At 73.9% G+C, this 216209-nt stretch carries 179 protein-coding genes, 7 tRNA genes and 2 pseudogenes; 113 read left to right on the forward strand and 75 right to left on the reverse strand.

Annotated elements, in window-relative coordinates; translation table 11 throughout:
* Window positions 1-201 precede the first annotated feature (201 nt).
* Window positions 202-6954, forward strand: coding sequence for a polymorphic toxin-type HINT domain-containing protein (locus ACIBPB_RS25655; RefSeq protein ID WP_396842017.1), 6753 nt, complete (start codon window positions 202-204; stop codon window positions 6952-6954).
* A gap of 459 nt (window positions 6955-7413) precedes the next feature.
* On the forward strand, window positions 7414-7812 hold the full coding sequence (locus ACIBPB_RS25660; RefSeq protein ID WP_396842018.1) for a hypothetical protein: 399 nt from the start codon (window positions 7414-7416) through the stop codon (window positions 7810-7812).
* Between the two features lie 137 nt (window positions 7813-7949).
* Here the strand turns inward: ACIBPB_RS25660 and ACIBPB_RS25665 are convergent, their stop codons facing one another.
* Window positions 7950-9095, reverse strand: a complete 1146-nt coding sequence (locus ACIBPB_RS25665; protein ID WP_396842019.1) for a cellulose binding domain-containing protein — start codon at window positions 9093-9095, stop codon at window positions 7950-7952.
* Window positions 9096-9440: 345 nt separating this feature from the next.
* Between ACIBPB_RS25665 and ACIBPB_RS25670 the strand changes: the two genes are divergently transcribed.
* The 3 genes from ACIBPB_RS25670 (at window position 9441) to ctaD (ending at window position 16394) form a co-directional block, all read left to right on the forward strand.
* Window positions 9441-13154 (forward strand): LamG domain-containing protein, encoded by a 3714-nt coding sequence (locus ACIBPB_RS25670; protein ID WP_396842020.1) that lies wholly within the window; start codon window positions 9441-9443, stop codon window positions 13152-13154.
* Window positions 13155-13392: 238 nt separating this feature from the next.
* Entirely contained in the window at window positions 13393-14499 is a 1107-nt protein-coding gene (locus ACIBPB_RS25675) for an FAD-dependent monooxygenase (RefSeq protein ID WP_396842021.1), read from the forward strand.
* Between the two features lie 137 nt (window positions 14500-14636).
* Window positions 14637-16394 (forward strand): cytochrome c oxidase subunit I, encoded by a 1758-nt coding sequence (gene ctaD / locus ACIBPB_RS25680; RefSeq protein WP_396842022.1) that lies wholly within the window; start codon window positions 14637-14639, stop codon window positions 16392-16394.
* Window positions 16395-16521: 127 nt separating this feature from the next.
* Here the strand turns inward: ctaD and ACIBPB_RS25685 are convergent, their stop codons facing one another.
* From ACIBPB_RS25685 to ACIBPB_RS25705, 5 genes are all read right to left on the reverse strand, one after another.
* Complete coding sequence (locus ACIBPB_RS25685) at window positions 16522-17295, reverse strand: alpha/beta hydrolase family protein (protein WP_396842023.1); 774 nt, start codon at window positions 17293-17295, stop codon at window positions 16522-16524.
* 170 nt (window positions 17296-17465) lie between these two features.
* A complete protein-coding gene (locus ACIBPB_RS25690) occupies window positions 17466-18701 on the reverse strand; it encodes an MFS transporter (RefSeq protein ID WP_396842024.1) in 1236 nt (411 codons plus the stop codon).
* Between the two features lie 39 nt (window positions 18702-18740).
* Window positions 18741-19322: an isochorismatase family protein gene (locus ACIBPB_RS25695; protein WP_396842025.1), complete on the reverse strand. Its 582-nt coding sequence runs from the start codon at window positions 19320-19322 to the stop codon at window positions 18741-18743.
* Between the two features lie 14 nt (window positions 19323-19336).
* Window positions 19337-20623 carry a nicotinate phosphoribosyltransferase gene (locus ACIBPB_RS25700; protein ID WP_396842026.1) on the reverse strand — a complete coding sequence of 429 codons (1287 nt, stop codon included), beginning with the start codon at window positions 20621-20623 and terminating at the stop codon, window positions 19337-19339.
* Window positions 20624-20640: 17 nt separating this feature from the next.
* Window positions 20641-23310 (reverse strand): LuxR C-terminal-related transcriptional regulator, encoded by a 2670-nt coding sequence (locus tag ACIBPB_RS25705; RefSeq protein ID WP_396842027.1) that lies wholly within the window; start codon window positions 23308-23310, stop codon window positions 20641-20643.
* 201 nt (window positions 23311-23511) lie between these two features.
* On the opposite strand from ACIBPB_RS25705, the gene ACIBPB_RS25710 reads away from it, so the two are divergent.
* The 10 genes from ACIBPB_RS25710 (at window position 23512) to rdgB (ending at window position 31185) form a co-directional block, all read left to right on the forward strand.
* Window positions 23512-25086: a hypothetical protein gene (locus ACIBPB_RS25710; protein WP_396842028.1), complete on the forward strand. Its 1575-nt coding sequence runs from the start codon at window positions 23512-23514 to the stop codon at window positions 25084-25086.
* Window positions 25087-25201: 115 nt separating this feature from the next.
* Window positions 25202-25492, forward strand: coding sequence for an ATP-dependent Clp protease adapter ClpS (gene clpS, locus ACIBPB_RS25715; RefSeq protein ID WP_046569865.1), 291 nt, complete (start codon window positions 25202-25204; stop codon window positions 25490-25492).
* A gap of 61 nt (window positions 25493-25553) precedes the next feature.
* Window positions 25554-26051 (forward strand): DUF2017 domain-containing protein, encoded by a 498-nt coding sequence (locus tag ACIBPB_RS25720; RefSeq protein WP_396842169.1) that lies wholly within the window; start codon window positions 25554-25556, stop codon window positions 26049-26051.
* 56 nt (window positions 26052-26107) lie between these two features.
* Complete coding sequence (locus ACIBPB_RS25725) at window positions 26108-26596, forward strand: Mov34/MPN/PAD-1 family protein (RefSeq protein WP_396842029.1); 489 nt, start codon at window positions 26108-26110, stop codon at window positions 26594-26596.
* Between the two features lie 69 nt (window positions 26597-26665).
* Complete coding sequence (locus ACIBPB_RS25730) at window positions 26666-26998, forward strand: MoaD family protein (RefSeq protein WP_396842030.1); 333 nt, start codon at window positions 26666-26668, stop codon at window positions 26996-26998.
* Between the two features lie 10 nt (window positions 26999-27008).
* Window positions 27009-27974 (forward strand): PLP-dependent cysteine synthase family protein, encoded by a 966-nt coding sequence (locus ACIBPB_RS25735; RefSeq protein ID WP_046569874.1) that lies wholly within the window; start codon window positions 27009-27011, stop codon window positions 27972-27974.
* A 225-nt stretch (window positions 27975-28199) separates the two neighbouring features.
* On the forward strand, window positions 28200-28946 hold the full coding sequence (locus tag ACIBPB_RS25740) for an MBL fold metallo-hydrolase (protein ID WP_396842031.1): 747 nt from the start codon (window positions 28200-28202) through the stop codon (window positions 28944-28946).
* Window positions 28947-29021: 75 nt separating this feature from the next.
* Window positions 29022-29789 carry a hypothetical protein gene (locus ACIBPB_RS25745; protein ID WP_396842032.1) on the forward strand — a complete coding sequence of 256 codons (768 nt, stop codon included), beginning with the start codon at window positions 29022-29024 and terminating at the stop codon, window positions 29787-29789.
* A gap of 53 nt (window positions 29790-29842) precedes the next feature.
* Entirely contained in the window at window positions 29843-30568 is a 726-nt protein-coding gene (gene rph, locus ACIBPB_RS25750; RefSeq protein WP_357317230.1) for a ribonuclease PH, read from the forward strand.
* Window positions 30568-31185, forward strand: a complete 618-nt coding sequence (gene rdgB / locus ACIBPB_RS25755) for an RdgB/HAM1 family non-canonical purine NTP pyrophosphatase (RefSeq protein ID WP_357317233.1) — start codon at window positions 30568-30570, stop codon at window positions 31183-31185. Before rph ends, rdgB begins: the two co-directional genes overlap by 1 nt.
* Window positions 31186-31235: 50 nt before the next feature.
* Here rdgB and ACIBPB_RS25760 read toward each other — a convergent pair whose 3' ends face one another.
* The gene (locus ACIBPB_RS25760; protein WP_396842033.1) at window positions 31236-31952 is read right to left on the reverse strand and encodes an SDR family oxidoreductase; all 717 of its coding nucleotides are present in this window, start codon (window positions 31950-31952) and stop codon (window positions 31236-31238) included.
* A gap of 102 nt (window positions 31953-32054) precedes the next feature.
* On the opposite strand from ACIBPB_RS25760, the gene ACIBPB_RS25765 reads away from it, so the two are divergent.
* Window positions 32055-32891, forward strand: coding sequence for a helix-turn-helix domain-containing protein (locus ACIBPB_RS25765; RefSeq protein ID WP_396842034.1), 837 nt, complete (start codon window positions 32055-32057; stop codon window positions 32889-32891).
* Between the two features lie 38 nt (window positions 32892-32929).
* On the opposite strand, the gene ACIBPB_RS25770 is transcribed toward ACIBPB_RS25765, so the two are convergent.
* The 7 genes from ACIBPB_RS25770 to ACIBPB_RS25800 form a co-directional block, all read right to left on the reverse strand.
* Complete coding sequence (locus tag ACIBPB_RS25770; protein ID WP_396842035.1) at window positions 32930-34171, reverse strand: DUF6891 domain-containing protein; 1242 nt, start codon at window positions 34169-34171, stop codon at window positions 32930-32932.
* 40 nt (window positions 34172-34211) lie between these two features.
* The gene (gene hutH / locus ACIBPB_RS25775; RefSeq protein ID WP_396842036.1) at window positions 34212-35750 is read right to left on the reverse strand and encodes a histidine ammonia-lyase; all 1539 of its coding nucleotides are present in this window, start codon (window positions 35748-35750) and stop codon (window positions 34212-34214) included.
* The gene (hutI, locus tag ACIBPB_RS25780) at window positions 35738-36931 is read right to left on the reverse strand and encodes an imidazolonepropionase (RefSeq protein WP_396842170.1); all 1194 of its coding nucleotides are present in this window, start codon (window positions 36929-36931) and stop codon (window positions 35738-35740) included. Before hutI ends, hutH begins: the two co-directional genes overlap by 13 nt.
* A 65-nt stretch (window positions 36932-36996) precedes the next feature.
* Window positions 36997-38361 carry a formimidoylglutamate deiminase gene (locus ACIBPB_RS25785; protein WP_396842171.1) on the reverse strand — a complete coding sequence of 455 codons (1365 nt, stop codon included), beginning with the start codon at window positions 38359-38361 and terminating at the stop codon, window positions 36997-36999.
* A complete protein-coding gene (locus tag ACIBPB_RS25790; RefSeq protein WP_396842037.1) occupies window positions 38358-39557 on the reverse strand; it encodes an allantoate amidohydrolase in 1200 nt (399 codons plus the stop codon). The genes ACIBPB_RS25785 and ACIBPB_RS25790 overlap by 4 nt, the downstream gene beginning before the upstream one ends.
* 43 nt (window positions 39558-39600) lie before the next feature.
* Window positions 39601-41256: a urocanate hydratase gene (gene hutU / locus ACIBPB_RS25795; RefSeq protein ID WP_396842038.1), complete on the reverse strand. Its 1656-nt coding sequence runs from the start codon at window positions 41254-41256 to the stop codon at window positions 39601-39603.
* 12 nt (window positions 41257-41268) lie between these two features.
* Window positions 41269-42117, reverse strand: coding sequence for a MurR/RpiR family transcriptional regulator (locus ACIBPB_RS25800; RefSeq protein ID WP_396842039.1), 849 nt, complete (start codon window positions 42115-42117; stop codon window positions 41269-41271).
* Between the two features lie 222 nt (window positions 42118-42339).
* Between ACIBPB_RS25800 and ACIBPB_RS25805 the strand changes: the two genes are divergently transcribed.
* From ACIBPB_RS25805 to ACIBPB_RS25835, 7 genes are all read left to right on the forward strand, one after another.
* On the forward strand, window positions 42340-43656 hold the full coding sequence (locus ACIBPB_RS25805; protein WP_396842040.1) for a hypothetical protein: 1317 nt from the start codon (window positions 42340-42342) through the stop codon (window positions 43654-43656).
* 9 nt (window positions 43657-43665) lie between these two features.
* A complete protein-coding gene (locus tag ACIBPB_RS25810; RefSeq protein WP_396842041.1) occupies window positions 43666-44787 on the forward strand; it encodes a glycosyltransferase in 1122 nt (373 codons plus the stop codon).
* Between the two features lie 126 nt (window positions 44788-44913).
* On the forward strand, window positions 44914-46077 hold the full coding sequence (locus ACIBPB_RS25815) for a glycosyl transferase family 1 (protein WP_396842042.1): 1164 nt from the start codon (window positions 44914-44916) through the stop codon (window positions 46075-46077).
* Window positions 46074-47228 carry a glycosyltransferase gene (locus tag ACIBPB_RS25820; RefSeq protein ID WP_396842043.1) on the forward strand — a complete coding sequence of 385 codons (1155 nt, stop codon included), beginning with the start codon at window positions 46074-46076 and terminating at the stop codon, window positions 47226-47228. The genes ACIBPB_RS25815 and ACIBPB_RS25820 overlap by 4 nt, the downstream gene beginning before the upstream one ends.
* On the forward strand, window positions 47225-48313 hold the full coding sequence (locus ACIBPB_RS25825) for a glycosyltransferase (protein ID WP_396842044.1): 1089 nt from the start codon (window positions 47225-47227) through the stop codon (window positions 48311-48313). The genes ACIBPB_RS25820 and ACIBPB_RS25825 overlap by 4 nt, the downstream gene beginning before the upstream one ends.
* Window positions 48314-48326: 13 nt before the next feature.
* On the forward strand, window positions 48327-49400 hold the full coding sequence (locus tag ACIBPB_RS25830; RefSeq protein WP_396842045.1) for a glycosyltransferase family 4 protein: 1074 nt from the start codon (window positions 48327-48329) through the stop codon (window positions 49398-49400).
* Entirely contained in the window at window positions 49397-50872 is a 1476-nt protein-coding gene (locus ACIBPB_RS25835) for an oligosaccharide flippase family protein (RefSeq protein ID WP_396842046.1), read from the forward strand. The genes ACIBPB_RS25830 and ACIBPB_RS25835 overlap by 4 nt, the downstream gene beginning before the upstream one ends.
* Before the next feature lie 15 nt (window positions 50873-50887).
* Here ACIBPB_RS25835 and ACIBPB_RS25840 read toward each other — a convergent pair whose 3' ends face one another.
* A complete protein-coding gene (locus tag ACIBPB_RS25840; RefSeq protein ID WP_396842047.1) occupies window positions 50888-52699 on the reverse strand; it encodes a hypothetical protein in 1812 nt (603 codons plus the stop codon).
* Between the two features lie 321 nt (window positions 52700-53020).
* Between ACIBPB_RS25840 and ACIBPB_RS25845 the strand changes: the two genes are divergently transcribed.
* Together ACIBPB_RS25845 and ACIBPB_RS25850 are read left to right on the forward strand one after the other, a co-directional pair.
* Window positions 53021-54916: a hypothetical protein gene (locus tag ACIBPB_RS25845; RefSeq protein ID WP_396842048.1), complete on the forward strand. Its 1896-nt coding sequence runs from the start codon at window positions 53021-53023 to the stop codon at window positions 54914-54916.
* Window positions 54913-56451: a glycosyltransferase family 4 protein gene (locus tag ACIBPB_RS25850; RefSeq protein WP_396842049.1), complete on the forward strand. Its 1539-nt coding sequence runs from the start codon at window positions 54913-54915 to the stop codon at window positions 56449-56451. Before ACIBPB_RS25845 ends, ACIBPB_RS25850 begins: the two co-directional genes overlap by 4 nt.
* On the opposite strand, the gene ACIBPB_RS25855 is transcribed toward ACIBPB_RS25850, so the two are convergent.
* Together ACIBPB_RS25855 and ACIBPB_RS25860 are read right to left on the reverse strand one after the other, a co-directional pair.
* The gene (locus ACIBPB_RS25855) at window positions 56367-57914 is read right to left on the reverse strand and encodes a sugar transferase (RefSeq protein ID WP_396842050.1); all 1548 of its coding nucleotides are present in this window, start codon (window positions 57912-57914) and stop codon (window positions 56367-56369) included. The two genes, ACIBPB_RS25850 and ACIBPB_RS25855, sit on opposite strands and share 85 nt — an antisense overlap.
* Before the next feature lie 110 nt (window positions 57915-58024).
* Entirely contained in the window at window positions 58025-59092 is a 1068-nt protein-coding gene (locus ACIBPB_RS25860) for an LCP family protein (protein WP_396842051.1), read from the reverse strand.
* Window positions 59093-59218: 126 nt separating this feature from the next.
* On the opposite strand from ACIBPB_RS25860, the gene ACIBPB_RS25865 reads away from it, so the two are divergent.
* Together ACIBPB_RS25865 and ACIBPB_RS25870 are read left to right on the forward strand one after the other, a co-directional pair.
* Window positions 59219-60052, forward strand: coding sequence for a class I SAM-dependent methyltransferase (locus ACIBPB_RS25865; RefSeq protein WP_396842052.1), 834 nt, complete (start codon window positions 59219-59221; stop codon window positions 60050-60052).
* Between the two features lie 74 nt (window positions 60053-60126).
* Window positions 60127-61104: an expansin EXLX1 family cellulose-binding protein gene (locus ACIBPB_RS25870; protein ID WP_396842053.1), complete on the forward strand. Its 978-nt coding sequence runs from the start codon at window positions 60127-60129 to the stop codon at window positions 61102-61104.
* A gap of 102 nt (window positions 61105-61206) precedes the next feature.
* Here ACIBPB_RS25870 and ACIBPB_RS25875 read toward each other — a convergent pair whose 3' ends face one another.
* The 4 genes from ACIBPB_RS25875 to bcp form a co-directional block, all read right to left on the reverse strand.
* A complete protein-coding gene (locus tag ACIBPB_RS25875; protein WP_396842054.1) occupies window positions 61207-61737 on the reverse strand; it encodes a GNAT family N-acetyltransferase in 531 nt (176 codons plus the stop codon).
* An 89-nt stretch (window positions 61738-61826) separates the two neighbouring features.
* Window positions 61827-61900, reverse strand: a tRNA-Leu gene (locus tag ACIBPB_RS25880).
* Window positions 61891-62487 carry an HNH endonuclease signature motif containing protein gene (locus ACIBPB_RS25885; protein ID WP_396842055.1) on the reverse strand — a complete coding sequence of 199 codons (597 nt, stop codon included), beginning with the start codon at window positions 62485-62487 and terminating at the stop codon, window positions 61891-61893. Before ACIBPB_RS25885 ends, ACIBPB_RS25880 begins: the two co-directional genes overlap by 10 nt.
* A 31-nt stretch (window positions 62488-62518) precedes the next feature.
* A complete protein-coding gene (gene bcp, locus ACIBPB_RS25890; RefSeq protein WP_396842056.1) occupies window positions 62519-62989 on the reverse strand; it encodes a thioredoxin-dependent thiol peroxidase in 471 nt (156 codons plus the stop codon).
* 120 nt (window positions 62990-63109) lie between these two features.
* Between bcp and ACIBPB_RS25895 the strand changes: the two genes are divergently transcribed.
* The 4 genes from ACIBPB_RS25895 to ACIBPB_RS25910 are packed head-to-tail and all read left to right on the forward strand — an operon-like array spanning window position 63110 to window position 65873.
* On the forward strand, window positions 63110-63829 hold the full coding sequence (locus tag ACIBPB_RS25895) for an energy-coupling factor ABC transporter permease (protein ID WP_396842057.1): 720 nt from the start codon (window positions 63110-63112) through the stop codon (window positions 63827-63829).
* On the forward strand, window positions 63826-64317 hold the full coding sequence (locus ACIBPB_RS25900) for a PDGLE domain-containing protein (RefSeq protein ID WP_396842058.1): 492 nt from the start codon (window positions 63826-63828) through the stop codon (window positions 64315-64317). Before ACIBPB_RS25895 ends, ACIBPB_RS25900 begins: the two co-directional genes overlap by 4 nt.
* 15 nt (window positions 64318-64332) lie before the next feature.
* Window positions 64333-65103: a cobalt ECF transporter T component CbiQ gene (gene cbiQ, locus ACIBPB_RS25905; protein ID WP_396842059.1), complete on the forward strand. Its 771-nt coding sequence runs from the start codon at window positions 64333-64335 to the stop codon at window positions 65101-65103.
* Window positions 65100-65873, forward strand: a complete 774-nt coding sequence (locus ACIBPB_RS25910; RefSeq protein WP_396842060.1) for an energy-coupling factor ABC transporter ATP-binding protein — start codon at window positions 65100-65102, stop codon at window positions 65871-65873. Before cbiQ ends, ACIBPB_RS25910 begins: the two co-directional genes overlap by 4 nt.
* An 88-nt stretch (window positions 65874-65961) precedes the next feature.
* Here the strand turns inward: ACIBPB_RS25910 and ACIBPB_RS25915 are convergent, their stop codons facing one another.
* From ACIBPB_RS25915 to ACIBPB_RS25930, 4 genes are read right to left on the reverse strand one after another with little or no spacing between them, the layout of a single operon-like run.
* Window positions 65962-67062 carry a hypothetical protein gene (locus tag ACIBPB_RS25915; protein WP_396842061.1) on the reverse strand — a complete coding sequence of 367 codons (1101 nt, stop codon included), beginning with the start codon at window positions 67060-67062 and terminating at the stop codon, window positions 65962-65964.
* A complete protein-coding gene (locus ACIBPB_RS25920; protein WP_396842062.1) occupies window positions 67059-67775 on the reverse strand; it encodes a DsbA family protein in 717 nt (238 codons plus the stop codon). Before ACIBPB_RS25920 ends, ACIBPB_RS25915 begins: the two co-directional genes overlap by 4 nt.
* Window positions 67768-68292 carry a MauE/DoxX family redox-associated membrane protein gene (locus tag ACIBPB_RS25925; RefSeq protein ID WP_396842063.1) on the reverse strand — a complete coding sequence of 175 codons (525 nt, stop codon included), beginning with the start codon at window positions 68290-68292 and terminating at the stop codon, window positions 67768-67770. Before ACIBPB_RS25925 ends, ACIBPB_RS25920 begins: the two co-directional genes overlap by 8 nt.
* 32 nt (window positions 68293-68324) lie before the next feature.
* Window positions 68325-68906, reverse strand: a complete 582-nt coding sequence (locus ACIBPB_RS25930) for a sigma-70 family RNA polymerase sigma factor (protein WP_396842064.1) — start codon at window positions 68904-68906, stop codon at window positions 68325-68327.
* Between the two features lie 259 nt (window positions 68907-69165).
* Here ACIBPB_RS25930 and ACIBPB_RS25935 point away from each other — a divergent pair, with 259 nt between their 5' ends.
* From ACIBPB_RS25935 to ACIBPB_RS25945, 3 genes are all read left to right on the forward strand, one after another.
* Complete coding sequence (locus ACIBPB_RS25935) at window positions 69166-70848, forward strand: copper resistance CopC/CopD family protein (RefSeq protein WP_396842065.1); 1683 nt, start codon at window positions 69166-69168, stop codon at window positions 70846-70848.
* An 18-nt stretch (window positions 70849-70866) separates the two neighbouring features.
* Window positions 70867-71601: a YcnI family protein gene (locus ACIBPB_RS25940; RefSeq protein WP_396842066.1), complete on the forward strand. Its 735-nt coding sequence runs from the start codon at window positions 70867-70869 to the stop codon at window positions 71599-71601.
* 177 nt (window positions 71602-71778) lie between these two features.
* Window positions 71779-72699: a hypothetical protein gene (locus ACIBPB_RS25945; RefSeq protein WP_396842067.1), complete on the forward strand. Its 921-nt coding sequence runs from the start codon at window positions 71779-71781 to the stop codon at window positions 72697-72699.
* 124 nt (window positions 72700-72823) lie between these two features.
* On the opposite strand, the gene ACIBPB_RS25950 is transcribed toward ACIBPB_RS25945, so the two are convergent.
* Window positions 72824-74110, reverse strand: coding sequence for a glycosyltransferase family 87 protein (locus ACIBPB_RS25950; RefSeq protein WP_396842068.1), 1287 nt, complete (start codon window positions 74108-74110; stop codon window positions 72824-72826).
* A gap of 77 nt (window positions 74111-74187) precedes the next feature.
* Here ACIBPB_RS25950 and orn point away from each other — a divergent pair, with 77 nt between their 5' ends.
* On the forward strand, window positions 74188-74778 hold the full coding sequence (orn, locus tag ACIBPB_RS25955) for an oligoribonuclease (protein WP_357317351.1): 591 nt from the start codon (window positions 74188-74190) through the stop codon (window positions 74776-74778).
* A gap of 89 nt (window positions 74779-74867) precedes the next feature.
* A tRNA-His gene (locus ACIBPB_RS25960) sits at window positions 74868-74943 on the forward strand.
* 89 nt (window positions 74944-75032) lie between these two features.
* Here ACIBPB_RS25960 and ACIBPB_RS25965 read toward each other — a convergent pair.
* Window positions 75033-76319: an Ig-like domain-containing protein gene (locus ACIBPB_RS25965; RefSeq protein WP_396842069.1), complete on the reverse strand. Its 1287-nt coding sequence runs from the start codon at window positions 76317-76319 to the stop codon at window positions 75033-75035.
* Between the two features lie 213 nt (window positions 76320-76532).
* Complete coding sequence (locus tag ACIBPB_RS25970; protein WP_396842070.1) at window positions 76533-77792, reverse strand: Ig-like domain-containing protein; 1260 nt, start codon at window positions 77790-77792, stop codon at window positions 76533-76535.
* Window positions 77793-77969: 177 nt separating this feature from the next.
* Between ACIBPB_RS25970 and ACIBPB_RS25975 the strand changes: the two genes are divergently transcribed.
* Window positions 77970-78045: transfer RNA gene (locus ACIBPB_RS25975), tRNA-Lys, on the forward strand.
* A gap of 312 nt (window positions 78046-78357) precedes the next feature.
* Here ACIBPB_RS25975 and ACIBPB_RS25980 read toward each other — a convergent pair.
* Complete coding sequence (locus tag ACIBPB_RS25980) at window positions 78358-79386, reverse strand: hypothetical protein (protein ID WP_396842071.1); 1029 nt, start codon at window positions 79384-79386, stop codon at window positions 78358-78360.
* 411 nt (window positions 79387-79797) lie between these two features.
* Between ACIBPB_RS25980 and ACIBPB_RS25985 the strand changes: the two genes are divergently transcribed.
* The 6 genes from ACIBPB_RS25985 (at window position 79798) to ACIBPB_RS26010 (ending at window position 89898) form a co-directional block, all read left to right on the forward strand.
* Window positions 79798-80472: a hypothetical protein gene (locus ACIBPB_RS25985; protein ID WP_396842072.1), complete on the forward strand. Its 675-nt coding sequence runs from the start codon at window positions 79798-79800 to the stop codon at window positions 80470-80472.
* A gap of 19 nt (window positions 80473-80491) precedes the next feature.
* A complete protein-coding gene (locus ACIBPB_RS25990) occupies window positions 80492-81778 on the forward strand; it encodes a DUF6884 domain-containing protein (protein WP_396842073.1) in 1287 nt (428 codons plus the stop codon).
* 215 nt (window positions 81779-81993) lie between these two features.
* Window positions 81994-84690, forward strand: a complete 2697-nt coding sequence (locus tag ACIBPB_RS25995; protein WP_396842074.1) for a BNR-4 repeat-containing protein — start codon at window positions 81994-81996, stop codon at window positions 84688-84690.
* Window positions 84691-84768: 78 nt separating this feature from the next.
* A tRNA-Lys gene (locus ACIBPB_RS26000) sits at window positions 84769-84844 on the forward strand.
* A 251-nt stretch (window positions 84845-85095) separates the two neighbouring features.
* Complete coding sequence (locus tag ACIBPB_RS26005; protein WP_396842075.1) at window positions 85096-86751, forward strand: glycoside hydrolase family 44 protein; 1656 nt, start codon at window positions 85096-85098, stop codon at window positions 86749-86751.
* 69 nt (window positions 86752-86820) lie between these two features.
* The gene (locus tag ACIBPB_RS26010) at window positions 86821-89898 is read left to right on the forward strand and encodes a VWD domain-containing protein (protein ID WP_396842076.1); all 3078 of its coding nucleotides are present in this window, start codon (window positions 86821-86823) and stop codon (window positions 89896-89898) included.
* 79 nt (window positions 89899-89977) lie between these two features.
* On the opposite strand, the gene ACIBPB_RS26015 is transcribed toward ACIBPB_RS26010, so the two are convergent.
* Window positions 89978-90559: a flavoprotein gene (locus ACIBPB_RS26015; RefSeq protein WP_396842077.1), complete on the reverse strand. Its 582-nt coding sequence runs from the start codon at window positions 90557-90559 to the stop codon at window positions 89978-89980.
* A complete protein-coding gene (locus ACIBPB_RS26020; protein WP_396842078.1) occupies window positions 90556-91884 on the reverse strand; it encodes a hypothetical protein in 1329 nt (442 codons plus the stop codon). Before ACIBPB_RS26020 ends, ACIBPB_RS26015 begins: the two co-directional genes overlap by 4 nt.
* A 239-nt stretch (window positions 91885-92123) precedes the next feature.
* On the opposite strand from ACIBPB_RS26020, the gene ACIBPB_RS26025 reads away from it, so the two are divergent.
* The 5 genes from ACIBPB_RS26025 (at window position 92124) to ACIBPB_RS26045 (ending at window position 95620) form a co-directional block, all read left to right on the forward strand.
* Entirely contained in the window at window positions 92124-92474 is a 351-nt protein-coding gene (locus tag ACIBPB_RS26025) for a hypothetical protein (RefSeq protein ID WP_396842079.1), read from the forward strand.
* A gap of 129 nt (window positions 92475-92603) precedes the next feature.
* Window positions 92604-93158, forward strand: coding sequence for an RNA polymerase sigma factor (locus ACIBPB_RS26030; protein ID WP_396842080.1), 555 nt, complete (start codon window positions 92604-92606; stop codon window positions 93156-93158).
* Window positions 93158-94168, forward strand: coding sequence for a CU044_5270 family protein (locus ACIBPB_RS26035; RefSeq protein WP_396842081.1), 1011 nt, complete (start codon window positions 93158-93160; stop codon window positions 94166-94168). Before ACIBPB_RS26030 ends, ACIBPB_RS26035 begins: the two co-directional genes overlap by 1 nt.
* Before the next feature lie 167 nt (window positions 94169-94335).
* Window positions 94336-94839, forward strand: a complete 504-nt coding sequence (locus tag ACIBPB_RS26040) for a hypothetical protein (protein WP_396842082.1) — start codon at window positions 94336-94338, stop codon at window positions 94837-94839.
* A gap of 49 nt (window positions 94840-94888) precedes the next feature.
* Window positions 94889-95620 (forward strand): Clp protease N-terminal domain-containing protein, encoded by a 732-nt coding sequence (locus ACIBPB_RS26045; protein WP_396842083.1) that lies wholly within the window; start codon window positions 94889-94891, stop codon window positions 95618-95620.
* Window positions 95621-95743: 123 nt separating this feature from the next.
* On the opposite strand, the gene ACIBPB_RS26050 is transcribed toward ACIBPB_RS26045, so the two are convergent.
* From ACIBPB_RS26050 to ACIBPB_RS26065, 4 genes are all read right to left on the reverse strand, one after another.
* Complete coding sequence (locus ACIBPB_RS26050) at window positions 95744-96262, reverse strand: hypothetical protein (RefSeq protein WP_396842084.1); 519 nt, start codon at window positions 96260-96262, stop codon at window positions 95744-95746.
* A gap of 149 nt (window positions 96263-96411) precedes the next feature.
* Window positions 96412-96600 (reverse strand): DNA repair protein, encoded by a 189-nt coding sequence (locus tag ACIBPB_RS26055; RefSeq protein WP_396842085.1) that lies wholly within the window; start codon window positions 96598-96600, stop codon window positions 96412-96414.
* Window positions 96601-96664: 64 nt separating this feature from the next.
* Window positions 96665-97693, reverse strand: a complete 1029-nt coding sequence (locus tag ACIBPB_RS26060; protein WP_396842086.1) for a sensor histidine kinase — start codon at window positions 97691-97693, stop codon at window positions 96665-96667.
* On the reverse strand, window positions 97686-98381 hold the full coding sequence (locus ACIBPB_RS26065; RefSeq protein WP_396842087.1) for a response regulator transcription factor: 696 nt from the start codon (window positions 98379-98381) through the stop codon (window positions 97686-97688). The genes ACIBPB_RS26060 and ACIBPB_RS26065 overlap by 8 nt, the downstream gene beginning before the upstream one ends.
* Before the next feature lie 160 nt (window positions 98382-98541).
* On the opposite strand from ACIBPB_RS26065, the gene ACIBPB_RS26070 reads away from it, so the two are divergent.
* On the forward strand, window positions 98542-99207 hold the full coding sequence (locus ACIBPB_RS26070; protein ID WP_396842088.1) for a GNAT family N-acetyltransferase: 666 nt from the start codon (window positions 98542-98544) through the stop codon (window positions 99205-99207).
* 396 nt (window positions 99208-99603) lie between these two features.
* Entirely contained in the window at window positions 99604-99966 is a 363-nt protein-coding gene (locus ACIBPB_RS26075) for an STAS domain-containing protein (protein ID WP_357317411.1), read from the forward strand.
* Window positions 99967-99972: 6 nt separating this feature from the next.
* On the opposite strand, the gene ACIBPB_RS26080 is transcribed toward ACIBPB_RS26075, so the two are convergent.
* Both ACIBPB_RS26080 and ACIBPB_RS26085 read right to left on the reverse strand, forming a co-directional pair.
* Window positions 99973-101169: a PP2C family protein-serine/threonine phosphatase gene (locus tag ACIBPB_RS26080; protein WP_396842089.1), complete on the reverse strand. Its 1197-nt coding sequence runs from the start codon at window positions 101167-101169 to the stop codon at window positions 99973-99975.
* Window positions 101170-101197: 28 nt separating this feature from the next.
* Complete coding sequence (locus ACIBPB_RS26085; RefSeq protein ID WP_396842090.1) at window positions 101198-102649, reverse strand: glycoside hydrolase family 3 protein; 1452 nt, start codon at window positions 102647-102649, stop codon at window positions 101198-101200.
* Window positions 102650-102773: 124 nt separating this feature from the next.
* On the opposite strand from ACIBPB_RS26085, the gene ACIBPB_RS26090 reads away from it, so the two are divergent.
* Window positions 102774-103949 (forward strand): ROK family protein, encoded by a 1176-nt coding sequence (locus ACIBPB_RS26090; RefSeq protein ID WP_396842091.1) that lies wholly within the window; start codon window positions 102774-102776, stop codon window positions 103947-103949.
* Between the two features lie 107 nt (window positions 103950-104056).
* Here the strand turns inward: ACIBPB_RS26090 and ACIBPB_RS26095 are convergent, their stop codons facing one another.
* Both ACIBPB_RS26095 and ACIBPB_RS26100 read right to left on the reverse strand, forming a co-directional pair.
* A complete protein-coding gene (locus ACIBPB_RS26095; protein ID WP_396842092.1) occupies window positions 104057-105058 on the reverse strand; it encodes an ABC transporter permease subunit in 1002 nt (333 codons plus the stop codon).
* Entirely contained in the window at window positions 105055-106071 is a 1017-nt protein-coding gene (locus ACIBPB_RS26100; RefSeq protein WP_396842093.1) for an ABC transporter ATP-binding protein, read from the reverse strand. Before ACIBPB_RS26100 ends, ACIBPB_RS26095 begins: the two co-directional genes overlap by 4 nt.
* 75 nt (window positions 106072-106146) lie before the next feature.
* Here ACIBPB_RS26100 and ACIBPB_RS26105 point away from each other — a divergent pair, with 75 nt between their 5' ends.
* Both ACIBPB_RS26105 and ACIBPB_RS26110 read left to right on the forward strand, forming a co-directional pair.
* Window positions 106147-107046 carry an ABC transporter ATP-binding protein gene (locus tag ACIBPB_RS26105; RefSeq protein WP_396842172.1) on the forward strand — a complete coding sequence of 300 codons (900 nt, stop codon included), beginning with the start codon at window positions 106147-106149 and terminating at the stop codon, window positions 107044-107046.
* Between the two features lie 16 nt (window positions 107047-107062).
* Window positions 107063-107962, forward strand: coding sequence for a ribokinase (locus ACIBPB_RS26110; protein WP_396842094.1), 900 nt, complete (start codon window positions 107063-107065; stop codon window positions 107960-107962).
* Between the two features lie 46 nt (window positions 107963-108008).
* Here ACIBPB_RS26110 and ACIBPB_RS26115 read toward each other — a convergent pair whose 3' ends face one another.
* A complete protein-coding gene (locus ACIBPB_RS26115; RefSeq protein ID WP_396842095.1) occupies window positions 108009-108977 on the reverse strand; it encodes a helix-turn-helix domain-containing protein in 969 nt (322 codons plus the stop codon).
* 71 nt (window positions 108978-109048) lie between these two features.
* Here ACIBPB_RS26115 and ACIBPB_RS26120 point away from each other — a divergent pair, with 71 nt between their 5' ends.
* Window positions 109049-109501, forward strand: a complete 453-nt coding sequence (locus ACIBPB_RS26120) for a rhodanese-like domain-containing protein (RefSeq protein WP_396842096.1) — start codon at window positions 109049-109051, stop codon at window positions 109499-109501.
* Window positions 109502-109515: 14 nt separating this feature from the next.
* On the opposite strand, the gene ACIBPB_RS26125 is transcribed toward ACIBPB_RS26120, so the two are convergent.
* Both ACIBPB_RS26125 and ACIBPB_RS26130 read right to left on the reverse strand, forming a co-directional pair.
* Entirely contained in the window at window positions 109516-110301 is a 786-nt protein-coding gene (locus ACIBPB_RS26125) for a hypothetical protein (protein ID WP_396842097.1), read from the reverse strand.
* An 85-nt stretch (window positions 110302-110386) separates the two neighbouring features.
* On the reverse strand, window positions 110387-110872 hold the full coding sequence (locus ACIBPB_RS26130; RefSeq protein WP_396842098.1) for a DUF6232 family protein: 486 nt from the start codon (window positions 110870-110872) through the stop codon (window positions 110387-110389).
* A gap of 155 nt (window positions 110873-111027) precedes the next feature.
* On the opposite strand from ACIBPB_RS26130, the gene ACIBPB_RS26135 reads away from it, so the two are divergent.
* The gene (locus ACIBPB_RS26135; protein ID WP_396842099.1) at window positions 111028-111462 is read left to right on the forward strand and encodes a nuclear transport factor 2 family protein; all 435 of its coding nucleotides are present in this window, start codon (window positions 111028-111030) and stop codon (window positions 111460-111462) included.
* Here the strand turns inward: ACIBPB_RS26135 and ACIBPB_RS26140 are convergent.
* Complete coding sequence (locus ACIBPB_RS26140) at window positions 111405-111914, reverse strand: DUF6232 family protein (RefSeq protein WP_396842100.1); 510 nt, start codon at window positions 111912-111914, stop codon at window positions 111405-111407. The two genes, ACIBPB_RS26135 and ACIBPB_RS26140, sit on opposite strands and share 58 nt — an antisense overlap.
* A 140-nt stretch (window positions 111915-112054) precedes the next feature.
* Here ACIBPB_RS26140 and ACIBPB_RS26145 point away from each other — a divergent pair, with 140 nt between their 5' ends.
* From ACIBPB_RS26145 to ACIBPB_RS26160, 4 genes are all read left to right on the forward strand, one after another.
* Window positions 112055-112828 (forward strand): enoyl-CoA hydratase/isomerase family protein, encoded by a 774-nt coding sequence (locus ACIBPB_RS26145; RefSeq protein WP_396842101.1) that lies wholly within the window; start codon window positions 112055-112057, stop codon window positions 112826-112828.
* Window positions 112829-112938: 110 nt separating this feature from the next.
* Window positions 112939-114561, forward strand: a complete 1623-nt coding sequence (locus ACIBPB_RS26150; RefSeq protein WP_396842102.1) for an acetolactate synthase — start codon at window positions 112939-112941, stop codon at window positions 114559-114561.
* A gap of 154 nt (window positions 114562-114715) precedes the next feature.
* Window positions 114716-115681 (forward strand): ATP-binding cassette domain-containing protein, encoded by a 966-nt coding sequence (locus tag ACIBPB_RS26155; protein ID WP_396842103.1) that lies wholly within the window; start codon window positions 114716-114718, stop codon window positions 115679-115681.
* Window positions 115678-116490: an ABC transporter permease gene (locus tag ACIBPB_RS26160; protein ID WP_396842104.1), complete on the forward strand. Its 813-nt coding sequence runs from the start codon at window positions 115678-115680 to the stop codon at window positions 116488-116490. The genes ACIBPB_RS26155 and ACIBPB_RS26160 overlap by 4 nt, the downstream gene beginning before the upstream one ends.
* Here ACIBPB_RS26160 and ACIBPB_RS26165 read toward each other — a convergent pair.
* From ACIBPB_RS26165 to ACIBPB_RS26180, 4 genes are read right to left on the reverse strand one after another with little or no spacing between them, the layout of a single operon-like run.
* The gene (locus ACIBPB_RS26165; protein WP_396842105.1) at window positions 116474-119902 is read right to left on the reverse strand and encodes an AfsR/SARP family transcriptional regulator; all 3429 of its coding nucleotides are present in this window, start codon (window positions 119900-119902) and stop codon (window positions 116474-116476) included. The genes ACIBPB_RS26160 and ACIBPB_RS26165 overlap by 17 nt on opposite strands.
* A 38-nt stretch (window positions 119903-119940) precedes the next feature.
* Window positions 119941-120348: a PLD nuclease N-terminal domain-containing protein gene (locus tag ACIBPB_RS26170; RefSeq protein WP_396842106.1), complete on the reverse strand. Its 408-nt coding sequence runs from the start codon at window positions 120346-120348 to the stop codon at window positions 119941-119943.
* Window positions 120349-120376: 28 nt separating this feature from the next.
* Complete coding sequence (locus ACIBPB_RS26175) at window positions 120377-120676, reverse strand: DUF202 domain-containing protein (protein WP_396842107.1); 300 nt, start codon at window positions 120674-120676, stop codon at window positions 120377-120379.
* Window positions 120673-121050 (reverse strand): YidH family protein, encoded by a 378-nt coding sequence (locus ACIBPB_RS26180; RefSeq protein WP_396842108.1) that lies wholly within the window; start codon window positions 121048-121050, stop codon window positions 120673-120675. The genes ACIBPB_RS26175 and ACIBPB_RS26180 overlap by 4 nt, the downstream gene beginning before the upstream one ends.
* A gap of 50 nt (window positions 121051-121100) precedes the next feature.
* On the opposite strand from ACIBPB_RS26180, the gene ACIBPB_RS26185 reads away from it, so the two are divergent.
* The 4 genes from ACIBPB_RS26185 (at window position 121101) to ACIBPB_RS26200 (ending at window position 124446) form a co-directional block, all read left to right on the forward strand.
* Window positions 121101-121898, forward strand: coding sequence for a GNAT family N-acetyltransferase (locus ACIBPB_RS26185; protein WP_396842109.1), 798 nt, complete (start codon window positions 121101-121103; stop codon window positions 121896-121898).
* A 2-nt stretch (window positions 121899-121900) separates the two neighbouring features.
* Window positions 121901-122305, forward strand: a complete 405-nt coding sequence (locus ACIBPB_RS26190) for a hypothetical protein (protein ID WP_396842110.1) — start codon at window positions 121901-121903, stop codon at window positions 122303-122305.
* Window positions 122306-122695: 390 nt separating this feature from the next.
* Entirely contained in the window at window positions 122696-123475 is a 780-nt protein-coding gene (locus tag ACIBPB_RS26195; RefSeq protein WP_357317487.1) for an electron transfer flavoprotein subunit beta/FixA family protein, read from the forward strand.
* A gap of 11 nt (window positions 123476-123486) precedes the next feature.
* Window positions 123487-124446 (forward strand): electron transfer flavoprotein subunit alpha/FixB family protein, encoded by a 960-nt coding sequence (locus tag ACIBPB_RS26200; RefSeq protein WP_396842111.1) that lies wholly within the window; start codon window positions 123487-123489, stop codon window positions 124444-124446.
* Between the two features lie 129 nt (window positions 124447-124575).
* On the opposite strand, the gene ACIBPB_RS26205 is transcribed toward ACIBPB_RS26200, so the two are convergent.
* The gene (locus ACIBPB_RS26205; RefSeq protein ID WP_396842112.1) at window positions 124576-125340 is read right to left on the reverse strand and encodes an anti-sigma factor; all 765 of its coding nucleotides are present in this window, start codon (window positions 125338-125340) and stop codon (window positions 124576-124578) included.
* Window positions 125294-125899: an RNA polymerase sigma factor gene (locus tag ACIBPB_RS26210; protein WP_396842113.1), complete on the reverse strand. Its 606-nt coding sequence runs from the start codon at window positions 125897-125899 to the stop codon at window positions 125294-125296. Before ACIBPB_RS26210 ends, ACIBPB_RS26205 begins: the two co-directional genes overlap by 47 nt.
* A gap of 238 nt (window positions 125900-126137) precedes the next feature.
* On the opposite strand from ACIBPB_RS26210, the gene ACIBPB_RS26215 reads away from it, so the two are divergent.
* From ACIBPB_RS26215 to ACIBPB_RS26245, 7 genes are all read left to right on the forward strand, one after another.
* Window positions 126138-126968, forward strand: coding sequence for a DUF4397 domain-containing protein (locus tag ACIBPB_RS26215; protein WP_396842114.1), 831 nt, complete (start codon window positions 126138-126140; stop codon window positions 126966-126968).
* Window positions 126965-127630: a class F sortase gene (locus ACIBPB_RS26220; RefSeq protein WP_396842115.1), complete on the forward strand. Its 666-nt coding sequence runs from the start codon at window positions 126965-126967 to the stop codon at window positions 127628-127630. The genes ACIBPB_RS26215 and ACIBPB_RS26220 overlap by 4 nt, the downstream gene beginning before the upstream one ends.
* A 113-nt stretch (window positions 127631-127743) precedes the next feature.
* On the forward strand, window positions 127744-128919 hold the full coding sequence (locus tag ACIBPB_RS26225) for a cysteine desulfurase family protein (RefSeq protein ID WP_396842116.1): 1176 nt from the start codon (window positions 127744-127746) through the stop codon (window positions 128917-128919).
* Between the two features lie 37 nt (window positions 128920-128956).
* Window positions 128957-130030, forward strand: coding sequence for a tRNA 2-thiouridine(34) synthase MnmA (gene mnmA, locus ACIBPB_RS26230; RefSeq protein WP_396842117.1), 1074 nt, complete (start codon window positions 128957-128959; stop codon window positions 130028-130030).
* A 152-nt stretch (window positions 130031-130182) separates the two neighbouring features.
* Window positions 130183-131190 carry a methionine synthase gene (locus ACIBPB_RS26235; RefSeq protein ID WP_396842118.1) on the forward strand — a complete coding sequence of 336 codons (1008 nt, stop codon included), beginning with the start codon at window positions 130183-130185 and terminating at the stop codon, window positions 131188-131190.
* Between the two features lie 36 nt (window positions 131191-131226).
* Window positions 131227-131595, forward strand: a complete 369-nt coding sequence (locus ACIBPB_RS26240) for a VOC family protein (RefSeq protein ID WP_396842119.1) — start codon at window positions 131227-131229, stop codon at window positions 131593-131595.
* 64 nt (window positions 131596-131659) lie between these two features.
* Window positions 131660-132664 carry an ADP-ribosylglycohydrolase family protein gene (locus ACIBPB_RS26245; protein WP_396842120.1) on the forward strand — a complete coding sequence of 335 codons (1005 nt, stop codon included), beginning with the start codon at window positions 131660-131662 and terminating at the stop codon, window positions 132662-132664.
* Window positions 132665-132710: 46 nt separating this feature from the next.
* Here the strand turns inward: ACIBPB_RS26245 and ACIBPB_RS26250 are convergent, their stop codons facing one another.
* A complete protein-coding gene (locus ACIBPB_RS26250) occupies window positions 132711-137015 on the reverse strand; it encodes a fibronectin type III domain-containing protein (RefSeq protein ID WP_396842121.1) in 4305 nt (1434 codons plus the stop codon).
* 146 nt (window positions 137016-137161) lie between these two features.
* On the reverse strand, window positions 137162-137485 hold the full coding sequence (locus ACIBPB_RS26255) for a hypothetical protein (protein WP_396842122.1): 324 nt from the start codon (window positions 137483-137485) through the stop codon (window positions 137162-137164).
* A gap of 254 nt (window positions 137486-137739) precedes the next feature.
* Here ACIBPB_RS26255 and ligA point away from each other — a divergent pair, with 254 nt between their 5' ends.
* From ligA to ACIBPB_RS26285, 6 genes are all read left to right on the forward strand, one after another.
* On the forward strand, window positions 137740-139875 hold the full coding sequence (gene ligA, locus ACIBPB_RS26260) for an NAD-dependent DNA ligase LigA (RefSeq protein WP_396842123.1): 2136 nt from the start codon (window positions 137740-137742) through the stop codon (window positions 139873-139875).
* A gap of 163 nt (window positions 139876-140038) precedes the next feature.
* Window positions 140039-142759, forward strand: a complete 2721-nt coding sequence (locus tag ACIBPB_RS26265) for a putative bifunctional diguanylate cyclase/phosphodiesterase (protein ID WP_396842124.1) — start codon at window positions 140039-140041, stop codon at window positions 142757-142759.
* Window positions 142760-142909: 150 nt separating this feature from the next.
* Complete coding sequence (gene gatC / locus ACIBPB_RS26270) at window positions 142910-143215, forward strand: Asp-tRNA(Asn)/Glu-tRNA(Gln) amidotransferase subunit GatC (protein ID WP_046564540.1); 306 nt, start codon at window positions 142910-142912, stop codon at window positions 143213-143215.
* A complete protein-coding gene (gene gatA, locus ACIBPB_RS26275; protein WP_396842125.1) occupies window positions 143212-144687 on the forward strand; it encodes an Asp-tRNA(Asn)/Glu-tRNA(Gln) amidotransferase subunit GatA in 1476 nt (491 codons plus the stop codon). Before gatC ends, gatA begins: the two co-directional genes overlap by 4 nt.
* 13 nt (window positions 144688-144700) lie before the next feature.
* Window positions 144701-146200 (forward strand): Asp-tRNA(Asn)/Glu-tRNA(Gln) amidotransferase subunit GatB, encoded by a 1500-nt coding sequence (gene gatB, locus ACIBPB_RS26280; RefSeq protein ID WP_357317540.1) that lies wholly within the window; start codon window positions 144701-144703, stop codon window positions 146198-146200.
* Window positions 146201-146321: 121 nt separating this feature from the next.
* Window positions 146322-148679, forward strand: coding sequence for a transketolase-like TK C-terminal-containing protein (locus tag ACIBPB_RS26285; protein ID WP_396842126.1), 2358 nt, complete (start codon window positions 146322-146324; stop codon window positions 148677-148679).
* 289 nt (window positions 148680-148968) lie between these two features.
* Here the strand turns inward: ACIBPB_RS26285 and ACIBPB_RS26290 are convergent, their stop codons facing one another.
* Together ACIBPB_RS26290 and ACIBPB_RS26295 are read right to left on the reverse strand one after the other, a co-directional pair.
* On the reverse strand, window positions 148969-150597 hold the full coding sequence (locus ACIBPB_RS26290) for a metallophosphoesterase (protein ID WP_396842127.1): 1629 nt from the start codon (window positions 150595-150597) through the stop codon (window positions 148969-148971).
* Between the two features lie 122 nt (window positions 150598-150719).
* On the reverse strand, window positions 150720-151895 hold the full coding sequence (locus ACIBPB_RS26295; RefSeq protein ID WP_396842128.1) for a PQQ-dependent sugar dehydrogenase: 1176 nt from the start codon (window positions 151893-151895) through the stop codon (window positions 150720-150722).
* 151 nt (window positions 151896-152046) lie between these two features.
* On the opposite strand from ACIBPB_RS26295, the gene ACIBPB_RS26300 reads away from it, so the two are divergent.
* Complete coding sequence (locus ACIBPB_RS26300; RefSeq protein ID WP_396842129.1) at window positions 152047-152973, forward strand: 2-hydroxyacid dehydrogenase; 927 nt, start codon at window positions 152047-152049, stop codon at window positions 152971-152973.
* Between the two features lie 11 nt (window positions 152974-152984).
* Here ACIBPB_RS26300 and ACIBPB_RS26305 read toward each other — a convergent pair whose 3' ends face one another.
* Window positions 152985-153362 (reverse strand): PH domain-containing protein, encoded by a 378-nt coding sequence (locus ACIBPB_RS26305; protein WP_357317555.1) that lies wholly within the window; start codon window positions 153360-153362, stop codon window positions 152985-152987.
* Window positions 153363-153600: 238 nt separating this feature from the next.
* Between ACIBPB_RS26305 and ACIBPB_RS26310 the strand changes: the two genes are divergently transcribed.
* Complete coding sequence (locus ACIBPB_RS26310) at window positions 153601-156159, forward strand: EAL domain-containing protein (RefSeq protein ID WP_396842130.1); 2559 nt, start codon at window positions 153601-153603, stop codon at window positions 156157-156159.
* Window positions 156160-156225: 66 nt separating this feature from the next.
* On the opposite strand, the gene ACIBPB_RS26315 is transcribed toward ACIBPB_RS26310, so the two are convergent.
* The gene (locus ACIBPB_RS26315) at window positions 156226-157245 is read right to left on the reverse strand and encodes a LacI family DNA-binding transcriptional regulator (protein WP_396842131.1); all 1020 of its coding nucleotides are present in this window, start codon (window positions 157243-157245) and stop codon (window positions 156226-156228) included.
* Between the two features lie 383 nt (window positions 157246-157628).
* Here ACIBPB_RS26315 and ACIBPB_RS26320 point away from each other — a divergent pair, with 383 nt between their 5' ends.
* The 4 genes from ACIBPB_RS26320 (at window position 157629) to ACIBPB_RS26335 (ending at window position 163476) form a co-directional block, all read left to right on the forward strand.
* Window positions 157629-158912, forward strand: a complete 1284-nt coding sequence (locus tag ACIBPB_RS26320) for an ABC transporter substrate-binding protein (RefSeq protein ID WP_396842132.1) — start codon at window positions 157629-157631, stop codon at window positions 158910-158912.
* 83 nt (window positions 158913-158995) lie between these two features.
* Window positions 158996-160009, forward strand: a complete 1014-nt coding sequence (locus ACIBPB_RS26325) for a carbohydrate ABC transporter permease (protein ID WP_396842133.1) — start codon at window positions 158996-158998, stop codon at window positions 160007-160009.
* A gap of 114 nt (window positions 160010-160123) precedes the next feature.
* The gene (locus ACIBPB_RS26330) at window positions 160124-161023 is read left to right on the forward strand and encodes a carbohydrate ABC transporter permease (RefSeq protein WP_396842134.1); all 900 of its coding nucleotides are present in this window, start codon (window positions 160124-160126) and stop codon (window positions 161021-161023) included.
* A complete protein-coding gene (locus ACIBPB_RS26335; RefSeq protein WP_396842135.1) occupies window positions 161020-163476 on the forward strand; it encodes a glycosyl hydrolase 2 galactose-binding domain-containing protein in 2457 nt (818 codons plus the stop codon). The genes ACIBPB_RS26330 and ACIBPB_RS26335 overlap by 4 nt, the downstream gene beginning before the upstream one ends.
* A 167-nt stretch (window positions 163477-163643) precedes the next feature.
* On the opposite strand, the gene ACIBPB_RS26340 is transcribed toward ACIBPB_RS26335, so the two are convergent.
* On the reverse strand, window positions 163644-164243 hold the full coding sequence (locus ACIBPB_RS26340; protein WP_396842136.1) for an RloB family protein: 600 nt from the start codon (window positions 164241-164243) through the stop codon (window positions 163644-163646).
* A complete protein-coding gene (locus ACIBPB_RS26345) occupies window positions 164224-165552 on the reverse strand; it encodes an ATP/GTP-binding protein (RefSeq protein ID WP_396842137.1) in 1329 nt (442 codons plus the stop codon). The genes ACIBPB_RS26340 and ACIBPB_RS26345 overlap by 20 nt, the downstream gene beginning before the upstream one ends.
* Window positions 165553-165713: 161 nt before the next feature.
* Between ACIBPB_RS26345 and ACIBPB_RS26350 the strand changes: the two genes are divergently transcribed.
* Window positions 165714-166052, forward strand: a complete 339-nt coding sequence (locus ACIBPB_RS26350) for a metalloregulator ArsR/SmtB family transcription factor (protein ID WP_357317580.1) — start codon at window positions 165714-165716, stop codon at window positions 166050-166052.
* A 98-nt stretch (window positions 166053-166150) separates the two neighbouring features.
* Window positions 166151-167821 carry a SulP family inorganic anion transporter gene (locus tag ACIBPB_RS26355; RefSeq protein WP_396842173.1) on the forward strand — a complete coding sequence of 557 codons (1671 nt, stop codon included), beginning with the start codon at window positions 166151-166153 and terminating at the stop codon, window positions 167819-167821.
* A 94-nt stretch (window positions 167822-167915) separates the two neighbouring features.
* Here ACIBPB_RS26355 and ACIBPB_RS26360 read toward each other — a convergent pair whose 3' ends face one another.
* The 4 genes and pseudogenes from ACIBPB_RS26360 to ilvD all read right to left on the reverse strand — a co-directional run bounded on the left by ACIBPB_RS26360 (window position 167916) and on the right by ilvD (window position 171178).
* Window positions 167916-168326 (reverse strand): TetR family transcriptional regulator, encoded by a 411-nt coding sequence (locus tag ACIBPB_RS26360; protein WP_396842138.1) that lies wholly within the window; start codon window positions 168324-168326, stop codon window positions 167916-167918.
* A gap of 6 nt (window positions 168327-168332) precedes the next feature.
* Window positions 168333-168503, reverse strand: a pseudogene (locus ACIBPB_RS26365) (helix-turn-helix domain-containing protein); the annotation flags it as partial.
* Between the two features lie 21 nt (window positions 168504-168524).
* Window positions 168525-169235, reverse strand: a complete 711-nt coding sequence (locus ACIBPB_RS26370; protein ID WP_396842139.1) for a hypothetical protein — start codon at window positions 169233-169235, stop codon at window positions 168525-168527.
* A 95-nt stretch (window positions 169236-169330) separates the two neighbouring features.
* Complete coding sequence (ilvD, locus tag ACIBPB_RS26375) at window positions 169331-171178, reverse strand: dihydroxy-acid dehydratase (RefSeq protein WP_396842140.1); 1848 nt, start codon at window positions 171176-171178, stop codon at window positions 169331-169333.
* A 73-nt stretch (window positions 171179-171251) separates the two neighbouring features.
* Between ilvD and ACIBPB_RS26380 the strand changes: the two genes are divergently transcribed.
* From ACIBPB_RS26380 to serA, 5 genes are all read left to right on the forward strand, one after another.
* Window positions 171252-173732 carry a putative bifunctional diguanylate cyclase/phosphodiesterase gene (locus ACIBPB_RS26380; protein WP_396842141.1) on the forward strand — a complete coding sequence of 827 codons (2481 nt, stop codon included), beginning with the start codon at window positions 171252-171254 and terminating at the stop codon, window positions 173730-173732.
* 180 nt (window positions 173733-173912) lie between these two features.
* A complete protein-coding gene (locus tag ACIBPB_RS26385) occupies window positions 173913-175835 on the forward strand; it encodes an acetolactate synthase large subunit (protein WP_396842142.1) in 1923 nt (640 codons plus the stop codon).
* 61 nt (window positions 175836-175896) lie between these two features.
* Window positions 175897-176412, forward strand: coding sequence for an acetolactate synthase small subunit (gene ilvN / locus ACIBPB_RS26390; protein ID WP_357317608.1), 516 nt, complete (start codon window positions 175897-175899; stop codon window positions 176410-176412).
* Window positions 176413-176470: 58 nt separating this feature from the next.
* Window positions 176471-177484 carry a ketol-acid reductoisomerase gene (ilvC, locus tag ACIBPB_RS26395; protein WP_357317611.1) on the forward strand — a complete coding sequence of 338 codons (1014 nt, stop codon included), beginning with the start codon at window positions 176471-176473 and terminating at the stop codon, window positions 177482-177484.
* A gap of 632 nt (window positions 177485-178116) precedes the next feature.
* A complete protein-coding gene (gene serA / locus ACIBPB_RS26400) occupies window positions 178117-179715 on the forward strand; it encodes a phosphoglycerate dehydrogenase (protein ID WP_396842143.1) in 1599 nt (532 codons plus the stop codon).
* 93 nt (window positions 179716-179808) lie between these two features.
* On the opposite strand, the gene ACIBPB_RS26405 is transcribed toward serA, so the two are convergent.
* Together ACIBPB_RS26405 and ACIBPB_RS26410 are read right to left on the reverse strand one after the other, a co-directional pair.
* Entirely contained in the window at window positions 179809-180165 is a 357-nt protein-coding gene (locus ACIBPB_RS26405) for a hypothetical protein (RefSeq protein ID WP_357317618.1), read from the reverse strand.
* A gap of 377 nt (window positions 180166-180542) precedes the next feature.
* Window positions 180543-181415 carry an FAD:protein FMN transferase gene (locus ACIBPB_RS26410; protein WP_396842144.1) on the reverse strand — a complete coding sequence of 291 codons (873 nt, stop codon included), beginning with the start codon at window positions 181413-181415 and terminating at the stop codon, window positions 180543-180545.
* Between the two features lie 221 nt (window positions 181416-181636).
* Between ACIBPB_RS26410 and ACIBPB_RS26415 the strand changes: the two genes are divergently transcribed.
* Together ACIBPB_RS26415 and ACIBPB_RS26420 are read left to right on the forward strand one after the other, a co-directional pair.
* On the forward strand, window positions 181637-182668 hold the full coding sequence (locus ACIBPB_RS26415) for a 3-isopropylmalate dehydrogenase (RefSeq protein ID WP_357317624.1): 1032 nt from the start codon (window positions 181637-181639) through the stop codon (window positions 182666-182668).
* Window positions 182669-182869: 201 nt separating this feature from the next.
* Window positions 182870-183967 (forward strand): branched-chain amino acid aminotransferase, encoded by a 1098-nt coding sequence (locus ACIBPB_RS26420; RefSeq protein ID WP_396842145.1) that lies wholly within the window; start codon window positions 182870-182872, stop codon window positions 183965-183967.
* 49 nt (window positions 183968-184016) lie between these two features.
* Here ACIBPB_RS26420 and ACIBPB_RS26425 read toward each other — a convergent pair whose 3' ends face one another.
* The 4 genes from ACIBPB_RS26425 to ACIBPB_RS26440 form a co-directional block, all read right to left on the reverse strand.
* The gene (locus ACIBPB_RS26425) at window positions 184017-184793 is read right to left on the reverse strand and encodes a tyrosine-protein phosphatase (protein ID WP_396842174.1); all 777 of its coding nucleotides are present in this window, start codon (window positions 184791-184793) and stop codon (window positions 184017-184019) included.
* Between the two features lie 29 nt (window positions 184794-184822).
* Complete coding sequence (locus tag ACIBPB_RS26430) at window positions 184823-185281, reverse strand: PRC-barrel domain-containing protein (RefSeq protein WP_396842146.1); 459 nt, start codon at window positions 185279-185281, stop codon at window positions 184823-184825.
* A gap of 90 nt (window positions 185282-185371) precedes the next feature.
* The gene (locus ACIBPB_RS26435) at window positions 185372-185902 is read right to left on the reverse strand and encodes a carboxymuconolactone decarboxylase family protein (protein WP_357317645.1); all 531 of its coding nucleotides are present in this window, start codon (window positions 185900-185902) and stop codon (window positions 185372-185374) included.
* Window positions 185903-185904: 2 nt separating this feature from the next.
* Complete coding sequence (locus ACIBPB_RS26440; RefSeq protein ID WP_357317650.1) at window positions 185905-186465, reverse strand: peroxiredoxin; 561 nt, start codon at window positions 186463-186465, stop codon at window positions 185905-185907.
* A gap of 361 nt (window positions 186466-186826) precedes the next feature.
* Here ACIBPB_RS26440 and cimA point away from each other — a divergent pair, with 361 nt between their 5' ends.
* Entirely contained in the window at window positions 186827-188407 is a 1581-nt protein-coding gene (gene cimA / locus ACIBPB_RS26445; RefSeq protein ID WP_396842147.1) for a citramalate synthase, read from the forward strand.
* Between the two features lie 25 nt (window positions 188408-188432).
* On the opposite strand, the gene ACIBPB_RS26450 is transcribed toward cimA, so the two are convergent.
* Window positions 188433-189371: an endonuclease/exonuclease/phosphatase family protein gene (locus ACIBPB_RS26450; protein ID WP_396842175.1), complete on the reverse strand. Its 939-nt coding sequence runs from the start codon at window positions 189369-189371 to the stop codon at window positions 188433-188435.
* A 422-nt stretch (window positions 189372-189793) separates the two neighbouring features.
* Between ACIBPB_RS26450 and ACIBPB_RS26455 the strand changes: the two genes are divergently transcribed.
* The 9 genes from ACIBPB_RS26455 to ACIBPB_RS26495 all read left to right on the forward strand — a co-directional run bounded on the left by ACIBPB_RS26455 (window position 189794) and on the right by ACIBPB_RS26495 (window position 197316).
* Window positions 189794-190327, forward strand: coding sequence for a hypothetical protein (locus tag ACIBPB_RS26455; RefSeq protein ID WP_396842148.1), 534 nt, complete (start codon window positions 189794-189796; stop codon window positions 190325-190327).
* Between the two features lie 198 nt (window positions 190328-190525).
* Window positions 190526-191575, forward strand: coding sequence for an AAA family ATPase (locus tag ACIBPB_RS26460; protein ID WP_396842149.1), 1050 nt, complete (start codon window positions 190526-190528; stop codon window positions 191573-191575).
* On the forward strand, window positions 191572-192582 hold the full coding sequence (locus ACIBPB_RS26465; RefSeq protein ID WP_396842150.1) for a DUF58 domain-containing protein: 1011 nt from the start codon (window positions 191572-191574) through the stop codon (window positions 192580-192582). Before ACIBPB_RS26460 ends, ACIBPB_RS26465 begins: the two co-directional genes overlap by 4 nt.
* Complete coding sequence (locus ACIBPB_RS26470; protein WP_396842151.1) at window positions 192579-193538, forward strand: VWA domain-containing protein; 960 nt, start codon at window positions 192579-192581, stop codon at window positions 193536-193538. The genes ACIBPB_RS26465 and ACIBPB_RS26470 overlap by 4 nt, the downstream gene beginning before the upstream one ends.
* Window positions 193539-193585: 47 nt before the next feature.
* Window positions 193586-194446, forward strand: a complete 861-nt coding sequence (locus ACIBPB_RS26475; protein WP_396842152.1) for a S1C family serine protease — start codon at window positions 193586-193588, stop codon at window positions 194444-194446.
* Window positions 194447-194558: 112 nt separating this feature from the next.
* A complete protein-coding gene (locus ACIBPB_RS26480; RefSeq protein WP_396842153.1) occupies window positions 194559-194867 on the forward strand; it encodes a hypothetical protein in 309 nt (102 codons plus the stop codon).
* Window positions 194868-194877: 10 nt separating this feature from the next.
* Complete coding sequence (gene arfB, locus ACIBPB_RS26485) at window positions 194878-195303, forward strand: alternative ribosome rescue aminoacyl-tRNA hydrolase ArfB (RefSeq protein ID WP_396842154.1); 426 nt, start codon at window positions 194878-194880, stop codon at window positions 195301-195303.
* 151 nt (window positions 195304-195454) lie between these two features.
* The gene (locus ACIBPB_RS26490; RefSeq protein WP_396842155.1) at window positions 195455-196027 is read left to right on the forward strand and encodes a GNAT family N-acetyltransferase; all 573 of its coding nucleotides are present in this window, start codon (window positions 195455-195457) and stop codon (window positions 196025-196027) included.
* 110 nt (window positions 196028-196137) lie between these two features.
* On the forward strand, window positions 196138-197316 hold the full coding sequence (locus tag ACIBPB_RS26495; RefSeq protein ID WP_396842156.1) for a cellulose binding domain-containing protein: 1179 nt from the start codon (window positions 196138-196140) through the stop codon (window positions 197314-197316).
* 281 nt (window positions 197317-197597) lie between these two features.
* On the opposite strand, the gene ACIBPB_RS26500 is transcribed toward ACIBPB_RS26495, so the two are convergent.
* The gene (locus ACIBPB_RS26500) at window positions 197598-198488 is read right to left on the reverse strand and encodes a 3-methyladenine DNA glycosylase (RefSeq protein WP_396842157.1); all 891 of its coding nucleotides are present in this window, start codon (window positions 198486-198488) and stop codon (window positions 197598-197600) included.
* Window positions 198489-198522: 34 nt separating this feature from the next.
* Window positions 198523-200109, reverse strand: coding sequence for a hypothetical protein (locus tag ACIBPB_RS26505; protein WP_396842158.1), 1587 nt, complete (start codon window positions 200107-200109; stop codon window positions 198523-198525).
* Window positions 200110-200315: 206 nt separating this feature from the next.
* Here ACIBPB_RS26505 and ACIBPB_RS26510 point away from each other — a divergent pair, with 206 nt between their 5' ends.
* The 4 genes from ACIBPB_RS26510 to ACIBPB_RS26525 all read left to right on the forward strand — a co-directional run bounded on the left by ACIBPB_RS26510 (window position 200316) and on the right by ACIBPB_RS26525 (window position 201665).
* Window positions 200316-201119, forward strand: a complete 804-nt coding sequence (locus ACIBPB_RS26510; RefSeq protein ID WP_082159289.1) for a fumarylacetoacetate hydrolase family protein — start codon at window positions 200316-200318, stop codon at window positions 201117-201119.
* 106 nt (window positions 201120-201225) lie between these two features.
* Window positions 201226-201297: transfer RNA gene (locus tag ACIBPB_RS26515), tRNA-Gln, on the forward strand.
* Between the two features lie 74 nt (window positions 201298-201371).
* A tRNA-Glu gene (locus ACIBPB_RS26520) sits at window positions 201372-201444 on the forward strand.
* Window positions 201445-201592: 148 nt separating this feature from the next.
* Window positions 201593-201665 (forward strand) — tRNA-Glu (locus ACIBPB_RS26525).
* A gap of 351 nt (window positions 201666-202016) precedes the next feature.
* Here the strand turns inward: ACIBPB_RS26525 and ACIBPB_RS26530 are convergent.
* Complete coding sequence (locus ACIBPB_RS26530; RefSeq protein WP_013284529.1) at window positions 202017-202703, reverse strand: IclR family transcriptional regulator; 687 nt, start codon at window positions 202701-202703, stop codon at window positions 202017-202019.
* Window positions 202704-202752: 49 nt separating this feature from the next.
* Between ACIBPB_RS26530 and leuC the strand changes: the two genes are divergently transcribed.
* From leuC to ACIBPB_RS26550, 4 genes are all read left to right on the forward strand, one after another.
* A complete protein-coding gene (leuC, locus tag ACIBPB_RS26535) occupies window positions 202753-204195 on the forward strand; it encodes a 3-isopropylmalate dehydratase large subunit (protein ID WP_396842159.1) in 1443 nt (480 codons plus the stop codon).
* A gap of 15 nt (window positions 204196-204210) precedes the next feature.
* On the forward strand, window positions 204211-204798 hold the full coding sequence (gene leuD / locus ACIBPB_RS26540) for a 3-isopropylmalate dehydratase small subunit (RefSeq protein WP_357317731.1): 588 nt from the start codon (window positions 204211-204213) through the stop codon (window positions 204796-204798).
* A 160-nt stretch (window positions 204799-204958) separates the two neighbouring features.
* Window positions 204959-205579: an HU family DNA-binding protein gene (locus ACIBPB_RS26545; protein WP_396842160.1), complete on the forward strand. Its 621-nt coding sequence runs from the start codon at window positions 204959-204961 to the stop codon at window positions 205577-205579.
* 208 nt (window positions 205580-205787) lie between these two features.
* Window positions 205788-207842, forward strand: a complete 2055-nt coding sequence (locus ACIBPB_RS26550) for an endonuclease/exonuclease/phosphatase family protein (RefSeq protein WP_396842161.1) — start codon at window positions 205788-205790, stop codon at window positions 207840-207842.
* A 102-nt stretch (window positions 207843-207944) separates the two neighbouring features.
* Here the strand turns inward: ACIBPB_RS26550 and ACIBPB_RS26555 are convergent, their stop codons facing one another.
* From ACIBPB_RS26555 to cofC, 4 genes and pseudogenes are all read right to left on the reverse strand, one after another.
* A complete protein-coding gene (locus ACIBPB_RS26555; protein ID WP_396842162.1) occupies window positions 207945-208826 on the reverse strand; it encodes an NUDIX domain-containing protein in 882 nt (293 codons plus the stop codon).
* A gap of 39 nt (window positions 208827-208865) precedes the next feature.
* Window positions 208866-211154 carry an RNA degradosome polyphosphate kinase gene (locus tag ACIBPB_RS26560; protein WP_396842163.1) on the reverse strand — a complete coding sequence of 763 codons (2289 nt, stop codon included), beginning with the start codon at window positions 211152-211154 and terminating at the stop codon, window positions 208866-208868.
* A gap of 54 nt (window positions 211155-211208) precedes the next feature.
* Entirely contained in the window at window positions 211209-211406 is a 198-nt protein-coding gene (locus ACIBPB_RS26565; RefSeq protein ID WP_396842176.1) for a cold-shock protein, read from the reverse strand.
* 18 nt (window positions 211407-211424) lie between these two features.
* A pseudogene (gene cofC, locus ACIBPB_RS26570) lies at window positions 211425-212069 on the reverse strand (2-phospho-L-lactate guanylyltransferase); the annotation flags it as partial.
* A gap of 108 nt (window positions 212070-212177) precedes the next feature.
* On the opposite strand from cofC, the gene ACIBPB_RS26575 reads away from it, so the two are divergent.
* The 4 genes from ACIBPB_RS26575 (at window position 212178) to ACIBPB_RS26590 (ending at window position 215995) form a co-directional block, all read left to right on the forward strand.
* Complete coding sequence (locus tag ACIBPB_RS26575) at window positions 212178-212903, forward strand: lysophospholipid acyltransferase family protein (protein WP_357317753.1); 726 nt, start codon at window positions 212178-212180, stop codon at window positions 212901-212903.
* A complete protein-coding gene (locus ACIBPB_RS26580; RefSeq protein WP_396842164.1) occupies window positions 212900-213907 on the forward strand; it encodes an NAD(P)H-dependent glycerol-3-phosphate dehydrogenase in 1008 nt (335 codons plus the stop codon). Before ACIBPB_RS26575 ends, ACIBPB_RS26580 begins: the two co-directional genes overlap by 4 nt.
* A gap of 7 nt (window positions 213908-213914) precedes the next feature.
* The gene (locus ACIBPB_RS26585; RefSeq protein WP_396842165.1) at window positions 213915-215030 is read left to right on the forward strand and encodes a cystathionine gamma-lyase; all 1116 of its coding nucleotides are present in this window, start codon (window positions 213915-213917) and stop codon (window positions 215028-215030) included.
* Window positions 215031-215206: 176 nt separating this feature from the next.
* Window positions 215207-215995, forward strand: a complete 789-nt coding sequence (locus ACIBPB_RS26590) for a putative protein N(5)-glutamine methyltransferase (RefSeq protein WP_396842166.1) — start codon at window positions 215207-215209, stop codon at window positions 215993-215995.
* The last annotated feature ends 214 nt before the right edge of the window (window positions 215996-216209 follow it).

Below are 216209 nucleotides of genomic sequence, written 5' to 3' on the forward strand. Positions count from 1 at the left end.
TGCACCCCCCCACCCCCCCCCCCCCCCCCCCCCCCCCCCCCCCCCCCCCCCCCCCCCCCCCCCCCCCCCCCCCCCCCCCCCCCCGCCCCCCCCCCCCCCCCCCCCCCCCCCCCCCCCCCCCCCCCCCCCGCGGGGGGGGCGGGGGGGGGGCCCCCCCCCCCCACGGCTCTACCGCTTCCCCCGACCACCCGTGGAGGGTTGATGTTCTCCCGACAACTGGTCGCCTCCAGCGTGCTGCAGCGCCGGATAAAGCGACCCGTGTCCTGGGCGATGGCCGGCGTGATGAGCCTGACCTTCATCCAGGCCGTCGAGATGCCCGCCGCTGCCGCTCAGGGCAGCAACCGCCCCAACACCGCCGACTCCGGAAAGGTCCTGCCCAAGCGGGATCCCCTGCCCACCAAGCCGAGGAAGCCGGACGCCGCCGAGGCCGCGGCGACCACCAGGCCGGCGTCGGTCACCTGGCCGGCCGCCGGTGCGACTGAGATCGCCCTGCCGGCACCCGTCGCGGCTGACGACCGGACCGTCGGGGCCGGCGCGGCACGCACCGCCGTGGCGGGCGGGCTCACCGTCTCCGTCGCCGCGGTGTCCGCGACCGCGAACGGTACCGCCGCCACCGCGAGCGGGGTCGCCTCGGCCACGCCGCCCGGCAAGGTCCGAGTCGAGGTGCTCGACCACGGGACGGCCCAGCGCGCCAAGGTCGACGGGCCCGTCGTACGGGTGGCCCGCACGGACGGCCAGCGGGCCGCCGCCGACATCCGGCTCTCCGTCGGGTACGACGGGCTGGCCGGCGCCTTCGGCGGCGACTTCGGCAGCCGGCTCCGGCTGTCCCGGCTGCCCGAGTGCGCCCTGCGCACCCCCGAGCGCAAGGACTGTGCCGCCCAGCCGCTGCCGACGGTCAACGACGGCGAGAAGCACAACGTCTCGGCTCAGGTGACAGCGACGGCCAGCACCGGCAGCCTCTACGCGTTGACCGCCGGTGACTCGTCCTCCCAGGGCAGCTACTCGGCGACGAAGCTCGCCCCCTCCTCGCAGTGGTCAGTGGCCCCCTCCACCGGTGGCTTCTCCTGGTCGTACCCGCTGCGGACGCCCCCGGTGCCCGGTGGCGGAGGACCGGGCATCACGCTGGCCTACTCCTCGCAGTCGGTCGACGGGCGCACCTCGACCACCAATAACCAGGGCTCCTGGATCGGTGAGGGGTTCAGCTACGAGCCGGGCCACATCGAGCGCCGCTACAAGGCGTGCGCCGACGACGGCCACAACGAGGTAGCCGACCAGTGCTGGGCGTACGACAACGCCACCATCCTGCTCAACGGCAAGTCGACCGAGCTGGTCAAGACCGCGGGTGGCTGGAAGTTCGCCTCCGACGACGGCTCCAAGGTCGAGAAGCTCTCCGGAGTCACCAACGGCGACAACGACGGCGAGTACTGGCGGGTCACCACGACCGGTGGCACCGAGTACTACTTCGGCCTGAACAGGCTGCCGGGCTGGGTCTCCGGCAAGGAGGAGACGGCATCGACCTGGGTCGTCCCGGTATTCGGTGACGACGCCAACGAGCCGTGCAACAAGACGGCGTTCGCCGACTCGTACTGCAACCAGGCGTGGCGCTGGAGCCTCGACTACGTCAAGGACCGCCACGGCAATGTCACGTCCTACTTCTACGGGCGGGAGAGCAACTGGTACGCCCGCGGCAACCGCACCGATGTCAACGGGGTCGAGTACCACCGGGCGGGCTGGCTGAAGCGGATCGACTACGGCCAGAAGGACGGGCAGGTCTACACCACCAACGCGCCCGCGCGGGTGGTCTTTGACACGCTGGAGCGCTGCCTGCCCAGCGGCACGGTCGACTGCGACGAGCAGGACTTGAACACGACCACCGCTCCGTACTGGCCGGACGTCCCCTGGGACCGGAACTGCGCCAAGGACACCAAGTGCAAGGGCGACCAGATCACCCCCACCTTCTGGACCCGGAAGCGGCTGGTCGGCATCCGCACCCAGATCCGGGGCGCCACCGCCTGGACCGACGTCGACAAGTGGACGCTCGACCACCTGCTCACCGATAACGGCGACGGTAGCCGGACGCTCTGGCTCAACAAGATCACCCACACCGGCCTGGTCGGCGGTAGCGCTGCCATGCCAAGCGTGGAGTTCGCCGGCCTCCAGCTGGCCAACCGGATCGACAAGACAGAGGACTTCATCGCCCCGCTGATCCGGTTCCGCCTGGCGACGGTTTACACCGACAGCGGCGGGCAGATCGACGTCAACTACGCCAAGCCGGACTGCACGGAGAGCAGTCTCCCGACCGAGGGCAAGAGCACCCGCCGCTGCTATCCGGTCAAGTGGAACCCGCTGGGCAGCGGCAGCAAGGTGACCGACTGGTTCCACAAGTACGTGGTCAGTGCGGTGGTGGAAACCGATCGCACCGCCCGCTCGCCCGACATGGTCACCAAGTACGACTACCTCGACGGTGCAGCCTGGCGGAAGGCGAAGCCGGACGGGCTCGGTGACGGCAAGGACCTCACCTGGAGCGACTGGCGCGGCTACGGTCGGGTCCAGGTCACCAAGGGCGATGGTCAGACTCAGACGACCAAGACCGAGTACCGCTACCTGCGTGGCCTGCACGGCGACGACGACCCGGACAGCGACAGCCCTCGGTCGGTGACCGTCACGGACTCCGCCGGCGGCACCTACACCGACTACGACGAGCTCTCCGGCTTCGAGTACGAGAGCAAGACGTTCGACGGTGCCACCGAGATCAGCAAGACGATCAAGGCCCCGTGGCGGTACCGGACCGGCAGTGAGGCCCACACCTGGGGCGACAGTGAGTCGTACTTCGTAAACACCGCGAGCACCCGGAACTACACGGCACTGGCGGGCGGTGGCTGGCGGCAGACGAAGACCAGCACGAGCTTCGACACCAGCTACGGTCAGGCCTACCAGACCGAGAACGAGGGCGACGTCGACGTCGTCGGCGACGAGGCCTGCACCCGGACCACCTACGTCACCGACGTGACCACCTACGGCGACAACAAGCCGGCCTACGTCAAGGACCTGGTCTCCCAGGTCGAGTCGGTGTCGGTCAAGTGCTCCGCCACGCCGAACCGGGCCACCCAGGTCATCTCGGACGACCGCACCTACTACGACGCTCAGGTACTGGGCAAGGCGAAAGTCACCGGAAACGCCACCCGGACGGAGCGGCTGGCCAAGCACGACGGCACCACGGCGACGTACGCCCGGGTGGCGGAGGGCACCTTCGACGGCTTCGGGCGGCCGCTGACCGCGAAGGACGCGGTCGGCTCGGTCACCACCACCAGCTACGTCGATACCAACGGCCTGACCACCCAGGTCACCGAGAAGAGCCCGCTCGACTACGACACGGTCACCACTTACGCGCCGGCCTGGGGCAGCCCGGTACGGCAGGTCGACCCCAACGGAATGAAGAGCGTCCTGGAGTACGACCCGCTGGGTCGGCTGTCGAAGGTCTGGCTGCCGGACCGTACCGGCACCGCCGGGCTGACCCCGAACACCAAGTACACCTACCTGATCCGCACGGACAAGCCGGCGGCGGTAAAGACCGAGAAGCGGCAGAACGACGGCTCGTACAGCGTCGAGTACCAGCTCTACGACAGCCTGCTCCGGCCGCGGCAGGTGCAGACCGAGGGCCCGGACGGCACTCGTATGATCGTCGACACCTTCTACACCCCGACCGGTCAGGTCGAGCGGACGTACGACACGTACCAGGTGGCGGGTGCGCCGACCGACGTGATCTACCCGGCCGTGCCGGCCGACATCAACGGTCAGACCGCCTTCGTCTACGACGGTGCCGATCGGGTGAAGGCCACGATCTTCCTGGACGGCATCACCGAGAAGTGGCGGACCACCACCACCTACGGGGGCGACCGGGTGTCGGTCGACCCGCCGGACGGCGAGACGCCGCGCACCACCGTCTCCAACGCGCTCGGGCAGACCACCCAGCTGCTCCAGTACAAGGGCAACAGCCCGACCGGCGCGTATGACAAGACCGAGTACGCGTACACCCCGTCGGGTCAGCTCGCGACCGTGAAGGACTCGCTCGGCAACCAGTGGGAGAACCGGTACGACCAGCGCGGCCGCAAGACCGAGTCGATCGACCCGGACGCGGGGCACTCGTACTTCTCCTACGACGACCAGGACCGGCTGACGGTCAGCACCAACGGCGCCGGCGCGTCACTGAGCTACCGCTACGACGCGATCGGCCGCAAGACCGCCACGTACAAGGGCAAGGACCCGAACACCGGTCAGCTGCTCAGCGCGTGGCAGTACGACCTGGAAATGCTCGGCCAGCTCTCCTCCACCACCCGGTACGCCCCGGACGGCGGCGAGTACGTCACCTACTACGGTGCCTACGACGAGTTGTACCGGCCACACGAGACCTACTACCAGGTTCCGGAGCAGGCGGGCACCGAGCTCGCCGGCTTGTACAGCTTCGGCACCGAGTACAACTTCGACGGCACGGTGCAGTCGGTGGGCATGTCGGACGGCGGCGGCCTGCCGTTCGAGTCGATCGCCTACACCTACGACTCGCTCGAGCGGCTGAAAAGCACCGCCAGCGACGTGCCGTATGTCACCGACGTCTCCTACCAGGCGACCGGTGAGGTGCTCCAGTCCGAGGTGCAGCTCGGCACGAAGAAGGTCTGGTCGACGTACGAGTATGAGCGGGCGTCGAAGCGGCTGAGCCGGGTCCGGCTCGACCGGGCCGGCGCTCCGGTGATCGACATCGACGCCCGGTACCACTACGACGACGCGGGCAACGTCACCCGGATCGAGGACACCCCGACCGGTGCCCGGGACGTGCAGTGCTTCACCTACGACTACCTGCGCCGGATGGACCGGGCCTGGACGTCGGGGAGCACGGCGACCGACCCCTGCGCCGGCGGTCCCAGCGTCACGGGACTCGGCGGGGTGGCCCCGTACCACCACGCCTACACCTTCGACGCGACCGGCAACCGCAAGACCGAGACCCAGTACGCCGCGAACGGCACCTCCCTGCTCGAGCGCAGCTACGAGACCCCACTGGCCGGCCAGGCCCGGCCGCACACGGTCAACAAGCTGACCGAGAAGACCCCGTCCGGCGACCGGCTCTACACCTACGAGTACGACAACGCCGGCAACACCACCAAGCGCACGAAGGTCGGCGAGGACCAGACCCTGGTCTGGGACGCCGAGGGCAACCTCGAGTCGGTCACCGCCAACAGCAAGACGACCTCCTTCGTGTACGACGTCGACGGGTCCCGGATCCTCCGCAAGGAGCCCGGCACCACCACGCTCTACCTGCCGGGCATGGAGATCCGGCTCAACACCACCACCCACTCGACGGACGGCACCCGCTACTACCCGGTACCGGGCGGCGGCAGCATCGTCCGCAAGGTCGACGGCGTCCACTACGTCGCGCCAGATCATCACGGCACCGGCCAGGCGGTCGTCGACGAGGCGGGGGCAATCGTCAACCGGCGGACCACGCCGTACGGCGAATCGCGCGGAACCCCACCCGGACCGGGGCAGTGGCCCACCGAGAAGGGCTTCGTCAACGGCAACCAGGACAGCAGCACCGGCCTGGTGAACATCGGCGCCCGCGAGTATGACGCGGTCCTCGGCCGGTTCATCTCCATCGACCCGGTCATCGACGTCAACGACCCGCAGCAGATGCACGGGTACGCGTACGCCAACAACAACCCGATCTCGTTCTCCGACCCGGACGGCCTGCGGGCCTGCTCCGACGACGCCTGCGGTCCAGGCGCCGACTACGAGGACATGTACGGCAACTACCACGACGTGCCCGGGCACAACGACGGTTGCCACGGCTGCTCGGGCGCGTACGACCCGCACGCGCCGGCGGAGAACCACCCGCGCGTGAAGAACGGTGGTGGCCCTGACCCGGCCGCCGCTGCCGAGCGGGCCCGGCAGGAGCGCATCGCCAAGGCGAAGGCCATCCTCCTTGAGGCGGGCAAGGCGCTCGCCAAGATCGCGATGGACGAGCTGGGCATCACCGATGCGCTGAACTGCATCACCAAGGGCGACATCGGGGGCTGCGTCAACACGGCGATCACGATTGCCAGCTCCTTCGTTGGCGGCATGCTGGGCAAGCTCGCCACCAAGTACGGGGCGCCGTGGAAGTGGAAGAAGGGCTACGAGCTAGGCGTCCGGGTGAAGAACCTGCTCGGCAAACTGATCACTGGCGTGAAGGACTTCCTCAAGGCAGGAAAGAAGGCCTGTCACAGCTTTGCTCCAGGGACGGTGGTGTTGCTCTGGGACGGGTCGACGAAGCCGATCGAAGAGGTCGAACTCGGCGACAGGGTGACGGCTACGGATCCGGAAACGGGGCAGTCCGGCCCGGAGCGAGTGGTCGCCACATATACCAACCAGGACATTGCCCTGACCGACCTCGTCCTTGTCGTGGCGGGGAATCCGGAAGTGACGATCCAGACCACCCAGCACCACCCGGTCTGGAGCGAGGACCGCCAGCAGTGGGTGTACGCGACTGACCTCCGACCGGGTGAGCGGCTGCTGTCGCTGCACGGCCGACAGGTCACCGTGAAGAGCGTTGAGTCCTACGCCGGGTCCCGAGTCATGCACGACCTGACGGTGCACTCGGTGCACACTTACTACGTCGTCGTGGACGGCGCACCCGTGCTGGTGCACAACGCCGGGGGACGCCGACCCTCGGATTACGACGATTGGGACGAGGACGATCCGTACGAAGAGAAGATGGCGCGGGGCAACAACCGCGCGAGCAACAGGAAGGTAACTTACGAGATGCGAGCCGCGGGCCTGGACCCCAATGATCGTGCGGCGCGCGAGGAAGTGCACCGTGGCATTGGCGACCGAAAGCTGGACGGCAACGCCAACGTGAGTCGCGAGGAGTTGCGGGAGGCGATCATCGATGTGGGCGATGCCGCTGGAGAGGTCTGCGACACATAGTGCCTGACCCTCTTCAGCTTGCCGGCATCTTGGGCGCCCTGCACGGTGCGACTGTGCGGGGCGCCCGGGTCCGTGACAATGACAGGCTGATCTTCGAGCTGCAGTCTCCCTCGGGCGCATTGACCGTGGTTTGCGTCTTCTCCATCGCTTGGCGGGTGGAGACCGCAGAGCAGATGCTGGTCGGGGCCGACGACGACCCTGCTGAACTGCCGCGAATGGTGCATGTGCTCGAGGGGGCTACCGTCACGGACGTGTCGGTCAGTTGGCCCAGCCTCGACACGACCTTTGCCTTCGGTGATCTTCGGCTCCGCGTCTTTCCCGTCACCAGCCGCGTGGACCGTCGATGCTGGCAGCAGTGGTCGGTGCGGATGGCGGACGGGAGGGTGCTCGACGTAGGTCCCGGCCGGAGTTGGGCCTTGAGGGAGAGGAGGCCGAGGGGTGGGCCTCAGTGAGGCTGAGGTGGCCATCCTCGAAAGCGTCATGTCGCCGATCGTCGGGTCCCCGGTCGACGAAGCACGGCTGAGTGAAATCGGCGGTAGCTTGCTTGGCATTTCTGTCGGTGGGGGCCTTATCTGGCTACAAATGTGCTCCTGGCGTATCGAATCGGATTCGGATTTCCTCGCGGCCTGCGAGGACGACCGGGACCACATCCGAGCTGCGGTGCCCGTGCTCGACGGTCGGATCTTGACGTCGGTGCAGGTTTCACCCTTCTTGGATGTCACGTTCTGCTTCACCGACCTGCGGCTCGTGGTCTTCACCGCGGCCACGCTCCCTACCGATGTGGAGAGTTGGTCGGTCCAACTCCCGTCGGGGGAAGTGCTGTTCGCGCTCTCCGGCGCCCGTTGGTCGCTGCGTTGATGGCTCCAACGAGGCGGCCTCACCTGGGGCGGGCCGGTACATGAGGGACGTCGAATTCGGCACAATGACGGGCGATTGGGGAGTGGCGAAGGGGCAGGGTCCCTACGGACCCCGCCCCCGCTGTCGTACGCCGGTGATCAGGACCTGCTGCAGGTGGTCCCGTTGAGGGAGAAGCTGGTCGGCGAGGAGTACGAGCCGCTCAGCGTCCCCTGGTAGCCGAAGCTGGTGGAGGCGCCGGGCGACAGCGTGCCGTTGTAGCTGACGTTCCGGGCGGTCACCGCGGATCCGCTCTGGCTCACGGTGGCGTTCCAGGAACTGGTGATGGTCTGCCCGGAGGGCAGGTTGTAGCTGAGCGTCCAGCCGTTGATGGTGCTGCCGCCGGTGTTGGTGATCTGGACGTCGGCGGTGAAGCCGCTGTTCCAGGCGTTCGGGGTGTACTTGACCGCGCAGCCGCTGCCGCCCGACGGCGGCGGGGTGGTCGGCGGGGCGGTGGTCGGCGGCGCGGTCGTGGGCGGCGGGGTGGCGCCGGTGTTGACGGTCTGCGAGAAGGAGTTGACGGCCAGGCCCACGCCGCCCTGCCACGGCTCGAAGCCGGCCTGGATGCTGGTCAGGTACCAGTCGTTGGTGATCGCGCCCCGGTTGCGGGTGTCGGCGATGAACGCCATGGCGTCGAAGCTCAGGCTGGTGATGGGGGACGGCGCCACGTACGAGATGACGTTGTTCGAGCCGTTGCTGCCCCGCCAGACCTCCCAGGTCCGCCCGGCGATGTTGGCGTTGCCGACCACGGAGCCGATCGGCTGGATCGGGCCCTGCCGGTTGAACCAGATCATGATCTCCATCTGGTTCACCCCGTCCTTCTTGGGGCTGGGGTCGAGCCAGATGTCGTACGCGGCGTCGTAGACGGCGCCGCTGACGTAGTTGTAGCTGATGCTGCTCGGCGCGCTGCCGATGTTCTTCACCTGGGCCGGCAGGTTGGTGCCGGGCGAGCAGTTGGTGTAGTGGCAGCCGACGAAGATCGACGGGTAGGAGACCGGCGCGCCGCTGGTGTTGCCGGTCCCGTCCTGCCGGGTGATGGAGAACCCGCTCGAGGTGACGTTGATGCACTGCTGGGCGGTGGTGCCCCAGCGGTTGTTCTGCACCACGTACTTGCCGCCGATGGTGGTCGAGCCGTACTGGTCGCAGATCTGGGTGTCGGCGGAGGCGGTGCCGCCGAGGACGATGGCGACGATCGAGCTGGCGGCCAGCAGGCCGGCGGCCGCGATCGCCCTGAGTGGACGCTTCATGATGCTCCTTGGCTCGGCGCGGGGCGCCGGAAGGTGTGGTGGGGTACGTCCGGGAGCGCTCCCATGGTTCCTCAACACATTCACATGTCTGAAACCGTTGTGCAACTGCGCCGACCGAATCGCCCTGGTCTTTCCACGCTCGGTGAGCCGCCGCAGGCCGGGCGTGCGCGCCGGGGGGCGCGGTCACCGTCCGCGTCTGCGCGCCGGGAGGCGCCCTCACCCTCCGCGTCTGCGCGCCGGGGGGCGCGGTCACCCTTCGCGACTGCGCTGAACGGCCGATTGACCGCCCGTCACCGTCCACATACGGTGTCGCTGATCTTCAATGCCTGACACGGGGGAGTGCACATGGCGCAACGCTGGACCCTGCCCAAAAAGTGGAGCGGGACAGGCCGTCCCGATCCGATCCGTCACCGCCTGGCCGGACTGACCGCGGTGGCCCTGGCCGCCGCGGCCGGCGTGGTCGCCGTCACCGCCGCGACCCCGGCGCCGGCCCGCGCCGCCGCCGCACCGGCCTGCGCCGACACCAAAGCCTCCGAGCGGGACGCGGTGGCGACGGCGGCCGCGTGCGGCCGGCCCGTGGTGGTCGGCTCGTCCCGGTCGGAGTACACCCAGGTGATCGCCCAGCCGGACGGCCGGCTGCGGCTGGAGTCGGCGGTCGAGCCGCAGCGCACCCGCCGCGCCGACGGCACCTGGGCCGACGTCGACCTGTCGTTGCGGGCCGGCGCGGACGGGCTGCTGCGCCCGGTCGCCTCGGTGGCCGACGTGGCGTTCTCGGCCGGCGGGGACCGGCCGCTGATCAGCCTGACCCGGGCCGGTCGGTCGCTGACCTTCTCCTGGCCCGGGCGGCTGCCGACGCCCACGGTGTCCGGGGACTCCGCGACCTACGCCGGGGTGCTGCCGGACGTGGACCTGGTGGTACGGGCCACCCACACCGGCTTCACCCACGTGCTGGTGGTGAAGAGCCCTTCGGCGGCGGCCAACCCGGCGGTCCGCGAGATCGCGCTGAAGACCGGCGGCGACGTGACGCTGTCCCGGCACGCGGACGGCTCGCTGACCGCCGCCGCGGGCGCCACCGCCATCGCCCGGTCGCAGCCGGCGGTGATGTGGGACTCGGCGCTGCCGAAGCGTGCCGCGCCGGCCGCGCAGGAAGCCGCCCGGGCCCGCTCGGACGCGCTGACCGCGGGGGACGGCGCGCGCACCGCGGCCGTCGCCACCCGGGTCGCCAAGGGCGAGTTGCGGCTGGTGCCGGACGCCGCGCTGCTGGCGGCGGCCACCTACCCGGTCTACGTCGACCCGGCCTGGTCGGTGGCGAAGTCGCGGTGGGCCTACGCGACCAGTGACGGCTGCACCAACACCGACTACTCGGTGGCCCGGGTCGGCTACAGCCCGGACGGGCCGTGTGTCGGGTCGCGGTTCCGGTCGTACTTCGAGTTCCCCACCACCAACGGCTCGGTGTCGTTGAAGGGCAAGTACATCTACTCGGCGTACGTGCAGATGAACCTCTACCACTCCTGGTCGTGCGGGAACACCTGGGCGCACATGTACCTGGTGCCGGTGATCAACGCGACCATGAAGGCGTCCTTCTCCACGATGAAGCTGAAGTCGTGGATGGACTCCGCGGAGGGGCACGCCAACAAGGGCAGCGGTTGCTCGGACTCGCCGCAGCCCGACATGACGATGAACTTCACCGGTAGCGGGGTGAAGAGCCAGGTCCAGGCCGCCGCCACCGGCAGTTGGAGCACGCTCACCGTGGGCTTCTGCGCCTGCAACCCGGAGGGGGAGTACGAGACGGCGCAGGACCGCTGGAAGAAGTTCACCCCGAGCAAGGCGAAGCTGATCGTCGACTACGACTCCCGGCCCGGCAAGCCGACCAACTTCCAGATCGCCGGCGTGGCCTGCGCCACCTCCGGGGTGACCACCATCGGCACGCTCACCCCGACCTTCTCGGCGGTCTACCCGGACGCCGACACCACCCAGGCGCTGACCGGCACCTACGAGTGGATCGAGGTGCCGTCCGGCGGCATGGGCACGGTGACCGACACCTACCCGGCCCGCAAGCCGAAACCGGCGAACGTGTCCGCGCCGGCGAACGGCCGGGCGGTCACCGCCGCCGTCAGCCTGGTCAAGGACAAGACGTACGCGTTCCGGGTGACCGCCGTGGACCCGGCGCCCTACTCGCAGTGGAGCGGCTGGTCGGCCTGGTGCCAGTTCAAGGCGGACACCACGGTGCCTCCGGTCACGGTCACCGTGGTGACCCCGCCGGCCGGCCCGGGGCAGCCCGGCACGTTCAAGATCTCCTCGACGGCCACCGACGTGACCAGCTTCAAGTACGGCTGGACGGCGGCCACCACGAGTGTGGCGGCGACGACGGTCAACGGCGTCAAGCAGGCCACGGTGACCCTGACCGCGCCGAACTACGGCACGAACATCCTGTACGCCTCGGCGGTCGACGGCACCCTGAACGAGGGCTACGGCAGCGCGGAGTTCATCGTGGGCCGGCCCCGGCCGGCGGTGGGCCGGTGGACGCTGGAGACCTACCCCGGCCAGTCCCAGGCGGCGGCGCTGGCCGACCAGCAGTCCGGCTACGGCGACACGGACGGGACCGGTCCGCTGGTGAAGGACAGCCCGCTGACCGCCACCAACCTGACCTGGTCCAGTGACACGCACCTGATCGGTGGCTCGGTGGCCACGATGAACGGCAGCACCAGCGAGGCGCAGACCGCCATGCCGGTGGTCGACACCAGCCAGTCGTTCAGCGTCGCGGCCTGGGTCCGGCTGCCGGCGATGCCGACCTGGGACACGGTGGCGCTGGTCCAGGACGGCGCCGACGCGGCCGGCTTCCAGCTGGGCACCCGGATGGTGGACTCGGTGGCGAAGTGGTCGTTCAGCATGAAGAACAACTCGGCCCAGTCCAGCGTCACCCGGGCGGCCACGCAGACGATCGCGACCACCGAGGTCGGCAAGTGGGTGCACCTGGTCGGCGTCTACGACCGGCCGGCCGGCAAGATCCGGCTGTACGTCGACGACCAGCCGGCCATGGAGTCGGCCGGACCGAGCACGCCGTGGCAGGCCGGCGGGGTGTTCGCGGTGGGCCGTGGCTGGGTCGACGGCGCCAAGAACAAGTACTGGAAGGGTTCGATCGCCGACGTGCAGGTCTATGACCGGGTGCTGGTGGACCACGACTTCACCGGCCAGCTCAAGTCGGATCCCGAGTCGGGCGGCTTCGACGAGCCCGGGATGCTGACTCCGATCACCGTCGGCCAGTGGAGTTTCGCCCGGTCCGCCGCGTGCTACATCCAGGACCTGGCCGACACCTGCCAGGCGGCCGACCTCACCGGCTTCGACCGCTGGCTGGCGCTGCAGCGGGGCGCCGACCCGATGGCCGACGGCCTGCGGGACACCGGCCTGGCCCTGGACAACACCATCGACGGCGAGACCGGGACCAGGGAGTGGGCCCGGACGGCCTACAAGACGGGGGTGACCCCGCCGGACGCGGCGGGTCTCCAGTACACGATCTGGCAGAACACCCCGGTGCTGCGCACCGACCAGTCGTTCACCGTCTCGGCCTGGGTCAAGCTGGACCGGACCGACGTGCCGCAGCTGGTGCTGGCCCAGGAGGGCACCGTCAACAACGGCTTCTACCTCTACTACCTGCCGGACAACGGTGGCGAGTGGAAGCTGAAGATGCTCAAGGACGCCGCCACCCAGGACGGCGGCACCGGCGCCACCATCGTGGCCGCTCCGGCGCAGGACCCGGACGCGAGCTGGCACCACCTGGTCGGCGTGCTGGACGTCGGGCACCGCCAGCTCAAGCTGTACGTCGACGGCGAGATCTACCGGTCGGAGACCAGCAGCGCGACGTCCAGCATCCCGCTCAACGCCGCCTGGCAGCCGTGGCAGGCGAACGGCCCGCTCAAGGTCGGCAGCGGTCTCGGTGATGTCAACCCGCTGTTCGGCACGATCGACGAGGTCGGCACGTACCAGGGTGCGATGACCGACGCCCAGGTGCGCACGCTCTACGACACCCAGGTGGTCCGGGACCCGACGTCGGGTGCGTGATCCGTCCCGCGCCGGCGGCCACCCGGTCGCCGGCGCGGGGCAGCCTAACGGCGGGTCGGGCACTGCCCGACCCGCCGTTCGCCGCCTCCGGCCGGGGTGGGAGTTGCGCCGGGTGGGATCGGCACGGCGTACCGAGGGGCCGGCCGGCACGGCCGATGTGGGTCTACCGCGCACTGGTTGCGGGGAGTAGTGTCTTGCCTCCAACGCGTGCCGAACCCCTCCGGAGGCGTACACCACCATGGGTGGCTCCCCCCTGCGCATCCTCGTCGTCGGCGCGGGCATCGCCGGTCTCGCCGTGGCGCGGGCGCTGCGCCTGGCGGGGTTCCGACCGGACGTGACCGAGAAGCTCCCCCCGACCGAGCGCGGCGACATCGGGCTCTACCTGCCCGGCAACGCGGCCCGGGCGCTGCGCCGGCTGGACCTGGACGGCCCGGTCCGCCCCCTCGGCGAGGTCATCCACCGGCAGCGCTTCCTCGACGCGGCCGGCGTGCCGCTCTGCGAGGTCGACCTCGACGCCCTCTGGGCCGGGGTCGGGGAGTGCCGGGTGCTGCCCCGCGCCGAGCTGCACCGGGTGCTGCTCACCGGCGCCGGCGGCGCCGTCCGGCACGGCGCCGAGGTACGCAGCGTCGATCCGCTGCCCGGCGGCGTCGCCGTCGCCTTCACCGACGGCACCCGCGCCGAGTACGACCTGGTCATCGGCGCCGACGGGCCGCGCTCGGCGGTACGTACCCTGGCCGCGCTCGGCGGCCCGCCGCGCCCCGCCGGCCAGGTGGTCTACCGGGCCGTGGTCCGGGGCGGGCCCCGGGTCGCCGACTGGACCGCGCTGCTCGGCCAGCGCGCCGGCTTCCTGGTGGCACCGATCGGCGCCGGGCGGCTGCACTGCTACGCGGACGAGGCGGGCACCACGGTCCCGGCGGACCCGCTGGCCCGGCTGCGCGAGCTCTTCGGCGACTACGGCGGGCCGGTGCCCGAGGTGCTGGCCGCCCTCGACGACGTGCACGCCGAGCTCACCGAGGAGGTGGAGCTGGGGCGCTGGTTCCACGGCCGGGTGCTGCTCGTCGGTGACGCGGCCCACGCCACCGCGCCGACGCTGTCCCAGGGAGCCGCCATGGCACTCGAGGACGCGGTGGTGCTCGCCGAGTCGCTCAAGGCCGCCAGCAGCGTCGACGCCGCGCTGATCGGGTACGAGAGCCGGCGCCGGCCGCGTACCCGCTGGGTGCGGGACCGGACCCGGGACCGCAACCGGACCCGGGACGTGCCGCCGGCGCTGCGCGACCCGCTGCTGCGCGGACGCGGCGGACGGATCTTCCAGGAGCACTACCGGTTGCTGGTCGGCCCGCTCTGACGCCGCCCCGGGGCGAAAGATCGTAGCCGCCCACCCCACGCGGCGTCCCGACCTACCGGGGACTATCCTCCTTGCGGATGACGGCTGCGCAGGATGAGCGCGTGCCGAGCGGGACAACCGAGAACCGGAGGCCACTCGTGACCACCGTCGCACCCAAGCCGGTCGTGACCCGGCCCTGGCCGGTCCGCGAGCCGGTCAAGGGGTCGGCCATCGCGCGGCTGCTGCGCACCACGGACGCGAAGCAGATCGGGATCATGTACATGGTCACCGCGTTCGCGTTCTTCATGATCGGCGGCCTGATGGCCCTGATCATGCGCGCCGAGCTGGCGCGTCCGGGCCTGCAGTTCCTGTCGCCCGAGCAGTACAACCAGCTCTTCACCATGCACGGCACGATCATGCTGCTGTTCTTCGCGACGCCGATCGTGTTCGCCTTCGCGAACTACGTGGTGCCGCTGCAGATCGGCGCGCCCGACGTGTCGTTCCCCCGGCTGAACGCCTTCGCCTACTGGCTGTACCTGTTCGGCGGCACCATGGCCACCGCCGGCTTCATCGCCCCGGGCGGCGCGGCCGACTTCGGCTGGACGGCCTACACGCCGCTGAGCACCGCCGAGCACTCGCCGGGCGTCGGCGCGAACATGTGGGTGGTGGGCCTGGCCATCTCTGGTCTGGGCACCATCCTCGGCGCGGTCAACCTGATCACCACGATCCTGACCCTGCGCGCCCCCGGCATGACCATGTTCCGGATGCCGATCTTCACCTGGAACATGCTGGTCACCAGCCTGCTGGCGATCCTGGTCTTCCCGCTGCTGGCCGCCGCGCTCTTCGCGCTCGCCGCGGACCGCCTGATCGGCGCCCACGTGTACGACCCGGCCACCGGCGGGCCGATGCTGTGGCAGCACCTGTTCTGGTTCTTCGGGCACCCCGAGGTCTACATCATCGCGCTGCCGTTCTTCGGCATCATCACCGAGGTCATCCCGGTCTTCTCCCGGAAGCCGATCTTCGGCTACAAGGGTCTGGTGGCCGCGACCGTCGCCATCGCCGCCCTGTCGATGAGCGTCTGGGCGCACCACATGTTCGCCACCGGCCAGGTGCTGCTGCCCTTCTTCAGCTTCCTGAGCTACCTGATCGCGGTGCCCACGGGCATGAAGTTCTTCAACTGGATCGGCACCATGTGGAAGGGGCAGATCACCTTCGAGACGCCGATGCTCTTCGCCATCGGCTTCCTGGTGACCTTCCTCTTCGGTGGCCTGACCGGGGTGATCCTGGCCAGCCCGCCGCTCGACTTCCACATCCACGACTCGTACTTCGTGGTGGCCCACTTCCACTACGTGCTCTTCGGCACGATCGTGTTCGCCGTCTTCGCCGGCATCTACTTCTGGTTCCCGAAGATGTTCGGCCGGATGCTCGACGAGCGGCTCGGCAAGATTCACTTCTGGCTGACCATGATCGGCTTCCACACCACCTTCCTGGTGCAGCACTGGCTGGGCAACGAGGGCATGCCCCGCCGGTACGCCGACTACCTGCCCAGCGACGGCTTCACCACGCTGAACACGATCTCCACGATCGGCGCGTTCATCACCGGTATCTCGACCCTGCCGTTCATCTGGAACTGCTGGAAGTCGTACAAGACCGGGCCGGTGGTCGAGGTCGACGACCCGTGGGGTCACGGCAACTCGCTGGAGTGGGCGACCAGCTGCCCGCCCCCGCTGCGCAACTTCGACCGGATGCCGCGGATCCGCTCCGAGCGGCCGGCGTTCGACCTGAAGTTCCCCGAGCTGGCCGCCGGGCAGACCCTGGCCGGCCCGCCGGAGGGCGGCGCCAAGCCGCTGACCAGCGAGTCCGACGGTGGCGCCAGCTACCAGGAGGACACCGCCGGTAGCCTCGACCGGCGCTGACCGCTCGTCGAACGGGCCCCTTCCGCACCGTCTCCGGTGGGGAAGGGGCCCGTTCCGTGTGCGGCGGCCGGCCCGTGCCGCGCGGGGTCGGGGTTCGCCGGGCCGCGGTGCGGGTGGTCGGGGACGGCTAGGCCGTCGGGGCGTGACGGTCGAGGAACGCCTTCACCTGATCCCGGATCCCGGCCTCCCCGGTGCCCGGGTCGACCAGGAACAACCCGTGCTGATTGCTCGGGGCCAGCACCAGCTGCCGCTGGGTGGTCTTCGGCGTGGCGTTGTAGAGCTGCCGCGCCGCGTCCGGGAAGTTTGCCTCCAGCTCGCCCGCGCCGTAGAAGACCGGGACGGTGATCTTCGGGGCCGCCGTGCTGGCGTCCGCGTCACCGTAGGCGGTGGGCGGGGAGAGCGCGACGACCGCGACCGGCGCCGGGTTCAGCGTCGGGGTGGCGGCCAGCACCGAGGTGGCGCCCATCGAGCCGCCCATGAGCACCGTCCGGCTGGCGCCCTCGGCGCGCAGCGTGGCGGCCGCCGCCTGGACCTGCTCGGCCCGGGACACGCCGCTGCCCGGGGAGGAACCGGACCCGGCGAAGTCGAAGGCGAGCACCCGGTAGCCCCGGTCGGCCAGCTCCCGCCCGTAGGGCAACCACTGGCAGACGTCGCCGCCGGCCATGTGCGCGAGCACCACCCCGGTGCTGCCGGTGCCCAGGACGAGGCCGCCCAGCTCGGTGCCGAGCGGCTGACCGAACACGATCCGCCGGCCCTGCTCGGCCAGCCCGGGACAGTCGGCCCCGGTGTCGAGTCCGGCCGAGGCCGTCGGTTCCGGGGTGTCGGCGCTGCTGCTGGTGCAGGCGGCCATCGCCATCGACAGCGTGGCCACGGCAACGAGGCGTAGGGCGGCACGGTTCACGGCAACTCCTCGGACGCAGTGGTGGAAGCGCTCCCATTCTGTCGAGAAGCCGTTCGCCGGGTTGTCCCCCTTCCCGGCACCGTGTCGAAGCTGTTACGGCGACCGGCCGGACCGGCCGATCGGGCCGCCGGCCGGCGGTCAGACGCCGGCCCGCACCGGCTGGCGAGCGGTCAGACCCCGACCCGCACCGGCTCCGCGGCGGGCGGGGCGGCCGGCTCGCGGCGGTGGCCCAGCGCGACCGGCAGCACCACGAGCGCGACCAGCAGGCCGATCGCGCCGGTGACCACGAAGCCCCACATCGGCGCCGATGCGTCGATCACCGCGCCGGCCAGCGGCGCGCCCAGGGCGATGCCGACGGTGACGGCCGAGCCGTGCAGGCCCATCGCCTCACCGCGTACGGCGGCGGGGGCGAGCCGGCTCACCGCGTCGGCGGTCGAGGCGATGGTGGGCGCGCAGAGCGCGCCGGCCGGCACCAGCGCGAGGCAGAGCAGCCACCAGTGCGCCCCGCCCAGCCCGACCGGGATGGTGGCGAGGCTGAGCGCCGCCATCAGGACCAGCGGGGACGGGGAGCGGGTGAGTGCTCCGTACGCGAAGCCGCCCACCAGCGAGGCCACCGCCCAGCCGGCCAGCACCACGCCGGTCCAGCTCACCTCGCCGCCGGCCCGCAGCACCGCCACCACGGCCACGTCCGTGCCGCCGAGCACCAGCGTGGTGGCCAGGCTGACCGCGAGCACGGCGAGCAGCCGGGGGGTGACCCACTCCCGGCGGGGCACCCGGCGGTGCGGGCCGGCCGGCTCGTCGGCGCTGCGGGTGGGCGGGTCGAGCAGCCAGAAGCCGATCCCCGAGGCGACGATCCCGGCGCCCACCGCCCACATGGTGACGCGCGGCGACACGGCCGCCGCGAGGGCCACCGCCAGCGCCGGGCCGACCATGAACGACAGCTCGACCGACATCGAGTCCAGCGCGTACGCGGGGCGGCGCCGCTCGGCCGGCACCAGCGCGGCGACCGACTGGCGGACCACCGAGAAGACCGGCAGCGCGACCAGCCCGGCCACGAACGCGGCCGGCAGCAGCACCGGGTACGGCAACGTCGGCGCGGACGTCCAGAAGACGCCCTCGGCGACGGTGGTCAGCACCAGCACCGGGCGCAACCCGCGCCGGTCGACCAGCCGCCCGAGCAGCGGGGCCCCGATCGCGTTGCCGACCGTGGACGCCGCGCCGACCAGGCCGGCCGCGCCGTAGCCGCGGCCGAGGTCGAGCAGGACGTGGAAGGTGAGCGTCACCCCGGTCGCGGTGAGCGGGATGCGCGCCAGCACCGAGATCAGCAGCAGCGAGCGGAGACCGGGCAGGGCGAGTGCCTCCCGGTAAGGCTTCAGGTTCACGACGGTCCGTACCTCCCGCGACATCCTCGACGGGAGGTACGACAGCGGCAACCGATTAGCCGGTCAAGGGGTCCTGATCACAGGCTCGCCGACCATGGTGACCCCGGCGCCGTCCAGCGCCCGCAGCGCCACGTCCAGCGTCTGCGGGGCCACGGCGGCGGTCAGGTCCAGCAGGACCGTGGTGTCGAACCCCTCCCGGGCGGCGTCCAGCGCGGTGGCCCGCACGCAGTGGTCGGTGGCGATGCCCACCACGTCGACCCGGTCGACGTCGTGCCGGCGTAGCCAGTCGGCCAGGCACTCGCCGTCGGAGGCGTGCCCCTCGAAACCGGAGTACGCGGCCGCGTGCTCGCCCTTGTGGAAGATCGCCTCGACCCGGTCGGTCACCAGGTCGGGGTGGAACTCGGACCCGGCGGTGCCCACCACGCAGTGCCGCGGCCAGGACTGGACGTAGTCCGGCGGATCGCCGAAGTGCGCGCCCGGGTCGATGTGGTAGTCCTTCGTCGCCACCACGTGCTCCCACCGGCCCGGCTCGTCGGCCAGCAGCCGGGAGATGCCGGCCGCCACGCCGGCCCCGCCGGCCACGGCGAGCGAGCCGCCCTCGCAGAAGTCGTTCTGCACGTCCACGATGATCAGGGCCTTGCCCATGGAACGGTCCCTCCTCAGCTCGCGGGTACCACGGTCACCGGGACGGCGGGGTCGCCGCCGGAGAGCTTCAACCCCTCCCAGGGGATGGAGATCAGGCACTGCCGCAGGTGTTCCCGCGACTCGTCGAGGGTGGGCAGCGGCACCGGCTCGCCGTCCGCCACGAAGGAGCGCTGGAGCAGCCGGTCGTTCGGCTGCCGGTCCGGCACGCCCTGGGGCACGATGATCTCCTCGGTGGCGGTGCCGGTCGGCTTGTGCCGGCGCACGGCCACCTTGCGGCCGCCGATGGTCGCCTTGTGCTCGGAGCGCTTGACCACCGGCCGGCCGTCCACCTCGACGAGCTTGTAGACCAGGCCGGCGGTGGGCGCGCCGGAGCCGGTCACCACGGCGGTCCCGGCGCCGTACATGTCGACCGGCTCGGCGGCCAGCGAGGCGATGGCGTACTCGTCGAGGTCACCCGAGACGATGATCTTCGTCTCGGTGGCGCCGAGCGAGTCGAGCAGCTCCCGGGACTGCTGGGCGATCACCGCGAGGTCGCCGGAGTCGATCCGGACGGCCCGCAGCTCCGGCCCGGCGACCGCGATCGCGTTCCGGATGCCCTGGCTGATGTCGTACGTGTCGACCAGCAGGGTGGTGTCCTTGCCCAGGGTGGCGACCTGCGAGGCGAAGGCGGCCTGCTCGTCGTCGTGCAGCAGGGTGAACGCGTGCGCCGCGGTGCCCGCGGTGGGGATGCCGTACCGCAGGCCGGCGGCGAGGTTGGAGGTGAACCGGAAGCCGGCCAGGTACGCCGCCCGCGCCGCGGCCACCGCCGACTCCTCGTGCGCCCGGCGGGAGCCCATCTCGATCAGCGCCCGCCCCCGGGCCGCGGTCACCATCCGGGCCGCCGCCGCGGCGACCGCGCAGTCGTGGTTGAGCACCGACAGCGCCAGCGTCTCCAGCACCACGCACTCGGCGAAGCCGCCGGAGACGGTGAGGATCGGCGAACCGGGGAAGAAGAGCTCGCCCTCGGCGTACCCGTCGATGTCGCCGGTGAAGCGGTAGCCGGCCAGCCACTCGGCGGCCCGGTCGTCCACCACGCCGGTACGGCGCAGGAAGTCGATCTCCTCGGGCTGGAACCGGAAGTCGCGGATGAGCTCGATCAGCCGGCCGGTGCCGGCCACCACGCCGTAGCGGCGGCCGGCGGGCAGTCGCCGGCTGAACACCTCGAAGACGCAACGGCGGTCGGCCGTGCCGTCGCGCAGGGCGGCGCTGACCATGGTCAGCTCGTAGTGGTCGGTCAGCAGCGCGGGGCGAAGGGTGCTCACGGCCTCCAGCCTAGAGTTCAGGCCGGATCCGTGCCGTCGTGCCCCGGCATCGACCGCAACGCGGCCCGCAGTTCGGCCCGGCCGGCCACGCCGAGCTTGCTGTAGACCCGCTGGAGGTGGTTCTCCACGGTGCGGCTGGACAGGTAGAGCTGCTCGGCGATGAGCCGGCTGGTGACGCCCTCGGCGGCGAGCCGGGCGATCTCCCACTCCCGGTCGCTGAGCGTCGGGCGGAGCTGGCGCAGCGCCGGGGTGGCGAGCCGGTCGCCGCGGCGCAGCAGGGCGGCGAGGCGTTCCCGGGCCGGGCCGGTGCCGTCGCGCCCGGCGCGCTGCACGGCCAGCGCGGTGGCCTCGGCGGCGTACACCACCAGGTCCCGGGCGGCGAAATCGTCGGCGACGGCGAGCAGGTCGGTGGGGCTGGCGTCGGCGGCCGCGCGGGCGTAGCGGGCGATCAGCGGCGGCAGCATCCCGTCGACCCGCTCGGAGAGTTCCGTCAGCCGCTGCGCCACGGTACGCCGGCCGCCGTCGGTGCAGGTCGGCCCGACCGGCGCGGCGGCCTGGTCAAGGCGGACCAGGTCGAGCAGGACCAGCAGCTCGTGGCCGGCGAAGCCGTCCGCGCGGAGCCGGTCGGCCAGCGCGCAGAGGTGCTTGACGGCGGCGGGCAGGTCGTCGGCGGCCGCGTACACCGCGCCCCGGGCCTGCTCCAGCCAGGGGTAGAGCACCGCCATGCCGGGCGCGTGGGTGCGGTCCGCCTCCGCCATCGCCTCGGCGGCGTGCGCGGCGTCGCCGCGCAGCGCGGCGGCCTGGGCCCGCTCGGCGTGCGCCAGGCCGGCGTACACCTGGCTGGTGGCCAGCACCGCGCAGGCGCCGAGGCTGGTCTTGAGCGCCTCGTCGCTGCGCCCCCGCAGCCGGGCCACGTACGCCTGGAGGATCGCCAGGTAGCCGGTGCCGAGCCGGAAGTCGCCGGCGCCGGCCAGGTCGGCGAACTCGTCGGCGACGATCGCGTCGATGCCGGTCAGGTCGCCGGAGAGCGCCAGCCGGGTGCCCCGGGCCAGCTCCATGGCGAGCTGGAGATAGGGCATGTCGTTCCGCCAGCGGGCCGCCTCGGCCTGCACCCGGGCGATGGCGGTGGCGCTGCGCCGGTACTGCCCCTGGGCGGCCTGCAGGTGCGCGATGGTGCAGCGGGCCAGCTCCCGCGCGGCCACCGGCGCGGCCGGCCGGTCCAGCACGGCCTGGGCCAGCCGCAGCGCGGCGCCGGTGTCCAGCCGGTGCAGCCGCATGATCGCCTCGAAGGCGCGGACCCGGGCCTGATCGGCGGGGTCGGCCAGCGCGGCGCCCTCGACGGCGATCTCCTCCACCGTGGACTCGCGGCTCAGCCCCCAGTAGCTCACCATGCCCCGCACGGTCAGCCAGCGGCCCCGCCGCCGGTCGTCGTGGATCTCCCCGGCGACCGAGTCGAGTACCTCGATCGCCTCGCTCGGCCGGTCGGCGAACATGAGGATGGTGGCGAGCAGTTCGGCGGCGTAGAAGCCGCCGTCGGCCTCCAGCGCGGCCCGGGCCAGCCGGGTCGCCAGCGGCACGTCGTACCGGCCGAAGGCCTGGGCGCCGGCGTCGAGCAGCAGCGCCGGGTCCTGCGCCGTACCGGAGTCGAGCCGCCACACGGCGACCCGCAGCAGGTCGTCCCGGCGGCGCTTGCCCACCTGCTCGAGCAGGTCGGCCAGGGTCGCCTGGAGCCGGCGGGTCCGGCTGACCGGGCAGTGCCGCCGGATCACCTCGCCGTAGAGCGGGTGGGCGAGCCGTACGTCCAGCCGCCGGTCGTCGTGGACCATGCTGATCAGGCCGCGCTCCTCGGCCGTCTCCACGTCGTCCGGTTCGGCGGCCCGCTGCAGCAGTTGCAGGCCGAGCGGCTCGCCGAAGGCGACCAGCTCGACCACCGACCGCACGCCCGGGGTGAGCTGGCCGATCCGGGTGTCGATCAGGTCGGTCAGGCTGGGCGCCAGCTCCAGCCGGCCGGTCCACTTCCAGATCCCGTACGTGCGGCTCAGCTCGCCGCTGCTCGAGACCGCCAGCACTAGCTCGCGCAGCAGCAGCGCGTTGCCGGCGGAGAGCCGGAAGAGCCGGTCGGCGGTGCCCGCGTCGACCGGCCCGTCGAGGATGGCGGCGAGCAGCCCGGTCGTCTCGGTCGGGCCGAGCGGGCCCAACTCGACCAGGTCGACCAGGTCGTCGGTCCACAGGGCCCGGATCGGCAGCGGGATCTGCTCGCCGTTGCGCAGGGTGCCGATGACGGTGGTGTTCTCGGCGCGGGCGATGAGGTGGACCAGCGCCGCCGAGGGCGGGTCGAGCAGGTGGGCGTCGTCGATGGCGAGCACGATCGGCCGGCCGGCGGCCTGTTCCTGGAGCAGGTCCACCGCCCAGCGCAGGATGCCGGCGGGGGAGAGCCCCTGCGGCTGCTCGGCGGGGAGGACCTGGACGAGGCCGCCGAAGGGCAGCGCCGCCGTGGTGGCGCTGGCCGAGACCGACCAGATGGCGTACCGGTCGGGGGAGAGCGCGGCCACCCCCTCCCGGAGCAGCCGGCTCTTGCCGACCCCGGCGCTGCCGCTGAAGAGCAGGCCGCGCCCGTCCGGGCCGCCGATCGCCGACAGCAGGCGGTGCAGTTCATCCGTGCGGCCGACGAAGTCCCAGCGACTCATCGCTGCAGCATATCGACGCTGTTCCGTACGCGGTTGCATCGTCACGCACCGAAGTTGAGTAATCGCTCGATTACCGGTGAGTATTGTGCCTGTTCCGTGTCGGACACCCGACAGCCGTACTCTTCCGACATCCGGTGTGTCACCACCGGATCCCCCCATGCGGCCGGTCCACACCCGGTCGCCGGACCGGGAGGCCACCTGATGAAGCCGGGTCCTCTGTCGCCGGTCGACGTGCCCGACCCGGGCCGGGCCGGCGAGTCGCCGCGCTGCGTGCCGCTGCCCACCCGGCTCGGCGCCGGCGAGCCCAGCCCCGAGGAGCCGCTCGCGGTCGTCGTCGCGGGACCGGCCGGCGCCGGGCGGCGCGAACTGCTCGCCGGCCTGCTCGCCGTGGACCCGGGCATGCTGGTCGCGCCCGCGGGCAGCTACCTGCTGGTCAACCACGCGCGGGCGGCGACCCGGGCCGCTTACGTGCCCGGCTACCGGCAACCCCACTCGTACGGTGTCGACCCGCTCGGGGCCGGGCCGGCGCTGGCCCGGCCGCCCCGCCGGGTGGAGCTGAGCCTGCCCAACCCGCTGCTGCGCCACTTCTCGGTGCTCGACACGCCGGACACCGGCGCGCTCGGCGTCGCCGGCGGTCGGGTGCTGCTGGAGACGGTGGGCCGGGCCGGCGCGCTGCTCTTCGTCATCTCCGCCGACCAGGCGTTCACGGCCGCCGAGCTGAACCTGCTCAGCGAGGTCGCCCGGGCCCGGGTGGAGGTGCACTTCACGGTCACCCCCGGCGCGGCCGGCTGGACGGCCCCGGCGGACGGCCCGGCGGTGACGGACGACTCGGGGGCGTCCGAGTCGTCGGCCGTCCGCCGGGGCGGCACCGCTCCCCGTCCCGCCGGGCGGCCGGTCGACCCGGCGGAGGTCTGCCTCGCCGCGCACCGGGCCGCCCTGCTCTCCGCGGTGCCCGACCTGGCCACCGCCCGCTGGCACGCCGTGCGTCCGACCGACCACGCGCCGCTGCGTCGGGCGCTGGTCGGCTGGGCCGCGGACGAGGGTCTGCGGCGGGCCAGCGTCCGCCCGCCGGAACCGCCCGGCGCGCACGGCAAGGTGCCGGTCGTGCCCGGCCTGGACGCCGGTGACCTCGTGGAACGGCTGGACCGGCGGACCCGGGCCTGCGCCCAGCGGATCCGCCAGCACCTCGCGCTGGAGCTGGCCAACATCCACCTGCGGGTGGTGCAGGAGATCGTGTTCGGGGTCGGCTGCGCCGGCCTGCCGCAGCTGCTCGACCGGGAGATGGAGGCGTTGTCGCTGCTGGCCACCGCCCAGTGTGACGAGGCGGCCCGGAGCGTCGTCGACGAGACGGCCGCCCGGGCCTTCGGGGCGCCGCTGGCCGAGGGGGTACGCCGGCGGATCACCCACGCCGTGCGGTGGGGCCTCGCCGACTACCCGGCCGGCCGGGAGTTGGACAAGGTGCTCCTGGTCACCAGCACGGCCGGGGTGGCCGGGCTGGCCGGTGGCGGCGCGTTCGAGGCGCTCGCCGGCTTCCCCGGCGCGGACCGCGACGAGGTGCTGCCCCCGGTCGGGGTGGCCCTCTCCGGTGGCTGCTGGCAGCACTGGCGGCTGCCCGGCAACGACGATCCGAACGGCGCGCGGTCCTGGGCGCAGCGGGCCCTGCGCGAGGTGGAGCTGGAACTGTCCCGCGAGGTGTCCCGCCGCTTCGAGGTGATCCGTCTGTCGCTGGGCGCGGTGCTCGCCGATGCTGTCGACCACGGCATCCTGCTCGCCTGACCGGGCGGCCGCCGCCCGGCCGGCCGGGTCGCGGTGCGCGGCCCGGGAGGGTGATCCCGGCGGGCGCGGCGTTCCGGTTCCTCGGTTCCCGGGATCCGGTGGCACGATGGGGGGCATGGCGGCTCCACAGGTTGCACCGGTCGAGACGCCGGACACCGACCAGGTGCCGGCTTCCGACCGGCCGTGGGTGACCATCGTCTGGGACGATCCGGTCAACCTCATGACGTACGTGACCTGGGTGTTCCAGAAACTCTTCGGATACAGCCGGGAGAAGGCCGAGCAGCTCATGCTGGACGTGCACCACAAGGGCAAGGCGGTGGTCTCCAGCGGGGCCCGCGAGCGGATGGAGCACGACGCCTCGCAGCTGCACGCGTACGGGCTCTGGGCGACCGTGGAGCGGTCGTGAGGGCGAGGAGGGGGCCGGTGTCAGGAGCCCCGCGGGTGCGGACAAGGACGGCGCTGTGAGCATGTTCCGTCGCTACGGCGACCGTTACGTCGCCACCTTCGCGGTCGACGAGGTGCGGGTGCTGCGCAAGGTGGCCTCCGAGGTGGTCGGCCTGCTGACCGACGGCTTCGACCACACCGACCCGGTGGTCGGCCGGCTCTTCCCCGAGGTCTACCCGGACGACGCGGCGAGCACCGCGGAGTTCCGCCGGTACACCGAGGGCGACCTGAAGACCGCGAAGATCGACCAGGCCGGCGCGATCCTCGCCGCGCTGCCCGACGGGGAGGCCGGCGGCGAGGTACGCCTCGACGCGGAGGCGGCCGAGGCGTGGCTGCGCGCGCTCAACGACGCCCGGCTGGCGATGGGCGTACGCCTGGAGATCAAGGACGGCACCGACCTGGGTGAGGAGCTCGACGACGCGGTCGCCGAGGACCCCAGCTCGTCGCGGGTGTTCCAACTGTCGGTCTACGCGTATCTCGGCTATCTGCAGGAATCCCTGCTCAACGCCCTGATCGACTGAGTGGTGACGGTTGCCACCCTCGCCGCCCGGGAGGGCCAGGCGCTAGGCTGGGCGGCGTGCTGAGCATCGACCGGTCGATCATCGACGCGATCGTGGCCCACGCGCGTCGGGACCACCCGGACGAGGCGTGCGGCGTGGTCGCCGGTCCCGCCGGCAGCGACACCCCGACCCGGCACATCCCGATGGAGAACGCCGCCCGCTCGATGACCTTCTACGAGTTCGACTCGATGGAGCAGCTGCGGGTGTGGCGGGAGATGGACGACCGCGACGAGGAACCGGTCGTCATCTACCACTCCCACACCGCCACGGAGGCGTACCCGTCCCGCACGGACATCTCCTTCGCCGGTGAGCCGGGGGCCCACTACCTGCTCGTCTCGACCCGCGAGTCCGACACCGAGGAGATCCGCTCCTTCCGGATCGTCGACGGTGTGGTCACCGAGGAGCCGGTCCGGATCGTGGCTGCCGCCGTGGACCCGCACGCCGTCCAGTCCTACATGTTCGGGCAGAGCCCGGCGACGGTCGACTACGAGTGTTCCGGCCGCTGATCTTCTCAGCGCCCGGCACCGCACTCTCACCCGTCACCTGGCACACCCGGACAAGGAGCACGAGACATCATGGCCATCGAGGTTCGCATCCCCACCATCCTGCGCAGCTACACCGGCGGCGCGAAGGTCGTCGAGGGCAGCGGTGACACGCTGAACGACCTGCTCACCGATCTGGACTCCCGGCACGGCGGCCTCAAGGCCCGGCTGGTCACCGACGCCGGCGTGCTGCACCGGTTCGTCAACGTCTACGTCAACGACGAGGACGTCCGTTTCCTCGGCGCGCTCGACGCCAAGCTCAACGACGGCGACAGCGTGACCATCCTGCCGGCCGTGGCCGGCGGCGCCTTCGGCTTCGCGGCGGCCGCCGCCCTCGCCGGGCACCGCGTGCCCGTCGCCCGCTGAGGGCGGCGTCATGACGCGGTACGACAGCCTGCTCGACGCGTGCGGCGGCACGCCCCTGGTGGGGCTGCCGCGGCTGTCGCCGGCGGTGCCCGAGGGGGCGCCGCCGGTGCGGCTCTGGGCGAAGCTGGAGGACCGGAACCCGACCGGCAGCATCAAGGACCGGGCGGCGCTGTTCATGGTCCGCGCGGCCGAGGAGGCCGGCCGGCTCCGCCCCGGTGCCACCATCCTGGAGCCGACCAGCGGCAACACCGGCATCTCGCTGGCCATGGTGGCCAAGCTGCGCGGCTACCGGCTGGTCTGCGTGATGCCGGAGAACGTCTCGACCGAGCGGGTCCAGCTGCTCCGGATGTACGGCGCGGAGATCATCTTCTCGCCGGCCGCCGGCGGCTCGAACCAGGCCGTCGCCACCGCGAAGCAGATCGCCGCCGAGCACCCGGACTGGGTGATGCTCTACCAGTACGGCAACGAGGCGAACGCCCGCGCCCACTACGAGACCACCGGGCCGGAGCTGCTGCACGACCTGCCCACGATCACCCACTTCGTGGCCGGGCTGGGCACCACCGGCACGCTCATGGGCACCGGGCGCTACCTGCGGGAGAAGGTCGAGGACATCCAGATCGTCGCGGCCGAGCCGCGCTACGGCGAGCTGGTCTACGGCCTGCGCAACATCGACGAGGGGTACGTCCCCGAGCTCTACGACGCCGGGGTGCTCTCCCGACGCTTCTCGGTGGGCACCCGGGACGCGGTGCTGCGCACCCGGCAGCTCGTCGAGGTGGAGGGGATCTTCGCCGGCTTCTCCACGGGCGCGATCCTGCACGCCGCCCTGGCGGTGGCGCACGAGGCGATCCGGGACGGCCGCCGCGCCGACGTCGCGTTCGTGATCGCCGACGGCGGCTGGAAATACCTCTCCACCGGGGCGTACGGCGGCACCCTCGCCGATGCCGAGGATGCCCTGGAGGGCCAGCTCTGGGCCTGACCGGCCCGGTCGACGGGCCGGTCGGCGGTACCCGCCGACCGGCCCGTCCGCCGGCTTCGGGACCGGACGTGTGTGGGTGTCACGTTGATGACAACTTCCGGTAGATGATTCTTGCCCGACCGGGCCGACGCGTAGGCTGCGCAGCGTGACGAACGCGTCGGTAGAGATCATCGGCGGAGTCATTGCCGGCGTGTCGACTACCAAGCGTGACATCGGGGCAACCCGATGCGACTGACCGTCCTGGGCTGCGCGGGCAGCTTCCCCGGCCCTGAGTCACCCTGCTCCGCCTACCTGGTCGAGGCCGAGGGCTTCAAGCTCCTGGTCGACTTCGGCTCCGGGGCGCTCTCCACCCTCCAGCGCTACGCCGGCCTGCACGCGCCCGACGCGATCCTCCTCACCCACCTGCACTGCGACCACATGCTCGACGCGGTGACCTACGTGGTGGTCCGCCGGTACGGCCCGGACGGCCCGTACCCGCCCATGCCGGTGTACGCCCCGGCCGGCGCCCCCGACCGGATCAACGCCGCCTACGGCCAGCCGGACGGCACCCTCGAGGACGTCTACCAGTTCTACGCCCTCGAACCGGGCACCTTCCCGATCGGCCCGTTCAGCGTCACGGTCGACCGGATGAACCATCCGGTGGAGACGTACGGCGTGCGGCTGGAGCACGGCGGCAAGGTGCTCTGCTACTCGTCGGACACCGCGCCCAGCGACGCGCTGCTGCGCCTGGCCCAGGGCGCCGACCTGTTCCTCTGCGAGGCCAGCTACCTCGACGGGGTGGAGAACCCGCCGGACCTGCACCTCACCGGCCGGGAGGCGGGCGAGTACGCCACCAAGGCGGGGGTGGGCCGGCTGCTGCTCACCCACCTGGTGCCGGCCTGGGGCAGTGAGTCGCACACGGTGGAGGCGGCGGCCGGGGCGTACGCCGGCCCGCTGGACGTGGTCCGCCCGGGCGCCTGCTACGACGTCTGACCGGCGCGCCGGGGCGGTGCCCCGGCCGTCCGGCGGGGCAGCCGCCACCACGCCACCCGCCCTAAGATCACGCGGGTGACCGACCCCTCCTCCGGCCCACCCGGCCCGAACCCGCCGTCCGGCTGGCCGCCCGCCCCGCAGCCGCCCGCGCCGGGCTGGCCGTCGCCGGCCGGCGCGCCGTACCCGGGGCCGGTCGGCGGCCCGCCACAGCCGTCGTATCCGGGATCGGTCGGCGGCCCGCCACAGCCGTCGTATCCGGGATCGGTCGGCGGCCCGCCACAGCCGTCGTATCCGGGGCCGGGCGGCGGTCCGGCGCACCCGCCGTATCCGGGGCCCTTCCCGGCCGGCCCGCCCCCGGCGCCGCGCAAGCGCTCCGGCGCCGGCCGGGTGGTGGCGGTCCTGCTCGCCGTCGGCGTGCTGCTCGGGCTCTGCTGCTGCGGCGCGTTCACCTACAACGGCTGGTACCAGCCCCGCCAGCTACAGGAACAGCGCAAGGAGATGGTCGAGGACGCCGGCGTACCGGCCGGCTTCACGTCCGCCGGCGTCTCGGCGGACGACAACCGGGCCGGCGCCAGCTACCAGCTCGACTGCCCGCGGGGCACCTGCCCGGTCGACGTGGCGCAGAGCCTCCAGGCGTGGCTGGTCAACGCCGGCCTGCCGATCACCGTGGACCGGATGCGCACCTGCCTGGCCGACCCCGACCTCCCGACCTGCCAGGTCTTCAGCTGGAAGCGGGACGGTTTCTCGATCACCGCGACCGTGGTCGGCGCCCTGCCGCGCGGCGGGAGGAGCAGCGTCGACGGTTCGGTCACCGTGACGCTGAGCGTCGGCTGGCACGACTGAACCGGGTGGGCACCCGGGGGCGGTTCGCTCCGGGCACCACATAGGGTGCAGGCATGGTGCGACCTGACGGGCGGCGGCCCGACCAACTCCGACCGGTGACGCTGACCCGGGGCTGGAGCACCCACCCGGAGGGCTCGGTCCTCGTCGAGTTCGGTGCGACCCGGGTGCTCTGCACGGCGAGCGTCACCGAAGGGGTGCCCCGCTGGCGCAAGGGCTCCGGCCTCGGCTGGGTGACCGCCGAGTACGCGATGCTGCCCCGGGCCACCAACACCCGCTCGGACCGGGAGAGCGTCAAGGGCCGGGTCGGCGGGCGGACCCACGAGATCTCCCGGCTGATCGGCCGCAGCCTGCGGGCCTGCGTCGACCTGAAGGCGCTCGGCGAGAACTCGGTGGTGCTCGACTGCGACGTGCTCCAGGCCGACGGCGGCACCCGGACCGCCGCGATCACCGGCGCGTACGTGGCGCTGCACGACGCGGTGACCTGGCTGGCCGAGCGGAAATCGCTGGCCGGCAAGGTGGAGAAGGTGATGCACCGCTCGGTGGCCGCGGTGAGCGTCGGCATCATTGCCGGTGAGCCACGGCTGGACCTCTGCTACGAGGAGGACGTGGCGGCCGAGGTCGACATGAACGTGGTCTGCACCGGCACCGGCGACTTCGTCGAGGTGCAGGGGACCGGCGAGGCCGGGATCTTCGCCCGCGACCAGCTCGACGCCCTGCTCGACCTGGGCGTGGCGGGCTGCCTGGAACTGGCCGACGCGCAGCGGAAGGCGCTCACCTGATGAACAAGGTCCTGCTCGCCACCCGGAACCGCAAGAAGCTCGTCGAGTTGCAGCGGATCCTCGACGGCGCGCTCGGCGCGCACCGGATCGCCCTGGTCGGCCTCGACGACGTCGAGGAGTACCCGGAGCTGCCGGAGACCGGGCTGACGTTCGGCGAGAACGCGCTGATCAAGGCGCGGGAGGGCTGCCGGCGTACCGGCCTGCCCACCATCGCCGACGACTCGGGGTTGTCGGTGGACGCGCTCAACGGCATGCCCGGCGTGTTCAGCGCCCGCTGGTCCGGCCGGCACGGCGACGACCGGGCCAACCTCCAGCTGGTGCTGGACCAGGTCGCCGACGTGCCGGACGAGCACCGGGGCGCCGCGTTCGTCTGCACCGTCGCGCTGGTGCTGCCCGGCGGCAAGGAGCACCTGGTCGACGGCCGCCAGCCCGGCCGGCTGCTGCGCGCCCCGCGCGGCGACGGCGGCTTCGGCTACGACCCGATCTTCCTGGGCGACGGGCAGGAGCGGACCAACGCCGAGCTGACGCCCGCGGAGAAGGACGCGATCAGCCACCGCGGCAAGGCGCTGCGCGAGCTGGCCAAGCTGGTCGCCAAGGTGCTCCCGCCGGCCGCCTGACCGGGCCGTCCTCGCCGTCCGCTCGACGCGGACGGCGAGGAGACCGCCCGTCAGACCAGCCGGTGCCCCCCGTCGACGTGCAGCACCGTTCCCGTGATGAAGCTGTTCTCCAGCACCGCCACGAAGGCTCGGGCGATGTCGGCCGGATCACCCACCCGGCCGCCCGGCAGCCGCTGCGCCATGGCCGCCAACCGCGCCTGCCTGGCGTCGCCGGCGAGGGTCTCCCAGATCGGGGTGTCCACCCAGCCCGGTGAGACCGCGTTGACCCGGACCGGGGCGAGTTCCAGCGCCAATGCCCGCACCAGTGACTCCAGCGCCCCGTTCGCCGTCGCCATCATCGAGCCGCCCGGGGCGGGCCGGTAGGCGGCGATCCCCGAGGTGAAGGTGAGCGAGCCGGTCGCGGCCACCCTGATGTGCTTGGCGACCAGCCACGGGCCGAGCACCTTGGTGCCCAGGACCGATCGCGCCGCGTCGAGGTCGAACTCCGCCAGCGGCGCGTACGCTCCGGCCGCGTCGGCGGCGGTGACCACCACGTGGTCGAGTTGTCCACACTCGCCGGCCAGCCGTCGTACCTGCTCCTCGTCGGCGACGTCGACCGGGTGGGTGCGCAGCCGGTCCGGGGCGTCCAGGTGCCGGGCCGCGGCGGCCAGCCGGTCGGCGGAGCGGCCGGCGATGGTCACCTCCGCGTCGCCTCGCAGCAGCAGTTCCGCCAGCGCCAGCCCCATGCCCGAGCCGCCGCCGACGATGAGGATCCGAGATCGTGTCATGCCGCCCAGGTTGCCGGCCGGTCGGCCCGGGCGGGAGACCGCGCTGGGACAGGCCCTGACAGGGCCATCCCGGCCCCGGTACGGGGCTGCGAGACTTGGCGGATGGTCGACCGTGGCGCCCTGGGCGAGTTCCTGCGCAACCGGCGGGGCCGGATCGCCCCGGCCGACGTGGGGCTGCCGCCGGGCACCGGGCGTCGGCAGACGCCGGGCCTGCGCCGGGAGGAGTTGGCGACCCTGGCCGGGGTGAGCGTCGACTACTACATCCGGCTGGAACGCGGCCGGGACACCAACCCGGGACCCGCGGTCCTCGACGCGCTCGCCTCGGCGCTACGCCTCACCGACGACGAGCGCGCCCACCTGCACGCGCTGGCCGGCAACGCGGCCGGTCGGCCGGCGCGCCGGCCCCGCCCGGCCACCGGCGTACGGCCGGGACTGCGGCTGCTGCTGGCGAGCGTCCGACCCACCCCGGCGTACGTGCTGAGCCCCACCAGCGACGTCCTCGCCGCAAATCCGGAGGGCTACCGGCTGCTGGCCGGGATCGAGCAGTGGCCGGGGGAGCGGCGCAACCTCGTCCGGTACGTCTTCGGCCATCCCGCCGCCCGCACGCTCTTCACCCCGTGGCGGCGGATGGCCGAGGACTGCGTGGCGCATCTGCGTACCGTCGCCGCCGTCGACCCCGACTCACCCGAGCTGGCCCGACTGGTCGCCGAGCTGTCCGGGGCCGCCGAGGAGTTCGCGGCGCTCTGGCGGCACTACGACGTACGGGTGAAGAGCGGTTCGCGCCGCACCTTCCAGCACCCCGGGGTGGGGCGGCTGGACCTGACCTCCGAGATCCTCACCGCCCCCGACGGGCAGCGGTTCGTCGCCTTCCAGGCTGACCCCGGCACCCCGGACGCGGACGCTGTCGCGTTGCTGAGCCATGCTCCCGCCTATCGCTGAGCCGGGCCTCCGGGCGTGGAAGCGGCGCGAGACGCCTGTCAGAGATGCAGTGTGGTCAGGTCGCCCAGCTCCCGCACGACCACCCGGTCCGCCACGGCGAGCGCGCTGAGCACGGCTTCCACCTCGGCCAGGGTGGCGTAGCGCCCGACCACGACGCCGGCCTCGGTGTCCAGCTCCTCCACCCAGAGCCCGGCGGGCTGCCAGGTCGTCTGCACGCAGCCGCCGGAGCGGCCGACACAGGTGAGGAAGTCGTAACTGAGCGGGCGCATGGTCCGGACCAGGGCGAGCACCTCCGGGAGGTCCAGCGGCACCGCCCGATCCGACCAGCCGGCCTGGTCGCCGGTCACCTCGACGAAGCCGGTCGGGTCGGGGACCGGCGTGCCGGCCGGGGGCAGGCCGCGCAACCGCCGGATCAGCGCCAGGCCGTCATGCCGGCCCACGGTCAGCGCCGCCACGCCGGGGTCGGCGTACGTCCCGATGAGGCGGTCACCGGCGCGCCGGACCTGCACCGACCGGCCCTCCCATTCGAGGCGGACTCCGACGGCGGCCGGCAGCCACGGCAGGTGCAGCGTGGTGAACCGGCCGGCGAGGGTGAGCCCTTCGGCCGGGGCGTGCACGCCGGTCCACTCGCCGAGCAGCTCCACGTCGACCTCGACGTCGTCGTCCACTGCGACCGGTACGGCGGCGAGGCGACCCGTTCGACGACGCCGCCAGTCCAGCGGTACGTGGATCCGCCGGCCGGCCTCGCCGTCCCAGTTGACGGTCAGCCCTTCGGCCCGCAGTGCCGCCGTGACCTCCGCCCCGATCTCCGCCGCCGACGTGCCCTCGAACACCCCGTACGCGATCCACACTCCGGAGCCCTCGGTGCCGCGTTCGGCGTCCTGCCGGTGGTAGAAGGCGTACCCGCGCGGCTGCACGCTCCGGGGCGCCTCGGCGCCGATCTCACTGACGCCGCAGTTCTGGCAGCAGGTGAAGTTCTCCCGGGCCATCACGCCGGCCGCGGTGAGCGCCCGGAACGCGGCGGTGAGCCGGTCGCTGTCGGTCACCTCCGGCCAGTTTTCCTGATCGGCCAGGTGCGCGGTCAGTTCCTCGGCCACCCCCGCCCAGGCCAGCGCCGCGACCCGCTCCTCCTCGGCCTCGCCGTCGAGGTACTCCACCGTCTCGGCGACGATGGCGGCCGCGGGCAGCTCGGCCAGCGCCACCTGCCGGCGGACGAAGGTCCGAATCTGGTCGGGCAGGTCGTCCCCGTCCGGCGCGGTCACGGCGTCGTCATCGGTCACGGCGGCGAACGCTAGCAGCCCCGGCCGACAGCGCCGCCGCTCAGGCCAGCGCTCCGACCTCCTGTTCGATCGCGGCCCGCAGCTCCGGGCCGCGTACCACGTCGCGGGCCGCCTCCATGAGTGGCGCGAGGAACACGTCCGGCCCGGGCTCGCCGATGGTGTCGCCGAGCGCCGCGACGGCGGCCCGGCCGGCCGGCGACGGCGTGAGCGGGGCCCGCAACTGCAGCCCGCGTACGGCGGCCAGCAGCTCCACGGCGAGCAGGCTGGTCAGGTTGTCCAGCACCGTGCGCAGCTTCTTGGCCGCCGCCCAGCCCATCGAGACGTGGTCCTCCTGCATGCCGCTGGTGGGCAGCGAGTCGATCGAGGCGGGGGCGGCCAGCCGCCGGTTCTCCGCGACGATGCCCGCCGCCGTGTACTGGGCGATCATCAGCCCGGAGTTGACCCCGGCGTCGGGGGAGAGGAACGCCGGCAGCTCGCGGGAACGGGTGACGTCGAGCAGCCGGTCCACCCGCCGCTCGGCGATGGCGCCCACCTCGGCGGCGGCGATGGCCAGGTAGTCGGCGGCGAAGCCGAGCGGCGCGCCGTGGAAGTTGCCGGTCGACTCGACCCGCCCGTCCGGCAGCACCACCGGGTTGTCCACCACGGACAGCAGTTCCCGGCCGGCGACCACCTCGACGAAGTCGAGGGTGTCCCGGGCCGCCCCGGCCACCTGCGGCGCGCAGCGCATCGAGTACGCGTCCTGCACGGCGTGGGCCAGGTCGTCGCGGTGCGAGTCCATCACGGCCGAGTTCTGCAGCAGCCGGTGGATGTTGGCGGCCGACGCCGCCTGGCCGGGGTGCGGCCGGATGGCGTGCAGTTCGGGCAGGAACGGCCGCTCCGAACCGAGCATCGCCTCGATGGCCAGCGCGGCGGTCACGTCGGCCATGGCGAACAGGTGCCGGGCGTCGTGGACGGCCAGCAGCAGCATGCCGAGCATGCCGTCGGTGCCGTTGATCAGCGCCAGCCCCTCCTTGGCGGCCAGCTCGATCGGCGCCAGCCCGACCCGGCTCAGCGCGTCGCCGGCCGGGATCCGGTCGCCGGCCGGGCCGAGCACCCAGCCCTCGCCGAGCAGCACCAGCGCGCAGTGCGCCAGCGGGGCCAGGTCACCGGAGGCGCCCAGCGAGCCGTGCTCCGGCACCCACGGGGTGACCTCGTGGTTGAGCAGGTCCACCAGGGCCTCGGCGACCAGCGGCCGGACCCCGGAGCGGCCGAGGGCCAGCGAGCGGACCCGCAGCAGCATCATCGCCCGGACCACCTCGCGGGGCATCGGCGCGCCGACGCCGGCGGCGTGCGACCGGATCAGCGCGTGCTGGAGTTCGGCCCGCCGCTCCGGCGCCACGAAGGTGTTGGCGAGCGCCCCGAACCCGGTGGAGACGCCGTACACCGGCCGGCCGGCGGCCTCGATGCCGTCCACGATGGACCGGCTGGTCGCCATTGCCTCGACGGTGGCGGGGTCGAGGACGACCTTGGCGGTGCCCCGGGCCACGGCGAGCACGTCGGCGGGGGAGACCCCGGTGGGCTGGATGATCACTGTGGACATTGCGGCACTCCGTTGTGCAGGACCTGGCGGATCAGCGGCACCCCCGGCCGGTAGGCCAGGTGCAGGTGGGACGGGGCGTCGAGGATGATCAGGTCGGCCCGCGCGCCCCGCGCGAGCCGCCCCACGTCGGTGCGGCGCAACGCCGCCGCCCCGCCGGCGGTCGCCGCCCACACCGCCTCCGCCGGGGTCATCCGCATCTCGCGTACGGCGAGGGCGATGCAGAACGGCATCGACGAGGTGTACGACGAACCCGGGTTGCAGTCGGTGGCCAGCGCCACCGTCGCGCCCGCGTCGAGCAGCCGGCGGGCGTCCGGGTACGGCGACCGGGTGGAGAACTCCGCCCCGGGCAGGAGGGTGGCGACGGTGGTCGGCTCGAAGCCGGAGACCCACGTCGTGCCGGTTGACGCCAGCACGTCGATGTCGGCGTCGGACAGGTGGGTGCAGTGGTCGACGCTGGCCGCGCCCAGCTCCACCCCGAGCTGCACGCCCGGGCCGGGGCCGAGCTGGTTGGCGTGCACCCGGACGCCCAGGCCGACGGCCTGCCCGCAGGCGAGGATCGCCCGGGCGTGGTCGGCGTCGAACGCGCCCCGCTCGCAGAACACGTCGATCCACCGGGCGTACGGCGCGGCGGCGGCCAGCATCGGCCCGCACACCAGGCCCACGTAGTCGTCGGGGCGGTCGGCGTACTCGGGTGGGACCACGTGCGCGCCGAGGAACGTGGTGTGCTCGGTGAACTCGGCGGCGATCCGCAGCGAGCGGGCCTCGTCGGCGACGGTGAGCCCGTACCCGCTCTTGATCTCGATGGTGGTGGTGCCCTGCCGCATCGCCTCGCCGCGCAGCCGGGCCACGGTGGCCCGCAGCTCGCCGTCGGAGGCCGCGCGGGTGGCGCCCACGGTGGTCCGGATGCCGCCGCCGGTGTACGGCTCGCCGGCCATCCGGGCGGCGAACTCGGCGGCCCGGTCCCCGGCGAAGACCAGGTGGGCGTGGCTGTCCACGAAGCCGGGCAGCACGGCCGCGCCGCCGGCGTCGATGCGCCGGTCGGCGGCCGGCGCGTCCCGGGCCGACCCGATCCAGGCCACCTGCCCGTCCTCGATCAGCAGGGCGGCGTCGCGCCGGACGCCCAGCGGGTCGCCCTCCCCGCCGTCGTTGGTGACCAGCTCGCCGATGCCGTCGACGAGCAGGCTGCCGGAGGCGCGCGGGGACCGGCCATCGGGGCCTGCCGGCCGGCGCGGGAAACCGTCGACGTTCACGAGTCCTCCTTCGCCGTCACCGCCGCGATCGAGTCCCGCAGCTCGGTGGGGACGTCCACGGTCAGGTGCCGGCCGTCGGCCACCACCGCGCGGCCGTCGACCACCACGCTCGTGACGTCCGCGGCGGTGGCCGCGAAGAACGCGCCGACCGGCGGAACCCCCGCGGTGCGGGCGCTGTCCAGCCGTACCGTGACCAGGTCGGCCCGCTGCCCCACCGCGAGCTGGCCGGCGTCGCCCCAGCCCAGCGCGGCGTGCCCGCCGACGGTGGCGGCGGTGACCAGCGCGGCCGGCGGGAAGTGCCCCCGCTTGCGGGTGCGCAGCCGCTCGTCCAGCTCGACCGCGCGGGCCTCCTCGAACAGGTCCACCACGGCGTGGCTGTCGGTGCCCAGGCTCAGCGGGCTGCCCGCGTCGGCCATCCGGCGGGCCGGGCCGATCCCGTCGGCCAGGTCCCGCTCGGTGGTGGGGCAGAGGCAGACCCGGGTACGGCTGTCCCCGAGCAGCGCCACGTCGGCGCCCGTCGGATGGGTGGCGTGCACGGCGGTGGTGTGCGGGCCGAGCACGCCGTGCTCGGCCAGCAGCCGGGCCGGCGTGCAGCCGTGCACCGCCCGGCAGGCGTCGTTCTCGGCCGGCTGCTCGGAGAGGTGCACGTGCAGCGGCAGCCCGTTGCGGTCGGCCCAGCCGGCCACGGTGGCGAGCTGCTCGGCCGGCACCGCGCGGACCGAGTGGATGGCCGCGCCGAGCCGGACGTGCTCGTCGGCGGGGCGGAACGCGTCCACCCGCGCCGCCCAGCGCAGCGCGTCGCCGTCACCGAACCGGCGCTGCGGCCCGGCCAGCGGCGTGCCGTCCACGCCCCCGGCCAGGTACGCGGTGTCCAGCAGCGTGAGCCGGACCCCGGCGTGCGCGGCGGCCTCGACGAGCGCGGCCGACATGGCGTTCGGGTCGGCGTACGGGGTGCCGCCCGGACCGTGGTGCAGGTAGTGGAACTCGCCCACGCAGGTGATCCCGGCCAGCGCCATCTCCGCGTACGCGGCCCGGGCCAGCGCCAGGTAGGAGTCCGGGTCGAGCCGGGTCGCGACGGCGTACATCAGGCTGCGCCAGGACCAGAAGTCGCCGCGCCCGTCGTGGGTGCGCCCGCGCAGCGCCCGGTGGAACGCGTGCGAGTGGGCGTTGGCCAGGCCGGGCAGGGTCAGGCCGGGCAGCCGGACCGCGTCGCCGAGCACCTCCACCCCGACGGTCGGCGGGCCGCCGCGGCCCAGCGGCGTGACAGCGGTGAACCGCCCGTCGACGGCCTCGATCAGCACGTCGCGGGTCGGCTCGGCGCGGTCGGGCAGCCAGGCGTACTCGGCCAGCCAGCGGGTCAGCGGCATGCCAGCTCCTCCAGCACGCGGGCCAGGGCGGTCACCCCGGCCGCGCAGTCGGCGTCGGTGGCGGACTCGGCGGGGGAGTGCGACACCCCCGTCGGGTTCCGCACGAACAGCATGGCGGTCGGCAGGTGCGCCGCGAGCACCCCGGCGTCGTGTCCCGCGCCGGTCGGCAGCACCGGGGCGGCCAGCAGCCCGGCCAGCCGGTCGGCCAGCCCGCCGTCGAAGGCCACCAGCGGGGTGGCCGACTCCTGGGTGCAGGTCAGCTCGGTGCCGTCCCGCTTCGCCCGCTCGGCGGCCTTGGCCCGGACCGCCTCGACCAGGCCGTGCAGCGTGCCCGGCTCGGCCGCCCGGGCGTCCAGCCAGCCGGTCACCCGGGCCGGGATGGCGTTGGTGGCGTTCGGCTCCACGGCCACCCGGCCCACCGTGGCGTGCGCGTCGCGCAGCCGGGCCTCCTTGTTCGCCGCGAGCACGGTGAACGCGTAGGTGAGCATCGGGTCGCGGCGGTCGGCCATCCGGGTGGTACCCGCGTGGTTGCCCTCGCCGTGGAAGTCGAACCGCCACCGGCCGTGCGGCCAGATGGCGCTCGCCACCGCCACCGGCGCGTCCCGGTCGACCAGCGCCCGGCCCTGCTCGACGTGCAACTCCACGAAGGCCGCGAAGCGGCCGAGCAGGCCCGGGTCGGCGCCCGCCGGCCGGTCGCCCAGCGCCTCGGCGAAGCTCACCCCGGCCGCGTCGCGCAGCCCGGCCGCGCGGTCGGCCGCGATCTCCCCGGTGAGCAGTCGCGACCCCAGGCACGGTACGCCGAACCGGGCCCCCTCCTCCTCCACGAACGCGGCCACCGTCACCGGCCGGACCGGGGTGACCCCGGCGGACCGCAGCTCGTCCACGGCGAGGAACGCGCTGACGATGCCGAGCGGCCCGTCGTAGGCCCCGCCGTGCGGCACCGAGTCGAAGTGGCTGCCGGTGAGCACCGCGTCCCCGGCGGCCGGGTCACCCCACCAGGCGAAGAGGTTGCCGTTGCCGTCGGCGGTCACCGGCATGCCGCGCCGCCCGGCCTGCTGCCGGAACCAGTCGCGCAGCGCCAGCTCCGGCCCGGTCAGGGCGTAGCGCAGGTAGCCGCCGCTGCCCGCGTCCCGGCCGACCGGCGCGATCTCGTCCCACAGCTTCCGGAACCGCGCGGCCAGCTCGGTCACGCCGTGCCCCCGCTGGTGGTGACCGCGGGGCCGGGTCGCGCGGTCACGCCGGGCCCTCGGCCATCGGCACCCGGACGCCGGTCCGCCGCGCCACCTCGCGGGCGTCGTCGTAGCCGGCGTCGACGTGCCGGATGACGCCCATCGCCGGGTCGTTGGTGAGCACCCGCTCGATCTTCTGCCCGGCCAGCGCGGTGCCGTCGGCGACGCAGACCTGCCCGGCGTGGATGGACCGGCCGATGCCGACCCCGCCACCGTGGTGGATGGACACCCAGGAAGCCCCGCTGGCCGTGTTGACCAGGGCGTTGAGCAGCGGCCAGTCGGCGATCGCGTCCGAGCCGTCGGCCATCGCCTCGGTCTCCCGGTACGGGCTGGCCACGCTGCCGCAGTCCAGGTGGTCCCGGCCGATCACCACCGGGGCGCTCAGCTCGCCGGCGGCCACCATCTCGTTGAACCGCACTCCGGCCTTGTCCCGCTCGCCGTAGCCCAGCCAGCAGATCCGTGCCGGCAGGCCCTGGAAGGCGACCCGCTCGCCGGCCAGCCGGATCCACCGGGCCAGCGACTCGTTCTCCGGGAACAGGTCGAGGATGGCCCGGTCGGTGGCCGCGATGTCCTTCGGGTCGCCGGAGAGCGCCGCCCACCGGAACGGGCCCTTGCCCTCGCTGAACAGCGGCCGGATGTACGCCGGCACGAAGCCGGGGAAGTCGAAGGCCCGCTCGTACCCGCCGAGCTTCGCCTCGCCGCGGATCGAGTTGCCGTAGTCGAACACCTCCGCGCCGGCGTCCAGGAAGCCGACCATCGCCGCCACGTGCCGGGCCATCGACGCCCGGGCCCGGTCGGTGAACTCGGCCGGCTTCGCCGCCGCGAAGTCCCGGGCGTCGGCCAGCTCCACCCCCACCGGCAGGTACGACAGCGGGTCGTGCGCGCTGGTCTGGTCGGTGACGATGTCGATCTCGACGCCCTGGACCAGCAGCTCGGGGAAGACGACGGCCGCGTTGCCCACCACGCCGACGCTCAGCGCCCGGCGCTCCCGCTTGGCGGCGAGCACCCGCTGGACCGCGTCGTCCAGGTCGTCGGCGATCTCGTCCAGGTAGCGGTCGTGCAGCCGGCGGGCCAGCCGGGACCGGTCCACGTCGACGATCAGGCAGGCGCCGCCGTTCATGGTCACCGCGAGAGGCTGCGCCCCGCCCATCCCGCCGCAGCCGGCGGTCAGCGTCAGCGTCCCGGCCAGGGTGCCGCCGAAGCGCTTCGCGGCCACCGCCGCGAACGTCTCGTAGGTGCCCTGCAGGATGCCCTGGGTGCCGATGTAGATCCACGAGCCGGCGGTCATCTGCCCGTACATGGTCAGGCCGAGCTGCTCCAGGCGGCGGAACTCCGGCCAGGTCGCCCAGTCACCGACCAGGTTGGAGTTGGCCAGCAGCACCCGCGGCGCCCACTCGTGGGTACGCAGGACGCCGACCGGGCGGCCGGACTGCACCAGCATGGTCTCGTCGTCGCGCAGCCCGGTCAGCGTCCGCACCAGCGCGTGGTACGACGGCCAGTCCCGGGCGGCCTTCCCGGTGCCGCCGTAGACCACCAGGTCCTCGGGGCGCTCGGCCACCTCCGGGTCGAGGTTGTTCATCAGCATCCGCAGCGCGGCCTCCTGCGGCCACCCCTGGGCGGTGCGTGTGGTGCCGCGGGCGGCGCGGACGGGCTGGTGCATGTCGTACTCCTCTCAGCCGAGGAACAACTGGCGGCGGGCGGCGGACGACTCGAACGCCTCGAGCCGGGCCTGGGTCTCGGCCGGGGTGGCGTCACAGATCGCCTGCAGCACCACCATGGCCAGGGTCATCGGAGCGGTGTGCAGGTCGAAGACCAGATCGGTGCCGACGGCGGCGGGGAGCACCAGCTCGGCGTGGTCGGTGGCGGGACTCACCGGGGAGTCGGTGATCGCCACCACGGTCAGCCCGGCGTCGCGGGCCTCGCGCAGCGCGTCCAGGGTCTCCCGGGGATAGCGGGGCAGCACGAAGGCGAGCAGCGCGGTGGCCCCGGCGGCGGCGGCCTGGTCGAGCCGGTCGGCGAGCAGACTGCCGCCGTCGTCGAGCACCCGCACGTCCGGGTGCACCTTCGCGGCGAAGTACGCGAAGTAGGCGGCCAGCGGCGCGGCGGCGCGCAGACCGAGCACCGGCAGCGGCCGGCTGGCCGCGAGCAGCTTGCCCACCTCGGCGATCCGGCCGGCGTCGGCCAGCTCGCCGGCCAGCCGGTCCAGGTTGCCCATCTCGGTCCGGACCGCGCGCTGGAACGCGTTGCCGGCGTCGGCCGGGGCGGCGCCGTCGGCGGCGGTCAGCCCACGCAGCCGGCGGCGCAGCGCCGGGTAGCCGTCGTGGCCCAGCGCCATCGCGAACCGGGTCACCGAGGGCTGGCTCACGCCGGCCAGCTCGGCGACCTCCGCCGCCGACAGGTACGCCGCCGCGCCGGCGTGCTGGACCAGGCAGTGCGCGATCCGGCGCTGGGTGGGGGTGAGCCGGACGCCGTGGAAGAGGTCGAGCAGGCGGTCGGTGGGGGCCGCACCGCTTTCATTCATGTCCCGACTCTATGCATGAAAACTTTCACCGCGCAACCTCCGTCCGGCGCGGGCCGGGTCCGGTCCGATCGGGGGCCCGCCGAAAGCGATCCCGACCGCGATCGATCGGGCAACCCGTCCGCCGAGGGGCGGTACGCGCGTTTTGCGGCGGCGACCGGAGAAGTCTGCCGCAAGCACCGGCTCTGTACTATCCGCACGGCGGATGAGCAGAGGAGTTGTCGCATGCAGCCGGTCGGTCCGTACAGGTTCACCGAGGCGCTCGGCGTCTGCCCGGTGGGCACCGCGTGGTGGGCGATCGACGGACAGGACCGGCTGGTGACGGTGGCGGTGCTCGAAGGCGCCGCGGCGACCGACCAGCCGTGGCGGGAGGCGTTCGCCAACGCCGCCAACGCCATGGCGCTGACCAGCGGTGGCCAGCGCTACGTCAACGCCGACTTCGCCGCCCCGAAGCCCTGGGTGGCGTACCCGTCCGAGGAGGGGATGGGGGCGCAGCGGCTGTTCCAGACCCTCGGCATGGAGTTGCTCCCGGCGGAGTCCGCGACCGAGGTGCTGGTCCCGGAGAGCGGCACCGTCACCGAACCCCCGCAGCCGGTCTCCGGGGTGCCGACCTCCGGCGGGCCCAGCCCCACCTCGGGTGCGCCGCTGCCGTGGGCGATGCACGCGGCGCCGCCCCAGCAGGCGCAGCAGGTCTCGCCCGCGCCGCAGCAGATGTCGCCCGCGCCGGCGCCGGAGCACCAGCCGATCGGCGTGCCGCAGCAGGGTCCCGCCCCGCTGCGGCCCGAGCACCCGCTGCCGGTTAGCGCGCCGCCGCAGGAGCCGTTCACCGCGCCCGCCCGCCGGATCACCCCCTCCGCGCCGCCCCGGCGCCGGACCGGGCTCTGGATCGGCGTCGCCGCCCTCGTCCTGGTCGTGCTCGCCGGCGCCGGCGGGCTGGCCGTCTGGGCCGGCTCCGGCGACGAGAAGCCGGACCCGGTGGCCAGCGGCAGCACCAGCGCGCCGCCGCTGCTGCCGACCACGCCGCCGGAGTCGCCCGGCGTGGAGCCGCCGAAGCCCGGCGCGTGGCCGACCCAGTGGCCGAAGTTCAAGGAACGGGACACGGTACGGACGTTGAACCTCGACGGCCTGGGCTTCCCGGTGAAGGTGCCCACCAACTGGCAGTGCACGCTCGCCGGCCGCGCCGAGGGATTCGTCAAGTACCAGTGCGGCACCCCGGCGACCGGCGCCCAGGCGCTCGGCGGTGAGGTGATCGTGCGGGACTGCCCGCAGCCGTGCACCGGGCAGTGGCAGACCGCCATGCGTGGTGTCGAGGAGGCCTGGGGCGCGCAGTGGATCCGCAGCGGCGAGTACGCCAGCTACGCCGAGAAGATCCTCGACGTCGACGGCGGGCAGCGGCACGGCCTGGTCGTCGTCGCCTACTTCCGCAGCGGTGAGGACGGCGCGATCGACCGCCAGTTGGTGATCCGGATGACCGCACCGGTGCCGGAGGCCTACCAGTTGCGTCGCTTCGCCAGCTACATCCGCGACGTGGTCGTCTTCTGAGGAGCGCCGGTGAGCCTTGCCCCGTCCATGTCGGACGCCGGAACCCATCCCCTCGCCGGCCGCTCGGTCGCGCTGATCCACGAGTGGTTCGGCGCCACCGGCGGTTCCGAACAGGTCTTCCTGAGCATGGCCGAGGTGGTGCCGCACGCGCAGCGATTCGTCCTCTGGAAGGACGACGACGCGACGGTGGACCGGGAGATCCGCGAATCCTGGCTGGCGAGGACGCCGTTGCGGCGCAGCAAGGCGCTCGCGTTGCCGCTCATGCCGCTCACCTGGCGGACCCTGACCCGCGAGACCTACGACGTGGTCGTCTCGTCGAGCCACGCCTTCGCGCACACCGTCCGGATCGGTGACCCGGACCGGACCCGCCACCTGAGCTACGTGCACTCGCCGGCCCGCTACGTCTGGAGCCCGGACCTGGACCAGCGGGGCGCCAACCCGGTGCTCGCGCCGATGCGTGCCGTGCTGCAGGCGGGAGACCGGCGGCTGAGCCGGCACGTGCACAGCTACGCGGCCAACTCCCGGGAGGTGCAGGGCCGGATCCGCCGCTTCTGGGGCCGCGACGCCCGGGTGATCAACCCGCCGGTGGAGGTGGACTACTTCGGGGCCGCCCCGCCGGAGGTGCGCGACCAGGACCGCCGGTACCTGCTCGGCGTCGGCCGCTGGATCCCGTACAAGAACTTCGATCTGATGATCGAGATCGCGGCGGCGGCCGGCCTGCCGCTGGTCATCGCCGGTGGGGGTCCCGAGGAGGAGAACCTGCGCCGGTTCGCCACCCGCGTGGACGTGCCGGTCCGGTTCGAGGTCCGGCCCAGCAGGGCACGGCTCCGCGAGCTGTACTGGGGGGCCGTGGCGCTGCTCTACCCGGCGCTGGAGGACTTCGGCATGATCCCGGTGGAGGCGCAGGCCTGCGGTACCCCGGTGGTGGGGTGGGCGCGCGGCGGGCTGCTGGAGACGGTGGTGACCGGCGAGACCGGCTTCCTCGTCGACGCCACCGATCCGGCCGAGTACGTCGAGCCGATCCGGCTGGCGGCGAAGCTCCCCGCCCAGGCGGCGATGACCAACGCCCGCCGGTTCACCCCCGAGGTCTTCCAGGCGAACGTTGCCGCCTGGCTGACCGAACAGGGGTAGCCGGCCGGCTGCGTCCCCGGATCTAGTAGGAGTTCCGGTGTTGGGCCCGGGGGCGGGGCCGCGCATAATCGTGCCGGGCTCAGTGCACTGCGAGCGGGGGACTACTGCATGGGGACGGCATCGCCCGTGGCGAACGTGCTGATGTTGGGCACCGCGGAATGGGATTCCCCGATCGCGACGAACCAGCACTACGTCGCGCGGGAGCTCGCGGTCAGCACGAAGGTGACGTTCGTCGAGTCACTGGGGCTGCGCCGGCCCCGGCTCAGCCGCGACGACCTGGTCCGGATGGCCGGGCGGGTCCGCAAGGCGGTCGGTGACCGCGAAGCGCCGGCCCATCGGCCCCGGCCGGCGAACGCCCAGATCGTGTCGCCGCTCGTGGTGCCGCTGCACCGCACGCCCACCCGACCGATCAACCGGGCCCTGCTCCGGCGGGCCACCGCCGACTGGCTGACCAGCTCCCGGCCGCGCGTGCTCTGGACCTTCACCCCGGTCACGTACGGGCTGGAGGAGGCCGCCGACGTGGTCGTCTACCACTGCGTGGACCTGCTGGCGACCTTCCCCGGCGTGGACGGCGTCGCCGTGGCCCGCGGCGAGCGGACGCTGTCGACCCGCACCGCCGTCGCGATCGCCACCAGCACGGCGGTCCGGGATCATCTCGTCGCCGCCGGATTCCCCCGCGTCGAGCTGCTGCCGAACGTGGCGGACGTGTCCGTCTTCACGGCGGCGAGCCGGCCGGCTGCCGAGCGGCGTCCCGCCGTCCTCTTCTCCGGGAACCTCACCGTCCACAAGCTCGACATGCGGCTCCTCGAGTCCGTCGCCACCGCCCTGCGCGGGCACGGCGAGCTGCTGCTGGCCGGTCCGCTCGCCGCCGGCGGCGGCAGCTTCGACGCCGAGCTGCGCCGTCTCGAGGACCTCGGCGCCCGGCACGTCGGAGTGCTCACCCCGGACCGGCTCGCCGAGCTGGCCGGGACCTGCGCCGTCGGGCTGATCCCGTACGAGATCAACGACTACACCCGCGGGGTCAGCCCCCTGAAGTGCTTCGAATACCTCTCCTCCGGGCTGGCGGTGCTCAGCACCCCGCTACCGGCGGTCACCGAACTGGCGCGGACCAACCCGTACGTGACGGTGGCCGAGGGCGACGACTTCCCCGCCCGCCTGCCGGACCTGCTCCGGCCGGTGCCCGACACCGTGCTCGACGACCGGATGGCGAGCGCGGCGGCGCACGGTTGGTCGGGCCGCGGCGCATTGCTGCGCGAGCTGCTGGAGTCCGAACTGGTCGGTGGCCGGTGAAGCGGGTACTCGTCGTCAGCGTCGAACCGCCCTGGCCGGCCCAGCACGGCGGCCGCATCCGCACCGCCCGGGTCGCCGAGGCGCTGAGCGCCCACGCCGAGGTGCTGGTGACCTTCCCCGACCACGGCACCCGCCAGCCGGACCCTCCGGTCGCGACCCGCCCGCTGCCGTGGGCACCGCCGCCGGCCGTACGCACCCGGGCCTCCGGCCGCCCGCACCTGGGCGGGCACTATGTCGCGCCGGTCGCCGAGCCGCTCGGCGCCCTCTGCGCCGAGTTCCGGCCCGACGCGGTGTACTGGTCGCACTCCTACCTGGCCGCGTGGGCGCCCCCCGCGGCGCGCCGGGCGCCCCAGGTCGTCGAGTTCGCCAACATCGAGAGCCGGCGCCTGCGGACCCTGGTGACGTCGGCGCACGGCTGGCAGCGGGTGGCGCGCCGGGCCGAGGCGGCCAAGGCCGCGTTCTGGGAGCCCCGGGTGGCCGCCCGCGCCGCCCTCTGCGTCGCGCTCTCCGAGCCGGACCTGGACGTGCTGCGCGGCTGGTCCCGCGACGTCGTGCTGACCCCGAACGGGGTGGACCTGCTGCCCTACACCCCCTCACCGCCCGACGGCTACGTCCTCGCGCTGGCCTCGTACGACTACGAGCCGAACGTGCTGGCCCTGCGTGCCCTGGTCCGGGAGACCTGGCCACTCGTGCACGCCGAACGCCCCGAGGCGCGCCTGGTCATCGCCGGCCGGCGCAGCGAGGCGCTCCGTGCGGAGTTCGCCGGCGCACCCGGCGTGGCCGTGCTCGGCACCCTCGACGACATCGCGCCGGCCTACGCGGGCGCCGCGCTGACCGTCGCCCCCGCCACCTCCGGCGGCGGCTCGCAACTGAAGCTGACCGAGTCGATGTCGCGTGGTCGGTCGGTGGTGATGACCCCGTTCGCGGCCCGGGGCCTTCCGGCGGCGCTGCACGGCGCCGACACGTACTGGGTGGCGGACGGTTCGCGTGCCTTCGCCGAGGCGATCCTGGACGGGCTGCGGGACCCGGCCGACCGGCACCGGCGGGAGCAGGCGGCGTGGCGGCGGTGCGCCGCGCTCGGCTGGTCCGAGACGGTCGCCGGGCTGGTGGGTCGCATCTCGGCTCTCGCCGGTCAGGGGGCGGCGTCGTGATCCGTCGGGTCCACCTGATCGAGTCGGGCGGCCGGGGCGGGGTGTTCAACCACTCCGTCGAGGTCGCCGCCGGCCTGACGGCGCTCGGCGTGGACGCGGTCGTGCACACCGCGGCGGACTGCGACGCGGCGCCGCCCGAGGTCACCCTCTGCCGCTGCGTCACCTGGCACCGGGCCTCGGTCAACCGGGTGGTCCGCCAGGCCCGGACCTCGGCCCGGTACCTGCTGCGCACCCTGCCCCACCTGCGCCGGGTGATCGGCCCGCAGGACGTGGTCCACGTCCAGGGCATGTTCGCGCTCACTCCGGAGCTGATCCGGGTGGCCCGGCTGCGCGACGCGGCCGTCGTCGCCAGCCCGCACAACACCTTCGTCCGCTCCAACGCGCCCGGTGGCGGCCGGGCACTGCGCAGCGCCCTGCGGGACGCCGACCGGGTCCTCGTCTACTCGGAGGCCGACCGGCAGAGCCTGCTCGCCCGGGGAGTGGCCGGCGTCGTCCGGGTCCCGCTGGTGCAGTGGACTCCGCCGGTGCGGCCGGCGCTGGTGGAGCGGTGGCGTTCCGAGCTGGCGCCGGACGGCGGCCGGCTGGCCCTGCTGCCGGGTCAGGTCCGGGCCGACAAGAACCCCGAACTGTTCGTGCACGCCCTGGCGCAGCTGCCCGACTGGCGGGGAGCGGTGGTCGGCGCGGACCTCGGACCGGGCCAGCACCTCGACACGCTGATCCGGCGGACCGGGGCCGCCGTGACGACCGCCTACCGCTACCTGGACGTCGACGAGTTCACCGCGCTGGTCGCGGCCGCCGACGTCGTCGTCGCGCCCTACCAGGTCGCCAGCCAGTCCGGGGTGCTCGCGGTCGCGGCCGGGCTGGGTGTGCCGACCGCGGTGGCGCCCTGCGGCGGCCTGGGCGAGCTGGCCACCGCCGTCGCCCGGGACACCAGCGTCACGGCGATCCGGGACGCGATCGTGGCCGCCCACGAACGCGGCGCGAAGCCGGTCGAAACGGCCGACGCCACCAGCCATTACCTGCACGAGTACGTCGCCGCCCAGCAGAGCCGGGCCGGTGCCCGGACCCGCACCCGCACCCGCTGAGGGGAACACCGCATTGTCCAGGTTGACCGTCACGATGGTCTCGGTCTCCGACACCGCCGGTGGCGCCGAGGCGCACACCGTCGCGCTCGGCCAGGGGCTGCGGGACCGTGGCCATGACGTCGTCCTGTACGGCCAGTGCCCGGGCTGGGACGAGCGCGGCCTGGCCCGACAGGACGTCGGGCTCGGACCGAAGTGGTCGCGCCGGACGATGGCCACCGGGCTGCTGCGGGTGCCCGTCGAGCGGCGCCGGACCCGGACCATCGCCGACGCCTCGATCTACTACCTGCAGTTCAAGCGGGAACAGATCGCCCTGACCGCGCCGCTGTCCCGTCGCGCGCCGGTGGTCTGGACGGAGCACGGGCGGTGGATGGGAGGGCCCGCGGGCCGGCTGCTCCTCGCCGGCTACGCGCGCGCCGCCGAGCACGTCTCCCGGGTGGTCTGTGTCAGCGCCGCGGTGGCCGACGACCTCGAACCCGTGATCGGCCGGGACAAGCTCGTGGTGATCCCGAACGCGATCGACACCCGGCGCTACGCCGCCCCGCCCGCCGGGACGCGGGACGAACTGCGCCGACGGCTGCTGCCCGGGCGCTTCCAGGGCCGCCGGGTCGCCGTGCTGGCCGCCCGGCTGCACGCCGCCAAGCGCCACGACCGGGCCGTCGCGGCGGCGGTGGCCAGCGGGAGCGCCCTGCTCGTCGTCGGGGACGGCCCCGACCGCGAGCGCCTGGAACGGCTCGCCGCCGGCAACCCCGACGTGCACTTCACCGGCCACCGGGAGGACGTACCCGACCTCCTGGCCGCCAGCGACCTCTACCTCTACTGCGGCGCGGAGACCGATGGCACGCCGACCGCCGTGCTGGAGGCCGCCGCCGGCGGGCTGCCCGTCGTGGCGTTCCGGGGAGATCCCGGGACGGAACTGGTTGCCCGGTGCGGCGGTGTGGTGCTCGACGATCCGTCGGAGTTGACGGCCGAGCGCGCCTCGGCGCTGCTGGCGCTGCGGGGCAGCGGCGTCGACTACGTCGAGCAGCGGCACGGCCGGGACAGCTGGCTCGACGCGTACGAACGGATCCTCGGGGAGTGCGGCCAGTGACCTCGCCCGGACAGACGACCGACAAGCCGGCGCAGCTCGCGGCGGCCGGGCCGGAGCAGGCCTCCCGGTCGGCGCGCGGGCTCAGCATGGCCACCGCCGTCTCCCTGGGCCTGCGGCTGCTGGGCATGGCCGTGGGCATGGCGACCAACTCCGTCCTCGCCCGCTATCTCAACCCGGACGGCTTCGGGGTCTTCGCCCTCGCGCTCACCCTGGGCACGGCGGCGGCACAGGTCGCCGACATGGGCACCACGATCACCGTGAGTTCCCGGATCGCCCGGGAGAAGGCGTCCGCCGGCCGGATCCTCAGCACCGGTCTGGTCATCCGTACGTCGGTGGCCCTCGTGGTGACGCTCGGCCTGCTGGTCGCCGCGGCCGGCGGGCTCTTCGGCGGGTCCAGCTCGGTCATCGGCGTGGTCGCCATCGCGACACCGCTGTCCGCGGCGTCGATCCTGACCGCCGGGGCGACGGCGCGTTTCCGTCCGGAGGTGTCGTCCGTCCTCGCCCTCATCCAGGGCGTCCTCTGGCTGGTCGCGGTCGTCACCATCGCCCGGACGGGCGGCGACGTCGTGTTGCTCGCGTGGTTCTTCGTCGCCGTCGTCGTGGTGCAGACCGGCATCGGCGTGATGATCAACCGGAGGTTGGTGCCGCTGGGCCGCCCGTCGTGGGCGGAGGCAGGCCGGATCTTCGCGCTCAGCTGGCCCCTCGCGATCAGCGCGCTGGCGGTGATGGCCTACTACCGTCTCGGCTCGGTGATCCTGTTCCACCTCCAGGGCGCCGCGGAGGTCGGCTACTACTCGGCCGCCTACAAGTTCCTCGACGTCGCCCAGCTCGGCCCGGCGATGCTGGTCGCCCCGCTGCTACCGATCGTGGCGACCAGCGCGGCCATGGACGCCCACCGCCGGAAGCTGGTCCTCAGCCTGGCCGCACGCACCGGTGCGGTGATCGGCGTGGGTACCGCGGTCCTGCTGATCGCGCTCGCGCCCGCCCTCGTCACGTTCCTCTACGGCGACGACTTCGGCCCGGCGGTCACGCCCCTGATCCTGCTGGCCGTGGCGTTCGTCGGGGTGACCCTCGGCTATGTCGGCACGACCATCTGCTCCGCGCTGGGCGTGGTACGGCCGATCGCGGTGCTGACCGTCGCGGTGGCGGTGGTCAACCTCGCGGCCCAGTTCTGGGCGTGCGCCAGGTGGGGAGCCACGGGTGCCGCGGCGGTCGCGGCCGGCACCGAGTTCGTCATCGGCACCGCCACCTGCCTGCTCGCCGCGCGGGCGATGACCTCGCGGCTGCCCGTCCGGCAGATGGCGAGCGTCCTGCTCCTCGGCGCCCTCACCGTCCTCGTCCTGTGGCTGGTCCGGCTGCCGTGGCCGGTCGAGGCGGGGCTGGCCGCCGGCCTGTTCGGCACGGCGGTGCTGGCCGCGCGGGCGATCACCCTGGCAGACCTGAGACGGGTGCTGTCGCCCAAGGCCCTGTGACCCGCGCCGGCGCCGTCAGTAGGTGGCGCCGGTCTCGACGTGCTGCCACGTCAGCCCGGTGCACACCACCGGGCCGATCCCGCACGACAGGTGGGCGTTGGTGTTCGTGGCCCGGCTGCCGTCGACCCGGGCGAGTTTGCTGACGTCGACCGCCAGCTCCGGCGCGTAGGAGACCACCGAGCCGCCGGCGGCGATCGCCACGCCCCGCGAGCCCGGCCCGGAACGCAGCCCGTCGCCGCGGACCACCACCGCGCCCGAGCGGTGCACGCTGGCGATGCCGCCGGCGCCGTCGATGGTCACGTCCGACAGCAGCAGCTCGGTCTCGGTATTGAGGTCGACCAGCCAGTCCGCGCCGGTGGCCCGCACGCTGCCGACGGCCAGCCGGGGCAGGGCGTGGGTCCGCGCCGGAGCGGTGACCAGGCCGCCACCGTGACCGGCGAACCGCACCTCGGCCAGGGTCGCCTGCCGGACCGCGGCGTCCGCCGCCCACAGCGGCAGCTCGAGCAGACGACCGTCGCGGGTGGCGGTCAGGTCGACCGCCCGGACGGTCAGGTCGTCGACCTGTCCGGCGATCCGGGTGACCACGGCGCCGGCCGTCATGCTGCCGACCGCCACCCGCTCCATGCGCAGCTGCCGGATCCTCGCCTTCCGGTCCACCGACAGCAGGGGGACGGTGTCGAGCCGCGCGACGTCGACGTCGGAGACGGTGAGCTCGTCCACCCTGGCGGGGGCGGTCGACGGCGTGACGTGAACCAGCGGCACCTTCGTACCGGGGCCGTCGATCCGCAGGCCGCGAAGGCGCACCCGGCCCACGGACGAGCCGGTGATCCGCACGATCCCACCCCGACCGGGCAGGGTCGCGGCGGCGACCTGCTCCACCGTCACGTCGTCGACCCGGCCACCGGTGGTGCGCCACTCGGCGGTGTCGTCCCCGATCCAGAGAACGTTGTTGCCGGCAACGCCCGTGACGCCCCGGACGGTGGTGCGCAGCGCCACGGTCTCCGGTGACCCGCCGAGCACCTTGACCAGCGCCGCGAGCGAGGCGGCGTTGATGTCCTCGATGACGGTGTCGGTCACCGGCCCGGACACGTCGTCGTAGGTCTGCCAGTCGCGCGGGGTGATGGCGACCGTGTCGTCGCCGGTCGACCCCCGGATCCGGGAGATCGTGGTCCGCGCGGCGGGCCCCTGCAGGTGAACGCCGTCGGAGAACACGGCGAACGTGATCCGGGTGACGGTGGTGTCGCTGACGTCGCCGAGGGAGATGGCGTACTTGTCGCTGGCGGTCTTCACGGTCAGGCCGTCGAGGGTGAGCCGGTCCACCCGCCGCCACCGCAGGGTGTGCAGGTCGGGACCGGTCCCGCCGACCCCGTGCGCGCGCACCCAGGTGCCGCCGACGACGGTGATGTCCCGGTCCCGGCCGCCGGCGGTGACCGCGTTGTTGGTGAGCAGGTTGCAGGCGCTGCCGGCGGCCAGGGTCACCGTGCAGCCCGACATGGTCAACCTGGTGCCGCTGTGCACCACGAGGGGAGCGCTGATCCGGTAGTGGGCACCGCGGCGGCCCTGCACCGGGCCGCCCGCCCCGGCGAGGAGCGCGGCGTTGAGCGCGCCGGTGTCGTCGCCGCCGGACGGGGACGGCAGCAGCACGGTCCGCGCCCGGCGCGGCGTGTCGCCGGTGAGGACCAGCTCGCCGGCGACCACCAGGGCGCCCGCGGTGGCGAGCAGAGCGCGGCGGGTGACCCCGCGCGGCGGTGGCGGGCGAACGCCGATGACGGTGCCGGGTGGCGACCATCGACCGCGAGCGCGCAACGTTGCCACCATTCGAGCCATCCGATCGAAGCCTGGGGACATCGTAGTGTGCCTCGGACGGCGGCCCCGCCCCATCGCCGGCGTACCCCCTTCCGGCCCTGCCCATCAGGCGGGCGACCCTGGTCGCCTTTCCTGATACTGTGTGCCGCGACGGCCGCCGCGCCGTGATGTTCGACCTACCACATTGCACGGCCGTCCTGGTCACAGGGCTGCTCTCGCTGTGGTCGTCCCGCGACTGTCACGGCAACCGGCTCGGCATTTCTGTCGGCGGGGTTCCGGGTCAACGACGGCCGATCGGGACCCGATCTCGGGGCAAAGGCAGTGATGGGTTCCAGAGGAACGGTGACTGGTCCGGACACGGACGCGGGGGAGAACCAGCCCGGGTTGACCCTGGACGCATCCCGTCCCGGGGCCGGTGCGGAGCAACAGCGGTCCGCCGTGCGGGTGTCCGGCTGGCTCGCCCGCGCCGCCCAGCCCTTCACCGCCATCGTGCGCCGCCCGCTCGGCTGGGCCGCCTGCGCGGTCGCGGCGTTGTCGGCCGCGTACCTCGCCTGGACGGTGCCCACACCCGTCGGGTTCGTGGTCGCGCTCGCCCTCCCGGTGCTGCTGCTGCGGCTGCCGGTGACCGGCCTCGTGCTGGTGGCGGTGCTCGCCCAGGAGATCAAGCCGAACGGACGTTTCGGCGTGCTGACCACCTTCGGCTACCAGGGATACTTCGGGCCGGGCAAGATCCCGGTCATCCTGCCGCTGGTGCTGACCGCGGTGCTCGCGGCCGCCGCCCGGTGGTGGCCGGCGCAGCGTCCGCGCCTCCGGTCGGCCGGCGGCCTGCTGCTCGGGCTCGCCGCGGCGCTCGTCGTGGTGAGCAGCGGGGTCGGGCTGCTTGCCGGGCAGTCGGTCTTCTCCGCCGTCAACCAGAACTCGCGCCCCTTCGTCCTCCTGCTCCTCGGCCTCGCCGTCGGGCTGAGCATGGGGCGGTTGCGGGACGACCGGACCTCGTTGCGCCCGGCGGTCGGCGCGGCGCTGGTGGGGCTGCTCGTCGCGGCGGCCGTCGCGATCCCGCTCGGCGAAATCGCTGACGACCGGCTCAGCGCCTACTTCGTCTACTACGACTCGGCGCTGCCGGCGATCGCCGCGGCGGTGCTCATCGGGCTGCTCGGGCAGGGCGGATGGCGCTGGGACTGGCGCCACCTGAGCGTGACCGCCGCCGCCCCCCTGCTCGTCCTGATCAGCTTCCGGCGTAGCGTCTGGCTCGCCGCCGTGGTCGCCCTCGTCGTCGTTCTCGTGCTCACCTGGCGGCGGTGGCGGCTGATCGCGCGGCAACTCGCCTTCGCGGCCGCCGTGGTGGCGGTGGTGGTCTTCGCCGCGCCGGGCTTCGCCGCGGACCTCGGGCTGCGCAGTGTCGGTAGCTTCACGGCCGGGACCGCCGAGCCGGCCCCGAACGCCACGCCGAGCGCGGGCGGCGGACCCGGGGCGAACGGTGCCGCGCCGTCCAGCGGCGCGCCGAACGGCAGCCCCGCGCCGGCCGCGAGCCGCCCGCCGAACGGCAACCCGAAGCCCGCCACCAGCCCGGCGCCGGCCGCGACCGGCAAGCCAGGTGCCGGCGCGAAGCCGGGTGGCGGTGGCGCGCCCACCTCGCACGTCCGGCCGGACCCGAGCGGCACCCCGGCCGGTACGCCGGCCGCGACCCCGCCGCCCAGCCGGCCCGCGCCGACGCCGCCCGCCCAGCAGAGCGCGGCACACCAGGCGGAGTCCACCAGCGGGCACCTCAGCGATCTGCGCCTCGGCTGGGACTATGTCCGGGCCGACCCCTGGACCGGCGTGGGTCCGCTCGCGCCCCAGCTCCCGGGGCTGGCCGCCCACGACGCCGAGCGGGTCTACGTGCACAACGAACTGTTGCAGGTCTGGCTGCGATACGGTCCGCTGGCGCCCCTGCTGGTGGTCCTTTTCCTGGCCGCCGCCGCGCTGCTGGCGTTGCGTGCCCTCCGCGACCCCGACGCCGACGGCATCGTCCGGTCGGCGGCGGCGTTCTGCCTGATCACGCCGTTGTGCGTGATGACCGCGCCGTTCCTGTCCGAGACCAGCCGGTGGCCGCTGGTGGCCGGCCTCGCGGCGGGGATCGTCGCCCAGTTCCTGCGTCGGGGGCCGGACGGCCGGCCCACCCGGCCGACCGGCTCATCCGTGCCGCGGCGCGGACAGGACTCCCCGTTCCCGGGTCTACAGAAGGGCACTCCGCAATGACCGGCACCTCGCGCCGCGCGCTGCGGCTCACGCTCTGGGCGCAGCGCCAGGCCCACGTCGTGCCGGCGCCGCTGCGCCGGCTGGCCGGACGGACCCTGCGCCAGCTCACCGATCCCGGCAGCGCCACCACGCTGCCGAGCGAGGACTGGTCGGTCCCGCTGGTTCCCGGCCGGGGCGGCGGTGACCTGGTGGCGCTCCGGCCGGCCACCGCCGACCCGCGCCCGCCGGGTCCGCCGCCCACCGTCGAGGTCAACGGGCACCGGCCGGTGCGCTGCGCCATCGCCGCCGGGGTGCTCGACGTCGGTGGCGCCGAGGAGGTGGCGGCGTTCCTCGCCCGCCGGCTTCCCGCCCACGGCTTCGAGACGGTGGTCGTCTACTCCGACAAGCGGCTGCCCGGGCAGGAGGGCGAGGGTGGTCGCCTGGCGTCGGCCCTCGCCGCCGAAGGCGTCGCGACCCAGCAGCTCACGCCGGCCGACGCCGGCCAGTGGCTGCGGTCCTGGCGGCCCGACGTTATCAGCGCGCACAACGCCCGCGACTGGCTGCTCGACGCCGCCGGCGAGGCCGGCGTGCCGTGGGTGGAAACCCTGCACGACATGCACCGCTTCTACCACCCGGCCTCCTGGGAGCCGGAGAGCCGGCGCGCGCAGCGGATCGCCGCCCAGGTCGCGGTCAGCGACCTCGTCCGGCAGCAGTACCTCACCCGCGTTCCCAGCTATCCCGGTGACCAGGTCATCACCGTGCCGAACGGCGTGGACGGCGCACGCGTCCCGCTCGTCGACCGGACGCTGGCCCGCGCGGCGCTGGGGCTGACGGACGAGTTCCTGTTCGTCTCGTTGGCGCGGTACTGCCTGCAGAAGAACACCTTCGGTCTCGTCACCGCGTTCGGCGACGTGGCGGCCGAACATCCGGACGCGCACCTGCTGGTGGCCGGTCGCGCCAACGACGACCCGATGTACTACGAGCAGACCCGGCAGGCCGCCGCGTCGCTGCCGGGCGCGGACCGGATCCACCTCCGTGGACACTGCGCCAACCCGTCGGCCCTGCTGGCCGCCGCGGATGCCTTCGTCCTCGACTCCTTCTTCGAGGGTTGGTCGCTGGCGTCGATGGAGGCACTGGTGGCCGGGATCCCCGTCGTGCTGCCCGACGTCGGTGGCGCCCGCGAGCAGTTGGCCGGCGGCCGGCGGGGCCACCTGGTCGCCAACCCGGCCGGCGACGCCGAACTGGTCGACTGGCAGGTGATCAACGACCTCCGGTACCGGCCGCAGCGCAACCGTCCGGAACTGGTCGCCGCCATGTCGTCGATGATCCGGGAGCGGGCCGCCTGGGCGAGCGCCCGACAGCGGCTGCGCGACGAGGCGACCGCACTCTTCTCACCCGACGAGTCCCTGGCCGGGCACGCCCGGGTGTTGCGGGCGGTCGCGCTCGGTGAGCCGGTGCGGGCCGACGCCGGTCAGCCGCCGCCGCCGCGGAACACCTCCGCGACCGTACGCAGCACGACCTTGATGTCCAGCCAGAGCGACCAGTTCTCCACGTAGTAGTTGTCGAACCGCGCCCGGTCGGAGATGGGCGTGTCCCCACGTAGGCCACTGACCTGCGCGAGCCCGGTCAACCCCACCGGGACCCGGTGCCGCATCGCGTAGTTCGGGTATTCGGCCGAGAACTTCTCCACGAAGTACGGCCGTTCCGGCCGGGGGCCGACCACGCTCATGTCCCCACGCAGGATGTTCCACAGCTGGGGCAGTTCGTCCAACGACGTGCGCCGCATGAACCGGCCGATCGGGCCGACCCGGCGATCGTGCGCAATGGACCAGTTGGTCTGCGACTCGTGCTCGTCCACCGGCCGCATCGAGCGGAACTTCACCACCTTGAACGGCCTGCCGTACCGGCCGATCCGCTCCTGGTAGAAGAACACCCCCCGGCCACCGTCGAGGAACGTCGCGAGCACGCAGAGCAGCAGCAACGGGCTCAGCACGAGCAGCGCCAGCGCGGCGAGCACCACGTCGGAGGCGCGCTTGACGGCCCACCGCGGCCCGCTCAACGTGGTGTCCCCGATCTGCACGATCGGGATGGCGCCCACATGGTCCGGGTAGCCTCCGTGGGACCGGGAACCCCACAGGCGCGGCACCGCCCACAGGTCGCACCGCGCGCTGAGCGGACGGAGCAGGAACTCCATCACCGTCGACTCCGGACAGTCCGGGTCGGCGATCACCAGGACGTCACAGTCCAGCAGCCGGACCAGGTGCTCCAGGTCGTTCAGCGTGCCGATCAGCGGCAGCCCTCCGGCGTCCTGCCGGGACGGCACGTCGACGCAGCCGACGAAACGCAACCCGTACTGGGGGTAGCGGCGCAGCAGCCGGGCCAGTTCGACACCGACCGGACCACCGCCGACCACGATGGCGTTGTGCTCCAGCCAACGCCGGCGCCGGGCCATGATGATCAGTTTCCGGGTGACGGCCCGGCCGACGATGACCAGCACCGCGGAGAGCGCGACGCCGTGCATGAACCCGCTGACGTACGGCACCGAGTCGTGGCGGTAGGCGGCGATGATGGCCACCACCGCGCCGCAGGCCAGCAGCCGCCCGCAGAGGCTGGGCAGTTCGTCGAGGATGCTCAGGTGACGGCGGGCCCGGTAGAGCCCGCCAGTGGCGAAGACGGCCACCGCGAGCGCGGCGTTGGCCAGCGTGCCGCGCCAGTAGTTCTGCGTCACCAGCAGGGGCGTGAGCAGCGCCGCCACGTCGACCGGAACGGTCAGCATCCACGCCCGCAGCCAGCGCGTCCGCTTCGAGGCGCGGGAACTGGCGTACGGAAGGACGGCGGTCGTGTCCAGACCGGCCCGCACCGGCGGGGTGGCGGTCGGCGCGGGCGACAGGCGGACGGCCGGGACCGGGGTCAGCAGGCCTGGGTCGGCCGCCGCCCCGGTCGGAGGGCCGACGCCGCGCCCCGCTGACTCGCCGAACTGCACCGCAGCCGGATCCCTCGTCGCCGACTGGCCTGACATGTCGATCCTCCCCCGTGACAGCCCGCGGTCGACGTCACGCCGACCACGGGCGATCGAAGGATACGAGCGGGTCAGTCACGCCGCCAGAGCCGCCCCGACAAACCGGGGTCCTACTTTCCGGCGGAAAGGATGTCCGGAACCGCGTCGCGGCGGACCGCGTCGAACAGCACCTTGGCCTTCGCGTTGTCGGGGAGCACCACGCTCTCCGTGCCGATCCGGCCGGTTCCCTTCACCGGGCAGGTGAAGAAACCCAGGTTGCCACTGCGCAGGTGACGCAGCTCCATCGCGAGGTCCACAAGCGACATCGACTTGTCCACCGACGCCGAGTTCGCGGTCGCCTTGATGAATGCGTTCAGCTTGGTCGGGCTGCTCAGCGTGCCGCCGGAAGCCGCCTTGTCCAGGATCGCCTTGATGACCTGCTGCTGGTGCTTGATCCGGGTGAAGTCGCCGTTGGCGAAGGCGTACCGCTCGCGGGCGTAATCCAGCGCCGTGGCGCCGTCCATGGTCTGCCGGCCCTTGGTGAACTCCCGCCGGCCGTCCGGGTTCAGCGAGTGCGTCGAGGTGAAGCTCTGCTCCACGTCGATGTCGATGCCACCCAGGGCGTCGACGATCTCCTTGAAGCCGGAGAAGTCGACCATCGCCACGTGATCGACCCGGACGCCGGTGAACTTCTCCACGGTCTGCACCATCAGCGGCACCCCGCCCCAGGCGTACGCCGCATTGATCTTGGCATCGCGGCCGCCGCGGCCGGCCGCGGACCGCGGGATGGCGGTCCAGGTGTCCCGCGGGATCGAGATGAGCTGCGCGCTCGACCGGTCCTTCGGCAGGTGGGCCACGATGATCGTGTCGCTCCGCGAGCCGCCCGTGTTCTCCGGATCGCGCGAGTCGCTGCCCAGGATCATGATGTTCATGGCGCCCTTGGCCACCACCTGCGGCCGGGACTCCTCGGGCACCCCGGTGAACGCGTCCACCCGGTCGATCGAGGAGTTGACCGAGCGGTAGTAGAGGCCACCGGCGAGCAGACCGCCACCGGCCAGCAGCACCAGCACCAGCAGCACGATCAGGGCGATTCGCCGACCGCGTCGGCGACGCGGACGCGGCGCGGGCGCGCCGTCGGGATCCACTTCGGACGCCGGGAAGCGGGTGTCGGGGTCGGCGAGCTGGTGACGGTCTGACATGGGTGCGATGCTACTGACTCGGAATTCGGCTCGGGGACCCTCGTCCGGCCGGTCAATACCGCCCACCCGGACGGCGGGTCGGAACTTTCCTCGCCAGCCCCGCTGTGAACTGGTACAACGGCTGAGGTGGACGCAACGAAGCTCCGGCGGGCCGTCGCCCGTACGCCACTGGCACCCGTCGCCGCCTTCCCCACCCGGCTGGCCCGGGTGGCCCGGCACGACGCCCGGGTGCTGGCCACCTCCGCCCGGTGGCTGCTCACCTCGCGCGAACACCACAACTACACGTACGACCTCACCACGCTGAGCCGGCACCACCTGGCCTGGTACGTCAGCATCGTCTGCGACGTGCCGGTCCGGCAGGTGCGCGACTGGTTCGCCGAGATCGAGGGCGACGAGAAGCTGCGCCGGCACATCGAGACCGCCACCGCCACCGCGTCCCGCCGTGGCCTCGCCGACCGGCACGTCCGCTACGCCCGCCGGATCGGCTGGTACGCCATCGTCCGCGCCCGCACGCCCCGGCACGTGGTGGAGACCGGCGTGGACAAGGGGCTCGGCAGTTGCGTGCTGGCCGCCGCGCTGCTCCGCAACGCCGCCGAGGGTCACCCCGGCCGGCTCACCTCCCTCGACATCAACCCGGACGCCGGCTACCTGGCCCGCGCCACCCCCTGGGCCGAGGTGGTCGACCTCGTCATCGGCGACTCCGTCGCCTCCATCCGCGCCCTCGACCGGCCCGTCGACCTGTTCCTGCACGACAGCGACCACAGCCGGGTGCACGAGAGGAGCGAGTTCGCCGCCGTCGAGCCGCAACTCGCCCCCGGCGCGCTGCTGCTCACCGACAACGTGACCGCCACCAACGTCCTGGCCGAGCACGCCGAGCGGACCGGGCGGCGCTTCCTCGCCTACCGGGAGACCCCCGCCCGGCACTGGTACCCGGGCGACGGGATCGGCGCCGCCTGGTGACCGGGCAGCCGCGGGCTTAGCTTTCGCTCAGCCCGCTTGTCCCCGGGCGCGCCGGTCCGGCAGCATCGACCGGCGTGACCGACGGCAGCGCCCCCACCGACCCCGACGACGGTTCCGCGCGGACCGGCCCCGGCCGCCGCCGGGCCACTGCCGGCCGCCGTCGCCGGCTCACCGCCGGCGCGGCCGTCGCGCTCGCCGCCCTGCTCGGCGTCGTCCTCGCGGTACGCGGCGGCGCCGCCCCCGCCTGCGCCACGCCGCCCCGCGCGCTGCCCGCCGCCGCACCGTTGGGCACCGCCGTCCACAGCGGCAAGGCGACCTTCTACGACTCGAAGGGCGCCGGCGGCAACTGCTCCCGCCCCGCCGCCCCCGACAACCGGCGCTACGTCGCCCTCGGACCCGCCGAGTACGCGGCCGGCGCGGCCTGCGGCGGCCACCTCGACGTCACCGGCCCGAAGGGCACCGTCCGGGTCCTCGTCATGGACCAGTGCCCCGAGTGCGAAGCCGGCCACCTCGACCTCTCCGCCGAGGCGTTCGCGAGGATCGCCGACCCGGTGCAGGGCGTCGTGCGGGTCAGCTACCGCGCGGTGGTGAACCCGCCGCTGCCCGGCCCGCTCACCTTCCGGATCAAGGAGGGCGCCTCCCGGTGGTGGTTCGCCGTCCTCGTCGGCGACCACGGCAACCCGCTGCGCTCCGTCGAGGTACGGCAGAACGGCGCCTGGCGCGCCGCCGCCCGCCAGGACTACAACTACTGGCTCATCGACTCCGGCGCCGGACCCGGCCCGTACACCATCCGGGTCACCGACGCGTACGGGCACCGGGCCACCGCCACCGGCATCCGGCTGCTCCCCGGCCAGACGCAGCGCAGCACGGTCCGGATGTACGGCGGCGCCGCCGGCCCGGCCCGTACGACGGCGCCCGGCCGCTCGGCGTCGGCCCGGCCCCGGCCGCGCGCCTCGACCAGCCCGACGGTCAGCCCGTCCGGTACCCCCGCCGTGGACGCGGCCGTCGCCGCGCCGGTCATCCCGGACCCGGCGCCCGCCGCGTGCGGCTGAGGCCGCTCCCGGCCGCACGCCGGCCCGTCGTGGAGGGCGGCCCGCGAATGGCCGCTGTCCGGGGTTGACGGCCGGCCGGGTCGGCGGGTCCGGTGGGTGGGGTCAGGCCGCCGGTGCCGCCAGGTCGAGCCACATGAGGACCTCGTCCCGGTCGTCGCCCGGGGCCAGCCGCAGCGCGCCCGGCAGCCGGCCCACCTCCCGGTACCCGAGCCGCGCGTAGAACGACTCCAGTCCCAGCCCGCCGCGGACCGTGACGTGCAGCGCACCCAGCCCCGCCGCCCGGCAGATCCGCTCGGCCTCGCGCATCAGCGCGGCGCCGTACCCGCGCCCCTGGGCGTCCGGGTGCACCATCACCCGCTTGAGCACCCGCCAGTGGTCCTTCAGCGGGAACCGGTGGTCCACGATGATCAGCATGCCGACCGGGCGTTCCCCGGCGTAGCCGACCAGCAGCCGGTCCGGCCCGTCCGCGATGCCGGCGAAGGCCGCCTCGGCGACCGGACGGACGTCGGACGCGCTCACCGGGGCGACGAAGCCGACCGCGCCGCCGGCGTTCGTGGCCGCCACCCAGAGCGCGACGAGGTGGTCGTGCAGCCGCGGGGTGAGGACCGGGTCGAGGACGAAGTGCAAGCTCACGCCCGTCATCGTGCGCCGGACGGCGCGGCGGGAACCCGCCTTCGTGACCATCGCGACACTACCTGACGCCGGAGGGCGTCAGGAACGAGTAGGGCCGACGGGATTCGAACCCGCACTGGCGCGGACCTAAACCGCGTGCCTCCTGCCGTTGGGCTACGGCCCCTTGACGGTGTACACCGTCACCTTCAACGACCATTCTGGCCGACGCCGAAGGCGTCTGCCGATCGGGAAGCCGGTCGGTGTCACAGCCTCCGGATCGTAGACCACATCCGGGGCCACCACGGCCGGCCTCCGGTTGCCGGCGTACGTGGCGGTCTGGCTGTGGCAGTTCGGGCAGAGCAGCCGCAGGTTGAGCGGTCGGTTGTCGAGGAAGTCACCGTTGATGTGATCGACGTGCAAGGTCAGCGGCGCTCCCTGCCAGCTGGCACCGATGCCGCAGACCTCGCACTCCTCGGGCAGGCCGATCGCGTTGAGCGCCCGCTTCAGGCGGGCTCCCGGAACCCGGCGGCCGCCCTCGGGACGCCTCGTCAGGAGCGCCGTTACCGGAGTGCGTACGCCTCGCCCACCCTTGTTGTGCCGCTGCCCGGTGAAGTGCGAGGTGTCGATGTGGAAGCGCTTGAGCTGCCGGCTGATGTGCGCGTGCGAGCCGCCGCTGATCCGCACCCCGAGCAGCCGCATGACCTCGGTGACGCTGCGGGCCCGCGCCGCCGCTGCCGCCAGCACCTCGGGCGAGTACTTGTAGCGAACCACGCACGGACGGTAGCGGCGGCGTGCGACAGATTCAGTCGAGACCGAGGTCGCGGCGCAGCTTCGCGACGTGTCCGGTGGCCTTGACGTTGTAGAGCGCCCGTTCGATCTTCCCGTCCTCGTCCACCACGAAGGTGGACCGGATCACGCCGGTGACGGTCCGGCCGTACATCTGCTTCTCGCCGTACGCGCCGTACGCGGTCAGCACTGCCTTGTCGGTGTCGGCGACCAGCGGGAAGGTGATGGCGTCGCGCTCGCGGAACGTGGCCAGCTTCTGCGGCTTGTCGGGGGAGATGCCGACGACCTCGTAGCCGGCGGCCTGGAGCGAGGCGAGCGAGTCGCGGAAGTCGCAGGCCTGCTTGGTGCAGCCGGGGGTCATGGCGGCCGGGTACGCGTACAGGATGACCTTGCGGCCGCGCAGGTCGGCCAGGGAGAGGGTCCCGCCGCTGTCGGTGGGGAGGGTGAAGTCGGGGGCGGGGTCGCCGGGGCTGAGGCGGTCGGTCATGGCGGTGACGATACCGCCGCCGGGCGGGGTGGGTCGGGTGGTGACGCGCCCACCGTGATGATCACGACGGCTTGTTGCAAGGGATTGGCAACAACGGCTCTCCACAAATAAGCTCGGCTCGTGGAAACCCTGGCGATGCACATCTCCAACGGGATCATCGACGGTCCCGTTGCCGCGATCTTCGCGGCGCTCGCGTTCGCCGCGCTCACCCTCTGTGTGCTGCGCGGTCGCCGCGACCTCGACGACCGGCTGGCGCCGATGGCCGGCCTGGTGGCCGCGTTCATCTTCGCCGTGCAGATGCTCAACTTCCCGATCTTCACGGCCGGGGTGAGCGGTCACCTGCTCGGCGGCGCGCTCGCCGCGCTGCTGGTCGGCCCGTGGGTCGGCGCGCTCTGCGTGGCCGTGGTGCTGGTCGTGCAGGCGCTGGTCTTCGGTGACGGCGGGGTCGCCATGCTGGGCCTCAACATCACCAACATGGCGCTGCTCGGTACGGCGGCGGCGTACCTGCTGGTCGCGCTGCTGCTGCGGGTGCTGCCGCGCACCCCGGCCGGCCTGGCCGTCACGGCGTTCGTCTCGGGGCTGGTCAGCGTCGTGGTCGCGTCCCAGGGTTTCGTGCTCCAGTACTGGCTGGGCGGCACCACCGACCTGGGCGGCAACCTGGCCGGGCTGGCCGGCACGATGGCCGGGGTGCACCTGCTGATCGGCATCGGCGAGGGCCTGATCACCGCGACCACGGTGGTCACCGTCGCGAAGGTCCGCCCCGACCTGGTGTACGCGCTGCGCGCCCTGAAGCCGGCCGCGCCGGCTCCCGCCGTCCCGGTCGCCGGAGGTGCCCGATGAGCAAGCGGTCCTGGCCCTTCCTCCTCGGCGGCCTGCTGGTCGCCCTGCTGCTCGCCGGCGTGGTCAGCAACTACGCCTCGGCGCACCCGGACGGGCTGGACTCGTCGCTGCTCAAGGGCTGCACGGTGGACGCCGACGGCGAGATCACCGGCGGCAGCTGCCCGGCCCAGCAGGCCCGGGCGCACGAGTTGGCGGACAGCCCGCTCGCCGACTACGGCGTCCGTGGCGTACGCGACGGTTTCCTCTCCACCGGCCTCTCCGGGGTGCTCGGCGTGCTGCTCACCTTCGCCCTCGGCGGCGGCCTGTTCTGGCTGGCCCGCCGGCGCGGCCCGGCGACCGACCCGGCGACCGACCCGGCCGGCGCCGGCGGCGACCCGACCGCCGCCGGCCCGGGCGACGCGACGGCCGACGCCACCGCCGGCCCGGGCGGGCGGCCCGCCGGCGACGAGACCTCTGCCGCGCGCGCGACCCGCGCCGGCACCCGCTGAGGGGGTACGCGACCGATGGGCGCCGGGCATGCGCACGTGCTCTACCGCGAGTCGTCCTCCCCGGTGCACCGCCTCGCGCCGGAGGTGAAGATCGCCGCGATGGTGCTGTTCACCGTCGCGGTGGTGGCCACGCCCCGGGAGGCGTACTGGGCCTTCGGCGGGTACGCGCTGCTGGTGGCGGGGGTGGCGGCGCTGGCCCGGGTCGGGCCGCGCTGGTTGGCGAGCCGGGCGCTGATCGAGCTGCCGTTCGTGCTCTTCGCGTTCGCGCTGCCGTTCCTCGGCGCCGGTGCGCGGGTCGAGGTGGCCGGGCTGAGCCTCTCCGTGGACGGGCTGCACGGCGCGTGGAACATCCTGGCCAAGGGGACGCTGGGCGTGCTCGCCTCGCTGCTGCTGGCGGCGACCACGACGACCCGCGACCTGATCGTCGGCCTGGACCGGCTGCGCTGCCCGCAGGTGTTCACCCAGATCGCCACGTTCATGCTGCGCTATCTGGACGTGCTGGTGGGTGAGGCCCGGCGGATGCGGGTGGCCCGGGTCTCCCGGGGCGACGACCCGCGGTTCCTGTGGCAGTTGCGCGGCTTCGCGGCCGGGGTGGGCGCGCTGTTCCTGCGCGCGTTCGAGCGGGGCGAGCGGGTCTACCTGGCGATGGTGTCGCGCGGCTACACGGGCCGGATGCCCGAGGTGTGGCAGGGCGGCGGCGCGGCCACCGCCGGGCAGTGGGCGGCCGCCGCGACGGTGCCGCTGATCGCGGCCACCATCGCCGCCGTCGCGCTCGTGCTGACATGATCGGGTACGTGCAGCAGCCGCCCTCCCTGGACGTCCGTGGCGTCCGGTACGCGTACCCGGACGGTCACGTCGCCCTGCACGGGGTGGACCTGACCGTGCCGCGCGGCGACCGGGTGGCGCTGCTCGGCCCGAACGGCGCCGGCAAGACCACCCTGGTGCTGCACCTCAACGGCATCCTCGCGCCGGCCGAGGGGACGGTCAGCGTGGGTGGCCTGACGGTCAGCCGGGACCGGGACACCCTCGCGGAGATCCGTCGCCGGGTGGGCATCGTCTTCCAGGATCCCGACGACCAGCTCTTCCTGCCGACGGTGGCCGAGGACGTGGCGTTCGGCCCGGCGAACCTGGGGCTGCGCGGGGCCGAGCTGGCCGCCCGGGTGGACGAGGCGCTGGCCGCGGTGGGGATGGGCGAGCACCGGGACCGGGCCCCGCACCACCTCTCGTTCGGGCAGCGGCGGCGGGTGGCGGTGGCCACCGTGCTGGCGATGCACCCGGAGATCCTGGTGCTCGACGAGCCGTCGTCGAACCTCGACCCGGCGGCCCGGCGGGAGCTGGCGGAGATCCTGCGCGGCCTGCCGGTGACCCTGCTGATGGTCACCCACGACCTGCCCTACGCGGCCGAGCTCTGCACCCGTTCGGTGATCCTGGACGAGGGCCGGATCGTCGCCGACGCCCCCACCCTCGACCTCCTCACCGACCCGTCGCTGCTGGCCGAGCACCGCCTCGAACTGCCGTACGCCTTCGACCCGCGCGCCGTCCCCCGCCCCTGCTGACCCGCGCGTCGGGGACCGGACGGCTGACCCCGGCCGGGCGATCGGCACAGCGGGCCGACCGGGCGAGGCCGCGGCGCCGGGCCGGGGGTCAGCGGGGGACGGGACGCGCGGACCCCGGGCGGGCGGTACGGGCGGTACGGGCGGCGGTGTGCAGCCGCAGCAGACCGGCGGCGGTCGCGCCGGCCCCGGTGGCCAGGACGAGCGTCACCAGGAGGCGGGCCAGGCCGGCCGGCCCGGCCACCGGCGCCACCGCGCGGGCCAGCACGGCCAGGTTCGGCACCCCGGCGAAGAGCACCAGGCAGGCCCCGGCCAGGGTGACCGGGAAGTCGGCGGCCGCCCGGCGGGCCAGCGCGTACCCGCCGGCCGCGACCGCGCCGAGCCCGGTGAGCAGCGTCCAGGTCTGCCCGGTGAGCAGCCCGAGCGCCAGCCCGCCCGGCCCGTCGGCCCCGGCGTCCAGGGCCCGGCCGACGGCGGTCGCCACGGCGGCCAACCCGCCGAGGGTGAGCAGGGCCGCGACCGCGCGCAGCGCGCGGACCCCGGCGGGCGTGCCGGCCGGCGCCAGCCCGGCCGCGCCGAGCAGCAGGAAGCCGAGCGTGGCGGCGGCCCACCACGGGTACGGGTCGGGCGGCGGCAGCCAGTCGAGGGTGCCGCGTACCTCGACGGTCCGGTCCCCGGCGCGCAGCGGCACCACCCAGTCGCGGATCCGGTGCTCGCGGCCGGGGTCGGCGCTGACCTGGGCGGGCGGTGCCGGGTCGAGCCAGAGCGTCCGCTGGTCGTGCCAGCGGGCCGTCGGGCCGTCGCCGATCCGCCGCCAGACCGGGGTGGCCGCCGGGTCCACCTCGGGGGGGAGCCGGGTGTCGCCGGCGATGGTGCGGTTCAGATAGGTGGCGGGGGAGCGGGTGTTCTCGTACACCCCGCCCGGCCCGACGCGCAGGTAGGGCTCGCCGGAGTAGCCGAGCACCTCGACGTCGGTGCCGGTGCGGTTGGTCAGCTCCAACCGGGCGCCGGCCTCCACCAGTCGGGCGGTGAGGCCGGGCCGGCCCGGGGCGACCGCGGTCACGGTGGCCCGGTAGTCGGTGCCGTCGGGGGCGTCCGCGCCGTGCGCGGCGGCCGGGCTGGCGAGGGTGAGGAGGGCGGCGAGCGCGGCGAGGACGACCAGCCCCGCCCGCCGCAGTGGCGCCGGGTTCACTTGCCGGCCGCCTCCACCGCTGCCCGGAGCCCCTCGGGGGAGCGGTCCTCGACGTCCCGGCCGTTGACCTTGATGGTCGGGGTGCCGGTGACGCCGGCCTTGCTCGCCTCGTCGGTGACGTGTTCGGTCCACGACCGGTAGGTGCCGTCCTGGACGCAGGAGGCGAAGTCGTCGCGGTTCAGCCCGACCCCCGCGCCGATGTCGATCAGCTCGTCGTTGCTGAGCCCGGCGCTGTTCTCCGGCGGCTGCCTGGCGAAGAGCTGGTCGGTGAACTCGCTGAACTTGCCGCCCTTGGCGGCGCAGCCGGAGGCGGCCGAGGAGCGGGTCGAGTACTCGGTGGTGGAGAAGCGGTTGAGGAAGGCGACCGGGTGGAAGACCACCTTCGCCTTGCCCTCGCTGACCAGCTGCTTGAGGGTCGCGCCGCTGGTCTCCTGGAACTGCCGGCAGGCCGGGCACTGGTAGTCCTCGTACAGGTCGATGGTGACCTTGCCGGTGCCCTCGACGATGCCGGAGCCGGCGTCGTTGGCCCCGGGCGGGGCCGTGAAGCTGGTCGACTTCTGGCTGGAGTACACGGCCCAGCCGATGCCGCCGGCGATGAGCAGCACCAGCACCGCGGCGATCGTGGTCCAGATGGTCCGTCGGCGGCGCTGCTCCCGGGCGAGCTGCTGGCGGACCATCCGGGCCGCGTCCTTCTGCCCCTTGCGACTACTCATCCTCGTCCTCCATGGAAGGTGCGCCCGTCAGCCAGCCGTCCACCGCGAACGGGGTGCGGGGCCAGCACAGCAGGAATCCGGCCAGCACCAGGAAGCCCAGGTCCCGGAGGATCTCCGGCAGGTAGCTCGGGGCCTGGCCGGCGGCGAGCTGGCCGCCGCTGCCGAAGCACCCGCAGTCGATGGCCAGGCCGCGCGCCCAGGCCGAGGCGATGCCGGCGATGAAGACCACCAGCAGCGCCGCGCCGACGCCGGCGGCCAGCCGGGTGGCCAGCCCGACGAGCAGGAGTACGCCGAGGGCCAGCTCGACGAAGGGCAGCGCGGCGCCGATCGCCGCGGCCACGTCGTACGGCATGAGCTGGTAGGCGTTGACGGCCCGGCCGGAGGCGCCGAGGTCACCGACCTTGCTGCCGCCGGCGTAGAGCCAGACGGCGGCGAGCCCGAGCCGGGCGGCGATGCCCAGCCAGGGCCGGAGGGTGGTCCAGCGGGAGGCCGGGACGCGAGGTGTGCTCACGCTCATTGGTCGCCTGGGTTCCGTGATTGGTTCCATCGTCAACCGGTCAACGCGTCGCCGGCGGCGTCGACCAGGTCGGCGCGGGCCCGGGCGACCCGGGAGCGGATGGTGCCCACCGGCACCCCCTCCACCGCGGCCGCCTCGGCGTACGACAGGCCGAGCAGTTGGGTGAGCACGAACGCGGCGCGCCGCTCGGCGGGCAGCCGGCGGACCAGGTCGGTGGCGCCGAACTCGCCGGCCGGGTCGGGGTACGGCCGGTCGGTGGCGGCGTGCGCCGCCAGCCGTTCGTCCAGCCGGCGCCGCCGGATCACCGTGCGCAGGTGGTCGGCGCAGGTCCGGCGGGCGATGCCGAGCAGCCAGGTACGCGCGCTGGAGCGCCCCTCGAAGCCGGGCAGCGCCCGGAACGCCCGCAGGTACGTCTCCTGGGTGAGGTCGTCCGCGCTGTCCGGGTCGACCAGGGCGGCGGCGAACCGCCAGACCTCGGCCTGGGTGGCCCGGACGAAGGCGGCCGGTGCGGCCGGGTCGCCGTCGCGGGCGGCCAGCGCCCAGCCGGTCGCCCGGTCCGGGGCGGTGCCCGGCGTCGGGCCGTCGGCGGGGGTGTCGCGCGGGGCGGGGGTCACGACAGTCGAGGTTACGCGGGGTATCTGTGGGTGACAGGGTCCTTCGACCCATTCCATGACCCGGGCCACGCCGGGAACTTTTCCCGCCGGTTTCCCGACTACCCGACATGACGTGCGACGACGTACGCGTGGTGCGGTCGGCGTGGCGGGCGTCCGCCGCCGCCCGGGCCGGCGCGGCGTGGCGCCGTCCGCGGCCCGGTGCGGGGCGCGGATGAGGCCGGTTCGCCGCACGCGGGTCGGGTCGGGAAGCATGACGGTCATGACTGCTGCCGTACGCCGCCGGCCCGTGGCCGTGGCCGACCGTCGCTGGGCCGCCCGGCTGGGTGCCGCCGCCGGTCTGCTGGTCACCCTGCTCGCCCTGCTGCTCGCCCCGGCCACCCCGGCCAGCGCCCACGCGGTGCTGGTGAGCACCAGTCCGACCGCCTCCGCCGTGGTGCCGAGCGCGCCCGCCGAGGTGGTGCTGACCTTCAGCGAGGGGGTCCGCAAGGTCCCGGACAAGATCCGGGTGATCGCGCCGGACGGCTCCCGGGCCGACCGTGGTGAGCCGATCTTCAAGGGCACGGTGGTGACCATCCCGGTGGACTCCTCCGGGGCGCGCGGCACCTACCTGGTGAGCTACCGGGTGATCTCCGCCGACAGCCACCCGGTCTCCGGCGCGTTCACCTACTCGGTGGGCGCGCCGTCGACGCCGCCCAGCGACTCCGGCACGAACACCCGCGCCGACCCGGTGGTGGGCAACGCGGTCAAGGTCGCCCGGTACGCCGGGTACGCGGGCCTGCTGCTGCTGGTCGGCCCGGCGCTGGTGCTGGCCGCGCTCTGGCCGCGCCGGCTGTCCCGCCGCGGCCCGGCCCGGCTGGCCTGGTCGGGGCTGGGCCTGCTGGCCGTGGCCACCCTGGCCGAGCTCTGGTTGCAGGTGCCGTACACCAACGGCGGCGGGTTGTTCGAGGTGACCGGCGCGGGCCTGGGCGACGTGCTCGGCAGCACGTACGGCACCGCGCACCTGGTCCGGCTCGGGCTGCTCGCGGCGGCGGCGTTCCTGCTCCGCCCGCTCTTCACAGGCCCGGTCGGCCGGGCCGACGCGGTGATCCTGGCCGTCCTGGCCGGGGCGGGGCTGTTCACCTGGCCGCTGGCCGGGCACCCGGCGGCCTCCCCGGCGCCGGCGGTGTCGGTGGTGGTGGACGCGGTGCACCTGGGCAGCATGGCCGTCTGGCTGGGCGGCCTGGTGATGCTCGCGGTGTTCCTGCTGCGCCGCGCCGACGAGCGGGAGCTGGACGCGATCCTGCCGATCTGGTCCCGCTGGGCGGCGCTGGCGGTGGCCGCGCTGCTGCTGGCCGGCACGGTGCAGGGGCTGATCGAGGTGGCCAGCCTGTCCGCGCTGGTCGACACCACGTACGGTCGGCTGCTGCTCGCCAAGATCGTCCTGTTCGCGCTGGTGATCGGGGTGGCCGCGTACTCCCGGTCGCTGGTGCGCCGGCGCAGCGCGGCGGGCCGGCCGGGGGCGATGCGCCGGGCGGTGCTGGCCGAGCTGGTGATCACCGCGGTGGTGCTCGGCGTGTCGGCGACCCTGGTGCAGACCACCCCGGCCCGCACCGCCGGCGCCGACGTGGCCGGGGCGCCCACCGGCTACTTCTCCGCCACGCTGGCCAGCCCGCTCTACTCCCTCCAGGTCGAGCTGGACCCGGCCGAGCGCGGCAACAACTCGCTGCACCTGTACGCGTACACGAAGGACAACCGGCCGCAGCCGGTCAAGGAGTGGAAGGCGACCGCCGCGCTGCCGTCGGCCGGCATCGAGCCGATCGAGATCCCGCTGCTGCCGCTGACCGACAACCACGCCACCGGTGAGATCAACCTGCCGGCGGCCGGGCGGTGGGAGTTCCGGTTCACCGTCCGCACGTCCGACATCGACCAGGCCACGGTGACCGCCACCGTGCCCGTCACGTAACGAGAGGCGCTCCGACCCATGATCCGACTCCGGCGTACCGCAACCGCCGCCGCGCTCACCGTCACCGTCGTGGCCACGGCCGTGCTCGGCCTGGCCGGGGCCGCCTCGGCGCACGTCACGGTCAACCCGAAGGAGGCGACCCAGGGCGGTTACGGCCGGTTCGCGTTCCGGGTGCCCAACGAGAGTGACACGGCGTCGACCACCAAGGTCGAGGTGAACCTGCCGGAGAACGCCCCGGTCGGCTCGGTGTCGACGATGCCGGTGCCGGGCTGGACGGTGGCGGTGCAGAAGCGCAAGGTCGACCCGCCGATCGACGTGCACGGCAGCCAGCTCACCGAGGCGGTGTCCAAGCTGACCTGGACCGCGACCGCCGGCGGCGTGAAGCCGGGCGAGTTCCAGGAGTTCCCGGTCTCGATGGGGCCGCTGCCGCAGGTCGACCGGATGGTCTTCAAGGTGCTGCAGACCTACTCCGACGGCAACGTGTCCCGCTGGATCGAGGAGCCGACCCCCGGCGCGGAGGAGCCGGAGGACCCGGCCCCGGTGCTCACCCTGACCGCCGCTTCGGCGTCGGCCGGGCCGTCCGCCCCGGCGGCGAGCGCCCCGCCGGCCGCCCGCGCTGACGACGACGAGGAGGACGCCGACTCCGCGGCCATCGCCCTCGGGGTGGCCGGTCTGGTCGCCGGCCTGGCCGGCCTGGTGCTCGGCGGACTGGCGTTCCGGCGTACCCGTCGGGAGCCCACGCCGAGGGCCTGACCCGCGTCCGTGTCGCCGGTCCGTCGGATCCTCCGGCGGGCCGGCGGGCGTTGCGGGCTCCTTGCGGCGCTTGCCGTGGATATCCGCTGATTGCGTGGTTCGCGTCGGTAAGGTCGGCCGGGTAATTGGCTACCGAGGGAGACGACGCGAATGCGGTTCGTGCGAACGATCGCCGGCATGCTGCTCTTGACCGTGGGGGTTCCGGCGCTGCTGGCCGGCGTCGGCCTCTGGGTCGCCGCCGAGCACGCCGACCCGGACGGCGGCTTCGGCGCCCGCGTCGAGACCCTCCGCACCCCCGGGCAGGCCGTGCTGGTCACCGATGTGGACCGCCTGCTGCGCGCGGAGGCGCCGTTCGCCCGGACCGGCTCGGCCCGGCTGCGGTTGACCGCCCGGACCGCCGACGGCCCGGCCTTCCTCGGCCTCGCCCCCCGCGAGGAGGTGGGACGCTGGCTGGCCGGCGCCCCGCACGCCACCGTCGAGCGGATCGCGCTCACCCGCGGCCCGCTGCCGGTGCGGCTGGCCCCGGCCGGCCCGGCCACCGCCGGCGGCGTCACGGTGGCTCCGGCGGACCAGGGCTTCTGGGTACGCGAGGGGATCGGTGCGCTGGAGTGGAGCCCGGCCGACCTGGCCGGGCAGTCGCTGAGCCTGGTGGTGATGCGGCCGGACGGGCGCGCCGAGCTGGCCGTGACGCTGCGGGCGGAGGTGCGGGCCGGCTGGTTCCCGGGCGTCGCCTGGGCGCTGCTGGCCGGTGGGCTGTTGCTGGTCGCCCTCGCCGGGGTGCTGCTGCTGCGGCGGGTGCGGCCCCGGGAGGTGGTCTTCGTCGTCGAGCCGGACCAGGTGCCGGTGCTGGCCGGCCGGCTCGGGGTGACGTCGCTGAGCGGCCTGGGCGCGCCGCCGCCGCTGCCCGAGCGGCAACTGGTCGCCGTCGGGTCGGCGCACGCCGAGCGGGGCCGGGCGGCGATCGGTCCGGTGCCGAGCCGGCGCCCGGCGACGCTGGCCGACCTGCCGGACGCCGCCTGGTCGTGGCCGCCGGTCGGTGTCGCCGAGACGCCGCGCCCGGCGCCCGTGGACGGCGCCGCGCCGCCGGCCGACGCCTGAACTCCGGCCCGGAACGGCGGTGGCCCCCCGCGCTGCCGACGCGGAGGGCCACCGTCACCGGGGGAATCGGTGCTACCTGGGAGAAACTTGAGGTAGTTGGGACCAGATTAGCGCTGAAACGGCGTCAGTCGCGAGATCTGTCCAGTTGATGCACGTTTCCCGGGGTGCCGGGGGCGCGCGCCGGACGCCGGGTCGGCAGCACCACCAGCAGCAGCAGGCTGAGCAGCACGTACGCGTTGCGGGCGACGAACTCCCCGGGGTCGTCGGTGCGTACCGGGGTGATCCCCCAGTCCTCGAACGTCACCACCCCGTAGATGATCACGAACGTGGTGCCCACCGCGAGGGTGAGCAGCCAGCGGCGCCGACGGACCCCGGCCGGCGTGTCCCGCCCGCTGTCCAGGGTGGCGTCGACCAGCACCACCACCGCCGGGATGAACCAGTACAGGTGGTGGGTCCAGGTGATCGGGCTGACCAGCCCGCCGACCAGGCCGGTCAGGGTGAGCCCGGCCAGCGCGTCCCCGGCCCGCGCCGCCCGGGCCGCCCGCCACAGCCCGTACCCGGTCACCGCCAGCACCAGCAGCAGCCAGGGCACCTGGGCCGGCTTCTCCGGCACGGTGAGCCGGCTGAGCAGGCCGAACAGCGACTGGTTGCCGGTGTAGTCGGTGCGTCCCACCCGGTCGGTCGCCCACAGCTCGTGGGTCCAGAAACGCCACGAGTCGGCCGGCGCCACCGCCGCCGCCAGCAGGGTGGCCAGCGCGGCGGTCGCCGAGGCGAGCAGCGCCGCCCGCCAGCGGCGGGTGGCCAGCAGGTAGAGGATGAAGATGCCGGGGAAGAGCTTGACCGCGGTGGCCAGCCCGACGCCCAGCCCGGCCCAGCGCCGCCCCCCGGGTACGGCGAACAGCAGGTCGGCCAGGATCAGCACCACCAGCAGCATGTTGATCTGGCCGAAGGTGAGCGTCTCCCGGGTGCTCTCCACGGCGAGGACCAGCAGCACCGCGACGACGAGCGGGAACCCCCGGTGCAGGTCGTGCCGGTCGAGCACCGGACGGACCAGCCACCAGGTGGTCAGCACCACGCCGAGCAGGGTCAGCACCGTGAAGATCGCCACCGTGACGCCGAGCGGCAGCAGGGCGAACGGCCGCAGCAGCAGCGCCGCGAACGGCGGGTAGGTGAAGTAGAGCGCCCCCTGCACCCGGTCCGGCTGCACGTAGTCGTAGAGCGGGTGACCGGCCGCCCACCAGTCCATCGCCCGCATGTAGATCTTCAGGTCGAAGAAGTTGTGCACCCGGCCCGGCCAGTAGAGCACCGGCAGGACCGCCGCGATCGCCACCACCGCGACGAGCCGACGCGCCGTACGCCCGCCCGGATCGTCGTCGGTGACGGCGGGCGGTGCGACGGGTTCGGCTGGCACGGGGGCAACCCTAACGGTCCACCGCCGGGCACCGGTGCTCCAGGCGCGGGCGGGTCGGCGGCGCGTAGTCTGGTCCGGTGGCTGATCTTCTCGTCTGGATCGACTGTGAGATGACCGGGTTGGACCTGGGCCGGGACGCGCTGATCGAGGTCGCGGCGCTCGTCACCGACCCGGATCTCAACGTGCTGGGTGACGGGGTCGACGTGGTGATCCACGCCGACGAGGCGGCGCTCGAGGCGATGCCGGAGATCGTCCGGACCATGCACGCCAAGTCCGGGCTGACCGACGAGGTCCGTCGCTCCGCGGTCACCCTGGCCGAGGCCGAGGATCTGGTCCTCGACTACGTCAGCCAGCACGTGAAGGATCCCCGCACGGCGCCGCTGTGCGGCAACTCGATCGCCACCGACCGGGGCTTCATCGCCCGGGACATGCCGCGCCTCGACGCGCACCTGCACTACCGGATGATCGACGTCTCGTCGATCAAGGAGCTGTGCCGGCGGTGGTACCCGCGGGTGTACTTCGGGCAGCCGCAGAAGGGGCTGGCCCACCGGGCGCTCGCCGACATCCGGGAGAGCATCCGGGAGCTGGAGTACTACCGGCGGACCGTGTTCGTGCCGCTGCCCGGCCCGGACGTGGAGACCGCCAAGGCCATCGCCGCCCAGCTCTGAGCCGTGCGCCCGAACCCGCTGGACGGGGCTGGCCCGGGTGTGGCTATTATTAGTCCGCGCCCGCCCGGCTCGTCCGGCGCGAGAGCATGGTGGCTGTAGCTCAGTTGGCAGAGCACCGGGTTGTGGTCCCGGTTGTCGTGGGTTCAATTCCCATCAGTCACCCCAGCACGACGGAAGCCCCCTCCCGCGGGAGGGGGCTTCCGTCGTTCCCGGTCCGGCCCCCTCCCGCGGGAGGGGGCCGGACCGGGTGGACCTCAGGGGGTCGGCTCGACGCTCGGCTCGCCGGTCGCGTCACCCGGCTCGGCCGGCGGCTCGTACGGCAGGGCGCTGCCCTTGACGTACTCGTCCCAGCTCATGTTCCAGTCGGTCCAGCCGTTGCCGTTCTGGAGCTTGCGCTCGGTGCCCTTGACCGTGATCGGGTCGCCCATCCGGGTGTTGGCGAACAGCCAGGCGCCGTCCTTCATCGAGACGTTCACGCAGCCGTGCGAGACGTTCGTGCGGCCCTGCACGCCCTCGGACCACGGGGCGGCGTGGATGAACTCGCCACCCCAGGTCAGCCGCTGGGCGTAGTCGATCTCGGTGCGGTAGCCCTCCTCCGGGCCCAGCTCCTCCATCGTGTCGAAGACCGTGTGGCGCTTCTTCTCGATCACCACCATGGTGCCGCTGGACGACGGGGTGCTCTTCTTGCCGAGGCTCACCAGGATCGTCTTGACGGCCTTGCCGTTCTTGGTGACCGTCATCCGCTTGGTGCGGTTGTCCACGGTCATCACGAACGACGGACCGATCTTGACGTCGACGGTGAGGTCGGAGCGGCCGTACCAGCCGTCACCGAGCGGCAGGCCACCCGCCTGCACCTTGTAGGTCACCGTGCTGTTGGCCTTCCAGAACTCCTTGGGCCGGTAGTGCACCTCGGTCGGGCTCACCCAGTGCCAGATGCCCTCCTGGGCCGGCTTCGCGGTGACCGTCATCCGGCGCTGCATGTCGTCGCGGTAGTCCTCCGGGATGGCCCGGCCGAACTTCACGATCAGCGGCATGCCCACCCCGACGACCTGGTTGTCGCCGAGGAAGCTGGTGACCCGGACCTGCTTGCCCGGCTTCGCCATGGTGGTGAAGGTGTTGGTCGCGGTGGCGGGCTTGCCGTCGTCACCGGTCGCGGTCACCGTCGCGGTGTAGGTCTCGCCGTACTTCAACGCGCCGTCGGGCAGCCAACTCTTGCCGTCGGCCGCGAGGGTGCCCTCGACGGCCGCGCCGGCGGAGTCCTTCAGCTCGACGGTGGTCTCCGTCGCCTCCTTCGTGGTGAAGGTGACGGCGGTGGCGGCCGGCACGTCCTTGGCGTCGGCGGCCGGCTCGGTGATGGTGGCCGACGCCTTCGGCCCGCTCTCCCCGCCGCCGCCCTGCCAGCTCGACCCCTTGTCCCCGCCGCCGCCGGTGCAGGCGGAGGTCAGGGCCAGCGTGGCGGCCAGCACCGCGGCAGCGAACCCGCGGCGTGCCCCGCGCCGGGTGGTGCCGGGCCGGATCAGCTCGTCCTGGCTGTCTCGCATGATTCCCTCACAGTCGTGGTCCCCGGTCCCATCGTTCCCTACAGACGCACGACTACGGATACCCGTTGCCTGACGTGAACCGGAACACGCGAGCCGGATGTAACGATTCTGGTATCTTGCGCCGCTGTGCGCAGGGGCTGATCTCTGTTTCCGGGGCCGGGACCAGGCCGACCGTGACCGAGATCGCTCCCGGCCACGGTACATTCGCCGAGCTCAGAAGGGCGAACCGGTGCCGCCGTCGGGCACCGGGACGGCGCTGCCGGCGACGAACTCCGACCAGCTCAGGTTCCACGCCGTCCAGCCGTTGCCCGCCTCCAGCCGGCGCGGGGTGCCGCGCACGGTCACCGGGTCACCGACCAGCGTCCGGTCGAACAGCCACCGGCCGTTGGCCATCGAGACGTTCACGCAGCCGTGCGAGACGTTCGTCCGGCCCTGCACCCCCTCGGACCAGGGGGCGGAGTGGATGTACTCGCCGCCCCAGGTCAGCCGCTGGGCGAAGTCGATCTCCGTGACGTACCGGTTGCGCGGGTCCGCCTCGTCCCGGGTGTCGAAGACCGTCGACTCCTTCTTCTCCATCACCACCATGGTGCCGCTGGAGGAGGGGGTGCTCTTCTTGCCGAGACTGACCGGCACGGTCCGGATCAGCGTGCCGTTCTCGTACACGGTCATCCGCTTGTTGGCGTTGTCCACCTTCATCTCGAACTGGCGGCCGATCTTCGCGGTCGCGCTCCGGTCGACGTTGCCGTACCGGCCGTTGCTCAGCGGGACGCCGGCCAGGGCCAGCCGCACGGTGAGGGTGGTGCCCGGCTTCCAGTACTGCGGCGCGCGGTAGTAGGCCTGCGTGCCGCTGGGCAGCCAGTGCCAGGCGCCCGGCTGGGGCGGATCCGTCTGCACGAACATCCGCCGCTGCACCGCGGCCCGGTCCTTCTTCGGGATCCCCGGCGAGAACTCCGCCACCACCGGCATCGCCACGCCGTACGTCCGGCCGCTGAACAGGTACAGGCCGGAACCGATCATCGACTTCGGCCGGGCCATCGTGGTGAAGGTGCTGCTGCCCTGGTGCGTCGAGCCGTCCGGGCCGGTCCCGGTCACCGTGGCGGTGTAGCGGGTGGCGTACTTCAGCGGGGCGGACGGCACCCAGGACGAGCCGTCGCGGCGCAGCCGGCCCGCGACCGGCTTGCCGTTGGCGGCGGTGAGGACCACCTTCGTCACCGTCCCGCCGCCGGGGACGGTCGCGCTGATCTCGGTGCTGACCGGCCGGCGCTGGGCGCCGTCGGCCGGGGTCAGCCGCAGCGGCGCCGCCGCCACCGGCGGTGTGCCCGCCGGGGTCGCGCTGGCGCTCGGCTGGGCCTGCTGGCTGCCGGAGACGAACGTCGGCTTCTTCTTCTGGTCGCCGCCGCACCCGACCAGTGCCAACGACGCCGTGAGGACCAGGACGCCCACCATCGCCCCGGACCGCGCGAACCTGCCCATCCCCACCTCTGTTCTCGCGTGCCTGGCCGCCATCGTGCCGCATCAGGGTGACCGTGCCGGACCCCGGAGTCGCTCTTTGCCCCGTTTTGTCCGGTAACCTCGACCGAAGGGTGGAGGCCGGGATCGGATTGGAAACCGGCTTCGAGGCCGTGCTAATGTTCTTCCCGTTGCCGGCGAGCGCCGCTAGCTCAACTGGCAGAGCAGCGGACTCTTAATCCGCGGGTTCGGGGTTCGAGTCCCTGGCGGCGCACCAATCAAGGCTCTGACCTGGTGGATGTCACTGGGTCGGGGCCTTTTTTGTGTCCGTGGGTGCGGTGGCTCAGTGGGTGCTCGGGAGTCGGTGGACCGCGGTAGTTCCGGTGGACGTGGCGGGGTGCTCCGGGACGCCGGTCGGTGGCTGCCGGTGTGGCTGCGCGAGCGGGACCTGGCACATCTGCCCGCCGACCGGTACGGGGCGTGGCTGGGCCTCCACCGGCCCTGGCCGCATGAGCAGGTGTGGAGGGACCCGACGGCATCGACGATGTGTGTCTCCTACGCCGGGCCGTAGCGGGCGCAGGATCGATGGTCAATGCTCGGCCAGAGTGATGCGAAGCGAGACGAGGTCGCCTGCGGCGTCGCGGTCCGCATATGCGGGAAATACTCCGTCACCCCAGCTGGTCATAGCAAACAAGATCTGTGCGTCGTCGATGGTGATGGTGCCGGTCTCGTTGTCGCTGGCTCGGACCTGCTGCATCACCTGCCAGTGGTGGGAGTGTGGACGGAAGTCGAGTGCCATTCGCCGGCTGGGCTCGGCGTTCTTCCACGCTTCGATGGTCATCGCGCGCCGGAGCGCGGATCGGACGGGTAGGTTCGTCCAGCCGTAGCTGCCTTCGTCTCCGGCGGCAGCGAGGGGGTGGGCGCTGAACTCCGCCGCCGCCGCTCCGGCGGCGGCGCCCCAGAACGCGACGTCGGCTAGCCCATCCAGCGGTTCATCGTGCCGCCACCGGGTGAGCGCGTCAGCGTCGGCGAATGCTAGCCGGGCGGCGTCCACACCGACTGACCCCACGTCTGCCGTCGTGGCGACCGGTGTGTCACGTACCCGCAGGATCATCTCCGACCAGCCGTGCCACGGCCCGTCCGAGCGCCGTGCCTCGACCCTGACGGAGGCGGTGGTGGGCAGCCCATCTACCGCCACCGCAGGTAGACCGAAGACCTGGAACCCTGCAAGGCGTTCGACCGCGCATCGGTGGGCCCGCTCACGATGCGGCACCTGTGCTGCCTCGGGTTGCACGCTGGCATTCCATCCGTGCGCGTGGCAGTGCTGTGCGAACAAGGCCTCCCATTCCGTGGTTCGGGATGCCGGGATGTCGTAGTGGTACCGCGTCGGCCGTCGGGGAAACGACGCTGCCGCTGGTACGGCATCAGGCCCGACCACGACGTAGTCAACGGCCCCGGAGATGTCTGCTCTGAGCTGCGGATCGTCGATACCGAGACCGCGCGGGTCCAGCTCATTCGGCGGGCGCGGTCCGGACCACATACCGAGAATGCCGCCGTCAACGATCACCAGTTCCCCGGACGGGCAGCTGACCCCACCCAGAAAGACGATCTCTCCCATGGCGCGGCAGTCTATGCACCTCCAAGCCGACCCCGCCCCGCCAGGACACGAGGCATTCACCTCTGCTGCCGGTCTAGCAATTGGTTGGCCTGGCGTCGGCTGGGTCGGCGCGGGCGTGCCGGATGGGCAGGGCGTCGGCTTAGCTGCCTTCGGGATATCCACTGCTCGCCGGCGACGAGTCTCTCTTGCTGGGCGGCGAACTCTTCTTGCGGGAGTGGCGTCCAGCGCTTGTCGTGGTAGGGCGCGCGTCGAGATGGAGGAGCGGCGCGTTGGAGAGCCGGCCTCTCCACAGCAGAACACGGCCCCTCATCGCGGACAAGGCTGAGGCATCCGCACGCAGAGGCGCGGCAGAGCCTCCCGATTTTGCACCGGTCCTTCCCGGGTGGTCGAGGCCGCAGACGAGGAGGCATGATGGCCCTCACACTCCTGGGAGGAAGGCGCCGGATGATGTCGATCGCAGGCGACATCGGGGTGACTGCGGTCATGGCCGAGTTGGTCACGAACCGATCGGTATTCCATTCGGAGGCAGACTTCCAGCACGCGTTCGCCCGGACCCTGCACCACATGCGCCCCGCCATCGAGGTTCGGCTGGAGGCCAGACAAGCCGGGGGTGAACACCTCGACCTGTTGTGCTTCGGACCGCACGGACGCACGGCCGTCGAGTTCAAGTACTTCACCGCGAGGTGGGACGGTATCGACCCGGCCACTGGCGAGCCATATCAGCTACGGGAACACGGGGCCGACGACGTAGCCCGCCGCAACTTCATCTTCGATGTCGCGCGTCTGGAACGACTCTTTACGGCCGACGCCACCCTGACGAACGGTCTTGCGATCATGCTGACCAATCATCAAAGGCTGTGGACCACCTCAAACCGATCAACACCCACGCGCGACCAGCAATTTCGCATCCACGAAGGCCGCACCTTGACTGGCACGCTGCGCTGGGGCACCCAGGGCAGCTTCCACTCAGACAACGAGCGGTACCTCAACGGCACCTATCCACTGAGCTGGAACGACTACGCGAACCTCAAGGGCAGGAACGGACAGCTTCGCTGGCTCGGCATCGACATCCGAGCGGCAGGCTAGTTCCGGACAGGAGGCTGCCATGGCGCAGTGGACCGCACTGAGCGTCGCCTTCGCGCGGGGCGAACCATCGGTGCGACTGACGTGGCCGGAACTGGACCGGATGGTCGGTGGACTGCCGCCGTCCGCGGCACGACACCGCGCCTGGTGGTCCGGCGACCGCCCACACGTCCGGGCCTGGCGCTCCGCCGGCTACACGGTCGGACACCTGGTCCTGGGACAAGAGGTCACGTTCCTCCGGACGGCGAGCCGCGAGGAAGGAGTCGATCAGCCATCGGCCCGCGTATCCCGCTCAGAGCGGGCCGCTCGCCCCGATCTCCTCCTTCTTTCCTGTTCGCAAACCAAGCTCGACATGCCGGCACCCGCAAGCCGGCTCTACACCTCCCCCTTGTTCCGGAAGGGGCGGGCTTACGCCGAACAGCTCGGTGTCCCATGGTTCATCCTGTCGGCCGAACACGCGCTCGTCACCCCAGATCAAATCCTGACGCGCTACGAGCGGTACCTCCCCAGCACCTCGGATAAGTACCGAGCCGCGTGGGGCCTCTGGGTGGCCGAACGCCTCGACCTCCTCGCCGGCCCACTGAACGGACGTGTCGTCGAAGTCCACGCCGGGGCGGCATACGTCGATGCCATCGCCTCGCACTTGACGGCCAAGGGCGCCCACCTCGTCGACCCGCTGCGCGGCATGGCCATTGGGGCGCGGCTGCACTGGTACGACACCCAACTGACAGCGGAGGCCCTGAGGCCCATCGTCGACGGACCTGGCGTCGTCATCGTCGACAACGCCGTCGAACGCCTCAGCTCTGGCGATGCTGCGGTTACGCCGAACGAGTTCCTCGCTTCGCAGGGCGCCCACCTGAAAGTTCCTGGCCTCTACAGCTGGTGGGTTGACGAAGCCGGTGCCGCCGATCTGTCTCGCGGACTCCAACTTCCGGTTGCGAGCGGACTGATCTACGCAGGCCTGGCCGGAGCTACCCGATGGCCCAGCGGCAAGCGGTCCACGAACACCCTCTGGTCGCGCATCGCCGGGATGCACCTCGGCGGGAACCACGAGTTCTCCACCTTCCGTCGCACGCTCGGCGCGATCCTGGCGAATGCCGCTGGACTCGACCGTATCGAGGAGAACAGCCTCACCACCTGGATGTATGACCACCTGAAAATCGTCACCGTGCCCTCCGACGACGCGGACACCCTCGGTAAACTGGAGGAAGCCGTGTTGCGGGAGATGAGCCCACCCCTCAACCTCAAAGCCATGACTCGGACGGCTGTCCGGGCCCGCATCACGGAGCTTCGGCGCAGATACGCCTGAACGCCTACGTCCCGCCGCGGTGCCGGCCGGGGCCTTTCGCGTGGGCCGGTGGGGGTGCTCGGCCACCCTTCGGGTGAATCGCGACGACCACCGGCCGGTCCGCCGTCCGCGCGCCTCGACGGTCCACAGAGGAACGGCCGGATCCGTACAATCGATCACTCCTCGCCCCGCGCGTCCGCTGGGGCTGCCCCGCGCCGTCGTAGAGGAGCCCGGTCATGCCCGCCAACCGCAGCGTGCCCAGCCGACGCCCACGAACCGGGCCGGTCCGGGCGCTCGCCGTCGCGGTGGCCGCGCTGCTGGCCGGCGGCGGGCCGGCCGCCGCGGCCGGTGGCGCTTCGGCGGACGCCGCGACCGGCACGGCCGCGGCGGGAACCGTCTCGTTCAGCGACGACTTCCAGCGGACGAACGGGCCGGTCGGCAACGGCTGGGTGGCGCCACGCGGCACCTGGTCGATCGCGGCCGGCGCCGCCCAGGCCACCGGCCCGGCCGAGCGGGTGCTGGTCCGGGACTCGCTGTTCCTCGGCCCGAGCTACGACATCGCCACCTCGCTCGTGCTGCCCGCCCCGGCGGGCTCCACCCGGCTCTGGGCCGGGATCGCCTTCCAGGTCATCGACCATGCCGACGGCACCCAGACGTTCTACACGCTGCGGGCCGGGCAGAGCCAGGCCGACGGGGCGCGGGCCCGGTGGCAACTGGTGCGTATCGACCACTCCGCCGGCGCGACCGACACCGACCTGCTGGGCGAGGGGGATCTCGCCGCCGCCCCCGGCAGCGCGCTGGGCCTGCGGGTGACCGCGACGGCTGACGGCAGGGGAGCCGCCGTCCGGATCACCACGGGCGCGGCCGAGGCGGACCGTACCGTCCCGCTGCGGCTGGCCGACCGGCTCAGCGGCGGCAACGTCGGGCTCTATTCGCAGGCCGGCACCGTCGGGTTGCGCGACTTCACCGTGACCGCCACGACCTCGCCCGGCTACCGCTCGTTCCACGACGGGTTCGACCGGGCCGACGGGGCGGTCGGCAACGGCTGGCGGGTCGCCCGGGGCACCTGGCGCCTGGCCGGCGGCGCCGCGGTCCCGTCCGGCACCGCAGACCGCCTGATGTACCCGAGCGGCCTCACCCTGGGCGCGACGTTCCTGCTCAAGACGTCGCTGACCCTGCCCAAGCCGGCCCTGACCTACCGGCCGTGGACCGGCGTCGCCTTCAACATCGTTGATCACGGAGACGGCACCCAGACCTACTACGTGCTGCGCATCGGCCAGTCCCAGGCGGACGGCGGGCAGGCCCAGTGGCAGCTGGTCCGGATGACCCGGTCGTCGGCCGGCGCGTCCGACGCGCTGCTGGCCGGCGGGGGCGTCGCCGCGCCACCCGGGACCACCCTCAGCGTCAGCGTCGACGCCAAGAACCGGGGCACCGGCGTGCACATCGCCATCGACGGCGCGGGCGTGCCGGCCGGGCAGGCCGTCGACCGGTACGTGGGGCTGCGCTGGCGGGACCTGCTCACCGGTGGCGGCACCGGGGTGTACTCGCAGGGCGGCTCGGTGAGCCTGCCCTTCTTCGCCGCGCAGACCAGCAACGAACCGGCCGTCGTCCCCGCCGAGCCCGGGCCGCTGGACTGTTCGCCCCGCGCCCCCGCCGACTACCCGCTGCCGGGTGCGTCCCGGACCGTCAGCCAGGTCATCGACGTGGGGACCACCTGGGCCGGGCACCCGGTCGACCAGGCGGTCCTGACCACCGACACCGACCAGTACCTGGCGTACTACGACGCCGAGCGCCGGATGACGGTGGCGAAGCGCTCGCTCGACAGCACCACCTGGACGCGCCGGACGCTGGACTCCACGCTCGGCTGGGACAGCCACAACGGCATCACCATGGCGCTGGACAGCACCGGCAACCTGCACGTGGCGGGCAACATGCACGCCGTGCCGCTGGTCTACTTCCGCACCTCGGTGCCGGGCGACGTGTCCACGCTGACCCGGATCCCCACCATGGTGGACAGCTCCGTGGAGGGGTCGGTCACCTATCCGCGCTTCCTCCGGCACACCAACGGCGACCTGCTGTTCAGCTACCGCAACGGGGTCAGCGGCGACGGTGCCAACTACTACAACCGGTACGACCCGGTCAGCCGCACCTGGTCCAGCCTGCTCGGCCGCCCACTCGTCGACGGGGCCGGCCGCAACGGCTACCCCGAGGGTCCGCTGCGCGGGCCGGACGGCTACTGGCATCTGGCGCTGGTCTGGCGGGACACCCCGGACGCCGGCAGTTCGAGCATGCCGTCGTACGCCCGCAGCCGCGACCTGGTCAGCTGGGAGGACAGCGCGGGCCGGCCGCTGGCCCTGCCGCTGACCTACCTCCGGTCCGAGGTCATCGACCCGGTGCCGACCTACGGCGGGGTGGTCAACGGCAACGTCCGGCTCGGCTTCGACGCCGCCGACCGGGTCGTGGTGACCTACACGAAGTACGACGCCGACCTGGGCAACCAGCTCTACGCGGCCCAGCCGGACGGCGCGGGCGGCTGGCGGATCACCCGGCTCACCAGCTGGACCGGCCGGTGGGAGATCCTCGGGTCGGGCACCCTGGCGTTCCCCGTCTCGTTGCAGTCCGCGGCCAGTGGGCTCCCGGACGGCAGGCTGCGGGTGCCGTACACGTGCCGTGGGGTCAAGCGGTCGCTGATCGTCGACCCGTCCTCGATGAGTGTCGTGGCCGACGTGCCCGATCCGGTGCTGCCCAGCGAGATCACCCAGGTGCGGTCGACGTTCCCCGGCATCGGCGTGCGGACCGCGACCTCGGTGGCCGGTGACCGCACGTACGTGCTGCGCTGGGAGAGCATGCCCTCGAACCAGGACCAGCCCCGGCCGGCGGACCAGACACCGCCGGCCCAACCCCTGCAGCTGTACGTGCTGACCACCCCGTGACCGGCGCACCGGGCCGGCGGGTGGCTGATGGACACGGGACGCCGCGGCTGTGCTAACGTCTCGTCCCGTTGTCAGCGAGCGCCGCTAGCTCAACTGGCAGAGCAGCGGACTCTTAATCCGCGGGTTCGGGGTTCGAGTCCCTGGCGGCGCACCAACGAGCAAGGCCCTGACCTGGTGGTTCACCCCGGGTCGGGGCCTTTGTCGTGTCCGGTGGCGGGTGGGCCGCTCGGGAGTCACGGACCGGGCGCGCGGTGCCGTCGTCGTGGTGGATGCCGGTCCGGTGCGCGCTCGCGCCCCGACGGCACCCGACATCGATCGATGCGGCTCGATTGACTTGATATAGACAGTCAGTAATATATATGCGAGCTTGGCCCGTCCCGGGCTGATCGGCGGCAGGAGTCCCTGATGGGTGTGCAACGACCGCGCAAGCCACGTCCGGCCACGGTGATCGGGGTGGCCGGCTCTCTCGTGGCGGGGCTGCTCACCACCCAGGCCGTCGCCGACCCGGCGGCGGCCGCCACCGGGCTCACCCTGGCCGTCGACGTGTCCGCCGCCCGGCACCGGATCAGCCCCGACGTCTACGGCATGAACGGCGGCGACCCCGCGCTCGTCGCGGAACTCGGCACGCCGGTGGCGCGCTGGGGCGGTAACGCGAGCAGCCGCTACAACTTCAAGAACCACACCTACAACACGGGCAGCGACTGGTACTTCGAGAACATCGTGGCCGGGCCCGACAACACCCTTGAGGCGTTCGTCCAGCGGAACCGGGACGCGGGGACCAGGCAGGTGGTCACCGTGCCGTTGATCGGCTGGGTGGCGAAGGACTCGCCGTCGTCGCACCCGTTCGCCTGCGGCTTCCCGGCCACCCGCTTTCCCGAGCAGGACTCGTTCGACCAGTGGGACCCGAACTGTGGCAACGGTCGGCACGCCGATGCGAACCTGACCGGGGCGGTCCCCACGGACACCTCGATCCCGGCGGACGCGTCGTTCGCGGGCGAGATGGTGTCGCATCTCGTGAACCAGTTCGGCCCGGCGGCGCGCGGCGGCGTACCGATCTACGAACTCGACAACGAGCCGGTGCTGTGGAGTTCCACCCATCGCGACGTGCACCCCGAGCCGGTGAGCTACGACGAGCTGGGCGGCAAGGGCACGGCGACCGCCGCGGCCATCAAGGCCGCCGACCCGCGCGCGGCCGTGCTCGGCCCGTCCGGTTGGGGCTATTGCGAATGGGTGGCGTCCGGCGTGGACGGATGCGGGCCGGGTGCGGACGCGGCGGCGCACGGCGGGCTCAACCTGTCGCAGTGGTACCTGAAGAACATGAAGGACTTCAGCGACGCCCACGGCGGGAAACGCTTCCTCGACTACTTCGACCAGCACTACTACCCGCAGATCAGCGGCGGTAAGGACCCGGACGCCAACGCGCTGCGGCTGCGGTCCACCCGATCGCTGTGGGATCCGACGTACGTGGACGAGTCGTGGATCGGCCCCGGCGGGGTGAACGCGCCGCCGTTGCAGTTCATCCGCCAGATGAAGGCATGGGTCGCGCAGTACTACCCGGGCACCAAGGTCGCCATCACCGAATACAACTGGGGCGCGCTGGACGACATCAACGGCGCGCTCGCCCAGGCCGACGTACTCGGCATCTTCGGGCGCGAGGGTCTGGACCTGGCCACCATCTGGGGTGAACCCAAACCGACCGACCCCGGCGCGTACGCGTTCCGGATGTACCGGAACTACGACGGAGCCGGCAGCAGATTCGGCGACCTGAGCGTGTCGGCGGTCAGCAGCGACCAGGGGCAGCTCGCGGTCTACGCGGCGCAACGCTCGTCCGACAAGGCGCTCACGGTGATGGTGGTCAACAAGACGGGCGAGGATCTGACCTCACGGTTGGCGCTCGCCGGATTCCACGGCGGGGACAAGGCGCAGCGGTTCAGCTACGGCCCGGCCGATCTCACCTCGATCGTCCGGGGCGAGGATCTGCGGGTGACCCGGGGCGGCGTCAGCGCGACGTACCCGGCGAACTCCGTGACGCTGCTCGTCCTGCCGCAGCGCCGACACTGAGCGTCGCCCGTCCGACCGGTCCCCGACAGAGCACGGGAATCGCGAGCCCGCGCCCCTACAGTCCCCACCATGAGGTGGACGCTGCGATCCGTGACCGGGCTCGCCGTACTGGTGACGGCCCTGGTGGCGCCGGTGGCGAGCGCCGCCGCGGCGCCCGCCGACGGCGGCCTCGGCCTGGCGCTGCGCCCGGGGCAGACGGACTATCGCGCCGGCGACCAGGTCCGCCTCGACCTCACCGTCACGAACTCCACCGGGTCGGCGTGCGCGCTGCCCACCAGCGCCGTCGGCACCGTCCAGATCACCGGGGTACGCCGGGACGGGCGCGACCTCACGCCGGCGCTCACCCGCAGCTTCTACGACGACGGGATCACCGCCTCGGCCGGCGCCGGCCTGACCGCCGTCGAACCCGGCGCGACCGCGACCGTGGCGCTCACCGGTGTCCGGCTGCACGACGGCGGCGCGCCCGGGGACGTCGTGCTCCGCTCGGTGGCCGCCACCGACGACGGCGGTGGCCTGGACTCGCTCTGGCCGGTCGACGCCCCCGGCCGGTACGAGGTAACGGCCGGCTACGTGACGCTGCCGGTCACCGGCGCGACGAACCTCTGCCCGGGCGCCACGGCGCTGCGGAGCACCACGTTCACGGTCGGCGACGGCGGCCCGCCCGGCCCGCGCTGGCTCTGGCCGGTCGTCGGAGCGCTGCTGCTGGTGCTGCTCCTCGGCGCGCTCCTGGTCCTGCTGCGGGCCCGCCGCCGGCGGCCGACCGCCGCCGCCGTGGCCCTGCTGCTGGTGGCCGTGGGCGCGCTGGTCGGCGGCACGTCCCGGCCGGCCCACGCGGACTACACCGTCGACCCGACCGCCGGCGTGCCGGTCAGCGGCGTCGACTTCCAGGCCGCGGTCGACGGCTGCCTCAAGGGGTTCGCCGCGCCCGGCGGTGACCCGTCCGGCCTGCTGCCCCGGCTGACGGACAAGAGGAGCCCGAAGGTGCGGATCATCCCCACCCCGGGCGGCTCCGGCGCGTTCGAGACGCCGGACAGCGCCGACGGCAAGGGCTCGTCCACGGTCACCTGGAACCCGACCTCCACCGACCCGTACGACGACGGGGTGGCCCGGGACCCCTGCGCCGCGCTCTACCACGAGCTGAACCACGCCGACGACATCTCCCGCGACGCGGTCCCGCCGGGCCAGTGCGGGAGCACCGGGATCCCCACCGCGGAGGTGAAGGCGACGTTCGCGGAGAACCGCTACCGAGCGGCGAAGGGTCTGCCACCGCGCACCGGGTACAAGGGGAACCCGTTGCCGAAGAGCCTCGACGAGTGCAAGAAGCCGGCGAAGAAGACGCCCCCGCCGAAGGGGCCGGTGAAGCTCTGCGAGGACGGCGCCGACTGCGGCGGCAGCAACGGCGACCCGCACCTGGTCACCTTCGACCACGTCGCCTACGACTTCCAGGCCGTCGGCGAGTTCACGCTGGTCGCGGCCACCGCCGGCGACCCGCTGGAGGTCCAGGTCCGCCAGGCGCCGATGGCCGGCAGCCGCACCGCCTCGGTCAACTCGGCCGTCGGGTTCCGGGTCGGCGGGCACCGGGTCGCGCTGACGCTCACCGACGGCGGCACCCGGGTGCACGTCGACGGCGCGCCGCGGCCCGCGCTCCCGGACCGCACCGACCTGGCCGGCGGCGGCAGCCTCACCCGCCGCCCGTCGGACACCGGCCCCACCGACGGGTACGACGTGACCTGGCCGGACGGCTCGGCGGCGGCGGTGGACCAGATCGGCCGCTACGGCTACCGGGTGCTGGTCCGGCTGGCCGACGGCCGGGCCGGAAAGGTACGCGGACTGCTCGGCGACTTCGACGGCGACCCGGCCGACGACATCGCGCCCGCCTCCGGGGCGGCGCTGGTCCAACCGGTGCCGTTCGGGAAGCTCTACCCCGGGTACGCGGACAGTTGGCGGATCGCCCCGGACCGTTCGCTGCTGCACTACGACGACGGGCAGGACACCGGCACCTTCACCGATCGCGCGTTCCCGGAGCGGGAGGTCACCGTCGGCGACCTCGACCCGGCCCGGCGCGCGACGGCCGAGCAGATCTGCCGCTGGGCCGGCGTCACCGCCCCCGCGCAGCTCGCCGAGTGCGTCTTCGACGTCGCGGTGAGCGGGCGCCCCGAGTTCGCCGTGGCCGGCGCGACCACCGAACGGGTCGCACCGCCGGCCGGCGCCCCGATCCCCGCCGCACCCGTCGCCACCGCCACCCTCACGCCCGGCGGCGAGCCGCTGACGTTCGCCGGTCACGCAGGGGACGCCGTCTTCGTCGACGCCACCGCACCGGGAATCGGTGACCGCTGCTCGCCGTACGTGCTCACCGACCCGGACAGTCGGCAGGTCGCCAGCGGCTGCAACATCAACGGCAGCGGGTACGTCGATCGCGTCGACCTCACCGCCACCGGCAGGTACTCGCTGCGGGTCACCGCCGCGCCCGGTGACACCGGCCGCGCCGCAGTGCGGGTGTACCTGGCCCGGGACAGCGCCGGCACGGTGCAACCGAACGGTCCGGCGGTCACCGCGACGATCGAGCAACCCGGCGCGCGGGCCCGCTACCGGTTCACCGGCCAGCAGGGCGAGCGTGTCTACGTGGAGGTGCCCGCGAGCACGCTCACCGACCAGTGCTCACCGCTGGAGCTGCGGGACGCCGAGGGACGGCAACTCGTCAGCGGCTGCGTGATCAACGGGGCCGGCGAGATCGACGGCACGCTGCTGCCCGCCGACGGGACGTACACCGTGGTCGTCGACCCCACCGAACGCGGCACCGGCGCGACCACGCTGCGGCTGGTCACCAGCCGGGACCGGGAGGCGACGGTCACGCTCGGCGGGCCGCCGGTCGTCGCCGCCGTGGACCGGCCCGGCGCGGTCACCGGCTACCGGTTCACCGCCGCCGCCGGCACGTCGGTGACGGTGAGCGCGACCGCCTCGAACCTGCCGGACCAGTGCGGCGTGCTGGCGCTGCGCGCGCCGGACGGCAGCACTGTCACCACCGGCTGCGTGATCAACGGAGCTGGTGAACTCGGGCCGGCGGTGTTGCCGACCTCCGGGGCGTACACCCTGGTGGTGGACCCGTCCGGGGCGGCGACCGGGCAGGTCACGCTGGCGTTGCGGTGAGGCCGACCCGCCCGTCCACGGTGGTGTGGGGGTGTGCTGAGGTCAGCAGGCGCCGCTGGCAGGGCGGGCCCGGACGGCGTCACGATCGGGGCCGGCTGGCAGCGGCCGACCGAATTTCGTGGGCGAGCCGGACCGCCGTCGTGAAAGCCACCGTCCAGGGGAAGGCTCGCTGTCGCTCGTTGCCGCTGCCGGGCGGGTGCGGTTCCCATTGGTCGTCGGCGCCGAGCAGGACGCGTACCCCTTCGTCGCGGAGGCTGGCCACGGCGTGCCGGAACGGCGCCCGCGCGGCGAGGGCGGCGTTGACGAACGGGACGATGACGGTTGGCACCTGCCTGCCGATCAGCTCGGCGACCGAGGTCATGGCGTAGTTGTCGGCCAGACCGCGGGCGACCTTGTTGATCGAGTTGTAGGTCGCGGGGGCGATGATCAGGGCGTCGGTCGCGGGAAGCGACCGTCCGGTGTTGGGTGACGACCGGTAGGTCGATCGGACCGGATGCCCGGTGAGGTTCTCGAGCGGCTGCGGTTCGATGAAGTCCATCGCGCTCGGCGTGGCGGTGACCGCCGCCGTCCAGGATCGTTCCTGGGCTGCCTTGACGAGCTGGGCCACGTCGGCGGCCGGACCGGCGCCGCAGACGACGATCTGGAGGTGACCGTCGGTCACAACCGGATCCCGACGCTGTGGGCGAAGCCGACCGCGGCGGCGCGGGCAGACCCGTTGCTGCGCGCGGCGAGGTCTCTGGCGATGCGCTGGACCGTCGGTCGGCACCGGATCTCCTCGGGTGCCACCTCGTAGGCGGTGCGTAGCGCGCTGAGGCCGTGCTCGTAGCGGCCCCACTGGGTGTAGGCGCGTGCCACGTCGACGAACAGCGACGCCTTGCGCTCGGCCAGCGCCACCTTCTCCAGCGGCACCGTGCGGGCGATTGCGATGGCTGTCCCGGCGTCGCCGAGGGCCAGCGCGATGGTGACCCGGTGCAGCAGGACATTGGTGACGCCGAAACCGGTCCACCGGTCGTTGCCGTCGTAGCCGAGGCGGGTTGCCGCGCGGGTCGCCTCATCGAGCATCGCGTGTGCCGTGTCCCGGTCATCCCGGCGGGCGGCGGCGATCGCCCCTCGCAGCACGAGAGCGCCGTAGACGGCCACCGCATCGGTCGACGCGAGGCGGGTGTCCCGGTCGAGCGAGCCGGCGGCGTTGCCGGCGAGTGCCACCGCCTGGGCGTCGTGGCCGTTGCCCATCAGCGCATGGGTCATGATCCGGGCGCTCGCGGCGATCGCCACCGGGTCCTGGCTCAGGGCAGCGGCCCGAGTGCTGCGTTCGGCTGCTATCAGGGCCATCCCCCGATCGCCCAGCTTCAGCAGGACGCTGCCGGCGACGTGGTAGAGGTCGGCTGCCAGGGCCGCGATCCGTTGCCGTCGCTCGCCATCCGCGCTGGACGTCACCGATTCGAGGGACGGCAGCAGCGTCACGAGCCGGTCGAGTACGCGCTCGTACCGGCAGGCCTGATAGTCGGCCTTGGCGGCGCCGACGGCCCGGGTGAAGTGCGAGAAGGGCAGCGCCGCCGCGTCCGGGAGCGCGGGCGAGCAGAGCGCGTCGAGCAGCGGTGTGACGTCGGGGGTGGCGGCGACGCCGATCGCCGCCCCGCGCAGGAGGTCTCTGCGTCGCACATCACCATCCGAACCCGAGCCATCAACTCCGTCATCGCCAGTATCCGCGTCCGTGCCGGCGGCCGGCCGCGCGGCACCCGCAGTTGCCCCGCCCATCCGCAGCGCCTCGAAGCGTTCCCGCACCTCAGGCGCGGCTCGGGACAGCACGGTGTCCAGCGCGGCCTGCATGTCGGCGCGGGGGATCACCTTGTCGCCCTGGCTGCTCCACTTGGCCACGGTCCGCCGTGCCGCGCCGAGGTGGTCGGCGAAGGCCGTCACGCTCATCCGCAACGCATTCCGGAGCGCGTTCGCGTCCTGGCCGGTCCAGGTCGTCACCGTCGCCATCGCACGTCCTTCCGGCACGGACAGTCATCGGTGGAGGTGATGGTAGCCGTACACCGGGTGACCGCCGGTGCACCGTGGGTGCACCGGCGAGACATTCCGCCCGTGCGTCGCCCAGACCAGCCTGGACGTGCCGACGCGCCGATCCCCGGCGGCGCCCGGTGGTCAGCGGCAACCTCACGGCAGGAGATCCAGATGGACGTGCCGATCGGCGACAGGTCGGAACGTGCGGGTGATCGGCGGTGACCGGGCAGCGACGCCGTCTCGCGGCGAACCGGCCCGCACCGGCCCAGGTGGAGCATCTGCCGATGCGCCCGCTGTGGCTGTGCCGCCGGTGCGGGCAGCCCTGGCCCTGCGGCGCGGCGAAGCTCGCCCTCACCGCCGAGTACCGGGACGCGCAGGTGAGCCTGTTCCTCTATCTGGCCGGCTGCCTGCACGACGCGATCGACGACCTGCACCGGCTCAACCCGAGCGTCACGGGCAGCGCCGCCGACATGTTCGACCGGTTCCTCGGCTGGCCCGCCCGCCACACCCACGCCTACCGCGTCAGCAGCACCACCACGGCCGTCAGCATCGAGGAGCCCTCCTCGTGAACGGCACCCGCCCCATCGACGCCGGCGGTGAGCCGGTGACGTCCATACCCTGATGCCGGCTCGGCGGTAATCGTTGGACCCGTCGCGACACAAACCTGGGTGAGAGTCGCCGAGGCAATGGAGGTTCGGGTGGGTCCACCGAGGAACCGCGACGAGGGCTGGTTCACCAGCCTCTACGTCGCGGAGTACGCGAATGTTGTGCGGTACGGCCTGCGCCGGCTCGCGGACGCCGACGCCTCGGCGGAGCTGGCCCAGGAGGTCTTCGTGGTCGCCTGGCGCCGTCGCCAGGAGGTGCCGGACCGCGGCCTGCCCTGGCTGTACGGGGTGGCCCGCCGGCTCCTCGCGAACCACTGGCGGTCGCGACGTGGCGCCCCCGACGTCCTGCCCAGCACCGGTGCCGACCTGGCCGGGGTCGCCGGCTCGTCGGGTGCCGACGCCACCGTGGGGGTCACCGACGTCCTGGCCGCGTTGACCGTTCTCAACGAACTGGATCAGGAAATCCTCCGGCTGGTCGGCTGGGAGGAGTTGACGGTGTCCGAGGCGGCCCAGGTTCTCGGCTGCACCCGGGCGACCGCGGCGGTGCGCCTGCATCGCGCCCGCCGCCGCCTCGCCGAAGCGATGTCGGACCGGTCCGCCCAGCCGCGGCCCCAGCCCGCGCTGGCCGCCACGCGAGAGGAACTGTGATGTTCGGAGCAGAGCGCACCCGTACCCTCCTCGGCCCGGCCGACCCGGCCCGGACCGCCGCCGTCGCACCGCCGCGCGTCTCGGCACACGACCTGATCAACCAGGCCGGCGGCACCGCGATGGCCGCCCGGCGCCGCCGGGTACGCCCGGCCCGCCGGCTGGTCCTGGCGGCGGGGACGCTGGCCGTCGCGGCCGGTGCCGTGGCCGTTCTTCAGCCGTTCGACAGGCCCGCAACGGACGGTCCGCGCGGGTCGGGGAGCGCGGCGGGGTCGGTGCTCGTGCCGGTGTCGTACCAGTTCGCCGCCGACCCGCCGGCGGCCGGCCCGCACCTGCGCGCGTTGGCCGGCAGGATCAAGGACGCGGAGTACGACCACCAGGGCGGGCGGTACACGTACCACCACACGAAGGTGTGGGGCGATCCGGTGATGAGCTCCGCCGACGGCCGTTACCACGTCGCCTTCGCCAGCGAGACGAAGGTCTGGCAGGCTGCGGACGGGACCGGCGGCCAGGTGAACAAGCAGTTGGAGCCGGAGTACCCCGACCAGGAGTCCCGGGACTACTGGCGGGGCAACCTGGACTCGGGTCCGGCGGTCGGCGCCGCAGCGGGTCCGGCCATGATGCCGCTGCCGCCGATGGAACTCACGCCACCGCCGGCCGACCCGTCGCGGCTGCGCGAACTGCTCAAGGTCAGGTACGGGCCGGGGGCGGCCAGCAAGGAGGTCAGCACCCTCTACGGGCAGTACGTCGTTCCGCGGGCGATCCGGGCGGAGGTCCTGCGGGTCCTCGCTGACATGCCCGGCTTCCGCTGGCGGGGGCAGGTGACGGATCGGGCCGGTCGGGCCGGGGTCGCCGTTACCGTCGACGACCGCGAACACGACGCGCAGTCTCTGCTGATCTTCGACCCGGGGACGGGTGAGCTGCTCGCCCACGAGCGACTGACGTTGTCGCCCGTGCGAATCAGCTCGTACCAGGTGATCCTGGACGCCGGCCGGACCGATCGAATGGGCTGAACGCCGAACGGCGGGGCCGCTCCTCTCCCGGAGCGGCCCCGCCGCGACCCGGCCGGCCATATCGGCGTCTCCCGTTCATCGGTACCGTTCTCCTCGACCGATTGGTGCGACGCTGTGGACGGACGCGGAGGGGCGCTGTGGCGCGGAGACAACGAGGCTCGTCAGCCGTGGGCAGCGGACGTCAGCGGCGCAGGTGGCTGGCCGGGCTGACCGGCGTGGCGGTCGCCTGCGTCGGGCTCGTCGGCTGCTCCGGCGACCGGAGCACCGAGCCCGTGGCGCTCGCCTCCGGTGTGGTGGACGGCGGCGGCTGGACTCTGGTCGCCTTCCGGAACGAGGCCGGTGAGCTCTGCCTCGACCTGCGGGACGCGGCGATGAAGCGCAGCTACAGCGGTGGGTGTGGCGGCTGGGCGACGGAGCCGGGCAGTGGCGCCTACGTGGACGGCACCGGCCCCGGCGTCACGGAGTTCGCCTACGGGCCGCTGCGGGAGACGGTCGGCTCGGTGGAGGCCTCGGCAGCCGGTCGGGATCCCGTCGTGGTGCCGGCGCGCGCCATGCCGGGCGGAAGCGGGGCGGCCAAGTTCTTCGTCATGGCGTTCTCCGACGCGGAGACGGACTGGACGTACACGGCGCGAAACGCGGCTGGGGGAGTGGACCGGCTCGGCACCCGATGAGCGTCAACCAAGGGTTGACGACCTGACGTCGTCAACCTATGGTTGACGCATGAGTGAACCGTTCAAGATGACCCACCCGGTACGCCTCGACGACCTGATCGAGGGCATCAAGAAAGCGCGCACCGACGCGCTGGACCAGCTCGCCGACGCCGTGGTGATCGCCGACCACCTCGACGACGTCGCCGACCATCTGATCGGTCACTTCGTCGACCAGGCCCGCCGCTCCGGCGCCTCGTGGACGGAGATCGGCCGCAGCATGGGTGTCAGCAAGCAGGCCGCGCAGAAGCGTTCGGCCGCCAAGGCCGAGACGGCCGCGGCGCTGGACCCCAACGCCGGCTTCGGCCGGTTCACCCACCGGGCGCGCCAGGTGGTGGTGGCCTCGCAGGAGGAGGCGCGGGCGGCCGGGAACGCCGAGATCGGCCCGGGGCACCTGGCGCTCGGCCTGCTCGCGGATCCGGACGCCCTCGCAGCCAAGCTGATCGAGGCCCGCGGGGTGTCGCTGGAGCAGCTCCGCGAGGCGGTCACCGCGACCCTGCCGGAACGGGTCGAGCAGGTGCCGGACCTGATCCCCTACGACGCGCGGGGCAAGAAGGTCCTGGAGCTGACCTTCCGCGAGGCGCTGCGGCTCGGCCACAACTACATCGGCACGGAGCACATCCTGCTCGCCCTGCTCGAGGAGGAGGGTGGCGACGGGGCGCTCGCCGGGCTCGGGCTGGAGAAGGGGGCCATGGAGGCGGCGATCGGCAGCGCGCTGGCCGAGACCGCCCGGAAGATGGCCTGACGGGCCTCCGGCACGCCGCCCCGGCTTGCCGCCTGGCCTGCCCGTCCGGCCCGCCGCCTGGCCCGCCGCCCGGGCGCGAGCCGGCGGCGGGCCCGCGGCACGGGGCGCGTGTCCGCCGGTGGATCAGTCGGCGGTCGGGAAGCCGTACCGGGCGGCGTGCTCGGGATCGGCCGGGTCGACCTGGCGGATGCCGGCGTCGGCGAGCCGCTTGTTGACCTCGTCGAGCCGTTCCCGGACCAGTCGGGCCTCCTCCTCGGTGACCCGGCCCCGGTGCGGCTTGCCGGCGTGCTCGATGGTGCCGTAGTCGACCTTCTCCGCGCCCCGGCGGGCCTTGGGCGGCTTGACCCGCTCGGCGGTCCGCAGCAGCTGCGCCATCGGCACATCGGTGGCCATGGCGTCGAACTCGCTGGCGGTCAGCACCACCCGGCGCGGCTCGCCGTCGCCGTGCCGGTCGTGGATCTCCACCACGGCCACGTCCAGTGCCGCGTCGTCGATGCTCTCCACCTCCAGCCCGGTGGCGTCCAGCTGCACGGGCCCGGCGACCAGGTCGGGGTGCTCGAGCACGACGACCTTGGCCACCTCGTCGTCGGGGCTCAGCAGCTGACCACTGAAGTCGGAGACGTGGATCGTCTTCTTGCCCATGCGCGGAGCATCTCCTGTCGTAGGCCGGGATTCGGACCAGGAGACGCTACCCGACAGGTGTTCCAACGCCGGCTCGGAGCGCCGGGGGTGTGTCGTCGCTTTCCTCCGCCGGCGGGTCGCCCCGGCGTGGGCGGCCAGCCGCCGGCGCCTCAGCGGGTGTTCAGGCCGCTCCGGGTGGAGACCCGGGCCGGCAGCGCGTTCAGTTCGGCCCAGGAGAGTGGGCTCCCGGCCCGGGCCTCCCGGTAGCGGGGCTGCGCCGGGAACCGCCCGGGGTCCTCGACGGCCCCCCAGCTGCGTTCGCTGTCCTGCTGGTACCGGTCATTCGGCTGAATCGGCATGACCATTACCGTCCCAGAGAAAGGTGTCCATGTATGGAAATGAATATGACGCATGATCGATGCGTCAGGTTCCCGTTGCCGGCAGCCGGAGCACGAACCGGCAGCCATCGGTGATGTTCTGCACGTCTACCCGCCCGCCGTGCGCCTCAACCAGCCCGCGCACGATTGCCAGGCCCAATCCGCCCGATCCCTCCGGCCCGCCGTCGCCCGGGCGCGGGGTGCGCGCCGGCTCACCCCGGAACGCCACGTCGAACAGCCGGGGCAGGTCGTCCTCCGGGATGCCGCCGCAGGTGTCCGCCACGGCCAGCCACGCGGTGTCCGCGTCGCGGCCGGCGTCGACGCGTACCGTGCCGTCGTCCGGGGTGTAGCGGATCGCGTTGAGCAGCAGGTTGCCCACCGCGCGGGCCAGTTCCGGCTCGCTGGCGACCACCGTCGGCCAGCCCGACTCGGCGGCGACCAGCCGGATCCGGCGGGCGGCGGCCAGCGGCGCCGTGCTGGCCAGGGCGTCGGACACCACGTCGCCCAGCGGCACCGCCGACAGCGACAGCCGCAGCGCGCCCGCGTTGATCCGGGACAGCTCGAACAGGTCGTCGACCAGCCGGGTCATCCGGTCGGTCTCCACCCGGATCCGCCGGTGGTACTCGGCCACCGTCACCGGGTCGCCGACCACGCCGTCCTCCAGCGCCTCGGCCATCGCCCGCAGGCCGGCGAGCGGGGTGCGCAGGTCGTGCGACACCCAGGCGACCAGGTCCCGGCGGCCTTTCTCGACCCGGCGTTCCCGCTCCCGCGCCTGGTCGGCCCAGACCGCCGCGGCGGCGAGCCGGCGGCCGAAGAGCAGCCCGACCGCGAGGCTCACCACGGCGGCGGCGGAGACCGTGATCAGCACGACCTCCAGGTCGTGCCGGGAGAGGAACATCGCCTCGGCGACCACCGCCACCCCGGCGGCCACCGCGGCCACCGTCATGGTCAGCAGCACGAAGATGTGCCCGGTGATCGACCGGCCGCGCAGCAGCCGCAGGGCGACCGCCCCGGCCAGCCCGACCGCGAGCGCGGCGAGCAGCGCGGCCCCGAAGATCAGCGCCAGGTCACCCATCGGCCGGCTGGTACCGGTAGCCGACGCCCCACACGGTGAGGATGCGTCGGGGGTTCGCCGGGTCGACCTCGATCTTCTCCCGCAACCGCCGGACGTGGACGGTCACCGTGGACTGGTCACCGAAGTTCCACCCCCACACCCGGTCCAGCAACTCGGCCCGGCGGAACGCCCGCGCCGGGTGGCGCATCAGGTGGGCGAGCAGGTCGAACTCGCGCACGGTGAGGGCCAGCTCCCGGCCGTGCAGGCGGGCCACCCGGGGCCCGGTCGCCACCTCCAGGCCGTCGTCGCGCAGCACCGCCGGGGCTACGGCGGCCGGCTCGCCGCCGGCGCGGCGCAGCACCGACTGGACCCGCAGCACCAGCTCGCGGGGGGAGAACGGCTTGCTCAGGTAGTCGTCGGCGCCGAGTTGCAGGCCGAGCACCCGGTCCGCCTCGTCGCCGCGTGCGGTGAGCATCACGATGGGTACGCCGTCCGGGCGCTCCCGCAGCCGGCGGCAGACCGCCAACCCGTCCAGCCCGGGCAGCATCAGGTCCAGCACCACCAGGTGCGGTGGTTGGCGGGCCACGGCGGCCAGCGCGCCCAGCCCGTCGCCGACGTGGTCGACCTCGTAACCGGCGTGCGTCAGGTAGCGGCAGACCACGTCGGCGACCGTCCGGTCGTCGTCGACCACCAGCACCCGCTGCGTCACCGCGTACCTCCCGTCGCGCGGCCAGCCTAGCCACGCCAGGGCGGGTCGAACCATTGCCAGGTTCTTACGTCGGCCGTCGCGGATCCGCCGCGCCGGGCCGCGCGGCCCGGCGTACCGTGATCACGAACGCGACGGCGGGCGGGGGAGGAGGTGGGCCGCGGTGCTCGACCGGCGGTTGTTCCTGCACCTGGCGACCTGGCTCGGGCAGTGGCCGGCCGGCCCGGGACTGCACGTGGTCCGCTCGCACCGCCGCGCCCGGCCGGCGTGGGACGGCCGGCTGCGCCCCGCGATCGCGGTGGCCGCCCCCGACTGCGCCGTCCTGTCGGTGCCGCCCGACCGGGTCGACGCCGTCCGGGCCCTGGTCCGCGAGCGGGCGCCGGCGGAGCTGCTGCCCGTGCTGCCGGCGGTGGTCGGCGCTCCCGAGTTCGCCACGCACACCGGTTCGTTCCGCTGGTGCACCGCCCCGGCGCGGCTGCCGGACGTCGGCGAGTGGGAGCCGCCGACCGGGCCCGGGCTGCCGCCCTGGCTGCGCCTGTTCGACCGGGAGGTGCTGGTGGTCCGGGACGACGGCGGGCGCTACCTGGCGGGCGTCGGCATCAAGCGGCACGACGCGTACGGGCACGAACTGGCCGTCGGCACGGTGCCGGCGGCCCGGGGGCGGGGGCTGGCCCGGCGGCTGGTGGCCCGGGCGGCCCGCCGGGTGCTCGACGAGGGGGCGGTCCCGACCTACCTGCACGACGCCGGCAACCACGCCTCGGTCCGGGTGGCCGAGGCCGCCGGCTTCCCGGACCGGGGCTGGACGTCGTTCGGGGTCTTCCCGCGCTGACCGGACGCGGGGCGGCGGTCCCGCCCGGGCCGGCGGTGTCACGGGCCGGGCAACGGGCGCGGACCGTGGATCCCGGGCCGGATCCACGGTCCGCAGCCTGCTCCTCCCAGGTCCCGTTGTTTGGTAACGCTAGGTGTCGAAAAAGGTGCGAGCAAGGGGTGTCGGGCGGATTTCCGCTGTCCGGTAGTGGACTTGACCTGCGATAAGGCCAGATTCGGGTCCGGACCGGTCAGTGACGGAGCGTATGGGTGACGCCGGGCGCCCGGCGGGTCGCCGGCCGCCGCGACACCGCTCCCCGGGCGCGCGACAAGACCTGAACACGGTCAACCCGGGTGAGTGACGGACCCGCCGGGTAGGGTGCCGGGCGGCGGCATCGGCGCGGGACACGGGCGGGTCATGGAAATCGGTACGCGGGACGCGGGACCCGGACGGGTGGTCGTCACCCCCGCCGGCGACCTCGACCTGGCCGGCGTGCCGGCGTTCGACCGCGCGTTCGCGGCGGTCCTGGACCGGCCCGGCCTGGCGGCGGTCGAGGTCGACCTCGGCGCCGTCGGGTTCGTCGACTCGACCGGGGTGGCCGCCCTGTTGCGCGCCGCGGCGGAGGCCGTCGGTCGCGGCGCCACCCTGCGGGCGACCCGTCCCCGGCCGGTGGTGGCCCGGGTGCTCCGGATCACCGCGGTCGACGTCCTGCTCGGCCTTCCCGGCGGCGCGGGCGACGACAGCCCGAGCGCCGGACGCGGCTGGCGCAAGCTGCGCTGAGCCGGCTCAGGGCTCCGTGCGCTCAGCCGCCTCGCCGGACCACTCCAGCAGCACCAGGCTGGCGTCGTCGCGGGGCGGGCCGTCGGCGTGCGCGGTCACGGCGCGGATCAACCGGCGCAGCGTCTCGGGCGCGGGCAGGCCCGACCCGGTGTGCCGTTCGGCGAGGTCCGCCAGCCGGGGCAGCCCGAACATCTCGCCGGCCCGGTTCCGCGCCTCGGTGACCCCGTCGGTGTAGAGCAGCAACCGGTCGCCCGGCTCCAGCCGCACCTCGTCCGGCGTGGTGGTGGCCGGCGCCAGGCCGAGCGGCAGCCGCCGCCCGCCGGTCAGCGCGCGCACGGCCCGGCCGTGGCGCAGCAGCACCGGGGCCGGATGGCCGGCGTTGACGTAGCGCAGCCGCCCGCTGTCCAGGTCGGCCTGGGCCAGCACGGCCGTCACGAACCGGCCGTCCGTCCACTGGCTGCGCACCGCCGTGTCGACGGCCGCCGCCAGCTCCGGCAGCCCGGCCTGGAGCCGCCGGGCGGCCCGCAGCGCGGCGAGCGCCACCGAGGTGGTCAGCGTCGCCGGGAGGCCGTGCCCGACCCCGTCCAGGACGGCGAGGGTGAGCCGGCCGCCGTCCAGGGCGTAGTCGAAGGCGTCGCCGCCCACCTCGTAGCAGGGCTCGAGGACCGCGCTGACCACGAACGTGTCGGTGGCGAAGGTCAGGGGCGGCAGGAGTTGCCAGAGCAGCTCGGCGGAGACCGCCATCGGCCTGCTGCGCCGCACCCGGTGCAGTGCGTCGGCGTAGCGCAGCTTGCCGGCCAGCAGGTGCCCGACCAGCCCGGCGATGGCCCGCGCGCCGTCCCACACGCTGCCGTCGCCCGGGTCCGACCCGGGCGGCAGGACGAACTCCAGCAGGCCCAGCCGCTCGGTCCCGTCCACCACCGGCACCCAGAGCCGGCCGTCCTGCCCGGCCCGGACCCGCACCTCCGTGTACGCCCGGCCGGGCAGGCTGGTGTCCACCGGCAGCGGTTCGGGCCGGGGTCGGTCCGGCGCGGTCACCGGGCGCAGCAGATCCTGCTCCACGTCGATCAGGTAGGCCGTGGCGGTGACGCCGAGCGGGCGCAGCGCCTCGTCGATCGCCGCCGGCAGCCGGTCCGGTGGGACGCGGTGCGACCGGCACAGCAGGTCGGCGAGGGCGCGGAGCCAGGCGTCGGTGGTGGCCACCCGGAACAAGTACCCACCGCGGCCCGGTTCACCCGGTCAGACCCAGCACCTCCGCCGCGGCGTGCCCGTTGGCGTGGCTGGCGCCGTACGTGCTGACGAAGGCGCGGGCGCCGGCCGGCCGCCAGTCACCCGGCCAGCCCATCTCGACCACGATCACCGGGTGCGCGGCGGCCAGCGCCGTGACCAGATCGCGCGCCCCCGGCAGCCGGTGCAGGTGGCGGCCGACCAGCACGATCGGCCGGTCCCCGGCGCGCCGGCGCAGCTCGTCCGGCGCGGTCTCGCCGGCGACGGCGCGGACCTCCTCGACCCCGCGCAGGTGCGGGCCCAGCCCCCACGGCACCCGCCCCTCGGCGATGGTGGAGGTGGCGTGCACCTGCACCACGAGCGGCCGAACCAGGCCGGTGAGGTCGCCCTCGACGCGGACCGCGCGCAGCGCGGCGGCGTACCCGAGGCCGTCCGCGGTGGCGGCCGGGACGGCGGGACCGGGCCGGTGACTCGGCAGCTCGGCGGCCCGGCCGGCGGCCTGCTCGACCCGGGCCCGGTCCAACCGGCCGTCGCCGAGCGCGCCGACGATCTCGGTGACCACCAGCTCGACCAGCCCGGCGTCGACCTTGGCGCCGATGCAGAGCAGGTCCGCCCCGGCGGCCAGGGCGCGGACCGCGGCCGGACCGGTCCCACCGGCGGCCAGGGCGGCGCCCTTCATCTCCAGCGCGTCGGTGATCACGGCGCCGGTGAAGCCGTACTCGTGCCGCAGCAGGTCGACCAGGACCGCCCGGCTGAACGTCGCCGGCCCGTCGCCGGTCAACGCCGGCACCCGGATGTGCGCGGTCATGATCGCCCGGACCCCGGCGTCGATCACCGCCGCGAAGGGCGGCAGGTCCCGCTCGCGCAGCACCGCCGGCGGCACGTCCACGGTCGGCAGCTCGTAGTGGGAGTCGGCGACCGTCGCGCCGTGCCCCGGGAAGTGCTTGGCGCAGGCGGCCACCCCGGTCGACTGGAGGCCGGCGACCGCGGCGGCCGAGTGGCGGGCCACCCGGGCCGGGTCGGCGCCGAACGAGCGGGTGCCGATCACCGGGTTCTCGTCGGCGGTGTTCACGTCGACCGTGGGGGCGAGGTCGAGGGTGAGGCCCAGGGCGGCCAGTTCGGCGCCGATCGCGGCGTACACCTGGCGGGTCAGGGTCGGGTCGTCGACCGCGCCGAGCGCCGCGTTGCCCGGGTACGGGCTGCCGGTGGCGTGGGCCAGCCGGGTGACGTCGCCGCCCTCCTCGTCGATCGCGAGGATCACGTCGGGGCGGCCGGCGCGCAGCGCGGCGGTGCTGGCCGCCACCTGGGCCGGGTCGTGGATGTTGGTGCCGAACAGCGTGTGCCCGGCGAGCCCCTCGGCGAGCAGGTCGACCGCCCAGTCGGGCGGGACCGGTCCCGGGTACGCGGCCAGCAGGGTGCCCAGCGCGAGGCGGCGCAGTCCCGGATCGGATCCCACGAGTCTTCCCCTTTCCCTGCCGGGTCGTCCGACGACTCCGTACCGGGGCGGCCGATACGCTAGCGGGCGCCCCGCTGCAGGCGTTTGGTGGTTAGCAAACTTTACTGAAAATTGAGGACGTGGCATGAGTGCGACCCGGCTGCCCGGCACCCCCCGCCTGTTGCGGGCGCTGAACGACCGCGCGGCGCTGGAGCTGCTCCTCGAGCGCGGGCCGCTCACCCGGGCTCGGCTCGGCGAGCTCACCGGGCTGTCCAAGGTCACCGCGTCCCAGCTGGTCGAACGGCTGGAGGAGCGCGGGCTGGTCACCCGGGTGGGCGAGCAGGCCGGCGGGCGGGGCCCGAACGCCCAGCTCTACGCCGTCCGCCCGGGCAGCGCCTACGTGGTCGGCGTGGACGTCGGCGCCGAGCGGGTGGTGGCCGCCTGCGCGGACATCACCGGCACGGTCGCCGGCCGGGCCGAGCAGTCGACGAAGGACACCGACGATCCGGTCGGCGTGGTGCACAACGCCGTGATGCAGGCGGCCAGCAGCGCCGGCGCGGAGCTGTCCAGCGTGCGCCGGGTGGTGCTGGGCACCCCCGGCCTGGTGGACCCGGGCAGTGGCGACATCACCTTCGCCTTCAACCTGCCGCGCTGGCACAGCGGGCTGCTCGCCGCGCTCCGCGAGGACCTGCGCATCCCGGTGGTCTTCGAGAACGACGTCAACCTGGCCGCCGTCGCCGAGGCGCAGTCCGGCGCCGCCCAGGAAACCGGGGACTTCGTGCTGGTCTGGGTGGACGCGGGCGTCGGCCTGGCGATCATGTTGGGCGGGCGGCTGCACCACGGCAGCAGCGGTGCGGCCGGCGAGATCGGTTACCTCCCGGTGCCCGGCGCACCCATCCCGCGCGACGTGTCGAAGCGGGCCAAGCCGGCGTTCCAGCAGCTCGCCGGGGCCGACGCGGTCCGGGCGGTGGCCAGCGAGCACGGCTTCCCGGCCGAGCACGCCGCCGACGCGGTCCGCGCGGCGATCGCCGCCGGTACGGCCGGTGGCCGGATGCTGGACGAGCTGGCCCGCCGGCTGGCCCTCGGCGTGGCCAGCACCTGCGTGGTGCTGGACCCGCCGCTGGTGGTGCTCGCCGGCGAGGTGGGCCGGGCCGGCGGGGCGGCGCTGGCCGAGCGGGTACAGCACGAGGTGGCGGCGATCACGCTGGTCCGGCCGCGGGTGGTCAGCACCGGCCTCACCGAGGAGCCGATCCTGCGGGGCGCGCTGCGGACCGCGCTGGACGCGGTGCGCGACGAGGTGTTCGGCTCGACGGTCGGCTGACCGCCCGTCGCCCGCCACCCCTGCCGCCATGTGAAGGAATTCTTCACGACGCGGCATTGGTCTGCAAGGAGTTGCCGGTGCGGCCCCCGGGGGACCGCACCGGCGGCTCAGATCAGGTCCCGCCGGCGGAACGCGGCGAACGCGGCCACCACCAGCGCCACGGTCAGCCCGACCAGCACCACCATCCCGGGGGCCCAGCCGACCGTGTAGGAGGCGTCGCAGAAGGTCTCGGTCACCCGCGCGCAGGACGCGCTGTCGAAGAACCGGACCTCGCCGGCCAACCAGGCGCCCAGGTAGGTGGAGAGCATCAGCCGCTCCGGGCGGCTCACCGACAGGATGTCGAACACCAGCCGGGCGCCCAGCTCCCACACCACCAGGTACGCCGCGACGGTGCCGAGCGCCGCCGAGGTGTGCCGGCCCAGGGTGGCGATGGCGAACCCGAGCGCCGCGGCGAGCAGCACCAGCACCATGCCCCGCCCGTGGGTGACCCCGAGCGCGGCCCAGTCCGGCCGCCCGGGCCGCCCGGCGAGCTGGCCGATCAGCCAGAACACGGCGAGGTACGCCGCCGACGCCACGGCGGCCAGCACCAGCACCGCGCCGAGCAGGGTGCCGAGCTTGGCGCCGAGCACGGCCCGCCGCTGCGGCCGCCACAGCAGCAGGTTGACCACCCCGCCGGAGTTCAGGTCCGCACCGATGTAGGAGGCGCCGACCAGGAACCCGAAGAGCGCCAGGAACGCGATGAGGAAGTAGAGCAGCCCTTCCGCCTCGTGGCCGAAGACGAACACCCCGTTCAGGTAGTCCGCCGTCGTGGGCAGCCGCTCCATCAGGGCCGGGTCCACCTCCGAGCAGTCCCGGGGGACGTAGTCGGTCTCCTCCGGGGTGACCGTGCCCGCCTTGATCGCCAGGCAGCGGTCGTGCTGCAGCTCCAGCTCGCGTACCGCCTCGGCCGCCTGCGCCTGGGCCTGGCTCAACTCGGCCACGCTGGGCCGGTGCGACCCGCCCAGGGTGGTCACCACGGTCACCGCGAAGGCGCCGAGCAGCAGCACCACCATCAACTGCACGAAGCGGCGGGCGGCCAGCCGCTCCAACTCGGCACGGACCAGCCTCACGCGCCCACCTCCCGGGTCTCGCGTACGTCGAGGTCGATGAGCGGGCCGTCCGGCCCCTCGGGCGGCACCCCACCGTCCACCTGGCGGGGCACCGCCGGCTGCGGGTGGGCGCCGGTCAGCTCCAGGAAGACGCTCTCCAGGTCCGGCCGGAGCGGGACGAGCTCGCGTACCCACAGACCCTGCTCGCCCAGGGTGCGGCTGATCAGCTCGGGGTCCTCCACACCGGTGACCACCAGGTGGTCGGCGAGGGCGGTGACCGAGACCCCGGCCATGCCGAGCAGTTCGGCGGCCTGCTCGGGCGCCGCCACCCCGACCCGCCACTGGTGCTGGTCGAAGCCGGCCAGCACCTCGTCGACCCGGCCGTGGGCCACCCGGCGGCCGCGACTGATGATCGTCACGTGGTCGCAGATCAGCTGGATCTCGGCCAGGATGTGGCTGGAGAGCAGCACGGTGACCCCGGCCGCGGCCAGCGACCGCATCAGGTCCCGCATCTCCCGGATCCCGGCCGGGTCCAGGCCGTTCGCCGGCTCGTCGAGGATGAGCAGCTCGGGGTTCTTCAGCAGGGCCGACGCGACCGCCAGCCGCTGCCGCATGCCCAGCGAGTAGCCCCTGACCCGCTCGCCACCCCGGTCGCGCAGCCCCACCTGCTCCAGCACCTCGTCCACCCGGCTGGTGGGCACGCCGCCGGCGACGGCCAGCAGCCGCAGCGTCTTGCGGGCGGTGAAGTTGCCGAAGAACTGGGGGCTCTCCACGATCGCGCCGACCCGGCCGGCCACCTCCGGCAGCCGCTCGGGCGAGCTGGCCCCGAGCACGCTCATCCGCCCCTCGTCGGCCGCGACCAGCCCGAGCAGGGCGCGCAGCGTGGTGGTCTTGCCGGAGCCGTTGGGCCCGAGGAAGCCGTGGATCTGCCCGGCCTCGACCAGCAGGTCGAAGCCGTCGACGGCGACCCGCCGTCCCTGACGCGCGGAGTGGAACGACTTGCGCAGCCCGTCGATCTCGATGACCGCGTTCATCGGCGCCGCTCCTGGCAGCGATCGGGCATCAACGACCTCCCGGGCGAGGTGAGCAACGGCATGGCGACCCACCATATGGCGGCGACGCCGCCCGTGGGGGGCACCTCGCGGGCTGCGTGGTTGGATGGGGCGGTGACTGGTGACCTGATCCCCGGCGCCGCCGGTGCCCCCGCCGCCCCCTCGCACGTGGACGCGGATCTGGTGGTCAGCCTCGACGGGGTCGGCGTCAAGCGCTCCGGCACCGCGCTGGTGCGCGACGTCGACTGGCGGGTCGAGCTGGACGAGCGCTGGGTGGTGCTGGGCCCGAACGGGGCCGGCAAGACCACCCTGCTCAACCTCGCGGCCGGCCGGCTGCACCCGACCACCGGGACCGCGTACGTGCTCGGCGAGCGGATCGGCCGCACGGACGTCAACGAGTTGCGGACCCGGATCGGCCTCTCCACCGCCACCCTGGCCGAGCGGATCCCCGCCGACGAGCGGGTCGCCGATGTGGTGGTCACCGCCGCGTGGGCCGTCGTGGGCCGCTGGCGGGAGAACTACGACCGCGCCGACGAGGCCCGCGCGCACGCGCTGCTGAGCCAGCTCGGCATCGGCCACCTCGCCGACCGGGCCTACGGCACGCTGTCCGAGGGGGAACGCAAGCGGGTGCAGATCTCCCGGGCCCTGATGACCGACCCCGAGCTGCTGCTCCTCGACGAGCCGGCCGCCGGGCTCGACCTGGGCGGGCGCGAGGACCTGGTCGCCCGGCTCGCCGAGCTGGCGTACGACCCGGACGCCCCGGCCCTGGTGCTGGTCACCCACCACGTCGAGGAGATCCCGCCCGGCTTCACCCACGCGCTGCTGCTGCGCGAGGGCGGGGTGGTGGCCCAGGGCCTGCTCACCGAGACCCTCACCGCCGACAACCTGTCGAAGACCTTCGGCCTGCCCCTGGTCGTCGAGCGGGCCGGCGAACGCTGGACCGCCCGGGCCGCCTGAGCCGACGGAGGAACACGTGCGGCAGACCCGGGTGGCCGTGGTGGGCAGCGCCAACATGGACCTGGTCGGCACCGCCCCCGCGCTGCCCCGGCCGGGCGAGACGGTGCTGGGCAGCGAGTTCGTGATGCTCCCCGGCGGCAAGGGCGCCAACCAGGCCATCGCCGCGGTCCGGGCCGGCGCGTCCTGCGTCTTCCTCGGCGCCATCGGGTCGGACGCCTTCGGGGTGACCCTCAAGGCACGGATCACCGCCGCCGGCGTGGACACCAGCCAGCTCCGGGTGGTCTACGGCGCCTCCGGGGTCGCCCTGGTCCTGGTCGGCGCCTCCGGCGAGAACGCGATCCTGGTCACCCCCGGCGCGAACGGCGCGTTCACCGGCCTCACCGCGCCCGAGCTGGCCGCCGTACGCGAGGCGGACGTGCTGGTCGCGCAGCTGGAGGTGCCGGTCGAGACGGTGACGGAGGCAGCCGTCGCGGCCCGCGCGGCCGGCACCCGCGTGGTGCTCAACGCGGCGCCCGCCCGGCCGGTGCCGGCGGAACTGCTGGCCGCCGTGGACCTGCTGGTGGTCAACGAGACCGAGGCGCAGACGCTGACCGGCCGCGGCTGGGACGAGCCGACCGCGCTGCTGGAGCTGGTGCCCCGGGCGGTGCTGACGCTTGGCGGCGCCGGCGCCGGGTACGTCGACCGGGACGGCACGGTCGTGCACGTGCCGGCGGTGACCGTGGACGTGGTCGACTCGACCGCCGCCGGGGACGCGTTCACCGCCGCCCTCGCCGTGGCGTGGGGCGAGGGGCGCGAGCTGCTCGACGCGGTGCACTGGGCCGCCGCGGCCGGGGCGGCCTGCGTCCGCCGGCTCGGCGCGTCGGTGGCGCTGCCCAGTCGGGCCGAGATCGACCAGCTCTACGTCCCGAGGGCCTGACCGGCCTGACCGGCCTGACCCGGAGCCGCCCGGCCGGCCCGATCCGTCAGGCCGCGCCGGCCCGGAACGCCCGCCGGTACGCCGACGGCGCGGTCCGCATCGCCCGGCCGAAGTGGTGCCGGTAGGTGACCGGGCTGTCGAACCCGACGGCGGCGGCGATCTCCGCCACCGGCGCGTCGGTCGTCTCCAGCAGGGCCAGGCTGGCCCGGACCCGCTGGTCGAGCAGCCAGCGGATCGGGCTGGTCCCGGTGGCCCGGGCGAAGTGGCGCAGGTAGCTGCGGGTCGACATGTGCGCGTGCCGGGCCAGCGCCGCCACGGTCAGCGGCTCGGCCAGGTGCCGGACCGCCCAGGCCATGCTGGCCGAGATCCGGTCGTCGTCCGGGTCGACGCTCACCGGCGCCTCGATGAACTGGGCCTGCCCGCCGTCCCGATGCGGCGGGATGACCAGCCGGCGGGCCACCGCGTTGGCCACCGCCGCGCCGAGGTCGCGGCGGACCACGTGCACGCAGAGGTCCAGCCCGGCGGCGCTGCCGGCGCTGGTGAGGATGTCGCCGTCGTCGAGGTAGAGCACGTCCGGGTCGACGGTGACCGCCGGGTGGCGGCGGGCCAGCAGGTCCGCGTACCGCCAGTGGGTGGTGGCCCGCCGCCCGTCGAGCAGACCCGCCCCGGCCAGGGCGAACGCCCCGGAGCAGATGGACATGAGCCGGGCGCCCCGGCGGTGCGCCCGGCGCAGCGCGGCCACCAGCTCCGGCGACGGGTCGGCGGTCACGTCGGGCACCCCGGGCAGGATCACCGTGCCGGCCGCCGCCAGCTCCGCCAGGCCGTACGGGGTGTGCAGGGCGGCGCCGCCGACCACCGGCACCGGCCCGGGGCGCTCCGCGCAGACGGTGAGCCGGTACCACTCGACGCCCAGCTCCGGCCGGGGCAGCCCGAAGACCTCGGTGACGATGCCGGTCTCGAAGACGGACATCCCCGGGTAGGCGAGCACCGCCACGCTCCGGTCCACGGCAGCCATGGCGGGATGTTAGCGGTGGCCGGCGATCACGCCACTCCCAGGGCCGGCGGGACGAGCCGCAGGATCGAGGCATGACCTTCGACGTACCGCCGGCCGACCCGGCCACCGCCGCCGCCCACTTCCTCGCCCGGCTCAGCTTCGAGACCGACGTCAGCGACGTGCACGCCGCCCTGGAGGCGGGCCGGCCCGGCCTGGTGGTGGTCGACTCGCGGGGCGACGCGGCCTGGCGGCAGGGACACCTGCTGGGGGCCGTGCACCTGCCCACCGCGCAGATCGCCGCCCGGGCCGCGGCGGTGGTGCCGCCCGGATCGACCGTGGTCACCTACTGCTGGGGGCCGGGCTGCAACGGCGCGACCCGGGCCGCGCTGGAGTTCGCCCGGCTCGGCTGGCCGGTGCGGGAGATGATCGGCGGCTTCGAGTACTGGGCCCGCGAAGGGCTGCCGGTGGTCACCCCGGAGGGGACCGTGCGCCGCCCGGTGGACGCGCTGACCGCGCCCCGCTCGGCCGTGGCCTGCGACTGCTGACCGGGCGGCCCCGCTCAGGTGGCGGCGACGTCGCGGTCCGGCTCGTCGGTCAGCCGCTCGCCGCGGCGGCGCAGCATGCCGAGGCCGGGGATGCCCGCCACGGCCAGCTTGAGGTCGCGGGTGACGTCGAGCAGGTCGTGCAGGTCCGGGCCGACCCGGTCCAGGGTGGCCAGGATCGGCAGCACGTCCGAGGTCAGGTGCTCCTTGAGCTTCGGCAGCTCGTCGACGAACCGGATCGCGGCGGTCACCTCCTCCGGGCTGAGCTGCTCGATGAAGCGGGCCGCCATCGGCGCGGCCCGGCGTAGCGCCGGCTCGTACGCCGCCAGCAGTTCGGTGGCGGTGCCGGCCGCCTGCTCGGCGGCGACCACCGTGCCGGCGGCCCGCCCGGCGACCGCCTCGACGTCGGCGACCACCACCCCGGCCGTACGCGCCACCCGCTCGGCCTCGCCGACCACCACGCCGGCGGCGGCGGAGACCCGCTCGGCCTCGCCGACCACCACGGCGGCGGCCGCGGCGACCTCGGTCGCCGTACCGATCGCCTCGGTCGCGGCGGCGCTGATCACGGCGACCTCCCGGACCGCCCCCTCCGCGTCGGTGAGCACCCGGTCGGTGCGGTCGAGCGTCTCCTCGATCCGGTCGACCACCCCGTTGATCCGGCGCAGCAGCGCCTCCACCTCGTCGAGCACGGCGAAGGCGCGCGCCGGTACGCCGGCGAACGCGGCGGCCGAGCCGAGCGCCTGGTCCAGGGCGGAGCGGGTGAGGCCGACGACGGCGCCGGGCCGGGGGAGGGGAATCGCCATGCCCACCAGTGTGCGTGGTCCCGGCCAGCGCCGCCGGGTGGCGGGGTGCGGCGGCGGCCACACCCGCCCCGACCCGGAGGCGAGGTCAGGGCCGGAGTTCACCCTGCTGTTCGATCGCCCGCTGCACCGCCCGGTAGATCTGCCCGAACCGCAACGCGTCCGGCGTACGCAGCAGCAGCACCTCCTGCCCGTGGTGCTGCACCCACAGCTCGTGCACCCGGCTGCCCCGCTCGTAGGAGCGGTCGAGCCAGCCGAGCGGCAGCTCCAGGAACGGGATGAGCACCAGCCCGACCGCCACGAACGCGCCCAGGACGAGCAGGGCCAGCTTCCAGTTGCCCCGGTCCTGGGCGGCCCAGGCCAGCGAGAGCACGCAGACCAGGGCGACCAGCGGCGGCAGCGACAGGAGCAGGACCAGCACGCCCCGGCCGAGGACCCGGCCCCGCACCGCCAGGGTGGTCGCGCCGCGCGCGTGCCAGACGTACCCGACGTCGGCGAGCCGGACCACGTGGCCGCCGGCGCGGATGGCCTCGGAGGTGACCTGTACGGCGTCGTCCCGGTAATAGAGGACCATCACTAAGCCTAACCACCCGACTTCAAGCCCCCTCTTGCGATTTCCGGCGGCTTGGGGGCGGTGCAGCGGGGGTGGCGCAGGGTGAGGGCGGTGCAGGGTGGGGGCGGCGGGGCGTGGAGCGGCGTGGCCGACCTGGCCCGGGTAGCGTCGCCGGCATGGCGGAGCGGGGCGGGGCCGGGACGGTCGGGAGCGAGCAGGAGCGCAACGTCGAGGTGGTTCGGCGGTATCTGCGGACCTTCGTCACCAAGGATCTGGCCGAGCTGGCCGAGGTGGTCGCCGAGGACGTGGAGATCTACGGTTCCGGCACGGCGGTACGCGGCCGGCGCTACCCCGAGGCGGCGGTCTCCTCGCCCGGGCTCACCGTGCTCGACCAGGAGATCCGGGAGATCTTCGCCGCCGAGGACCGGGTGGTGGTCTCGCTGGCGCAGACGTACCGGCGGGACGCGACGGGCGCCACCACGGTGCAGAGCGCCTGCAAGATGTACCGGCTGGCCGGCGGGCGGATCGTGCAGTTCTGGGGCGAGCAGGACACCTACGGCCTGCTGCGCGGCCTGGGTCTGCTGCCGGACGCGCCGATCACCTTCGACTGAGGCGTGTGCTCCATCGCCCGCTGCATGGCCCGGTAGATCTTGCCGAACCGCAGCGCGTCGTGGGTCTGCAGCAGCCGCACCGGCTGCCCGCGCCAGCGCGCCCACATCTCCAGCTCCCGGCTGCCCCGGGCGTAGGAGCGGTCCAGGCGCTCGAAGAGCACGTCGGCGAGCGGGCCGACGCCGAGGCCGATCAGCACCGAGGCGCCCACGATGGCGATCGTGACCACGGCGGAGCGGTGCAGCCAGACGGCCAGCCCGATGCCGAGCACGGCGGCCACGAGCGGCCCGGCCAGGGCGGCGCCGACGGCGCCCCGTCCGGCGAGCACCCGCCAGGAGCGGCCGCCCCGCCGGTGCCACACCATGCCCAGCTCGGCGAGCGGGTAGGTCCGGCCGTCGACCCGCAGCGCGGTGGAGGTCACCTGCACCGCGCGATCGTCGTAGTAGGTGGTCATGGCCTCACTCCGGGTGTCGCGGCTGCGACAACTCCAGCTGACGCCGGGCAGCGACCCGGAGCCGTCGATACCACACTGTCTACCCCAACGAGCCGGGTCGTAAGGTTGGCACGCGACTTCGACGAGGAAGTGAGGGCAGCGTGGGCGAGCTGGTCAGGCTGGAAGTGAAGGACGGCATCGGCACCATCCGGCTGGAGCGGCCGCCGATGAACGCGCTCAACACCCAGGTGCAGGAGGAGTTGCGCGCCGCCGCGGCCGCGGCCACCGCCGACGCCGAGGTCCGCGCGGTCATCGTGTACGGCGGGGAGAAGGTCTTCGCGGCCGGCGCGGACATCAAGGAGATGGCCGACATGTCCTACGTGGACATGGCGGAGCGGGCCGCCGACCTGTCCAGCGCGCTCGGCGCGATCGCCCGGATCCCCAAGCCGGTGGTCGCCGCGATCACCGGATACGCCCTCGGTGGCGGCTGCGAGCTGGCCCTCGCGTGCGACTGGCGGATCGTGGCCGAGGACGCCAAGCTCGGCCAGCCCGAGATCAAGCTTGGCATCATCCCGGGTGCGGGTGGCACCCAGCGGCTGGCCCGGCTGGTCGGCCCGGCCCGCGCCAAGGACCTGGTCATGACCGGCCGGATGGTCGACGCCCAGGAGGCCCTGCGGATCGGCCTGGCCGATCAGGTGGTCCCGGCCGCCGAGGTCTACCAGGCGGCCGTCGCCTACGTGACGCCGTTCCTGACCGGCCCGGTGCAGGCGCTGCGGGCCGCCAAGCTGGCTGTCGACGGCGGCCTGGACATGGACCTCAACTCGGGCCTGGCCTGGGAGAGCCAGCTCTTCGCGGCGCTCTTCGCCACCGAGGACCGGCGCGAGGGAATGGTCGCCTTCGTCGAGAAGCGCAAGCCCGGCTTCACCGGCCGCTGAACCGCGTTCCCGGGTCGGCGGCGCCACCCCGCCGTCGACCCGAGAGCTGTTCACATCTCGCCTACCGGCCAGTAGCGTGTGACTCCGGTCCTGGACGAAGGGGAGTGACCATGACGGAACGGGTCGAGGGGCACGGCGGGGAGCTGGCGCTGGCGGCGTTGCGCGCGCACGGCGTACGGGAGATGTTCACCCTCTCCGGCGGGCACGTCTTCCCGCTCTACGACGCGGCGCACCGGACCGGCTTCCCGATCTACGACGTCCGGCACGAGCAGTCCGCGGTCTTCGCCGCCGAGGCGGTCGCCAAGCTCCAGCGCCGGCCCGGCCTGGCCGTGCTCACCGCCGGCCCCGGCGTCACCAATGGCGTATCCGGCCTGACCAGCGCCTACTTCAACGCCTCCCCGGTGCTGGTGCTCGGCGGGCGGGCCCCGCAGTTCCGCTGGGGCTCCGGCAGCCTCCAGGAGATGGACCACCTGCCGCTGGTCGCCCCGGTCACCAAGCACGCCGAGACCGTGTTCGGCGCCGACGACATCCCGCGCGCCGTGTCCGCGGCGCTGACCACGGCGCTCACCCCGCACCGCGGCCCGGTCTTCCTCGACTTCCCCCTCGAGGCGGTCTTCTCCGTCGGCGACGCCGAGCTGCCCGCGGTCACCCCGGTCGCCCCGATCGAGGCCGACCCGGAGGAGGTCACGAAGGCGGCCCGGCTGATCGCCGCCGCGTCCCGCCCGGTGATCATCGCCGGCTCCGACGTCTACGCGGGCGACGCGGTCGACGCGCTGCGGGTCGCCGCCGAGTCCCTCCAGGTGCCGGTCTTCACCAACGGCATGGGCCGGGGCGCCCTGCCGCCGCAGCACCCGCTCGCCTTCGCCAAGGCCCGCCGGGTCGCGCTCAAGGGCGCCGACGTGGTCGTGGTGATCGGCACCCCGCTGGACTTCCGGCTCGCCTTCGGCGACTTCGGCGACGCCCAGGTGGTGCACGTGGTCGACGCGCCGAGCCAGCGCGCCGGGCACGTCACACCCGCCGCCGCCCCGGCCGGCGACCTCCGGCTGATCCTCACCGCCTTCGCCGAACACCCCGGCGACCGGGCCGACCACGCCGGCTGGATCGCCGAGCTGCGTACCGCCGAGGACGCCGCGAAGGCCCGCGACGCCGAGGCGATGGCCGCCGACTCCGACCCGATCCGCCCGGCCCGGGTCTACGGGGAGCTGCGCAAGGTGCTCGCCCCCGACGCGATCACCATCGGCGACGGCGGCGACTTCGTCTCGTACGCCGGGAAGTACCTGGAGCCGGCCCAGCCCGGCACCTGGCTCGACCCCGGCCCGTACGGCTGCCTCGGCACCGGCCTGGGGTACGCCATGGGCGCCCGGGTCAGCCACCCGGACCGGCAGATCTGCGTGCTGATGGGTGACGGCGCGGCCGGGTTCTCGCTGATGGACGTCGAGTCCCTGGCCCGGCAGCGGCTGCCCGTGGTCATCGTGGTCGGCAACAACGGCATCTGGGGGTTGGAGAAGCACCCGATGCGGGCCATGTACGGCTACGACGTCGCCGCCGACCTCCAGCCCGGCCTGCGCTACGACCGGGTGGTCGAGGCGCTCGGCGGGGCCGGCGAGACGGTGGAGAAGGCCGCCGACCTCGGTCCGGCCCTGACCCGCGCCTTCGACGCCGGCGTGCCGTACCTGGTCAACGTGCTGACCGACCCGGCCGACGCGTACCCCCGGTCGTCGAACCTGGCCTGATCTCGACACCGCGACCGCCGTCGCCGGGTGACCGGCGGCGGCGGTCGCGTCGTTCTGCCCGCGGCCTAAATCAGCGGAATGTCAGCGGCTGTCGCCGTAACGTCAGCGCCGTCGCTCATCGTGGGGTGACCAGCGAGAACGACAGGAGTTGTCGATGACATACGCGATCCGCGCGGAGGGTCTGGTGCGCCGCTTCGGCGCGACCACCGCGCTGGCCGGGGTGGACCTGGTGGTCCCCACCGGGACGGTGTTCGGGCTGCTCGGGCCGAACGGCGCGGGCAAGACCACCGCCGTCCGGGTGCTGGCCACCCTGCTCGCCGCAGACGAGGGGCACGCCACCGTCGGCGGGTACGACGTGCGCCGCGAGAGCCACCGGGTGCGCCAGCTGATCGGTCTCACCGGCCAGTACGCCTCGGTGGACGAGAACCTGACCGGCACCGAGAACCTGCTGCTGATCGGCCGGCTGCTCGGGCTGTCCCGGGCCGACGCCCGGACCCGGGCCGGGCAGCTGCTCGCCGACTTCCAGCTCACCGACGCCGCCGCCCGGGCGGCCAAGACCTACTCCGGTGGCATGCGCCGCCGCCTCGACCTGGCGGCCAGCCTGGTCGGCCGGCCGCAGGTGCTCTTCCTCGACGAGCCGACCACCGGCCTCGACCCGCGCAGCCGCAACGAGCTGTGGGACATCGTCCGCACCCTGGTCGCCGAGGGGGTGACCGTGCTGCTGACCACGCAGTACCTGGAGGAGGCCGACCAGCTCGCCGGCGAGATCGCCGTGGTCGACCACGGCCGGGTCATCGCCCAGGGCACCCCCGAGGAGCTGAAGGCGAAGGTGGGCGGGCAGGTGCTCGCCGTCCGGCCGGCGGACCCGGCCGACCTGCCCACGGTGCTCGCCGTCGCCGGCGAGGTGGCCCGGGCCACCCCGGAGGTGGCCAACCAGACCGTCACCGTCGGGGTCAGCGACCCGGAGGTGCTGCCCGCCGTGGTCCGCCGCCTCGACGACGCCGGGGTACGCGTGGCCGAACTGGCCCTGCGCGGCTCCAGCCTCGACGAGGTCTTCCTCTCCCTCACCGGCCACCGGGCCGAGGAGGACACCCCGACCCTGGAAGGAAGCCCGGCATGAGCACCCTCACCGCCACCGCGTCCCCGGTCGCGCCGGCCCGCAGGCCGGGGCTGCTCGCCGGCGTGCGGCACACCCTCACCCTGGCCTGGCGCAGCCTGGTGCAGATCAAGCACAACCCGATGGAGCTGCTCGACCTGAGCGTGCAGCCGGTCATGTTCGTGCTGCTGTTCACCTACGTCTTCGGCACGGCGATCTCCGGCTCACCCGGGACGTACCTGAAGTTCGCGCTGCCCGGCATCATCGTGCAGACCGCGCTCTTCGCCACCATGACCACCGGGTTCGGGCTCAACCAGGACCTCACCAAGGGCGTCTTCGACCGGCTCCGCGCGCTGCCGGTGGCGCGCTGGGCGCCGCTGGCCGGCCGGATCGTCGCCGACACGGTCAAGCAGGCCTGGTCGCTGGCGCTGCTGCTCGGGGTCGGCATGATCCTCGGGTTCCGGCTCGGCAACGGCCCGGCCGGGCTGCTCGGCGCGCTGGTCCTGCTGCTCGTCTTCTCCCTCGCCGCCTCGTGGATCTCGGTGCTGGTCGGCGTACTGGTCAGCGAGCCCGACAAGGTGCAGATCTTCGGTTTCACGGTGATCTTCCCGCTGACCTTCACCAGCAACGTCTTCGTGCCGACCGACCAGATGCCGACCTGGTTGCAGCACTGGGTGGAGGTCAACCCGGTGACGATCCTGGCCGACGCGCTGCGCGGGCTGCTGGTCGGTGGGCCGGTAGCCGGCCCGGTCGGGCAGTCGCTGCTCTGGGCCGCCGGGATCCTGCTGGTGTTCGCGCCGCTGTCGGTGCGGGCGCTCAGCCGCCGAGTGTGACCCGGACCGCCTCCGCGGCGGTCTCCAACCGGTAACCCAGCCCGCCCGCGTACGCCTCGGCGAAGCCCGCCTCGCCGAGCGCGGCGCGGGCGGCGGCCTCCACCGCCGGGCGGTCCAGGATGGCGTGGTCCGGGCCGCCCCGCACGCCGCTCGCCGCGCCCAGCAGCGCGGCGGCGGCGGCCGGGCGGCCCAGCCGGACCGCCAGGTCGGCGTAGCCGACCAGCACCGCGCCGACGACCGGGGCGTCCTGCGAGCCGAGGGCCAGCTCCAGCGCCCGGTCGTGCTGGCCGCGCGCGCCGACCAGGTCCCCGTCGAGCGCGTCCAGCATGGCCAGGCTGGTGGCGTGCAGCGCGCGCCACTGCGGCGCGACGTGCCGGTCGCCGATCAGCCGGAAGCTCTCCCGCAGGCAGTCCCGCGCCCGGGCCCGGTCGCCCTGGGCACGCAGCACCTCCGCCCGGCCGAGGGCGACCGCCGCCCGGGTCTCGTCGGAGCCGCCGCGTTCCGCCTCCCGCGCGGCCCGGGACAGCACCGCCAGCGCCCGGCCCCGATCGCCGCGCCGCCACAGGTTGTGCGCCAGGCGCAGCCGCATCTCCGGTACGTCGTCCCGGACCCCCAGTTCCTCGAAGTAGCCGAGCGCCTCCTCGTGGAACGGGGTGGCCCGGGCCGCCTCACCCCGCCGGTCCAGCAGGTCGGCCAGCGAGGTGAGGCCGAACGACATGCCCCAGCGGTCCCCGACCGCGCGGTAGTGGTCGAGCCCGACCCGCAGGTCCACCTCGGCCGCCTCGTCGGGCAGGCCCGCGTTCAGCATCGTGTGCGCGTGGAACATCCGGGCGGTGCCGGCCACCCACGGGTCGGGGTCGGCGAAGAGCGCGGTGAGCTCGTCCGGGATTCGCGGCGGCAGCCCGCCGCGGAACGCCGCGACGACCAACCCGACCAGCCGCAGCACCGGATGCCGCGACTCGTGGCCGACGGACAGCTCCGCCGCCTGCTCCAGCCAGGCCATGCCGGTGGGCAGGTCGTTGTGGGTGGAGACCAGGTTCAGCGCCGCCAGGGTCAGGGCCACCGCGAGCCGGTCCGGGGCGGCCCGGTCGGCCAGCCCGGGCAGCGCGAGGACCTGCGCGGCCAGCTCCGCGCCCTCGGCCCGCTGACCGCTGAGCCACCAGTACCAGCCGAGCGCGGCGGCGTACCGGACGGCGACCGGGGCATCCCCGGTGGCGACGGCGTAGCGCAGGCCGGCGTGCAGGTTGTCGTGGTCCGCGGCGAGCCGGCGCAGCCAGTCGAGCTGGGCGCCGGTACGCAGTCGCGGCTCGGCGGTCTCGGCGAGCGCCAGGTAATCCATCGCGTGCGCGCGCCGCAGCCGCTCGGCCTCGCCCGCCTCGACCAGCCGGGCCAGCCCGTACTCCCGGATGGTCTCCAGCATCCGGTACCGCGGCTCGGCGCCGCCCGCCACCACCAGCGACTTCTCCACCAGCGCGGCGAGCCGGTCGAGCACGTCGGCGACGGCTGCCGGTGCGGCCCCGTCGGTCGCCCCGGCGGCAGTTCCGCCGGGCGTCCGGTCGGCCGTGCCGGCGGGCGGGTCGGCGGGCGGGCCGACGGCCGTCCCGGCGGGTGGGTCGGCGCAGACCCGCTCGATCGCGTCCAGGGTCGCGCCGCCGGCGAAGACGGCCAGCCGCCGCCACAGCGCCCGTTCCCCGCCGTCCAGCAGGTCCCAGCTCCAGTCCACCACCGCGCGCAGCGTCTGGTGCCGGGGCAGCGCGGTCCGGCTGCCGCCGGTGAGCAGCCGGAACCGGTCGTCCAGCCGGGCGTCGACCTGCGCCGCGGTCATCCCGCGCAGCCGGGCGGCGGCCAGCTCGATGGCGAGCGGCATGCCGTCCAGGGCGCGGCAGATCCGCACCACCGGGCCGACCGTGCCGCCGTCCACCGCGAAGTCCGGGCGGGCCGCGCCGGCCCGGTCGGCGAAGAGCCGCACCGCCGGGTACGCCAGCGCGGTCGCCGGGTCGGCGTCGGCCGGCGGCAACGCCAGCGACTCGACCGGACACAGCGCCTCGCCGGTGACGCCCAGCGGCTCCCGGCTGGTGGCCAGCACCCGTAGTCCCGGCCCGGCGGTGAGCAGCCGTTCGGCCAGCGCCGCCGCCGCGTCGAGCAGGTGCTCGCAGTTGTCCAGCAGGAGCAGGGCGGTCCGGCCGGCGAGCGCCTCGACGAGCCGGTCGACCGGCTCGGCCGGTTCGGGAACGCCGCGCCCGGCGCGGGCCAGCAGCGCGTGTTCGCGCAGCCCCAGCGCGGCGAGAACGGCCGGCGGCACCTCGGCCGGGTCGGTGACCGGGGCCAGTTCGACCAGCCACACCCCGCCCGGGAAGCGCCCGGCCACCGCCCGGCCCGACTCCACGGCCAGCCGGGTCTTGCCCGCCCCGCCCGGGCCGGTGAGCGTGGCCAGCCGGTGCCGGTCGAGCAGCGCGGCGACCCGCGTCACCGCCTCCTCCCGGCCGACGAAGCTGGTCAGGGTGGCGGGCAGGTTCCCGGCCGCGGGCGACGGGTGGGCCGGGACGGTCGGCGGGGCCGGGTCGGCCGGGGCGGTCGGCGGGGCCGGGTCGGCCGGGGCGGTCGGCGGGGCCGGGTCGGCCGGGGCGGTCGGCGGGGCCGGGTCGGCCGGCGCGGGCGCCGGGTCGGCTGGGGCGGCGGGCGGCGTGCCGCGGAGGATCTCCAGGTGCAGGGCGGCCAGCCCGGGTCCGGGATCGGTGCCGAGGGTGTCGGCCAGGGCGGTGCGCAGGCGGCCGTACTCGGCCAGCGCCTCGGCCGGCCGGCCGGCCCGGTGCAGGGCCCGGATCAGCAGCTCGGCCAGGCGTTCCCGCAGCGGGTGGGCGGCGGCCAGCTCGCGCAGCTGCGGCAGCAGGGCCGCGGGCGCCTCCGCGGTGGCCAGGCCCGCCTCGACCAGGTCCTCGGTGGCGGCCAGCCGCAGCTCGGTGAGGCGGGCCACCGGAGCCCGGGCGAAGTCGGCGTCGGCCACGTCGGCGAGGGCCGGCCCCCGCCACAGCGCCAGCGCCTCGGCGAGTTGCCGGCGCCCGCCGGCCGGGTCGGCGGCGAGCCGGGCCCGCCCGGCCAGCACGGCGGTCTCGAACCGGTGCAGGTCGACCTCGTCCGGCGCGACCGCCAGCCGGTAGCCGCCGGCCCGGGCCTCCACGGGCAGCCCGGGCGCGGCGCGGCGCAGCCGGGAGACGAGGGCCTGCAACGCGTTGGCGGGGCCCGCCGGGGGGTCGCCCGCCCAGACCTGGTCGGCCAGCCGCCCGACGGTGACCGTGCGCCCCGGCTCCAGCGCCAGCAGGATCAGCAGCCGGCGCAGCCGGGCGCCGCCGACCTCGACCGGTGTGCCGGCGTCGGTGCGCAGCTCCAGGGGCCCGAGCAGGTTGATCCGCACGGCGTCGATTCTGCCCGCCCGGGGCACGCCGGCGGCGCTCAGACCTCCGGCCGGTCCCGGTCGTCGGTGCGGCGGCGCAACTCCTCCTCGCGGCGGCGCAGGTCCGCCTCCCACTGGCGGAGCAGGTCCTGGTCGTCGCGGCGGGCCTGCTCCTTCAGCGCGGCCAGGAACTCCGGGTCGTCGTCCGGCGCGACCGGCCGGCGGCGCTCGGTTTCGGCGAAGCCGTTCCCGACCGGCCAGGCGGTACGGGGACGGCGCCCGGCCGGCTCCCGCCCGGCGACGAACCAGGCGATCGACCCGACCAGCGGGAAGAACAGGATGATCAGCACCCAGGCGACCCGCGGCAGGGCCCGGATCTCCCCCTCCTCGGCGGAGAGGCAGCTGATCAGGGCACAGATGGCGAGCACGACCTCGGCGAGGAAGAGAAGCCCGTACAGGCGAACCATGCCGGCCATCATGGACCACCGGTGCCGGTCAGCGCAGCCCGCTCAGCACGTGCAGGACGCCGAGCAGGGCGGACCCGGCGGCGGCCAGCGCGGTGAGCGGGAGCGCCCAGCGCGGCGCGCGGCGCAGCCCGGTGCCGGTGGCCGGGCGCCAGGTGACCAGCAGGATGGCCAGCCAGCCGAGCACGGCCACCCCGCCCAGCAGCGCGTCCACGGTCCCGCCGGTGAGCGAGAGCCGCACCTCCAGCACGGTGACCGCGGTGAGCGAGAGCAGGGTGCGCCGCCAGGCCAACCGGGTCCGTTCCGGCTGCAGCCCGGGGTCGCGGGTCACCCGAGGGCCCGGGTCAGCACGGCGGCGACCAGCAGCAGCGCGCCGAGCGCCACGACCAGGGCGAGGATGGCCGGGAAGCGGGAGGCGGGCAGTTCCTCGCCCAGCCGGATCGCCCGCTCGGTCCGGGCCCAGTGGTCCACCGCCCGGATCGCCACGGCGGCCCCGAGCAGCAGCAGCGTGACGGCGATCACCTCACGCAGGTGTTCCAGGGCCAGCTGCGGCAGGAACTGCGCGGCGGCGAGCCCGCCGGCGATCAGCGCCAGCCCGGTCCGCAGCCAGGCCAGGAACGTCCGTTCGTTGGCCAGCGAGAAGCGGTAGTCGGGGGTGGTGCCGACCGACCGCAGCTCGCGCGGGTCGAACCAGCGTCTGATCATCTGCCACACGTCGTCGATTATCCGCTTTGCCCGGTGCCTAGCCTGAGGGGATGACCGATCTTGACGCGCGACGCCTGCGCGACGCCTATGACACGCAGATCCGACCCGAGCTGCCGGACCCGGTGTCGGCCGGGGTGATCATCGACCGGGACGGCCCGCTGTTCCGGGTCCTCAACCTGGACCGGGGTGGCTTCATCACGTACCGGACCCTGGACGGGCTGGCCGGCGCCGAGCTGGACGCCCTGATCGCCCGGCAGGTCGAGTTCTTCCGCGCCCGGGGCGAGTCGGTCGAGTGGAAGCTGACCGGCCACGACGAGCCGGCCGACCTGGGCGACCGGCTGCGCGCCGCCGGCTTCGTGCCGGAAGACCTGGAGACCGTCGTGGTCGGGCCGGTCGCGGCCCTGGCCGGCGCCGTTCCGGTCCTGCCCGAGGGGGTACGCCTGCGCGAGGTCACCGCCCGCGCGGACCTGGACCGGATCGCCGCCATGGAGGAGGAGGTCTGGCAGGCGGACCGGAGCCATCTGGTGACCGGACTGGCCAGGGAGATCGAGGCGGACCCGCAGTCGATCACGATCGTGGTGGCCGAGGCGGACGGCACCGTGGTGAGCGCGGGCTGGGTGCGCTACCAGCGGGGCACCGGCTTCGCCACCCTCTGGGGCGGCTCGACGCTGCCGCAGTGGCGGAAGAAGGGCATCTACCGGGCGCTGGTGGCGTACCGGGCGCGGCTGGCCGAGCAGCGCGGCAAGACCCTGGTGCAGGTGGACTGCTCGCCGGAGAGCCGGCCGATCCTGGAGCGGCTCGGGCTCGTTGCGGTCACCACCACCACCCCGTACGTCTACACTCCGTGATCATGGAACCGTTGACGGCGGACGAGCAGCTGACCCTCCGGACGGGCGCCTTCGGGGCCGTCTTCCTGGTCTCCAACGCCGAGCCCGGGATGCTGGCCATGGTGCGGGAGAGCATGGCCGCGTCCGGGGCGCTCGCCGACGCCAGCGGGGTGGTGCGGGCGGCGCTGACCACCGGGCCGCTGCCGCAGCTGCCCCGGGATTCCGCGCTGGAGGTCGAGGCGACCGTGCTGCCGGCGCTGGGCCGGGCGGTGCGGATCCTGCTTGCCAAGTCGCCGGGGGATGTCGCGGCGTACCGGTCGGTGGTGCTGGCCGCGGCGGACCGGGTGGCGCAGGCGCACCGCGGGGTGGCGCCGGCCGAGGCGGCGGTGATCGAGAAGATCAGGCAGGCGTTGGCCGAGCCGGCCTGACCGGCTCGCCCGACCAGAGCGCCCGGACGCTGGCGCGGACGCACCGGTCGCGCACCCGGCCGCAGGCGCACCGGTAGGTGTCCGGGATCATCCGGCGGCAGGCCCGGCGGGAGGCGGCGACAGCCTCGGCCGGGCCGCGCCGCCCGGCGCGGCGAGCAGAGTCGGACATATCCGTCACCTCCCTTTTCTGGCAGCTTACCCGGCGGCGCGGGCTCCGGTGAGCTGTGTCACTCTGGGGCTCGGGAGAGGCAATGCTACTTGCGGGTAACATTGCCCCCGTGGGCAACTGCACAGTTGCGCGCGGTTGACCGAACGTTAAGTCACGCGCGAGGCTGCGCCCGTGACCGGGCGAGAGATCGCTACACCAAACAGGAGGGTCGTCGAAGCGCGATGAACATCGTCGTACTCGTCAAGCAGGTGCCCGATTCGGGCGCGGACCGCAACCTGCGTGCTGACGACAACACCGTCGACCGCGGTTCGGCGAACAACGTCATCAACGAGATGGACGAGTACGCCATCGAGGAGGCGTTGAAGATCAAGGAGGCGCACGGCGGCGAGGTCACCATCCTGACCATGGGTCCGGACCGGGCGACCGAGTCGATCCGCAAGGCGCTCTCCATGGGGCCGGACAAGGCCGTGCACGTGGTGGACGACGCCCTGCACGGGTCCTGCGCCGTGACCACCTCGAAGGTGCTCGCCGCCGCCCTCGGTCAGCTGGGCGCCGACCTGGTGATCTGCGGCGCCGAGTCCACCGACGGCCGGGTCCAGGTCATGCCGCACATGATCGCCGAGCGGCTGGGCGTCGCGGCGCTGACCGGCGCGCGCAAGCTCACCGTCGACGGCGCCACCCTGACCGTCGAGCGGCAGACCGAGGAGGGCTACGAGGTGGTCACCGCCTCGACCCCGGCCGTGGTCTCCGTCTGGGACACCATCAACGAGCCGCGCTACCCGTCCTTCAAGGGCATCATGGCCGCCAAGAAGAAGCCGGTGCAGACGCTCGCCCTGGCCGACCTCGGGGTCGCGCCCGCGGAGGTGGGCTTCGACGGCGCCACCAGCGCCGTGGTCGAGCACTCCAAGCGCCCGCCGCGCTCCGGCGGCGCCAAGATCACCGACGAGGGCGAGGGCGGCGTCAAGCTGGTCGAGTTCCTCGCCACCGAGAAGTTCGTGTGAGAGGTCTGGACATGGCTGAGGTTCTCGTCGTCGTCGAAGCCACCAAGGAATTCGGCGTCAAGAAGGTCACCCTGGAAATGCTCACCCTCGCCCGCGAGCTGGGCACCCCGAGCGCCGTGGTGCTCGGCGGCGCCGGCGCCGCCGAGGCGCTCAGCGCCAAGCTGGGCGAGTACGGCGCGGCGAAGATCTACGCCGCCGAGGGCGAGGAGATCGACGGCTACCTGGTGGCCCCCAAGGCCACCGTGCTGGCCGAGCTGGTCAACCGGGTGCAGCCGGCCGCCGTGCTGCTCGCCTCGTCGCAGGAGGGCAAGGAGATCGCCGCCCGGCTGGCCGTGAAGCTGGACAACGGCATCCTGACCGACGTGGTCGCGCTGGACGCCGACGGCACCGCCACCCAGGTCGCCTTCGCCGGCTCCACCATCGTCAAGTCCAAGGTCACCAAGGGCCTGCCGCTGGTCACCGTCCGGCCGAACTCGCTCAACCCGACCCCGGCCGCCGCCACCCCGGCGGTCGAGCAGCTCACCGTCTCGGTCACCGACGCGGACAAGCTGGCCAAGGTCGTCGAGCGGGTGGCCGAGCAGAAGGGCTCGCGCCCGGAGCTGACCGAGGCGTCGGTGGTCGTCTCCGGCGGTCGCGGCGTCGGCAACGCCGACAACTTCAAGCTGGTCGAGGAGCTGGCCGACCTGCTCGGCGGCGCGGTCGGCGCGTCCCGTGCCGCGGTCGACTCCGGCTTCTACCCGCACCAGTTCCAGGTCGGCCAGACCGGCAAGACGGTCTCCCCGCAGCTCTACGTGGCGCTGGGCATCTCCGGCGCGATCCAGCACCGGGCCGGCATGCAGACCTCGAAGACCATCGTCGCGGTGAACAAGGACGCCGAGGCGCCGATCTTCGAGCTGGCCGACTTCGGCGTGGTCGGCGACCTGTTCAAGGTCGTACCGCAGGCCGCCGAGGAGATCCGCAAGCGCAAGTGAGCCCGCCCGGCTGACCCACGCACAGAGCCGCCGCCCGGTGATCCGGGCGGCGGCTCTGTGCGTTGCGGCCCTTCCGGAGCGGCGGAAGGGAGCTGATCGGCGGGCCGGGGAGCTGAGCCGGCCCGCCGATCAGCTCGTCAGGGTGCCCCTCAACAGGCTGTCGCCGGAGTGGCGGGTGTTGTTGTCGTACTGCTCGGCGGAGATGTCGACCACCGAGAAGGTGCGCAGGTCCACGTTCGCGGGCATCGGCAGCAACTCGTCTCCCGAACCCTTGCTCAGCGTACCGACCGAGAACATTTTCATCGTCCCCGGATCGATCAGCCAGACCTCGTAGTACCCCGGGACCTCCGGAAGATTCGTGACGTGCAGGTGGAGTCGGTTGTCCCCGAGCACCCGCGCGTCCCCGGCCGCGTCCTTCGGCGTCTGCCCGTACGCGCTCAGCGCCGCGCTCGCCAGCACCGCCGGCTGCGGCGGGTCCGGGTCATCCGACCGCAGCACGGCCACCGTGCCGAGCACGCCGGCCGCGGCCGCCGCCGTCGCGGTCACCGCGGTGACCGCCCAGCGCCGCCACCGCGCACCGCCCCGGGCCGCCGCCGGTGCCGCGGTGACCCGCGGGCCGGGCTCGGCCGGCGGCCGGGCCGCGCGCCGCTCGGCGAGCGCGGGCAGCTCCTCGGCGGCCCGGATCTCCGTGACGATGCCCTGCCAGACGTGCTCGGGCGGGTCGGGCAGTTTGCCCAGCCCCTGGGTGTCCGCGCCCAGGCCGGCCACGTGTCGCAGCGTCGCCAGCTCGGCCCGGCAGTGCTCGCAGGTCTCGAGGTGGGCGGACTCGCCACCCGCCGCCTCGCTCTCACCGAGGGCCAGGAAGACCAGCCGGTCGTGCTCCAGGTGGGGCACCGTCCACCTCCCATCTGCGCTTGAGGCTCTGCATCCCGCGTCGGATGTGGCTCTTGACGGTGCCGAGCGGGACTCCGGTCACGGTCGCGATCTGCTGGTGGGTCAGGTCGTCGTAGAACGCCAACTCCAGCATGCGCCGCTGGTCGTCGGGGAGGCGGGCCAGCTCGTCGGCGACCACCAGCCGGTCGACCACCGCGTCCGGGTCGGGCCCGCCGGGCACCGGCTCGGGCAGCTGCTTGACCGTCTCGACCACCCGCGTCTCCCGGGCGACCGCCCGGATCCGGTCGACCACCTTGCGGCGGCCGATGCCGAGCAGCCAGCCGACCAGCGACCCCTTGGTCGGGTCGAACGTCTCCCGGCCCAGCCAGGCGGCCACGAAGGTCGCCTGGGTCACGTCCTCCGCGTCGCTGCGGTTGGCCAGCGTGCTGCTGGCCAGGTGCAGCACCGCCCGGCCGTAGCGGTCGTACGCCTCGCGCAGCGCAGCCTCCTCGCCGGCGCGGAAACGCTCGGCCAGCTCGTCGTCGCCCGGTGGCTCCGGCTGTCTCGGCACCCCCGTCACCGGGTGGTTCGCCTTTGGGGCATGCCCGACTGTAACCGCCACAGCCCTCGCCCCATTCTCCCGGCCGACCTCTCCTGCTCGTGCCCGCACCTGCTCTTCGCTCCGGAAGGCGGCCCCGGATGCGGCCGGGGGCGGAAAAAAGAAATCCGATCCGGGCGCATCCGGCGGCGGCGGAGCGGGCGTAACCCGTTCTGCAACCAGGCGTGACGAACCAGCACGAACTATCAGGAGGCACGCAATGCAGCTCGTATCCATCCGTCGGGTCGCCGCCGGCGGCGCGGTCGCCGCGCTGGCCCTCGCCGGCGGCCTCGCCGCCGGCGCCACCCCGGCGTACGCGGCCAGCAGCAAGGTCTCGGTCGTGCACGGCATCCCGGACACCCCCGTCGACGTGTACGTCAACGGCAAGAAGACGCTGGACAACTTCAAGCCGGGTGACGTGGCCGGCCCGCTGAGCCTGCCGGAGGGCGACTACGACATCGCGCTCACCAAGCCGGGCGAGGCGCTCGACCAGGCGATCCTCAAGGTCGACGACGCCAAGGTCCCGGGCGGGGCGAACATCAGCCTCGCCGCGCACCTCAGCGCCGACGGCAAGCCGCAGATCACCCCGTTCGTCAACGACGTGTCCAAGGTGGGCGCCGGCAAGGCCCGGCTGATCGTCCGGCACACCGCCGCCGCCCCGGCCGTGGACGTGCGCGCCGGTGGTCAGCCGGTCTTCCCGGGCCTCACCAACCCGAAGGAGGCCAAGGCCGACATCGACGCGGGCACCGTCAAGGCGGACGTGGTCCTCGCCGGCACCGACACCGTGGCGATCGGCCCGGCCGACCTCACCCTCAAGGAGGGCACCGCGACGATCGTCTACGCCATCGGCTCCGCCGAGGACAAGAACCTCACGCTGGTCGCCCAGACCATCAGCGGCCTGCACTCCGCGCCGGGCGGCGTGCCCAGCGGCACCGGCGGTCAGGCCGGCACCGGCGTGCGGACCTGGTGGTACCTGCTCGCCGGCGTCGGCGTGCTGCTCCTGGTCGGCGGCGGGGCGCGGGTCGCCACCGCCCGGACCGGGCGCCGATGACGGTGCGGAACCGCGGGGCGCTGGCGGCCATGGCCGCCGGCGCTGCCGCGCTGACCGTCGCCGGCCTCGTCGCGTGCGGCTCCCGCCCGGCCGGGACGGTCGGCGCGGCGGAGGCGTCGGCGCTGGCCAGCGCCACCGCCACGCCGGCAGCCACGGCCACCGGCACGACCGGCCGGGTGCCGGTCAACACCGGCACCCTGCCGGCGGACGCCACGGTCCCGCCGACGAAGCTGCGCGTCCCGGCGATCGGCGTCACCGCCACGGTCAACCCGGTCGGGGTCAACGCCCGCACCGGCGAGTTCGAGGTGCCGCCGAGCGTCGACCAGGTCGGCTGGTACCGCTACGGCCCCGGGCTGGAGGCCACCACCGGCTCGGTGGTGATCGCCGGCCACGTGGACAGCGCCGAGCAGGGCAGGGGGGCCTTCTTCCGGCTGCGTGACCTGGACCGGAGCGATCTCCTCACGGTCACCGGCGCCGACGGCCGGGAACGCCGCTACCGGGTGGTGGCCCGGGAGGAGTACGCCAAGACCAGGATCCCGCTGGACCGGTACTTTGCCCGCGACGGTCGCCCCCGGCTGACCCTGATCACCTGCGGCGGCCCGTTCGACCCGAAGACCCGGCACTACCGGGACAACATCGTGGTCACCGCCGTGCCCGCGTGACGGCACCGGGTCGGCGCGCGGGCGCGCCGCCGGAGCGGCCGGACCGCCACCCCGTACGGGACGGGCGGTCCGGCATCCGGCGGCGCGCCCGTCGGCCGTTAGGCTGAACGGTGATGGCATACCTGGATCACGCGGCGACGACCCCGATGCTCGACGAGGCACTCGAGGCGTACGTCGCCACCGCCCGCGAGGTGGGCAACGCGTCGTCGCTGCACGCGGCGGGCCGGCGTGCCCGACGCCGGGTGGAGGAGTCCCGCGAGCGGGTGGCCGCGGTGCTCGGCGCCCGCCCCTCCGAGGTGATCTTCACCGGGGGCGGCACGGAGAGCGACAACCTCGCCGTCAAGGGGGTCTTCTGGGCCCGCCGCGCCGCCCACGCCGAGCGCAACCGGGTCGTCTCCAGCGCGGTCGAGCACCACGCCGTGCTGGACGCGGTCGACTGGCTGGCCGGGCACGAGGGCGCCGACGTCGGCTGGCTGCCGGTCGACGCCGCCGGCCGGCTCGACCCGGAGCAGCTCCGCGCCGAGCTGGCCGCGCACGGCGACCGGATCGCGGTGGTCACCGCCATGTGGGCCAACAACGAGGTGGGCACCGTGCAGCCGGTGGCCGAACTGGCCGCCGTCGCCGCCGAGCACGGGGTGCCGTTCCACACCGACGCGATCCAGGCGGTCGGTCAGGTGCCGGTCGACTTCGCGGCCAGCGGCGTCTCCGCGCTCACCGTCACCGGCCACAAGCTCGGCGGCCCGACCGGGGTCGGCGCGCTGCTGCTCGCCCGGGACGTCGCCGCCACCCCGCTGCTGCACGGCGGCGGCCAGGAGCGGGACGTCCGCTCCGGCACCCTGGACACCGCCGGCATCGTGGCCTTCGCGGTCGCCGTCGAGGCTGCCGTGAAGGGCCAGCAGGAGTACGCGGCCCACGTCGCCGCGCTCCGCGACGAGCTGGTGGAGCGGGTCCGCCAGGCGGTGCCCGAGGTGATCTTCAACGGCGACCCGGTGGACCGGCTCCCGGGCAACGCGCACTTCTCCTTCCCCGGCTGTGAGGGGGACGCCCTGCTGCTCCTCCTCGACGCCCAGGGCATCGCCTGCTCGACCGGGTCGGCCTGCTCCGCCGGGGTGGCCCAGCCCTCGCACGTGCTGCTGGCGATGGGCGCCGACGACGACCGGGCCCGCTCCTCGCTGCGCTTCACCCTCGGCCACACCAGCACCCGGGAGGACGTCGACGCGCTGATCGCCGCGCTGCCGGCGGCCGTCGACCGGGCCCGGCGCGCGGCCGCCCTCCGTACCCCCCGCTGACCCGGATACCCTCGGTGAGGACGAGGGGAGTGGGCTGGTGAGGGTTCTGGCGGCGATGTCGGGCGGGGTGGACTCCGCGGTGGCGGCGGCCCGCGCGGTGGAGGCCGGGTACGACGTGACCGGCGTGCACCTGGCGCTGGCCCGTAACCCGCAGACCTACCGGACCGGCGCCCGGGGCTGCTGCACGCTGGAGGACTCCCGGGACGCCCGCCGCGCCGCCGACGTGCTGGGGATCCCCTTCTACGTCTGGGACATGGCCGACCGGTTCCACGCCGACGTGGTGGACGACTTCGTCGCCGAGTACGCGGCCGGCCGTACCCCGAATCCGTGCCTGCGCTGCAACGAGAAGATCAAGTTTGCCGCGGTGCTGGACCGGGCCGTCGCCCTGGGCTTCGACGCCGTGGTGACCGGCCACCACGCCCGGCTGGGCGCCGACGGCCTGCTGCGGCGCAGCGTCGACGCGGCCAAGGACCAGTCGTACGTGCTCGCGGTGCTGACCCGCGCGCAGCTGGACCGGTCGATCTTCCCGCTCGGCGACTCGACGAAGGCCGAGGTCCGGACCGAGGCCGCCCGGCGGGGCCTCGCGGTGGCCGACAAGCCCGACTCGCACGACATCTGTTTCATCGCCGACGGCGACACCCGGGGGTTCCTGGCCCAGCGGCTCGGCGAGGCCCCCGGCGAGGTGGTCGACGCGCTCACCGGCGCGGTGGTCGGCAGCCACTCCGGCGCCTACCAGTACACCGTCGGGCAGCGGCGCGGCCTGCACCTGGACCGGCCCGCCCCGGACGGCCGCCCCCGCTACGTGCTCTCCATCACGCCCATTACCAACACGGTGACCGTCGGCCCGGCCGAGGCGCTGGAGGTCGACCGGGTGCGGGCCACCCGCCCGGTCTGGACCGGCGGCGCGCGGCCGACCGGCCCGATCGAGTGCGAGGTGCAGTTGCGGGCGCACGGCGACGTGGTGCCGGCGACGGTGTCGCTGGACGGCGACGCCCTGCACGCCGACCTGCGCCGCCCGGTCCGGGGCGTGGCCGCCGGCCAGGCGATCGTGGCGTACCGCCCCGACCCGGCGGGCGACGTCGTGCTCGGCTCGGCCACCATCACCGGCTGACCGTCGGCCGCCGGCCGCTCCGGATTGGTCCGGCCCGCCGGCTCGGTCTCGGGCGGGCGGGCGGGCGAATCGTCCTTCGGCGGCACGCGGGACCGGGGCGACCACCCGCCGCGCCGGCGCCGGCGCGGCGCGGCAGCGGCTAGTCTTCGGCGGTGAGTGATCAGACATGGCCCTGGCCCGCGGGGGCGGCGACCGGGATCGGTTCGCTGCCCGGCACCGACATCGCCGAGGCGCAGCGGATCGTGCTCGGCGAACTGCCCGCCCTGCCGCACCTGCCGGAGTTGCCCGCCCGGGGCCCCGGCGCGGACCTGATCGGGCGCACCGGCGGGCTGCTCGCCGAGTTGCCGGTCGAGCTGTACGCGGCCCGCTGGCGGATCGCCCCGCGGCCCGGCAAGGACCTGCGCCGCGCCCGCGACCTGATGGAGCGCGACCTCGACCAGCTCGCCGAGCAGGCCGAGGAGTACGCCGGCCCGGTCAAGATCCAGGCCGCCGGGCCGTTCACCCTGGCCGCGTCGCTGGAGCTGCCCCTCGGCGGCCGGGTGCTGCGCGATCCCGGCGCGGTCCGCGACCTGGCCGGTTCGCTGGCCGAGGGGTTGCGCGGGCACGTCGCGGCGGTGGCCCGCCGGCTGCCCCGGGCGTCGGTGCTGCTCCAGCTCGACGAGCCGTCCCTGCCGGCGGTGCTGGCCGGGCGGGTACCCACCGAGAGCGGCCTCGGCACCTACCGGGCGGTGGTGTCCGGGGACGCCGCGGCGCTGCTGCGCGGCGTGCTCGAGGCGGTCGGAGTGCCGACGGTGGTGCACTGCTGCGCGCCGGACGTGCCGGTGGCGCTGATCCGCGATGCCGGTGCCGTGGCCGTCGCGCTCGACCTGGGCCTGGTCACCGAGCTGGACCCGCTCGGTGAGGCGATCGACGCGGGGCTGGGGCTGCTGGCCGGGGCCGCGCCCGCGGTGCCGCCGTCCACCGGTCGTGCGCCGACCTCGGCCCAGGTCGCCGAGCGGGTACGCCGGCTCTGGGACCAGCTCGGCTTCCCCCGCCGCCGGCTCGCCGAGCAGGTGGTGGTCACCCCCGCCTGCGGCCTGGCCGGCGCCACCCCCGGATACGTCCGGACCGTGCTGGCCGCCTGCCGGGACGCCGGGCGGCGGCTGTCCGAGGAGGAGTGAGGTTTCCTGTCGTACCCGCTGGGCAGGATGACGGGCATGATTGGACAGCTCCGTTCCGTGGTGATCGACTGCCCTGATCCGCGCGCGCTGGCCGGCTTCTACGCCGAGCTGCTCGGCCTCCCGCTGGTCGAGGAGAGCTCCGAGGGCGACGAGTGGGTCGTGCTCGGCGGCCCGCCGGGGCACCAGCCCCGCATCGCCTTCCAGCGGGCGCGCAACCTGCGCGCCCCCGCCTGGCCCGACCCGGAGCGGCCGCAGCAGTTCCACCTCGACGTGACGGTGGACGACATCGAGGCGGCCGAGAAGGCGGCGCTGGCCCTGGGCGCCCGGCGACTCCCGGGCGAGGGCGACGGCTTCCGGGTCTACGCCGACCCGGTGGGCCATCCGTTCTGCCTCTGCTGGGACTGACCGGCTGGCCGAGCCGGCCCGGGCGCGGCCGGCGCGGGTTGCGTCGGTCCGGCATGATCACGCCGTGACCGACTTCCCGCCGCGCCGCGCCTCGGGTTCGCTCTTCGGCCTCGCCTTCGGCGACGCGCTGGGTAAGCCGACCGAGTTCCTCACCGTCGCCGAGATCGTCCGGCGGTACGGGCCGGCCGGCCCCCGGGAGCTCGTCGGTGACCCGGCGCTGGTCACCGACGACACCCAGATGGCGCTGGCCGTCGCCGGGGCGCTGCGGGACGCGTCCGGCTACTCGCCGGAGGTGGTGGAGCCGCTGCTGCGGCAGCGCTTCCTCGACTGGGCGGCCAGCCCTGACAACAACCGGGCCCCCGGCATGACCTGCCTGCGGGCCTGCGGCGAGCTGGGCCGAGGGCTGCGCTGGCAGGAGGCCACCGTGGCCGGCTCCAAGGGCTGCGGGGCCAACATGCGGGTCACCCCGGTCGGGCTGCTCGCCGTCGACCTGGACACCCTCGCCGGGCTGGCCCAGCTCCAGGCCGGCCTGACCCACGGCCACCCGACCGGCCTGGCGGCCAGCGAGCTGACCGCGTACGCGGTCCGGCTGCTGCGCGACGGCGCCGCGCTGGCCGACCTGCCGGGCCTGCTCACCGAGCGGGCGCACGAGCAGCGCACCGTCTACCGGGGCGACTGGCTCGGCGACCTGTGGCAGCGGCCGGGCGACGCCGGGACACCGCGGGAGTTCATCGCCCAGGGCTGGGACGAGTGCCTGGAGGTGCTCGGCCGGCTCGATGCCGCGCTGGCCGGCCCGGATGACGGCGGCGACCCGTGCCGGCTCACCGGCGAGGGCTGGATCGCCGAGGAGGCACTGGCCACGGCCCTGCTCTGCGCGTTGTGGCACGCCGACGACCCGGTCGGCGCGCTGGCCCGCGGTGCGACCACGGCCGGCGACTCCGACTCCATCGCGGCGCTCGCGGGCGCCTTCGTGGGTGCCGCGCACGGCATGGCCGCCTGGCCGACGGACTGGGCCACTCGGATCGAGTACGCCGACCAGCTCGCCGCCTTCGGCGCCGCCACGGACTGAACGCGGTGCGCGGGGCCGGGCGGCGCGCCGCCCGGCCCCGCGCCGGTCACATCACCGAGAGGTAGTTGTCCACGCTGGAGGCCGGGATCCGGCGCCGGGAGTAGGCGCTCGGGTTCGTGTAGTTGTACTCCTCGATGATGATGTACGACCCGTCGATGCCGGACACCCAGGCGACGTGGCCGTAGTCGCCGCCGTTCCACTGGGCGATCGCGCCCACCGCGGGGGTCTGCGAGACCATGCCGCCGTGCTTCGGGGCGGCGTCGTCCCAGTTCTTCGCGTGCCAGTAGTTGAGCGAGGTGAAGCCCGGCGGGTCGTGGGCGATGTACTTGTAGACCCGGGACGCCACGAACGACGTGCACTGCTGGAGCACGAAGCCGTACCGGTCGATCCAGGGGAAGCCGGACCCCCACGGGTAGTCGTCGACCGTGCCGAAGGCGAACTTGCCGGACGAGGCGTACCCCTGCTTGCCGTACCGGTCGGCGATGACCCGGTACTGGTAGCAGCCGGCGGCATAGCGGATGGTGACGTAGTTGGTGGTGATCATGAAGCCGACCAGTCGCCACGAGTCACCCCGGCAGGCCTTCACCTCGACCGAGTAGCCGGTCGCCGCGCTCACCGCGTTCCACGACACCCGGACGTCCGAGGAGGTGGTCTGCGGCACCGCCCGCACGTCCTGCGGGGTGCCCGGGGCCGTGATGGTCAACGTCACGCTCGCCGTGTTCGACGCCGAGCTGTAGCCGGTCAGGTTCTCCGCCTTGAGCTGGAACTCGTACGTCCTGCCCGGGGTGAGCATGCTCATCGTGAACGTGCAGCAGGTGCTCAGCGGATACTGCGCCTTGGTCCAGCCGGACGTCCCGGCGAGCCGGTAGTAGATCCAGTAGTAGACGTTGCCGGTGCTGCTGGCCCGCCAGGAGAGCTTGGCGGCGGTGTCCCCGGAGGCGGTGGCGGTCAGGCTGCTCGGTGGCTGGGGCAGCGGCGGCATGGGCCGGGCGCTGGCCGTGTTGGTCGCTCCCGAGTCACCGGCGAGGTTGGTGGCCCGGACCCGGAACTCGTACGTGGTGCCGTTGTCGAGCAGGCCGGCGGTGAACGAGCAGCAGGTGTTGACCGGATACGGGAGGCGCTTCCAGGTGCCGCCGGCGGGGCGCATCTCGATCCAGTAGTAGACGCTCCCGCTGGGGCTGGCGCTCCAGCGCAGCGTCACCTGGCCGTCGCCCGCGCTCGCGGTGAGCCCGGACGGTGCCTGGGGCAGCGGCGGCAGCGGCCGGGCGCTGGCCACGTTGGAGGCCGGCGAGTTACCCGAGACGTTGTTGGCCCGGACCCGGAAGTCGTACGTGGTGCCGTTCTCGAGCAGGTCGACGGTGAACGAGCAGCAGGTGTTGACCGGGTACTGGAGGCGCTTCCAGGTGCCCCCGGCGGGGCGCATCTCGATCCAGTAGTAGACGTTGGCGGTGGCGCTGGCGGTCCAGCGCAGCGTCACCTTGCCGTCGCCCGCGCTCGCGGTCAGCCCGGACGGCGCCTGGGGCAGCCCGCCGACCGAGGTCTCCCGTACGGTGCTCGAGGCGGGCCCCTCACCACCCGCGTTGTCGGCGGTCACCTTGAACTCGTAGACGTGCCCGTGCACGAGCGAGCCCCAGGTGGCCGAGGTGCGGTCGGTGGGGTACACCGACCGGGTGAAGGCGGTCTGCCCGGCGGTCACGTCCCGGTAGTAGATCCAGTAGAAGACGTCCGGTCCCACCGGGTTCCAGTCCAGGTCGATGCTGCCGTCGCCGGCGGCCAGCGCGGTGAGCCCGGTCGGCGCGGCGGGCGGCTGGTAGAACGCGGTGGCCCGGACCACCGCCGAGGTCGGCCCGTCGCCGGTCTCATTGTTCGCCGCCAGCTTGAACTCGTACACGTGGTTGTGGGCGAGCAGCCCGGGGCTGAAGGTGCAGCAGGTGGTCACCGGGATCGAGAGCTTGGTGAAGCTCGTCTGGCCGGCGGTGACGTCGCGCTGGTAGACCCAGTAGTAGAGGTCGTCCCCCGGCTTGGTCCAGGTCAGCTTGATCTTCCCGTCGCTCTGCGGGGTCGCCGTGAGCCCGGTCACCTGGCCGGGCAGCGGGCGGCGCGGCGTCGCCTGCACCACGTTCGACGGCAGCGACTCGCCGCCCTGCGCCGTGGTGGTCACCTTGAACTCGTAGGTGTGCCCGTTGGCCAGGTAACCGATGTTCACCGTGCAGCAGGTGGCGACCGGCAGCGGCAGCTGGGTGAACGCGGTCTCGCCCTCGGTGACGTCCCGCCGGTAGACCCAGTACCACGCGTTCGGGGTGGTGCTCGCGCCCCAGGTCAGCTGGACCTGGCCGTCACCGGCCGTGGCGGTCAGGGTGCCCGGCGCCGCCGGCCTCGGGTACGTGGAGGTGGCCTGGGCGGTGTTCGACACCGCCGACTCGCCACCCAGGTTGCTTGCGCTGACCGTGAACTCGTACTGGTGGCCGTGGAGCAGGTAACCGGCGGTCATCGCGCAGCAGGTGGTGATCGGCAGCGGCAGCTGGGTGAACTCGGTCTCGCCCGCGGTCACGTCCCGCTGGCGTACCAGGAAGTGCACCCCCTCGGACGGGCCCTGCCAGGCCAGGTCGATCTGGCCGTCGGCGCGGGCCGTGGCGGTCAGGTTGGTCGGCGCGGCCGGCACCGCGTACCGGGCGGTGGCGCGGACCGGCGCCGACCGGGGCGACTCGCCGCCGCCGTGGCTCGCGGTGACCACGAACTCGTACTCGTGGTCCTTGGTGAGCCAGGTGGCGGTGACCGTCAGGTCGACCGGGTTGTTGTCGTTGACCGGCGCGAACTCGGTCTCCCCGGCGGTGACGTCCCGCCGCTGCACGTCGTAGCGCCAGGCGTAGGGGACGGCCGACCAGGTGAGCTTGACCGAGCCGTCGGTGCCGGCGGTCGCGGTCAGGTTGGCCGGGGCGGGCGGCGGCGCGATGGTCACCGCGACGCTGCGGGTCGGGGACGGCTGCCCGGAGCCGGTGGCGTTGCGCGCGGTGACCCGGTACTCGTAGGTGTGACCGGTCTTCGTGCCGCCCAGGTCGGCGCTGGTCCCGGTGGGCTGGGCCACCCGGGCGAAGTGGGTCTGGCCGACGGTGACGTCGCGTTGGTGCACCTCGTAGCTGATCCCGGTGCCGGTGACCGCCGGCCAGGACAGGTGGACCGCGCCGGTCGGGTCGGCGGTGGCGGTCAGGTTGGCCGGGGCGGCGGGCAGCAGCGCCGGGTCGGGCGCCGGCGGGGGCCAGGCGACGTCGACGAAGCGGGGCCGGTAGATCCGGGCGTCGCTGTACAGGTCGTCGTCGTTGAGGCTGTGCACGTTGTACGACACCAGCAGCCGGCCGGACGGGGCCAGCTCCGGGTGGAGCCGGGCGTCGTAGACGATCACGCCCTGCCGCGCCGCCGGTTCGGGCGCGGTGAACAGGTCGATCGGGCCGCTGAACGGGCCGGTCGGCGAGGCGGCGGTGTAGGCGATCACCTGCGTGCCGAACGTGACGTTGCCCTGCACGGTGACGACCACGTACTGGTCGCCCACCCGCTGCGCGCCGAACGCGGTGCCGACGCCGGAGAGCGGCAGCCGCGCCGAGGTGGCGACCCCGCTGGACCAGCCGGTCCCGGTCCAGAACTGCCAACCCCCGGTGAGCCCGCCGGCGGGCACCCGGGCCAGGTGGGCGAAGCGCTGCTGGTCGGCGGCCACGTACTCGGAGCCGTAGACGTACGTCCAGGGGCCGTCCTCCAGCACCGCGGCGCCCCACGCGACGGTGTCGCCCAGCGGCAGCTCGGTGACCGCGGTGGTGGTGAGGCCGGGCAGCGCCAGGGTGGCCAGCGCGGTGCCGGTCAGCACCACGTCGAGGCTGCCCTCGCCGGTGCGCTTGTAGCGGTTGACCAGCGCCCGGACCGAGTTGCCCTCGACCGTCGCGTCGGCGATCCAGTACCACTCGCCGGTCACCCCGGACGGGATCAGCGACTGCGGGGCGGTGGTGGTGCCACCGTGGACGGTCGAGGTGAGCGCCGTCCCGTCCTGCACCACCGCCGAGTTGTTGATCATCGGACTGCTCCGGGGCCGGCTGAAGTCCGCGTTGACGGTGCCCAGCATGGTGTCGGAGAAGAGCCAGGCCATCCGCCCGTCGGGCAGCGCCACCGAGGCGGTGCTGTCCGCCCCGCTCCAGCGCCCGCTGGTGTTGCCGTAGTTGTTGAAGAGCGTCGTGAGTGCGGCCCCGGTCATCCCGCCCGACGGCAGTTCCGCCGCCCGGGCCGGCGCGGCCGGCACCACCAGTCCGACCCAGCCGACCGCGGCCACCAGGCCCGTCGCCAGTCGGGCACGCCAGCGTTCCCCCATGGTTAATCCCCATTTCCCGGCGCGCGGGCGCCCCCGGCGAGCGCCACGGCGCGCTCATTGGCGGGGAAGGTATCAGGACCCCGGGGCGGTGTGGATCATCCGGACGGATCGATCCAGGGAAATTCGATGCCGCTGCCCGCGCGGGGTCAGGCGAGGGCGCCGGCGGCGAGCCAGCCCACCGCCAACGCCACCCCGACCCCGACCGGCCAGGGCCACCAGCGTCCCGGCCGGCGCAGCCGGAGCCAGCCGGCCAGCAGGCAGCCGGCCGCCGCCAGGCAGGCCAGCAGCAGCACCAGCCACCATGCCGCGCCCCGGTCGGCGGCCCGGCCCGCCCCGGTGATCTCGGGGCTGAACCAGGCCAGCAGGTAGCCGTAGAGCAGCAACAACGGGCCACCGGCGAGCGACGCGAGCAGCGCCAGCAGCCGGCGGGTCCGCACCGCCACCCCGGCCCCGGGCGTACGACTGGTCACCGCACCACTATGGCGGGGCGGCCACGGGCCGCGTGACGGGGGCGGCGTACCGGCGTCCACAGCGTCGCCGGCCCGGCCGGCGGCGACCCGCTCACGGCGGCCCGGCGGTCCCCGCCGGCCGCCCCGCCCGCCGCCCGGCGGCGCGGCCGGGATGCCTGGTCAGGCGGGTGACGGGACGGTTGTCGGTACCGACCGCTACGGTTCGGGGGTAGCACGATCACGGGAGGTCGACAGCGGTGGCCGAAGGCGGCAGCGTGTCCGAAGAAGCGGTTCCCCAGGCGGTCAGCCCGGCCCAGGAGGCAGCGGCGGGCGCCGAGCCGACCCCGGAGGCGCGGGAGCGGCACGCCACGCTCAGCCAGGAGCTGACCGAGCACCAGTACCGCTACTACGTGCTGGACGCGCCGATCATCTCCGACGCGGAGTTCGACCAGCAGTTACGCGAGCTGGAGGCGCTGGAGGCGGAGTACCCGGCGCTGCGCACCCCCGACTCGCCGACCCAGCGGGTCGGTGGCACCTTCTCCACCGACTTCACCCCGGTCACCCACGCCGAGCGGATGCTCTCGCTGGACAACGCCTTCGCCGACGAGGAGCTGGCGGCCTGGGCCGAGCGCGTCGAGCGCGACGCCGGGGGCCCGGTGCCCTACCTCTGCGAGCTGAAGGTCGACGGCCTGGCCATCAACCTGACGTACGAGAACGGCCGGTTGGTCCGGGCCGCGACCCGGGGCGACGGGCGCACCGGCGAGGACGTCACCGCCAACGTGCGCAGCATCCGGGACGTGCCGGCCCGGCTCACCCCCGCCGACGACTTCCCCGACGTGCCCGGGTTCCTCGAGGTGCGCGGCGAGGTCTACTTCCCGGTCGCGGCCTTCGCCGACCTCAACGCCGGCCTCGTCGAGCAGGGCAAGGCCCCGTTCGCCAATCCGCGCAACGCCGCCGCCGGCAGCCTGCGCCAGAAGGACCCGCGGGTCACCGCGTCCCGGCCGCTGCGCCTGGTGGTGCACGGCATCGGCGCCCGGAAGGGCTTCCAGCCGGCCGCGCAGTCCGAGGCGTACGCGGCGCTGAAGGCGTGGGGGCTGCCCACCAGCGACCGCTGGCGGGTGGTGCCCGACCTGGCCGGCGTGGCGGACTTCATCGCCTACTACGGCACGCACCGGCACGACGTCGAGCACGAGATCGACGGCGTGGTGGTGAAGGTCGACCCGGTCTCCATCCAGGGCCGGCTCGGCTCGACCAGCCGCGCGCCGCGCTGGGCGATCGCCTTCAAGTACCCGCCGGAGGAGGTCACCACCAAGCTGCTCGACATCGACGTGAACGTGGGGCGTACCGGCCGGGTCACCCCGTTCGCCGTCCTGGAGCCGGTCCGGGTGGCCGGCTCCACGGTCGCCCTGGCGACCCTGCACAACGCCCAGGAGGTCGAGCGCAAGGGGGTGCTGATCGGCGACACGGTGGTGCTGCGCAAGGCCGGTGACGTCATCCCGGAGGTGCTCGGCCCGGTGGTCGACCTGCGCCCCGCCGACGCCCGCCTGTTCGTCATGCCCACCACCTGCCCGGCCTGCGGCACCCCGCTGGCGCCGGCCAAGGAGGGCGACGTCGACATCCGCTGCCCCAACGCCCGCGGCTGCCCGGGCCAGATCCGGGAGCGGGTCTTCTACCTGGCCAGCCGCCGGGTGCTCGACATCGAGGCGCTCGGCGAGAAGAGCGCGGCGGCGCTGCTGGACGGGCAGATCATCACCAACGAGGGCGACCTGTTCCAGCTCGACGCCGAGCAGCTGGCCCGCGCGCCGTTCTTCGTCAACAAGGACGGCACGCTCGGCAGCAACGCCACCAAGCTGCTGGACAACCTGGCGGTGGCCCGGGAGCGGGACCTGTGGCGGGTGCTCGTCGCGCTCTCCATCCGGCACGTCGGCCCGACCGCGGCGCAGGCCCTGGCCCGGCACTTCCGCTCGATCGACGCGATCGAGGCCGCCGGCGAGGAGGAGCTGTCCTCGGTGGATGGTGTCGGCCCGACCATCGCGGCGAGCATCAAGGAGTGGTTCGCCGTCGACTGGCACCGCGAGGTGGTGGCCAAGTGGGCCGCGGCCGGGGTACGGATGGCCGAGGCGGGCGGCGAGGAGGGGCCGCGCCCGCTGGACGGGCTGACCGTGGTGGTCACCGGCACGCTCGCCGGGTTCAGCCGGGATCAGGCGTCCGAGGCGATCCAGAGCCAGGGCGGCAAGGTCACCGGCTCGGTCTCCAAGAAGACCAGTTTCGTGGTGGTGGGGGACAACCCCGGCAGCAAGGCCGACAAGGCGGCCAGCCTCAAGCTGCCGATCCTCGACGAGGACGGCTTCCGGGTGCTGCTGGAGTCCGGCCCGGACGCCGCCCGGGAGGTGGCCCGCGTCGAGGGCTGAGCACCGGCCCATTTTGGATCTTGACGGGACCTTGCCGCGTATACCAACTTAATTACGACTACGACCGATTCGTGACTGTCGTGTCGGGGAAATCGGCACCGAGGGCGTTTCATTGGCGTACGGCGTGTGAACGGGCACGCCCCGGCTGCCCCCGGGAGGTGCGATGGAGACCGCCGATCCGCGAAACTCCGTGCCACCCGGGCGGAGCGGGCCGTTCTTCGGCTTCGTGGTCGCGGTCGGTGTCCTGGCCGTGCTCGTCTCGGCCGGGCCGCTGGCCGGGCTCCCCGGGCGGCTGTCCGCGATGCCGGCGGCCTTCTGGACCATGGCGGCGCTCGCCGTCGCCTGCGACGCCCGACCGTTCCTGCCGCCCGGTCGCCGGGCCGGCTCGGCGGTCTTCCCGTCGACCTGCTTCACCTTCGCCATCCTGCTCGGCTGGGGGCTCGGCCCGGCCGTGGCGGTGCAGGCCGTCGCGGTGGCCGTCTCCGGCTGGCGGATGGGGCACGCCCCCTGGCGCACCGCCTTCAACGCCGCCCAGTACGCCTGCGCCCTCGCCGCCGCGTACGCGGTGACCCGGCTGGGGCCCGGCGGTCTCTTCGACGGGGGGCGGCTGTACTGGACCGACGTGGCGGTGGTCGGCGCCGCCACCGCGGCCTGGTTCGCGGTCAACTACGCGCTGGTCAGCTCCGCGATCCGGCTGCGTTTCGGGGACCGCTGGTGGCCCACCGTCCGGCTCGGCCTCGCGTACGAACTGCTCTCCACCGGGTCGCTGCTGCTGCTCGCCCCGGTGCTGGTGGCCGCCGCCCGGGCCAGCGCCGCGCTGATCCCGCTGGTGCTGGTGCCGCTCTTCGCGGTCTACCGGATGGCCCGGCTCTCCGCCGAGCGGGAGCAGTTGGCCGCGCTCGACCCGCTCACCGGCCTGCCCAACCGCAAGGCCCTGCTCACCGAGGTGGCCGAGCAGGTGCACCTGCACGCCGAGCGGGCCGCCCGGGGTGAGCCGGACGGCCACCTGGCCCTGCTGCTGCTCGACCTGGACCGGTTCAAGCACGTCAACGACGCGCTCGGGCACGCGGTCGGCGACCGGCTGCTGGTCGAGGTGAGCGCCCGGCTGGCCGCGGTGGTCGGCGAGGGTGAGCTGCTGGCCCGGCTCGGCGGCGACGAGTTCGCCATCGTTGTACCCGGGATCACCGGCGCCGAGCAGGCGCGCGAGCGGGCCGGCCGGGTGGTCGCCGCGCTCGCCGAGCCGGTGCCGCTGGACGGGCTGCCGCTGGACGTCGGCGGTTCCATCGGCGTGGCGATCTACCCCGACCACGGCGAGGACTTCGCCACCCTGATGCGCCACGCCGACGTGGCCATGTACGACGCCAAGCACCGCAACGACACGGTCGCCGTCTACGCGGCCGAGTCCGACCACAACTCGGCGGAGCGGCTCAGCCTCCTGGCCGACCTGCGCCGGGTGCTGGAGGCCACGCCGCGCCGGGTCGAGGAGCCAACCCCCGGCGTACGCGGCGGCGACGGCGCGGCCCTGGCGCCCGCGCCGGGCCTGGCCAACCCGGGCCGGACCGCCCGCGGCGACGCGGTCGCCCGCAACGGCGGCCGGGGCCGGCCGGCCCGCCCCGGCGACGGGCGGCGGCGCTGGCTGCGCCGCCGGCCGGCCCGGGTGGAGGGGCGGGCCGACGACGAGCTGATCAACCGGATCGTCACGAGCGCCGACCCGATCCGGCGGCGGTCCCGCGCGCTCGCCGCCGAGGAGCCGGTGGGGGTCGCCGGTGACGCCGCCCGGCTCCCGGAGGCGTCCACCGCCGCCGCCCGCCTCGCCCCCACGTCCGCCCCGCCGCTGGACCGGGACGGCGGGACGACCGACGACCTCACCGGCCGGCCGCGAGGCGGTGCCGGCGAGGCCGGCGAGCAGGCGGCGGCCACCGGTCCGGTACCGGGCGCCGTGACCGACCCCGCCCCGCCCCGGCCGGGCGGGAACGGCCGGCGGCCGGCCGCTCCCCGGGCGGGCGTGCCCGGTGCGGCGGGTCCGGGCGGCGGACCGGGGGACGGTGCGGCGGGTCCGGGCGGGGTGACCGGCGGCGGCCCCGGGGACGGTCCGGCCGGCGACCCGGGCGAGATCACCATGTACTACCAACCGCAGATCGCCATCGCCACCGGCGAGGTCGTCGGGGTGGAGGCGCTGCTGCGCTGGCGGCACCCGCGCCGCGGCATGGTCGACCCGGGGGAGCTGATCCAGGTCGCCGAGCAGAGCGCGGTGATGCGGCTGCTCACCCGCCGGGTGGTCGACGACGTGGTGGAGCAGGTGGCGAAGTGGTCGGCGGCCGGCATCACGCTCCGCGCGGCGCTCAACGTCAGCGTGCGTGACCTGCACACCGGCGAGATCGCCGACCAGATCGCCGACCGGCTCACCCGGTACGGCGTCAGCCCGGACCGCCTCCAGGTGGAGATCACCGAGGGTGCCCTGATGGCCGATCCGCGGCGGGTGCTGGCCAGCATCACCCAGCTGCACCGGATCGGCGTCGGCATCGCGCTGGACGACTTCGGCACCGGGTACTCGTCCCTGCAGCACCTGCGCCGGCTGCCGCTGTCCGAGGTGAAGGTGGACCGGTCGTTCGTCCTCGGCATGGCCGACGACCCGGACGACGCGGCGATCGTCCGGTCGATGATCGAGCTGGCCGGCGCGCTCGGCCTGCGGGTGGTCGCCGAGGGCGTGGAGGACGAGCGCACCTGGCGGCTGCTCCACGCGGCCGGCTGCGACGTGGCCCAGGGCTGGTTCCACGCCCGGCCCATGCCCGCCGCCGACCTGGTCGCCTGGCTGTCCCGGTACCGCCCGGTCCGTCCGGTGGGCCCGGCCGACGGCGACGGCCCCCGCCGCCCGTCCCGCTGAACGGGGCCGCGGGGGAGTCGGGGGCGTCGGGGCGACGGGGCGACGGCGGGACAATAGACTCGCTCCGGTCACCGCGCGTCATCGTCACCGTGGCACGCGCGGCCGGCACACCGCAGACGCAGCAGGACAAGCCACTGAAGGGGGCAGCCGATGGCCGCCATCTCCCGCGAGGAGGTCGCGCACCTCGCGCGACTGTCGCGGCTCGCCGTCACCGAGGAGGAGTTGGACACCTTCGCCGGTCAGCTGGACGTGATCCTCCAGTCGGTCGCCCAGGTCGGCGAGGTCGCCGCGGCGGACATCCCGCCGACCTCCCACTCGGTGCCGCTGACCAACGTCCTCCGCGAGGACGTGGTGACGCCCTGCCTGACCCCGCAGGAGGTGCTCTCGGGCGCGCCCGACGCCGAGGAGCAGCGGTTCCGCGTCCCGCGGATCCTGGACGAGGATGTGGCCTCATGAGCGACCTGACCAAGCTGACCGCCGCCGAGATCGCCGGGCTGGTGGCCACCGGGGAGACCTCGGCCGTCGAGGTGACCCGGGCCCACCTGGACCGGATCACCGCCGTCGAGGACCGGGTCCACGCCTTCCTGCACGTCGACACCGAGGGCGCCCTCGCGGCCGCCCGCGAGGTGGACGAGCGACGGGCCGCCGGCGCCGAGCTGGGCCCGCTCGCGGGCGTGCCGGTCGCCGTGAAGGACGTGCTGGCCACGAAGGGCGTGCCGACCACCGTCGGCTCGAAGATCCTGGAGGGCTGGCGCCCGCCGTACGACGCCACGATCGTGCAGCGGCTGCGCGAGGCCGGCACGGTGATGCTCGGCAAGACCAACATGGATGAGTTCGCCATGGGCTCCTCCACCGAATACTCCGCGTACGGGCCGACCCGTAACCCGTGGGACCTGGAGCGCATTCCGGGCGGGTCGGGCGGCGGCAGCGCCGCGGCGCTGGCCGCGTACGAGGCGCCGCTCTCGATCGGCTCGGACACCGGCGGCTCGATCCGCCAGCCGGGCGCGGTCACCGGCACGGTCGGCGCGAAGCCCACCTACGGCGGCACCTCCCGGTACGGGCTGGTCGCGTTCTCCTCGTCGCTGGACACCCCCGGCCCGTGCGCGCGTACCGTGCTGGACGCCGCGCTGCTGCACCAGGTGATCGGCGGTCACGACCCGCGCGACTCCACCTCGATCCCGGCCCCGGTGCCGGACGTGGTGGTCGCCGCGAAGCTCGGCGCGAACGGCGACCTGACCGGCGTGAAGCTCGGCGTGGTCACCGAGTTCACCGGCGAGGGCGCCGAGCCGGGCGTGATGGCCGCGTTCCGCGAGTCGGTGGAGGCCCTCGCGAAGCTGGGCGCCGAGATCGTCGAGGTCTCCTGCCCGCACTTCAGGTACGCGCTGCCGGCCTATTACCTGATCGCGCCGAGCGAGTGCTCCTCCAACCTGGCCCGGTTCGACGGCGTCCGGTTCGGCCTGCGGGTCGGCGACGACGGCAACCGGTCGCTGGAGGAGGTCATGTCGCTGACCCGCGAGGCCGGCTTCGGCCCCGAGGTGAAGCGCCGCATCATGCTCGGCACGTACGCGCTCTCCTCGGGCTACTACGACGCCTACTACGGGCAGGCGCAGAAGGTCCGTACCCTGATCACCCGGGACTTCACCGCGGCGTTCGAGCAGGTGGACGCGCTGATCTCGCCGACCACCCCGTTCGTGGCCTTCCCGATCGGGGCCCGCACGTCGGACCCGTACCAGATGTACCTGGCCGACCTGTTCACCATCCCGACCAACCTGTACGGCGGGCCGGCGATCTCGGTGCCGTGCGGCCTGGCCGACGGGCTGCCGGTCGGCTTCCAGATCATGGCCCCGACCATGGCCGACGACCGGATGTACCGGGTCGCCGCCGCGCTGGAGTCCACGGTCGGCACCTTCACCCCACCGGCACTGTGAGGCAGGAGCACCGATGACGACGACACTGCCCGCCTACGACGAGGTCGTGGCGCGCTACGAACCGGTGATCGGTCTGGAGACCCACGTCGAGCTGGGCACGAACACCAAGATGTGGTGCGGCTGCCCGACCGACTTCGGCGGCGAGCCGAACACCCGGGTCTGCCCGGTCTGCCTGGGTCTGCCCGGCTCGCTGCCGGTGGCCAACAAGGCGGCCATCGAGGCGACCATCCGGATCGGGCTGGCGTTGAACTGCTCGATCGCCGAGTGGTGCCGGTTCGCCCGAAAGAACTACTTCTATCCGGACATGCCGAAGAACTTCCAGATCAGCCAGTACGACGAGCCGCTGTGCTTCGACGGATACCTGGACGTCGAGGTCAACGGGGAACTCGTGCGGATCGGCATCGAGCGGGTGCACCTGGAGGAGGACACCGGCAAGACGCTGCACGTGGGCGGCGCCACCGGCCGTATCCACGGTGCCACCGAGTCGCTGGTCGACTACAACCGGGCCGGCATCCCGCTGGTCGAGATCGTCACCAAGCCGATCCCCGGCACCGGCGCGCTCGCGCCGGAGGTGGCCCGGGCGTACGTCACGGAACTGCGCGACGTGATCCGCTCGCTGGGCGTCTCCGACGTCCGGATGGAGGAGGGCTCGCTGCGCTGCGACGTGAACACCTCGCTGAACCTGCCGGGCGCGGAGTGGGGCACCCGCACCGAGACCAAGAACGTCAACTCGCTGCGCTCGGTCGAGCGGGCGGTCCGTTCGGAGATGCTGCGCCAGGCTTCGGTGCTGGACGCGGGCGGCCGGATCGTCCAGGAGACCCGGCACTTCCACGAGGACACCGGCGACACCACGTCGGGCCGGTCCAAGGAGACCGCCACCGACTACCGCTACTTCCCGGAGCCGGATCTGGTGCCGCTGGCGCCGGACACCGCCTGGGTGGCCGAGCTGAAGGCGGCCCTGCCGGAGCTGCCGCGGCTGCGCCGCAAGCGGATCCAGCAGGACTGGGGCCTGTCCGACCTGGACATGCAGTCGGTGGTCAACGCGGGCGCGGTCGAGCTGATCGAGGCGACCGTGGCCGCCGGCGCCACCCCGGCCGCGGCCCGCAAGTGGTGGCTGGGCGAGCTGTCCCGCCGCGCCAACGAGACCGGCGGGGAGTTGGCCGACGTGGGCGCCACGCCGGCCCAGGTCGCCGAGCTGCAGGGCCTGGTCGACGCCGGCAAGCTCAACGACAAGCTGGCCCGGGCCGTGCTGGAGGGCGTGGTGGCCGGCGAGGGCTCGCCGACCGAGATCATGACCAACCGGGGGCTGGAGGTCGTCTCGGACACCGGGGCGCTCACCGCCGCCGTGGACGAGGCCATCGCCGCCAACCCGGACGTCGCCGACAAGGTCCGCAGCGGCAAGGTCGCGGCGGCCGGCGCGCTGGTCGGCGCGGTCATGAAGACCACCCGCGGCCAGGCGGACGCCAAGACCGTCCGCGAGCTGATCCTGGAGCGCCTCGGCGCCCAGGGCTGAGCCCCACCCGGAGGGCCGCCGCCGTGACCCGGTGGCGGCCTTTCGACCTCCCCGGAGTACGCGCGCGACCCGCGCCACCCCCTCGCGAGGGCGTCAACGGCGACGCCCGGATGGAGTCACCGTGAACCAGCACGACCTCGACGTCCTCGACGAGATCCAGCGCCGGGTGCTCTGGCTCGCCACCCGCATCGTGGATGCCGCCAACCACGACCGGGACACCGGCGACGGGGTGAAGGTGGGCGGTCACCAGGCGTCCAGCGCCTCGCTGGTCACCGCGATGACCGCGCTCTGGTTCCACCACCTGGACGGCGAGGACCGGGTCGCGGTGAAGCCGCACGCCTCGCCGGTGTTCCACGCCATCCAGCACCTGCTCGGCAACCTCGACCGGTCGTACCTGCCGAAGCTGCGGGCGCGCGGCGGCCTCCAGTCGTACCCGTCGCGGACCAAGGACCCGGACGGGGTGGACTTCTCCACCGGCTCGGTCGGTCTGGGTGCCGCCGCCCCGCTGTTCGCCGCGGTGACCCGCCGCTACGTGGACGCGCACTTCGGCGCCCGGCCGCACTCCCGGTTCGTCGCGCTGATCGGTGACGCGGAGCTGGACGAGGGGAACATCTGGGAGGCGGTCGCCGACCCGGCCACCACCGGCCTGGGCAACGTGATGTGGCTGGTCGACTTCAACCGCCAGTCGCTGGACCGGGTCGTCCCCGGGGTGCGGATCAACCAGTGGCGGGGCCAGTTCGAGGCCGCCGGCTGGCACGTCGTCGAGGTCAAGTACGGCCGCAAGCTGGCCGAGGCGTACGCCCGGCCGGGCGGCGCGACGCTGCGCGACTGGATCGACCTGATGCCCAACGAGCAGTACCAGTCGCTGTTCGGGCTGGCCGGGCCGGCCCTGCGCAAGCAGTTCCTGGACGGCGCGCCGGCCGAGGTGGCGGCCTTCGTGGCGGACATCCCCGACGACGAGCTGGGCCCGCTCGTCACCGACCTGGGCGGGCACGACCTGGAAGCCATGCTCGACGCGTACGCCCAGTGCGACGCGGTCAGCGACCGGCCCAGCGTGGTCTTCGCGTACACGGTGAAGGGGTGGGGGCTGCCGATCGCCGGCAACCCGCGCAACCACTCGGCGCTGCTCAGCACCGAGCAGGTCGACGCGCTGCGGGCGGCGCACGGCCTGACCGCCGAGACCGAGTGGGACCGCCTCGACCCGGCGTCGGAGGCCGGCATCCGGGCCGGCGAGCGCCGGGAGGCGCTGTCCCGCGCGCCGCGCGAGCGGGCGCTGGGCGTCACCGTGCCGGAGACCACCCGGGTACGCGCGAACAAGCCGGTCTCCACCCAGGAGGTCTTCGGCCGGGTGCTGGTCGACCTGGCCCGCGACCCGCAGGTGGCGCCGTACCTGGTCACCACCGCCCCGGACGTGGCCACCTCGACCAACCTGGCCGGGTTCATCAACAAGACCGGCGTGTTCGCTCCCACCGAGCAGCGGTCCTGGACCGAGGACCGGATGCTGCGCTGGACGGAGAGCCCCGGCGGCCAGCACATCGAGCTGGGCATCTCGGAGATGAACCTGTTCCTGCTGCTCGGCCAGCTCGGGCTGTCGTGGGACCTGTCCGGTCAGCCCTTGCTGCCGGTGGGCACCGTCTACGACCCGTTCGTGCTGCGCGGGCTGGACGCCTTCCTCTACGGCACGTACTCCGGTTCCCGGTTCGTGGTGGCCGGCACCCCGTCCGGCATCACGCTGGCCCCGGAGGGTGGCGCGCACCAGTCCACCATCACCGCCTCCGTCGGCCTGGAGCTGCCCGGGGTCACCTTCCTGGAGCCCGCGTACGCCGGCAGCCTCGACTGGCTGCTCTGCGACGCGCTCGGCCAGATCGCCCAGGGGGCGGCGCCGGCGGCCACCGCCGCGCCGGCCGAGGACGGGGCGTACTACTTCCGGCTCAGCACCCGCCCGATCGACCAGGCGCCCTTCGAGGCGGCCCGGGCCCGGATCGGTGACGCCGTGCTGCGCCGGCAGGTGGTGGCCGGCGCGTACCGGCTGGTGGACGCGCACGAGGCGTACCCGCAGCTGGCGGACGCCCCGGTCGTGCAGCTCGCCGCCTCCGGGGCGGTGCTGCCCGAGGTGCTGGCGGCCGCCGCGGAGCTGGCGGAGGAGGGGGTCGCGGCGCACGTGGTCGACGTGACCAGCCTGGACCGGCTCTACCGGGCCTGGCAGCGGACCCTGCGCCAGGGGGTGCGGACGGCGACCGTGCCGAGCGTGCCCGGCGCGCTGCGCTCGGCGTTCGCCGACCGGGTCCCGGTGGTGACCGTGCACGACGCGGCCTCGCACGCGATGGCCTGGCTCGGTTCCGCGCTCGGCGCCCCGGCGGTCCCGCTCGGGGTCGACGAGTTCGGCCAGTCCGGCAGCGTCGCGGAGCTGTACGAGCTGCACGACCTGCTCCCCGGCAGCATCGTCAACGCCGCGCTGGCCGCCCTCTCACTGCGCTGACCCGGCGCCGCCGGCGCCCTTCCGCCTCCGCTCGGCGCCGGCCTCTTCGCCGGCCCGTCGCCGCCTCTTCGGTGGCCTCGTCGCCGGAGGCGGCGGAGCCGCGAGAGTCCGCAGGAGGGCTTGCGGGTGGTCCGGTCGGTCGGCCGGCGGCGGCAGCCGGCGGTGACGGTCCGTGTACCGCTGCGCCGATGGCTGCAGAGCAAAGGCAGAAAACTGGCCGGCTGCCCGGGGGCGGGAGATTACCCTCCGTGATTGAGCGTGCGGCGACCCGGCGACGACCCGGCCCGCCTCAACCCGTGGTGGTGGGGCTGGGGGAGGAGGAGGGCGGGACCGGGGACTCCGAACCGCCCCGGGTCGGGGTGGGGGTGACCGGCACCTGGTCGCCCTTCTTCGGGTCCTGGATCACGTGCCGTTCCAGGTTGACCTGCGACTGGCCGGTGCCGCCGACGGTGATGTCGTCGTACGCCTGGAGCAGTTTCTGCTGGTCGAAGTAGAGCACCGACATGGTCAGCGGGGTGGGCTTCTCGCCCTCCAGGCCGCGCAGCCCGGCACCGCCCGTGGAGCCCTCCACCATCAGCGTGGTCGGTTGCTTGCCCGGCACCTGCGGCAGCTTCGACACCTGGCGGGCATGGGCGTGCCCGGCGAGGACGAGCGGGCAGGTGCCGGAGAGCGGCCCGGCCGAGGCCGGATCGTGCACCAGGGCGATGTCCACCTTCCGTGGCGATTCGTTGACCGTGGTGGCGAGCTGCTCGCCGACCCCGATCACCTGCTCGGCGACCTGCTTGGTGAGTCCGCTGCCGGCCGGGGAGGTCTCCTTGTCCGGGGTGAACCGGGGGTCGCCGATGCCGGCGATGGTCAGCCCGGACACGGTGACGGTGGAGTTGTCCAGCACAATGGCGTTGGGCTGCTGGTCGACCGCCGCCGCCGTCTTCGCCGAGTCGTGGTTGCCCCGGATGTAGACGTACGGCTTCTTCAGCAGGCCGATCGAGCCGACGAAGGACGCCTCCGGCTCGCTGCCCCAGTCGGTGATGTCCCCGGTGTCGATCACCACGTCGATGTTGAACTGCTCCACCACCGTGCGGATCAGCTGCCAGCCCGTCGGGTTGAGGTGCATGTCGGAGACATGCAGCACCCGGGTGGTCCCCGGCGACGGCTGGACCAGCGGCAGGGAGGAGACCGTGGTGTAGAGCTTGCTGACGTTGCCCACCAGCCGCTGGAGCTGCTCGGCGTAGCGGGTGTAGTCGTTGGCGATGCGCCGCGCGTCACCCACGATGGCCGGGGCGTTGACCAGCAGCCCTTCGTAACGGGGCTCCTCGATGGCCTGCGGGCGGACGGTGGCGGCGGCCAGCCCGAGGCTGCCGGCGCCGACCACGAGCGCGAGCCCGCCGGCCCAGGCCATCCGGCGGACGTCCCGGAAGACCAGCCCGGCCAGCAGCACGGTGGCCAGCACCACCGAGGCGAGCGTCCGCAGCCCGAGGCGCATCACCCCGGAGCGGACGTCCTCGACGGCGGACTGGCTGGCCCGGCTGATGCTCGCCGGGTCGTCGATCAGCGCCTCGGTACGCCGCTGGTCGAGCGCACCCAGCTCCACGGTCAGGTAGGCCGGCCCGTCGTGGCTGTCGAGCAGCAGCGCGCCCAGCGGCGGTACGTCCACGGTCGTCCCGCCGCTCAGCGAGGGGCTGAGGTTGAGCTGCGCCCGGAACGGCCCGATGTCGGTGCTGACATGCCCGCCGGCGTACGTGCCGCCGACGACTCCAGCCAGCGTGACCACGAGCAGGGCCAGCACCGTGCCGAGCCGGCGCAGCCAGCCCGGCGGCCGTCCGTTCCGCCGCGGTCGCGACGCCCAGCGGCGGGCGCGCCCGGTGGCCGGGGCCGCCTCGTCCCCGGTGCTGCGCTGCTCGTTCTCCTGGCCGTCCATGCTGAGATTCTGTCCTGCCCGTCGACGGATCTTGGGAAACCGCGGGAAGCGTCGAGCTTCTCACGTGCGACAACTCCAGTTCGGCGCGTCTGGCGCCGCGCGGCGTCCGAGGGGCGGGGCGGTCAACTTCGGCCGGCGCCGCCGTCCGCGAAGACCAGCCGCAGGATCCGGTCGTCCTCCGGCGCCGGCTTGCCCCGCCCGTCCCGGTTGGAGGTGGTCACCCAGATCGAGCCGTCCGGGGCCGCCGCCGCGGCCCGCAGCCGGCCGTACTTGCCGGTGAGCAGGGCCCGTGGCTGCCCGAGCACGGTGCCGTTGCCGGTCAGTTCGACCAGCCAGAGCCGCTCGCCGCGCAGGCAGGCGGTGACCAGCAGCCGCTGCACCGCGGCCAGCCCCGAGCAGGACGCGTCGGCGGTCCGCCACTGGGTGATCGGGTTGACGTAGCGCTTGTCGTCGGCGCGTCCCTCCACCTGCGGCCAGCCGTAGTTGCGGCCCTTGTCGATCTGGTTGATCTCGTCCCAGGTGTTCTGGCCGAACTCGACGGCGTACATCCGCTTCTCCGGCGTCCAGGCGAAGCCCTGCACGTTCCGGTGCCCCAGCGACCAGACCGGGGAGCCGGGGGTGGGATTGCCGGGCGCCGCCTTGCCGTCCCGGGTGATCCGCAGGATCTTGCCGCCGAGGCTCTTCGGGTCCTGTGCGGCGGCGGACCGGCCGGCGTCGCCGGTACTGGCGTAGAGGAAGCCGTCGGGGCCGAAGCCCAGGCCGCCACCGTCGTGGTTGCCGGCCTTGGGGATGCCGGTGAGGATCGGGGTGGGTGCCTTGCCCAGTTCCAGCTTGGCGATCCGGTTGTCCTGCTCGGTGGTGTAGTAGATGAAGACCGTGCGGTCCCGCGCATAGGCCGGGGAGACCGCGATGCCGAGCAGCCCGGCCTCGCCGCCGGCCGCCACGTCGGGCACGGTCTGCGCCACGGTGACGGTCAGGCCCTCCGGCCCGGATCCCGGACCGACCCGCAGGATCCGGCCGCTGTTGCGCTCGGTGACCAGCGCGGCGCCGTCGGGCAGGAAGGCGATCGCCCACGGGACGGTGAGCCCCTTGGCCAGCACGGTGGCGACCACCTGCTGGCCGGCGCCGCCCGGGCTCGCCGACGCGGAGGGGGTCGGCAGGTTCGGCGGCTCGCCGGCCGGGTCCGGTTCAGGCTCGCCGAAAGCGCAGCCGGCGGTGCCCAGCAGCAGCGCCGCGCAGGACGCCGCGAGCGCCGCCCGGAGGCGGCGGGGGCGGTGGTACGGGGGACGCGCGCTCACCCGGCCCAGCCTAGCCGGATGAGCGTGAATCCGGGCCCGCCGGCGTCCGGGCGGTCGGCGCGCCCGACCAGCACGACCTGCCCGTCGTCGACGGTCGGGTCCGCCCGTCCGGCTGCGGCGGCAGGGGGTCGCCCGGCTATCGTCGGCGGTCGTGAAGGTATGGATTCCGCATCGGTCCGGCCGGGAGCTGCTCGGCGAGCTGCCGTCCGGCGTCACGGTGGAGCTGCTGGAGGACCCGGCCCGGCTCCCGTCGTCCCCGTCCGGGGTGCGGTTCTGGGTGCCGCCCTTCCTCTCCGGCCCGGCCGCCGGGGCGCTCCTCGCCGAACTGCCCGACGTCGAGGTGGTGCAACTGCTCTCCGCCGGCGCGGACGCCTGGGTGGGCCGGGTCCCCTCCGGGGTGGCGCTCTGCGACGCCCGGGGCGTGCACGACTCGGCGACCGCCGAGTGGGTGGTCGCGGCGATCCTGTCCGCGCTGCGCGGCTTCGGGCCCCTGGCCCGGGCGCAGGCGCGCCGGGAGTGGGCGTACGACGAGGTGGCGCCGACCGACGAGCTGGCCGGCAAGCGGGTGCTGATCGTCGGCGCCGGGTCGATCGGCGCCGCGGTCCAGGCCCGGCTGGACCCGTTCGAGGTCGACTTCACCCTGGTCGCCCGCACGCCGCGCCCCGCCGACGGGGTGCACGGGGTGGACGAGCTGCCCGCGCTGCTGCCCGAGGCGGACGTGGTGGTGCTGTTGGTGCCGCTCACCGAGCAGACCCGAGGGCTGGTCGACGAGAAGTTCCTGGCCGCCATGCCGGACGGGGCACTGCTGGTCAACGCCGCCCGGGGCCCGGTGGCCCGGACGTCGGCGCTGGTCGCCGAGCTGGCCTCCGGCCGGCTGCGGGCCGCGCTGGACGTCACCGATCCGGAGCCGCTGCCCGCCGACCATCCCCTGTGGGAGCTGCCGAACGTGCTGCTCACCCCGCACGTGGCCGGCTCGGTACGCGGCCTGCTGCCGCGGGCGTACCGGCTGGTGGGGGCGCAACTGCGCCGCTTCGTGGCGGGAGAGCCGCTGGCGAACCGGGTGGTGGACGGGTACTGAACGTCGGTCGCTCAGCCGGCGCCCTCGGTGAGTTCCTGCCCGGTGGCGGCGACCAGGCGGGGCAGGTCGCCGGCGCGTACCGCCGGGAGCACCAGCACCTCGCCGTCGTCGAGCCGGACGAGGGCCCGCCCGCGATCGTCGGCGGTCAGCTCGGCCACCCGCTGCCAGGGGATCCGCCGTTGCCCGAGGAGCGCGCGCAACCGCAGCTCGCGGGCGTCGGCGTCGGTGCCGGAGCGCCAGGCCCAGATCGCCACGGCGAGGGGCAGGAGCAGCACCCAGGACAGCCACCAGCGGGCGCTGGCCAGCGGCAGCGCGCCGATGAGCGCGACGATCGCGGCGACCAGGATGGCCTGGTTGCGGCGGAAGTGGACGGTCTCGGCGCGGCTCACCCTCCGATGATCGCACCCCGGGCTGGCGGGGATCCCGGCGGGCGGGACTACTGGTCCCTTCGAAGGAAGTGTGACGAAGGCCACTGTGTAACCGCGTAACGTCTCGTATCGAGGATCGTTTCTAGGCGTGGCCGCGCCGGCCCACCCGGCGTCGTCCGCGACCGTCACCCCGACCGCACCACCCCGCACGCCGCACCGCAACCGCACCGCCCCGTGCCCCCTCACGAAGGCGATCGCCGTGCTCGTCACTCACCCCGCCACCCCACCCCGTCGCCACCCACCCCGTCGCCGCCCACCGCTGGCCGACCTCCACGTGTCGCTGGCCGGCACCCTGCTCGTCCTGGCCGGGGCCGTCGGCCTGGTCCCGGCCCACTCGGCCGTGGCGCTCACCGTCGCCGCCGGCTGCGCCCTGGCCTGCGTCCGGCTCGCCTGGCTGGCCGGCAGCCCGCCCGCCACCCGCGCCTCCGGCCCGCCCGCTCCCGCGACCCCGCCGGGTTCCGCAACGGCGCCGGGCTTCGGAACGCCGCCGGGCTTCGGAACGCCGCCGGGTTCCGGAACGCCGCCGGGTTCCGGAACGCTGCCGGGTTCCGGGGTGCCGCCGGGTTCCGGAACGCTGCCCGGTCGGGAGGCCGTGCCCGCTGCCGGGACCGTGCCCGCTGCCGGGACCGTGCCCGCTGCCGGGACCCCGCCCGGCCCGGGGACGTCCCGGGGCGCCGGGAACGCACCGACGCCCGGCGCGGCGCCGACCGGCCGGCAGGCCCGCCGGATCGCGCTGTCGCGGCGCGTCGCGGCGATCCTGGACGCCGCGGTGCTGGTCGCCGGGCTCAGCGTGGCCGTGCTGCCGCTGACCGGGGCGCCGCACCGGCTGGTGGTCGCCCTGATCGGCCTGGCCGTCAGCCTGCCCCTGTACGCGGTGGCCCTGCTCCGGCTGCCCGGCCGGTCCCGGCTCTCCCGGGCGGCGCGGATGCGCCGCACCGTCGACGTCGTCGGCCTCGGGGTCAGCCTGGCCTTCGCCGGCTGCGTGCTGCTGCCGCCGGGGGCCGGTCCCCCGGTGGCGCGTCCGGTCACCGCCGCCGGCGCGTTCGGGCTGGCGGTGCTGTTCGCCGCGGCGCTGGCCGAGCGGCGGCGCCGGCCGGGCGCGGCCCGCTGCTTCAGCGGCGCGGCGGCCACCCTGGGCGGGCTCACCGTGCTCGTGGTGCTGCTCGCCTACGAGGCGCCGGAGCGCGCGGTGCTCCTGGTCGCGCCGCCGCTGCTGCTCGGGGCCCTGCTCACCGCCGCGGGCGCCCGGCGCGTGGCGGCCGGCGAGCGGCCCGCGCCGGGTGGGCCGCCGGCGGCCTGGCCGGCGTTGACCGGGCCGGCCGGCGTCGCCGCGCTCGCCGCCGGCGCCCACCTGTGGCTGGTGGGGGAGTTCTCCGGCCCGGAGATGGTGCTCGGGCTGGGCGTCATCCCGCCCATGGTGCTGCGGGAGGTGCTCGCCGCGGCGGACCAGCGGCGGCGCGCCGAGCGGCTGGCCGCCCGGGAGGCCCGGCTGGGCGTGCTGGCCGGCGCCGGCCGACCGGCCCTGGACGGGCCGGCCGCCGACCCGCTCGCGACCCTGGCCGACCGGCGCGAACTGCTGCGCCGGCTCGCCGGGCGGGAGGGCGGCGCGCTGCTCGTGGTGGACCTGCACGCGGCGGACGACGCGCCGGTCGCCCCGCTGCTCGCCCAGGTGGCCCGCCGGCTACTGGCCGGTCGCGGTCCGGGTGACCTGGTGGCCCGCCTCTCCGGCACCGAGTTCGCGGTGCTCACCGACGTCGGGCCGGTGCTCGCCTACGGCCTGGGTGACCGGCTGCTGGCGGCGCTGACCGAGCCGTTCCCGCAGCCCGCCGGGGTGGCCCGGCTGCGGGTCAGCGTCGGGCTGGCGGAGACCACCGGCGGCGACCCGGAGGACGTGCTGCGGCAGGCGGAACTCGCCCGGCGGCGCGCGGTGCAGCTCGGCCGGGACCGGGTCGAGTGGTACGACGCGTACCTGGAGGAGCAGCTCGTCCGCCGGCTGGACCTGGAGCGGGAGCTGCCCGGCGCGGTCGCCCGGGGCGAGCTGGATCTGGTCTACCAGCCGGTGCTGGCGCTGGCCGACCGGCTGCCGGTGGGCACCGAGGCGCTGTTGCGCTGGCGCAGCCCGGTGCTGGGCACGGTGCTGCCGGACGAGGTGCTGCCGGTGGCGGCGGATCTGGACCTCGCCGGGGAGGTGGGGCGCTGGGTGCTGGACCGGGCCTGCCGGCAGCTCGCCAACTGGTCGGACGGGGGCCGGGAGCTGTGGATGGCGGTCAACGTGACGCCCCGCGAGCTGTCCGCGCCCGACTTCGTGGCCCGCACCGCGACCGCGCTGGCCGCGTACGACGTGCCGCCCGAGCGGCTGGTGGTGGAGGTGGCCGAGCCGGCGGTGGCCGCCGAGCTGCCCACCGTGGTGGCCCGGTTCGCCGGTCTCCGCTCCCTCGGGGTGCGTACCGCGCTGGACGACTTCCGGGCCGAGCACGCCTCCCTGGCCCAGCTCCGGCGGCTGCCGATCGACCTGCTCAAGGTCGGCCCGCATCTGGTCGGGCCGGTGCCGGACGGGCAGCGCCCGCTGATCGACGTGGTGGCCGCCCTGGGCGACCGGCTGGGCGTGGAGGTGGTGGTGGAGGGGTTGGAGTCGGACGCCCAGGTGGCCGGGGCGCGCCGCGCCGGCTGCCGGTACGGGCAGGGTTTCGCGCTCGCCCGGCCGGCGACCGCGGAGCGGGTGGAGGCGTGGTTCGAGGAGTTCCCCTCGACGCGCTGAGCTGCCGACGACCGGGCCGGGCCGCCCACCGGGGGCAGGCGCCGTTCCGGGCGGGACTGAACCGGTTCACCGACTCCGCGGCGGGGCGGTGCTGCCGCGCGGGGTGAGGTGGGCCGTCTCGTCCTGCAGCCCGCTGACCGGCTCGCCGGCGATCACGGCGAGCAGCTGCCGGGCGGCGTGCGCGCCGTACGCCGGGATGTCCCGGCCGAGCGCGGTCAGTGGCGGGTGCACGAGCTGACAGAGCGGGGAGTCGTCCCAGGCCACGATGGACAGGTCGCCCGGCACGGCGAGCCCCATCTCCTGGGCGACCGAGAGCCCGGCGATGGCCATCACGTCGTTGTCGTAGATCACCGCGGTCGGCCGCTGGGCGGAGCTGAGCAGCCGACGGGTGGCCCGCGCCCCCTCCTCGCCGGTGTAGTCGGACCAGACCGTGGCGGCGTCGTCGAGCCCCAGCCGCCGGCACACCTCGGCGAACGCCTCGGTGCGGATCTCGGTGTGCAGCAGCGAGGGCAGGCCGCCGACCCGGGCGATCCGCCGGTGCCCGAGCGCGACCAGGTATTCCACGGTCTCCACCAGCGCCGCCGCGTCGTCGGACCAGACGCTGGCCAGGCTGCCGGTGTGGCCGGGACCGCCGATCACCACGGCGGGCAGTTGCAGCTCCTCCAGTGCCGGCACCCGCCGGTCGTCGGTGCGCAGGTCGCAGACGAAGACGCCGTCCACCCGGCGCTCGGCCCACCACCGCCGGTAGACCGCGATCTCCGCCTCGTGGTCGGCGACCACCTGGAGGGTCAGCGCGTACGAGCGGGCGGAGAGTTCGGCCTCGACGCCGCTGATCAGCTCCATGAAGAAGGGCTCGATGCCCAGTATCCGGGCCGGCCGGCACAGGGCCAGCCCGACCGCCTTGGCGGTGGCGCCGGAGAGCGCCCGGGCCGCGCTGCTCGGGCTGAAGCCGATCTCGGCGGCGATCGCCAGGATGCGCTGGCGGGTCGCCTCGGAGACGCCGGGCTGCCCGTTCAGCGCGTAGGAGACCGCGCCCTTGGAGACCCCGGCGCGCCGGGCGACATCGGCGATGGTCGGCCGCTTCACCGGCGCGCTCCTCCACTTCTCGGGCCCCGTCGGGGCGGTCCGTCCGCCGCCGGTTCGACCGGCGGCTGCCACGCTACTGCACCGGGCCGACCGGCCCGTCGCCCTGGCGAGCTTCGGAACCGGACCGGACGGCCGGCCACTTGCGCGGTTAAGCGTACGGGTTGGCCGGGGGGTCGTCGCCACCCCTCCACCCTCGATCGTGCGCCAGAAAGCGCTCTACCAGTCAACATTGCGCTCTCGTAGCGCCGAGAAGGCCATTGAGGGATCGCGCCGTTAACCGCCCGTTGACAGTCCAGAGGGCGGACCGTACGGTGTGCTCACTTATCCGGTTCAGTCAACGTTCCTCTATCTCGGGAGCGTTCCCATTTGGCGCGGAGGATGACATGAGACGGTCCTGGACGCACTGGGCCCGGGTGGCCGCCGTGGGTGCAGTAAGCCTGGTCATGGTCGCGGCGTGCAGCGGCAAGAGCAGCACCGGCGGTGGGGACTCGGCGGGTGGCCAGGTCACCTTGAAAATCAACTTCTGGGGCGACTTCGGGCTCCAGGACCTGAAGACCCGGTACGAGGCCGACCACCCGAACATCAAGATCCAGCTGAACTCCGGCGAGTACAACGCCCAGCACGAGGACCTGCAGAAGAAGCTGGTCGCCGGCAACGGCGCACCGGACATCGCGGCCATCGACGAGGGCTTCATGGTCCAGTTCCGCAGCCAGTCCGACAAGTTCGTCAACCTGCTGGACAAGGGCGCCGGGGAGTACGAGAGCAAGTACCTGCCCTGGAAGTGGAAGCAGTCCCTGTCGGCCGACGGCAAGACCCAGATCGGCCTCGGCACCGACGTCGGCGGCCTGGCGATGTGCTACCGGACCGACCTGTTCAAGGCCGCCGGCCTGCCCACGGAGCGCGACCAGGTCTCCGCGCTCTGGCCCACCTGGGACAAGTTCATCGAGGTCGGCCAGGAGTACACCGGCAAGACCAGGAAGAAGTTCATCGACTCCGGCACCAACCTGTTCAACCCGATCCTTGGCCAGCAGCCGGTCGGCTTCTACAACGAGCAGGACCAGCTCCAGATGGACGGCGGCCCGAAGGTCGCCTTCGACTACACCGTCAAGGCGGTCCAGGCCGGCCTGTCCGCCAACCTGGCCAGCTTCCAGGCCGACTGGGACAAGGGCTTCACCAGCGGCTCCTTCGCGGTGCTCGCCTGCCCGGCGTGGATGCTCGGCCACATCAAGGACACCGCCCCCGGCACCGAGGGCAAGTGGGACATCGCCGCGGTCCCCGGCGGCGGCGGCAACTGGGGCGGCTCGTTCCTGACCATTCCCAAGCAGGGCAAGCACGTCGACGAGGCGTACCAGCTGCTGAAGTGGCTGGTCGCGCCCGAGCAGCAGATCGAGATCTTCAAGAAGGTCGGCAACCTGCCCTCGCAGCCGGCGCTCTACGCCGACCCGGCGATCGCCGACTTCAAGAACCCGTTCTTCAACAACGCGCCGGTCGGGCAGATCTTCCCGAAGATGGCCCAGGGCCTGACCCCGCAGTACCTCGGCAAGAAGAACGGCCCGACCCGGGTCGCCGTGGAGAACGTCATCACCCGGGTGCAGAACAAGAGCCTGAAGCCGGACGCCGCCTGGGGCGAGGCGGTCAAGCAGGCCGAGAAGGCCGCCAACTCCTGACCCAGCACCGGTGGCGGGGCGGGCGGTGGCCCGCTCCGCCACCGCCTCACCCCGTCACCCGATCCCGGCCCTGGAGTGTTCCGATGTCCACCACCCGTGCCGCGCCCGCGCCGTCGAGCCCGCGTTCCGCGCCGAGGCGCGGCCGCTCCGCCGACGACCGGCGGCTGACCTGGCGCGACCGGCTGTACCGCTTCGACCTGCGCTACCTGCCGTACCTGATGGTCGCGCCGTTCTTCCTGCTGTTCATCGTGTTCGGGCTCTTTCCGCTGCTCTACAACGGCGTGGTCTCGCTGCGCAACTACCGGCTCGACGACCCGACGCTGCCGTACTGGGCCGGGTTCGAGAACTTCGGCAAGCTCGTCGGCGACGAGGACTTCTGGAACGCCCTCTACAACACCTTCGGCATCTTCCTGCTCTCCTCGGTGCCGCAACTGCTGCTCGCGCTGGTGGTCGCCGCACTGCTGAACCGCCGGCTGCGGGCGCAGACCTGGTGGCGGGTCGGGATGCTGCTGCCGTACGTGACGCCGATCGTCGCCTCCACGATGGTGTTCAGCGTCTTCTTCTCCCGCGACTTCGGCATGGCCAACTGGGTGCTCGGCCTGGTCGGCCTCGGCGGCCCGGACGACCCGATCGACTGGCGGGCCGACAAGCTGCACGCCTGGATCGCCGTCGCCACGATGGTCAACTGGAAGTGGATCGGCTACAACGCTCTGCTCTACCTGGCGGCCATGCAGTCCATCCCGCGCGACGTCTACGAGGCGGCCGCCATCGACGGCGCCGGGCCCTGGAAGCAGCTCTGGCGGATCACCGTGCCGATGATCCAGCCGGTCGTGCTCTTCACGGTCATCCTCTCCACGATCGGCGGGCTGCAGCTCTTCACCGAGCCGATGCTCTTCGACCCGAACGCGCAGGCCGCCACCGGTGGGCCGAACGGCGAGTGGCAGACCATCGCCCAGCTCATCTACAAGGTCGGCTGGAAGGACCTCAACCTCGGCTACGCCGCGGCGATGTCCTGGGCGCTCTTCCTGATCATCCTGATCGTCGCCGGCATCAACTACCTGCTGACGAACCGCCTGTCCGGAGGTGGCAACCGGTGAGCGCGAGGAACGCAGCGCAGCGGAGTACCGCAGTCGCGAACGAAAGGGAAGCCCGGTGAGCGCGAGGAACGCAGCGCAGCGGAGTACCGCAGTCGCGAACGAGAGGAGGCACTGATGACCGCCGTGGCACCCCCGCGTACCGCCGCGCCGGCCCGCCGCCGGCCGCGGCTGGTGGGCCGGGCCCCGCAGGACACCGCGGCCGGGTTCTGGACCTACCTGTTCCTCGCCGTGACGATGCTGTTCGCGGCGTTCCCGCTGTACTGGATGTTCGTCATCGCCACCAGCGACGACGAGGCGCTCGCCAAGCTGCCGCCGGCGATCGTCCCGGGCGACCGGTTCCTGACCAACGTCGAGGAGGTCTTCTCCCTCCAGGACGTCTACTTCGCCGCCTCGCTGGTCAACAGCGTCATCGTCTCGACCGTGGTGACCGCCTCGGTGCTCTTCTTCTGTTCGCTGGCCGGGTTCGCCTTCGCCAAGCTGCGGTTCCGGGGCAGCCGTGCGCTCATGCTCTTCGTGGTGCTGACCCTGACCGTGCCGAACCAGCTCGGCATCGTGGCGCTCTACATCGTGATGGGCAAGCTCGGCTGGAACGGCACCCTGCTCGCGGTCATCGCCCCCGGCCTGGTCACCGCGTTCGGCGTGTTCTACATGCGGCAGTTCATCCTGAACACCGTCCCGGACGAGCTGGTCGAGTCGGCCCGGGTGGACGGCGCCACCACCATGCGGGTGTACGGCACCATCGTGCTGCCCGCGATCCGTCCGGCCCTCGCGGTGCTCGGCCTGCTCACCTTCGTGGCCACCTGGAACGACTTCCAGTGGCCGCTGATCACGCTGGGCGGCACCGACTTCCCGACCTCGATGGTGGCGGTCTCCGACCTGGCCAGCGGCAATTATGTGATCTACCGGCGGGTGCTGGCCGGCGCGCTCATCGCGACCGCCCCCCTGCTGGTCATGCTGTTCATCGGTGGACGTCAGATCGTCCGCGGAATCATGGAAGGCGCGGTGAAGTCGTGACGTGGCAGGAGTTGCCCGAGGGTTGGGTGCTGCGGGCCGTACCGGGTCCGCAGGTGCCGCCGGAGGTCGCCGGGCAGGCGGTACCGGCCACCGTGCCCGGCTGTGTGCACACCGACCTGCTGGCCGCCGGCCTCATCGCCGACCCGTACCTGGACGACAACGAGAACCGGCTCGGCTGGATCGGCCGGACCGACTGGCGCTACGAGACCAGCTTCGCCTGGCAGCCGGGCGACCAGGACCGGGTCGACCTGGTCTGCGCCGGGCTGGACACGGTCGCCACGGTCGCCGTGAACGGCGTCGAGGTCGGCCGCACCGAGAACCAGCACCGCGGCTACCGGTTCCCGGTCGGTGCGCTGCTGCGCCCCGGCGCGAACACGCTGACCGTCCGCTTCGACTCGGCCTACCGCTACGCCGAGGCGCACCGGGACCGGCTCGGCGACCGGCCGAACGCCTACCCGGAGCCGTTCGCCTTCATCCGCAAGACCGCCTGCAACTTCGGCTGGGACTGGGGACCCACCGTGGTCACCGCCGGCATCTGGCAGGAGATCGGCCTGCACTCCTGGTCGACCGCCCGGCTGGCGACGGTCCGCCCGCTGGTCACCGTCGCCGGGGGCACCGGCCGGGTGGCGGTGCACGTCGAGGTCGAGCGGGCGGCCGAGGAGCCGCTGACCGTGCACGCCGCGGTGGCCGGCGTGGCCGTCGAGGTCACCGTGCCGGCGGGGGAGCGCGCGGCCGTGGCGACGCTCACCGTCGCGGACCCCGAGCTGTGGTGGCCCGCGGGGTACGGCGAGCAGCCGCTGTACGACCTCGAGGTGACCCTGCGCGCGGCGGACGGCCGGACGCTGGACGCCTGGTCCCGCCGGATCGGTTTCCGCTCGGTACGCCTGGACACCGCCCCGGACGCGCACGGCTCGGCGTTCACCCTGCACGTCAACGAGGTGCCGGTGTTCGTCCGGGGCGTCAACTGGATCCCGGACGACGCGTTCCCCAACCGGGTCACCCGGTCCCGGCTGGCCGAGCGGTTCGGCCAGGCGCTCGGGGCGAACGTCAACCTGCTCCGGGTCTGGGGCGGCGGCCGGTACGAGTCGGCGGACTTCTACCAGCTCGCCGACGAGCTGGGCCTGCTGGTGCAGCAGGACTTCCTCTTCGCCTGCGCCGCGTACCCGGAGGAGGAGCCGTTCCGCACCGAGGTCGAGGCGGAGGCCCGGGTGCAGGTCACCCAACTCGCCGTGCATCCCTCGCTGGTGCTCTGGACGGGCAACAACGAGAACATCTGGGGCTGGCACGACTGGGACTGGCAGGAGCCGCTCGCCGGCCGCACCTGGGGGCGGGGCTACTACCTGGACCTGCTGCCCCGGATCGTCGGTGAGCTGGACCCGACCCGGCCGTACTGGCCGGGCAGCCCGTGGTCGGGCCGGGAGGAGATCCACCCCAACGACCCGGCGCACGGCACCATGCACATCTGGGACGTCTGGAACACCGACGACTACCTGAAGTACCGGGAGTACCGGCCGCGGTTCGTCGCCGAGTTCGGCTACCAGGCGCCCGCGGCGTACGCGACCCTGCGCCGGTCGATCTCCGACCGGCCGTTGGCGGCCGACTCGCCGGGGATGGCCCACCACCAGAAGGCGATCGACGGCGATCGGAAGCTCCAGCGCGGGCTGGACGCGCACCTGCCGGCCCCGGCCGACTTCGACGACTGGCACTACTACACCCAGCTCAACCAGGCCCGCGCCATCCAGGTCGGCGTCGAGCACTTCCGGTCGCTCCGGCCGGTCTGCATGGGCACCATCGTCTGGCAGCTCAACGACTGCTGGCCGGTCACCTCCTGGTCGGCGGTGGACGGCGACGGCCGGCGCAAACCGCTCTGGTACGCGCTGCGCCGCGCGTACGCCGACCGGCTGTTGACCGTGCAGCCGCGCGGCGGCGGGCTGGCGCTGGTCGCGGTGAACGAGACCGCCGGGGTGTGGCGCGCGCCGGCCACGGTCACCCGGCTGGTGCTGGACGGGGAGCCGCGGGCGAAGACCTCGGTGGAGCTGGACGTGCCGGCGTACTCCTCGGTGGTGCTGGCGCTGCCGGCGGAGCTGGCGCGGCCGGACGAGGCCCGGCGCGAGCTGCTGGTCGCGGAGGCCGGCGACACCGCCGAGCGGGCGCTGTGGTTCTTCGCCGAGGACCGGGAGGTCGAGTGGCCGGCGGCCGAGCTGGACGCCACGGTCGAGCCGGCCGGCGACGGCCAGCGGGTCCGGGTCACCGCGCGGACGGTGCTGCGCGACCTGACCGTGTACCCGGACCGGCTCGACCCGTCGGCGCAGGTGGACCAGGCCCTGGTCACCCTGCTGCCGGGAGAGTCGGCGACGTTCACGGTACGCGCGGACGCCCCGCTCGATCCGGTGGCACTGACCCGCCGCCCGGTGCTGCGCTGCGTGAACGACATCACCGGCGATACGGCGTGACCTGGCTGGCCGATGCGCTGTGGGCCCTGACCGGGTGCCGGCGCGACCGAGGCGGAGCAGCCCGACACGCAGGACCCGGACAACCTCCGCGCGAACTGCGCCGCGTATCCGGGACGGCGGTGTTCTCATCCAGGGAGCACCGCCGTCCGAATCCTGTCGTCAGCGGCTCAGCGCAGCGTGTCGATGAGTTGCCAGACGGCAGTCGACGGGTTGCGATCGGGGGCGGGACCGAGCCGCTGTGCCCTGACGACCGCATTCTCGACCCCGTCGCGGAAGTCGTTGAAGTTGAGAGCGGTCTTGTCCCAGTTCTTCACCGCACGACGTAGCTTTTCGTGGACCTTGTCGGCGTTTTTGAGGTAGCCGGAACAGTCCACATGGTGGAGGAGCAGCCACACCTCGAAGCAGGGGTTCGACCAGACCAGCCGCACGCCGAGAGCGGCAGCCTCAGCCTCTGCCTGCGCGGCCTCGTAGTGGTCGACATCGCAGACCCCCCATGCCTCGTCGAAGTCGTCGCGCTGGCGGCGGCGGGCGGCACCCCTGGCCATGTCGATGGGCGATCCACGTTCCACCACGACGACGACCCGTGGCCGCACCCAGGGCTCCTGCTTGAGGGCAAGCAGATAGGACCGCTCGGTGGACTGGCCGTTGGTGGCCACCAGCACGGTACGCAGTTGGTCTCGGGTGCCGATCCTGCGGCGGAGATCCGTCTCGCGGCTGTAGTCGCGCGTGCCGCCCGAGTTCCTCCCCTTACGACCGGCCGGTTTCACCGCGCCCCCTGATCGCGAGAGCCTGCTCGAACAGGGGGGTTGAGAGGTCCGGAACAGCACCGTAGTTTCCGTTGAGGTAGCGCCGTTGCCGGTTCTCGCCCTCCTTCCGAGGCTTGAAGTCGGTGAGTGGATACAGCGAGGAGCAGCCCTGGTCGTCTTTCGCGGTGAACCAGATCTCGTCGCGGTGCAGGACCTCCTCCGCATCGACGGTGCCGAGCAGCGCCGCGTCATGACTGGTGAAGAGTAGTTGGCTACGCAGGGGGTTTGCGGTCGAGCTTCGGAACATACTGATCAACTTCGCGGTCAGGATCGGGTGCAGACTGGAGTCGATCTCGTCGATGAGCATCGTCCCGCCGGACTGGAGGATCGCTGTCGCCTGCAATCCGAGCGAGAGCAGTTGTCGCGTTCCGGTTGACTCGTCCTCGAAGTCGAAGAAGACGTCGCCGTCCGTCCCCCGGTGCGCGAATTGTGGCCGAGCACGGCGGGTCAGGGCGCGTTCCCCCGCTGCTCGGATTCTTCCCCGCATGCCTCCGGCGGCCTGCGTCGCCCGCAACTCCTCCAAGTCAGAATCGCCAGCGGGATCCGGCGGTATGCGCATGTCCACGATTCCGATGTCGGCTGCTCGCAGCAGGTCGACGATGACCGGCCGCATCGCTTCGAGTCGGGCGGGGTGAGCCCCTGCCCAGGCATCTGGTCCCAGATGCCTGGTGATCCGGTAGAACCACCGGTAGGTGTCGTGCAAGGGCTGTGGATCCGCCGGATCGGGCTGGGCGTGGCCGTGCCCGAACCGGGCTACGGTGCTGAGAAAGAGGGCCGTGGGCGCGGTTATGCGAGAGATCTGTTCCAGCTCCGGCTGCCTACCCGACTCTTCACCCCAGGTGAACGTGTCACCTTCGCGCTCGAAGACCCGGCGACGGCGTCCCACCGGATAGTGGTAGAGCCACTCGTCTAGAACCCGCTGGTCGTCGATGGTGAAGCCGTACGTGTGGCGGACCCCGGCGATCAGCAGGTCGACGACATATCGCGACGGTCCTTCGAGCGATTCCGCGGCCAACCGGAACGGCTCCCGCGCCAGTCCCAGTCCGGGCTCCACGGCGCGATCGGACTGCACCGCCATGCGACGCATGAATCCAAGGGCATCCAGGCAGTTCGACTTACCGGAGGCGTTTGCGCCGAAGATTCCGGCGACGAGGACGGCGCTGACCCCGCCTCCGCCCGGCTCGCCGCTGTCTCCGTAGACCGGAGTCAGGTTGAGTTGGTTCTCGTCGCGGAACGAACGATGGTTGGTGAAGCGGAAACTCAGCAGCATTGGCGCTCTGCTTCCTGATGACGGTGGTTCCGAGCTCATTCTTGCGGAAAAAGTGCAGGAAGTCACGGTTAGCCCTCAGTCAAGTCACACCGACGGCCCGCGCCCAAGTTGCAGATCTTTGCAAGTGCTAAAGTCTTCAAGGTCTCGGGGAGGGATGTTTCATGTCGGTACCGCTGTACCAGGCGAAGGCGGAGCTGTTCCGCACCCTCGGGCACCCGGTCCGGATCCGGGCGCTCGAACTGCTCCAGGACGGGCCGAAGCCGGTCCGCGACCTGCTGGCCGCCATCGACGTCGAGCCGTCCAACCTCTCCCAGCAGCTCGCCGTGCTGCGCCGGGCCGGCATGGTCACCTCCTACCGGGAGGGCCCGCTGGTCATGTACGCGCTCAGCACCCCCGACGTGGCCGACCTGCTCGCCGCCGGCCGGCGGATCCTCGGCGCGGTGCTCACCGACCGGGACGCGCTCCTGGACGAGCTGCGCGCGTCCGGGACGGACCGGTGAACACCACCGCCCCCGCCGGCCCGGCGACCCCGGCCGACAGCCACAGCCCCGACGGCGGCGTTCCCCGGCCGGGCCGCCGGGGCGGCGCCGGGGCCGGCCTGCGACAGGCCGGACGCCTGATCGGGGAGCGCGTCGGCGGCCTGCTGCCCGGCCAGGCCGACCTGCTGGCCGCACGCCGCTCGCCGCGACGGGACCTGCTCGCCGGTCTCACCGTCGCCGTGGTGGCGCTGCCCCTCGCCCTCGCCTTCGGCGTCACCTCCGGCCTCGGTGCCGAGGCCGGCCTGGTCACCGCCGTGGTCGCCGGCGCCGTCGCCGCGATCTTCGGCGGCTCCAACCTCCAGGTGTCCGGCCCCACCGGGGCGATGACCGTGGTGCTGGTACCGGTGGTGCAGCGCTTCGGGGCCGGCGGCGTGCTGATGGTCGGCGCGCTGGCGGGGCTGCTGCTGATCGGCCTCGCCCTGGCCCGCCTCGGCCGGTACGTCCGCTACCTGCCGGCCCCGGTGATCGAGGGCTTCACCGCCGGCATCGCCGTGGTGATCGCCCTGCAACAGGTGCCGGCGGCGCTCGGCGTGACCGGCGCGCGCGGCGAGAAGGTCTGGGCGGTGGCCGTCGACGCGGCCGCCCGGTTCGCCGCCCAGCCGCGGCCGGTGCCGGTCGCCGTGGCGCTCGGGGTGGCCGCGCTGATGCTGCTCGGCGCCCGGTGGCGACCCGGCGTGCCGTTCTCCCTGCTCGGGGTGGCCGCCGCCACGGTCCTCGCCGAGCTGGCCCCGGTCGACCTGGTCCGGATCGGCCACCTGCCGCAGGCCCTGCCCGCGCCGTCGCTGGCCTTCCTCGACCTCGGCGCGCTCGGCACGCTGCTGCCCAGCGCGGTCGCGGTCGCCGCGCTCGCCGCGCTGGAGAGCCTGCTCTCCGCGACCGTGGCCGACGGGATGACCGTCGGGCAGCGGCACGACCCGGACCGGGAACTCTTCGGCCAGGGCCTGGCGAACCTGGCGGCACCGCTCTTCGGCGGCATCCCGGCCACCGCCGCGATCGCCCGTACCGCCGTGAACGTCCGCGCCGGGGCCTCCTCGAAGCTCGCCGCGCTCACCCACGCCGTCGCGCTGGCCGCGATCGTGCTCGCCGCCGCGCCGCTGGTCGGCCGGATCCCGCTCGCCGCCCTGGCCGGGGTGCTGCTCGCCACCACCGTCCGGATGGTGGAGGCGGCCTCCCTCCGGGCGCTGCTGCGCGCCACCCGGGCCGACGCGCTGGTGCTGGTGCTCACCTTCGCGGTCACGGTGATGTGGGACCTGGTCACCGCGGTGGCGGTCGGGCTCGCCGTGGCGGTGGTGCTGGCGCTGCGCGCGGTGGCCCGCAGCGCGCGGCTGGAGCAGGTGCCGCTCGACCAGGGCGAGCACAGCGCCGAGGAGCACGCGCTGCTCGCCGAGCACATCGTCGCGTACCGGCTGGACGGGCCGCTCTTCTTCGCGGCGGCGCACACCTTCCTGCTGGAGTTGACCGAGGTCGCCGACGTGCGGGTGGTGATCCTGCGGATGTCCCGGGTGTCCACCGTCGACGCCACCGGCGCGCAGGTCCTCGGCGACGCCATCGACCGGCTGCGCGGCCGGGGGATCACCGTGCTGCTCTCCGGCATCACCCCCGGCCACGACCAGGTGCTCAGCACCCTCGGCGTCGCCGCCGAGCTGCGCCGCGACGGCCTGGTCTTCCCGGACACCCCGGCCGCCATCCGGTACGCCCGGGACGTCGTCCTCGCCGCGAGAGCGGCCTAGCTCCGCCACCCCGGGCGCCCGCTCCCCTCGTCGTCGGCCCCGAGCGGCACCGGCCGCGCACCTGAACCGCACCGGCCGGCGTGGGCCGGCGGCGTCAGCTCAGTGACGTCGTGGCCGCCCGCAGTTCGACCAGGGCGGCCAGGGCGTAGGGCGCCAGCTCGTCCCCGGTGTCCTCGCTCGCGGACCAGTCGGCGTAGCCGCGCTTGAACGCCAGCACGCCCAGTTCGCCGGCGAGGGCCGCGATCGGGTCGGGCACGCCCCAAGCGACCAGGGCGGCGGTCATCGCGGCCGCCAGGCTGACGCCTTTCAGGGCGTCCCGCTGCTGAAGCTCCTCGCTGGCGGCGATCGCCGCCTTCAGGCGGGCCGCGAGGTCGCGGTTCATCGAACCCATCGCGCTGGACGCCCGCTCGAGACCGGCCGCCACCGCGTCGAGCGGGCTGGCGCCGGCCGGCGCCGCGGCGATCCCCTCGGCCAGCAGGCGGCTCAGCGTCTCCTGGCCGGCCACCAGGACTTCCCGTTTGTCGGTGAAGTGCCGGAAGAAGGTGCTCTTCGTGACGCCGGCGCGCTCGACGATCTGCGCGACGGTCGTCGCGTCACGCGGTCTCGGGCGGGCCCCCGCGCAACGCGGACGCGTCGACGCGGTGAGTGGAACGCCATGGCTGTCAACCGGGGCCGGAGACAGCCATGCCGTTCCACCGAGCGGCTAGTTGGGCAGGGCGGCCAGGCCGGCCAGCAGCTCCCATCGCTCGGCCTCGGTGAGCGCCGCGTACGCCGGCTCGTCGCGGCGGTCGGTGTCCGCCTCGATCGCCGCGCGTTCCGGCCCGTCCGGCAGCGCGCGGATCTCCTCGGCGGTCAGCCCGGCGGCCCGCCACGCCGCCCGGTGCGCGTCGGCGCGGTGGTGGCGCAGCGAGCCGAGCCGGGTGATCAGCAGCACCGCCGGGGAGGCGCCCTCCGGCTCGTACGGCGGGGACATCGCCCGGAAGGCCGGCCCGCCGGTGGCCTGCGCGTGCGTCAGCACCCGGCCGACCAGGTCGGCGAGGCGAGGCACGATGCTCAGGCCGGGCAGCATCCCGGGCAGCCTGCCCCACAGTTCCTCGGCGGCCTCCCCGCTGGCCCGCTGCGCGAACAGCGCCAGCTCGCGGCCCAGGTCGGTGAGGTGCCACGCGCCCTCGGCGTCCCGCACGACGATGCCCCGCTCCAGCTCCTCGTCCATGCTGCCCGAGGTGTAGATCAGGCCGTCGGCGAGCGCCTCGGCGGGCATCGGCCGGGCCAGCACGCCGGAGAAGAAGCTGTTCTCGGCGCCGAGGGCGCAGCCGCGCTCGGCGTAGAACGCCTCCATCCGGGCCCGGGCCGCCAAGCGGGCGCCCACGTAGACCCGGTCGATGACCGGTCGGATCAGTCGCGCGTAACTCACCGTCGTCTCCACGACGGCGGACCCTACCGGGAACGGCGTGGGAAGGGGGGCCCTGGCCAGCCCGCCGGCGGCCTCGGGCCCCCCTTCCGTTCCGCTTACTCCGGCACGCGCCGGTAGGCGCCGTCGCTGGCCGAGGTGGCCATCGAGGCGTACGCCCGCAGCGCCGCCGACACCGGGCGCTGCCGGTCGACCGGGGTGTACGGGCGATCCCGCTTCTCCTCGGCCACCCGGCGCGCCTCCAACTCGTCGGCGGGCACGTTCAGCTCGATCGACCGGCCCGGGATGTCGATGACGATCTCGTCGCCCTCGCGCACCAGCGCGATCAGCCCGCCGGAGGCCGCCTCCGGGGAGACGTGCCCGATGGACAGCCCGGAGGTGCCGCCGGAGAACCGGCCGTCGGTGAGCAGCGCGCAGGAACGGCCCAGCCCACGGCCCTTGAGGAACGAGGTCGGGTAGAGCATCTCCTGCATGCCGGGGCCGCCCTTCGGGCCCTCGTACCGGATCACCACCACGTCCCCGGCGACGATCTCCTTGGCGAGGATCGCGGTCACCGCGTCGTCCTGCGACTCGTAGACCTTGGCCGGGCCGCGGAACGTCAGGCACTCCTCGGGCACGCCGGCGGTCTTCACCACGCAGCCGGCCGGTGCCAGGTTGCCGTGCAGGATGGCCAGCCCGCCGTCCGCGCTGTACGCGTGCTCGCGGTCCCGGATGCAGCCGCCGGCCGCGTCGGTGTCCAGCGACGACCAGCGGTTGGCGGTGGAGAACGGCTCGGTGGTGCGCACCCCGCCCGGGGCGGCGTGGAACAGCTCGACCGCCGCCGGGGTGGCCGAGCCGCCCCGCACGTCCCAGTCGGCCAGCCAGCGGTCGAGGCTGGGGGAGTGCACCGCGCGCACGTCGCGGTGCAGCAGCCCGGCGCGGTCCAGCTCGCCGAGGATGGCCGGGATGCCGCCGGCCCGGTGCACGTCCTCCATGTGGTACTGCGGCGAGTTCGGCGCGACCTTGGCCAGGCAGGGCACCCGGCGGGAGATCTGGTCGATGTCCGCCACCGAGAAGTCCAGCTCCGCCTCGCGGGCGGCGGCGAGCAGGTGCAGCACCGTGTTGGTCGAGCCGCCCATGGCCACGTCGAGGGCGACCGCGTTCTCGAACGCCGCCCGGCCGGCGATCGCGCGGGGCAGCACCGAGGCGTCGTCCTTCTCGTACCAGCGCTTGGCGATCTCGACGACGGTGCGGCCGGCCTCGACGAAGAGCGACCGGCGCGCGGCGTGGGTGGCGAGCGTCGACCCGTTGCCGGGCAGCGCCAGGCCGATCGCCTCGGTCAGGCAGTTCATCGAGTTGGCGGTGAACATGCCCGAGCAGGAGCCGCAGGTCGGGCATGCCGAGCGCTCGATCTCGCCGAGCTGGTCCTCGGTGACCGCCTCGTTCGAGGAGGCGATCATCGCGTCGATCAGGTCGATCTTGGAATGGACGACGCCCTCGATCGCCACCGTCTTGCCGGCCTCCATCGGGCCGCCGGAGACGAAGACGGTCGGGATGTTGAGCCGCAGCGCGGCCAGCAGCATGCCCGGGGTGATCTTGTCGCAGTTGGAGATGCAGACCAGGGCGTCCGCGCAGTGCGCGTTGACCATGTACTCCACCGCGTCGGCGATCAACTCCCGGCTGGGCAGCGAGTAGAGCATGCCGCCGTGGCCCATCGCGATGCCGTCGTCGACCGCGATGGTGTTGAACTCCCGGCCCACCCCGCCGGCCTCCGCGACCGCGTCGGCGACCAGGCCGCCGAGGTCCTTGAGGTGTACGTGACCGGGGACGAACTGGGTGAAACTGTTGGCGATGGCGACGATCGGCTTGCCGAAGTCGTCGTCGGTCATCCCGGTGGCCCGCCACAGGGCCCGGGCGCCGGCCATCGTCCGACCGTGGGTGGAGGTCCTCGACCGCAGCTCAGGCATGGCTACCAGTCTTGCACCGCCCGGCGTGCCCACCCAGCGGCGCGGGGTCCGTGTCCCAACAGTTGCGCACCCGATGCCCCACGGGGTGCGCCCATCCGGCACAGTTGAGGTCGTGCATCCCTCCCCGGGTCTGGTCGCCGTCGCGGCGCTGAGCGGGCTGGCCGCCGCCGGCGCCGTCGCGCTGCTGGCCGGGTCGGCCCACCGCCGGGTGGGGCCGCACCGGCAGGCCCACCTGCTGCTCGCCGTGGCCGCCGGGACGGCGCTGCTCAGCCTGCTCGTCGGGGTCACCGTCGTCCTGCTCGCCGTGCCGCACTGGGCGCACGAGCAGGGGCACCGCACGCACTGGGCGACCATGGTCTCGATCGGCAGCGCGGTCAGCGCGCTGGCCCTGGGCGCCGCCCTGCTGCGCCTGCCCGGCGCGGCGGCCACCCGGGCGGCCACCGCCCGGCTGCTGCTCGACGGCGTGATCATGGGCAGCGCGCTCTGGTTCGTCGGCTGGGTGCTGTTCAGCGCGCCGACCCGGCTGCTCGGCGCGGCCACCCCGATGGCCTGCCGGCCGATCGTGCTGGCCACGGTGAGCGCGGCGATCACCGCCGGGCTGACCCTGATCATGGTGCTGCGGGCCGCCCCGCCCGGCGGCCGGCTGCTGCTGCTCGGCGCCGGGGTGACCGGGGTGAGCGTCGGCGGCCTGGGCGTCAGCGCCGGGCTCTGCCAGGGCGGGCCGGACATGGCGCTGACCGGCGCCGTGGTGCTGGCCGGGGGTCTGCTGGCCGTCGCGCTGGCGGTGCACCGGGTGGACCTGCCGGGGCAGTTCGACGTCGACCTGATCCGCCGCGACGGCGAGTACGCCTTCGTGCCGATGTTCGCGATGGCCGCCTCGGCGATGTACCACCTGGCCCAGGGCGGCCGGTTCGACGCCTTCGGCATCATCGCCGGCAGCGTCGAGGGCTTCGCCCTGGTCGCCCGGCAGTACCTCGCCCTCAACGACGTCCGCGGCTACGCCGGCCGGCTGGTCGAGCGGGAGGCCCACTTCCGCGAGTTGGCGCACACCGACCCGCTCACCGGGCTGGCCAACCGGCGCGGGCTGCTGCGGGCGCTGCACCGCTGCGCCGAGGCGGGCGTGCCCTGCGTGCTGCTCGGGCTGGACCTGGACGGCTTCAAGAACGTCAACGACATGCGCGGGCACGACGTCGGCGACGCGGTGCTGGCCGAGGTGGGCCGGCGGCTGCGCGGCAACCTGCGCCCCGGTGACCTGGCCGCCCGGCTCGGCGGGGACGAGTTCGCGGTGCTCATGCACGGCGTCGACGACCCCGGCCCGGTCGCCGAACGGCTGCTCGGGGTGCTCGGCCGCCCGTACCAGGAGGGCGACGGGCCGATCTTCCTGTCGGTCAGCATCGGGGTGGCCGGCACCTGCGGGGAGACCGAGGTCGAGCTGCTGCTGCGCAACGCCGACCTGGCGCTGCGCTACGCCAAGCAGCGCGGCAAGAACCGGATCGAGCGCTACGACGCCGCGTACGACCAGCTGCTGCGCCGGCGCACCAGGCTCGAGCACGAGCTGCGCGGCGCGATCGAGCGCGACGAGCTGCGGCTGGCCTTCCAGCCGGTGGCCTCGCTGCCGTCGGTGCGCCCGGTGGGCGCGGAGGCGCTGCTCCGCTGGCACCACCCGGAGCTGGGCAACGTCCGCCCGGACGAGTTCATCCCGCTCGCCGAGGAGTGCGGGATGATCTCCAAGCTGGGCGCCTGGGTGCTGCACCAGGCCTGCTACCAGCTCTCCCGCTGGCTCGCCGACGGCCACGACGTCTGGGTGTCGGTGAACGTCTCCCCGCGCGAGCTGCACGCGCCCGAGTACGTCGTCCAGGTCGCCGACGCGCTGCGCGCGCACCACGTGCCGCCGCAGCGGCTGGTGCTGGAGGTCACCGAGCACGCCGTCGCCACCGACCTGGACGAGCTGATCCGGCGGCTCAGCGCGCTGCGGCTGACCGGGGTACGGATCGCGCTGGACGACTTCGGCGCGGGCTACTCCTCGCTCGGCCAGCTGCGCCGGCTGCCGATCGACATTCTCAAGATCGACCACGGTCTGGTGGCCGAGCACGAGCCGGTCCGGCCGGTCGGCCGGGACGGCCCGGCGTTCGCCCCGATGGTGGACATCGTGATGCGGCTCGGGCACCACTTCGGGCTGGAGGTGATCGCCGAGGGCGTCACCAACCCCACCGAACTGGCCGCGGTGGTCGCCGCCGGCTGCCGGTTCGGGCAGGGCGCCCTCTTCGGGTGGGGCGTGCCGGCCGAACACCTGGAGGCGATGCTGGAGGCGGCCACCTCGCCCGGCGCCCGGCCCGCCACGCTGCCGCCGGCCCCGCCGCCCCCGCCGGTCCGCCCCGGGCCGTCTCCGCTGCTGCCCCGGCTCCGGTCGAATCCCCCCGCGCCGCGTCCCCCGATCGAGGGATCAGCCCAGGTGGCGAGGGGTGGTGAGAGCGTGCCGGGAGCCGACACGCCCACGTCCGTGAACCAAAATGTGGGATCAGTTGACTCATCGCGTGAGATGCGTCAGGCTTAGCCACATGTCGTCGATCCGGTCGCTGCGAGTACTTACCTGAGCGCACTCTCCCTGACCGAGAGTGCGCTGGCCCCGTGCATCCTGCACGAGGGCTTTTTTGTTGCCGTCAGACCATCGCCGGGACGCCCGCGTCCCTCCTGAGAAGCGCATCACCCACTCCAGCCGAAGGCCTGAACCGCCATGACGAGACCCACGCCAGAGACCCTCGCCCACTCCGTCCGGCGAGCCCGCCCGGCCACCGAGCCGGCCGGTGACCCCGAGCACGCCCCCGCCCCCCGCCCCGGCGCCACGCCGGCCGCCCCGGCCGTACCGCCCCGGGGCACGGACGCCCGCACCGCGACCGAACGGCAGTCCACGCCGGCACAGGTCTCCGGCGCCGGCTCGCTGGTCCGCTCGCTCGAGGCCCTCGGTGTCGACGTCGTCTTCGGCATTCCCGGCGGGGCGATCCTGCCGGCGTACGACCCGCTCTACGACTCCACCGTCCGGCACATCCTGGTCCGCCACGAGCAGGGCGCCGGGCACGCCGCCACCGGCTACGCCCAGGCGACCGGCAAGGTCGGCGTCTGCATGGCCACCTCCGGGCCGGGCGCCACCAACCTGGTCACCCCGATCGCCGACGCGTACATGGACTCGGTGCCGCTGGTGGCGATCACCGGCCAGGTGGCCCGCCCGTCGATCGGCACGGACGCCTTCCAGGAGGCGGACATCCAGGGCATCACCCTGCCGATCACCAAGCACAACTTCCTGGTGCAGACCGCCGAGGAGATCCCGCAGGTGCTCGCCGAGGCGTTCCACCTGGCGGCCACCGGCCGGCCCGGCCCGGTCCTGGTGGACATCCCCAAGGACGTGCTCCAGGCGCCGACCACCTTCTCCTGGCCGCCCACCCTGGACCTGCCCGGCTACCGGCCGACCCTGCACCCGCACGGCAAGCAGATCCGGGAGGCGGCCCGGCTGATGAGCACGGCCCGCCGCCCGGTGCTCTACGTCGGCGGCGGCGTGCTCAAGGCCGGCGCCACCGACGGGCTGCGCAAGCTCGCCGAGCTGACCGGCATCCCGGTGGTGACCACCCTGATGGCGCTCGGCGCGTTCCCCGACTCGCACCGCCAGCACCTGGGCATGCCCGGCATGCACGGCACCGTCGCCGCCGTCTACGGCCTGCAGAAGGCCGACCTGATCGTGGCCCTGGGCGCCCGCTTCGACGACCGGGTCACCGGCAGGCTCGACTCGTTCGCCCCGGACGCCGCGGTCGTGCACGCCGACATCGACCCCGCCGAGATCGGGAAGAACCGGCACGCCGACGTGCCGATCGTCGGCGACGCCCGGCACGTGATCGAGGAGCTGATCGCCGCCGTCACGGCCGAGCGCTCGGCCCGGCCGGCGGCCGACCTCGGCGACTGGTGGCACCAGCTCGACGACCTGCGCCAGCGGTACCCGCTCGGGTACGAGGAGCCGGCCGACGGCACCCTCTCCCCGCAGTACGTGATCAAGCGGCTGGGCGAGATCGCCGGCCCGGACACCATCTACGTGGCGGGCGTCGGCCAGCACCAGATGTGGGCCAGCCAGTTCATCTCGTACGAGAAGCCGTACACCTGGTTGAACTCCGGTGGCCTCGGCACCATGGGCTACGCCGTCCCGGCGGCGATGGGCGCCAAGGTCGGCAAGCCGGAGACCACGGTCTGGGCGGTGGACGGCGACGGCTGCTTCCAGATGACCAACCAGGAGCTGGCCACCTGCGCCCTGGAGGGCATCCCGATCAAGGTCGCCGTGATCAACAATGGCAACCTGGGGATGGTCCGGCAGTGGCAGACCCTGTTCTACGGGGAGCGCTACTCCAACACCGAGCTGGGCACCCACAAGCACCGCATCCCGGACTTCGTGAAGCTCGCCGAGGCGCTCGGCTGCGTCGGGCTGCGCTGCGAGAACGCCGCCGACGTCGACAAGACCATCGAGGCGGCCATGGCGATCAACGACGCGCCCGTGGTCATCGACTTCGTGGTCGGCAAGGACGCGATGGTCTGGCCGATGGTGGCCGCCGGCACCAGCAACGACGAGATCATGTTCGCCCGGGGCGTCCGCCCCGCGTTCGACGAGGACGAGCTCTAGTCATGACCGAATGCACCGAGCGCAGCGAGGGCCGTGAGGGCATGACGAGGAAGGCACAGCCATGACGATGCACACGCTGTCCGTGCTGGTGGAGAACAAGCCGGGTGTCCTGGCCCGGGTCTCCGGGCTGTTCTCCCGGCGCGGGTTCAACATCGACAGCCTCGCCGTGGGCGAGACCGAGAACCCGGACGTCTCCCGGATCACCATCGTGGTCAACGCCGAGTCGTCCCCCTTGGAGCAGGTCACCAAGCAGCTCAACAAGCTGGTCAACGTACTCAAGATCGTGGAGCTGGACCCGCAGGTCTCGGTGGCCCGGGAGCTGCTGCTGGTCAAGGTTCGGGCCGACCGCAGCGCCCGGGGCCAGGTGCTCGAGACGGTCGCCCTGTTCCGCGCCCGGGTGGTCGACGTCGCGCCGGACACGCTGACCATCGAGGCCACCGGCACCCCCGACAAGCTCGACGCGCTGCTGCGTGACCTGGAGCCGTTCGGCATCAAGGAGATGGTCCAGTCCGGCACGGTGGCGATCGGCCGCGGTTCCCGCTCGATCACCGCCGGCCCGGCGCTGCGCGCCGCCTGATTCGCACCCACCAGATTTTCGACGGGCCGACGGGCACCGCCGTAGGAAAGGGAAGTCAATGAGCGTTGAGGTGTTCTACGACGACGACGCCGACCTGGGCCTGATCCAGGGCCGCAAGGTCGCCGTGATCGGCTACGGCAGCCAGGGCCACGCGCACGCGTTGTCGCTGCGCGACTCCGGCGTCGACGTGGTGATCGGCCTGCCCGCCGGCTCGAAGAGCCGGCCGAAGGCCGAGGAGCAGGGCCTGCGGGTGCTGACGCCGGCCGAGGCGGCCGCCGAGGCCGACGTGATCATGATCCTGGCGCCGGACACCGCCCAGCGGGGCCTCTACGCCGAGGCGATCGCCCCCAACCTCGCCCCCGGCAAGGCGATCTTCTTCGGCCACGGCTTCAACATCCGGTACGGGCTGATCAAGCCGCCGGCCGAGGTGGACGTGGCGATGGTCGCCCCGAAGGGCCCCGGTCACCTGGTCCGCCGCCAGTACGTCGACGGCAAGGGTGTGCCCTGCCTGGTCGCCGTCGAGCAGGACGCCAGCGGCAACGCGTTCGGCCTGGCTCTGGCGTACGCGAAGGCGATCGGCGGCACCCGGGCCGGGGCGATCCGGACCACCTTCACCGAGGAGACCGAGACCGACCTCTTCGGCGAGCAGGCGGTGCTCTGCGGCGGCGCGGCCGCGCTGGTGCAGACCGGCTTCGAGGTGCTCACCGAGGCCGGTTACGCCCCCGAGGTGGCCTACTTCGAGTGCCTGCACGAGCTGAAGCTCATCGTCGACCTCATGTACGAGGGCGGCATCGCCCGGATGCGCTACAGCATCTCCGACACCGCCGAGTACGGCGACCTCTCCCGCGGCCCCCGCGTCATCGACGCCCGGGTCAAGGAGGAGATGCGCAAGATCCTCGGTGAGATCCAGTCCGGCGAGTTCGCCCGCGAGTGGGTCGCCGAGGACGAGGCCGGCCGGCCGAACTTCGCCAAGTGGCGGGCCGAGGGCGCCGCGCACCCGATCGAGGAGACCGGGCAGAAGCTGCGGGCCATGATGAGCTGGGTCGACCGGCCCATCACCGAGACCGCCTGACCAGCCTTCCCCGCACGGGGGCCCCCGCGGCCCGCGACCCGACGCTCTCCCCGGCGTCAGATCGCGGGCCGCGGTCATCTCCCCACCCGCCCCGTCCCCGGTGGCCCCGCCCCCACCGACCCGACGTGACGGGCCCCGGTCCGCTCTGCGCGCGAGACGCTGGCACCCGATTGCGGCAGGTCGGGCCTTCCCTCGCGGCGGAGGCCCCGACTTTCCGCATTCCGTGGGTCTGCCCGTCGTGGGCTGGCCCCGGCGTGGGCTGGCCCGGCGTGGGTCGGCCCGGCGTGGGCTGGGCCGGCGTGAGTCGGCCCGGCGTGGGCTGGGCCGGCGTGCGCGGCGGCCTGTCCTGGGGTGCGTGCGCCCTCGACGGGGCGGGGGTGGGTCCGCCTGGTGGGAGGGGGTGACGGACGCCTCGGGCGGGCTGACGTGCGTGAACGGCGGATGTCGAGCGTGCGAAGGCGCTGTGTGAGGGCGCTCACCCCGAGGTACGGGACACGGCCGGCGAGCCGCCCCCTACGATCCCTACTAGGTGCGTCAGCCGGCACCTGACGGCCATGGCACAGATCGGCGCAGGGCGCAGCGCGGCGTCCCGCCGCCCCAGGCCGACCGAAACCGAGCGTCTACGAGGACCGATGAATCCTGTCGTACTGATCGCCGAAGAACTCGCTCCTGCCGCCATCGAGGTGCTCGCGCACGACTTCGACGTGCGGCACGTCGACGGCACCGACCGCCCGGCCCTGCTCTCCGCGCTCTCCGAGGCCGACGCGGTGATCGTACGCAGCGCCACCCAGATCGACGCCGAGGCCATCGCCGCGGCGCCGCGGCTCAAGGTGGTCGCCCGGGCCGGTGTGGGCCTGGACAACGTCGAGGTGCCGGCCGCCACGGCCCGCGGTGTCATGGTCGTCAACGCGCCCACCTCGAACATCGTTTCGGCGGCCGAGCAGGCGGTCGCGCTGCTGCTGGCCGTGGCCCGCAACACCGCCAGCGCCAGCGCCGCGCTCAAGGCGGGGGAGTGGAAGCGGTCCAAGTACACGGGCGTGGAGTTGCAGGGCAAGACGGTCGGCGTGGTCGGTCTCGGTCGCATCGGTGTGCTCTTCGCCCAGCGGATCGCGGCGTTCGGCACCCGGCTGATCGCGTACGACCCCTACATCCAGCCGGCTCGGGCCGCCCAGCTCGGCGTCCGCCTGGTGGGGCTGGAGGAGCTGCTGCGGGAGAGCGACTTCATCTCGATCCACCTGCCGAAGACGCCGGAGACGGTGGGCCTGATCGGCGAGAAGGAGCTGGCGATCGTCAAGCCCGGCGTCCGGATCGTCAACGCCGCCCGGGGTGGCCTGGTCGACGAGCAGGCCCTCGCGGACGCGATCGCCGAGGGCCGGGTCGCCGGCGCCGGCGTCGACGTGTACGCCAAGGAGCCCTGCACCTCCTCGCCGCTGTTCGCCTTCGACAACGTGGTGGCCACCCCGCACCTGGGCGCCTCCACCCACGAGGCGCAGGACAAGGCGGGCCTGGCCGTGGCGAAGAGCGTCAAGCTGGCGTTGCAGGGCGAGTTCGTCCCGGACGCGGTGAACGTGCAGGCCGGTGGCGTGGTCGCCGAGGACGTGCGGCCGTTGCTGCCGCTGGCCGAGAAGCTCGGCCGGGCCTTCACCGCGGTGGCCGGCGGGATCGCCGCCAGCGTCAACGTCGAGGTGCGCGGCGAGGTCGTCGCCCACGACGTCTCGGTGCTCAAGCTCGCGGCCACCAAGGGGCTGTTCAGCTCGGTGGTGGAGGAGCAGGTCACCTACGTCAACGCCCCGCACCTGGCCGCCGAGCGTGGCGTCGAGGTCACGCTGGCCACCCAGGCCGAGACGGTCGACCACCCCAACCTGGTGACCGTACGCGGCGCGCTGCCGGACGGCCGGACGGTCAGCGTCTCCGGCACGGTGACCCACACCGGCAGCCGGGACGTCATCAAGCTGACCGAGGTGGACGGCTTCGACGTGGAGATCGGCGCCGAGGGCATCCTGGTCTTCCTGCGCTACGCGGACCGGCCGGGCGTGGTCGGCACGGTCGGCACCCTGCTCGGCGCGGCCGGCGTGAACATCGCCGCCATGCAGGTCGCCCGCCGGGAGGCCGGTGGCGAGACGCTGATGACCCTCACCGTCGACCAGGCGCTCGGCGCGGATCTGCTCAGCTCGGCCGCCGACTCGATCGGCGCGGTCGCGGCCAGCGCCGCCGACCTGCGCGACGAGTAGGCGCGGCCAGCGCCGACCTGCGCGACGAGTGGTCGCGGGCAGCACGGATCGGGGGCCCGGCCGGACGGCCGGGCCCCTCGTCGTCCGCGCTGCTCAGCTGCGGACGCGGGCCGGCGGCGGGTACACCGAGCCGTCCTGGACGTCGAAGAGCATCAGGTCGTGCTCGCCGGCCAGCCGCTCGATGTCGAGCAGCACCTGGTCCTCGCAGGTGGGGAAGAGGCTCATGGCCACGTGGTCGGCGGCCGCGTGCAGCGGGGCGACCTCCCACGGGGTGCCGGGGCCGGCCGGCCGGTCCGGGTACGCCGCGGTGATCGCCCGGTAGAAGCCGACCACCCTGGGATCGGGGTGGTGGTCGACGTGCCGCCCCTCGCGGCACCGCCGCACCGCTGCCCGTACGTCGTCGGGCGTGGCCCCGGACGGCAGGGCCCACACGCTCAGATCGAAACTCACGGCGGACAGCGTGCCATCCCGCTCCGCCGCCGTCACCCCTGCCCCGCCCCGGGTCGACCGGGCATTGACCGGCCCGGGTGCGGGGACGGTCCGCTGTGGAGACTCTTGCGTCGAGTTGCGTCGATTCGCTAGCGTACCGGTGCGGTCACTGGCTGAGTCGAAACTCCGGCCCGTCTTCGGGTGACGCGGTCGCAGTCCCGGCCCACCGGCCCGCACCCCTCGATTGCGCGAGCCACGCGCACTCGTCGCTGACCGGCCCCCACGGTCGTTGCCGAGACCGTGGGGGCCGATCGCGGGCGGCGCCCCGGGAAGCCTTGCCGGTGCGGTGGAAAGCCCGAAACGCCCGCGGGCGCAGGGGGAGTGTCCAGAGGCGACGGTCAGCGCCGGCGGTGCGCGAAGAGCGCCCGGTAGTCCGAGCCGTTGCGGAACCAGGCCAGCCCTGCCGGCCCGGCCGCGTACAGGGCGGTGGCGTAGGCGTCGGCCACCGCGAGGTCCGGTCCGACCACGGTGGCGGCGACGAGTTGGTCGGCCGGTTCGCCGGTGTGCGGGTCCACCACATGTCCCCGGCGCCCGCTCACTCCGGAGGTGCCCACCGCGCCGGCCGTCATCTCCAGCACCAGCGGGGCGCGCCGCGAGTCCGTCGGGTGGTGCAGGGCGACCCGCCACGGTCCGCCGTGCGCGGCGTGCCCGCGTACGGTCAGGTCGGCGCCGCTGAGCACGGCGTAGTCGTGCACGCCGGCGGCGCGCAGCCGGTCCGCCGCCCGCTCCACCGCCCAGCCGCCGAGCAGGCCGCCCGGGTCGAAGCCGCCGGGCACCGCCCAGGCGTCGAACCATCCGTCGGTCGCCGCCCGCATGGCGGCGCAGCGGTCCACCAGGTCGGCCAGCGGGGGGTACGACTCGGGGCTGATCTCGCCGCGCCGCAGCATCGAGACCAGGCTGTCGGGGCGGTTCGGCCCGTACGTCAGGTCGATGGCCCGCAGTTCGGCGACCGCGTCACGCAGTGCCGCCCCGACGACCCGGCGGCCGAGCCAGTCGGGGGCGTTGAGCAGCAGGGTGTACTCGGCGGTGGAGGTCCGCACGGTGTGCTGGACGCTGATCCGGTCGGCGGCGTCGGGGCCGGCCCGGTCGAGCCGGTGGGTTCGGGTGCCGAGGCGCAGGTCGGGGCGGCGGCTGTGGAAGGCCGACTGGTCGACCCACCGGGTTCGGGGCTGCTCGTCGGCCCAGCGGGCCCGCCGCGCGTCGATCCGCATCGCTCCGCTCCCTCGCTGGCGGCGCCGCAGCGCCGCGGCGAAGCCGGTCCCGGGCCGTGGTCGACCCGCTGCCCTGACCCTAGGGTGCGGAGATGATCGCCGCATGAATGCCGCCTGGGAGCATGCTGTGTATCGCGACGTCCCGAATGTTGGAAGGCGCGTACCGGGAGCCGGGACGGCGACGTACCGTTGCGCAGAACGACGAGGTGAGGGAGCGCCAGGTGGCACGGATCGCGGTGGTGGCCGGGGACGGCATCGGGCCCGAGGTGGTCGGGCAGGCCCGCAAGGTCATCGACGCGGTGCTCCCCGGGGTGGCGGCCACCGAGTACGACCTCGGCGCGGCCCGCTACCACCGCACCGGCGAGGTGCTGCCCGACTCGGTCCTCGAGGAGTTGGCCGGGCACGACGCCATCCTGCTCGGCGCGGTCGGCGACCCGACCGTGCCGCCGGGGGTGCTGGAGCGTGGTCTGCTGCTCAAGCTCCGGTTCGCCTTCGACCAGTACGTCAACCTCCGCCCGTCCCGGCTCTGGCCGGGGGTCGCCGGCCCGCTGGCCGCCGTGAAGCCGGGCGAGGTCGACCTGGTCGTGGTCCGCGAGGGCACCGAGGGCCTGTACGCGGGCGCCGGCGGTTCGCTGCACCGGGACACCCCGGCCGAGGTGGCCACCGAGGAGAGCCTGAACACCCGGCACGGCGTGGAGCGGGTGATCCGGGACGCCTTCGCCCGGGCCCGCCGCCGGGAGCGGCGCAAGGTCACCCTGGTGCACAAGACCAACGTGCTGACCCACGCCGGCTCGCTCTGGGCCCGGGCGTTCGAGGCGGTGGCGGCCGAGCATCCCGACGTGACGACGGAATACCAGCACGTCGACGCCGCCGCCATGTTCCTGGTGACCAACCCGCAGCGGTACGACGTCGTGGTCACCGACAACCTGTTCGGCGACATCCTCACCGACATCGCGGCCGCGGTGACCGGGGGCATCGGGCTGGCCGCCAGCGGCTGCATCAACCCCGAGGGGCGCTACCCGTCGATGTTCGAGCCGGTGCACGGTTCCGCGCCGGACATCGCGGGCCGGGGCGTCGCCGATCCGGTCGCCGCGGTGCTCTCCGCCGCGCTGCTGCTCGACCAGCTCGGCCACGCCGACGCCGCCGGGCGGGTCACCGCCGCGGTCGCCACCGAGCTGGCCGGTCGTACGCCGGGCACGTCGCTGCGCACCGAGGAGGTCGGCGACCGCCTCGCCGGGTACGCCGTAGCCTGACCGGGCCGTCACTCGGCCCGGTTCCGGGCCGCCAGACCCGTGCCGGGCTGAATCCGCCCGGTCGTCGCAGCCCCAGCCACCCGGTTCTTCGATGTGTCGGGCCGGTGCTATCCGCTGAACGACCGTTCGGGGTAAGTTTCTGGCACCAGTGACGTCGGCGTGCGATCCCGCATGCCGTGGACCCGCAGGGAGGTCAGCGCGATGAGCGGTGGTGACATGCTCGATTTCGAGATCCGTCCGAATCCCGCGCCGGTATCCGCCGCCGACCGGGCCGCCCTGCTGGCGAACCCGGGCTTCGGCCGGGTGTTCACCGACCACATGGTGACCATCCGCTACGCCGAGGGCAAGGGCTGGTACGACGCCCGGGTGGAGGCCCGCGCCCCGATCCCGATGGACCCGGCCGCCGCCGTCCTGCACTACGCGCAGGAGATCTTCGAGGGGCTGAAGGCGTACCGGACCGCGGACGGATCGGTGACCATGTTCCGTCCGGAGGCCAACGCGGCCCGCTTCGTCGCCTCGGCGCACCGCCTGGCCATGCCGGAGCTGCCCCCGGCGACGTTCGTCGAGTCGCTGCGCCGGCTCGTGGAGATCGACCAGGACTGGATCCCGGAGCACGAGGACGCCAGCCTCTACCTGCGGCCGTTCATGTTCGCCAGTGAGGTCTTCCTCGGCGTCCGCCCGGCCAACGAGTACCTCTACTGCGTGATCGCCTCGCCGGCCGGCGCGTATTTCGCCGGTGGCGTGAAGCCGGTGACGGTCTGGGTCTCCCCGGACTACACGCGGGCGGCGCCCGGCGGCACGGGCGCGGCCAAGTGCGGCGGCAACTACGCGACCTCGCTGGCCGCGCAGGCCGAGGCGATCGAGGCCGGCTGCGACCAGGTGGTCTTCCTGGACGCCGTCGAGCGGCGCTTCGTCGACGAGCTGGGCGGCATGAACGTCTTCTTCGTCTACGACGACAACACCCTGGTCACCCCGCCGCTGAGCGGCACCATCCTGCCCGGCATCACCCGCGACGCGATCCTCACCCTGGCCGCCGAGGCGGGGCACCGGGTGGAGGAGCGGCCGGTGAGCTTCGCCGACTGGCAGGCCGACGCCGCCAGCGGCCGGCTCCGCGAGGTCTTCGCCTGCGGCACCGCCGCGGTGATCACGCCGATCGGCGGCGTGCGCTTCCCGGACGGCGAGTTCCTGATCGGTGGCGGCGAGTCGGGTCGGTCCACCATGGCCCTGCGGCAGCAGCTGGTGGACATCCAGCGCGGCCGTGCCGAGGACCGGCACGGCTGGGTGCGGCAGGTGCTCTGAGTTCCCGTCGACGGCCGGCACCGGACGGTGCCGGCCGTCGCGCGGGGGATCAGGCGAGCAGGTGGGCGCGGAGCGCGTCGAGCTGGGCGTCGGTCACCCCGGCGTGGCGCAGGTAGCCCTCGATCGAGCCGTACCCGGCGCGCAGTTCGGCCAGGAAGAGCGTCATCGCCTCGGCGGGGGAGGCGAGGAACGGGCGGGGCAGCGGATCGGCCTCCGGCATGGTGGCGGTGAGCCAGGCGCTGAACCGCTCGGACGCCTCGGTGCTGAGCGCGTAGTCGGCGGCGATGGCGTCGTCGGCCACGCCGAGCACCCCGAGGGTGAGCGCGCAGACGATGCCCGTGCGGTCCTTCCCGGCCACGCAGTGCACCACCACCGGCGCGTTCGCGCTGTCCGCGATGAGCCCGACCGCCTCGGCCAGGCCCGCGGTGCCGGTCTGCGCGAGCGCCGCGTACCGGTCGGCGAGCCAGCGGGCCAGGTCCTCGTGCTGCTGGTACAGCACCTCGGACCAGTTCTGGTGCTCGGGGTGGATGTGCCGGTAGGTGAGCCCGTCGTACGCCGGCACCCGGCCGTCGCGGGTCACCTCGCTGGGGCGGCGCAGGTCGATGACGGTGCGGATGCCGAGGGCGGTGAACGCCGCCCGGTCGGTCTCGTCGATGCGGTGCAGGGAGTCGGAGCGGAAGAGCCGCCCCCGGCGCACCGTGCGGCCGTCGTGGCCGGGGTGACCGCCGACGTCGCGGAAGTTGAACAGGGCGGGGAAGGGGCTGCGGTGCGGGGTGTCCGTGGCGTCCACCCTGACACGGTAACGGCCGGTGGGACACCGTGGTATCCCACCGGCCGTCGGTGCAGGTTTCTCCGTTACCGGGCGGTACCCGGCGGGATCGACGAGTAGGTGTCGTCGTAGTAACCGCCGAGCTTCTCCCGGTACGCCGGGTCCGTGTCGGTCGACTCGTCGTACTCGGGCGCGGCCTTGATCTGGTCCTTGCTCCGGTCGACGTAGACCTTCCGCTCGTCGTGGTCGACGTGGTTGACGGTGCCGGCCGGCAACATGACCTTCTTACCGAAGATCCACGGACCGGTGTCCACCACGAGGAAACTGGAGTTCACCTCGTGACTGGCCCGGTCCACCTTGCCGATGCCACCGTCCGTCGCCTCCACCTTGTAGCCGACCAGGTCCATGCCGGTCACCCCGGCATCGGCCCGGTAGCTCCACGGATCGAAGCGCCCGGCGGGCGTGCCGCCCGCGAAGGCGCCCTGACCACCCTGGGTCAGCGGATCCGGCGTCCCGTGGGTCGTTCGAGGGTCGAGCCGCTCCATGGCGTCAACACTCCCTTTCTCGACTTTCTCGGGGGATGTGCCTGTCGGATCCCTTCCTACCCGGGTGCGGAGATCGCTACACCGGCCGGTTCAGGCGAGCGCGGCCTCCGCGTCCAGCGTCACCGCGGCGGCGTGCACGACCGCGGCGATCCGCAGCCCTTCGTGCACCTGCTCCCGGGTGAAACCGGCGGCCCGCAGGGTCTTCTCGTGCGACTCCAGGCAGACGCCGCAGCCGGTGATCGCCGAGACGGCGAGGCACCAGAGCTCGAAGTCGCCCTTCTCCACGCCCGGCCGGGCGATGATCTGCATCCGCAGCCGGGCCGGCATCGAGGCGTACTGCTCGTCGCCGATCAGGTGCTTGGCCCGGTAGTAGATGTTGTTCATCGCCATGATCGCGGCCGCGCCCTTGGCGGCCTCGACCGCCTCGGGCGTGAGGTGCCCGGCCGCCTCGGCGGCGATCTCCCGCAGCACCACCGGATTGCGGGCCGCCACCGCGCAGGCCAGGGCGGTGCCCCAGGCCTGCTCCGGCTTCAGGGTCGAGGTGCCGACGGTGGAGCCGAGGTTGAGCTTGATGTCCTTGGCGTACTCGGGCAGGGCCGCCTTGACCGCGTCCAGACCCATGCTCAGGCCCCGGTCCCGGCGAGCAGCGCGTTGGCGTCCAGGGTGGCGCCGCCCTTGTTCCAGTTGCACGGGCAGAGCTCGTCGGTCTGCAGGGCGTCGAGCACCCGCAGCACCTCGGAGACGTTCCGGCCGACCGAGCCGGCGGTCACCATGGCGAACTGGATCTCGTTGTTCGGGTCCACGATGAAGGTGGCCCGCTGGGCGACGCCGTCCTCGCCGAGCACGCCGCACGCCCCGGTCAGCTCGCGCTTGATGTCGCTGAGCATCGGGAAGGGCAGTTCCCGCAGGTCCGGGTGGTCCTTGCGCCAGGCGTAGTGGACGAACTCGTTGTCCACGGAGACGCCGAGCACCTGGGCGTCCCGGTCGGCGAACTCACCGTTCAGGCGGCCGAACTCGGCGATCTCGGTCGGGCAGATGAAGGTGAAGTCCTTCGGCCAGAAGAAGACCACCCGCCACTTGCCCTCGTAGGACTTGTGGTTGATCGTCTCGAACGCCTGGTCGGCGTCGAGCGACACGCAGGCGGTGAGTTCGTACTCGGGGAAGCGGTCACCGACGGTGAGCACGGGTCCTCCTAGACAGCGGTTTGTCAGCGGCGCGAGGGCCGGTAACTTGATCAGTTCCAGATACTTCCGCAGCCGGGTTTCCGCCGCTCGGCGGCCAGATGACTTGTGAAGTCGATCACCGGGGCCGGCCGGCGCGGCGGATCTCGCCGGCGCGCGGGATGTCACCACCCAGAGTCACCGTCCCGGGATGTGGGTTTTCCCTCCCAAAACCGGGAGCGGAGTGGCAGAGTGGCCGTCGTGACCAGCTCCGTCCTGATCATTGGCAGCTAGCGCGCCGGCATCCCTTCCGCCGAGCGCGCAGACCTCCCGCATCCGCGGGGGGTCTTTTTGTTGCTCCCGCAGGTTCGAGACGAGGACTCCCATGACCTTCCAGGTGTACGACACGACGTTGCGCGACGGTGCGCAGCGCGAAGGGCTCAGCTACTCGGTCGTCGACAAGCTCGCGGTGGCCCGCCTGCTCGACGACCTCGGGGTCGGCTTCATCGAGGGGGGCTGGCCGGGCGCCGTACCGAAGGACACCGAGTTCTTCCGGCGGGCCCGGACCGAGCTGGACCTGAAGCACGCCGTCCTGGTCGCCTTCGGGGCCACCCGCAAGGCCGGCCTCGCGGTCGACGCCGACCCGCAGGTGCGCGGGCTGCTCGACGCGGAGACCCCGGCCGTGGCGCTGGTCGCCAAGGCGGACCTGCGCCACGTCGAGCGGGCGCTGCGCACCACCGCCGAGGAGAACCTGGCCATGATCCGCGACACGGTCGCGTACCTGGTGGCGCAGGGGCGGCGGGTCTTCGTCGACGGGGAGCACTTCTACGACGGCTACCGGCACGACCCGGCGTACACCGCCGCCGTGGCGGAGACCGCGCTCGCCGCCGGTGCCGAGCGGTTCGTCCTGTGCGACACCAACGGCGGGATGCTCCCGTCGCAGGTCACCGCCGCGATCGCCGGGCTCACCGCGCGGACCGGGATCGACCCGGCCCGGCTCGGCATGCACGCCCAGAACGACACCGCCTGCGCGGTGGCCAACACGATCGCCGCGGTCGAGGCCGGCGTCCGGCACGTCCAGGGCACCGCCAACGGGTACGGCGAGCGCCCCGGCAACGCGGACCTCTTCGCGATCGTGGCCAACCTCCAGCTCAAGCTCGGCATGCCCGTCCTACCGGAGGGCTGCCTGGAACAGATGGTGCGGGTCTCGCACGCCATCGCCGAGATCGCCAACATCGCCCCCGACACCCACCAGGCGTACGTCGGGGCCGCCGCCTTCGCCCACAAGGCGGGGCTGCACGCGAGCGCGATCAAGGTCGACCCGTTGCTCTACAACCACGTCGACCCGGCGGTGGTGGGCAACGACATGCGGATCCTGGTGACCGAGATGGCCGGCCGGGCCAGCATCGAGCTCAAGAGCCGCGAGCTGGGTGTGGATCTGGCCGGCCATCCGGAGGCGCTCGCCACGGTCACCAAGCGGGTCAAGGAGCTGGAGGCCGGCGGCTGGTCGTTCGAGGCCGCCGACGCCTCCTTCGAGCTGCTGGTCCGCGCCGAGCTGCCGGACCGGGCCGTGCCGCGCCCGTTCGCCCTGGAGTCGTACCGGGTGCTGGTCGAGCACCGCGAGGACGGCGCGGTGGTCTCCGAGGCCACCGTGAAGATCCGGGTACGCGGCGAGCGGGTGATCGCCACCGCCGAGGGCAACGGCCCGGTCAACGCGCTGGACGAGGCGCTGCGGGTGGCGCTCGCCCGGCACTACCCGGAGCTGCGCGAGTTCGAGCTGGCTGACTACAAGGTACGCATCCTGGAGGGCAGCCACGGCACCGGCGCGGTCACCCGGGTGCTGGTGGAGACCGCCGGCGCCGGCCGGGACTGGACCACCGTGGGGGTGCACCCCAACGTGGTCGAGGCGAGCTGGCACGCCCTTGTGGACGCGCTCAGCTACGGACTGGACCGGGCCCGGGTCTGAGACCGGACCCGGTTCCCGGGCCGGCTCAGCCGGCGGCGGGCAGCCGCAGCTCGGCCAGGACGGCCCGGTGGTCGCTGCCGGGCAGTCGGTGCGTGTCCACCGAGCGGACCGCGATGCGCCGGTCGGCCAGCACGTGGTCGATGGTGACCGGCGGGATCGGGTCGCCGTCGTACGGGCCCCAGGTGCCGGCGAGCCCGGCGCCCACCTGGTCGGCGGCGTCCACGTACCCGGTGGCGATGAGGTCGCGCAGCGGTGCGTGGTCGAGGGTCGCGTTGAAGTCCCCGGCCAGCACGCTGAGCCGTCCGCGGGGCGTGGCGGTCGGCTGGGCGCGCAGGTCGGTCCACCAGTCCGGCACCACCTCGACGGCGTACGGCGCGGCCGGGTGCGCCGACTCCACCCGCAGCGGTGGCGCGCCCGGCACCGCCAGCGTCCCGTGGGCCTGGGTGAAGCCGAAGCCCTCGTTGCGCCGGAACCCGCCCTCGCCCAGCGGGTAGCGGGCGTACAGGCCGGAGCCGGTGGTGCCGACCTCCGGGTTGAGGACCCGGTACGGCAGCAGCGTGGCCAGCCCCAGCCGGTCCAGCTCGGCGGCGATGCCGGGGGTGAACTCCTGCACGGCCAGCACGTCGACCCGCTGGTCCCGGACCAGGCCGACCAGCACCGCCGGGTCCGCGCCGCCGACCAGCAGGTTGGCGGTGAGCAGCCGCAGGGTCGGCCCGTCGACGGCCGGCTGCGCCGCGCCGACCGCCCGGGGCGCCACCGCGCCGACCAGGGCCAGCGCGGCCAGCGCCGCGACCACCGCCGGGGCGATCCGGCGCAGGGCGAGCGCCAGCGCCAGCGGCAGCAGGGCGCCGGCGGCGACGTACGGGGTGAAGGCGACCGCCTGCACCAACGGCCCGCGCTCCAGGCCGGCGAGGCGGAGCACCGCCCAGGCCGCCGCGGGCAGCACGGCGAGCCAGCAGCCCACCGTCGTGGCCCGGCGCGCCCGGGTGGTGGTCCGTCCGGCGCTGGTCAGGGCGGTCACCGCGTCACCGTACCGGCCGGCGGTGCCGCCGAGCGCCCCGCCGCCCGGCCCGACCATTTCATGAATGGCGTTCCACTCGCTTTTCACAATTCCGAAGAGTGGCGTTCAATGGTCGACACGCTAAATGTGAACTATTGACCGTACGCATTTTCCGGTGCTAGTTTCCATCTGGTTGAGACGTCGCGACTCTCCGTAGTATCCCCAGTTCAAGCCGGGTGCAGAAGGTCGGTTCGGCCGACGATAACGGTGCGCGTGAAGCAGATCTCCGATGGTCTGCCCAAGGCTGCGCCCGGCGCTCGCCACAGCCGCCCGGCCCGGTCTCGGGTCGGGTCGGATCACCACGGTCACGAATAGGGAGACCTGTCATGGCGACATTCTTCAGACCCAAGGCGACGGTGGTGGCCCTCGCCGTCCTGACCCTCACCCTGGCCGGCGGCGGCATCGCCGTCGCGGCCCAGCCCAGCGCCAAGGCCCCGACCGGCTCCGTCCAGCCCGGTGCCCGCCAGCCCGGCTCTGGGAGCCAGCCGCCGGTGACCGCGGCCGCCGCCCGCCGCGCGCAGGCGGCGCTGAACGCCGCCCTGGCGCCGCCGCCCACCGGCACCACCGCGTGGGCGGTCGTCAGCGCCAACGGCGTGCTGCTCCAGCACTCCGTGAACGTGGTCTCGGCCCAGCGCTTCACCTGCTGCGGCGCCGGGCAGTACGAGGTCGTCCTCGACTACGACGTGCACTCGAAGGCGTTCACGGCCACCATCGGGACCAACGACGCGGCGAACGTCCCGCCGTCGGGCGAGGTCGCGGTCGCGCCCCGCTACCTGACCCCGAACGCGGTCTTCGTGCAGACCCGCAGCTCGTCCGGGAACGCCGCGGACCGGTCGTTCCACCTGGCCATCCACAACTGACCCGCGCCGAGGTGCCGGCCCCCGCCGACGGCGGGGGCCGGTGCCGTTTCCGGCCGGTCTGTTCCCGACTGCTCCGCCCGGCGCCGCCCGCGCCGTTGTGACCCGGCCGGGGGAGTCATCCCGATCCGGGCCGGGAAGGGACGGTCACGGGCGGAAAATCCGACGTTTGTCCGACCTCCGGCCCGGGAAGCAAGCACCGTGACGGACATCTCGGACACCCTGGCCAGCGTGCCCAGCCCGGTCGAGGCCGACGCTAGCGGCGTCGAGCTGGAACAGACTCTCCTCGAGGTCAAACGCGTGATCGTCGGGCAGGATCGGCTCGTCGAACGGCTGCTCACCGCCCTGGTGGCCGACGGGCACTGCCTGCTGGAGGGCGTACCCGGAGTGGCCAAGACCCTGGCCGCGCAGACTTTGGCCACCGTGGTCGGCGGCACCTTCTCCCGGATCCAGTTCACCCCCGACCTGGTCCCGTCGGACATCGTCGGCACCCGCATCTACCGGGCCTCCACGGAGAGCTTCGACGTCGAGCTGGGTCCCATCATGGCGAACCTGGTGCTCGCCGACGAGATCAACCGCGCCCCGGCCAAGGTGCAGTCGGCGCTGCTGGAGGCGATGGCCGAGCGGCAGGTCTCGATCGGCGGGCGGAGCTGGCCGGTCCCGGAGCCGTTCCTGGTGCTGGCCACCCAGAACCCGATCGAGTCCGAGGGCGTCTACCAACTGCCCGAGGCGCAGCGCGACCGGTTCCTCATGAAGGTCGTCGTCGACTACCCGAGCGACGCCGACGAACTCGCCATCCTCTACCGGATGAGCACCAGCCGACCCACCCCCCGGCAGGTCCTCGACCCGGTCCGGCTGCGTGCGCTCCAGCGCCGGGCCGCCGACATCTTCGTCCACCACGCCCTCGCCGAGTACGTCGTCCGGCTCATCCTGGCCACCCGCGACCCGGGCCGGTTCGGGTTGGCGGAGGTCGCCCCGCTGCTGGCGTACGGGGCGAGCCCCCGGGCCACCCTCGGCCTGGTCGCCGCGGCCCGTGCCCAGGCCCTGATCCGGGGCCGGGAGTACGTCCTGCCCGAGGACGTCCGGGAACTGGCCGTCGACGTCCTCGCCCACCGGCTGGTGCTCTCCTTCGACGCGGTGGCCGACGGTGTCTCCGCCGAGTCGGTGGTACGCCGGCTGGTCGAGGCGGTGCCACCGCCCCGGGTGGTTTCCGGGCAGGCCGAGGTGGCGGCCGACCTGGCGGCGGCATGAGGCGCCGGACCGTCGCGACCCTGCCCGAGCCGGGCCTGGCCGACCTGGCGCCCGACCAGCGGCTGCGCCGGCTGGAGCTGACCGTCTCCCGCCGGCTGGACGGGCTGCTGCACGGCCAGCACCGGGGTCTGCTGCCCGGCCCCGGCAGCGAGGTGTCCGGCAGCCGCGAGTACCGGCCCGGCGAGGACGAGGTGCGTCGGATGGACTGGGCGGTCACCGCCCGGACCACCGTGCCGCACGTCCGCGAGGTCGACGCGGACCGGGAGCTGACCACCTGGCTGCTGGTCGACGCCAGCCCGAGCATGGAGTACGGCACGGCCGCCCTGGACAAGCGGGAACTCGCGGTGGCCGCCGTGGCGGCGGTCGGCTTCCTCACCGCCGGGGTCGGCAACCGTCTCGGCGCCCAGGTGCTCGCCCCGGACGGCATCCGCCGGTTCCCGGCCCGCCACGGGCGTACCCACCTGCTCGGCCTGCTCCGGGCCCTGCTGGCCGCGCCCCGGCACGGCGGCTACGACGTGGACCGGCCGGGGGCACGGGCCGTCCCGCCTACGCTGGTCGACGGCCTGGCCGGCGTGCAGCGGATGGCGACCCGGCGCGGGCTGGTGGTCGTCGTCTCCGACTTCCTGGACGGGCTGCCGGACGACCCGGACGCCGCCCCGCCCTGGGAGGCCGCGCTGCGCCGGCTCGCCGTCCGGCACCAGGTGCTCGCCGTCGAGGTGACCGACCCGCGCGAGCTGGACCTGCCCGACGTCGGCCTGGTCACCCTGGTCGACCCGGAGACCGGCCGGCGCCGCGAGGTCTGGACCGGCGACCCCACCCTCCGGGAGCGGTACGCGCAGGCCGCCACCGCCCAGCGGGACCAGCTGCGCCAGGCGCTGCGCCGGTCCGGGGCGACCCACCTGGCGCTGCGCACCGACCGGGACTGGAGCGCCGACATCGTGCGGCACGTGCACACCCAGCGTCGGCTGGCCACCGCGCCGGCCGCGTCCCGCGGAGGTCGCGGATGACCTGGCAGTCACCGGGGCGGCTCTGGCTCCTGCTCGGCGTCGCCGCCCTCGTCGCCGGCTACCTGGCGATGCAGCGCCGGCAGAGCCGGTACGCGGTCCGGTTCACCAACCTGCGGCTGCTGGACCGGGTGGCGCCGCAGCGGCCGGCCTGGCGGCGACACGTACCGGCGGGTCTCTTCCTGGCCATGCTGGCGCTGCTGGTGGTGGGCTTCGCCCGGCCCAGCGCCGAGGTACGGGTGCCCCGCGAGCGGGCCACCGTGATGGTGGCGGTGGACGTCTCCACCTCGATGCTCGCCGGCGACGTCGACCCGGACCGGCTGACCGCCGCCAAGCAGGCCGCCCGCCGATTCGTCGACGGCCTGCCCGACGAGTTCAACGTCGGCCTGGTCGCCTTCGCCGGCAGCGCGGCGGTGCTGGTGCCGCCGGGCACCGACCGGGACGCCCTGCACGAGGGAATCGAACGGCTGGCGGAGGGGGCCACCGGCGTCCAGGGCACCGCCATCGGGGAAGCGATCAGCACCTCGCTCGGCGCGGTGAAGAGCCTGGACGCCTCGGCCGCGAAGAACCCGCCGCCGGCCCGCATCATCATCCTCTCCGACGGGGCGAACACCTCCGGGATGGATCCGATGGAGGCGGCCGAGCAGGCCGTGGCGGCCAAGGTGCCGGTGCACACCATCTCCTTCGGTACCCCGTCCGGGTTCGTCGACCGGGGCGGCCGGGCGATCCAGGTGCCGGTCGACGGGCAGACCCTGCGGGCGGTCGCCGAGGAGACCGGCGGCGGCTTCCACGAGGCCTCCACCAGCGCCGAGCTGCGTGCCGTCTACGAGGACATCGGCACGTCGGTCGGCTACCGCAAGGAACGGCAGGACATCTCCGCCCGCTTCATCGGCCTGGGCCTGGTGCTCGCCATGGGCGCGGCCGCCGGATCGCTGCGGTGGTTCTCCCGCCTGCCCTGATCGGCACCACCTGCGACGCAGCACGCTGGACACGTGAGGAGCCAGGTATGGCAGTGCAGACCGGACTCGGCGAGCCGCGCGGACCGTGGTTCGTCTCGCCGGAGCTGGACCCGGACGGGCGCGGACGGTGGGACGTACCCGGCTCGGAGCGGGGCGGGGGACGGCCGGGCTGGCGCGGCCGGTTGCTCAGCGCGATGGCCGTGGTGGCCCTCTCCACGGTCTCCGGGGCGGCGGCCGGCACCTGGGCGGCCGACCGGGACGTGCCCGGACCGGCGGCGGCCTCGGCGGCGCCGGTCCCGGCGGAGCTGGTCACCGCCGCCGAGAAGACCGTGCCGGGGGTGGTCTCGGTGATGGTCGGCGGGGCCTCCGGCTCCTCGGCCAGCGGGTCGGGCTTCGCCATCGACCGGGAGCAGCACATCGTCACCAACGACCACATCCTGGCCCGCGGCGGCTCCGGACCGGTGACCGTGGAGACCTCGGACGGGCACCGGTTCACCGCCGAGGTGGTGGGGCGGGAGCCGGCCAGCGACCTGGCGGTGCTCAAGGTGCCCGCGTCGGCCGGGCTGTCGCCGCTGCCGCTGGCCAAACCGAACTCGACCCGGGTGGGCGAACCGGTGCTGGCGGTCGGCTCGCCGCTCGGCCTGGCCGGCACGGTCACCGCCGGTATCGTCAGCGCGCTCAACCGCCAGGTACGCATCGGCAACGGCCGGCACACCGCGGTGCAGACCGACGCGTCCATCAACCCCGGCAACTCCGGCGGGCCGCTGGTCAACGCCCGGGGCGAGGTGGTCGGGGTGAACACCGCCATCGCCACCATCGACGGCAACGGCTCGATCGGCATCGGCTTCGCCATCCCGATCGACCAGGTCCAGCACACCGCGGACACCATCATCGGACGGGGCGGCTGACCGCCCGTCGCGGCCCTGACCTGGGTGGACGCGGCCGGCGGGAAGTGTCGGATATCCGGCGCGGGAGCATCGGGCCATGGAAATATTACGCTGAGTATGGATACTGGCGTGGGTGGAGCAAGCTGTCATCGCGGCCCTCCTCGTGGTGGGCCTGGTCATCGGCGCCGGTGTCGGCGCGGCGTACGCCCCCGCGAAGCGGGGCTGGAAGGACTACCGGACCATCCGGACCAGCGTGCCCGGCGCGCGGCGCACCGCCTGGGTGGCGACCCGCGCGGCGATCACCAAGATCGGTGTGATCGCGTTGCTGCTGGTCGGTGCGGCGGCGTACGCGGCCGCCGGAAACGATCACGAACGGGCCGGTCCCGGGCCCACCCCCACCCCGACCGTGACCCGCTCCCCGGTGCACCGCTCGGGGCGTTAGCCTCGGGGGCGTGGACGGCGGACTGCGGGTGACGGACCGGCTCGTGATCCCCGACAACGAGCTGCGGGAGCGCTTCTCCCGGTCCTCCGGGCCGGGCGGGCAGGGGGTCAACACCACCGACTCCCGGGTGGAGCTGAGCTTCGACCTGGCCGGTTCGCCCAGCGTGCCCGAGCCGCTGCGCACCCGTGCCCTGGACCGGCTCGCCGGCCGGCTGGTCGACGGCGTGCTCACCGTGGCCGCCAGCGAGCACCGCGCGCAGTTGGCCAACCGGGAGGCCGCCCGGGAGCGGCTGGCCGCCCTGCTGCGTGAGGCGGTCGCCCCGCCGCCGAAGCCCCGCCGCCCCACCCGGCCGTCCCGGGGCGCGAAGGAACGCCGGTTGGCCGAGAAGAAACGCCAGTCCCAGCGCAAACGCGACCGCCGGGTGGACGGCGACTGACCCGCCGAGCGCCCACCGCCGCCGCCCGTGGGCCGTGCCTGCGGCCGCCTGTGGCCGCCGCCGGTGGCCGCCGTCCGGGGCCGTCGCCGGTGGTCGACGTCGGGCCGGAAACGGTTTGCCGTGGTCGGCGGCTGCCGCCGAGAATCCGCCGGTGCCGACCGACTTCGCCAGCAAGCCCGTCCTGACCGGCGAGCGGGTGCTGCTGCGCCCGCTGACCGCCGACGACGCCGCCACCTTCCAGGCCATCCTCGCCGACCCGGAGGTGATCCGGCTGACCGGCAGCCCGCAGCGCGAGTTCGACCTGGACCGGCTCCGCGACTGGTACGGCAGCCGCGGCGCGCAGGCCGACCGGCTCGACCTGGCCGTGGTGGACCGGGAGAGCGGTGCCTGCGTCGGTGAGGTGGTGCTCAACGAGTGGGATCCGGGCAACCGCGCCGCGAACTTCCGCACCCTGATCGGGGCGGCCGGCCGGGGCCGAGGGCTCGGCACCGAGGCGGCCCGGCTGATCGTCGGGTACGGCTTCGAGCGGCTCGACCTGCACCGCATCTCACTGGAGGTGTTCGCGTTCAACCCGCGCGCCCGCCGGGTGTACGAGAAGATCGGTTTCGTGGCCGAGGGCACGCTGCGGCAGGTGCTCCGGGACGACGACGGTTGGGTGGACGCCACGGTGATGTCGATCCTCGCCCCGGAGTGGGCGCGGCACCGGGGCCGCCCCGAGGGCTGAGTCCGGCAGACGGGACCGGGTTGAGCGGCGGGCGTCGAACCGCTTCAATACCCACGGGAGCATCAGGGCCGTCACCGACCACCTCGTCACGTGACAGGAGACCCGTTCCCATGCCCCGTACCCCGCTGCGCGCCGCGCTCGTCGCGCTCGCCGCCCTCCTTCCCGCGCTCGCCCTCGGGCTGGCCCTCGTCTCGACGGCGCCGCCGGCCGCGGCGGCCGCGACCCCGGTCCGCGTCATGCCGCTCGGTGACTCCATCACCGGGTCGCCGGGCTGCTGGCGGGCGCTCCTCTGGAACCGCCTGCAGACCACCGGCTACCCCGACGTCGACTTCGTCGGCACGCTCGGCCCGCAGGGCTGTTCGGTGCCGTACGACGGGGACAACGAGGGACACGGCGGCTACCTGGTGACCAACGTCGCCAACCAGAACCTGCTGCCCGGTTGGCTCAACGCGACCCGCCCCGACGTGGTGCTCATGCACTTCGGCACCAACGACGTGTGGAGCAACATCGCGCCGACCACCATCCTGGCCGCGTACTCGAGGCTGGTGGACCAGATGCGGGCCAGCAACCCGGCCATGGCCGTGCTGGTCGCGAAGATCATCCCGATGAACCCGCCGACCTGCGCGGAGTGCGGCCAGCGGGTGGTCGCCCTGAACGCCGCCATCGACGGCTGGGCCGCCGGCAAGACGACGGCGGCCTCCCCGGTCGTGGTGGTCGACCAGTGGACCGGCTTCAACACCGCCACCGACACCTACGACGGGGTGCACCCGAACGCCGCCGGCGACCAGAAGATGTCCGACCGCTGGTACCCGGCGCTCACCGCCGCGCTGGGCCGAAGCACCCCGACGCCGACGACGAGCCCGACCGGTGGCCCCACGCCGACGACGAGCCCGTCCGGCGGCCCGACACCCACCCCGACGACGAGCCCGACCGGTGGGCCGACGCCGACGCCGACGACGAGCCCGTCCGGTGGGCCGACACCGACGCCGACGGGCGGCTGCGCGGCCACCTACCGGACCGCCGGGCAGTGGCCGGGCGGCTTCCAGGGCGAGGTCACCGTGGCCAACCCTGGCAGCGCCCCGATCGCCGGCTGGACGGTGCGCTTCACGCTTCCCGCCGGTCAGCGGATCATCCAGGCGTGGGGCGCCGAGCTGACCCAGACCGGCACCACGGTGACCGCCCGCAACGCCGGCTGGAACGGCACCCTGGACCCGGCCGCGCAGACCAGCTGGGGATTCCTGGCCGACGGCAGCCCGATCATGGTGCCGTTGACCTGCACCGCCGGCTGACGCCGACCCAAGCCCCGCCCGGGCCCCACCCGGGCCCCACCCAAGCCCCACCCGGGCCCCACCCAGGGCCGGCCGCGCCGCCGCTGGCGGCGCGGCCGGCGCACGGTTTGCGGAAAGGTGTGGTATCCAGACGCTCGGAAGCCACACTCTGGCGCAATCGGGCCTCCACGCGCGCCGCGCGGGCCCGGGGCGTCAGCCCGGACGCGCCCGCCCGGACCCGACGGCACGGCGGCGGCCAGGGCGTGTCGGCTCGGCGCGTGGCGGCCTGGGCGTGGCGGCGGTCAGTCGGGTGCGGCGGCGAGGAGCCGGTCGCACTCGGCCAGCAGGCGCTGCCGTAGCGGGGCGGCCCGTTCGGCGAAGGACCGCTGGGCCTGCGCGTACTCCTGCCGGCCGGCCATGGTCTCCACCCGCACCGGCGGGTAGCCCAGCTCGGCCAGGTCGTACGGGGAGGCGCGCATGTCCAGCGTGCGGATCTCCCGCGCCAACGCGAAGCAGTCGGCGACCAGTTCCGAGCAGACCAGGGGCGAGAGCTTGTAGGCCCACTTGTAGAGGTCCATGTTGGCGTGCAGGCAGCCCGGCTGCTCCAGCGCGTGCTGGCTGTCCCGGGTCGGGGTGAGCACGTTCAGCGGCCGGGCCGGCGCGGTGAAGAACCGGAACGCGTCGAAGTGGCTGCACCGCACACCCCGCTCCTCGACCACCGCGGCGGTCGCCGCCGGGCTGAGCCGCAGCGGCCAGGCGTTGTGGCGTACCTCGTCCTGGGTCTGCCGGTAGACCATCGCCCACTCGTGCATGCCGAAGCAGCCCAGGTGGGCGGGGCGGCCGGCGGTCGCCGCGAGCAGCGTCCGGATCCAGGAGATCGACTCGGCGCGCCGGGCGCGTACCCGCTCGGTGTCGAGGGTGAGCCCGGCGGCGCCGGCGCGGTAGTCCGGTCCGAACTCCGCCGGGTCCGCGTCCCGCAGCACCACCCCCGCGCCCGGGTGCCAGCGGCGCAGCTGCGCCGGGCGGTGCGAGTAGTAGGTGAAGAGGAAGTCCTCCACCGGGTGCTTCACCCCGCTGCGGCGGCGGGCCAGGTGCGGCGCCAGCCAGGCGTCGACCCGCTCCTCGTGGGCGCGACGCCGGGCCTGCCAGTCGGCCGCGTCGAGCGCGGCGGCGGGGGCGAGGGCGGCGGTCACGGCCCCCAGGGTACGACCGCCGCCCCGCCCCCGGTCAGGCCACGTCCACCCGGACGCCGGCGGAGAACACCCCGCTGCGCAGCTCCAGCTGTTTCGGCGGCTGGTCGCCCTGGAGCGTGAAGACCAGCGGCAGGAGCACCCGGCTGCCCGCGGCGACCGGCTGCGCGAACACGTCCCGGCCGAGGTTGGCCACCCGGGTGGCGTCCTCGTCGGCGGCCACCCAGCTGCCGCCCGGCAGGTACGCCCGCTGGAGCTGCCCGTGCCAGGTCTGCTCGCCCGGGGTGAGGTTGCGCACCCCGACCGTGGCCAGGCACTGCCGCCCGTGCTGGGTCGACGGCAGCTCCCCGACCCCGCAGGCCACCCGGTAGACGGTGAACTCGAACGCGGTCTCCCGCAGCGGCATCCCGACCGGGCCGGTGACGCTGCTGCCCAGCCACGCGCCGCTGGTCGGCTGCTTGGTGGTGTCGATCGCGGCGACCCGCTGGGTGGCCGTCCACGCGGCCGCCCCGACCACGCCGGCCAGCACCGCCGCCGCGACGCCCACCACCAGCCAGATCGGCGGGGTACGCCGCCGTGCTCCGACCCTGGGCGTGGCGGGGCGGGGATGCAGCGTGCCGCGTTCCGCCGGTCCGGCGGCGCCGCCCACGACGGGCGGGACCCCGGCGTTGGCCGGCGCCGGCCCGCCCGGCCGCAGCCCGGAGCGCCGCCGGCGCCGCTGCCACCCCCACCAGAGCACGCCGCCGGTGACCACCAGGAGCACGGCCAGCGCGGCCAGCAGCACCGGGGGACGTCGCCAGGCCGGCGCGGCGGTCACCTGCGCCGCCGGGACCGCCGCGGCGGGGCCGGTCCAGGTCGCCGTCGTGCAGTCGTACGGGCGGGTGCCGTCGGAGCCGTAGACGCAGGTGGGCGCGGTCACCGACCCGCCTGCCGGGGTCCCGCTGAACGCGGTGTTCAGCGTGGTGGTGCTCTGCGCAGGCAGCCGCAGCCGCCAGGTCACCTCGCTGGCGCCGGCCGAGCCGATGGTGCCGGTGGTCCGGCCGCCGCCGGTCACGCCGGTGGTCGTCGCGCCGGCCGGCACCTCCTGCCGGACCGTGGTCTCGACCATCGTGTTGCCGGCGTTGCGTACCTGGATCTGGTATCTCGGCGTCGCCGTGCCGGCGGGGGTCACCGCCACGGTGACCGGCGGTTTCGACAGCTGGATCGGCGCCGGTTTGGTCGGTGCCACCGCGGGCGGCGCCGCCGGCATCCCGGTCGGGATCGGCGTGGCCCGTTCCGCCGGCGCGGGTGCCGCCGCCGGTTGCCCGGGCGCGGCCACCGGTTGCGCGGACGCGACCGGCCCGGCCGCCGCCGCGCCCGGTGTCGCCGCCGGTGCGGCGGGTCCCGTCGGCGACGCGGCCGGGGTGGCCGGTGCAGCGGGTCCCGTCGGGGACGCGGCCGGGGTGGCCGGTGCCGTCGCCGGCCGGGCGGGTGGGGTCGCCGGTTTCGCCGGTGACATCGCCGGTCGGGCGGGGGCGGCCGCCGCGCCGGGCGTCGCCGGGGCGAGCGTCGGTAGGGCGGCGAGGACGCCGAGGCAGTTCACGATCACGGCCAGGGCCCTGTGGTGTCGTCTCGATGCAGGCATACGAACGAACCTCCGGACCCGAAGCTATGGGCCCCGGCCCGCCGGGCGGGTACGAAGCCGCCATTCCCGCCCCGGCCGGTGCCGGTACGCGTATCCTGGCGCGCCGCCCCGGGACCGGTCGCCGCCGTACCCGCCGTCCGGGGCCGGCCCGGCCCGGCCTGCCGCGCCCGGCGTGGCCGGGCGTCGCGCGGGGATAGATTGGCCGGGTGCGTATCGCTCGTTTTGCTCATGCCAAGGGAATGTCGTTCGGGGTCGTCGAGGGCGAGCCGGAGGCCGGGCCGCAGGGCCTGACCATCGCCGAGATCGAGGGACACCCGTTCGGCCAGATCCAGTTCTCCGGCGCCCGCTGGGCGCTCTCCGATGTGCGACTGCTCTCACCGATCCTGCCCAGCAAGGTGGTCTGCGTCGGCCGCAACTACGCCGAGCACGCCGCCGAGCACGGCAGCGAGGTGCCGAAGGAGCCGCTGCTCTTCCTCAAGCCGTCCACCTCGGTGATCGGCCCCCGGGACGCGATCCGCCTGCCGATCTTCTCCAAGCAGGTCGAGCACGAGGCCGAGCTGGCCGTGGTGATCGGCGCGCCGGGCGCGCGGCGCGCGGACCGGGCCGCCGCCGAGCGGGCCATCTTCGGCTACACCTGTGCCAACGACGTCACCGCGCGGGATCTGCAGCGCTCCGACGGGCAGTGGACGCGGGCCAAGGGGTTCGACTCGTTCTGCCCGATCGGCCCGTGGATCACCACCGGGCTGGACGTCTCCGACCTGGAGATCCGCTGTGAGGTGGGTCGCAACCCGGAGGAGATGGAGGTACGCCAGCTCGGCCGGACCAAGGACATGGTGTTCGACGTCCCGGGGCTGGTGTCGTACATCTCGCACGTGATGACGTTGCTCCCCGGGGACGTGGTGCTGACCGGTACGCCGGCGGGGGTTAGCCCGCTCACCGACGGGGATACCGTCTCCGTGCGGATCGAGGGGATCGGCGAGCTCACCAACCCGGTGGTGCCGGTCGCCTGACGCGTCCGACGCCTCGTTTCCGCAGGTCACCTGCGGTGTGAGGGGTTGGATTTGGCCTGTCGGCAGCGGGAGGGTAAAGTTCATTCCCGGCGCCGCAAGGGGCCAATGGGGTATGGGGTAATTGGCAGCCCGACTGATTCTGGTTCAGTTAGTCTAGGTTCGAGTCCTGGTACCCCAGCGCAGCCGCGGGTTCGCAAGAGCCCGGGCCGCTGGACTCGTCAGCTCACGCTGACGGAGTGCAATGAAGGTTCTGGCCCCGTCGTCTAGCGGCCCAGGACGCCGCCCTCTCAAGGCGGTAGCGCCGGTTCGAATCCGGTCGGGGCTACAGTGCTGGCAGCCCGTCCCGTTGTCCGGGGCGGGCTTTCTGCTGTCCGGTCCACGCGCAGAGGGTGACCCCCTCGACGGTGCCGGACGCGATGCCGCTAGACTACTGCGGCACCGCCCGGCAGGGTGGTGAAGCAGAAAAAGTGCCTGGCCCCGTCGTCTAGCGGCCCAGGACGCCGCCCTCTCAAGGCGGTAGCGCCGGTTCGAATCCGGTCGGGGCTACATCCACGAACGGCCCGCCTCGCCCCGCGAGGCGGGCCGTTCCGCATCCCCCACCCCGTCATCCCCACCCCGGTTCCCACCCGAACTCCCCTCGCCCCGGGGTGGCCGCTGCCCCGGTGATCAAGGACTTCGCGGCACGCACGCTGCCCCGCCCCCAACTCCTCGATCACGAGGGCGAGGGGGAGGAGGCGGCTGGGCGAGCGAAGATCTTGGTACGAAACGGCCCTCCTGGGGGCCGTTTCGTACCAAGATCTCGCAGCCTCGCAGCCTCGCAGCCTCGCAGCCTCGCAGCCTCGCAGCCTCGCAGCCTCGCAGCCTCGCAGCCTCGCAGCCTCGCGGCAGGGCAGGGGGTCAGAGGCCGGAGAGGCGTTGGCCGGCGCGGACGACGGCCATGGCGTGGCGTTCGCCGGGGCGGCGGCCGAGGCGTTCGATCGGGCCGGAGATGCTGATCGCGGCGATGACCCGGCCGGTGCGGTCGCGGATCGGGGCCGAGACGCTGGCCACACCCGCCTCCCGCTCGGCGACGCTCTGCGCCCAGCCGCGGCGGCGTACCTCGGCCAGGGTGCGCCCGGTGAACTTCGAGCGCGGCAGCAGCGGCATGACCGCCTCCGGTGGCTCCCAGGCGAGCAGGATCTGCGCCGCGGAGCCGGCCGTCATGGGCAGCACCGAGCCGACCGGGACGGTGTCCCGCAGGCCGCTGGCCCGCTCGGCGGCGGCCACGCAGATCCGCTCGTCCGCGCGGCGCAGGTAGAGCTGGGCGCTCTCCCCGGTGGCGTCGCGCAGCGCGGCGAGCAGCGGCTCGGCCGCCGTCAGCAGCACGTCCGGGGCGGCATTGGCCAGTTCGCCGAGCCGGGGGCCCGGCCGCCAGCGTCCCTGGGTGTCGCGTACCAGCATTCGGTGGATCTCCAGTGCCTGTGCCAGCCGGTGCGCCGTTGCCCGGGGCAGCTTGGTGCGTTCAACGAGTTCGGCCAGGCTGGCGCCGTCGACACAGGCGGCCAGGATGACCACCGCCTTGTCGAGAACGCCGACACCGCTCATACTGTGTCCCACAAGCCGAAATTTACCTCCCAGAATTTAGGATGTCCAGATGGTGGGAGTCACTCAACCGAGGACCCTGGCCGAGAAGGTCTGGGACGCGCACGTGGTCCGCTCCGCCGACGGCGAGCCGGACCTGCTCTTCATCGACCTGCACCTGCTCCACGAGGTGACCAGCCCGCAGGCCTTCGACGGGCTGCGCCTGGCCGGCCGCCGGGTCCGCCGGACCGACCTGACGGTCGCGACCGAGGACCACAACACCCCGACCGGGTACGACGACCCGGCGTTCCGCTCCCGCCGTGGTGACCTGCTCACCATCGCGGACCCGACCTCGCGTACCCAGATCGAGACGCTGCGCCGCAACTGCGCCGAGTTCGGCGTACGGCTGCACCCGCTGGGCGACGAGAACCAGGGCATCGTGCACGTCATCGGCCCGCAGCTGGGCCTCACCCAGCCCGGCATGACGATCGTCTGTGGCGACTCGCACACCGCCACCCACGGCGCCTTCGGCGCGCTCGCCTTCGGCATCGGCACCAGCGAGGTGGAGCACGTGCTGGCCACCCAGACCCTGCCGCAGGCCCGCCCGAAGACCATGGCGGTCAACGTCACCGGCCAGCTCGGCCCCGGCGTCACCGCCAAGGACCTGGTCCTCGCGCTGATCGCGCAGGTCGGCACCGGCGGTGGGCGCGGCCACATCGTGGAGTACCGGGGCGAGGCGATCCGGAACCTCTCCATGGAGGGGCGGATGACCATCGCCAACATGTCCATCGAGTGGGGCGCCAAGGCCGGCATGATCGCGCCGGACGAGACCACCTTCGCGTACCTGAAGGGGCGGCCGAACGCCCCGCAGGGCGCCGACTGGGACGCGGCGCTGGAGTACTGGCGGACGCTGCCCACCGACGACGGGGCCAGCTTCGACACCGAGGTGACCCTGGACGCGGGGCGGATCACCCCGTTCGTGACCTGGGGCACCAACCCCGGCCAGGGCGCGCCGCTGGGTGCGGCCGTGCCGGACCCGGAGGAGTTCCTCACCGAGCCGGAGCGGCTCGCCGCCCGCCGTGCCCTGGAGTACATGGACCTCGCGCCCGGCACCCCGCTGCGCGACGTCGCCGTGGACGTGGTCTTCGTCGGCTCCTGCACCAACGGCCGGCTGGAGGACCTGCGCGCCGCGGCCGACGTGCTGCGCGGGCACACGGTCGCCGACGGCGTACGCATGCTGGTGGTGCCCGGCTCCGCCGCGGTGCGCGAGGCGGCCGAGGCCGAAGGGCTGGACAAGGTCTTCGCCGACGCCGGCGCCGAGTGGCGCTTCGCCGGCTGCTCCATGTGTCTGGGGATGAACCCGGACACCCTGAAGCCGGGCGAGCGCTCGGCCTCGACCTCCAACCGCAACTTCGAGGGCCGCCAGGGCCGGGGCGGGCGTACCCACCTGGTGTCCCCGCCGGTCGCCGCCGCCACCGCCGTGGTCGGCCGGCTGGCCGCCCCCGCCGACCTGTAGAAGGGCTGCCGAGAGATGGACAAGTTCACCACCCACACCGGCACCGCCGTGCCGCTGCGCCGGTCCAACGTGGATACCGACCAGATCATCCCCGCCGTGTACCTCAAGCGGGTGACCCGGACCGGTTTCGCCGACGGGCTGTTCAACGCGTGGCGGGAGGACCCGTCATTCGTCCTCAACGATCCCGCCTATTCGGGTTCGTCGATTCTCATCGCCGGCCCCGAGTTCGGTACCGGCTCCTCTCGGGAGCATGCCGTCTGGGCGTTGCGGGACTGGGGCTTCCGCGCCGTGATCGCCCCGCGCTTCGGCGACATCTTCCGCGGCAACGCGCTCAAGGAAGGTCTGCTTCCGGTCGAGCTGGAATTGAAAGCCGTGGAGGAACTCTGGGATCTGGTGGAATCCGAGCCGACCACTCCGATCACGGTCGACCTCACCGCCCGGGAGGTCCACGCCGGGGACGGCACCTGGGCCTTCCCGCTGGACGACCACAGCCGCTGGCGGTTGATGGAGGGCTTGGATGACATTGGACTCACCCTCCGGCACGAGGCCCAGATCAGTGCCTTCGAGGCGTCCCGACCGCCGTTCCTGCCGTCGGTAGCCTGACCGCAGATGGCTTTTCGCCCCCACCGGCCGGGCCGGTGGGGGCGAATCCGTTACGACACAAGGGCTTTTTTCCACCGAATGTTTGTGTCCAGGCAGCACAGGGCATACCGTGCGCGCAGAATGGCTCGCGTCGAGTCAGTTGCACATTCGGGAGGAAGTCGTGAACAAGGCCGAGCTCATCGAGGCGCTCGCCGTTCGCCTGGGGGACCGGAAGACGGCGACGGCCGCGCTCGACGCGGTCCTCGCCGAGGTCCAGGCGGCGGTCACCAAGGGCGACAAGGTGGCGATCACCGGTTTCGGAGCGTTCGAAAAGCGCGTCCGGGGCGCTCGAACAGCGCGCAACCCACGGACCGGCGAGGCGGTGAAGGTCAAGAAGACCTCCGTCCCGACGTTCCGCCCGGGCGCGGGCTTCAAGGAGATGGTGGCCAGCGGGAAGGTGCCGAAGGCCACGGCCGCCGCCAAGAAGACCACCACGGCCGCGGCCAAGACCACCGGCGCGAAGGCGACCGGGGCCAAGGCGACCGCCGCGAAGAAGACCACCGCGGCCGGCGCCGCCAAGAAGACCGCGGCGACCAAGGCGACCGCGACCAAGAAGGCCGCCCCGGCCAAGAAGACCGCGGCCGCCAAGAGCACCACGGCGAAGAAGACCACCGCGACCAAGAAGGCCGCCCCGGCGAAGAAGACCGCGGCCGCCAAGAGCACCACGGCGAAGAAGACCACCGCCGCGAAGAAGGCGCCCGCGAAGAAGGCGCCGGCCAAGAAGGCCGCCACCCGGCGCTGACCGCACCGGCCTGAGGGCGCCCGCCGTTCGCGGCGGGCGCCCTTTCGTGGGTACGCCCGCCCGTCGACGTCGCGCCGGCTGCCCTTTCCCGGCTACGCCCGCCGTGCCGGCCGCCCTTTTTCGGCTACGCCGGCCGTTGACCGGTGTGCCGGGTGACCGCCACAATCCTCGTGCCGAAATCCCCCGTCGGTCCCGAGCGGAGGGCGCCGTGCGCCACCGTCACCTTCCCACCGCCGCGCTGGCCCTGGGCGTCGCCGTCCTGCTGGACGTGCTGCGGGTATGGCTACCGTCGATCATCACCATCTTCGGCCGGGCGGCCGAGACCCCGGCCGAACTCCTCGGCGCGTTCGCCCTCGGCTGGTTCGTGCTCGCCCTCGCCGCGCCGGTCCTGGTCCGCCGGCTCGGCGCGGGACCGGTGGGCCTGGTCGCGGCCGGGGTGCTGGCCGCCACCCGGCTCGCCCTGACCGCCGCGCCCGGCGGCCGGATCCAGCTCTGGCTGGCCTGCGCCGGCCTGCTCGCGGGCCTGGTCTGGCTCGCCGCCACCGCCGCGACGGCCGTCCGGCCGGTGCCGGGCCTGGCGTTCGGCCTGGCCGGGGCGGCGGTCGGGCACGCCCTGCTCGGCACCGAGGACCTGGTCTGGCGCGGTGGCCTGCTCGGGTGGACGGTGAGCGTGGTGCTGGTCGGCGCCTTCCTCGCCGCGCAGGGCGCCCTCCGGTCGACCGGTGGTGGCGAAACCGGGGCCTGGCCGGGCGGGACAGCCGGCCGGCTGGCCTGGCCGCTGCTCGGCCCGGTGCTGTTGCTGGGCGGCCAGTTGGCGTTCGCGCCGGCGGTCTGGGACGCGGCGGTCTCGTACCGGCACGGCGCGGCGGAGCTGGCCGGGCTCGGGCTGCCCCCGGCCCGCCTCGCGCCGCTGCCCGAGCTGGCGATCGGGCTGTTCCTGGTGGCGCTGCTGGTCCGCCCGCCCCGACCGGTGGCCCGGCTGCTCTGGCCGGCGGCGCTGCTGGCCGGCGCGGGACTCTTCGCCGCCGACCGGGCCGGCTGGCTGGCGGCGGCGGTCCTGCTCACCGCGGGCGGCCTCGGCGGCTGCCTCGCCCTCGTCGACACCGCCGCCGACCGCGCGAACCCGTTGCTGCGTCGCCGCACCGGCCCGGCCCTCGTCCGCGCGACGGTCCCGGAACACGCCACGCCCGCCGGCTCCGTCGCCGGTGCTGCCCCGACGACCGGGTCGGGGGAGGGCCCGGGTTCCGGCGAGTCGGTCGAGCCGGACCCGGGCGGCCGGGACGGTGGCGGGCGGCGCGGGTTCGCCGTGGCCGGCGGGATGCTGGGCTTCGCGGTCGGGGCGGTGGCCTACTACGCCGCCTACGACCTCGGGTACCCGAACGGCTGGGTACCGGTGCTGGCGGCGCTCGTGATCGCCGCCGTGGCCGTGGCCGCACCACCGGGCGTCGCCCGCCCGCCGCGCCCCCCGGCGCCGGTGGGTACGGCCATCGTGGCGATGCTGCTGACCGCCGTCGGGGGCGGGATCCACCGGCCGCCCCCGGCCCCGCAGCCGCCCGCGGCCCCACCGCCGGCGGTACGGGTCGTCGCGTACAACATCCGGATGGGGTTCGGACTGGACGGACGGCTCGACCTCGACGAGGTGGCCCGGGTGGTCCGGGACAACCGCCCGGACGTGGTGCTGCTGAGCGAGGTGGACCGGGGCTGGCTGCTCAACGGCGGCCACGACACGCTCGCCCTGCTGGCCGGCCGGCTGCGGATGCCATACGTCTTCGCGCCCGCCGCCGACCCGGTCTGGGGCGACGCGGTGCTGAGCCGCTTCCCGGTGCGGTCCGGCCGGAGTCACCCGCTGCCCGCGCACGGCGCGCCAACCGGGGCGCAGGCCCTGGGCGTCACCCTCGACCTGGGCGGCCGGGACCTGGCCGTGGTCGCCACCCACCTGCAACCGCCGCCCGGGCAGGGACCGGTGGCCCAGGCCCGCGAGGTGGCCGCCTTCGCCACCGGCTACGCGGCCGGTCGTCCGCTGGTGCTGGCCGGCGACCTGAACACCGAGCCGGGCGAGCCGGCCTTCGCCGCGTTCGCCGCGGCCGGCCTGGTGGACGCGCTGGCCGCCGCCCGGCCGCTGCCGACCAGCCCGGCCGACGACCCGCGCGCGCAGATCGACCACGTCTTCGTCTCACCCGGCCTGCAAGCCGCCGACGTGGCGGCGCCGCGCACCACGGCGAGCGACCACCTGCCCGTCGCGGTGACCCTCACCCTGCCCTGACGCCCGCCGTGTCCTGCCGTGCCCGCTGGCGATGGCCGCCGCCGGGGTCGGCTGTCAAGCAGGGCCCCTGCTGCACCACATGCGGCAGGCGGGGCCCCGCCCTCACAGCCGGTCGGCGCCGGCGAGGCGGTCGCCGGCGAAGGCGAGCAGCCAGCCGCCGCCCTTCGGGGTGGTGAAGTCGCCGGCCCGGCCGGTCAGCCGCTCCAGCATGCCCGGGATCACCTTGCCCTGACTGCACACCGCTACCGGTTCGCCGGCGACGGCCAACGCGGTGAGCCGGGCCGCCCCGGCCAGCGCACACTCGTCCGGTGACTGGCCCGGCCCCGGCTCGTCCAGGTCGCCGCTCACCTCGATCGGCAGGTCCAGCAGGGCGGCGGCCGGGTCGAGGGTCTGCACGCAGCGGCGCGCCGAGGCGGAGAGCAGGCGTACCGGGCGGACCAGGGCCACCAGGCCGGCCAGCGCCTGTGCCTGCGCCCAGCCCTCGGCGTCCAGCGGCCGGCCGTGATCCGGGCCGGTCCAGGTGGCGCGCCGGCCGGCGTGCGCGTGCCGGACCAGCAGGACGGTGCCGGTCACCGCCGGCAGCGCCGCGAACGCGGCGATCACCTCGGTGTCGTGCGGGTAGCTGACCAGGCGTACCGCGTCGTCGACGGGCAGCCAGCGGACCTCGTCCACCTCGGTGTCCGGCTGGAAGCCGCCCTCGGCCGCGGCCCGCATCGACCAGTAGTCGACCGACTTGGCCCGCCCCTCGCTGCGGTAGTGGACCGTGGGCAGGCGCAGTTGCGGCACCGCCCGTACGTCGGCCTCCTCGGCGACCTCGCGGACGGCGGCCCGCAGCGGATGCTCGCCCGGGTCCAGCTTGCCCTTCGGCAGCGACCAGTCGCCGTACCGGGGTCGGTGCACGAGGCAGATGTCGACGCCGGCCGCGCCGGGGCGCCAGACGACCCCGCCCGCCGCCCGGATCCGTACCGACTCGTCCTGCGTCATCCGCTCACCGTAAGCCCGCCCTGCGCGCACCGGGGCCGCTCAGCCGGCCCGCCCGCCGACCCGGTGCAGCAGCAACTCCTGCAGGTCGGTCAGCGGCGCCTCGTCGGTCCCGGTCCGCCGCTGCCAGGTGCCGTCGCCGGCCAGCTCGAAGGCGTCCACGTCCGGGCTGAACGCGGCGGTCAGCACCTGGTCCAGCTCGGCCCGGGCCACCGGGTCGCTGACCTGCACCAGCGCCTCCACCCGGCGGTCCAGGTTGCGGTGCATCAGGTCGGCCGAGCCCATCCAGAACTCGGCGTCGCCGTCGTTGCCGAACCGGAAGACCCGGGAGTGCTCCAGGAACCGGCCGAGGATCGAGCGCACCCGGATGTTCTCCGACAGCCCCGGCACCCCGGGCCGCAGCGTGCACATGCCCCGGATCAGCAGGTCGACGTGGACGCCGGCCCGGGACGCCCGGTAGAGCGCGTCGGTGATCTCCTCGTCGACGAGCGCGTTCACCTTGAACTGCACCAGCCCCGGCATGCCGAGCCGGACCTGCTCGATCTCCCGCTCGATCCGTTCGATCAGGCCGCTGCGGATGCCCTGCGGGGCCACCAGCAACCGCCGGTACGCGGTCTGCCGGCTGTAGCCGGTGAGCACGTTGAACAGGTCGGTCAGGTCGGCGCCGATCTCCGGGTCGGCGGTGAGCATGCCGAAGTCCTCGTAGAGCCGGGCCGTCTTCGGGTGGTAGTTGCCGGTGCCGATGTGGCAGTAGCGGCGGATCTGGTTGCCCTCCTGCCGGACCACCAGGGCGGTCTTGCAGTGCGTCTTGAGCCCCACCAGCCCGTACACCACGTGGCAGCCGGCGCGTTCCAGGGTGCGGGCCCAGCCGATGTTGGCCACCTCGTCGAAACGCGCCTTCAGCTCCACCAGCACCACCACCTGCTTGCCGGCGGCGGCCGCGTCGACCAGCGCGTCCACGATGGGGGAGTCGCCGCTGGTCCGGTAGAGGGTCTGCTTGATGGCCAGCACGTTCGGGTCGGCGGCGGCCTGCTCGACGAAGCGCTGCACGCTGGTCGCGAACGAGTGGTACGGGTGGTGCACCAGCACGTCCCCGTCCCGCAGGGTGGCGAAGACGCTGCGCGGCACCTCGCCCTCGGCCAGCCGGGGATGGGTGGCCGGCACGAACGGCGGGTCCTTGAGGTCCGGCCGGTCCGCCTCGCCGTACACCTGCCAGAGCGCGGAGAGGTCGAGCAGGCCGCGTACCCGCAGCACGTCCTGGCTGTCCATGTCGAGCTCGCGGACCAGCAGCTCCAGCATGTGGTCGGAGATGGAGGCGGCCACCTCCAGCCGGACCGGCGGGCCGAACCGGCGCCGGGCCAGCTCCCGCTCCAGGGCCTGGAGCAGGTCCTCGTCGCGGTCCTCGTCCACCTCGACCTCGGCGTTGCGGGTGACCCGGAACAGGTGGCACTCCACCACCTGCATGCCGGAGAAGAGCTGCCCGAGGTGCACCGAGATGAGGTCCTCGACGGGCAGGAACCGCACCCCCGGCTCGTCGCGGGCCACCCGGACGAACCGGGGCACGTTGTTCGGCACCTTCACCCGGGCGAACAGCTCCGAACCGCCGTCCGGGTCGCGCACCGAGACGGCCAGGTTCAACGACCGGCCGGAGATGTACGGGAACGGGTGCGCCGGGTCCACCGCGAGCGGGGTGAGCACCGGGAAGATGTGCTCCCGGAACCAGGTGCGCAGCCGTTCCCGCTCGGCGTCGTCCAGCTCGCTCCAGCGCAGGATCCGGATGTCCTCGGCGGCGAGCTTGGGCAGCACGTCGTCGACGAAGCAGGCGGCGTGCCGGGCGACCAGGCCGGCGCTCTTCTCCGCGACCAGCTCCAGCTGGGTCCGCAGCGGCATCCGGTCGCCGCCGCGGACCGGCAGCCCGGCGGAGAGGCGGCGCTTCAGCCCGGCCACCCGGACCATGTAGAACTCGTCCAGGTTGCTGGCGAAGATGGCCAGGAACTTCGCCCGCTCCAGCAGCGGCGTGCGCGGGTCCTCGGCGAGCGCCAGCACCCGGGCGTTGAAGTCGAGCCAGGAGAGCTCCCGGTTGAGGAACCGGTCCTCCGGCAGCGGCGACGCGGCCGGCGGGCCGACGTCCGGGCCCGGCCCCTCGACCGGGTCCAGCGACTCCTCCAGGCCGGCCGAGGCGGGGGCACCCGGCTCGCCGGAGACGCTCTCCTCAGGCGGGCGGAGCCCCCGGAAGCGGCCGTCGGTGCCGCGTGATCGGGCGCCGTTGCGGGGCGCGGTCGGCTCGAGGGCGGTCGGCGGGCTGTCGGGGCGCTCGCGAGGGGTGCTCACCACCCCATGATTCCCCGACAAGGGTGAACGGAAAATGAACTCCGGCCAGGTTGTTCACGCCATCGTCGGCAAGGTCACCCGGACGACCTCACCGGCGGCGTCCCGCTCGATCCGGACCCGCTGGCCGAGCCGGAGCAGCCGCAGCCCGGAGGCGTCGAACGCGCGGGCCGGGAAGGCCAGCTCGGTGCCGTCGTCGAGGAGCAGCACGCCGCTGCGGGTGGACGGGTCGTAGGTGGCCACCGTGCCCTGCATGTCAGCACCGTACCCGAGCCGGCCGGCCGGGGCGGCGGCGAGCAGCGCGGCGGTGCGCGGGCCCGGGCCGAGCCGAGCCGCCGCGGCCAGGTCGGCGGCGGTGTCCACGTCGCGACGCAGGGTGGGCCAGTCGCCGGACAGCGACCGGGCCCCGCTGGCCGCGTGCGCCGCCGCCGAGCCGACCCCGAAGCGGGGATCCAGCGGCACCCCGGCCGGCGCGGCGAGCAGCACGGTGCCGCTGCCCGGGGTGTCCGCCACGAACCCGCGTACCCCCGGTCGGCCGGTGGGGACGGCCCGCAGCGCCGCGGCCAGCTCCGCGGGACGCAGCGCCGGCAGGTCGGCGGTGAGGGCGGCCACCGCGGCGTGCGGGCCGGCGACCGCCGCGCCGTGCCGGAACGCCGCGTTCAGCCCGGCCGCCGGGTCCGGCACGACCCGCGCGCCGGCCGCGGTGACCGCCGCGGCCACCCGCGGGTCCGCGGTGACCACCAGGACCTCGGCCACCGCCGGGCAGGCCCGCACCGCGCGGACCGTGTCGGCCGCCAGGGCCAGCGCCAGCTCCTCGTGGGGTACGCCCGGCAGCGCGCCCCGCAGCCGGCTCTTCGCCGCCCTGAGACGCTTCACCGGCACCACCACGGTCCAGCTCGGCTCAGGCACGCCGACCATCCTGCCAGCCGGGTCGCGGTACCCCTCACTGGCCGGACCGGGGGCGAGCAGGCATGATTTCCGTCGCGGGCGTGGGTGCGCGGCTCGGGGCATGGGGAGGAGACGCAGGTGGCGCGGCGGAAGGTGGGGTTCTGGCCACGGTTAGCCGTGGTGCTGGTCAAGCCGGTGTTGACGGTCTGGACGCGGCGCACCTGGCGGGGCATGGAACACCTGCGCCGGGACGGCGGGATCATCATCGTGCCCAACCACATCTCGCACGCCGACCCGCTGGTCGCCGCGCACTTCATCTACGACTCCGGGCGCTGGCCGCAGTTCCTCGGCAAGGCCAGCGTGTTCAAGGTCCCGGTGATCGGCTGGATCCTGCACCGGTGCCGGCAGATCCCGGTGGAGCGCGGCAGCGTCGAGGCGGTCAAGTCGCTGGACAAGCTGATCGCCGCGCTGGGCGAGGGCGGCGCCGTGGTGATCTACCCGGAGGGGACGACCACCCGCGAACCGGACCTGTGGCCGATGAAGGGCAAGACCGGGGCCGCCCGGCTGGCCCTGGCCACCGGCGCGCCGGTCGTCCCGGTCGTGATGGTGGGGCCGGAGCGGATGTTCGACCCGCGGACGGCGCGGTTCGGGCTGCGCCCGCGTACGCCGGTCACGGTGGTCGCCGGGCCGCCGGTGGACCTGAGCCGCTGGGCGGGGACCCCGCCGTCCCGGGCGGTGCTGGAGGAGATGACCGACACGATCATGCTGCGGCTGCGGGACATGGTCGCCGAGATCCGCGGCGGCACGCCACCGCCGCTCTGGGAGCGCCCGGCCCGCACCCGTACGCCCGGGGTGACCGAGTGAGCGGGCACGTGGCCGTGCTCGGCGCCGGCTCGTGGGGCACCGCGTTCGCCAAGATCCTCGCCGACGCCGGCCGGGACGTGACGATCCTGGCCCGGCGCGCCTCGGTGGCCGAGGCGATCCGGACCGGGCGCCACAACCCGGACTACCTGCCGGACGTGCGGCTGCCGGACCGGGTCACCGCGACCGGGGACGCCGAGGAGGCGATCGTCGGGGCCGAGGTGGTGGTGCTCTCCGTACCGTCGCAGACGCTGCGCGGCAACCTCGCCGAGTGGACCCCGTACCTGGACGCCGACGCCACGCTGGTCTCCCTGATGAAGGGCATCGAGCTGGGCACCACCAAGCGGATGAGCCAGGTGATCATGGAGACCGCCGGGGTGCCCGCCGACCGGGTGGTGGTCGTCTCCGGCCCCAACCTGGCCCCCGAGATCGCCGCCGAGCAGCCCGCCGCGACCGTGGTGGCCGGCACCGACAGCCGCCGCACCGCGCTGGTGCAGACCTCGATCCGCACCCCGTACTTCCGGCCGTACACCAACGACGACGTGATCGGCTGCGAGCTGGGCGGCGCGGTGAAGAACGTGATCGCGTTGGCGTACGGCATCGCCACGGCGATGGGCTTCGGCGACAACACCCGGGCCATGCTGATGACCCGGGGCCTGGCCGAGACCGCCCGGCTCGGCGTGGCGCTCGGCGCCGACCCGATCACCTTCGCCGGCCTGGCCGGCATGGGCGACCTGGTCGCCTCCTGCTCCTCGCCGCTGGCCCGCAACCGCACCTTCGGCGAGCACCTGGGCCGGGGGGAGAGCCTGGAGCAGGCCCAGACGGCCACCCGGCAGACCGCCGAGGGCGTGAAGAGCTGCCTGGCGATCCGGGACCTGGCCCGGGCGCACGGGGTGGAGATGCCGATCACCGAGCAGATCGAGCGGATCTGCCACGAGGGGATGGACCCGCGGCTGGCCGTGGACACCCTGATGAGCCGGACCGCGAAGCCCGAGTCGTACGAGTGAGGTGGCGATGAGTCAGTGGGGTGACGGAACCCGCAGCGTGCGCGCCGGGCTGCCCCCGGCGGAGCCCGGGCAGCCCTTCCTGCCGGGGCCGGTGTTCGCCGCGCCCTACCACCTCGACCCGTGGCGGGGGCCGGCCGCCACCCCCAACGGGTACGGCCGGCCGGACAACCCGACCCGGCGGCTGCTGGAGACGGCGATCGGGGAGTTGGAGGGCGGCGACTGCCGGGTCTTCGCCAGCGGGCAGGCGGCCATCACGGCGCTGCTGCTGGCGGTGCTGCGCCCCGGCGACACCGTGCTGCTCCCCGCCGACGGCTACTACCCGGTGCGCGCCTTCGCCACCGAGACCCTGGAGGGCTTCGGGGTACGCGTCACCTTCGTGCCGACCGCCGGGCCGTACCCGTCGTTCGACGGGGTCCGGCTGGTGCTGCTGGAGACCCCGTCGAACCCCGGCCTGGACGTGGCCGACGTGCCGGCGCTGGCCGCCGCGGCGCACGCCGCCGGGGCGCTCGTCGCGGTGGACAACACCACCGCCACCCCGCTGGGGCAGCGTCCGTTGGACCTCGGCGCCGACGCGGTGGTCGCCTCCGGCACCAAGGCCCTCACCGGCCACTCCGACCTGCTGCTCGGCTACCTGGCGACCCGCTCCGCCGGGCTGCTCGACCCGGTCACCTCGTGGCGGACCATGACCGGTGGGGTGCCCGGCGCGTTCGACTGCTGGCTGGCGCACCGCTCGCTGGCCACCGTGGACCTGCGGCTGGCCCGGCAGACCGCCAACGCCGAGGCGGTCGCCCGGCTGCTCGCCGGCCGGCCCGACGTCACCGGGGTGCGCTGGCCGGGGCTGCCCGACGACCCGGCGTACCCGGTCGCCGCGGCGCAGATGCGCCGGATCCCCGGGGTGCTCGGGTTCGACCTGGGCGACCCGGACCGGGTGGCCCGGTTCCTCGACGCGTCCCGCCTGGTCGCCGCCGCCACCTCGTTCGGCGGGCTGCACACCAGCGCGGACCGGCGGGCCCAGTGGGGCGACGACACCGCGCCCGGCTTCGTCCGGCTCTCCTGCGGCATCGAGGACCCAGCCGACCTGGTGGCCGACCTGACCGCCGCCCTGGACGCCAGCGCGGCCTGATGCCGGGTCCGCGCCGGCTCCGCTAAGGTGACGGGCGTGCCACGGCCCGCGCGGGCCCCGACCGGAGGAGGTGAGACCGATCCACCAGACCAGGACCGGCGCTCCCTCCGAGTCCGCGTCGCCGCGGGAGTAGGCGACGCCGGGAGCGCCGAGCAGCGCTTCCGAAAGGCAATCCGATGGCAACGCCCTCCCTCGACCGTCCCGCCCTCGTCCAGCGGCTGCGCGCCGCCGGCTGCGTCTACGCCGAAGACGAGGCGGAGCTGCTGATCGCCGCCGCCGCCGGCTCGGCCACGGCCCTCACCGACCTGGTCGACAGCCGGGTCGCCGGCCGACCCCTCGAACACCTGCTCGGCTGGGCCGAGTTCTGCGGCCTCCGGGTCGCCGTCACCCCGGGCGTCTTCGTCCCCCGGGGACGTACCGCCTTGCTGGTCGCCGCCGCCGTGGCGGTGGCCGGGCCGGCCCCGGCCGTGCTCGACCTCTGCTGCGGGTCCGGCGCCGCCGCGCTGGTGCTGCACGGCCGGCTCGCCCCGCGGTGGCTGGCCGCCGCCGACATCGACCCGGCCGCGGTGGCCTGCGCCCGGCGCAACCTGGACCCGCTGGGCGTGGCCGTCTACCAGGGCGACCTGTTCGCGCCGCTGCCGGCGCGGTGGCGGGGGCGGCTCGACCTGGTGGTGGCGAACGCCCCGTACGTGCCCAGCGACGCGGTCGCGCTACTCCCGCCGGAGGCCCGGCTGCACGAGGCGCCGGTGGCGCTGGACGGCGGGGCCGACGGCCTCGCGGTGCTGCGCCGGGTGGCGGCCGGCGCGGCCGAGTGGCTGGCGCCCGGCGGGCACCTGGTCGTGGAGGTCAGCGCTGGACAGGTGGCGGCGCTCTGCGCGGCGCTTGCCGGCGTCGGCCTGGTCCCGACCGTGATGCGGGACGACGACCTGGAGGCGACGGCGGTCACCGCCCGCCGCCCGGGCTGAGCCCGCCCACGCTCTGCTCGCGTGCTGTCCGCGCTCTGCTCGCGTGCTGCTCGCGCTCTGTCCGTGTGCTGTTTGCGCTCTGCCCGCATGCCGCCTGGCCGTGCGCCGCCCGCGTCCCGGCCGTGCGCCGCCCGCGTCCCGGCCGTGCGCCGCCCGCGTCCCGGCCGTGCGCCGCCCGCGTCCCGGCCGTGCGCCGCCCGCGTCCCGGCCGTGA

It is taken from the genome of Micromonospora sp. NPDC049836, assembly GCF_044465125.1.
In the GTDB taxonomy this organism is placed as follows: domain Bacteria; phylum Actinomycetota; class Actinomycetes; order Mycobacteriales; family Micromonosporaceae; genus Micromonospora.

Coding starts and splice junctions, on each gene's coding strand:
- ACIBPB_RS25655 (WP_396842017.1), top strand. CDS start 202: ATGTTCTCCCGACAACTGGTCGCCTCCAGCGTGCTGCAGCGCCGGATA.
- ACIBPB_RS25665 (WP_396842019.1), bottom strand. CDS start 9,095: ATGAAGCGTCCACTCAGGGCGATCGCGGCCGCCGGCCTGCTGGCCGCC.
- ACIBPB_RS25670 (WP_396842020.1), top strand. CDS start 9,441: ATGGCGCAACGCTGGACCCTGCCCAAAAAGTGGAGCGGGACAGGCCGT.
- ACIBPB_RS25675 (WP_396842021.1), top strand. CDS start 13,393: ATGGGTGGCTCCCCCCTGCGCATCCTCGTCGTCGGCGCGGGCATCGCC.
- ACIBPB_RS25690 (WP_396842024.1), bottom strand. CDS start 18,701: ATGTCGCGGGAGGTACGGACCGTCGTGAACCTGAAGCCTTACCGGGAG.
- ACIBPB_RS25695 (WP_396842025.1), bottom strand. CDS start 19,322: ATGGGCAAGGCCCTGATCATCGTGGACGTGCAGAACGACTTCTGCGAG.
- ACIBPB_RS25705 (WP_396842027.1), bottom strand. CDS start 23,310: ATGAGTCGCTGGGACTTCGTCGGCCGCACGGATGAACTGCACCGCCTG.
- ACIBPB_RS25710 (WP_396842028.1), top strand. CDS start 23,512: ATGAAGCCGGGTCCTCTGTCGCCGGTCGACGTGCCCGACCCGGGCCGG.
- clpS (WP_046569865.1), top strand. CDS start 25,202: ATGGCGGCTCCACAGGTTGCACCGGTCGAGACGCCGGACACCGACCAG.
- ACIBPB_RS25720 (WP_396842169.1), top strand. CDS start 25,554: ATGTTCCGTCGCTACGGCGACCGTTACGTCGCCACCTTCGCGGTCGAC.
- ACIBPB_RS25730 (WP_396842030.1), top strand. CDS start 26,666: ATGGCCATCGAGGTTCGCATCCCCACCATCCTGCGCAGCTACACCGGC.
- ACIBPB_RS25735 (WP_046569874.1), top strand. CDS start 27,009: ATGACGCGGTACGACAGCCTGCTCGACGCGTGCGGCGGCACGCCCCTG.
- ACIBPB_RS25740 (WP_396842031.1), top strand. CDS start 28,200: ATGCGACTGACCGTCCTGGGCTGCGCGGGCAGCTTCCCCGGCCCTGAG.
- rph (WP_357317230.1), top strand. CDS start 29,843: ATGGTGCGACCTGACGGGCGGCGGCCCGACCAACTCCGACCGGTGACG.
- rdgB (WP_357317233.1), top strand. CDS start 30,568: ATGAACAAGGTCCTGCTCGCCACCCGGAACCGCAAGAAGCTCGTCGAG.
- ACIBPB_RS25760 (WP_396842033.1), bottom strand. CDS start 31,952: ATGACACGATCTCGGATCCTCATCGTCGGCGGCGGCTCGGGCATGGGG.
- ACIBPB_RS25765 (WP_396842034.1), top strand. CDS start 32,055: ATGGTCGACCGTGGCGCCCTGGGCGAGTTCCTGCGCAACCGGCGGGGC.
- hutH (WP_396842036.1), bottom strand. CDS start 35,750: ATGTCCACAGTGATCATCCAGCCCACCGGGGTCTCCCCCGCCGACGTG.
- hutU (WP_396842038.1), bottom strand. CDS start 41,256: ATGCACCAGCCCGTCCGCGCCGCCCGCGGCACCACACGCACCGCCCAG.
- ACIBPB_RS25800 (WP_396842039.1), bottom strand. CDS start 42,117: ATGAATGAAAGCGGTGCGGCCCCCACCGACCGCCTGCTCGACCTCTTC.
- ACIBPB_RS25805 (WP_396842040.1), top strand. CDS start 42,340: ATGCAGCCGGTCGGTCCGTACAGGTTCACCGAGGCGCTCGGCGTCTGC.
- ACIBPB_RS25840 (WP_396842047.1), bottom strand. CDS start 52,699: ATGGCTCGAATGGTGGCAACGTTGCGCGCTCGCGGTCGATGGTCGCCA.
- ACIBPB_RS25850 (WP_396842049.1), top strand. CDS start 54,913: ATGACCGGCACCTCGCGCCGCGCGCTGCGGCTCACGCTCTGGGCGCAG.
- ACIBPB_RS25855 (WP_396842050.1), bottom strand. CDS start 57,914: ATGTCAGGCCAGTCGGCGACGAGGGATCCGGCTGCGGTGCAGTTCGGC.
- ACIBPB_RS25860 (WP_396842051.1), bottom strand. CDS start 59,092: ATGTCAGACCGTCACCAGCTCGCCGACCCCGACACCCGCTTCCCGGCG.
- bcp (WP_396842056.1), bottom strand. CDS start 62,989: ATGACCGACCGCCTCAGCCCCGGCGACCCCGCCCCCGACTTCACCCTC.
- ACIBPB_RS25900 (WP_396842058.1), top strand. CDS start 63,826: ATGAGCAAGCGGTCCTGGCCCTTCCTCCTCGGCGGCCTGCTGGTCGCC.
- cbiQ (WP_396842059.1), top strand. CDS start 64,333: ATGGGCGCCGGGCATGCGCACGTGCTCTACCGCGAGTCGTCCTCCCCG.
- ACIBPB_RS25910 (WP_396842060.1), top strand. CDS start 65,100: ATGATCGGGTACGTGCAGCAGCCGCCCTCCCTGGACGTCCGTGGCGTC.
- ACIBPB_RS25920 (WP_396842062.1), bottom strand. CDS start 67,775: ATGAGTAGTCGCAAGGGGCAGAAGGACGCGGCCCGGATGGTCCGCCAG.
- ACIBPB_RS25925 (WP_396842063.1), bottom strand. CDS start 68,292: ATGAGCGTGAGCACACCTCGCGTCCCGGCCTCCCGCTGGACCACCCTC.
- ACIBPB_RS25935 (WP_396842065.1), top strand. CDS start 69,166: ATGACTGCTGCCGTACGCCGCCGGCCCGTGGCCGTGGCCGACCGTCGC.
- ACIBPB_RS25940 (WP_396842066.1), top strand. CDS start 70,867: ATGATCCGACTCCGGCGTACCGCAACCGCCGCCGCGCTCACCGTCACC.
- ACIBPB_RS25945 (WP_396842067.1), top strand. CDS start 71,779: ATGCTGCTCTTGACCGTGGGGGTTCCGGCGCTGCTGGCCGGCGTCGGC.
- ACIBPB_RS25965 (WP_396842069.1), bottom strand. CDS start 76,319: ATGCGAGACAGCCAGGACGAGCTGATCCGGCCCGGCACCACCCGGCGC.
- ACIBPB_RS25970 (WP_396842070.1), bottom strand. CDS start 77,792: ATGGGCAGGTTCGCGCGGTCCGGGGCGATGGTGGGCGTCCTGGTCCTC.
- ACIBPB_RS25980 (WP_396842071.1), bottom strand. CDS start 79,386: ATGGGAGAGATCGTCTTTCTGGGTGGGGTCAGCTGCCCGTCCGGGGAA.
- ACIBPB_RS25985 (WP_396842072.1), top strand. CDS start 79,798: ATGGCCCTCACACTCCTGGGAGGAAGGCGCCGGATGATGTCGATCGCA.
- ACIBPB_RS25990 (WP_396842073.1), top strand. CDS start 80,492: ATGGCGCAGTGGACCGCACTGAGCGTCGCCTTCGCGCGGGGCGAACCA.
- ACIBPB_RS25995 (WP_396842074.1), top strand. CDS start 81,994: ATGCCCGCCAACCGCAGCGTGCCCAGCCGACGCCCACGAACCGGGCCG.
- ACIBPB_RS26005 (WP_396842075.1), top strand. CDS start 85,096: ATGGGTGTGCAACGACCGCGCAAGCCACGTCCGGCCACGGTGATCGGG.
- ACIBPB_RS26010 (WP_396842076.1), top strand. CDS start 86,821: ATGAGGTGGACGCTGCGATCCGTGACCGGGCTCGCCGTACTGGTGACG.
- ACIBPB_RS26020 (WP_396842078.1), bottom strand. CDS start 91,884: ATGGCGACGGTGACGACCTGGACCGGCCAGGACGCGAACGCGCTCCGG.
- ACIBPB_RS26035 (WP_396842081.1), top strand. CDS start 93,158: ATGTTCGGAGCAGAGCGCACCCGTACCCTCCTCGGCCCGGCCGACCCG.
- ACIBPB_RS26045 (WP_396842083.1), top strand. CDS start 94,889: ATGAGTGAACCGTTCAAGATGACCCACCCGGTACGCCTCGACGACCTG.
- ACIBPB_RS26050 (WP_396842084.1), bottom strand. CDS start 96,262: ATGGGCAAGAAGACGATCCACGTCTCCGACTTCAGTGGTCAGCTGCTG.
- ACIBPB_RS26055 (WP_396842085.1), bottom strand. CDS start 96,600: ATGCCGATTCAGCCGAATGACCGGTACCAGCAGGACAGCGAACGCAGC.
- ACIBPB_RS26060 (WP_396842086.1), bottom strand. CDS start 97,693: ATGGGTGACCTGGCGCTGATCTTCGGGGCCGCGCTGCTCGCCGCGCTC.
- ACIBPB_RS26075 (WP_357317411.1), top strand. CDS start 99,604: ATGGAAATCGGTACGCGGGACGCGGGACCCGGACGGGTGGTCGTCACC.
- ACIBPB_RS26090 (WP_396842091.1), top strand. CDS start 102,774: ATGAGTGCGACCCGGCTGCCCGGCACCCCCCGCCTGTTGCGGGCGCTG.
- ACIBPB_RS26100 (WP_396842093.1), bottom strand. CDS start 106,071: ATGAACGCGGTCATCGAGATCGACGGGCTGCGCAAGTCGTTCCACTCC.
- ACIBPB_RS26105 (WP_396842172.1), top strand. CDS start 106,147: ATGGCGGCGACGCCGCCCGTGGGGGGCACCTCGCGGGCTGCGTGGTTG.
- ACIBPB_RS26115 (WP_396842095.1), bottom strand. CDS start 108,977: ATGGCTGCCGTGGACCGGAGCGTGGCGGTGCTCGCCTACCCGGGGATG.
- ACIBPB_RS26120 (WP_396842096.1), top strand. CDS start 109,049: ATGACCTTCGACGTACCGCCGGCCGACCCGGCCACCGCCGCCGCCCAC.
- ACIBPB_RS26125 (WP_396842097.1), bottom strand. CDS start 110,301: ATGGCGATTCCCCTCCCCCGGCCCGGCGCCGTCGTCGGCCTCACCCGC.
- ACIBPB_RS26130 (WP_396842098.1), bottom strand. CDS start 110,872: ATGGTCCTCTATTACCGGGACGACGCCGTACAGGTCACCTCCGAGGCC.
- ACIBPB_RS26135 (WP_396842099.1), top strand. CDS start 111,028: ATGGCGGAGCGGGGCGGGGCCGGGACGGTCGGGAGCGAGCAGGAGCGC.
- ACIBPB_RS26140 (WP_396842100.1), bottom strand. CDS start 111,914: ATGACCACCTACTACGACGATCGCGCGGTGCAGGTGACCTCCACCGCG.
- ACIBPB_RS26150 (WP_396842102.1), top strand. CDS start 112,939: ATGACGGAACGGGTCGAGGGGCACGGCGGGGAGCTGGCGCTGGCGGCG.
- ACIBPB_RS26155 (WP_396842103.1), top strand. CDS start 114,716: ATGACATACGCGATCCGCGCGGAGGGTCTGGTGCGCCGCTTCGGCGCG.
- ACIBPB_RS26160 (WP_396842104.1), top strand. CDS start 115,678: ATGAGCACCCTCACCGCCACCGCGTCCCCGGTCGCGCCGGCCCGCAGG.
- ACIBPB_RS26170 (WP_396842106.1), bottom strand. CDS start 120,348: ATGGTTCGCCTGTACGGGCTTCTCTTCCTCGCCGAGGTCGTGCTCGCC.
- ACIBPB_RS26180 (WP_396842108.1), bottom strand. CDS start 121,050: ATGATCAGACGCTGGTTCGACCCGCGCGAGCTGCGGTCGGTCGGCACC.
- ACIBPB_RS26185 (WP_396842109.1), top strand. CDS start 121,101: ATGACCGATCTTGACGCGCGACGCCTGCGCGACGCCTATGACACGCAG.
- ACIBPB_RS26190 (WP_396842110.1), top strand. CDS start 121,901: ATGGAACCGTTGACGGCGGACGAGCAGCTGACCCTCCGGACGGGCGCC.
- ACIBPB_RS26195 (WP_357317487.1), top strand. CDS start 122,696: ATGAACATCGTCGTACTCGTCAAGCAGGTGCCCGATTCGGGCGCGGAC.
- ACIBPB_RS26200 (WP_396842111.1), top strand. CDS start 123,487: ATGGCTGAGGTTCTCGTCGTCGTCGAAGCCACCAAGGAATTCGGCGTC.
- ACIBPB_RS26215 (WP_396842114.1), top strand. CDS start 126,138: ATGCAGCTCGTATCCATCCGTCGGGTCGCCGCCGGCGGCGCGGTCGCC.
- ACIBPB_RS26220 (WP_396842115.1), top strand. CDS start 126,965: ATGACGGTGCGGAACCGCGGGGCGCTGGCGGCCATGGCCGCCGGCGCT.
- ACIBPB_RS26225 (WP_396842116.1), top strand. CDS start 127,744: ATGGCATACCTGGATCACGCGGCGACGACCCCGATGCTCGACGAGGCA.
- ACIBPB_RS26240 (WP_396842119.1), top strand. CDS start 131,227: ATGATTGGACAGCTCCGTTCCGTGGTGATCGACTGCCCTGATCCGCGC.
- ACIBPB_RS26250 (WP_396842121.1), bottom strand. CDS start 137,015: ATGGGGGAACGCTGGCGTGCCCGACTGGCGACGGGCCTGGTGGCCGCG.
- ACIBPB_RS26265 (WP_396842124.1), top strand. CDS start 140,039: ATGGAGACCGCCGATCCGCGAAACTCCGTGCCACCCGGGCGGAGCGGG.
- gatC (WP_046564540.1), top strand. CDS start 142,910: ATGGCCGCCATCTCCCGCGAGGAGGTCGCGCACCTCGCGCGACTGTCG.
- gatA (WP_396842125.1), top strand. CDS start 143,212: ATGAGCGACCTGACCAAGCTGACCGCCGCCGAGATCGCCGGGCTGGTG.
- gatB (WP_357317540.1), top strand. CDS start 144,701: ATGACGACGACACTGCCCGCCTACGACGAGGTCGTGGCGCGCTACGAA.
- ACIBPB_RS26290 (WP_396842127.1), bottom strand. CDS start 150,597: ATGGACGGCCAGGAGAACGAGCAGCGCAGCACCGGGGACGAGGCGGCC.
- ACIBPB_RS26320 (WP_396842132.1), top strand. CDS start 157,629: ATGAGACGGTCCTGGACGCACTGGGCCCGGGTGGCCGCCGTGGGTGCA.
- ACIBPB_RS26325 (WP_396842133.1), top strand. CDS start 158,996: ATGTCCACCACCCGTGCCGCGCCCGCGCCGTCGAGCCCGCGTTCCGCG.
- ACIBPB_RS26330 (WP_396842134.1), top strand. CDS start 160,124: ATGACCGCCGTGGCACCCCCGCGTACCGCCGCGCCGGCCCGCCGCCGG.
- ACIBPB_RS26345 (WP_396842137.1), bottom strand. CDS start 165,552: ATGCTGCTGAGTTTCCGCTTCACCAACCATCGTTCGTTCCGCGACGAG.
- ACIBPB_RS26350 (WP_357317580.1), top strand. CDS start 165,714: ATGTCGGTACCGCTGTACCAGGCGAAGGCGGAGCTGTTCCGCACCCTC.
- ilvD (WP_396842140.1), bottom strand. CDS start 171,178: ATGCCTGAGCTGCGGTCGAGGACCTCCACCCACGGTCGGACGATGGCC.
- ACIBPB_RS26380 (WP_396842141.1), top strand. CDS start 171,252: ATGCCCCACGGGGTGCGCCCATCCGGCACAGTTGAGGTCGTGCATCCC.
- ACIBPB_RS26385 (WP_396842142.1), top strand. CDS start 173,913: ATGACGAGACCCACGCCAGAGACCCTCGCCCACTCCGTCCGGCGAGCC.
- ilvN (WP_357317608.1), top strand. CDS start 175,897: ATGACGATGCACACGCTGTCCGTGCTGGTGGAGAACAAGCCGGGTGTC.
- ilvC (WP_357317611.1), top strand. CDS start 176,471: ATGAGCGTTGAGGTGTTCTACGACGACGACGCCGACCTGGGCCTGATC.
- serA (WP_396842143.1), top strand. CDS start 178,117: ATGAATCCTGTCGTACTGATCGCCGAAGAACTCGCTCCTGCCGCCATC.
- ACIBPB_RS26410 (WP_396842144.1), bottom strand. CDS start 181,415: ATGCGGATCGACGCGCGGCGGGCCCGCTGGGCCGACGAGCAGCCCCGA.
- ACIBPB_RS26420 (WP_396842145.1), top strand. CDS start 182,870: ATGAGCGGTGGTGACATGCTCGATTTCGAGATCCGTCCGAATCCCGCG.
- ACIBPB_RS26430 (WP_396842146.1), bottom strand. CDS start 185,281: ATGGAGCGGCTCGACCCTCGAACGACCCACGGGACGCCGGATCCGCTG.
- ACIBPB_RS26435 (WP_357317645.1), bottom strand. CDS start 185,902: ATGGGTCTGGACGCGGTCAAGGCGGCCCTGCCCGAGTACGCCAAGGAC.
- cimA (WP_396842147.1), top strand. CDS start 186,827: ATGACCTTCCAGGTGTACGACACGACGTTGCGCGACGGTGCGCAGCGC.
- ACIBPB_RS26455 (WP_396842148.1), top strand. CDS start 189,794: ATGGCGACATTCTTCAGACCCAAGGCGACGGTGGTGGCCCTCGCCGTC.
- ACIBPB_RS26465 (WP_396842150.1), top strand. CDS start 191,572: ATGAGGCGCCGGACCGTCGCGACCCTGCCCGAGCCGGGCCTGGCCGAC.
- ACIBPB_RS26470 (WP_396842151.1), top strand. CDS start 192,579: ATGACCTGGCAGTCACCGGGGCGGCTCTGGCTCCTGCTCGGCGTCGCC.
- ACIBPB_RS26475 (WP_396842152.1), top strand. CDS start 193,586: ATGGCAGTGCAGACCGGACTCGGCGAGCCGCGCGGACCGTGGTTCGTC.
- ACIBPB_RS26495 (WP_396842156.1), top strand. CDS start 196,138: ATGCCCCGTACCCCGCTGCGCGCCGCGCTCGTCGCGCTCGCCGCCCTC.
- ACIBPB_RS26505 (WP_396842158.1), bottom strand. CDS start 200,109: ATGCCTGCATCGAGACGACACCACAGGGCCCTGGCCGTGATCGTGAAC.
- ACIBPB_RS26530 (WP_013284529.1), bottom strand. CDS start 202,703: ATGAGCGGTGTCGGCGTTCTCGACAAGGCGGTGGTCATCCTGGCCGCC.
- leuC (WP_396842159.1), top strand. CDS start 202,753: ATGGTGGGAGTCACTCAACCGAGGACCCTGGCCGAGAAGGTCTGGGAC.
- leuD (WP_357317731.1), top strand. CDS start 204,211: ATGGACAAGTTCACCACCCACACCGGCACCGCCGTGCCGCTGCGCCGG.
- ACIBPB_RS26555 (WP_396842162.1), bottom strand. CDS start 208,826: ATGACGCAGGACGAGTCGGTACGGATCCGGGCGGCGGGCGGGGTCGTC.
- ACIBPB_RS26565 (WP_396842176.1), bottom strand. CDS start 211,406: ATGCAGGGCACGGTGGCCACCTACGACCCGTCCACCCGCAGCGGCGTG.
- ACIBPB_RS26585 (WP_396842165.1), top strand. CDS start 213,915: ATGAGTCAGTGGGGTGACGGAACCCGCAGCGTGCGCGCCGGGCTGCCC.
- ACIBPB_RS26590 (WP_396842166.1), top strand. CDS start 215,207: ATGGCAACGCCCTCCCTCGACCGTCCCGCCCTCGTCCAGCGGCTGCGC.